The sequence below is a fragment of the Sphingomonas sp. DC5200-1 genome (assembly GCF_049897245.1).
Taxonomy (GTDB): Bacteria; Pseudomonadota; Alphaproteobacteria; order Sphingomonadales; family Sphingomonadaceae; genus Sphingomonas; species Sphingomonas aquatilis.
The window spans coordinates 278,389-506,920 of record NZ_JAFCVW010000005.1 but is presented as its reverse complement, the minus strand read 5'-3'; the positions used below and the strand labels follow the sequence as shown (position 1 = coordinate 506,920).

The window sequence follows — 228,532 nt, the reverse complement described above, 5'->3', positions numbered from 1 at the left end:
CACAGCGCATCATCGACCAGAACCTGACCAGCGTGCGGGATGTGATCGAGAACGGCGTCGGCGTCGCAGTCAACGAGACCGACGACGTGCGCAATTCGTTCTTCGCGCGCGGCTTCGAGATCAGGAACACCCAGATCGACGGCGTGCCCACCGCCTGGGCGCTGGGCGGCGATCGCGGCGAGACGATCGCCGACGTGTCCATCTACGATCGCGTCGAGATCGTGCGCGGTGCCACCGGCCTGCTGAGCGGTGTCGGCGATCCGTCCGCCTCCATCAACCTTGTGCGCAAGCATGCCGACAAGCGTGAATGGGGCGGCTACCTCGAAGCGGCCGGTGGTAGCTGGGACACATGGCGGCTGTCGGGCGATCTTGGCGGAGCGGTCACGTCCGACGGCCGCCTGCGCGTACGCGGCGTCGGTCGGTACGAGGAGGGCAATTCATTCACCGACTTCTACAGCAACAAGAAGCTCATCCTCTACGGCGTCCTCGAGGCGGACGTCACCAACGATACGCTCCTGCGCATAGGCTTCAGCCATCAACGCAACGAACCACATGGGGCGTTCTGGGGCAGCCTGCCGACCTTCTACAGCGATGGTACCATTGCGCGCTGGGATCGATCCAAGAGCACCGCTCAACCCTGGACCACATGGACCACGGTCAACCAGAACTTCTTCGCAACGCTAAGTCACGATTTCGGCCGTGGCTGGAGCCTCACTGGAAACTACAACCGGTTCCGCAACACGCAATTCACCGAGATCCTATACCTGTACGGCAACGTCGATCGCACGACGGGTCTCGGATTGGGCAGCAACCCCTATTCCGCCAACGGCGAGAGCATCCAGAGCAGCTACGACGCGCAGCTGAAGGGCAAGCTGTCGCTGTTCGGCCGTGACCACGATCTGGTGCTTGGCTATCTCAACAGCGAATTGAACCGCACGACGGTGAGCTATGCGCCGCTGAACGAGCTGGCACCGCTCGGCAACTTCTTGTTCCCGACAGCTGGCGACTTCATCAATTGGAATGCCAACTCCTATGCATTTCCTGGCTTCTCGCAGACGGGCGTGGTCAACGAGGAGGAGCGCATCCGGCAGATCGGCTATTACGGCGCCCTGCGTCTCAACCCGACCGACTGGCTGAAGGTGATCGGCGGTGGCCGACTTGCGACCTACCGGCAGAGCGGCCGCGCCTACGGCGTGGACCGTAACTACGGGGATAAGAACGTCTTCATTCCGTATGCAGGCGTCCTTGCCGACATCACCGCAAACCATCGCCTCTACGCAAGCTACACGACCATCTTCCTGCCGCAGAACGCCCAGGACCGTAACTTCGTGCAGCTTGATCCGATCAGGGGCAAGTCATACGAGGTCGGCCTGAAGAGCGCCTTCTTCAACGAGGCCCTGCAGACGTCGGTCGCCCTGTTCCGGATCGAACAGGACAATCTGGCCCAGATAGACGGCGCGCCGATCACGCGGCCGGGTACCGGCTTGCCGTTCCAGCCGTACCGAGCGGCGGACGGGGTTGTCAGCAAGGGCTTCGAAGTCGAGACGACAGGCAGCCCGCTGCCCAACTGGAACATCAACGTCGGCTACAGCCAGTTTACCGCACGCGATGCCGCAGACGTCGATGCCAACACCGATCAGCCCCGCCGGCTTTTGAAGGCCTTCACGACCTATACCGTACCGAAGATACTGGGCGGTCTTACGTTCGGCGGAGGCGTCAACTACCGCAGCGCGGCCTATTCTATCGGTATAATACCTGGATCGACCACTCCGTTTCGCTTTGAGCAGGGTGGCTTTGCGGTGGTCAATCTCATGGCTCGTCTGGCGATCTCGGACCACCTCAATATGCAAGCCAACGTCGAGAACGTTCTCGACAAGACCTACTTCAGCCAAGTCGGATCGTTTAGTCAGTATCGCTACGGCCAGCCGCGCAACTTCACGGTCGGTGCAAGCTATCTGTTCTGATCATTGTGCGGCGCTCACGACTTACTTGCGGAGCACCGCCCCCTTCAATAACTGGTAAGGTTCGTGTCGACCCGTATACAGACATTCGCGGCTCGTTCGCTGCCCACCAAAATTGCGAGCTTGTTGATGATGACCGGGCCAACAACCTCCGACCGTAAGGCGGGTCGCCCTAACGGCTCTAAAGAGATTGGGGTAAAGTTGTAGCTCCTGACAGCCCTTAGCTCGCGCTCGAGGCTGGCAGCCCGAACGCTGATCCATGGTCAGCACTCGCGTGTATAGCTGGCAACCGACTGTCGGGGTTGCGTAAAGAGGCTGAGGCGCCGATGCTGTTACCCGGAAGGGGACCAGGTGGCCAGCGTTACGGTAGAGGATCTGGCCAAGCGCTTCGGCGCGGTCACCGCGTTGCAACCGACCAGCCTGAGCATCGAGGACGGCGAATTTGTCGTCATCGTTGGTGCGTCCGGATGCGGGAAGTCGACGCTACTGCGCCTGATCGCTGGGCTGGAGGAGCCAAGTTCGGGGCGCATCACGATCGACGGGCGCGACGTGACCCATGTGGTCCCCGCGGACCGCGGCCTCGCAATGGTTTTCCAGTCCTACGCGCTTTACCCGCATCTGACGGTCGCCGAGAACATCGCCTTTCCGCTCAAGGTCGCGAAGCGACCGCGCGCCGAGATCGCGGCGCGGGTAAACGAAGTTGCCAAAGCACTGGAGCTCACCCCCCTGCTCTCGCGCCGCCCGCGCGCCTTGTCGGGGGGGCAACGCCAGCGCGTGTCGATCGCGCGCGCGATCGTCCGACGCCCGCGCGTGCTGTTGCTCGATGAGCCGCTGTCGAACCTCGACGCCGAGCTGCGTGTGCGGATGCGGCACGAATTCGCGCGCCTGCACGCGCAATTGCAGGCGACGATGATCTACGTCACGCACGACCAGCTGGAGGCAATGACGCTCGCCAACCGGATCGTGGTGATGAACGCGGGGCGCGTCGAACAGGTGGGTCCACCGCTCGATCTCTACGATGCACCAGCCAGCCTGGCGGTGGCGCGCGCGATCGGGTCGCCGGGAATGAACCTGCTCGCCGGCCGCGTGACGGATACGGACGCGGACGGTACGACGGTACAGCTGGAAGGAGGTGCGGAGGTGCGCGCCGCGGTACGCGCGGAGCCCGGAACCTCGGTAACATTAGGAGTGCGTCCCGAGCACCTGCTGCCGCGGGACGACGGCGTGTTCGCAGGCCCGGTCGAACTGTTTGAACGGCTGGGACCGCTGTCGTTCGTCCACCTGGGTGCGCGCGGATCGAGCGGGACGGTGGTGGCGCAGCTACCCGGCGACCGACGGGTTATGCTGGGCGAGACCTTGCGGTTCGGCGCGGAGCCGACGCGCGTGCACCTGTTCGGCGACGACGGCGCGGCCCTCGCGCGGGTGGCTCAGCCCTTCACGCTGCCGCCGAGCAGACCGGTCATGTAGTAGCGCTGCAGCGCAAGGAAGATCATTAGCACGGGCAGCGTCGTCACCACGGCCGCCGCCATCATAAGCTCGCCGTCGCCCGAGTGCTCGCGTGCGATCGCAGCGACCGCGACGGGAAGCGTGTAGCGGTGCTGGTCGGTCAGGATGATCAGCGGCCATAGGAAGTCATTCCACGCGCCCAGAAACATGAAGAGCGCGAGCGTGACCGTGATCGGCGCCAGCAACGGCAGCACGATCGAGATGAAGATGCGCCCCTCGCTCGCGCCGTCCAGCCGCGCGGCGTCGAGCATCTCGTCGGGAATTCCAAGAGTCGCCTGGCGCACGAACAGAATGGCGAAGATTCCTGCCAGGCTCGGCAGGATCAGCCCAGCATAGCTGTTCACCAGCCCCACTTCCTTCATCAAGAGGAACAACGGCAGCATCGCGACCTGCCCGGGAATGACGAGGCTGGCGATCAGCAACTTTAGCACGCGCGCCCGTCCGGTGAAGTGGAGCTTCGCCAGCGCATAGCCTGCGGGAACGGTGAGCAGCAGCCCAAACAGCGTCGCGAGCGCGGCAACGGTCAGGCTGTTCCATAGCGCGGGGACGATGCGATAATCGAACCACGCGCCGTCGATCTCTCGCCGGACCAGCAACTCGTAATAATTCTCCCACGACCAGCGGCTGGGCCAAAACGGTGAAGGCGAGTGGCTCGATTCTCCGCGCGGCATGAACGACACCGTCACCATCCATGCGAGCGGCAGCAGCGTGACCAGCGTCAGTAGCGCGACCGCCGCGTTGGCGAGCACCGCGCGCAGGCGGCGACGGGTGCGACCCGCGCTCACGCGCCCTATCGCGGTCACAACCACTCGTACCGTCGCCCTACGCGGGTCTGCACCCAGGTGACACATAATGTCAGAACGCACAGAATCAGCGCGACCGCGCTTGCCTGCCCCAGGTTCCACCATTTGAAGCCTTCGTCGAACATGAAGTATAGCACTGTCACCGTGCTCTGCGCCGGCCCGCCGAGCGTCATCACGTACGGTTCGGCGAACAATTGCAGAAAACCCGACACGCTCATTACGGCGGCGAGAAGCAGCGTCGGGCCGATCGCAGGCAACGTCACGTGGCGAAAACGTTCCCAACGCGTCGCGCCGTCGAGCCGCGCCGCCTCCATCAGATCCTGCGGCACCGCCGACAAGGCGGCGGTGAGCACGATCATGTTGTAGCCGAAGATCTTCCACGTGACGAAGATCAGGATCGCGGGGATCGAGGCGTGCGGGTTGCCGAGCCAGTCGACCGCGGGCAGTCCGACGAGCTCCAACGCGCGATTAAGAAGCCCGAAGCGGGTACCGAGCACGAATCGCCAGACCACCGCGGTCGCGACGACGCTGGTGACGTAGGGCGCGAACAAGGCAACCCGCCAGATCGGCTTCCATCGTACCGTTGCGTCGTTCAGCAACAGCGCGGCGAACAGCGACGCGCCGATCGCCATCGGGACGCCTAACGCGGTGAACAGCACGGTGTTAGCGAGCGCGCGCCAGAACAGGGGCGTGGACAGCAGTCGGGCGAAATTGCCAGCGCCCACGAACGTCAGGTTGTTCCAGCTCGCCAGCGCGTAAATCGAGTAATCTGTGACGCCTAGCGCGAGTGCGAGCGCAGTGGGCAGCAGGAACACAAGCGCGACGATCGCGAGAACCGGCGCGGTGAACAACCAGGCGGTAACCGCCTGAGTATGGGCGCGTCCCACGCTCACGTCAGCTTGCCCGCCTGCACCAGCGCGCGCCGCTTGGCCAGGATCGCATCGGCGCGGGCGTCGAGCGCCACCAATGTTTCCTCCACGCTCAGCAAACCTCGGATCGCACGCTCGGCATAGAGCGCCACCTGCTCGCGGATCTGCTCCCATTCGGGGATCGACGGGCTGTCGGCCACCGCGCGCGCCTGCGCCGCGAAGGGCGCGATCACGTCAGTAGGGAACGGCATTCCCGACCACGCTGCCTCGCGCGCCGGCAAACTGCCGATCAACCCGGCGAAGCGCTGCTCGCTCGCGGGCGCGGTGCAGTGGCGCAGCAGCGCCCACGCATCACCGGGACGGCGGCTGCGTGTCGACACGCACAGGGACACGTCGCGGGTCGAGATCGCACCCGGCCCGCCGGGGCCCGCGATCCGCGCGGTCCCCCAGCGATCCTGCGGCAGCTCGGCACTGCGTCGACGCATATCGAGCAACGTCGTCGGCCCGCTGTTCCAGATCGCGAACTGTCCTTGCGCGAAGGCGGCGAACTGGTCCTGCACCTCGGTGGAGGCAACGACGGGTGCGAAGCCGTCGTCGAACAACGACACGTAATAGGCGAGTGCGAAGCGCCCCTCGGGCGTCGCGAAATTGCCGCGCGTGTCGCGTTCGCGCAGCACGCGCCCGCCGACTTGCGTGAACATCGTCAGCAGGTCGTCGGGCCAGTTGAGCAGGAACAGGAAAACGTAATCATCGGGGCGCCGCCGCTTGAGCGCCGTTGCCATCCGGCGCCACCCGTCCCAGTCGCGGGCCGGCGCATCCCAGCCCGCGGCGGCGAGCAGGTCGCGGCGGAAGAATTGCACCCTCGGCGCGACCGACCACGGCACCGCATGCGGGGTTCGCGTGTCCGGCACCGCGCCGGGAAAGACCCCGTCGAGCATCGCGCGCGACGGCAGGGGCCGGATCGCGCCGATCATCGCAAACTCGTCGACCCAGCCGTTGGGAAGCATCAGGACGTCGGGCAGCGCATCGCCCGCGAAAGCGGTGAGCAGCTTCTCGTGGCTCGCGGTCCAGGGTAGCGACTGGACGTCGACCGTCAGCCCGGTTGCGGCGGTGAACTCCGTCATCAGGAACGGTGCATAATCGCCCTGATAGCTCATCGCCCAGAACGAGAGATCGGCCGGGTGCGCAGCGCAGCCGGCGGTGGCGAGCACGGCGACCGATCCGACGACGAATCCTCGGCGCCCGATCCGCGCATCCGTCGTCATCCTCGCCACGCGGGCATAATGGCAGGGAGCGCCGGCTGGCGCCACCCTCATCGTACCGGCCATGTCGTTGCCGTTGAAGCATTTTAGCATAGGCGTCGCCGCCGCGGCATGCCATGCACTTCGCGCCAAGGCGTCGCGTACCGGGGGAAACGGCCGCGCGGCGGAGAACGAAAAAATTCCTCAGGGGGAAGCATGCCGACATCCACCACGATCCGCCGTCCGCGCCTGCTTGCGGGAGCGGCCGCGGCCGCGCTGCTGCTATCCGCCGCAGCGCACGCGCAGGACATCGCAACTGTGCCGCAGAATGCGGCGAATGCGCCCGCCGCACCGGCTGCGGCGGCGGGTGACGGCGGCGACATCGTGGTCACCGGATCGCGCATCCGCCGTCCCGATTACGAGGCGCCGAACCCAATCGTCTCGTTCGATGCCGCCAAGATCCAGCAGTCTGGGCAGACCAACGTCACCGATTTCCTGCAGCGCGTCCCCGCACTCACCAACTCGCGCGACAGCACGCGTACCGCGGGCAACGCGCAGGCCGACGGCGCCATCGGCGATGCCGGCCTCAACCTGCTCGACCTGCGCGGGCTGGGGCCGAACCGTACTCTCGTGCTGGTGAACGGCCGCCGCCACGTGTCCGGCCAGATCAACACCGCCGCGGTCGACATTAACGCGATCCCGACCGACCTGATCGAGCGCGTCGACGTGCTGACCGGTGCGGCGAGCGCGGTGTACGGCGCCGACGGCGTGTCGGGCGTGGTCAATTTCGTGCTGAAACGTGATTATGACGGCCTTGCGATGCGCGGACAGGCGGGCATCTCGGAGCAGGGCGACGCAGGCAACCGCTTCGCCTCCGCGATCGTCGGGCGCAATTTCGCCGACGGGCGCGCGAATTTGACGCTCGCGTTTGAATATTATGCGCAGGATCCGCTCGCCAACGACGACCGCGATTATCTGCGAAGCGCGAACCGCTTCAACTTCGTCACCGCGGGCGGTCGGTATGAGCAGGAACCGGTGCGCGACATCCGCTACGGCGACAGCTCGACCTTTGGCTACGTCGACATCGCCGGGGTGCGCTATCGCGGCGACGGCGCGCTCTACACGCGCGGGACGCCGATCGGGTCCAGCTACTTCACCGCCGGCGGCGACGATACGCCGGTGGCGGGCTATATCGGCGATATTCTGTCGGCGAGCGAGCGGCACGCGTTCAACCTGCTGACCCATTTCGACGCCTCAGACGCGTTCAAGCTGACGCTAGAGGGCAAGTTCGTCCAGACGACGACGCGCACGCTCGGCTCGTACAGCGGCACGTACAACTCGGGCAACTTCTACCAGCCGTTCACGCTCGACAATCCGTTCATCCCCGCGACGATCCGCAACGCAGCGATCACGGCTGGGCAAACGACGATCGATATCAACCGCAACAACTTCGACCTGCCACGCCGCGGCGAGGAGGACCGCCGCCGCACGTGGCGCGGCGTGGTGGACGCGACCGGCGCGGTGAGCGAGCATGCCAGCTACGACATTTACTACACATACGGCCGCACCGACCTGCGCGCGACCAAGCTGAACGACCGGCTAGGACAGCGGTTCGCCGACGCGCTCGACGCCGTCAGTGGCCCGAACGGTCCCCAGTGCCGCTCGGCCGCGGCGCGCAGCGCGGGCTGCCTGCCGATCAACCCGTTCGGCGCCGACACCGCCAACCCCGCGGCATTCGATTACTTCCTGTTCGATCCTGTCAGCGACGCGCGGATCGAGCAGCATGTGGTGAGCGGGTCGCTGTCCGGCGACTTCGGTCAGTTCTTCTCGCTCCCCGGCGGCGTGATCGAATTCGCGGTCGGCGGCGAATACCGCCGCGAGAGCAGCCGCTTCCGCCCGTCGCAGGCGCTGCTCGACAACATCTTCTACGAGTATGACGAATATATCATCCCGACGCCGACCAGCGGGAATTTCGACGTGTGGGAGACGTTCGGCGAGGTAAACCTGCCGCTGCTGAAGGACAGGCCGTTCGCGAACCTGCTGTCGGTCGGCGCGGCGGGACGTTATTCCAATTACTCGACGGTCGGCAGCACCAACGCGTATCAGTTTAACGCAATCTGGTCGCCAGTCGCGGACATCACCTTCCGTGGCTCCTACGGCCAGTCGGTCCGCGCACCGAACATCGGCGAACTTTTCCAGGCGGCGACCGGATCGGGCGATTTCGTCAGCGATCCGTGCTATCTGACGAACCGCGGCAACGGCACGCAATATCGCGCCGCCAACTGCCAGGCGTTGATCAGCGCCGCGGGGGGCAACGCGGCGACCTTCACTGCCGCCGCCGATCCGTTCGCCAGCATCTATCGCCCCGGCGTCCAGCGCGGCAATCCTAACCTGCGGGAGGAAACCGCGCGCACATGGACCGCCGGAGTCGTGTTCCGCCCCAGCTTCGTGCCGGGGTTGCAGATCGGGCTCGATTGGTACGACATCCGCCTGCGCAATGCGATCAGCCTGGCGAGCGCGACCGACATAGCCAATCTGTGCGTCGACCAGCCGACGATCGCCAACGTCTTCTGCGCCTCGCAGACACGGCAGCCGGGCTCCGGCTATATCAGCAGCTTCGTCGTCCAGCCGGAGAACGTCGCCGCGTTCCGTACCGCGGGCGCGGAGCTGAACGTGAGCTACGTCGTCAAGACCGCCAGCGCGGGGCGGTTCGACCTGCGGCTGGTCGGCGGCTACGTCAACCGGCTAGAGCAGATCGCGACGCCGGGCGCGGACGTGACCAACAACCTCGACCGCCCCTTTCGACCGCAGTGGAACGCGACCTTCTCGCCGACATGGTCGCTCGACGACGTCACCGTCAGCTACAATTTGCGTTGGCAGGATGCGGTACGCCGGTTCGACCGGGTTGCGACCGATGGCAATCCCGACTTCGTCGATCCGCGCTACTTCCGCTTCAAGGCGTTGTGGCAGCATGACCTCCAGGTGCAGCTGCGCACGCGTGACAACTTCGCGTTCTACGTCGGCGTCAACAACCTGACCAACCAGCTCCCCGACATCGGGTTCGAGACCAACGTGCCGATCTCGCCGATCGGACGCTTCTTCTACGCCGGCGCAAAGGTGGATCTAGGGCGGCGGTAAGCGGGCAAGCGGCGGCGAAGCGAGGAGCCACTGTCCTTGCCTCGGCGCGGCTTTCCCGTAATATGATATGGTGCACAACATCGCCGACCTGTTCGCAGTGGCTCAGCCGCTGCCCGCCTACGACGTCGTCATTCCCTGCCACGATCGCGCGCACGTCGTTGCCGACGCCGTGGAGAGCGTGCTGGAGCAGGATCACGCACCCGCGCGCGTAATCGTGGTGGACGATGGCTCGCGCGACGCGAGCGCGGCGGTGATCCGCTCGCTGGAAGTGCGTCACGGCCAGCGCATGATCGCGGCGACGCTGCCGCGCAACGGCGGCGCCTCCCACGCGCGCAACGTCGGTGCGGCGCTGGCCATGTCGCCGTGGATCGCGTTCCTCGACAGCGACGACGTTTGGCTGCCGGGTGCAGCCCGCGCTTTGCTGCAGGCGACCGAGAATAGCGACATCGTGTGCGGACACTTCCGCCGTGTAGAAGGCGACGCGCCACCCGGTGAGCCCGAGTGCGGCTGGTGGGGCGACGCGATCCGCGGCGCGCTCATCCACGGTGGAGTGATCGGGCCGTCGTGGTCGATCGTGCGCCGCGCCACCGTTTTCGCGGTTGGCGGCTTCGACCCGAGCTTTCACAATTGTAATGACTGGGATTTCTACACCCGTGCCGCAGCGGCAGGCGCTCGGTTTCGCCGCATCGAGGACGCGGTGGCTCTCTATCGCACCGTCGCCGGCTCGCGTTTGGTGAATGGTAGAGAAGTTGGCGCCGAAAACGCTCGGCGCGTGCTGTCGCACCCCTACCTGAACGAACAGCTGATCACGGCAAGCGCCTTCGAATAGCGGACAGACCGCAATTCACCATCAGCGGGCTTTCACCCCCTGCCCTGCCGCCTGAACGAACGTCCGGTTTGTCACGATGGACGCCCGAAAGCGGACGGGCCGCAATCCACCAGCTTCTCCTTAACGGATGGCAAATAGCGGGCTCATATCGTCATGCACGCGGGTACAGGCCGTGTGTACAAACCGATGGGCAAGCGACCCACGAGAACCGCAGAAATACGTGCTTTCCTGCTGGATCAACGCCTCCCGTAGGGGTCACCAGCCGGTCGCTGGAATGGCGCAAATGCGCGATTCGGGATGGGTTGGACAAACGGTAGGCAAGGCGGTTAGGCAAAGTCGTGACCCGCGCTCGTCCGAAAATTGGCTGACGAACTTGTCGATCGCTGCTTGGGCACGCTATGCCTGGGCTGCATCCGCCGCGTAAGTTACAACTTCCGCGTGCCCTTTCCAGCCACCCACCGCCTTCATCGCTACTGCGTAGCTTCGATCGCGACCATGTGCCGGGCAATGGCTTTTCGCAGGCCATACGCCGTGCATTGCGGTAAGACTGCCTCGTCGCACCACTAGCGCATATTGTTGCCCTGCCCGGCCACGGTGAACGGCTGCCCGTAATCGTTGACCAGATAGCTCGTCAGGCCGATGTTCGGTGTCGCGGCGATGGCAGCGAGCAAATCCGGCACCATCGGCAACCACAGGTCCGCCGCGGTTTTGCTGGCCCGATAGTCAATCTTGGCCCGTGTCCACTTGGGACGTCAACGCCGCGATCTATGATGCCTGCGGCCCGCTGCGGCCGTCGCGGAAGAGCTCGCTGGCGAGCGGGTAAAGGACGAGCCTGAACAGCGTCCGAATGCGAGAGCGTGGCTGATCGCTCGAGCACAACAACCCGACGACGGACGAAAGCTACACACGCACCGTCTAAGCCGCGTTATCGAGACGACGTCCCCGGCCGGGTACAAATGTAAACGGCGCAGCCCGACATGATGAGCGCTACGACGGACAGCACGCTGACGGTTGGATGCGCGACCGCGACGAAGATCGCATAGCCCGACGCCATGCCGCCACAGGCCAGCCCCTTGGCCCGGCGGCTCATGGCGCCGTCACGCCGCCACGCGCGCAAGGTCGGGCCGAAGCGCGGATGATTGAGCAGCCACGCCTTCAGCCGGGGCGAGGAACGGGCAAAGCATGCCGCCGCCAGGATCAGGAAGATCGTGGTCGGCATCAGCGGCAGCAACGCGCCGACGATCCCCAACCCGACGCAGAATACCCCCAGCGCCAGCCAGCCGAACCGGATCGCCCGCCTCACTCGGCCCCCATCACGCAAAGCTGGCATCCGCCAGTCTCCGCGCATAGAGGAAGGCGTCGCGCGCGCCGCCCAGCATCAGCGCGTCATCGACCTGATCCAGGTCCAGCGCATCGACCGCCGCCGTGAAGTGCTTCCAGGCCTTTGCGCGCCCGTCCGGGTGCCCGGCCAGGTGACGCGCGCCGAACGTCTCGTCGAGCCCCAGGGCCGCCGCGCGCTTCAACAGCGATGCCGCACCGAGCGTCGATCCCTCGGCGACCCACAGCCAGCCGATCGCCGTGGCGGCGTCGACCCGGGCGGTGTGGAACGGCCGAGCCCCTTCATTCTCCGGCGGCGACCGACCCAGATCCTCCAGATCCTGTCGCACGCGGTCCAGCCGCCGCCGGGCGGGCAGGTCCAGCGTCGCCGGGAGCGGCAGTGACCGCGAGTAGAGCCCCTCGATGGCGCGATGAAAGCGATACTGCATCTCCAAAAGCCGGACATAATGATCGCGGTCCTGAAAGGGCTCGGCCGATATGATCCGGTTGTCCAGCCCGTCATGCGCACTCCGCGTGGCCTGCATCAACCGCTGCGAACGGGATATCGGCCGGGCGGGCGCGGCCATCGGGGCGCTCGGCTGGGATGGGGACGCGATCGGGGTCATGGCGATACTCCTGGAAGAACGGGAAAGGGTCAGCGGTGCAGGGCGAATTCGATCGGCACCTCGACGGTGACCGGATCGCCGGGAACGGCGTCGTCGACCGCGGGCAAGGGCGCGGCACGGCGCACCGTGGTCCGCGCCTCCATGTCGAGCAGCGGGTAGCCGCTGCCATGGACGAGTTCGACGGCGATCACCTCGCCCGAACGGTGCAGGGTGATGGCGATGCGGGCGACGCCCTGTTGCCGCGCGGCCTCCGCCTGGCGCGGATAGCGACGATAATGTTTGAGATGGCCGAGGAGCCGTGCCCGCCAGTCCGCTGCTGCTGCTGCTGCCGAAGCGGCCGGGGCGGTCGTCGCAGGGCTTTCGACCGGCTTCGTCCCGGATGAGGGCGAGGAAGGCAGCGCAACCGCATCCGCCGGCTGAGCCAGCGGCGCGGCGGAGGGCGGTCCGACCGATGACGGGGCGGCGATCACGGATACCGCCGGATCCATGGTGGACGGGAGTGCCGCCGTCGGACGGGGTGGCGTGGCATCGGGCGGCGGCGGCGCAGGCGGCGGCTCTGATGGATCGAGCACCGGCCGATCGAGCGGGATCGCCTCCGCGACGAACACCGCCATCGACCCGGCGTCGGCTACCGGGGTCGGCGGCGCGGTTACCCGGATGCTGAGCAACACGATCCCCAGCAGCCCGGTGGCCACCATCGCCCCGGTTCCGAACGCCCGCGCCTGCACTGGCTGGCGATAGCCGCTGGGCCCGGCCTCAGAAGGCATGTTCCAACCTGATGCTCGCGGCGGTGCGATGAAAGGAATAGAGCCAGTCGACATTGCTCTTCACCCGATTGTGCTGGAGAAGGATGTTGGGCGTCAGCCCGGCGAGACGCAGCTTGGGTAGGCGGAGGACGGCGGTCAGGTTCGCCTCTCGGTCGTGGCGGACGGCCTCCAGCAATTCGCTATAGGCCCCGTAATCGCGCTGCCGCACCGACCCGATCAGCGTCAGTTCGGCCCAGTCGGCAAAGCCGTGCATCACCCCCAGTCGCGCCCCGACATGGCGATAGGCATTGGCGCGCTCCCCCGCCTGCTTGTCGCCCGCCTCGATACCGGCGAACAGCGTCCAGCCGCGCGGGCGCGACCACCAGCCGGTCAGGGACGCCTCGGTCAATGCTCCGTCGAGATCGTCGAAGCTCCGCCGATAATCGAAGACTCGGCGCGCGACCTCCAGCCGCAGGGCGGTGTCGGGCGACGGGGTGACCATCGCCTCGGCGCGAAGGCCGGGCGCGGCATAGAGCAGCCGACCACCCAGGCTCGTCAGGTCGATGGTCGGCGACAGGGTCAGGCTCCGCCGGGCGGTCTGATGATCAAAGCCGATCTGCGCGGTCAACGTCGCTTGATCGAATGCCCCATGCCCAGGCCAGAGATCGCCATAGACGAAGGCCCTGGCCAACAGCCCGCCCTGCCCCTTCAGCGCGAACCGGCGACTGATGCTCCCCTCGACATTGAGGCCGACGGAGGCGATCGCCGGTGGCAGCGTGCGGTCGATCAGGCAGGTGCCGTCCACCCCGACCAGCAGGCAGGTCTGGCTGGCGGACGTCTGGTTGAGATTGCTGCTATAGCCCGGCCCCGCCGCGATCATGCCCTGCCAGCCACCCCGCCGGTCGAGCGCGGCTAGGAAGGTGTCGACCGTCCGGCGAACCCCGGCGGCCTGCTCGCCCTGCCCCGCCAGTTCGTCGCGGATCGCGCGGAACAGGCGGCGGGCCTCCCGGTCCTTGCGGTTCTCGAACAGTACGCGGCCAAGCTCCAGCCGCCCCGGCAGGAAGTCGGGCTGGATCGCCAGCAGGGCGCGGTACTGGCGCTCGGCCTCGCCCAGCCGCCCGTCGCTGCGCGCGAGGCCACCGCGCGCCCAGGCGACCAGCATCGGGTCATGGCGGGCCAGCGCCAGATACGGTGGCAGGAAACGGCGGACATCCGCCCAATTCTTGCGCGCTACCGACAGGTACAGCGCCCGGCCCAGATCGTCCGGGTTATGGCCGACCGAATAGACTTGGCCATCTATGGTGATGCGATCCGGCGAACTGCCCCCCTCGATCGCCTCGCGGTCCTGGGGCGTGGTCCGGCGATCGATGCCGGGATCGAGACGCAGGCGGTTATCCTCGCTCCGGGCACTCTGGCCGGAAGCGGGCGCGGCCAGCCACAGCGTGGCGAGCGTCAGGAGATAGGGGAAGACGGCGTGGCGCATCGGATCGGCACGAAGCCGGGGCTCCCGCAAGGGAGAGACGGGAGCCCCAGCCCTTCGCGTCAGTTCTTCGTGCCGCCGAAGGCGGTATCGTGCTGACGCGCACCGTCGAACTTGACGGTACCGGCCAGCGCCGCGGCACTGGCGCCGAAGAAGCGACCGCTCACCGCGCCGCTCGACGCGACGGTGGCACCCGACTCGGTGGCAACGGCATTATCGCCCGCGAACTTGGCCCCGTAGATCCACGCCGTACCGATATTGACGCCCGCCCCGGTCGAGGCGTTGGACAGGCTACCGCGCAGCGTGCCCGACGAACCCGACGCGAAATTGGCGGTCAGTGTGCCGGTCAGCACGCCCTTGTTGGCATAGTCGCTGATGCCCTTGACCGAATAGGTCGCGGTGCCGCTGGTCGGAACCGTCGTGCCACTGGTGTCTCCGACATAATAGACGGTGTGATCGCCAGCCGAGGCATTGCCGGTCTGAGACCATTCGCCGAACCACAGATCGGCAGAGCCGACGCGGGCAAAGCGGAAGTCACCATAGCTGCTGTGATCGGCAGTATCGCTGGTCGCCATGTTCAGGTGGCGCACGCCGTTTAAGTCGGGCGCGGCATAGAGGCTGAGACCTTGGAAATCGACGCGGCGTCCGTCGGTTCCCGGTACGGCGATACCGGCACGCCCCGCCTCATGGGGGCCGCCCTGCACGTCGCTTTCGCCCACGGTCACCTTGTCAGTGTCGCTGGAACCACCCGCGAATTGGGCCTGCGCCGAACCAGCGGCCAAGACCGTGGCGAGCCCAGCAAGAACGATGGTCTTCATTGTGATGGAGGTCATGCTATTACTCCTGCGGTTGTGTGCGCCCGATCGCTTCGGGCGCATCGATCCGGCCCCGCCGTGACTGTCCGGCTTTCAGGAAGGACATGGACGGCGGGGTCGAATGGCGGGATCGTCAGAAGCGGCCCGTCAGGCTCAGCCGGACGGTGCGCCCAGGGGCGGGCATCATCGAACGGGTCAGCGGGTCCGCATAATAACGATCGTTGAGGTTGGTCCCGACCAGCTCGGCCGAGAAACGGTCGTTCAGCCGGTATCGGACATAGGCGTCGGCGGTGACGATCTCGCCCCAGCTGAACGGCACGTTGAGCGAATAGACGTCGAGCTGCTGCTCGCGCGGAAGGTCGGCGATCCTCTGGAACAGCGGATTGTCGTAGCGGCTGTAATAGGTCAGCCGTCCGCCGATCTCGAGCCGCTTCTCGAAGAAGCGCCCGCCGATCGTCCAGTTGACCGTCTCTTCGGGCGTCGCCTGCGTCAGCAGGAAGCCATCCGGGAAGCCATATTTTACGCAATCGGGAATGCTGCCGTTCTTTCGGTCGGCGATAGCAGCGACGCTTGCGTCACAGACCCGATTTGTCGTCATGAAGGCCGCGCCAAACTGCGTGTAGAATCCGCCGGTGTCGATCCGCGCCTCCGCCTCGATTCCGGCGATCGTCTGTTCCTGGATATTGCTGAACTGAAGATTGGTCGATCGCTCGACCACATCGGTGATGTGGTTACGATAGAAGGTCAGCTTGACGTCGGCGCGCTGATCCTCCCGGTTCAGCCGCAACAGACTGCGCAGATCGCGGACCAGACCGACCTCGTAAAGCTTGGCGTGTTCAGGCCGCAGTGGTGATGCTGGGTTGAACGACGCCGAAAAGCCCAGCGTGCTTTCGAACATGCTTGGGAAGCGCCACGTCTCGATATAGCGGGCATAGGCGCGGGTATGATCGTCGGCATAGACGGTGGCCGAAAGGCTCGGCGCCCAGTTGTGGGCCGAACGACGCGGCGCCGCGATCGGAACGGACGTTGTAATACCAATGAGATTGCAGGTCGTAGCGCCCGGTATGCTGTTCATTGTCCCGTTCAGGCAGGGATTGTCTGCCCGATTGTAACGCCCCTGCGCGTCGGGTGCCCAGACCGGGCCAGCTTGATTGAACGTGATCGAATAAGGGTTTGCCAGATATTTCGGCAGAGCCCTCGCGATAAATTCTTCAACCTCCGCAGCAGCGAAGCCTGCAAACAAGCTCTGCGTGTAGTATCGCCGGAAGAACGCCTCCCCAATGCCCCGGACTTTGAACGACGACTCGTAGCCTTTGTAGAGGACAGATTTCAGGTTCGGATTCCCCTTGGCGATCTGGTCGCGCGCGAAATCGTCCACCGCCCAATATCCGGCATAGCTCAGCCCGGCGTTCAGCTTTAGGAAACTCGCGGGCCGCCACTCCCCGTCCAGCCGGACCAGGAACTCCTCACGCCGCCCGGCGCGCGGGAATTGCCGCCAGCCCTGGAAGTTCGCCGCATTGTAGATGTCACGCGACGCCAATTTCTCATGCTGCCAGTTGCCGCTGAGCGTCAGATCGAGCTTCGTGCCGAGGCGCAGGGTGTTGCTGGCGTTGAAACCGTAGCGATCGTTCATCGCATTGGCGCGGGCATTGTCGATGATGATCGGATCGTCAAAGGTCGCGAAATTGGGCATCCCGCCGGAATTATAGGTGTCGCTCCTTGTGTCGGTGGCCCAGAGATTGGCCTTCAGGTCGATCCAGCGACTGTCCGGCTGCCACTTATATTCCGCATTATAGGCGCGGGCATGGACCTTGCTGAGCGGCCATTGGACATTGCCCGTGTCGATCGGGATGCGCGACGGCATGATCTCGCCATAGCGGGTGACGCTGTCGCGCAGGCTGACCAGTAGATACTGGTCGTCGGCGATGTGCCAGGTGGCCTTCAGCAGCACCGACTCCAGATCGCTGGAGGTGTTGGGCACTTCGTTGCCGGGCGCGAAACCTAGCGCCATCCGGCGGATACGGTTCAGGTTCCGGGACGGCAGGCTCGACTGCTCGTAATAATCCGCCCCGGTCGTGCCGGAGAAGTAATTGCCCCGCTCGCGAAAGGCATAGGCCGCAAAGAGGTCCAGCCCCTCGATCCGCACCGCGCCGGCGACACGCACGGCACGGTCACCGAACGACAGGAAATGGTTATCCGATCCGGTCCGCGGCACGATCCGCAGATAGGGATCTTTGATCGCGAAGCTGGGCGACGTCTGAGGAAAGCCGGGCACGGTGCGATAGTCGCGCCCCGTCAGCAGCGTCGGCAGGCGCGGATCGGTCGAGTTATCGCCCCCCTCCAACCGCAGGTCGAGGCCGAAGGTGCGCCCGGGCCGCAGCACGTCGTCGGCGTCCAGCGTGTTGATGACGACCGCACCGCCGGTCGAACTACGGATATTGCCCTTGTCGGTCGGCCCGCGCAGCACCTGGAGGCCCGAAATCAGGTTGGGGTCGACATAGGCCCGGTTGCTCGCGCCATTATAGCCGCGCCAGACGGTCAGCGCCTGTTCGGTCCCGTCGATCACCACGGGCACGCGCCCCGGCCCCTGAATGCCGCGAATGCTGGGATCGAGCGCGCCGCTGTTGCGCGCATCGCCGCTCAGGACGTTGACCATGCCGGTCAGCAGGTCCGACGTCGTGACGCCCTTGTAGCGCTCGATCTCGGCACGGTCCTTGTACCCGCTGGAATAATCGGCGTCGAATACCGTGTCATGGCCGCGCTGGGCGCGTGCCTCCGCGACATCGCGTGGGGTTTCGTTACCGTCCACCTGCAAGGCGTCGGTAACAAGCGGCGCTGCCTGCACCTCGGCCGCAGCGCGCGCGGATGCCTGCCGTACCGTCAGCACCCCGTCGACGAGACGCCAGTCGAGGCCGCTGCCCGCCAGCAACCGGTCGAGCGCCCGCGCCCGGTCCATCCGCCCCGACACCCCCGGCGAGCGCTTGCCCGCCACCAGCGTCGCGTCGAGGCTGAGCTGTATCTTGGCCTGTTGCGCAAACTGCGCCAGCGCATCGCCCAGCGGCTGGGCCGGAATGCTGACGCTGACATCGGCCTGCTGGGCGTATGCGCTCGTCGGCGCCATGAGGCCCGCCAGAGACGAGGCCGTCAGCAGCATCGCCAGACCCATGTTCTTGTACCGCGGCATACCGCCCCGGAACCCCGAATATCCGTTCTTCACGTCGTCCCCCCATGTCAAGAAGAGAAAGAATGCTATTGCGCATCATTCTCATTCACTGGGTAGACGAACGTCGCCGGGGGATTTTCGGCATTTTCTATCCGATGGTGGAAAACGGTCGCTCAGCTGGCGGTGACGATGGTGACCCAGGGCGTGACCTGCCGCACCGTCGCGCCATGCACCTGGCGGATGGCCGCCAGAGCTCGATCGGGATGACGCAGGTCGTAAACGCCCGTGACGTGGCGCGCCATACCGCTCCCCCGCGCCAGGAGCAGCCCATGATGCCACGAACGCAGCGCGGCCACCACCTCACCCAAAGGACGATCAACGATAACGAGTTGGCCGTGCGTCCACGTCGCTATCGCCGATAGCGGGACGGACGGTGTCACGACACGGCCGGTCGTGCAGTCCAAGGCCATGACGTCGCCTGGTCGCATGTCGCTCGGGTCGAGCGAACGATGCTCGCACGACGCCTGCACGCGTCCCTCCCATACCGCGATGCGCGCGCCATCGTGATCGCGTCGAACCTCGAACGCGGTGCCCAGGTCGGTCACCACCGCCTCGCCCACCTGGACGCGGAACGGATGGGCGACGTCGTGGCGGACCTCGAAAAAGCCGGTGCCGCGCAGCAGCCTAACCTGCCGTGCGCCGTCGAGCGCGATGGCGCTGTCGGGCGCCAGCGTCACGCGACTGCCATCGGCCAGACGGACGCGCCGCACATCGCCGGTCCCGGTCGCGAGATCGGCACGGGCGGTCGGCAGCACGACTTGCCCGGCGAAGATCGCCGCAAGACAGGCCGCCATCGCAACCGGCAGCGTCCTCTTCCACCGGTGTGGCGCATCGGAGAACGAGGCGGGGCGATCGTCCCATGCCTGACGGACCACATCGCCGACATGATCCAAATCCCGCCACGCCGCGTCACACGCTGGCGCCTGCCGCCACTGCCAAAAACGCGCCCGCACCTCGCCATCGTCGGGACGCTCCTGCAACAGGATCATCCAGTCGAGCGCCTCGCGCCGACACTCCGCGTCTGCGATCACCCTGTCCCCATCTCGGCGCTCAGGATGATAGGACGAGCGGCGCGCTCCCTGTTTCGGTTCGTCGGTCAACGCCGCGTCCGCTCCAGGCATTTGCGGCACCGCTCGACACCTTGCGTCACCAGCCCATGGGCGGTGGTGACCGACACGCCCAGCTCGGTGGCGATCTCGCGCAGCGGGGCGCCGGATACCCGATGAAGCTCTACCGCGCGACGCATCCGCGCCGGCATGCGCGCCAATTCGGCCGTCACCAGCGCCAGTTCCTCCCGCGCCATCAGCGCCCGCTCGACACTCACCGCCTCGCCGTCCGGCATATCGGGGTCGCCTTCGGGAGCCGGAAGTGTCACCTGCTCGCGCCGCCGCCGTTGGCGATATTCGTCCAATGCCAGGTTACGCACGACCCGGCTGACATAGCCGACCGGGGCGTCGATGCGCGTTCCTGCGGCTCCCTTCGACAGGCGAATCCAGGCCTCCTGAACGATATCCTCCGCCGATGCCGTATCGCCGGTCAGCCGCACCGCCTCAGCGATCAGTCGACGGCGCTGACCGGCGAACAGCGCCAGAATGCGCCCGGGTCGGTCGGTCATCGGCGCCGCATGGGGATCATCGATGCGGACGAACCGCGCCGCTGTCGCGATCTGCCGCCTCAACCGTCAAGGCCGAAAATCCATCGACCTCAGCGCATAGCGATGCGCGCCTCCGGAGGGCGGGCCGAGTCCGGGATGAGACGACCCGATCGTGCTTCATCGTGCGCTCGACCATAATCGCCGCAGCCTGATCGATCCCCTGCCCCGTCATAGCACCGCCCATAAGCGCAATGCTATTGCGAGTCGACAGCATCTTACGCGGCCGTGTTTAGTACGTTGTCAGCCCAGACAATTCCGCAAAGCCACGGGCCGCGAAGCGATCGGGTGACATATTGGCGTTTGGCCTGCGCGTCTCGATCGATGGAGCCGCATTGTTGGAAATACCCGCGCAGCGATGACGGCGAACAGACGCCGTGACACACTCGAGACAATCAATCCGAAGAGAACGGGAGGAAGACATCGCATCGGCTGCAACGCGTCGAGCAGGCCACCGGAAAAAACCATGTTGGACAGCCGCTACTCTTGCCTTCAATTTTGACGAAACCTCGATGCATATTTCCTTTCACCTACAAGCTGTCTTGAAGTAGGAGAACGCAATAGTGTCGACGATCACGATCCGCGAAGCGGATTTTGCTAGGGTCAGGACCCGCCGACCGGATGTCGCTCTTCGTCTCGGGCGCGACGAACCACTGCTGCGCGCCGCTCTGTTTCCCATCATCGGATCGCATTAGACAGACCTATATGGGTCCCGCAGGGTAGCGGGCGCCTGCGTTTGTATGCTCGGACCTGCGATGGCTCGCGACAAAACGCGATCGCCGAAGAGTCGATCAATCAAACGGCTATTGACGATATGATGCGATTTGGCTGGAAATAAAGATACGTTGTATCAAACTCTTAATCAGCGGGTCCTTGGTTCGAACCCAAGTGCGTCCACCACCTTCCGCGGGTTCCTATCTGCCGAAAACTCACAGGAGTTAGGTGTCCGGAGGATATACTCGGCACTGCCGGCCCTAGCAGCGCGCGTCCATTAGATGATCTGCGCCATTGTCGTGCCGTCATGCCACCGTTTCCAATGCACATCACCGACGCCGCCTTCGCCCGGTCCCGATCTCGCCGCGACAGCCCCACCCACGCCCCCACCGCACGCCACCAGCCCGAAATCGCTGGCAGGCGCGATGGCCTCGTGGCACATGAACGAACCGTCACATAAGAGGTTACGAATGCGCGCTGGTGCCTGCCTGATCGCTCTGCTGCTCGCCACCACGGTCCATGCCCAGCCGGCCGGCACCACCTATCACCGCGCACCGGATGCGATCGCCAAGGCGCTGGAGGCGTCCCCCACCCCCGCGGTGGCCGTCAGCCCCGACCATAATACGCTCGCCATCTTCGGGCGCGAGAACCTGCCGTCAATCGCCAATCTCTCCAAGCCGATCCTGCGGCTGGGCGGCTATCGGATCGACCCGGCGACCAACGGGCAGGCCGAGGTTCGCGTGCAGTGGCTGAATGCGCTGAGCTTCAAGGATATCGCGAGCGGCCGAACGGTGGCCGCACGCCTGCCGGCAGGGCTGCGGTTCGCCGCGCCGGACTGGTCGCCCGATGGCCGCCACGTCGCCTTTTACGCGCAGGAGCCCGATGGCCTGTCGCTCTGGATCGCGGAGCGCGACGGTAGCGCACGCGTCGTCGCCAAGGGTTTGAACGGCAGCTTCGGCACGCCGTTCGTCTGGACGCCCGACAGCAAAGCCCTCATCGCCTATACCGTCCCCGCTGGGCGCGGGCCCGCCCCAGTCGCGACGACCACGCCGACCGGCCCGGTGGTGCAGGAAAGCAACGGCCGCACCTCGGCCGCGCGCACCTATGAAGATCTGCTCGGCGACGCGCATGACGAGGCGCTGTTCGACCATTATTTCACCGGCCAGTTGACCCGCGTCGCGCTCGACGGAACCGCACAGCCGATCGGATCCCCGGGGCTGATCACCGACTTCAGCGTGTCGCCCGACGGCCGCTATCTGCTGACCGAGCGGCTGAAGCGGCCCTATTCCTATCTGCTGCCCGCGCGCTTCTTCCCCACCGAGATTGCGGTGTCGACGATCGACGGCAAGCCGGTGAAGACGCTCGTCGACCGCCCGCTCGCCGACGATTTGCCCGTCGACTTCGACGCGACCGTCAAAGGGCCGCGCGACGCGGAATGGCGCGCCGATGCGCCCGCGACGCTGGTCTGGGCCGAGGCGCTCGACGGCGGCAATCCGCGCGTGAAGATCGCCTTCCACGACAAGGTGATGATGCAGGCCGCGCCCTTCGACGCCGCGCCGGTCGAATTGGCCAAGACGCCCGCGCGCTACGCGACCACGTTATGGGGCGACGACGGCTTTGCGATGGTGATCGACCGCGAATGGCGATCGCGCACCGAACATCGTCAGGCCGTCGCTCCATCGCGTCCGGGAGAGAGCCGGATGCTGCTCACCCGCAATTATCAGGATCAATATGGCGACCCCGGCGATCCGATCCTGGAGGACAATGCCGCGGGCAAGCGGGTGATGCGCTTCACCCCCCGCCATGACGCCGTCTATGTGCGCGGCGACGGCGCGACCAAGGCGGGCGCCTTCCCCTTCCTCGCGACAATGCCCCTCGCCGGCGGCGCACAGACGCGGCTGTGGACGGCCAAGGCGCCCTATTACGAAAGCGTCGTGGCGCTGCTCGACGACAGCGGGCAGCGGATCCTGACCCGACGGGAAAGCGCCAAGCTCGCGCCCAATTACGTCATCCGCAGCGTCAAGGGCGGTCAGGCGAAGGCCGTCACCGCCTTCGCCGATCCCGCACCGGTGTTCGCGGGCGTCACCCAGAAGACGATCACCTATGCCCGCGCCGACGGCGTGCCGCTGTCGGGGACGCTGTATCTGCCCGCCGGCTATGACGCCAAGCGCGACGGGCCTTTGCCGACGTTGCTCTGGGCCTATCCGGCCGAATATACCGACGCCAAGGTCGCCGGCCAGACGGTAGACCAGGGCAATCGCTTCGTGCGCCCGCGCGGCATCAGTCATCTGTTCCTGCTGACGGAAGGCTATGCGATCCTCGACAATCCCGCGATGCCGATCATCGGCGAAGGCGGCGCGGAGGCGAACGACACCTATGTCAAACAGCTGCGCGAGGATGCCGAGGCCGCCGTCGATGCAGTGGTGAAGCTTGGCGTTAGCGACCGTAACCGCATGGCGGTGGGCGGCCACAGCTATGGCGCGTTCATGACCGCCAACCTGCTCGCGCACACTGATCTGTTCCGCGCCGGCATCGCCCGGTCAGGTGCGTACAACCGCACGCTGACCCCGTTCGGCTTCCAGGCGGAACAGCGCACCTATTGGCAGGCGACGCCCACCTATACCGAGATGAGCCCGTTCACCTATGCGAACCGCATCAAGGCGCCGATCCTGCTGATCCACGGCGGTGCCGACGACAATAGCGGCACCTTCCCGATCCAGTCGGAGCGGATGTATGCCGCGCTGAAGGGCAATGGCGCGACCGTCCGCTATGTAGTCCTGCCGAACGAGCCGCACGGCTATCGCGCGCTGGAATCGACCGAAGAGACGCTGTGGCAGATGACCGACTGGCTCGATCGTTACGTCAAGCCGAAGCAGGCCACCCGCTCCGCCCCGGCAGGAACGGCCGCGGACTGAGCGGACCAGGATTGCGGCCGTCGGCGCTCCGGCGACGGTCGCAGATCGCCCGTCAGGGCGCGACCGCGCGGCCGATCCGATACGGGCCGCTGCGTTTGGCGAGCGTCTCACCCTTCCAGCTGAGCTGAACGCGGCCCTCTTCGACCAGCGTATCGACGGCGGCATGGACCGACGGCATCGCCGCGCGCCAGCCCTCCGGTGCGATCGCGCGCGCCACCTCGCTCGGGCACACGGTCGCGTCTGCCGCCCGGGATGCGAGCAGCATGAGCGCCGTTTCACGCGGGCTTGCGGTCACCTTGCCTCTCCAATCCACGTGCTATGGCGGCGATGCCACGTCACGGGAATAACGTCTCGGCCGCGGATCGGCCCCAGAGGCTGAACCTTCCGCACACGCAGGCGACAGCGTATCAATCGCGGAGTATCCCCGACAATTCCTTGATCGCGGACCAATGGCGCAAGCGATAGCAAGCATCAGTCCTCAAAATACCAATTGTGAGCGACGTTATACCATCGCATACATTGTGTCAGATATGGGACGAAGAACGAATGCCCCCTCTCCTGCACCTGCCGCCGGTTGCACGGCCGACGGACACGCGCGATCGACAATGGCTCGATGGCAACGGTCTGCGGCGCATGCCCATGCCCAGCGACCGCCGGTGACGTCGCGCCATGACAGGCAAGGCTCCCTACCCCGCCTCAGGGGTCACGCACCCCCGCCGAACCTCATCATCGTAGCGGACCAACTCACAGCGTTGTGACGGACCGCATGCGGCCGCGTCCTGCGCACAATCGAAAACATAGCCTCACTGCGCTGAAGCGCAGCAGGACGGGCGACCCACGATCACCCCGCTGATAGGATCGAACGGGAGCAGCAGCATCATGCACCGGGACCTTCTTCTTGGTCTTCTCACCGCAATATTGGTCGTCGTCGCGATGGCCGCAGCCGCACCGGTTTTTCGCACGACCCCGTCGTCGCGCCGGTCCGCCGTCGCCGCCACCGCTGATGCGCTGGCCGCCGGCATCTTCCTGGGTGCGGGCCTGATCCACATGCTGCCCGATTCCGCGCAGGGCTATTGGACCTATGGCGCCAGCTATCCTTGGCCGTTCGTCATTTGCGGCGCGACGATCATGGGCCTCGCCCTGCTCGAACGTCTGGCGTGGGGGAGCGGCCGGTCCGCTGCCCCCGCACTCGCCGCGGCCATCGCCCTCGCCGCCCACAGTTTCCTGGCAGGCGCGGCGCTGGGTGCCACCTCGCGTCAGGCCGCCATTCTCGTGCTGTTTCTCGCGCTCATTGCGCACAAGGGCGCGGCGTCCTTCTCCTTGGCGCAGATCCTGACCGACAGCTCGCTGTCCCGCCGCAGGGCGATGATCGTGCAGAGCGCGTTCGTCGTCGCCCTGCCGCTCGGCGTCGTGCTGGGCGCGGTGGCGACGCGGCAGGAGCAGGCTTGGCCGCTCGTCAAACCCACGATCCTCGCGCTGGGTGCCGGCACGTTCCTGCACTTCGGCATGCAGCGCCATCGCACGACGGCACAGGCGCTCGGTATCGCGCGACAGCTGGCGCCCTGGTGCGGCTTTGCCCTGATGGCGCTGATCGCGATCGTGGATTGAACGCGCCCGCGCCGCTCTGGCGTCAGCCCTCATCGCCATCAGCCGAACGATAGGGTCATGCGGGGCGCGACGCCCCCACTCAGGCGTCGACGTGCAGATCGTGATGCGGGCGGGAGCAGCAGGCTAGGATATATCCTTCCTCGATCTCTTCATCCAGAATGCCGCCATTGTGCGCGATTTCGACGCTGCCGTTCTGCTTGAGGATCTTGCACGTCCCGCACAGACCGGATTCGCACGCCGCGGGAATACGGACGCCGGCCTGGCGCGCGACTTCGAGCACCGTCTGCCCCGGCTGGCACGGCGCGGTGACGCCCGATGCGGTGAAGGTAATCGACACTGCCTCGCCCGATGCGCGCGGCACGGGCACCACCTGCTCGCTCGGCGCATGTGCCGACGCTTCGCCGAAACTCTCCTGGTGATACCGGGCCATGTCGAGCCCGGCGTTGCGCACGATGTCACCGGCGAGCGCCATGAACGTATCCGGGCCGCAGCAGAACACCTCGCGCGCGAGGAGGTCGGGCACCAGCATCGCCAGCCGCGTCGCATCCAGCCGGCCGCGATGCCCGCTCCACGTCTCGCCCGGCGGAATGTCGCGCACCAGCATCGCAAGCGACAGGTTCGGCATCTGCCGGTCGAGCAATTCCAGCTCGCGGCGAAAGATGAGGTCCTCAGGCCGCCGCGCGACCGTGACGAACGCAACGTCGCTGTCGGGCGCGCAATCGGCCATCCAGCGCAGCATCGACATCATCGGGGTGATGCCCGACCCCGCCGACAGGAACAGATAGCGCGCGGCGGGATGCGCGACATGCGTGAACTGCCCCGCCGGACCATAAGCGCGAATGCGCGCGCCGATCCGCAGATGCTGGAACATCCAGCGCGTGCCGACGCTGTCCGTCTGCGCCTTCACCGTCACCGCGATGGAGAAGGGGCGCGACGGTGACGACGACAGCGTATAGGTGCGCAACAGCGGGCCACCGTCCGCGGGCAGTTCCAGCGTCACGAACTGGCCGGGACGATACCGGAACCAGTGGTCGGGTTCGGAGCGGAAGGTGAAGGTCTTCACCCCCGGCGCCTCGTCGGCGATGCCGATGACTTCCAGATGATGCAGCCGATCGTTCCACGGCGACATCTCGTCGAGGTGCAGATACCGCCCAGCCGTCATCGCCCGCTCCGTCGGCGTGCGATCACGCGACCCGCCGCACCCGGTCCTGTCCCGTGTCGCCCAACCGCGCCTCGATCGCGCGCGTATACCAGTCGACGAACTGGATCACCCCGCCTTCGTGCAGCGGCGAATAGGGGCCGGGCTCATAGGCTGGCGATCGGATGCCGACCGCATTTTCCTCGACGATGCGACGATCCTGATCGTTGGTCTGCGTCCAGACGTGCGTCAGCGTATCGAGGTCATAATCGACACCTTCGACCGCATCCTTGTGGACCAGCCACTTGGTCGTCACCGCGGTCTCGTTCGGGCCGATCGGCATCACGCGGAAGGTGACGGCGTGATCGACGAGCACGTGGTTCCACGTCGTCGGATAGTTGAACAGCATCAGCGCACCGATACGGTCGGCCGTGACGCTATCCGACAGGCCGCGCGCGACCGCCCGCTTGCCGGTCATCGTATAGCTTTCGGCCTCGCGCAGCAGCGGCGCGCGGATCGCGCGGAATTGCCCGCTGTCGTGCATGCGGAACTGCGCGGGCAGCCCGGCGGCCTCGCACCGCGCCCAATGCTCCGCCATCTCCGGGTCTTCCTCGCCGCCGGCCACGCCGGTGACGTTGGGCGATTCCGAATAGGTCTTGCACAATTCGGGATGGCTGCCCGCGCAATGATAGCATTCGCGGTTGTTTTCCCAGACGAGCTTCCAATTGCCCTTTTCGACGATCGTCGACTGGAACGCGATCTTGGCGTCGGCCAGATTATGGGGCGCGAAATAGGGGCGCATCAGGTCGCCGAAGGGCGCGAAGGCGGGCGGCCGATCGGCGAGGCAGATGAAGATATAGCCCGCGACGCTCTCACAGGCGACGGGCTTCAGGCCATGCTGCGTGCGGTCGAACCCCTCCCCCATCTGGCGGGCGAAGGCGAGCGAGCCGTCGAGATTGTAGGTCCATTGGTGGTATGGGCACACCAGCTTGGGCGCGACGCCGCGTTCGGCCTTGCACACCCGGCTGCCGCGATGCCGACAGCTGTTGTGAAAGGCGCGCAGCGTGCCGTCGCGATCCCGCACCACGACGATCGGATAGGCGCCGACCTGCAGCGTGAAATAGCTGCCGGGCTTGGTCAGCTCGCAATCATGCCCGGCGAACAGCCAGTCCCGATACCAGATCAGGTCCAGGTCCAGATCGAAGAATTGCTGGTCGACGTAAAAGGGCTGGGGCAGCGAATAGCCCTGCTTCCGGTGGCGGATCAGATCCAGCATCTCGCTACGGGCGTCCATCATGCCATCCTTCCCCACGCAATCCCCGACCCCGCCGCACGTCGGCGCAGCGAGGCCCACGCCATTCTTGCGCCGCCAGCCTTATGAGCAACGTGATAATTCCTAATGGTCGCCACGATATTCAGACGCGGTCTGCCGAAAATAGGACAGGTGCGTCGCCCGCGCCCTGCGATCGCGACACCGTGGCATCGGCGGCAGTGATCGCGTCCGCGGGTGGCCACGCGACCTCCACCTCGACATGGTCCAGAATGCCATCGATCGGCACGCACGGCTTGCGCAGCCGGATGACCGCGCCCGCGACGGCGGGAAAGCGATCGCACAGCCCCCGCGCAATCTCCAGCGCGAGCGATTCGATCAACAGGTGCCGTCGCCCGCGCACCAGCCGCTCGATCTCGGCGAAGAGCGCGCCGTAATCGACCGTGCCGACGATGCCGCAGCCATGATCGCCGATCGCGGCATCGACCTGCACCTGCGCATCGACATAGAAGCGCTGACCCAGCCGCTCCTCCTCGTCGAACACGCCGTGCCGGGCGAAGAAGGCGCAATTTTCCAGACGGATGACGTATCGCACCCTGGCCACCGACGCCGGACGATCAGCTCTTCGGCTTGCGATTGTCGGGGTCGTACAGCGGGCGATAGCCCACCGACGCGACCTCGACCGGATAACGCTCGCCGAAATATTCGACCTCCAGCATGCGCCCTTCCTGACAGAGCGCCCAGGGTAGATAGGCCAGCGCGATGTTCCTGCCGATCGAGGGGCCATAGGCGATGGAGGTGGTGTAGGACCGCCGCCCCAGCTCATCCACCGGCACCTCGCCCGTCTCGGGATCGATGACCGGCAGGATGCCGACCGGATAGCGCTTCACGCCCTGGCTATCGACATTGTCGGTCATCACCAGCGTACACAGCTTGGCTGGCTGATGCTCGCGAGCGCGGTGTTCCAGATGTTTGGCCTTGCCCCGGAAATCGGCCTCCTTGGCCTTGGGACGGGCCAGATCGGCCTCCAGCAAATTATAGTGCGTCAGCAGGTCGGCGTTCTGGAGGCGCAGGCTCTTCTCCATGCGCCGCGAGTTCGCATAGGTCTCGATCCCCACCGCGATGACGCCGGTGGAGCGCAGCGCGTCCCACACCGCCAGCCCGTCCTCATAGGCCATGTGCAGTTCCCAGCCCTGCTCCCCGACATAGGAGATGCGGAAGGCCATCACGTCCTTGCCCGCGATGCGGACGGTGCGGATCGCGGCGAAGGGGAAATTCTCCAGCGACAGCGCGTCGGGGTCCTCGACGACCTTCTGCAAATTGACGCGCGCGTTGGGGCCCCAGATGCCGACCGTCACGTATTTCTCGGTCACGTCGGTGACGGTGACGTCGAGCCCGCGATCCTGCGCGACGCGGCGCATGTAATGGACGTCGCGCGGTCCCGCATCGGCGCCGTTCACCAACCGGCAGCGATCGGGCAGGCGGAAGACGGTGAAGTCCGCGCGCACATTGCCCTCGTCATCCAGGAAATGCGTATAGACGCCCTTCCCCACCGTCGCATCGCCGCCGACCTTGGCCGCGCACAGCCATTCCATCAGCGCGACATGATCCGGCCCTTCGATATCGGTGATATGGAAGTGCGACAGGTTGATGAGCCCGCAGTCGGCGCTCAGCTCCAGCTGTTCGGCATTCGACACGCGCCAGAAGTGGCGATTGTCCCACTCATTCTCGCGCACCGGCACCTGATCGGCATATTTCTCCAGCAGATGCTCGTTCGCGGCATAGCCATGCGCGCGCTCCCAGCCGCCGAGCTCCATGAAATAGCCGCCCAGCTCCTTCTCGCGCTCCCAGAAGGGCGAGCGGCGGATACCGCGACCGCCCGCAAACGGCTCGCGCGGGTGGACCGGCGGATTATAGATCTTGGCCGCCGTCTCCAGACAGCGTTCCTCGATGAACTTCGGCTCGAGCTGGAACGGGTTGAAGCGCGCATAGTCGATGCTGGCATGGTCGATCGCGGTGCGCCCGTCGGTCATCCAGTCGGCGACCAGCTTGCCCATGCCGGGGCCGTCCTTCACCCAGATGCCGACCGCATACCACAGCCCCCGCACCTTCTGGCTCTCGCCGATCGACGGCCCGCCGTCGGTGGTCGTCTGCAGCAACCCGTTGAACGAATGGCTTTCGTTATAGCCCAGCTCGCCCAGGATCGGCGTTAGTTCCATCGCGCGCTCCAGCGGCGCGATGATCTGCTCCATCTCGAGGTCGCGCTGCGACGGCGACAGGCGTGCGAACTCCTTCTCCAGCAGATCGCGCGGATGAACGAGGCGGGGCGCATGCTCCTCGTAATAGCCCCATTCGATCTGGCCGCCCTCGGTCGTCTTGGGGTCGCCGGTGTCGCGCATATAGGCCGAATTGCCCTGATCGCGCAGCAGCGGATAGCCGATGTCCTTCCCCGTCCCCTCGAACGCGGTATAGGGCCCGAAGAAGGTCAGCGGATGGTCGACCGGGAAGACCGGCAGGTCCTCGCCCGCCATTTCCGCGATCAGCCGCCCCCACAGGCCCGTGCAGACCACGACGTAATCGGCCATGATCGTGCCGCGCGTCGTGACGACGCCCTTGATCCGCCCATCCTCGATGATCAGCGATTCCGCCTGATTGTTGGCGAAAACGGTCAGCGCGCCGGCATCCACCGCCTGGTCGATCAGCTTACCCGCCACCGTCTGCGAGCGCGGCACGACCAGCCCTGCATCCGGGTCCCACAGCCCGCCCTGGATCAGGCTTTCCTCGATCAGCGGGAATTTCGCCTTGATCGTCGCGGCGTCGACCAATTCCGCACGCGTACCGAACGCTTTGCCCGAGGCGACCTTGCGGCGGATCTCGTCCATCCGCTGATCGTCGCCGACCCGCGCGACCTCCAGCCCGCCGATCCGCGAATAATGCCCCATCTTCTCGAAGAAGTTCATCGAGTAGAGCGTCGTCCACGTCGTGAGATAATCGTGGCTGGTCGCGTAGCAGAAGTCGGAGGCATGCGCGGTGGAGCCGATGTCGGTCGGCACGCCCGACTTGTCGATGCCGACGATGTCGGTCCAGCCCCGCTCGACCAGATGGTGGACGACCGATGCGCCGACGATGCCGCCGACGCCGACGATCACGACACGGGCCTTTTCGGGGAGCGCAGCCATTCTCTATTCCTCTCGGTACGGGATCGCGCGGACGCAGCGCGGTGATGGGGGCGTGGCCATGGTCGACGCGGCGCTCAGGGCGTGAACACCACCGTCCGGTGGCTGTTGAGCATCACCCGCCCTTCGAGGTGGTATTTGACGGCGCGGGCCAGCACGCGCGATTCGATGTCGCGCCCGGCGGCGACGAAATCCTCGCTCGTCATCATATGGCTGACGCGCTCGGTTTCCTGTTCGATGATCGGCCCTTCGTCGAGGTCGGGCGTGACGTAATGCGCGGTCGCGCCGATCAGCTTCACGCCGCGCTCGTGCGCCTGGTGATAGGGCTTGGCGCCCTTGAAGCTCGGCAGGAACGAATGGTGGATGTTGATCACCCGGCCGTAAAGGCGTTCGGACAGATCGTTCGACAGCACCTGCATGTAGCGGGCGAGCACCACCAGCTCCGCGCCGGTTTCCTCGACCAGCGCGAGCAGCTTCTGCTCCTGTTCGACCTTGTTGTCCTTGGTGACCGGCCAGTGATGGAAGGGCACGCCCTCGATCTGTGCCGCTGCGCGCGCGCCGTCGTGGTTGGAGACGATCGCGACGACCTCGGCGTTCAGCCAGCGCACTTTGATCTGGTAGAGCAGATGGTGCATCGCATGGTCAAATTTCGAGACCATGATGATGATCTTCGGGCGTTCGGCGACGTCGACGACCGTCAGGTCGAGCGCGAAGCGGGCGGTGGCGGGGCGCAGCGCCTCCTCGATCGCATCGCGCGTTACCCAGGCGGGGACGGTGATCGCGATCCGCAAGAAGAAATGGTCCGCCTGCCGATCCCAGAATTGGTTCGATTCCAGGATATTGCCGCCCATATGCGCCAGGACGGTGGTCACGGTGGCGACGATACCGGGCTGGTCCTTGCAGCCCAGCCGTACGACATAGGTTTTCTCGGTCATGGACGGCCTTTCGATGGCTCAGAGCTGGCGTTCGAGTTCGGGCAGGACGTCGAACAGGTCGCCGACCAGGCCGTAATCGGCGACCTGGAAGATCGGCGCGTCCGCATCCTTGTTGATCGCGACGATCACTTTGGCGTCCTTCATCCCGGCAAGATGCTGGATCGCGCCGGATATCCCGCAGGCGATGTAGAGTTCGGGGGCGACGACCTTGCCCGTCTGGCCGACCTGCCAGTCGTTGGGGGCATAGCCGGCATCGACCGCGGCGCGCGACGCGCCGACCGCCGCGCCCAGTTTGTCGGCGAGCGGCAGGATCGTCGCCTGGAACTGCGCCGCCGAACCGAGCGCCCGGCCGCCCGACACGACGATCCGCGCCGCGCCCAGATCGGGTCGGTCGCTCGCCGCGAACCGGTTCTCGACGAAGCGCGACAGGCCGGGATCGCCGGCATCGCCGATCGTCACGATGTCGGCGGTGCCATCGCCCGATGCGGTGGGTGCGAAGGCTGACGTGCGGACGGTGACCACCTTCACGGCATCGCTCGATCGCACCGTCTGAATCGCATTGCCGGCGTAGATCGGCCGCTTGAACGTGTCGGGCGCGACGACCTCGATGACTTCGGACAGCTGCATCACGTCGAGCAGCGCCGCGACGCGCGGCAGCACGTTCTTGCCGGTGCTGGTCGCCGGTGCGACGATCGCGCCATAGTCGCTGGCCAGCGCCACGATCAGCGCGGCGGTCGGTTCGGCCAGCCGATGCTCGAAGGCGAGAGCGTCGGCCAGCAGGACGCGGCGCACGCCGGACAACCGCGCCGCCGCCGCCGCGACGCCGTCCGCGCCCCGCCCCACGACGAGGATATCGACCGCCTCGCCCATGCGGGACGCGGCGGTCAGCGCCCGTGCGGTCAATTCGGACAGGGCGACATTGTCATGTTCGGCAAGCAGCAGGACGGTCATTTCCGGGCTCTCCCGATCGCGATCACAGGACACAGGCCTGGGCCTTCAGCGTGTCGGCCAGCTCGGCGACCGAGGCGACGCGGACACCCGGTCCGCGCATGGCCGGCTCTTCGGTCGACAGGATCGCAAGGCGCGGCGCGACGTCGATCCCGAAGTCCGCCAGCGCACGCTCCTCGAGCGGCTTTTTCTTCGCTTTCATGATGTTGGGTAGCGTCGCATAGCGTGGCTCGTTGAGGCGCAGATCGACCGAGACGACCGCGGGCAGCGCGACGTCGATCACCTGAAGCCCGCCATCGACCTCGCGCGTCACCGTCGCCCGGCCCTCAGCGATCGCAACGTGCGATGCGAACGTCGCCTGCGACCAGCCGAGCAGCGCCGACAGCATCTGCCCGGTCTGGTTGGCATCGTCATCGATCGCCTGCTTGCCGAGCAGGACCAGGCCGGGCTGCTCGTCGTCCACCACCGCCTTCAGCAGCTTTGCCACCGCGAGCGGTTCGGGCATCGCGTCCGCGCGGATCAGGATCGCGCGGTCCGCGCCCACCGCCAAGGCCGTGCGCAAGACGTCCTGCGCCGGGGCCGGGCCGATCGACACGACCAGGATCTCGCTCGCGACCCCCGCCTCTTTCAGGCGAACCGCTTCTTCCAGTGCGATTTCATCGAACGGATTGATCGACATCTTCACATTGGCGAGATCGACTCCCGACCCGTCGCCTTTGACGCGAATCTTGACGTTATGGTCGACCACCCGTTTGACCGGCACCAAGACTTTCATATTGCCGCCCCCCGCCGCGCCGATCGGCGCGGATATGCAAGATTAGCCTTGAACCTCAGTAGGTTTGCGACAAGCTCTGCGGGCCGGGAAAGGATAATTGCGTCAGACCACCACAAACTCTACGACATGGGTGCAAGATCTCTCGAACTGGGGGCGGGTTGGAGCATGGCGCAATCGGTATTGGACGCGTCCTTGCGCCGTCGGGCGGCAGGCCTGCGTTTGTCGGTGGGTTTCATTCTCGCCCGGCGCTTCACGCTCTGCGCCTTCGCCAATTTCGTCGACGTGCTGCGCCTTGCCGCGGACGAAGGCGACCGCAGCCGGCACATCGCCTGCGATTGGAAAGTGATATCCGATAGTTCGTCGCCGATCCCGTCCAGCTCCGGGATCGCCATCCAGCCCGATGAACACCTCGGCGACCCCGCCCGCTTCGACTATATCGTCGTCGTCGGCGGGCTGATCGACGAAATCGATGGGTTCGGCAGCGAATATACCGCCTATCTGCGCCGGGCGGCGGCGCTGGGATACCGCTGGTTGGCGTCTGTACCGGTGCCTTCCTGCTCCACAGCGCGGGCCTGCTCGACGGGTATAAATGCTGCGTCAGCTGGTTCCATCATCGCGACTTTCTGGAACAGTTCGACGGGCTCGATCCGGTGTCCGACCGCATCTTCATCGTCGATCGCGATCGGCTGACCTGTTCGGGCGGCGCCAGCTCAGCGCATCTCGCCGCCTATCTGGTCGACCGCCACGTCGGCCGCGCGCAGGCGAGCAAGAGCCTGCACATCATGATCATCGACGAGGCGCTGGGCGGCGAAAAGGCGCAGCCGGGCGCGATGCTCAACTATCGCACCGACGATCCGATCGTGCTGCGCGCGTTGCTGATCACGCAGCAGAGCATCGACATGCCCTTGTCGGTCGCGGGCATCGCCGAACGGATGGGCAAGAGCAAACGGCAGCTCGAACGCCGGTTCAAGACCGCGCTCGGCGTCTCGCCGCAGGTCGCGTTCATGGACGTGCGGCTGTCGCTGGCGCAGCACATGCTGGAAACCACCGACAAGTCGATCACGGCAATCGCGGTCGAATGCGGCTTCTGCGATTCCTCGCACATGAGCCGCATGTTCCGGCGCCGCTTCGGTCGTTCGCCGCTGGAAGCGCGGGCGTCGCTGGCGGGCGCGCGCCAGACGGCAGCGGCCGCGACGACTGCGGCGCTGCCCCGGGCCGCCGCCGGCTAGGCTATTCGCCCCAGCCCACGCAATCGGCGATCCAAGGCTCTTTGTCGATCAGCTGCGCCAGCTTGCCGGCTTGCAGCAGCGCGGTCGACCGCGTCGCGATCTCCTGCGGCAGGCCGCCGAACTCGCCCCTGCGCGCGACCAGCTGAATGCGGCGGCGAAAGCTCGCCCGCGGCATCGGCGCCACGCGCAGCCCCGGCAACAGCTCCAGCTGGCTCGCCAGGCATAACGGCGTGGTAATGCTCCATCCGACGCCCGCAGCGACGCTGGACACCTGCTGAAACGTCGAATCCACCTCGATCACGTTGGGCATTTGCATCCGCATCCGCGACAACTGCCTCTCAATCCGCTGCCCCATCGCCGACAGCAGCGAATAGCGCACGAGCGGGAGATCCGTCAGCGTCTCGATCGGCTCCAGCGGGCCCACGTATTCAGCCGGCGCGATGATGACGAAGGCCTCGTCCATGATCGGGAAGTGTTCAACCTCCTCCAAATTTTCGAGCTGGCTCGACCCGGTGATGAGCAGATCGATACTTCGCGACAGGAACTCGCGCTGCTGCATGAGCGAGATACCCGATCGCATCTGCCAGCGCAGCGCGCGCGGACCGACCGCCTTCAGCAGCGGCGCGGTCAGGTGATTGGCGAGGCTTTCGGCCATTGCGATCGTGATGCAATCGGCCGGCCGGGCGGTTTCGTCGCGCACCTCACGCGCCAGCAGCTTCGCCGCGGCGATCAGCTCACCGCCGTCCCGGCGGAGCAGCTTGCCCGCCGGCGTCAGCGCCACCGGGCGCATCGTACGATCGAACAGGCGGGCACCGAGCGCCTGCTCCAGCTTCGAAATGGTCTGGGACACGGCGGACTGCGTCATGCCCAGGTGCCGCGCGCTTTGCGTCATCCCCCCGAGTTCGGCGGTGAGGATGAAGACCTCCACCGAATTGAGGTCGAAGCCGGGCGACAGCTTGGTGGACATGATCGGCTTTCAGCGTCCCCTATCCGCGATGCGGACGTTTATCGTGATCCGCGCGATATGGCGCCAGCGTCGTCGATCGCATCCGCATCACCGCGCTCGACCGATCAAGGGAGCGCCACGGTGCGCACAGCGTGTCCGCGCGCTTCGAGCCACGTCACGAGAGCGGCGAAGGGCAGCGCGACGGTGGCGGTGTTCCGCAACGGATGCACCGCGATCCGGTCGGCCCCGGCGAAAGCAGCGTCGAACACCAGCGATACCTCGCCGGGCGTCGTATTCGCGATCGCCAGCGGCGTCACCGAACCGGGCGAGACGCCGAGCACCTGCTCCATCTCGTCCGCCTTGCCGAACGAGAATTTGCCCGCCCCGAGCAGCTCCGCAAAGGCCTTCAAATCGGCACGCCGATCGCTTGGCAGGACGATCAGCCACAGCTGCTTGTGTTTGTCCTTCAGGAACAAATTCTTGGTATGCGCCGCCGGTAGCGCGTCATGGATCGCGGTGCTTTGGTCGACGGTGTAGACGGGGGGATGTTCAATCGTCTCGGTGGCGATGCCGGCTTTGGCGAATTCGGCGTATAATTCGTCTTCGGTCATGATCCACCATTCAGCATTCGGGGAAATTCACGGCAAGGCCGCCCTGCGACGTTTCCTTGTATTTGGCGTGCATGTCGGTGCCGGTGCGCATCATCGTTTCGATGACCTGATCGAGCGAGACGATATGCTGGCCGTCGCCGCGCAGCGCGAGCGAGGCGGCGTTGATCGCTTTCACGGCACCGAAGGCGTTGCGTTCGATACAGGGCACCTGGACCAGCCCCGCGATCGGATCGCAGGTCATGCCCAGATGATGCTCCATCGCGATCTCGGCGGCATTCTCCACTTGCAGATCGGTCGCGCCCATCACGGCGGCGAGCCCCGCGGCGGCCATCGCGCTCGCCGTCCCCACCTCGCCCTGGCACCCGACCTCCGCGCCCGAGATCGAGGCGTTGAGCTTGGTCAGCACGCCGATCGCGCTGGCGGTGAGGAGCATGTCGTGCATCCCGGCGCGGTCGGCACCGGGCCAGAAGTCGCGATAATAGCGCAGCACCGCCGGCACGACGCCGGCCGCGCCGTTCGTCGGGGCGGTGACGATGCGGCCCCCCGCCGCATTCTCCTCGTTCACCGCGATCGCGAACAGGCTGACATGGTCCATGATACTGTGCGGGGCCTGACGGTTGCGAAAGCGATCGCCGTCCAGCTTCTGCCGCAGCGGGCGGGCGCGGCGCGGCACCTTCAACCGACCAGGCAGGATGCCATCGGTCTGCATCCCCCTGTCGATACAGGTCATCATCACGTCGATGATGCGATCGAGATAGGCGTCGAGTTCCGCCGCCGAGGTGCGCGACAATTCGTTCGCGCGCATCACCTCTGCAATGCTGAGGCCATGGCAGCGGCAGATGGCGAGGAGTTCCTCGGCGCGCCGGAAGGGGAATGGCGGCGGCGACTCGTCCTCTTCCAGCGTCGCGTCGCCGACCCGGTCCTCGGGAACGATGAAGCCACCGCCGATCGAACACCAGCGTTCGCTGACCACCACCGCCCCGTCGGCATCGAACGCGGTAAAGCGCAGCGTATTGGGATGGACGGGCGTCTCGCTGTCGCGGTCGAACACGATATCGGTTTCGGGATCGAAGGCGATGGCGCGACCCGCGACGATCAGGCTGCGATCGTTACGCGCCTGCTCTACCACCCGGTCGATCTGCTCCGGCTCGATCGCGTCGGGCAAGAAGCCCGCCAGGCCCAATACGACCGCCGTATCGGTCGCATGGCCCGTCCCCGTCCAGGCGAGCGAGCCCAACAGGTCGCAGCGGATGCGGGCGAAGGTCGAACCCCGCAAGGTGCCGGCGAACGCGTGCGCGGCCCGCATCGGCCCGACGGTGTGCGACGACGACGGCCCAATGCCGATCCGAAACAGGTCCCGTACGCCGAGCATCGCTTACGCCTCGGCCTCGGCGATCCGCAGCAGCCCTTCGACATAGCGGGCGAACGAGCGCCACACCTCGATGTGGAAGCGGTCGGGCGCGCGGCGCCACAGGACGATTTCTGCCTTGTCGTACATCGTGCGGGTACACATGCCGACGGGGAAGGCGCGCAGCGACAGGTCCAGCGCGCAGCCGCTCGCCAACAGCGTCTCCGCGTCGACGGCGCCGTCTATTACTTCCAGCGCGACCTGGCGGTGGCTGACGTCGACGAGCGAGCAAAGGGCATCGCCCAGCCGCGCCTGCAACGAGGCCACCCAATCGTCCGACGCGTCCGGCGCCAGCAGCAGCCATTCGTCCGGCCCGAGCCACAGCGCCGACAGCCCGGCAGCCTCGGCCGAGCGGCAGGCCTCGATCGGCAGTGCGACGCCCAGGCGCTCTGCGACCGTGTCGATCATCGTTGCCGGGCACCGCAAGACGGCGCGGCCGGCATGTCTCAGCGCGCGGATCGACGCGGTGCTGCCTGAGAAGGGCGTGGCGGGAGACAGGTCAGACATCGATGCGGGTGCCTTCCGGATCGTAGAAGATGGGCGAGACGACTTGCACCGCGATCGGCCCTGCCGGCATCGGGATGTGCAGCGTCTCGCCGAGCCGCGCGCGACCGCCGCGCACCAGCGCCAGCGCGATCGGCGCGTTCACCGCCGCGCTGTAATAGGCCGAGGTGACATGGCCGATCGGTGTCGTGGCGGCGGACGGCGTGACGATCTGTGCGCCCTCCTCCAGCACCGTGCGGCCATCGGCGGTCTTGAGGCCGACTAGCTGCTTGCGATCGGGCGCGGCCATCGCCGGGCGCGCGAGCGAGCGCTTGCCGACGAAATCGGGCTTGGCCTTGCCGATCGCCCAGGAAAGGCCGACGTCGTCGGGGTTCACGGTGCCATCGGTTTCCTGGCCGACGATGATATAGCCCTTTTCGGCGCGCAGGACGTGCATCGTCTCGGTCCCATAGGGGACCATGTCGAACGCCTTGCCCCGCGCCCAGATCGCCTCCCACACCATGCGGCCGTAACCGCTCGGCACGTTCACCTCGAACCCCAGTTCGCCCGTGAAGCTGACCCGCATCAGCCGCATCGGCACGCCGCAGATGCGGGCGTCGGCGATGCTCATGTGCGGGAAAGCCTCGGCCGAGACGTCCAGCCCCTCGATCAGCGGCGCGATCACCTCACGGGCGCGGGGGCCCTGCACGGCGATGACCGACCATTGTTCGGTGGTGGAGGTCAGCCAGACGTTGAGATCTGGCCATTCGGTCTGGAGGTAATCCTCCATCATGTTGAGCACGCGCGCCGCGCCGCCCGTCGTAGTGGTGACGTGGAAGCGATCCGCCGCCAGCCGCCCGACCACGCCGTCGTCCATGACGAAGCCGTCCTCGCGCAGCAGCACGCCGTAGCGGCATTTGCCGACGCCCAGCTTGGTCCAGGCGTTGACGAAGAAGCGGTTCATGAACCCCGCCGCGTCCGGGCCGACTATTTCGATCTTGCCCAAGGTAGAGGCATCGAAGATGCCGACGCCCTGCCGGACGGCGACGCATTCGCGGTTGACCGCCGCGTGCATGTCCTCAGCCCCGCGCGGGAAGTAATGCGCGCGCCGCCAGTTGCCGACATCCTCGAACGCGGCGCCATGTTCCTTCGCCCAGTCGTTGATCGCGGTGATCCGCGCCGGATCGAACAGGTCGCCGCGCGCATGGCCCGCCAGCGTGCCGAACGTCACCGGCGTATAGGGCGAGCGGAAGGTCGTCAGCCCGATCTCCGGGATCGACCGCCCCGTCGCCTCCGACACGATGCCCAGCGCATTGATGTTGGACAGCTTGCCCTGATCGGTCGCCATGCCGGTGGTGGTGTAGCGTTTGACATGCTCGATCGACAGGAACCCCTCGCGCGTGGCGAGCATGATGTCCTTGGCGGTCACGTCATTCTGCCAATCGACGAACGCCTTGGCCTTCGTCAGGTCGCTCGTCGTGGGGGCGGCACCCATATAGCCGCCAACGCCCTGGGCGTGGCGGACGGACACGGCGGGCACCGACGCCGGTGCGGACGGGGCAAAGCCCGCAGCCGACGCTGCGTCGCGCCCGGCGTCGATCCCGTCGGCGATCGCTTCCGCCAGCGCGAAGCGGCCGCGGCACGCGCCCGCCGATCGCTCCGCCTCGGCAGAGACGGACGGGAGATAGGCCTGGAGCGCCTCATCCCAGCCGAGCTTACCGCGCGACTGCGAGAAGAGGTGGACGCTGGGGGTGAAGCCGCCCGCCATCAGCACCGCATCGCAGGGATAACGGCGCGTCGCCCCATCGACGGTGATGGTGATCGACGCGACGCGCAGCCCGCCGGTCGTCCCATCGATCTTTGCGTCGGTGACGACCGGCAGGCCCGCCAGCCGCGCGGCCTCCGACACGGTGGAGCGCGGTCGGATATCCGCGACCGCCGCGACCGTGACGCCCGCCGCCGCCATTTCCTGCGCGACGCGATAGGCATTGTCATGGGCGCCGACGATCACGATCGTCCGCCCCACCGCGACGCCATATTGCTGCAGATAGGTGCGCGCCGCATCCGCCAGCATGATGCCGGGCCGGTCGTTGTCGGGGAACACCAGCGGGCGTTCGATCGCACCGGTGGCGAGCACCACCTGCGCCGCGCGCACCTGCCACAAGCGCTCGCGCGGGCGGCCCTGCGCTGGCGCCGCGAGGTGATCGGTCAGCTTCTCGGTCAGGCCGATCCAATTGTGCGGATAATAGCCGAAGGCAATCGTGCGGGGCAGCAAGGTGACGTTGGGCAGCGCGGCGAGTGCCGCCAGTGCGTCGTCCAGCCAGTCGGCCGCGGGCTGCCCCGCGATGTCGGTATCGACCGCCGCCAGCAGCGAGCCGCCGATCCGCGCGCGATCGTCGCACAGGATCACCCGCGCGCCGGCCTCCGCCGCCTCACGCGCCGCGACGATCCCGGCGGGGCCGCCGCCGATCACCAGGACGTCGCAATGGGCATAGCGCTGCGTATAGTGATCGGGGTCGGGATCCGACGGTGCGACGCCCAGCCCGGCCGCCTCGCGGATGCGCGGCTCGTACAGCCGGTCCCACGCCTTTTTCGGCCACATGAACGTCTTGTAGTAGAAGCCGGCCGGAATGAAGCGGCTGAGCAGCTTGTCGTTGACCGCCATGCGGTCGTTTTCCAGGCTGGGGTGCCGGTTCTGACTGACCGCGTCGAGCCCGTCATACAGTTCCACCTGCGTCGCCAGCAGGTTGGGCGCGTAGCGCGCGCGGTCGCGCCGGATGCCGACCAGCGCATTGGGCTCGTCCGCGCCTGCGCCCAGAATGCCGCGCGGGCGGTGATATTTGAACGATCGACCGACCAGATGCACGCCGTTCGCGAGCAACGCGGAGGCGAGCGTATCCCCCTCCCGCCCCGCATAGCGCTTACCGTCGAAGGTGAAGTGGATCGTCGTGTCGCGGATCACGGTGCCGCGCGCGATCCGGTGATCGGCGGTCTTCATGCGCACTCCACCTCCGGGGCCTGTTCGCCGACCTTGTACGTCGCCAGGAAAACGTCGCTGCGCGTATCGCGGATCGCGTTGAAGAAGCGCCCACACCCGTGCAGGTGCCGCCACCGTTCGGCATGTGCGCCCTTCGGATTGGAGCGCGTATAAAGATACGTCGTCCAATCCTCGTCATTCAGATCGGCCGGGCGCACCGGGCGGTCGATATGCGCCTCACCGGCGTAGCTGAACTCCAGCTCGGGCCGCTGGCCGCAATAGGGACAGGTGATGAGCAGCATCGGTGCGCCTCTCAGTGGGCGACGGCGGCGGCGGCCGCCTCGTCGATCATATAGCCGTCGCGGAAGCGCTCGATCGTATAGGGCGCGTTGATCGCATGCGGCGCGTCGTTGGCGATCGTGTGGGCGAGCAGATGCGCCGCGCCGGGCGTCGCCTTGAACCCGCCGGTGCCCCAGCCGCAGTTGACGTACAGCCCCTTCACCGGCGTCTTGGCGATGATCGGCGAGCGATCGGGCGTCACGTCGACGATGCCGCCCCAGCTCCGCAGCATCCGCATCCGGCGGAACTGCGGGAACAGCTCGCAGATCGCCTCCAGCGTGTGGGTCGCGATGTGCAGGCCGCCGCGCTGGGTGTAGCTGGTGTAGGCGTCGGTGCCCGCGCCGATCACCAGTTCGCCCTTGTCTGACTGGCTCATATAGGCGTGGATGGTGTTCGACATGACGACGCAGGGGAAGATCGGCTTCACCGGCTCCGACACCAAGGCCTGGAGCGGATAGCTTTCCAGCGGCAGGCGGACGCCCGCCATGCCGAGGACGACACTGGTGTGCCCCGCCGCCGAGACGCCGATCCGTTTGGAGGCGATGAAGCCGCGCGTCGTCTCCACGCCCGACACCGCTCCGCTCGCATCGCGGCGGATGCCGGTGACTTCGCAATTCTCGATGATGTCGACGCCCAGCGCGTCGGCGGCGCGGGCATAGCCCCAAGCGACCGCGTCGTGCCGCGCCGTACCGCCGCGCCGCTGCAACGCCGCGCCCAGCACCGGATAGCGCATATTGGGTTCGATATTCAGCGGCGGGCAGAAGGCCTTGGCCTCTTCGGGCGTCAGCCATTCGTTGTCGACGCCGTTGATCCGGTTGGCGTGCACGTGGCGCTTGAACACCTGCACGTCATGGATATTGTGCGCAAGCATCATCACGCCGCGCTGCGAGAACATGACGTTGTAGTTGAGCTCCTGGCTCAACCCCTCCCACATCTTGAGCGCATGGTCGTAGAGCGCGGCGCTCTCGTCGAAGAGATAGTTGGAGCGGATGATCGTCGTGTTGCGGCCGGTGTTGCCGCCGCCGATCCAGCCCTTCTCCACCACCGCGACGTTGCGCATCCCGAACTGGCTGGCGAGATAATAGGCCGCGCCCAGCCCGTGCCCGCCGCCGCCGACGATGATCGCGTCGTAGGAGGGTTTGGGCGCGGCGTTGCGCCACTGGGGCTTCCACCCCTTGTGCCCCCCAAGTCCCTGCCGGAACAGCGAGAATGCGGAGAAGCGCTGCATCAGCCGCGCGCCGTGTCATAGATCGGATAGCGATCGCACAGGGCGATCACGTCGCCCCGCACCGCGTCGATCAATGCCTGCGGCACCTCCCCCTCCGACGCGGCGTCGAGGATGCGGTTGATGAGGCGCCCCACCTGCTGGATGGCAGCGACGTCGAACCCGCGGCTGGTCAGGGCGCCGCTCCCCAAGCGAATGCCGGATGTCACGGCGGGTTTCTCCGGATCGAACGGGATGCCGTTCTTGTTGCAGGTGATGCCGGCCTCATCGAGGATCAGCTCGGCGCGCTTGCCGGTCAGCCCCTTGGGGCGCAGGTCGACGAGGACGATATGCGTGTCGGTGCCGCCCGAGACGATCGAATAGCCGTTGGCGGACAGCACCGCGGCCAGCGCCTGGGCATTCTCCACCACGCGGCGGGCATAGTCCTTGAACGACGGGCGCAGCGCCTCGCCGAACGCGACCGCCTTGGCGGCGATGACATGTTCCAGCGGGCCGCCCTGGATGCCGGGGAAGATGGCCGAGTTGAACTTCTTGGCCAGTGCCTCGTCATTGGTCAGGATCATGCCGCCGCGCGGGCCGCGTAGCGTCTTGTGCGTCGTGGTGGTGACGACATGCGCATGGTCGAGCGGATTGGGATGCACGCCACCCGCGACCAGCCCGGCAAAATGCGCCATGTCGACCATCAGCAGCGCATCGACCGAATCCGCAATCTCGCGGAACCGGGCGAAGTCGATCTGGCGGGGATAGGCCGATCCGCCCGCGATGATCAGCTTTGGGTGATAGTCGCGGGCCAGCTCGGCGACCGCGTCATAATCGATCCGCTGATCCTCCTCGCGCACGCCATAGGGGATGGCGTTCAGCCACTTGCCCGAGAAGGTCGGCGCCGCGCCGTGGGTCAGGTGCCCGCCATGCGCCAGGCTCATGCCCATCAGCGTCTCGCCGGGCTTCATCAGCGCGAACTGGACCGCCATATTGGCCTGCGCGCCCGAGTGCGGCTGGACGTTGGCGAACTTGGCGCCGAACAGCCGGCACGCGCGATCGATCGCGAGCTGCTCCGTGACGTCGACATGCTCGCACCCGCCGTAATAGCGGCGGCCCGGATAGCCTTCCGCATATTTGTTGGTCAGCACCGAGCCCTGCGCCTGAAGCACGGCGGTGGAGACGATATTCTCCGACGCGATCAGTTCCAGCTTGTCGCGCTGCCGGCCGAGTTCGGCATTGATGGCCGCATCGACCTCGGGATCCGCCTCGCGCAACGCACCGCCGAAAAACGCCCCCGCCGCAAAGGCCGGATCGGCGTCACCGCTGCGCATGCTCATCTCCGCCATGATGGCTCCCCCGTCATCGTCGAGCGCAGGATGATGGCTCGCCGCCCACACCGCCGGGACAAGCGCGTCGCGCACCACGCAGATTTGCGACACCGTCCATCCGGCGGCCAAGTGACGAGGGACACGCGCAAAACATCAGGCGCAGACCTGCGCCTGCGCCTGATGTGTGGATGTGGTCGATGATGCTTTTGCGACGAGCGCACCCGCGCGAAATATGGATCAGCGATCCCGTACGATTCCGACGCGCGGTTGCGACAGGGCCCGTGTCACGCGGTTTGGCTTATGCCTAGCGCTGCCGCGCTTCCCACGCCTTGGAGCGGTAATATTCCGCGTTCGAGGCGGACAGCGTCGGGCGACCCAGGATGTGATCGGCTGCCTTCTCGCCGATCATGATCGTCGGCGCGTTGAGGTTCCCGGTCGTGATCGACGGCATCACCGAGGAATCGACGACGCGCAGGCCCTCGATGCCATGCACCCGCAGCATGGGATCGACCACCGCCATCGGGTTCGACGCCTCGCCCATCGCGCAGGAGCAGGACGGATGATAGGCGCTTTCGACGTGCGTGCGGACGAAGGCGTCGATCGCCGCGTCGTCGGTGACGTCCGCACCGGGCTGGATCTCGCGCCCGGCGTAGGGCGCCATCGCCGGCTGGGCGAAGATCTCGCGCGTCAGGCGCACGCATGCGCGCATCTCGGTCCAATCGTCCGGATGGCTCATATAGTTGAAGCGGATCGACGGCTTGTCCGCCGGATCGGCGCTGCGCAGGCGGACATGGCCGCGGCTCTTCGATCGCATCGGCCCGACATGCGCCTGGAAGCCGTGGCCGGTCGCGAGCGACGATCCGTCGTAGCTGACCGCCAGCGGCAGGAAGTGATATTGGATGTCCGGATAGGCGACCCCGGCACGGCTACGGATGAAGCCGCAGCTTTCGAAATGGTTGGTCGCGCCCAACCCGCTTTTCCCGAACAGCCAGCGCGCGCCGATCAGCACCTTTCGCAGCGAATTCATCGCCGGATAGAGGGTGATCGGCAGTTTAGATTCGATCTGGAAATAGAATTCCAGATGGTCCTGCAAATTTTCGCCAACGCCCGGAAGATTGTGGACCGGCGTAATGCCATGCGCGCGCAGTTCGTCGGCCGGGCCGATCCCCGACAGCTTCAGCAATTGCGGCGAATTGATCGGCCCGCCTGCCAGGATCACCTCACGCCGGGCGTGGACGACCGTCTCCACGCCGTTGCGGCGATAGACGATCCCCGTCGCCCGTCGCCCGTCGAGGACGATGCGGCTGGCCAGCGCATGGGTCACCACGGTCAGGTTCGGGCGGCGCATCGCCGGTTTGAGATAGGCGCTGGCGGCGCTCCAGCGGCGTCCGCGATGGACGGTCATGTCCATCCGGCCGAAGCCTTCCTGCTGGTAGCCGTTGATGTCCGCCGTTTCGGGATAGCCCGCTTCACGCGCGGCATCGATGAAAGCGCGATACAGTGGGTTGGCCAATTGCCCATATTGCGTGTGGAGCGGCCCGGCGTCGCCGCGCCAGGCGTCCCCGCCTTCCTGCCGCGTTTCCGCGCGCCGGAAATAGGGCAGCACATGGCGATAGCCCCAGCCGGTCGCCCCTTCCCCTTCCCACCGATCGAAATCGGCGGGATTGCCGCGCACATAGACCATGCCGTTGATCGAGGACGAACCGCCGATCACCTTGCCGCGCGGCGTATGCAGCCGTCGACCGCCCAGATGCGGCTCCGGCTCCGTCTCATATTGCCAGTTATACCGCGCCATGTTCATCGGGATCGACAGCGCGCTGGGCATCTGGATGAAGACCGAGCGATCGGACCCGCCCTGTTCGAGCACCAGCACGCTATGCCGTCCATCCTCGGTCAATCGCGCAGCGAGCACGCACCCCGCCGATCCGGCGCCGACGATGATGTAATCGAAGCTGTCGGTCATCAGCGCTACCTCAATAGGGGCAGTCGATGTCGGCCATCGCGACATAGACGCTCTTCAGACGGGTATAATGTTCGATGGCGGCCAGCCCGTTCTCACGCCCGAGGCCCGAGGCCTTGTAGCCGCCGAACGGCAGCTCGATCGGGGTGACGTTGTACTGGTTGATCCAGCACGTTCCGGCCTCCAGCCGCGCGATCACGCGATGCGCCCGCGTGATGTCCGCAGTGAAGACGCCCGCGGCGAGCCCGAATTCGGTGGCATTGGCGCGGGCAACGACATCGTCCTCATCGTCGAACGGCAGCACCGTCATCACCGGGCCGAACACCTCGTCGCGCACGATCGAAGCGCGGTCGTCCTGCGCGACGAAGATCGTCGGCGCGACGAACCAGCCGCGCGCCAGATCGCCATCGGTCAGCCGCTTGCCGCCCGCCAGCAGCCGCACGCCCTCGCGCCGGGCACGCTCAATGTGGCCGAGCACGATGTTCATCTGCGTCTCGGACACCAGGGGGCCGATCTGCGTGGCGGGATCGAGCGGATCGCCGACGACGAGGCGCGCGGTGCGCGCCGCGAGCCGCTCCAGAAAATCGTTCAGCACCGATCGGTGGACGAAGACGCGGGTGCCGTTCGAACAGACCTGACCGGTGGAATAGAAATTGGCGAGCATCGCGCCGGACACCGCATTGTCGAGCGCGGCATCCTCGAACACGATCAGCGGCGACTTGCCGCCCAGCTCCAGCGTCACCGCCTTCAGCCCCGGCGCGGCCGCCGCCATCACCGCCCGCCCCGTCGGCACCGATCCGGTCAGCGAGACCTTGGCGATGTCCTTATGGGTGACGAGCGCGCGGCCGAGCGGACCATAGCCCTGCACGACCTGAAATATGCCATCCGGCAACCCCGCGTCGCGGAACACCGATTCCAGCGCTGCTGCGGTCAACGGGGTCTGCTCGGCGGGCTTGAAGATCATCGCATTGCCGCACGCCAGCGCGGGTGCCGCCTTCCAGCAGGCGATCTGCAACGGATAGTTCCACGCGCCGATGCCGGCGACGACGCCCAGAGGCTCGCGCCGGGTATAGCCGAACGCTTCCGCGCCCAGATCCAGATGCTGGCCCGCCACCGTGGCGGCGACGCCGGCATAATATTCCAGGCAATCGGCACCCGACAAAACGTCGACCGCCTCTGTCTCCTGCACGGGTTTGCCCGTGTTGAGCGTTTCGATCCGCGCCAACTCGACGTTGCGCTCGCGCAGGATGTCCGCGGCACGGCGCAGGATGCGGCCACGCTCGCGCGGCGCCAGCGCCGCCCATCCCGGTTGCGCGGCGCGGGCGCGGGCGATCGCCGCCTCCAGTGCAGGCGTGTCCGTCACCGCGATGCGCGCCAGCGCCTCTCCCGTCGCGGGATTGCACGGCACGATCTCACGCCGCGGCGGCGCAGCAGCCGGCATGGCGGCGAGGCGGCTATCGACGAACGATCCCAGCAAATGGCGTGCGCTGTCGCCGTCGATCTCGCTCCACCCCGACAGTGCGCCGCGCAGCCATACGCCATCGATCATCGCCGCGATCGTCGCCGCGAGTGCGGGCGCCTCCTCGACCGGCACCAGCGCGCGGAGCGGATGGCGCAGGTTGGACAGCATGCGACGCTGATAGACGTGCTGGATGCGGAACAGGCGCGGCTGGTGCCGGACGTGTCCCCAGAAGGCCAGCCAGACCTTGCTGGTCGTGCCGTCGAGTTCCTCAGGCGCCAGGTTCGTGTCGATCACCGCCTGCAAACGCTCCCGCGACCCCTCCGCCCGCGCGAGACGCAAGCGCAGCCGTGCGCCGAGGCGCGACAGCAGCAGGCGGAACGCTGCCTCGAGCAGCCCTTCCTTGTCGCCGAAATAATGGGCCACCAGCCCTGGCGACACGCCCGCGCGCCCCGCGATCTGGATCAGCGTCGTGCCGACGAACCCCACTTCGGACAGGCTGTCGATCGTCATTTCGACGAGCTGTCTGGCGCGGCCATCGTCAGCGATCGGCGAGGAACGGGGCATAAGCAACGGGTCCTGATCAGACGTTCAATTTCGGGGCGACGTTAGCCACAAGCGTGCTGTGATTCGAAGAAGACGCCGCCATCTACAGTGTGAGCCTGCGTTGAACGGTCAGTCAATGCCTGTATCGTGACGTGGCATCTATCTGGGCGCTGACGCAGCGGCATGGGACAGTCACGTCAACCCGGCAGCACGGACAGGTGGTGCGACACCCCGATCACCACCGCGGCAAGCGCCAGCGCGGCGAAGGGCAGGATGCCGGCGCGCGGCGGATCGGGCAGTCGCGCCTCCTCGGGTTGCGCGGCGGCGGGGAACCGGCCGCCGTCCTGGATGTAATGGCGGAAGACGAACACCGGCACGATCAGCGCCGCGGCGATGAGGCCGTTGCGCAGGGTGCCAGGGCCCCACACCTCCGCCCCCGCGCCCAGCAGCACCAGATTGACGAAGCCCAAAGCGGCCCCCACGCCGAGCAGCCACGTCGGCGCTCGGAACGGGCGCGGCCAGTGCGGCCGGTCGATGCGGTGGATCCAGCCCGCCTGCAGGTTGAGGAAGATGAAGATCATGTAGCAGACGTTGGAGAGCATCAGGACCATGAAATAGTCCGACATCATCAGCAGGATCAGGTTGAACGCCAGATCGGTCCACATCGCCGCGGTCGGCGCGCCGTGGCGATTGACCCGCGACAGATACCGCGGCAGCCAGCCGTCGACCGAAGCCTGATACAGCGTGCGCGACGACCCCATCATCGACGACATGACGATCAGCAGCAGCGCCAGAATGAACATCGCAATGAACAGGTTGGTGACGACCACCCCGCCCTTGACGATGCTCGCCAGCGCCAGCGCCACGCCCGTCCCGTCATAAATGGCGGGGTTCGTCATGCCGCTGAGCCCCAGCGAGGCCTGAAATGCCAAAGGAACGAGCGTGAAGACTGCGAGGCACAGCAATCCCGCCGAGATGATCGCCTTATAGGTATCGCGGGCGGGGTCCTTGAATTCGCGCACGTAGCAGACCGCGCCTTCGAACCCGTAGGTCGACCAGCCGGCGCCGAACAGGCCCGCCGCCAGCAACGTCAGCCCGGCAGCATTCCAACTGCCGAAGCCGATATGGCCCGCCGCATCGCGCACGATCGGCAGCAGCGGAAACAGATGGTCGGACGGGAGATCGCCCGTGACGATCGGCACCAGCCCGACCAGCAACAGCGGGCAGAGGCAGACGAGCGCCAGCACCTTTTGCGTGCCGGCCGCGCGCGCCGCGCCCTGGTGCTGCAACAGGAAGGTCATGAGCAGGAACCCGGCGGCGATGATCGCAACCGCGTTGATCCGCAGCGTCAGCCCGGGCTTGACGGCGCTCAGATCGAGCAGCGTGAGATGCCACGTATTGATCGCCGCATCCGCCGGGAAAAGGCTGGTCAGGACGTAACCGGCGGCCAGCCCCGTGCCCAGCGCCAGGACCGGAGACCAGGCGAGCCAATTGCACCAGACGGACACGGGCGCGACGAACTTGCTATATTTGATCCAGGCCGCCGCGCCATATACCGAGGCGCCGCCGGACTTGTCGGGATACAGGCCCGCGATTTCGGCATAGACGAAGCATTGCAGGAAGCCGATCAGCACCGAGACGATCCAGACCGCCCAGGACGCCTGCCCGACCACGGTGGAAACGCCGCCCATCGTCAGCAGCACGCCGGCCGGAACGCCGCTGATCGCCCAGAACGCCCCTCGCCAATCCAGCGCACGCAGCAGCGTCGGGCGCGACGCAGCGCCTGTGGCATGCCGGGCAGCGACCCTGCCGTCGCACGGTTCCGCGATCATCACCTCGTCCGCCATTCCGCCGCCCCCTTTTGATTTTGTACGGACCAGAGTCATGCGACCGGCGCGTCACGCGCCGACGGCACCTCTCTGCCACCCGAAAGACATCACCCGTCCGTCCATGCGTGCGACATTGCCGGTCCACGACCGGACGCGGGGGCGCCGGCGGACCGAGCCGCGATGGCTCCGCCCGTCGATCGTTCGCGACGTCTCGGTGTCCGGCGCAAGGCCGGCTATGGACTGATGACCGGTCTGCCCGCATCGTCGCAGGCGGTACGCAACGGCATTTCGCATTCCGCACCTGCTCCCATGAAGGTCCAGTACGGCCGGATTCGGCGTTCAAATCTTCGCCGGTGACGGAATTATTGCAAGATGCCTTGTCCGTTTGAACGCTCAATCAGCAGCATACATGATGAGTATAAGAGAGCGTTATACCGGATGTACCAGCCGATGATCGGCGTGCTTCCCGCCGACTGCTCACCATGGGCCGAGGGCCCAACTTTTCACATTAATTGATCGATTATTCAATGGTTAAAGACTGAGGTGTCCCTGCGACGCGGGATATGCCGCGACGCCACACCGCGGACTGCGGACGGCCGACCATGCCGTCGCCCTAGCTGCGAGACATAAGCCCTTAAGGACACAGCGAATTATCGTGATCACGAGCGAAGAGACTGAGGCCATCGACCGTCGCGGCATCCCATCACGATGGCAGGTAATGCACGACGATGCGACGCCGCGCTCGAACGTCAGGGGAACCGTGACGCATAGGCCCAGCCTTCGGCGAAGGGCAACAAAAGTCCTGATTTATCAAATATAAATCACTTAACTACCCTGTATATACCAGCATATTCGAAGCTCTTTTTTCAGTTTTACTAAGCAATTTTTATTCTCTCTGTCCTCACTTCAGTAACATTCCTCCTATATCAGCATTGCAGCGACGACTGACTGCGTGACCCCTGCCGTCTGCGTCGCATCTATACTGCATTACTGTCGAATCCATTCAATCCGTTCCGTCGCATCGTCGCAGGATAGTCGCCGATAAAGATCGGGGAGAGGCGGACTATCGACGTGCCGGTGTCACGATTGACCTTTCCCCAGTCGTGATGCCCGCCACACCAAAAGGGGGTCATTCCATGCATCGCGAACACCGTTCGGGCGATCTTCGCCGCCTGTTGCTGTCTACGGTTACGACATGTGCCGTCTTGGCATGGTCCCCGATCGCTGCCGCGCAGGACAAGGAACACTCCGAGGAACACTCCGAGGAACACTCCAAGGATCAGGCCAAAGACTCCGACGACATCGTCGTCACGGCCCAACGGCGTGAACAGAAACTGCAGGATGTCGGTATCGCCGTATCGGTGATGACGGCGGATTCCCTGCGCGACATGAATGTGCAGACTGCGACGGATCTGACGCGCGCCGTGCCGGAATTGAAGATGAACGCCTATTCCAGCTCGCAGGTGGTGTTCAACATTCGCGGCGTGTCGCAGAACGATTATGGCGACCAACAGTAGCCGCCCGTCGCCGTCTATCAGGACGACAGCTATTCCAGCTCGATCAACCTCGCCAGCTTCCCGACCTTCGACCTTGCACGGGTCGAGGTGCTGCGTGGGCCGCAGGGGACGCTGTTCGGCCGCAACGCGACCGGCGGCGCGGTGCAGTTCATTTCCAACCAGCCGACCCGCGAGCTGGACGGCTACGGCTCCGTCACGGTCGGAAGCTATGGGCAGATCATCACCGAAGGCGCCGTGTCGGGGCCGCTGACCGACAATCTCCAGGTCCGCGTCGCGGGCACCCGCAACCGGGACAAGGGGTACATCCGCAATATTAACCCGGGCGAGGCCGCACGCGGCGCCAACAATCACTGGGCCTTGCGTGGCATCGTGGCATGGCAGCCCAATGCGGATATCGAATCGACGCTGACGCTGCGCTACATGCGCGCCGACAAGGAACGGCAGGCCGGTCTGTATTCGCTGGTCGCGAGCTGTCCCAATGCAAGGCTGCAAGGCGAGGTGCTGGCCCCCGATCGCAGCTGCGCCTATTGGGGGACCGGCCCGGGCGAAACGGGCGCCGGCTATCGCAACGACGCGATCAATCCCGCGCGGGGTGGCGATCCGTACAAGACGGCCGCGACCGATCCCAGCTATGTCGATCGCAAGGTCTTCGGCGCGGACCTGAAGATCCAGGCACGCGTCTCGGATGCGGTGACGCTGGTCACGATCACCGATTATCAGCACGGCGACAAATTCTACACCGAAGACGGCGATTCCTCGCCCGCCAGCGGCGTGTATTTCACGCAAGGATCGCGGATCGACCAATGGTCGCAGGAAGTCCGCCTGCAGGCAGATCTGGGCGCCAATCAGCTGACGGCCGGCGCCTTCGCCATGTCGATCGACGGCAATTATACCGGCAAATACGCCTCGCTCTTCTACGGCTACGACCCCACCGTCGCCTTTTCGCAGAACACGCGGTCCTACGCCTTTTTCGTGCAGAACGAATGGAAGGTTGCCGATCGCGTGACGCTGGTCGGTGGCCTGCGCTATTGGAACGATCGCAAGACCGGCCGCTATTTCGGGTCGGAGCACAGCACCGGCGTGTCGATCATCTTCAACCCACGCCAGGTCGCCTATGGCTCGTTCGGCGTGATCCAGCCGCGGACCGGCATCACCGCGACGCCGGCCGATGCCACCCCCGTGTTCGACGGGGTCACCGCGCGTGCGCTGATCAACTACAAGCCGACCGACCACGTGCTGCTGTATGCGAGCTATAACCGCGGATCGAAGAGCGGCGGCTTCACTTTCTCGACGGGCACACCCTTCCCCGGATCGGAGGCGGCAGCGCTGAACGGCATCAACTATCGGCCCGAAACGCTCAACGCCTGGGAGGTCGGCGCGAAGACACGGCTTACGCCGGGCACGACGCTGAACCTGTCGGCCTTCTACTACGATTATCAGAATTATCAGGCCTTCGCCCAATATTCGACGGTGCAGACGGTCGTGAACCTGCCCGCAAAATCGGCGGGGCTGGAGGTCGAGTTCGCGACGCGCCCGATCCGGGGCCTGACGCTACAGGCCAATGCGTCGTTCCTCGACACGAAGGTCCGCAACGTCGAGCTGCCCGATCTGGTCACCGTGGAAGACCACCGCCTGCCGCAGGCGCCAAGCTTTTCGGGCAACCTCTTGGCCCGCTACGAATTCGCGGTCGCGGGCGGCACCGTTTCGCTGCAGGCGGATGCGCAGCATTCGAGCAGCTTCTGCTTCACGGTGCTGTGCGCGCCGGTCGAGCGGGAGCGGGCGTACACGGTCGCCAATGCCCGCATTGGCTTTGCCGGCCCGGCCGACCGCTGGGAAATCGCTCTGTTCGTCAACAACCTGTTTTCCGAGCGTTATCGCGTCTACGGCTATGACAACACGCTGTTCGACGGGACAGTTGCCGGCGTCTACGCCAAGCCCCGCACGTGGGGGCTAACCGGGACGGTGCATTTCGGCGCCTGATGACCGGCGGCGCCGCGCATGACGCGATGGGATCGCATCTGCGCGGCGCCACATGTTCAGAAGCCCAGCCGTATGCCGACCTGCGCCGAACGCGGCGCGCCGGGTGCCTGAAACGACGCGTGCAGCAATGGCCGTTCGCCGTCGATCACCGGCGCGGCAAAGGGCCGCGCGACGAACCGGCCGGCCGCGTCGAATGCGGTCGCGCCGAGCTGCGCCGCGGTCGTATAGCGCTTGTCGAACATATTGCTCACCTGGACATAGAGCGTGATGCCCCTGCCCGGTCGCACCTCTGCCGCGGCGTTGGCCACCGCATAGGGGCGGGTGCGCCCCTCCCCCAAATAATAGACGCCGTCGGGCCGATGCGCGCCATTCTCGTTGCCCCGCGCGATCACGCCCGCGCTGGCGACGACGTCCGCGGAGAGCGTCAGCCAGCGCGTGGCATCGACCGTCACGGCACCTTTGAGCAGATGACGCGGGATCAACGGGATTCGGTCGCCGCGCGCGATGGCGATCGTGCCGTCGAAGCCCGGTGCGGGGCCGTCGTTGCTGCTGTTGCCGGCGCCGCCGACCGTTTCCGCGCTGCGATAGGTGGCGTCGAGCAAAGTGTAATGCGCCGACAGCCCGATCGCACCCAGCCGTGCCGACAGATCGAGGTCCGCACCTTGCCGTCGGGTGCGGCCGAAGTTGCGGAAATAGCCGAAGCCGGTCTGGTCGCTGGCGACGAACAGGATGTCGTCGCGGCTGACGGTGCGGAACGCGCCCGCCCTCAGCCGGACGGGGCCGTGCGTCAGCGTCACCCCGCCCTCCACCGTCTGCGCGACGACCTGCGCGAGCGGTGGGTCGCCGGCGAGCGCATTCGGCAGGCGGCACGGACTGCGCGGATCGGCGCAACCGAGTTCGATCGCGGACGGCGCGCGGCTGGTGCGGGCCACCGCCAGATCGATTGCCACCGGCGCCAGCGGGGTCCAGCGCAACGCTACGGCGGGATTGAAGCGCTGGAAGCGGTGATCGCCATCCAGCGATCCCGTACCACCGCCCGGTGTGATCCGGTCGCGGTTGCGCACGATCGTCCGGTCGAACCGACCCGACAGATCGACATGGAGCGTCGGCGTGACGTCGAGCCCGTCGAGCGCGTAGAGGCTGACGACGCGGGTGCCTGCGGACAGATCGACGCGCGCATCGAACGCATTTTCCGACGCCTGCGACCCATCGGCGAAGGCCCCCGGCCCCGTCACCGCGACCACGCCACGATCCGACGTCAGATAGCCGAATTGTGACGACTGGGCGAAGTCGGCATGCCCATCGACATAGGCCCCGCCCAGCGTCAGCCGGTTGGCGCCGACGGTCCACGTCAGCTCCGCCGTCGCGCCCCATTCGCGCTGGCGGGTCGCGGTGCGGTTGACCAAGCCGTTGCATTTCTCGTTCGGTTCACTGTTCAGCAGCACGTTGGCGATGCAGCGCCAGCGTGGGAACGGCGTGTTCGCCTGTGTTTCGCCGGATGTGGGGACGCCCGAATAGCCCGCCGTCGCCAGAGCGGCGCGCTCTGCGGCATTGGGTTGGTACAGGTTTTCGCCTAACGCGCCTTCGTTGACGTCGCCGTTGACCGTGCGGGTGCGGATGCCGCGGTAGAAGGCGTTGGCGGACAGCGTCAGCCGGTCCGACAACTGCTGCGACAGCGTCGCATTGCCGTACCAGCCGCGATTCCGCGTCGTGTCGGGGTGGGTGTAGACGCTCGCCGGCTCCTGCGCGAGCAGCCGCATCTCCTGCAGACCGTTGCCGTTGAGGTCGCTGTCGGCGACACTGCCCGACAGCGCGATATCGGTGCCGCCATCGGCCCAGCCGACCTTGCCGAACAGCTGGCCGGCGCGCGACGGCGAATAGTCGCGCCAGCCCCGTTCCCGGAAATAATCGGCAGAGGCGAACCAATGCCAACGCTTGTGCGTCCCGCCGACAGTCGCGCGCGTGACCGAGCGGCCGAAACTGCCATAGCCGATGTCGGCGGTCATGCCGGGATCGGATCGACCGTCCTTGGTGCGGATCGCCAGCGCGCCACCCAGCGAATTGCGCCCGAACAGCGGGTTCGCCCCCGGCACCAGCGTCGTCGATCGGATCGCGGAGGTAGGGATCAGATCCCAGCTGACCACGTCGCCGAACGGCTGGTTCATGCGGATGCCGTCGAGGTAGACGGACAAACCCTGCGGCGTGCCGAGCAGCGGCGAGGCGGTGAAGCCGCGATAGTTGATGTCGGGTTGCAGCGGATTGCCCTGCACCTCGTTGACGAACACGCCCCCGGCCAGTCGGCGCAGATAGTCGGACAGGTCCAGCGCATGGCTGCGCGCGATCTGTTCGTCGGACACGTGCTGCGCGGGATAGCCGACGATATCCTCGCCCGGATCGACCAGCGGCGTGCCGACGATCACCAGCGCCTCGCCCCCGTCCTGCGCTGCGGGATCGAGAGTCTGCGCCGCGACAGGCGTCGCGATCAGCGCGGTCGCAGCGAGAAGACCATAGCGCATCGGACGCACCCCCGTCATCGCACATCGACCCGCGGCAGCAGCGTGCGCTCCAGCGTCGGATAGAAATGCGCGACCGAGCGCTGCAATTCGTATCGCGCCGCGGCCAGCGTCGCGAACCGGGGCGGGATCGGCAGATCGCCCGCCTCCACCATGTCGAGCCCGTCCGCCACCGCCCGGCGCAGCGCGGCGTCGAGCCAGTCGATCCAGTCGCGGGTCTGGTCGATGGCGGCATTGGGCGTCGGGTCGAACGGGCCATGGCCGGGGATCAACGCGCGATGCCCCAGCCCCTTCAGCGTATCGAGCGAGCGCCGCCACGTCGGCAGATCAGCATGCGGCGTCGAGGGCGCGCGATCGTGGAAGACGAGATCACCCGCCACCAGCGTCCCCGTCGCCTCGTCGAGGATGGCGAGATCGTCGGCGCTATGCCCCGACAGCGGCAGCATGCGGAACGTCCGTCCCCCCACGACCTCCTGCGGGCTGGACACGACATGGGCCGGGATGCGCAGCTCGGTGCCGCGCATCCAGTCGCCCAGCAGGCGGTACATGCCATCGGCAAAGCCCGGCCCGTCGCGGGTCAGCGTCGCGATCAGTCCCGGGGTCGCCGCGACGATCGCCGGCGCGAACGCCGCGTCGCCATAGCTGTGGTCGGGATGGAGATGCGTGAGGTAGACGCGCGCTACGGGCTTACCCGTCAGCGTCTTCGCCAGCGCCTGCAACGCCTCGCCATAGCGTAGCGACGGTCCCGCATCGATCAGCACCGGACCGGCGTCGGTGCCGATCAGCGTGATGTTGGCGATCGCACCGCCATTGTCGCGCGCGATCGGCGCATCGGCCCCGCGGATCAGCCAAATGCCGTCCCCGACCGTGTGCGGCGTCAGGCGATAGGCCAGCGCCTGCCCCAGCACCGGCGCGGCGAGGGCGGCGCCCGCCGCGGCGATCAACGTCCGCCGATCGATCATGCGGCGGGACCACCGCGATCCGCCAGCGTGCCGCGATAGTCGATGCCGTTGGTGTCGCGCGCGTGGAAGCGCACCACTTCGCCCGTTCGCGCATGTGGCAAGAGCGTCAGCACCGGGTCCTCGGCGACCGCGGCCTGCATCGCGACCATGCCGAGCGACCGGCCATCCGCGCCGGTCAACGTTAGCTGATCGATATAATAGCTCGCGATATTGGCGACGAAGCCGGTGTCCATCGGGTGGCGAAAGGCGATCTGCGCGCGTGGGCCCGTTGCGGTCCGCCACAGGCCGCCGCGCACCTCGCCCAGATGCTGCGCCCAGTCGCCGCTGACCCGGCTGGCCGGCGGCGCCGAACAGCCGCCACCCGCCGCATCGATCCAGCCGCCCGACACCAGCCATGATCCGTCGCCCAGCTGCACCGCCCCGCGCACCGGCGTGCGCTGGTCGAGCTTGATCCGCGTCGCGATGAACGGCTCGGCATCGTCCAGCCGATAATCGATCGGCAGCTGGATCGGATTGAGATCGACCAGGATGACGATCCTTTTCACGTCGGCGATGCCCCGCGCGTCGACCTCGACCGGGAAGACGCGCTGGTTTTCGGCGATGTCCGGGAAGCGCACCTTGACGCGCGGATCGAAGGCGACGCGTGCGCCCGCTCCAAACGCCTGATCGGCCACGAAATCCCACATCGGCGATGCCAGCGGATCGGCCGGCAACGTGGCGGAAGCCGGGGCCGAGACGGCGGCAAGCAGTGCCGCAACGAGAGAGCGTGATGCGATCCTCATCCCTAAGTCTGGTAGGCAGGTCGCCCGTCCGCGACCATGACACCTTGGTACGATGCGACGCCACCTGCCCCTCTGCCTTACGGCCCTGATCGCCCTCGCCGCAGCGGCGACCGATGCGCGCTTCGATGCGCGGAGCGGCTATCGCATCGCCGACTATCGCGGCGTCGTGCCGTCGTCGCCGCCCGGGGTCGCGCGCATCAATGCCGCCGCAGTCGCCGCACTGGTCGATGCCAATCGCGCGACGCTGATCGACGTCGTGCCCGCCGAGGGGGCGGTGCGGACGGCCGATGGGCACTGGCGGCTCGCCCGCGAACAGCGCGGTATCGCGGGTGCCGCCTGGTTTCCCGAAGCGGGCCGCGGGGCGATCGACCCTGCCGTCGAACGCTGGTTCCTTCGCGGCGTCGCCCGTCTGCATGCCGCCGCGCCGCGCACCACGCTGATCATCTTCTGTCTGGCGGATTGCTGGATGAGCTGGAATGCGGCGTGGCGTTTGCGCCGGGCGGGCTATAGGCGGGTGCGCTGGTTCGCCGAAGGCGTCGATGGCTGGCGCGACCTGGGCCGCCCGCTAGTGCCGATCACCCCCTATCCGGAGCCGTTATGATCGTTCGAGCCATCGCCCTGTTGCTGTGCGGCACCTCCGCCCTTCCCGCCACCGCGCAGGACCGCGCCGCCGCCGACCCTCCTGCGACTCAGGACATCGTCGTCATCGGTCGCGGCCTGCCCGCCCGACCGGGCGATCGCACGGCGGACGTCGTCGCGATCGACGCGGCGCGCATCCGCGAAAGCGCCAGCGGCCGGCTGGAAACGGTGCTCGCCGATGTCGCGGGGCTGCAGCAGTTCCGCCGGAGCGATTCGCGCTCGGCCAATCCGACCAGCCAGGGGCTGTCGCTGCGCGGGATCGGCGGCAATGCGTCCAGCCGCGCGCTCCTGATCCTGGATGGCGTGCCGCAGGCGGACCCGTTCGGCGGCTGGGTGCCCTTCCCCGCTTATGCCACCGATCGCATCGGCCTGATCCGCGTGACGCGCGGCGGTGGCAGCGGCTATTTCGGGCCCGGCGCGCTCGCCGGCACGATCGAGATCGACAGCGCCGATCCCGCCGATCAGCCTGCGCTTGCCGCAGACCTCGCGTACGGCAGCCGCCGGTCGCTGTCCGCTGCCGCATCGGGTCTGCTGCGCCGCGACGGTGGCTTCGCCACGCTGTCGGCGGCGTACGATCGTGGCGACGGCTTCGTGCCGACCGTCGCCGAGAGCCGCGGCCCCGCCGATCGCGCGGCGCCGTTCGAGCAGTTTTCCGCCGCGGCACGCGGCGTGGTCGCGCTCGGCGGACAGACGGAATTGCAGACCAACCTGTCGGGCTTCACCGATACGCGCGAACGCGGCACGGCCTTCACCCGCAACCGCAGCCAGGGCGCCGACGCCAGCATCCGCCTGATCGGGCGCGGCGACTGGGGCTGGTCCGCGCTCGCCTATCTCCAGACGCGCGCCTTCGCGTCGCAATTCGCCAGCGTCGATGCCGCCCGGACGACCGCAACGCAGACACTCGACCAATATAACACGCCCGCCACCGGCACCGGCGGCCGCATCGAAGTAAAGCCCCCGGTCGGCGAAGGCCGCGATCTGCGGCTCGGCGCCGACGTGCGACGCGTCTCCGGGCAGACGCAGGAGCTGTACACCTACGTCAACGCGCTGCCCACGCGGCGGCGCGTGGCGGGCGGCACCGCGCTGACCTATGGCCTGTTCACGGACGCGAGCCTGACCGCCGGCCCTGCGACACTGACACTCGGCGGGCGGGTGGATCGCTGGCGGCTGACGGACGGCGCCCTGCGCGAGGCGGTGATTGCCACCGGCGCGCCGCTGACCAACGCCATCTTTCCGGAGCGGCGGGGGACGGAATGGACCGGGCGGGCCGGTATTGCCGTCACGCCGGTCGCGCCGGTGACGCTGCGCGCGTCCGCCTATCGCGGCTGGCGCCTGCCGACGCTCAACGAGCTGTACCGGCCGTTCCGTGTCGGCGCCGATGCGGTCGCCGCCAATGCCGCGCTGGAGCCCGAACGGTTGAGCGGGATCGACGGCGGCGTCACGCTGGCGCCAGGTGCCGGCATCTCGTTCGCCGCAACCGTGTTCTGGAACCGGCTGGACGGCGCGATCGCCAATGTCACGGCAGGACGCGGTCCCGGCACCTTCGCCGGCGTCGGCTTCGTCGCCGCGAACGGCATCTACCGCGTCCGCCGCAATCTGGATGCGATCTGCTCGACCGGTCTGGAGCTGGACGCCCGCTGGCAGAGCGGGCCGGTGTTCACCCAGGCGTCCTGGTCGCATGTCGATCCCCGCGTCGTCGCCAGCGGCGCCGCGGCGGCGCTCGACGGGTTGCGGCCTGCGCAGACGCCGCGCGACCTGACGTCCGCCACGCTCGGCTGGCGCAAAGGCGGCGCCGCGATCTCGACGACGCTACGGCACGCCGCCCGCCAGTTCGAGGACGACCAGAACAGCCGCTCGCTCGCGCCGGCGACGACGCTGGACGGCTATGCCGCCTTGCCGCTCACCCGCACGCTGGGGGTCGAGCTGCGCGCGGAGAACGTCTTCGATGCGCGGGTCGAAACGGGGATCAGCGGCAATGCGATCGTCGAGCGGGCGACGCCGCGGACCGTGTGGGTGGGGCTGACGCTGCGGACCGGGTGACCCCGGCCCGCCCCCGACGTCAGGCGACCGTCATCGGCATCGGGATCGGCGTTGCGGTCGTGAAATTGGCGATGTCGGCGAACACCGGCGCCGCCTCGGGCGACGCCAGCGCCGCGTCACGCGACGCGGCATCGGTGAAGGTCAGGATGGCGACCGCGAGCATGTCGCCCACGTGATCGGGAAAATAGCCCGCAACACCGGTCAGCCCGTGCGGCGTCAGCGCGTGCCGGACGAGCGGCAGGTGCGTCGCGACGTAATATTCGCGATCGAAGGCGGCACCCCCGTCGGCGGGATAGGCGACCATCAGCGCGGCGGGCATCGGCGTTTCCTCCCGCGCGCTCACTTGGCCTGGGCCAGCATCGGCGTCATCCGCTTGGCGGCGAACGGCGGCAGCTTCACGGCCCGCGCGGCGGCGAGATTCGGGGACGGGCCGTTGCCCACCTGCACCAGCGCGACCATGCCCATCGAAAAATGGGGCATGCACTTGATGCCGTACAGCCCCGGCGCGGTGACCGGCAGGACGAATTCCTTGTTCATCTGCCCCTTGGACGGCGCGACGCCGGCGGGCAGGATCGTCGGGATCGTCTCCGCATTGTGGCTGGGATCGGTCGGCTTGAAGTGGATGGTGTCGCCGGGCTGCGCCTTGATGAAGGCCGGTTCGAACACCATCGATCCGCCCGTACCGACGTTCTTCATCTGCACGACGATGTCGCGCGCGGCGGCCGGCGCGGCAGTAGCGAGGGTGGCGGCGGCGGCTGCGCCGACGATGGCGAGTTTCAACATGGTGACATTCCTCTCCCGTACGCGCCGTCAGGGACCGACGCCGAATGCGGCCGGGGTGCCCGCATCGCGCCGCCAGCGGCAATTGCCCTTTGGTGCAATGGCGCGGGGCGCCCGGCAGGCAGACAGTGGGGCATCGCAACGAGCCCGAACCGGCAGGACCGCCGGCGCGCGACCCCTAGGAGACGACCCATGCTGCAACAGGCGCTTGACGAGCTGAAAGGGCAGATCGCGATCCGCCCGCGCTACGACAATTTCATCGGCGGCGACTGGGTGGCGCCGGTGCGTGGCCAGTATTTCGACAACCCCTCGCCCGTCACCGGCAAGACCGTCTGCTCGGTCGCGCGCGGCACCGCCGAGGACATTGAACTGGCGCTCGACGCCGCGCACAAGGCGAAGGACGCCTGGGGCCGGATGAGCGCGACCGAGCGCTCGCGCATCCTACTGAAGATCGCCGACCGGATGGAGGAACGGCTGTCGCTGCTCGCGCTGGTCGAGACGATCGACAACGGCAAGCCGATCCGCGAAACCACCGCCGCCGACCTGCCGCTCGCGATCGATCATTTCCGCTATTTCGCCGGCTGCCTGCGCGCGCAGGAAGGATCGATCGCCGAGATCGACCACGACACCGTCGCCTATCACTTCCACGAGCCGCTGGGCGTCGTCGGCCAGATCATTCCCTGGAATTTCCCGCTGCTGATGGCGGTGTGGAAGCTCGCGCCGGCGCTCGCCGCGGGCAATTGCGTGGTGCTGAAACCCGCCGAACAGACGCCGATGTCGATCATGGTGCTGATGGACGTGATCGGCGACCTGCTGCCGCCGGGCGTGCTCAACGTCGTCAACGGCTTTGGCGTCGAGGCGGGCAAGCCGCTGGCGCAGAACAAGCGGATCGCCAAGATCGCCTTCACCGGCGAAACGACGACCGGCCGCCTGATCATGCAATATGCGACCGAAAACCTGATCCCCGTCACGCTGGAGCTGGGCGGCAAGAGCCCCAACATCTTCTTCGCCGACGTGATGGCCGCGGACGACGAGTATCTGGACAAGGCGCTGGAAGGCTTCGCCCTGTTCGCGCTCAACCAGGGTGAGGTGTGCACCTGCCCCAGCCGCGCGCTGATCCACGAATCGATCTACGACCGCTTCATGGAAAAGGCGATCGCGCGGGTGCAGGCGATCAAGCAGGGCAGCCCGCTGGACGCATCGACGATGATCGGCGCGCAGGCCTCGAACGACCAGCTCGAAAAGATCCTGTCGTACATCGACATCGGCAAGGCGGAGGGGGCGAAGGTGCTGACCGGCGGCACCCGCGCGCAGCTCGGCGGCGAACTGGACGCAGGCTATTACGTCACGCCGACGATCCTGGAAGGGCACAACAAGATGCGCGTCTTCCAGGAGGAGATCTTCGGCCCCGTCGTCGCGGTGACCACGTTCAAGGACTTCGACGATGCGATGGCGATCGCCAACGACACGCTCTACGGCCTGGGCGCCGGGGTATGGTCGCGCGACGGGACGACCGCCTATCGCGCCGGCCGCACGATCCAGGCAGGACGCGTCTGGACGAACTGCTACCACGCCTATCCCGCGCATGCCGCGTTCGGCGGCTACAAACAGTCGGGCATCGGCCGCGAAACGCACAAGATGATGCTGGACCATTATCAGCAGACCAAGAACCTGCTGGTCAGCTACAGCCCCAAGGCGCTGGGTTTCTTCTGATCCTTGCCACCGCGGGGGACTGTCTGCCCACTCTTCCACCCACCCCCGCATCCTCCAGCGGCGGCCCTCTTCGCGAGGGTCGCCGTCCTTGTCTGCGAAGGCACCGCCGATGACCGTTCCGCCGCGCGTCCTGTCCACCGCCGCCGCCGATGCGGTCATGGCGGATCTGACCCGCCGGCACGGGGCGCTGATGTTCCACCAGTCGGGCGGCTGCTGCGATGGCTCGGCGCCGATGTGCTATCCGGCGGGCGAATTCCGCGTCGGCGGGCAGGACATCCTGCTCGGCACCGTCGGGCCGGACGACGCCGCCATCCCCGTGTGGATCGGCGCCGCGCAGTTCGACTATTGGCGCCACACCCAGATCACGATCGACGTCGTCCCCGGTCGCGGCGCCGGCTTTTCGCTGGAAGGCCCCGACGGCCTGCGCTTCATCGTGCGCAGCCGCGTATTCACCGATGCCGAGGTCGACGCGCTCGACGCCGCCGGCCCACCGCCACGCGGAGATGATGCGTGACGGCCGCCCGCTCCGCTGCCATCATCGCCGCCGTGCCCACCTCGTCCCACCTTCGCGTCGCCGCGACGCGCGAACACGATCCCGAACTGGCGATCCGCGCGCTGTTCCGGCAGCTCGACGTGCCGGAACTGTCGGGCATCCTGCTATTCTGTTCGAGCCGGTATCCGCTGGACGCGCTGGCGCAGTCGATCGCCAGCCGCAGCGAGGGGCTGACGATCGTCGGCTGCACGTCGTCGGGCGAACTGACCCCCGATGGCATGGGCGAAGGCACGCTGACGGCGATCGGTTTCCCCGCCAGCGACTTTCGCCTGACCGCGACCTGCTTCACCGACCTCGACCATTTCGACGGCGGCGATGCGCAGCGGCGCGTCCGGTCGATGGTAGCCCAGGCGACCGAGGAGACGCGGCATTTCGGCGGACGCGTCAACCATGCGGCGATCTTCCTGGTCGACGGCCTGTCGCACCGCGAAGAGATGCTGACGCTGACGTTGCAGGATGCGCTGGGCGACGTGCCGCTGATCGGTGGATCGTCGGGCGACGGCCTCGATTTCCGCGAGACCTTCGTCCTGTACGACGGCGCGTTTCGCCGCGACGCTGCGGTGATCGCAATCCTGTCGACCGCGCGGCCGATGACCGTGTTCCGCGCGCAGCATTATCGGCCGGGCGAAGTGAAGATGGTCATCACCGCCGCGGACACGACCCGGCGCATCGTCCATGAAATCAACGCCGAGCCTGCCGCGGAGGAATATGCCCGGCTGGTCGGGACGCAGGTCGACCAGCTCGGCCTGCCGGTGTTCGCGGCGCACCCGCTGATGGTGCGGGCGGGCGGCGAATATTACGTCCGCTCGATCCAGTCCGCCAATCCGGACGGCAGCCTCACCTTCTATTGCGCGATCGACGAGGGGATCGTGCTGACGCTGGGCGAGGCGGACGATATCGTCGGCCGGCTGGAGGCGTTGTTCGACCGGCTCGATGGCGACATCGGCGGCATCGATCGCATCCTCGGCTTCGATTGCGTGCTCAACTCGGTGGAGATCGCGCAGCGTCAGCTACGCACGCCGGTGTCCGACCTCTACGCCCGACGCGGCGTCATCGGCTTCAACACCTATGGCGAGCAATTCCGTGCGCTGCACGTCAACCAGACCTTCGCCGGTCTGGCGATCGGGCGGCCATGACCGGCGAGCGAGACGACGCCGCGCACGTTGCCGCGCTGGAGGCGCGGATCGCGAAGCTGGAGCGGATCAACCGATCGCTGATGGACCGGGTCGAACGCTCGACCGACCTGCAGGGCAACGCCTTTTCGGTGTTCGAAACCGCGATCGCGCTGGAGAGCAAGGTGCGCGAACGCACCGCCGATCTGGAACGCGCGCTCGACGACCTGGCGGCGAGCAATGCCGCGCTCGCCCACGCCCGCGATGCCGCCGATGCCGCGCGGCGGCGCCTGGGCGATGCGATCGAGGCGCTCGACGAGGGCTTCGCCATTTTCGACACCGACGATCGGCTGGTGCTGTGCAACCGCACCTATCTATCGCTCTGGCCGACGATCGCCGATCGCATCCAGCCCGGCGTCGCCTTCGACGAGATCGCCGGTGCGATCTGCGAGGTGGGATCGACGCTTGGCCCCCTCGTCTCGCCGGCGCGCTGGGTGTCCGAGCGCGTCGGCCGCCATCAGGTCGCCGACGGTGGGCAGGTGATCCTGCTCGCCGATGGCCGCTGGATCCAGGTCAATGAACAGCGCACCAGCGAAGGCGGGATCGTCGGCGTCTACACCGACATCACCGACATCAAGGCGGAGGATGCACGGCAACGGGCGCGCGAGCTGGCCGAGCGCGCGGTGGTGTTGCAGGGAACGCTGGACGCCATGCCGCAGGGCGTGTGCCTGTTCGCGCCCGATCGCTCGCTGCTCGCCTGGAACGATCCGCTACTGACCCTGCTCGATTTGGCGCCGCAGCGGATGCGGCAGCGCATCTCCGATCACGCCGCGCTCGTCAAATGGTGCAAGACGAAGCTACCGCGCGCCGATGCCGCCGACACATTGGGCTGGGTCGATACGCAGGGCAGCGATCCCGCCGAGGCGACGCAGGAGATCGTCGCCGTCCGGCGCCTGGCAGATGGCCGCTCGATCGAAATCCGTCGCCAGCCGACGGCCGACGGCGGCATGGTGATGAGCTTCGACGACGTCACCGAACGGCTGAAAACCGCCGACGCGCTGGAACAGCGGGTCGCCGCGCGCACGCGTGAGCTGGAACAGGAGGTGCGCGAACGGCAGGCGGCCGAGCTGGCGATGCGCGCGGCCAAGATGGCGGCGGAACAGGCCAATCTGTCGAAGACGCGGTTCCTCGCCGCCGCCAGCCACGACCTGCTGCAACCGCTGAACGCCGCGCGCCTGTTCGTCTCCGCGCTGGCCGGCCGTCGCCTCGCCGAGGGCAATCGCAAGATCGTCGATCAGGCGGCATCCGCGCTCGATTCGATCGAGGGCCTGCTGGAGGCGTTGCTCGAAATCTCCAAGCTCGATGCCGGTGCCATCACCCCGGACCTCGGCGATGTCCCGCTCGATGAGATGTTCACCGCGTTGCGCGCCGAATTCGCCGTCGTGGCGGCCGAGCGGGGGCTGACGCTGAACGTCGTGCCGACGCGGCTGTGGGTACATTCCGACCGGCGGCTGCTGCGGCGCGTGTTGCAGAACTTCCTGTCCAACGCCGTGCGCTATACCGAGCGGGGCAGCATCACCATGACCGCGCGGGCCGAGGGGCGATCGGTCGCGATCACCGTCGCCGATACCGGTCCCGGCATCGATCCGTCGCACCATGCCGAAATCTTCGATGAATTCCGCCGCCTCAACACGGGCGCGTCGCAGGGAATCGGATTGGGCCTCGCCATCGTGCAGCGCGCCAGCCGCATGCTGGGCCACCCGGTGCGTGTGGATAGCGCGCTCGGCGCAGGCGCGACCTTCTCGATCGAAGCCCCCCTCGCCGCGACGGGGGTGGCGGGCGCGACGGCCAGCGCGGCACCGGCACGCGGGCTGGGCGTGTCGACCGTGCTCGTGCTCGACAATGAGGAATCGATCCTTGCCGGCATGCAGGCGATGCTGGGCGGCTGGGGTGTGCGGGTGCGGACCGCGGCAACGCTGGAGGATGCGCGCGCGATCGTCCGCCGGTCGCGGCTGCGGCCGGACGTCATCCTCGCGGACTATCATCTGGGGTCGGACACGCTGGGCGATGCCGCGGTCGCGACGCTGCGCGAGGATATCGGCGCGAAGGTGCCCGCCGCGATCATCACCGCGGATCGCATGCCCGACCTGCGCGAACAGCTGCTCGCCGCCGGGCTCCACGTCCTCCAGAAACCGGTGAAGCCCGCGCAGCTGCGGGCGCTGCTCGCCAGCGTCCGCTAGCGCCCCAGCCCGACCTTGTTCGCCAGGATCACCGCCTGCGTGCGGCTGTAGACGTTCAGTTTCGACAGGATGGCGGAGACATGCGCCTTCACCGTCGTCATCGACACGTCGAGCTCATAGGCGATCTGCTTGTTCAGCTTGCCTGCGACGACCAGCCCCAGCACCACGCGCTGCTGCGGCGTCAGCGTGCCGATGCGGCGGCGGATGCCCTCGATCTCCGCCTCGGCATCCGACGGGGCCGCGAAATCGTCGGGGATATAGACGTTACCCGACAGGATCGACTGGATCGCCGCGACGATCTGGCTGCGCTTCAGCGATTTGGGGATGAACCCGGCGGCACCGTTGGCGATCGCGCCGTTGACGACCTGGCTATCCGCCGCGGCGGACACGAGCACGATGGGCAGCGACGGAAACCGGTCGCGCAGCATCGTCAGCCCGGAAAAGCCGCGCGCATCGGGCATGTTGAGATCGAGCAGGACGAGGTCGAAATCGCCCTCGCGATCGACGATCTCGACCGCTTCGGCGACCGATGATGCCTCGAACAGGTCGGCCTGGTCGAAGGCGACCGAAATGACGGTACGCAAGCCGTCGCGCACCAGCGGATGATCGTCCGCGATCAGGACTCGTTCCACGCCCCCTCTCCCCGCAGACGATTGTAATATAAGTGCGATCGGATGCGAAGAGGGCGCCGCGACCGGCGACGCCCCCTGCGACCCGATCATGCCTTGGGCAGCTTGAAGACCCAGAGCGCGCCGCCCTGGTTGATATGCTGCACCGCTTTCGCGACCTCGCCGCCCCACAACGGCACCGCGCCGCCCCAGCCGCTCATGACCGCGACATATTGCTCGCCGTCCTGCTCCCACGTCACCGGGCTGCCGACGACGCCGGAGCCGGTGTTGAACTTCCACAGCTCCTGGCCCGTCTTGGCGTCGAACGCCTTCAGATAGCCCTCGGGCGTGCCGGTAAAGACCAGATTGCCCGCGGTGGTCAGCACGCCGCCCCACAGGGGCGCCTTGTTCTTATATTCCCACGCGATCTTGCCCGTCTTGGGGTCCATCGCGCGCAGCACGCCGATATAGTCGGGGTTCAGCGGCTTGATCGTGAAGCCGGCGCCCAGATAGGCCGCGCCTTTCTTATAGGCGATCGGCTCGTTCCAGATGTCCATGCCCCATTCGTTGGACGGGATGTAGAACATGCCGGTCTGCTGGCTGTACGCCATCGGCATCCAGTTCTTGCCGCCCAGGAAGCTGGGCGCGGCAAACACGCTGGCGCCCTTTTCGGCGCTGGGCGCGGGCGGGCGCTTGGCGGGATCGTAGATCGGCTTGCCGTCCTTGGTGAAGCCGGTCGCCCAGTCGGTGCGCGAGACGAAGCGATTGGCGGAGACGAACTTGCCGTTCGTCCGGTCGAGCACGAAGAAATAGCCGTTGCGATCGGCCTTCGCGCCGAGCTTCCGCCCATCCATGTCGAACGGGATGAATTCGTTGACGCCGTCGAAGTCCCAGCCGTCATGCGGGGTTGTCTGGTAATGCCATTTGATCTCGCCCGTGTCGGGATCGATCGCCAGCGTCGACGAGGTGTAGAGGTTGTTTCCGGGGCGCAGATGGCTGTTCCACGGAGCGGGGTTGCCGGTGCCCATGTAGATCAGGTTGGTATCGGGATCGTAGGTGCCGCCCAGCCAGGTCGCGCCGCCGCCGTTCTTCCACTGATCGCCCTGCCAGCTCGCATTGAGCTTGCCGGTCATGGTCGAATCCTTGCCGTTCAGCTGGCCCATATGGCCCTCGATCGTCGGACGCGACCAGATCAGCTCGCCGGTGTTGACGTCACGCGCCTCCACCTTGCCGACGATGCCGAATTCGCCGCCCGAATTGCCGTAGATCACCTTGCCCTTCACGATCATCGGCGCGGCGGTGAAGCTGTAGCCCGCGTCATAGGGGGCCAAAGTCTTGTTCCAGATGACCTTGCCCGTCTTGCGGTTCAGCGCGACCATATGCGCATCGAGCGTGCCGAAGATGATCTTGTCGCCGTAGATGGCAGCGCCGCGATTGACGACGTCGCAGCATGGCATGATCCCGTCGGGCAGGCGCGCGTCATACTGCCACAGTTCTTCGCCCGAACGCGCATCGAAGGCGAACAGGCGGCTGTAGCTGCCGGTGACGTAGATGACGCCGTCATAGACGATCGGCTGCGCTTCCTGCCCGCGCTGCTTCTCGCCGCCCAGGCTGGCGGAGAAAGCGGGGACGAGGCGCGCGACATTGGCGGCGTTGACCTGCGTCAGCGTGCTGAACCGCTGCGCTCGCGGCCCCATGCCATAGGTCAGGACGTCGCCGGGGGTCGCCGCATCGTTCATCAGGTCCGCATCGGTCGGTCCTGCCCCCGCAGCAGCGGCAGCAGCGGCAGCTGGAGCGGCGGCGGGCGGGGTCGTGGCGGCCGCCGTGATGGCGGCGCGCGGTTCGGTCGCGGTCACCGCCGTCGCCAGCATCGTGCCGGCCAGCAGCATCGCGCACCGGGTCGCCATGGTCTTCATCGCTCTCGTCTCCCCTCCGTTCGGCCGTCCCTGCGACCTTGGTTGATGACGCCGAGCCTAATCCGGGATCCGCGTCGGTGGCATTGGACCTTGGATCAAGTCGCCAGCGGCGCGCGGTCGCTGACGCCGTGGCGCGCGAGGATCGCCGCGACGGTGCCGTCGCTACGCAGGCCGGCGACGATCCGGTCGAGCCGGTCGGCGAGGTCGCGGCTGTCGTCCTTCACCGCCAGGCCCACGTCCCAGCCTGCGCTGGGGAGCGCCGGCAGCGGCCCCTTGCGCGTCTTCACCCGCGGCGCGCCGGCAGCGAGCGCATGCTCGATCTGCGCACGCGTCGCGAGCACGACATCTGCTTCACCCGTCTTGACCGCATCGACCGCGGCCGCGCCGCTCATCAGGTGGCGCGTGTCGGTGCGCAACACGCCGCCGAAGCTGCCCGAAAAGTAGAAGTCGGGCACGCTATCCAGCTCGGCCACCAGCCGCTTGCCCTTGAAGGCGGCGGGGGCGACCTCGCAATCGGTCTCGACCCCGCAGGCCATCAGGAAGCCCTCGCGATAATAAGGCGCGCCGATCACCGCGCGGTCGTTGGCGCGGGCCAGCTGCCGGTCCACCGGCACGTGCATCATGATGTCGCACGTCTGTCCGCCGACCAGAGAGCCCCGCCACACCATGTTGCGCAGATCGTCGCCGACATCCTCGTCGGCCAGGAAGTCGACGATCTCCGCGCGCACTCCCAAAGCCTTGGCGATCGCCCGGCCGAGGTCGACGTCGATGCCCATGACGGTGCCGTCGGCGCCCTTCCACGACCAAGGTTCGAAATCGCGATAGACCGCGATGCGCACGACACCCGCCTCGGTGATCGTGTCGAGCCCCCGCGCCATCGCTCCGACGGGGGCAAAGGCCGCGGCGAGTGCGCCCGCGATAATCGCGCGGCGGGTGGGTGCGCGGCAGGATGCCCCGCTCATTCCTCGTGCTTCGTGTCGAGCCAGGAGCGGATCGCCCAGCCGGCCTTCTGCCCCAGCGCATCGCCCATCGGCGGCATATAGACCTTGCCGTCGCGCGACGAGCCATGCTGGAAGCGCTGGATGAACCATTCGTCGCCGGCCTCGCCCTTGTCGAGGTAGCGCAGATCGGGGGCAATGCCGCCCGAGATCGCATCGAGCCCGTGGCAACGCGCGCAATTGCCGCCATAGGCGCTCTCGCCGATCTTCTTGGCAATCGCATAGACCTGAGGGTCATCGCGATAGGGGTTCTTCGTCACCCATGTCGTGTTGTCGGGCTTGATGTCGGGCAGCTTGCTGGTGTCGACCGCCTGCGGCGTGACGTTGCCATGCGCGAAGACGTTATAGCCGATCGACGACGCCGCGATCAGCGCCGAACAGACGAATGCGATACGCGAACCCTTCACCGGCATCATCCTCTCCCGCCGCCCTGACGGCGGCTCGGCAGAGACCCTAACCGCGGCGAAGCATCGGGACTTATTGGACTTTGGTACGAAGGGGCGGCGCGCCGGGATGGGCTAGGATGCGGTCATGCGATCCCTGCTCCTCATCGCGGCCCTCGCCGCCCCCCTCGCCGCCCCTCTTACCCCTGCGACCGCCGAGACGATCTATGTCTCGAACGAGCGCGCCAACACGATCAGCGTCATCGACGCCGCCACGCTCAAGGTCATCGTGACCTGGCCCGTCGGCCGACGCCCGCGCGGCATCGTCCTGTCGCGCGACGGCAGGTACTTGTACGTCTGCGCCAGCGACGAAAACGCCGTGCAGGTGGTCGATCTGGCATCGGGCAAGGTCGTCGCCAACCTGCCGTCGGGGGAGGATCCCGAAACCTTCGCGCTGTCGCCGGACGGCACACTGCTGTTCGCCTCGAACGAGCGCGATGCGACGGTGACCGCGATCGACGTGCCGGGGCGCAAGGTCGCGTTCCAGGTCGTCGTCGGCGTCGAGCCCGAGGGGATGGCGGTCAGCCCCGACGGCCGGTTCGCGGTCTCCACCTCCGAAACGGACAATGCGGTCCACTGGATCGACATCGCGCGGCGCGAGGTGGTGGCGACCACGCCGACGGGCGACCGGCCGCGCCACGCCGAATTCTCTGCGGACGGCAAGCAGCTGTGGGTGTCGGCGGAGCTCGGCAACAGCGTGGCGGTGATCGACGTCGCCAGCCGAAGGGTGATCGACACGTTGCACTTCACGGTGCCCGGCATCGCCCCCGAAAAAGTCATGCCGGTGCAGATCCGCTTTACCCCCGATGCGCGACAGGCGGTGATCGCGCTGGGGCGCGGCAATGCGATCGCGATCGTCGACACCGCGACGCGCAAGACGCGCGCCATCGTTCCCGTCGGCCCGCGCGTGTGGGGCGTTGCGATCACGCCGGATGGACGCCGCGCCATTTCCAGCGACGGCCTGTCCGACACGGTCACCGTCGTCGATCTCGCCAGCGCCAAGGCCATCGCCACAGTCCCGGTCGGCCGCGCGCCCTGGGGTGTCGTCGTCCGGTAGGGGTCGTGCGGTAGGGAAGGCAGGGCCATCGCCGCGCCGTCCCACTTTGGTCCGGGATCGAAAGTCCAATACCGCGCCGCGCCCGTCTCCATCAGCCTTGCCGACACGAGCCCGAGACCACGGGCCGAACAGGGGAGGATTAGCATGAAAGCCGTTGCCCGCCTGCTGGGCGCCGTCGCCCTCGCATCCATCGCCATCGCCACGCCCGCCGCGGCGCAGGATGCGACCGACGGGCTGCTGCTGAAGCTGAAGGAAAAGGGAATCCTGACCGAGGACGAATATCAGGCGCTGCTCGCCCGCAAGACGGCACAACCCAGCCCCGTCCCCGCCGCCAACACCGCAGAGGCGCCGCAGCAGGCCGCCGCCGAACGGCTCGACGACAAGAAGCTGGTGCGCATGGCGGACAGCGGCGTGGGGCTGGTGATCGGCGATGTCGCGCTGAAATTCTCCGGCTCCGTCAACGGCTTCTACGTCCATGACAGCGCCGATGCGGCGACGCCCGCGAATACCGTCGCGGGCGGGCTCGCGAGCGTCGGCAACGACACGTCCGCGATCCGCAACGGGCTGCTGCCCGGCTTCCTGAAGGTCGACGTCTCGACGACCCAGGGCGGCTGGGACGTCGGCGCGCATTTCGGCATGTACCCCGGCATCAATTCCAGCCTGGGCAATTCCGGCGCGAACGGCGCGGGCGCCCCCCAGGCGCTGCAAACCTCCGGCATCGATTTCCGCCAGACCTATCTGACGTTCGGTCGCAGTGGCTTCGGCGAGATCAAGATCGGCCGCGATATCGGCCTGTTCGGGTCGGATGCGATCCTGAACGACATCACATTGCTGTCGGTCGGCACCGCCGCGGGCAACGCTGCGCCGTCCAACACGTCGCTCGGCCGGATCGGGCTGGGGTATATCTACACCGACTTCCAGCCGCAGATCACCTATGCCTCGCCCAAATTCGGCGGCTTTCAATTCGCGGCAGGCGTCTTCCAGCCGCTGACCACGATCGGCCGCACCGAGACGAACGAGACGATCGGCTTCCAGGCCAAGGCGACCTACGACCTCGTGCCGACCGACGGAGGCCTCGGCGCGCATCTGTGGGTCAGCGGGCTGATCCAGGGCCATGACGCGATCGGCGGCTTGCCGGCCTATACCGGCCGCGCGATCGATGCCGGCGCCAAGCTGTCCTACGGTCCGGCGAGCCTGACCGGCTATTATTACACCGGCACCGGCGTCGGCACGATCGGCCTGTTCCTGCTGTCGACCGATGCGCTCGGCCGCAAGCGCGACAGCAACGGCTATTACGTCCAGGGCACCTATGGCATCGGCAAGCTGACGCTGGGGGCGAGCTATGGCGCGAGCTACCTGTCGCGGGCGCAGGGTGAGGCGATCTCCGCCCTCGTCCGCCGGAACGCGAGCTGGGTCGGCCAGACGCGCTATGGCCTGAACAGCTGGGTGACGCTGATCGGCGAATACACCCACACCATGTCGCGCGCGCACAACGGCAACGACGCGAGCTCCGACGCACTGGCGCTCGGCGCGATCCTGTTCTTCTGATCCCACCGCATCGACGGGCTGTGCATCTCGATCGGATGCGCAGCCCGCGTCACGAAAGGCCGCCTCATGCTCGATATCGTTCCAGCGACCCCTGCGCGTTCCGGCGGCATCGGCCCTGCCGAATATGAGCATCAATGCCGCGCCGCGATCGAGACGCCCGATGCCTATTGGCGCGATCAGGCCGCACAGCTCGACTGGATACGGCCATTCGATACGGTGAAGGACGTGTCCTTCGCAGCGGACGATTTCCGGATCCGCTGGTTCGACGGCGGCCAGATCAACGTGTCCGCCAATTGCCTCGACCGGCACCTGGCGACGCGGGGCGATCAGGTCGCGATCCTGTGGGAAGGCGACGAACCCGGCGAGGGCGCGCGCATTACCTATCGCGCGTTGCACGACCGCGTCTGCCGAATGGCGAACGTGCTGACGTCGCTTGGCGTCGGACGCGGCGACCGCGTGACGCTCTACCTGCCGATGGTGCCCGATGCGGCGGCGGCGATGCTCGCCTGTACGCGGATCGGCGCGATCCATTCGATCGTGTTCGGCGGCTTTTCCCCCGATGCACTCGCCGACCGGATCCGCGATTGCGGATCGAAACTGGTCATCACCGCCGACGAAGGCTGCCGCGGCGGCCGTCGCATTCCGCTGAAGGCCAATGTCGATGCCGCGCTAAGCGCCTGCCCCTCGGTCGAGCATGTGCTGGTCCTGCGCCGCACCGGTGGCGATATTGCGATGACGCCCGGCCGCGACCTGTGGCTGGACGATGTGATCGCCGATGCCTCGCCCGTCTGCCCGCCGGTGGCGATGGAGGCCGAAGACCCGTTGTTCATCCTCTACACCAGCGGATCGACGGGCAAGCCCAAGGGGGTGCTCCACACGACCGCCGGCTATCTGCTGTGGGTCGCCAAGACGTTCCGCGAGGTCTTCGACCACCGCGACGGGGACGTCTTCTGGTGTACCGCCGACATCGGCTGGGTCACCGGGCACAGCTATGTCGTCTATGGCCCGCTCGCCAACGGCGCGACGACGGTGATGTTCGACGGCGTCCCCAATTATCCCGACCACGGGCGATTGTGGGATACGGTCGACCGGCTGGGGGTGAGCGTGCTCTACACCGCGCCGACCGCGATCCGGGCGCTGATGCGCGAAGGCGACGACCACGTCACCCGCCATCGCCGCACCAGCCTGCGCCTGCTCGGCAGCGTCGGCGAACCGATCAACCCGGAAGCCTGGGCCTGGTATCACCGCGTCGTCGGCGACGGCCGCTGCCCGATTGTCGACACGTGGTGGCAGACCGAGACGGGCGGCGTGCTGATCTGTCCCCTGCCCCACACGCCCGATCCCAAGCCTGGCGCCGCGACCAGGCCACTGCCCGGCGTCCAGGTAGAGCTGGTCGATGCAGAGGGCGGCGTTCTGCACGGCGCGGCAGAGGGCCATCTGGTCCTTACCGATAGTTGGCCCGGCCAGATGCGATCGATGTGGGGCGATCACGACCGCTTCATCCAGACCTATTTCACCACCTATCCCGGCAAATATTTCACCGGCGACGGCTGCCGCCGCGATGCGGACGGCGATTATTGGATCACCGGCCGCGTCGACGATGTCATCAACGTCAGCGGCCACCGCCTCGGCACCGCGGAGATCGAGAGCGCGCTCGTCGCCCATCCCAGCGTCGCGGAAGCTGCCGTCGTCGGCATGCCGCACGACGTGAAGGGGCAGGGCATCTACGCCTTCGTCACGCTCCACGCGGACGCGATGGAGGACGAGGCGTTCCGCGACACCTTGCGCGCCTGGGTCCGGCGACAGATCGGCCCGGTCGCGACGCCCGACGCGATTCAGTTCGCCCCCGCTTTGCCCAAGACCCGCTCCGGCAAGATCATGCGCCGTATCCTGCGCAAGATCGCGGAAGGCGCGGTCGATACGATCGGCGACACCTCGACGCTCGCCGATCCATCCGTGGTCGCGACGCTGATCCGCGACCGGCAGGCATGAGGTGAACGCGCGCGGCGTTCGAGCCCGGCCCTCGACATAAGCCGGACGGACGTCCACACGCGCCCCTGCCCGCCCGCCGCCGGACCGACCGGCAGGGGCCGAAGCCGTTGGACCGCCCCATGACCGCACGCCCACGTTCGATCCGGCTGACGCCGCGAGACATTCCGTCGCCCAGCTCGATCAGCCCCGAGGCGCAGGCGGCGCTGGAGCGGCTGATCGACGCGGACGGCGTGCCGGTCAACGCGCGCTTCGCCATGCCGGACCATGACGACGTGGCGGGGTGGCAAGCGGTCAAGACATCGGTCGATGCCCACTATGCGCGCATGCTGGCCGCGGCCTCGGACGCGCCCACCGCCGCAGTCGAGACGATCCGGTGCGACGATGCGGTCGTCCATGTCGCCACGCCCGTTGCCCCGATCGCCGAGGACGCTGTGTATATCGACCTGCACGGCGGTGCGCTGGTCTTCGGCGGTGGCGAGGCGTGCCGGCATGGCGCACGGACGCTGGCCGATCAATTGGGCTTGCGCGTCTGGAGCGTCGACTATCGCCTGCCGCCCGAACACCCCTTCCCGGCGGGCCTCGACGATGGCCTGGCGGCCTATCGTGCTGCGCTTCGACTGTACCCGGCCGAACGGATCGTCGTTGGCGGACGCTCCGCCGGCGGCAATCTCGCCGCCGCGATGCTACTGCGCGCGACGGCGGAGAGCCTGCCGATGCCGGCCGGGCTGGTCCTGCTGTCGCCGCAGGTCGATTTGACGGAAAGCGGCGACAGTTTCGTGGTCAACGCCGGCGTGGACGGGATGCTGCCCACGTCGCTGATGTCGAGCAATCGGCTCTATGCGGGTGGGGCCGATCTGAGCGATCCTCTCGTGTCACCGCTGTTCGGTGATGTCGCCAACTTCCCCCCGACCTTCCTTCTCACGGGCACACGCGACCTGTTTCTGTCCAACACCGTGCGCATGCACCGCCGGCTCGTGTCGGCCGGGGTTCCTGCAGACCTCCATGTCTTCGAAGCCATGCCCCATGGCGGCTTCGGCGGAGCGCCCGAGGATCGGGAGGCGGCGCACTGTATGACGCGCTTCGTCCGAGACCGTCTATCGGCGCGCTGACCGGGCGCGCTGCTTGCCATTCTGCTGCGGTTTTGGCCCCGACGATGGACGTTCCGGAAAAACGAATGCCACGATAAGACAGTAATGGATCAATAGTCGCGCACCGCTCCCGGTCGTGATGAGGCAAGAAGCGGATTGATCTGCGTCTATACGAAAAACAGAGGTTGCTGCGGAACCAATAAGTCGTTGCGCTAAATACTATTTCTCGTGTTTCCCGCTGGATACAAATCGACCAAACTGTCGTTGAGCCCTGATAAAGCAAGAAGGGGCGCTCGTGATCATCGTACATCTGGCGCTCGGCGGTTGTCTGAAGGCGCCGCCCGTCAATTTCGGCGTGACGGCAGATACCGGTGGCCATATCGCCTATGTCCTCGATGCGGCATGCCATCAGGCGTTGCGCTCCGATGTCGATGCGGTGACGATCGCCACACGATTGTTCGCCGACGAACGGCTCGATCCCGTCCACGCGCAAGCGGAGGAGGTCGTCGCGCCGAAGGTGACGATCCGCCGCATCGCGACCGCAGACCATCGCTATCTCGAGAAGGAGGCACTGGGCGCCGACCTTGCCGCCTTCACGGAGGCGTTCTGCGCGATGCTCGAACAGGAAGAGCGGCGCCCCGACGTGATTCACGCGCATTTCGCCGATGCCGCCGCCGTGGCCATGGCGGCACAGCGTCGATTCGGCATCCCCTTCGTCTACACGCCGCACGCGCTCGGCATCGACAAGCGGATGCAGCGCCTGGAATGCCCCGGCCTCGACGCCCGGATCGCCGCCGAACGCGCCGCGATCGAAGGGGCCTCAGCGATCGTGGTGTCGACCGAGGAAGAGGCGGCGCGTCAGGTCGGCGGTTATGGCGTTGCGCTCGGCGACCGGGTGACGGTCGTCGCGCCGGGCGTACCGCGCCGCGATTGCGTGCCGGGGCCGGATACGCTGGCCGACCGGCTGGGCGACTGGTTCGAGCGCCCGGACCTGCCGATCATTCTCGCCATCGCGCGGCCCGTCGCGAAAAAGAATCTCGCTGCGCTCGCCCGCGCCTATGCCGACGATCCCGCGCTACAGGCACAAGCGAACCTAGTCATTCTGGCCGGGCAGCATGCCTATGCCTCGGCCGATGAGCGGGCGTCGCTTGCGGAATTGCAGGCGATCGCCGACCGGCCGGGCATGCGGGGGCGCATCGCCCTGCCGCCGCAGCACGATGCCGATGACGTGGCGGCGCTGTATGCGCGGGCAGCGCGCGGCGGCGTCTTCGTCAACCCGGCGCTGCACGAGCCCTTCGGCCTGACGCTGGTCGAGGCCGCGGCGGCGGGTGTGCCGGTGGTCGCGACGCGCAACGGCGGTCCCGCCGATATCGTCGCGATGATCGGCCATGGCCTGCTGATCGATCCGGAGGATACGGCCGCGATCGGTGCGGCGATCCGCGCGATCGTCGGCGATCCCACCCGGCATCTCGCCTTCGCCACCGCTGCACGCACCCGTGCCGATCTGTATTGCTGGCATCGCTATGCGGCCGCTACCCGCGCGCTGTACGGCGACTTGGCGGCGCCCCGCCTGCTTGCCTGCGACATCGACAATACGCTGACCGGCTGCGTCGAGGGCGCGCGCGCCTTCGCGGCGTGGCGGGCTGCGAGCCCCCTGCCCTTCATCATCGCCACCGGCCGCGGCTTCGACGCCGCGCGGATGATCCTGAAGCGCTGGCGCCTGCCGCAGCCCGATGCGTTCATCGTCGATGTCGGCACCCGGTTGATGCTGCCCGACGGAACCGGCGGGTGGCGCGCCTGCGCGGACTATGCGCGCACGCTGGATGCGGACTGGGATCGCGACGCCGTCGCCGCGACGCTCGCGCCGCTCGGCGTGACGGCGCAACCGGCCGCGACGGCGGGGCCGCACAAGATCAGCTTCTACGGCGGCGCTGCCGAGGCCGGCCGCATCCGCGAAGCACTCTCGGCAGCGGGGCTGGCCGCGCGCGTCATCTTCTCGCACGGCCGCCTGATCGACGTGCTCGCGCCCACCGGCGGCAAGGCACAGGCAATCGCGGCTTATGCCGCCCGGCGCGGCCTGACGCTGGCGGATTGTATCGCGGCAGGGGACAGCGGCAACGACGCCGACATGCTGGCGGCGTGCGGCCATGCCATCGTCGTCGGCAATGCGGGGGGCGAGCTGGCCTATCTGTCGCCACGCCCCGGCCTGCTGCGCGTGCGCCGCCATCATGCCGGCGGCGTGCTGGAGGGGCTGGCGACCTTGGGGCTGGCGGATGCGTCCACCGCCGACCTGCCCGTCTCGGTGGCGGCATGATGCGCCCCTTCGGCTATTTCGTCCATCATCAGGGTCGCGGCCATGCCGAACGCTGCGCCGCGATCGCCAACGCGCTGCCGCCGACGCGGCCGATGACGATCTTCTGCGCGCGTGACGACATCTTTCCCGCGCTGCCCCCGCAGGTTGATGTCGTCCGTCTGCCCTCTCTGTTCGAAGCCACGGGCGACGAGGCGACGACGATGGACTGGGTGCCGACGCCGCAGACGTTGCACTGCGCGCCGCTGGGCTGGCCCGGCATCCGTCGCGCGATGGCGATGCTGGCGGGGTGGTTCGACAGCGCCGACCCCGCGCTGATGATCTGCGACGTCTCGGCCGAGATCGCGCAACTGTCGCGCATCTGTTCGGTGCCGCACGTCAAAGTCCTGCAACACGGCGACCGCGGCGATGCCGGCCACCGTGCCGCCTATGACGGCGCGGCGGGGCTGCTCGCGCCCTTCCACGCCGATCTCGCGCAGCCCGACTGGGACGCGGCGTTACGCGCCCGGACCTGTTTCGCCGGCGGCCTCGGCGTCGATGTCCGTGTGCCCGAGCGCGAGGTAGCGCGGCAGCGGATCGGCATTGGCGCGGACGAAGAGATGATCCTCGTCCTGTCGGGGGGCGGCGGCGATGGCTTCGCGCAGGCGCCGATCGGCGTCGGCGCACGTGCGCGCCCGGCGGCACGCTGGATCACGATCGGCAAGGTCCAGCGCGACTGGCACGCCACTGAGCCCGCCAATGTCGAGCATCGCGGCTGGGTGGACGATGCCGCCGACCATATCGCGGCGGCGGACCTCGTCATCGCCTCGACCGGCAACACCACCTGCCAGCAAATCCTCGCTTCGGGACGGCCATGGCTGGCAGTGCCCGAATGGCGCTATTTCGACGAACAGCATCGCAAGGCCGATGCACTCGCCGCCGCCGGCGTCGCGACCGTGCGCCCGCACCTGCCCTCGTCGGCGCATGGCTGGAGCGCGGCACTGGCCGACACGCTGCGCGACCACCGCCCCGACCGCCAGCGCGCAATGATCGACGACACGCCGGCCGACCGCGCCGCCCTCTGGCTCGAAGCGCTCGCCGACCGACTGTGGACGCCGCTCGCCGCCACCCCTTCCCTCTCCCTGGAGCCCCGCATCCTATGACTTCCGTCTCCGTCGTGACCCTGGCGAAGGGCCGCCCCGATCACCTCGTCAACGTCGTGCGCGGGCTATCGCAGCAGACGATGCGGCCGGTTGAGCTGATCGTCGCGGTGATGCAGGACACGCTCTACGACCTGCCCGACGCCCCCTTTCCCATCCGCCAGATCCGGATCGACGCCGATGCGCTGCCGCTCGCGATGGCGCGCAACGTCGCGGCGGGCGCGGCGCAGGGCGAGGTACTCGTGTTCCTCGACATGGACTGTATCCCCACGCCGGAACTGGTCGCCGATTACGCCGGCTTCGCCGCCACGTTCGATGGCCTGCTGATGGGCGAGGTGATGTACCTGCCCGGCGGCGCGACGGCGGGCGACTGGTCCTATTCCGGTTTCGCCGCGGTCGCCGAACGGCACTCGGACCGCCGCGGGCCGCCCGCGGAGGGGCTGGAAGTGTGTGCCGATTATCGCTGCTTCTGGTCGCTCAACTTCGCGATGCGCCGCGAGACGTTCCTGCGCGTCGGCGGCTTCGACGAACGCTATGTCGGCTATGGCGGCGAGGATACCGATTTCGGCAAGACGCTGGATCAGGCGAACGTCACGATCGCCTGGATCAAGGGCGGGCTCGCCTATCACCAATATCACCCGCACCACATGCCGCCCGTCCACCATATCGACAGCGTGGTCCGCAACGCGCAGCTGTTCGAGGCGAAATGGGGCTATCGGACGATGGGCCACTGGCTGCACGCGTTCCGCCTGATGGGGCTGATCGACGACACGCCCGGCCGGCCGATCCGCATCCTGCGCGAAGCCCATGACGGCGACCGCGCGCTGACCGGCCAGCAGAGCCATCAGCCTTATGCCAATACCGCGCGCGTGCTGCGCGAACTCGAAGCCGCCGCCGCCCGCGCACCGGAGGCGGTCGCCGCGTGAGGATCGCCATCCTCGCACATGTCCGCCAGCGTATCGCACAGCCGTTCGCAGGCGGCATGGAGGCGCATTGCTGGCACCTCGCCGCCGGGCTGCAGGATCGCGGCCACGACGTCGTCCTGTTCGCCTCGGGCGACAGCGATCCGCGCTTCACGATCGATCCCGTGCTCGCCGAACATTACGAGCGTACCTTCCCGTGGGCCGAGCATCGCGGCTCGGCGCCGCTGATCGCGCATCTCGACGCGGGCTATGCCGCGGCATGCGACCGGATCGCGGCCGGCGGGTTCGATGTCGTCCACAACAACAGCCTGCACCGCTTCCCGCTGGAGCGACGCCGGACGGAGGCGGTGCCGACCGTCACCTCGCTGCACGTGCCCCCCTATGACGCGCTGCACTGGTTCGTGCAGCAGAGCCCGTCGCCGCGCCATCATCTGACCATCACCTCGGCGCGGCAGCGCGAGGCCTGGTGGCCGAACGGCGCACCGGCGGAGGTATCGGTGCTGCACAACGGCATCGATATCGATCGCTGGCCCTATCGCCCGCACGGCAACGGCGAGGCGGTCTGGTGCGGGCGCATCACGCCCAACAAGGGGCCGCATCTCGCCGCCCGGGCCGCACGCGCCGCCGGCATCCGCCTGACGCTGTTCGGGGGGATCGAGGATCCTGACTATTATTCGTCAGAGGTCGCGCCGCTGCTCGGCGACGGCGTCGTCTATGCCGGGCACCGCAACGCCGAGGACCTGGCGGTGGAACTTGGCCGCGCCTCGCTGTTCGTCTTCACACCCTGTTGGGACGAGCCGTTCGGACTGGTCGCGGCAGAGGCGATGGCGTGCGGCCTGCCCGTCGCAGCATTCGACATGGGTGCGGCGCGCGAGGTCGTCGGCGACGCCGGCCGGTTCGCGGCCCCGGGCGATGTCGCCGCGCTGGCCACGGCGATGCGCGAGGCGATGGCGATTCCCCCCGACGTCCCGCGTGACCGCGTGCAGCGGCTGTTCACGCACGATCGCTGGCTCGACCGCTGCGAGGCGCTGTACCGCACCGTGATCGCCGGCGACGTCAGGCTGGCGGCATGAGCGACGTCGTCGCGGCGCAGCGAGCCGCGCTCGATACCCTCTACCGCCGGCACCTGACGCTGGGCAGCCGCTATGCGCTGCTCGACTTTCCCGATCACGCCAATGTCGGTGACAGCGCGATCTGGCTGGGCGAACTGGTCATGCTGCGCGGCATCACCGGACGCGATCCGAACTATGTCTGCACGTGGCACGATTTCGACGAGCACGCGCTGCGCGCCGCCTGCCCGGACGGCATCGTCTTCCTGCACGGGGGCGGCAATCTGGGCGATATCTGGCCACACCACCAGCAGTTGCGCGAAACCGTGCTCGAGCGGCTGCGCGACCGCGTGGTGGTGCAGCTGCCGCAGTCGATCCACTTCCGCGATGCGTCGGCAGCGGCGCGGTTCGCAGGCATCGCGGCACGGCACCCGGGGCTGACGCTCTACGCGCGCGACACCGCCAGCCTCGCCATCGCGCAACAGATGGTCGGGACGGTCGCTTCGCTCGCCCCGGATTCCGCCTTCGCGCTCGGGTGGCAGGCGCGCCGGGAGCCGGACGTGCCGGTGCTGGCGCTGATGCGTACCGACAAGGAGCGAGTCGACAATACTCCGCCGCTCCCGGCGGACGCGATCGTCTGCGACTGGCTGGAAGACGACGATGGCCTGTCCGGCGACCACGCCGCCCTCGCCACGGCGCGTGTCGCGCGCGGCCTGCGCCTGCTGTCGCGAGGACAGACGATCGCCACCGATCGCCTGCACGGCCATATCCTCGCGCTGCTGCTCGATATCCCCCACATCGTCTTCGACAATGATTACGGCAAGATCGGCCGCTACGTCGCGACATGGACCCAGGGCAGCCCGCGCCTGCTCCACGCACTGCCGTCGCCGCCACGATCCGTCGCGGCATGACCGCCATCCCGGCGATCAGCCTGCTCGTCTGCACGCGCAACCGCGCCGATGCGCTGCCGCGCCTGCTCGCCTCGATCACCCACGCCGCCGCGCAGGAAGGGGCACCGGCGATCGAGGTCGTCATCGTCGACAATGGCTCGACCGACGCCACGGCCGATCGGCTGGCGGCGTGGCAGGCGCAACAGTCCTTCCCCGTCCGCCTGCTCCACAGCGACCGGCCCGGCCTGGCCCGCGCGCGAAACGTCGGTCTCGCCGCCGTGCGCGGCGCGATCGTCGCGATGACCGACGACGACTGTCGCCTCCACCCCGATTATTTCATCGCGCTCGCCCGCTGTTTCGCGGCGCTGGGCGGTTCGGCGATCGTCGGCGGCCGCATTCTGCCCGGCGATCCCGACGACCTGCCGATCACGATCAAGCTGGAAGACCATCCGATGATCGCGACGCCCGATCAGTTTCCGGGCGGGTTCGTAATGGGCGCCAATCTGGCGATGACGCGCGATGTGCTGCATCGGGTCGGCGCCTTCGACGAGCGGTTCGGCGCGGGCGCGCCGTTCCGCGCCGCCGAGGACACCGACTATCTGCTGCGTGCGCAGGCGGCGGGGATCGCGCTGCGTTACGAGCCCCATTTCGTCGTCGACCATCACCACGGACGCCGGCTCGCCGCCGAGGAACGCGCCCTGCTGGCGGGGTACAGCGTCGGAGACGGCGCGCTCTACGCCAAATTCCTGTTCAGGGACCGGCGGGTGCTGCGCTACCTCATGCAGGACGTCGGATCGCTGCGGCTCGACCTGCTACGCCCGGTCCGCGCGCATAAGAGCATTCGGGCCTTCTACACGTTCTGCCTGCGCCACAAGCTGATCGGCATGGCCGCCTTCCTGACGGAAAGCGCCAGGAGCGGCCGACGCACTACCGATCAGTACGGCCGGGCATAAGCGTCAGGGCCGATCGACGCGGCCGCCCGGCAGCGGATGGGGCACGCCGGTCGTGCCGGGGAAGCTGATCGGCAGTCCCTTCAGCGTCCGCACCGCCATATAGGCGAAGCCCTCCGCCTCCAACGCGTCGCCGTCCCAGCCGAGCGTATCGCTGGCTTCCGGTGCGATGCCGGTGCGCTCGCCGATCATGCGCAGCAGCGTCGGGTTGTGACGGCCCCCGCCCGCGACGATCAGGCGCTTCGGCCGCGCGGGCAGCTGGTCCAGCGCCTCGGCCACGGTCGCGGCGGTAAAGGCGGTCAGCGTCGCCGCGCCGTCCGCCGCCGACAGGCCGCGCGCCGGCTGAATGGTGAAGTCGTTGCGGTCGAGGCTCTTGGGCGACGGCGCGGCAAAATAGGGGTGGTCGAGCATCGCGGTCAGCACCGCCTCGTCCACATGCCCCGACGCGGCAAGCGCACCATCGGCGTCGTAACGCGCGCCGGTTTCCGCCTCGACCCAGCTGTCGATCAGGCCGTTCGCCGGACCGGTGTCGAACGCGACCAGCGCGCCATCCGCGCCGACGAAGGTGACATTGCCAACGCCGCCGAGATTGAGCACCGCCACCGGCCGCTCCAGCCCGGCCGTCAGCGCGGCGTGATAGATCGGGAGCAACGGCGCCCCCTGCCCGCCTGCAGCAACGTCCGCGCTGCGCATATCGCTGACCACCGCGATGCCGGTCGCACGCGCCAGCACGGCGCCATCGCCGATCTGCCACGTCCAGCCGCGGTCGGGCCGGTGCGCGACGGTCTGCCCGTGATAGCCGATCACCGCCACGTCCGCCGCCGCCACGCCCGCATCGCGCAGCAGCTTGTGGACGGCAAAGGCATGCGTCCGGTCGATCAGCTCGCCCGCCGCGACGATATCGGGCGAAGCGCGCGGCCGATCGAAGGTCAGCGCCAGCGCGGTCGCCGCGGCCAATTGCTCGCGGGCCGCGTCCGAATAGGGCTCGCCGCGAAAGGCCAGCGGCCGCACCTCTCCTTCGCCATCCGTTTCGATCAGCGCCGCGTCGATCCCGTCAAGCGACGTCCCGGACATCAATCCTATTGCCAGCATGCACGATCACTCCCGTCGGTTCGATGTGGCGGCTGCGCGGCAGGCTGTCGAGCGGCATCGCCCCCGGATGCGACGAATGGCCGCCCGTGCCGCGCCATCTGGCAAAAGCGCGCCAAATCGACTATGTCGCGCGCTCTCATGGCAACTCGTCTTCCTTCTCCGCCGCGCGTCGGCATGGTGTCGCTTGGCTGTCCCAAGAATCTGGTCGACAGCGAACGCATCCTCACCCAGCTGCGCGCCGACGGCTATCAGATGTCCGCCGATTACGCCGGCGCCGACGTCGTGCTGGTCAACACCTGCGGCTTCCTCGATTCCGCCAAGGAAGAAAGCCTGGAGGCGATCGGCGAGGCGATCGCGGAAAACGGCCGCGTCATCGTGACGGGCTGTATGGGCAAGGAGGCGGAGGTCATTCGCGCCCGCTTCCCGCAGGTCCTCGCCGTCACCGGCGCGCATCAATACGAACAGGTGGTCGAGGCGGTGCATGAGGCGGCGCCCGCGAACCTGTCGCCCTATATCGACCTCATCCCCGACGCCGGGCTGAAGCTGACGCCGCGTCACTACAGCTATCTGAAGATTTCGGAAGGCTGCAACCATCGCTGCTCCTTCTGCATCATCCCCAGCTTACGCGGCGACCTCGTCAGCCGCCGCCCCGACGCCATCCTGCGCGAGGCGGAGAAACTGGTCGCCGCCGGCACGCGAGAATTGCTCGTCATCAGCCAGGACACCAGCGCCTACGGCATCGACATCCGCAAGGAACCGCGGATATGGAAGGGGCGCGAGGTCGTGCCGCACATGACCGATCTCGCCCGCGAACTGGGCCAGATCGCGCCCTGGGTGCGGCTGCACTACGTCTACCCCTACCCGCACGTCGATCAGGTCATTCCGCTGATGGCGGAAGGGCTCGTGCTCCCCTATCTCGACATCCCGTTCCAGCATGCCGCGCCGTCGGTGCTGAAGGCGATGAAGCGCCCGGGCAACGACGCCAAGGTGTTGCAGCGTATCCACCAGTGGCGGGACATCTGCCCGGACATCGCGATCCGATCGACCTTCGTCGTCGGCTTCCCCGGCGAGACCGAGGCCGATTTCCAATATCTGCTCGACTGGCTGGATGAGGCACAGCTCGATCGCGTCGGCGCGTTCCGCTTCGAGCCGGTGGAGGGCGCCGCCGCCAATGCGCTGCCCGATCCGGTGCCGGAGGAGGTCAAGGAAGAGCGCTATCAGCGGATCATGGAAAAGACCGCCGCGATCAGCGCCGCAAAGCTCGCCGCCAAGGTCGGCCGCACCCTGCCCGTCATCATCGACGAGGTCGGCGAGGAAGGCGCCACAGGCCGCAGCCAGGCCGATGCGCCCGAAATCGACGGCCAGGTTTTCCTGCGCGACGCCGCCCATCTCTCGGTCGGCGATATCGTACCGGTAACGATCGAGGACGCCGACGAGCACGACCTGTACGGCGTGCCGGCGTAAGGACTTAGCGGTCCACGCTAGACGCCGCAGCGTTCCCCTGCAAGGATCATCGGTCTGCGGCGGGAGACGACGGCGATGATGACGCGGCTGGCGATCGGCGGCTATCGTTCGATCCGCGACCTTACGCTGGAGCTGTCGCCGCTAACGATCGTCACCGGACCGAATGGTTCGGGCAAATCCAGCCTGTATCGCGCGTTGCGTCTGCTGGCCGACGTCGCGCAGGGCCGGCTCCTCGCCTCGCTCGCCCAGGACGGCGGATTGGCGTCAGTGTTATGGGCTGGTCCTGAGACGATCAGCCGCGACATGCGCGCCGGGCGCGTGCCTGTGCAGGGAACGGTGCGGACCGGACCGGTCAGCCTCAGGCTCGGTTTCTCCGGTCCCGACTTCGGTTATGCGATCGATATCGGGCCGCCGATCCCCGGCACCGGCTTCGCGGGCGATCCTGAGATCAAGGTAGAGGCGATGTGGACGGGCGAAAGGCTCGGCCGCGCCAATGCCTTCGCCGAGCGTCGAGGGCGCGTCGTCAACCTGCGCACGGCCGACACCGGCGAATGGCGGCGAAGCCCCATCGACCTGTCGGGCTTCGAATCGATGGTCACGCACGCGGCCGATCCCGTCGATGGCCTGGAGTTGCTGCTGATGCGTGAGCGCATGCGCAACTGGCGCTTCTACGACAGCCTGCGGACGGATCTCGACGCACCGGTCCGGCGGCCGCAGATCATCACCTACACGCCCGTCATGGCGGGCGATGGATCGGACCTCGTTGCCGCGATCGCGACCATCCAATTCTTTGGCGATGGGGAGGCGTTGGCAGCGGCGATTGACGACGCCTTTCCCGGGTCGACGATCACGCTTATCGGTGGCGAGGGCGCTCGTCCCTCGTTCGGCCTGCGCCAACCCGGTATGCTTCGGGCGCTCGACGCACGCGAATTATCCGATGGCACCCTGCGGTACGTCCTGCTGGTCGCAGCGTTACTGTCGCCTCGTCCGCCCGAGCTGATGGTATTGAACGAGCCCGAGGCGAACCTCCACCCCTCTTTGCTGCTGCCGCTCGCCCGACTCCTCACCGCCACCGCCCGCTCCTGCCAGATCATCGTTGTCTCCCACAGCAGCGCTTTGCTCGATGCGTTGCGCGCCAGCGGCGACGTCGGCGACATCGCGCTGGAAAAGGAATTGGGCGAAACGCGCACGCAGGATCGCTTCGGCCCGCAATGGGCGTGGCCGAAACGCTGACGTCGATTTCACTTTCGCCCATCGCGGCCGATGTGGCAGCTAGGCGCGATGAAGCTCCCGACATTCGCCGCAGCCTGTGCGCTCGCCATCGCTCCCGCAGCGGTGCAGGCGCAGGCGCTCTCCCCCACCGAACTCGCCGCGGTCGACAAGGTCGTTGCCGATGGCCTCGCCGCCACGGCCACGCCGTCTGCGCAGGTCGCGATCGTGCGCGGTGGCAAGATCGTGCTGGTCAAGGCCTATGGCGAGCAGGCGAAGGGCGTGCCCGCGCGCACCGACGCGCCGTATCAAATCGCATCGATCTCCAAACAGTTCACCGCCGCGGCGCTGCTGCTGCTTGCCGACGACGGCAAATTATCGATGGACGATACGGTGGCCAAATGGCTGCCCGGCATCAGCGGCGGCGATAAAATCACCATCCGCCAGTTGCTCAGCCACACCTCGGGCCTGCAGGATTACTGGCCGCAGGACTATAGCTTCGCCGCGATGGAAAAGCCGACGACGCCGCAAGCGATCGTCGATCGCTGGGCGAAGAAGCCGCTCGATTTCGCGCCGGGCACGCAATGGCAATATTCGAACACCGGCTATGTCGTCGCCGGCATGATCGCCGAAAAGGCGGCGGGCGAGCCACTGATGACCTTCCTGCAACGGCGCATCTTCGCGCCCCTGGGGATCAAGGCGATCGATCAGGACAAGGCGGTCGGCAACGGTTTCCCCGTCGGCTATCACCGCAACGCTTTGGGCCCCGTCCGCGCCGCGCCGCCGCCCGCGGAGGGCTGGCTGTTCGCGGCCGGCGAGCTGTCGATGAGCGCCGCCGATCTCGCGAAATGGGACGTCGCGCGCATGGATCGCAGCCTGCTGCCCGCCGCCGACTGGGCCGCTCAGGAAAAGCCGGTGCTGCTCAACGACGGCAGCACGACCAATTACGGCTTGGGCGTCAGCCTCGGCAAACGCGCCGGCGTGCCCTATGTCGAGCATAGCGGCGAGGCGGTCGGCTTCCTGTCCGAAAACATCGTTTTCCCCGAACAGAAAGCGGCGGTGGTCGTGCTGACCAATGCCGATTTCGGCGACGCCTTCGTCACCATCGCCAATGGCATTGCGAAGGTCGTGCTGCCGGCGACCGCGGATGCGGCCGAAATCCAAAAGACCGCGCAGGCCCGCGCGCTGTTCGATTCGCTGCGGTCCGGCACGCTCGACCGGTCGAAGCTGACGCCCAATGCATCCTATTATTTCACGCCGCAGGTGCTCGCCGACTATAAGAGCAGCCTCGCCCCGTTGGGCGCGCCGACCAGCTTCGAACTCGCCGGACCCAAGCGGCTGCGCGGTGGCTTCGTCCAGCGCCGCTACGTTGTGACCTATCCCGACCGGAAGCTGTCGATCGCGACCTTCGCGGAACCGGATGGTGCGCAGCGCTACGAACAATTCCTCGTGTTCCCGGCCAACTGACATGCCCGATACCCTGCTCCAGCCCGACCGTGGCCAGGCCGCCCGCATGATCGACCTGATCGCCCCCGATGCCTATGACGCGTGGCTGGGCGGCCAGCCGCAGCGGGTGCGCACCGCGCTCGCCGCACAGCGCTTCACCGGCAAGGCAGGCAGCGCGGCGGTGTTCGTGGACGAGGACGTCCATGGCATCGCCATCGCCAGCCCCGCCGACCCGTGGTCGCTCGCCAAGCTTGCCGAGACGCTGCCGGCTGGCACCTATCGCGTGGCGGGCGAGATCGGCCCGGCGGCGCTCGGCTGGGTGCTCGGCCAATATCGCTTCGACCGCTATCGCCGCCCCGACGATACCGGGCCGCGCATCCTGCTGACCCGCGATGCGGCGGGGATCGAGGAGGTGCTGCGCGTCGCCGCCGCGACCGCGCTGGTCCGCGACCTCGTCAACACCGGCGCCGGCGATCTCGGGCCGGCCGAGCTGGAAATGGCTGCCGAGAAGCTGGCGCGCGAGCATCATGCGGCAGTGACCGTCACGCGCGGCGACACGCTGGCCGCCGACTATCCGATGATCCACGCGGTCGGGCAGGCCGCGGTGAAGGAACGCCATCCGCGCCTGATCGAGCTGGAATGGGGCGACCCCGCGCATCCGCGCATCGCACTGGTCGGCAAGGGCGTGGTGTTCGACACCGGCGGTCTCGATATCAAGCCGTCGGCCGGCATGCGATTGATGAAGAAGGATATGGGCGGCGCGGCGCATGCGCTGGCCCTGGCGAGCCTCGTGATGGCGGCACGCCTGCCGGTCCGGCTCCACCTGCTGATCCCGGCGGTAGAAAATGCGATCGCCGGCAACGCCTTCCGCCCCGGGGATGTGCTGCGCAGCCGCGCGGGGCTGACGATCGAGAACACCAATACCGACGCCGAAGGACGCCTGATTCTGGGCGATGCGCTGACCAAGGCGGGCGAAGGAAAGCCCGAACTGATCCTCGACTTCGCGACCCTGACCGGCGCGGCCCGCGTGGCCCTCGGCCCCGACCTGCCGCCGCTGTTCACCGACGACGAGGATCTGGCGCGCGATATCCTGGCCGCCGGCGATGCGCTCGGCGATCCGCTGTGGCGCATGCCGCTGTGGAGCGCCTACGACGACATGCTGAAGTCGGACATCGCCGACATGGTCAACGCGCCCGACGGCGGCTTCGCCGGTGCCGTCACCGCCGCGCTGTTCCTCCGCCGTTTCGTGCCGCAGGACGTCGCCTGGGCGCATATGGACGTCTTCGCTTGGCGCCCGACCGCCAAGCCCGGCCGACCCAAGGGCGGCGAGGCCTATGCGCTGCGGGCGTGTTATGCGGTGCTGAAGGCGCGTTATCCGCGCGGTTGAGGTCGCGCGCCGACATCGATGCGGTTCCCGTCGGGGTCTGCGAAGACGAAGGCGCGCTGGCCATAATCCTTGTCGGCCAGCCGCTTGATGATCCGTGTGCCCGCGGCCTCCAGCCTGCGATAGAGCGCATCGGCATCGTCGACGAACAGGTGCATGACGTTGGCCGTGGAGGCGACGTGATCGGCCTTGCGGGTCAGATGCACCTCGGCCGCATCCTTCTTCAGTACGGCAAAGCCCAGCGGATCGCCGTTTTCGAAGACGGTCGCGAAGCCCAGCACACCGCCATAAAAGCGCAAGGCCGCTTGCATATCGCGCACGCAGATCGTCGGTGCCGCACGCCCGAACGTAACCGGCTCATCCATCGGAATTCATCCTGTCGGGCAGCGGCGGCGGTGCGCATGCCGGGTGATGGAGCGGTGTCCGTCGCCTAGCTGCGCCGCGGGGCTCGCACTGTCAACGCATCACCGATCGGTCGCGGGCGGGTCGATATCCCATTGCTGGTCGCGCAACACGGTCGACGCCACGGGCTTGCCCGCCGCATCGCGCCACGGATCGTAGCGGAAGCGCTTTTCAATCGCCCGGCACGTCGCCTGGTCCATCAGCGCATTGCCGCTCGACTGTGCGATCCGGCAATTGGTGACGTGGCCGTTGGTCTCGACCCGATAGCGGACGCTCACCACGCCACGAAACCCGGTGTCGAGGATCGAATCGGGAATGTCCGATCCCTTGATCCGCCCGTTGATCAGTCGCGGCACGCGTTCCCAGCCGCTGCCGTCGCCATCGCCGTCGCCACCCGCGCCATTGCCGTTGCCGATCCCGCCGGCGCCCGTGCCCGGTCCAGGCTTGTCGGACGCGCCGGAGGTCGCCTGCACGCCGATATTGGGCAGCGGCGCGACGATGACCGGTGGCGGCGGCGCGACCTGGATGATCGGCACCGGCGCGGTCACCTCGGTCGCCTTGGACCGCAGGTTGGGCGGCGACGCCTTGCCGCTCGGCCGGTTGATCTTCTTGGGCGGCGGCACCACGCGTTCGGGCGGCGGTGGATCGGGCATGACGGTAAAGGTCGACAACGCCTGCTGCACCGCCTGCGGCGCGCCGTGAAAGGCCAGCCCCATCACCAAGGCATAGCCCAGCGTCGCCACGACGCCCCCGGTCAGGAGCGCCGCACCGATCCGCTCGCGTCGCGAAGCGCCGTATTGCGAAGGGCCATAGGTCGTCACCATGCGACAGATGATGTCGCATGGCGCCTTTCGCAACGCTGACTGGCAGCGTGGATAGGGCGTTACAGCGTCGCCGCCGCCTCGATGATCGGCACGAACTTCGCCGCGGTCAGGCTCGCGCCGCCGACCAGGGCACCGTCGACATTCTCGCAGGCGAGAATCGTTGCGGCATTATCGCCCGTCACCGATCCGCCGTACAGGATGCGGATCCCATCCGCCGCGTCGCCGACCAGTTGGCGCAGCTTGGCGCGGGCGATCGAATGGATCGCGGCGATCTGGTCCAGCGTCGGCGTGCGGCCGGTGCCGATCGCCCAACGCGGTTCGTAGGCGAGCGTAAACCAGCTGCCATCGGCATTGTCGGGCACCGATTTCTCGATCTGCGCCTGCACCACGCGCTCGGCGCGGTCGGCGTCGCGCTCGGCCTCGGTCTCGCCGCAGCAGGAGATGACGTGCAGCCCCGCGCGCCGTGCCGCCGCGGCCTTGGCCCAGGCGTCATGGCTGGTTTCGCCCTGATCCGCACGGCGTTCGCTATGGCCGACGATCGTGAAGCGCGCGCCGGCCTCCGCGACCATGCCCGCCGAGACGCAACCGGTATGCGCGCCGCTGTCCGCCTCATGCACATCCTCGGCACCGATCGACAGGTTGGGCACGCGGTCCGCCGCGCCCGCGATCAGCGTGAAGGGCACGGCGACCGCCACGTCCACCCCCGGTGCTGCCTCGGCCGCGGCGGCAATCGCATCCAGTTCGGCGAGCGCCGCGCGCGATCCGTTCATTTTCCAGTTTCCCGCCACGAACTTGCGCCGAGTCATCCGACCTCCCGTCCAGCCTTATCAGTCGTTTTACACGTTAAACGCGTCATGCCTGCCCGCGCGCTTGATGGCAAGGCACTGCCCCCCTAAAGCGTGGACCAAATCTTTCAGGGACGATCGGCCACTCCATGCTCAGCTTCTTCCGCCGGATCATCAATTCCAAGGCCGGCGTCGTCGTCACCTTCATCGTGTTGGGCGTCATCGCGCTCGCCTTCGCCGCGGGCGACATCACCGGCCTCGCCGGCAACGGCCCCAGCCTGTCGGGCGGCAGCGTCGCGACCGTCGGCGGCACGAAGATCTCGCCCGCCGAACTGCGCCAGCGCGTGCAGACCGAGCTGGCCGGCGCCCGCCAGCGCATCCCGACGCTGACCATGGAACAGCTGCTGGAACAGGGCGGCCTGCAATCCACGCTGGACCGCGCGATCAACGGCGTCGCGCTGGAACGCTTCGGCCAGGACCAGGGCATGGTCGTCAGCAAGCGGTCGATCGACGGCGTCATCGCCGGCATCCCCGGCCTGCGCGGTCCCAACGGCCAGTTCGATCCCGTCCGCTACCAGCAGCTGCTCCCCGACCAGAAGCTCACCGACGCGCAGGTCCGCACCGACATCGCGCGCGACATCATCGCGCAGCAGCTGATGCTGCCGACGCAGGGGGCGACGCAGGTGCCGCAGAAGGTCGCGCTGCCCTATGCCTCGCTGATGCTCGAAAAGCGGTCCGGCCAGATCGCGTTCGTCCCCGCCTCCGCGCTCGCCGGCGGCCCTGCGCCGACCGACGCCGAACTGCAGGCTTTCTATCGCCGCAACGTCGCGCGCTTCACCGTGCCGGAACGCCGCGTGATCCGCTACGCCCGCATCACGCCTGAGATGGTGAAGGCCGCCGCCACCCCGACCGATGCCGAGATCGCCGCCGCCTACAAGAGCCAGGCGCCGCGCTTCGCCGCTGCCGAAAAGCGCACGATCGCGCAGGTCGTGGTCGCCGATCAGGCCGGCGCCAACGCCATCGCCGCCAAGGTGAAGGGCGGCACGTCGCTGACCGACGCCGCCCGCGCCGCCGGCCTGGAAGCGGCGACGCAGACCGCCGTCACCAAGTCGGCCTATGCCGGCACGACCAGTACCGCGATCGCCGACGCCGCCTTCGCCGCCCCGCGCGGCGGCGTGATCGGTCCGGTGCGCGGGCCGCTCGGCTGGGTCGTCGCCAAGGTCGAATCGATCGAACAATCGCCCGGCAAGACGCTGGAACAGGCGAAGCCGGAACTGGTCGCCGCGCTGTCCAAGGACAAGCTCGCCCGCGCGCTGTCGGACCTGCATGACAAGCTGGACGATGCGCTCGGCAAGAGCGCGACGTTCGACGAGGTGACCGCCGACCAGAAGCTCAGCGCCACCACCACGCCCGCGCTGCTCGCCAACGGCACCAACCCCGATTCGCCCGGCACCGCCGCCGATCCGGCGATCGCCCCGATCGTCGGTGCCGCCTTCCAGATGGCGGAGGGCGACCCCGCGCAGCTGGTGCCGACGGGCCAGGATGGCAGCTTCGCCGTGGTCGCGCTCGGCCGTGTCGTCCCCGCCGCGCCGCGCCCGCTGGATCAGGTGCGCGCGCAGGTCGCGGCGGACTATGCCGCCGATCGTGCCCGCGCCGCCGCGCGCAAGCTCGCCACCGACATCCTCGCCAAGGTGAACAAGGGCACGCCGCTGGCGCAGGCGATGGCGACCGCCGGCCGTCCGCTGCCGCCGGTCCAGCCCGCCGTCGCGACGCGCGCGCAGCTCGCGTCCGCGCAGGGCCAGGTGCAGGCGCCGCTCGCGCTGATGTTCGCGATGGCCAAGGGCAATGCGAAGCTGCTCGAAGCACCGATCAATGCCGGCTGGCTGATCGTCAAGCTCGACCAGATCGTGCCTGGCGACGCCAAGGGCGTGCCGCAGGCGGTGGCCGGTGCCCGCGCCAGCATCGCACAGCTCGTCGGCCGCGAATATGCCGAACAGTTCGCCCGCGCCGTTCGCAACGCCGTCGGCGTGAAGACCGATGCGGCCGCGCTCGCCAAGGTGCGCGCCGATCTGACCGGCGCCGGCAACTGAGATGAGCGCCAGCGCCGCGGCGATCGCGACCCTCGCCGCCGGGCGCCCGGCGTTCGTCTGGCGGCGGCAGGTCGCCGACACCGAAACGCCGGTCGCCGCCGCGCTCAAGCTCATCGAGCCGGGCCGCGGCGACTTCCTGCTCGAATCGGTCGAAGGCGGCGCGACGCGCGGGCGGCACAGCCTGATCGGCCTCGCGCCCGATCTCGTCTTCCGTGCGCATGGCGACACCGCCGAGATCAACCGCCACTGGGCGACCGATCGCGCCGCCTTCCAATCGACCGGCACGCCAACGCTCGCCGCGCTGCGCGCGCTCGTCGCGGAATGCCAGGGTGAGGTCCCTGCGGAATTGCCGCGCGCGCTCGCCTGCCTCGTCGGCTATTTCGGCTATGAGACGATCGGCCTCGTCGAACGGCTCGTTGCCCCGACCGCCGATCCGCTCGGCCTGCCCGACATGCTGTTCGTCCGGCCGACGGTGATCTGCGTGTTCGATCGCCTCGCCGACGCGCTCTATCTCGTCGCCCCGGTATGGCCCGATGCCACGCGCACGCCGGAGAAGCTGGTCGCCGCGGCAGAGGACCGGCTGGACGACGTCGCCGCCCGCCTCGCGCATACCCCGCTGCCGGCGCCCGTCACCGCGGACCCCGAAGAGCCCGCCTATACGCCCGCCATCGCGCCGCAGGACTATGCGACGATGGTCACCCGCGCGCAGGACTATATTTCCGCGGGCGACATCTTTCAGGTGGTGCTGGCGCAGCGCTTCTCCGCGCCCTTCGCGCTGCCGCCGTTCGAACTGTACCGCAGCCTGCGCCGCATCAACCCCTCGCCCTTCCTCTATCACCTCGATCTGCCCGGCTTCGCGCTGATCGGGTCGAGCCCCGAAATCCTCGTCCGGGTGCGCGATGGCCAGGTGACGATCCGTCCGATCGCCGGCACCCGCCCGCGCGGCAAGACCGCGGCGGAGGACGAAGCCAATCGCGAAAGCCTGCTCGCCGATCCGAAGGAACGTGCCGAGCATCTGATGCTGCTCGATCTCGGCCGCAACGACGTCGGCCGGGCGGCGGCGCCGGGCACGGTGCGCGTCACCTCGAGCTACGGCATCGAACTGTACAGCCACGTCATGCACATCGTCTCGAACGTGGTGGGCGACCTGTCCCCCGCCGCCGACGCGATCGACGCCCTGTTCGCCGGCTTTCCCGCCGGCACGGTCAGTGGCGCCCCGAAGGTGCGCGCCTGCCAGGTCATCGCCGAACTCGAACCCGAACGGCGCGGCGCCTATGCCGGCGGCGTCGGCTATTTCTCGCCGGACGGATCGATGGATTCGTGCATCGTCCTCCGCACCGCGATCGTGAAGGACGGCACCATCCACGCGCAGGCCGGTGCCGGCATCGTCGCCGACAGCGTGCCGGCGTACGAACAGCGCGAGTGCGAAGCGAAGGCTGGTGCGATCCTCGCGGCCGCCCGCGACGCCGTAGCGCGCGCGGCGGATGGGCAGTTCGGGCAGTAGGCCCTAGGCACCGCGCTCCGACGAAACCTCAGCCAAATCCGTCATCCCAGCGAAGGCCGGGATCTCCCGCTTACAGCGCGCCGAAAGCCGCAAGAGACCCCAGCCTCCGCTGGGGTGACGACCTAAACTAGGGCCGATCGACATTCGCCGTCGTGATGGATTTTCGACGAGCGGGACGAGCGGAGAGACCCGAAGAAAAAGAGTTTTTGTTCGCGCGGAGGCGCGGAGGACGCAGAGATGTCACGCGGGTGGCAGCGCTTCGCCTTGACTTCGACCGAGACAGACAGGCCGCTCGCGCGGCAAACGCGACACCTCTGCGTCCTCCGCGCCTCCGCGCGAACCGTCTTATCGTCACCTCTTCGTATCTTGGCGTGATTGAATGTCGATCGGTCCTAGGAACCTAGTCCCAGCCTCAGGGAATCTGCGCCTGCGCATCGCGCTGCGCACGCCGTTCCGCCGCCCACTGGCGGTTCTGCATCAGCGCACAGCCGCTCTGCCCGCCGGTGCCGACGGGCGAGCACGTATCCGGCAACCCGGCCGCGGCGCGACCGATCTGGTCCTGCACCGCCACCTTGTTCGACCATGCCTGGTTCTGCGCGGGGATCGGCCCGCTGTCGCGGAACTGCTTCGGGATGCGATAGGGCTGGTCGAGCGTCGAGCAGACGACGATCTCGGTCGAGGTGCTCTGCGGGCACTTCTGTCCTACGCCCAGCGTCACGCTGCGCACCCGCTGCGGCGGCGATCCCGCTTCCGCCGTTCCGTCCGTCCCGGTGGCGGGGGTGGTCTGCGCGGAGGCGACCGCCGGCAGGGCGATGAGGGCGGCGAGCAGCAACGGGCGGATCATGACGGGCACTCCTTCAGGTCGTTCAACGTGCAGCCGCCGCCATGGCTCCCGCCGGCGTGGCATGGTTTTTCGGGTCTAACCGAACCGACATTGCTACAGGATTGCCGCGACGCAAGAGGGTGCGACAGGTTGCACGCCCGCGCTCTTCGGCTATGGCGGCGCCATGATCCTCGTCGTCGACAATTACGACAGCTTCACCTGGAACCTCGTCCACTACCTCATGGAGCTGGGCAGCGAGGTCGAGGTGGTGCGCAACGACGCCATTTCGGCGGGGCAGGCGCTGTCATCGGGCGCCAGCGCCTTCCTCATCTCGCCCGGTCCCTGCACCCCGACCGAGGCGGGCGTCAGCCTCGATCTCGTCGCCGCGGCCGCGGATGCCGGGCGTCCGCTGCTCGGCGTGTGCCTGGGCCATCAGGCGATCGGCCAGCATTTCGGTGGCAAGGTCGAACGCGGCGGGCTGATGCACGGCAAGACCTCGCCCGTAGACCATGACGGCACCGGCCTGTTCGAAGGGCTGCCCTCGCCGTTCATGGCGACGCGCTATCACAGCCTGATCGTCAACGATGTGGCCTCGCCCCTGGTCGTCAACGCGCGCACCCAGGACGGCATCGTCATGGGATTTCGCCACGAACGCCTGCCGATCCACGGCGTGCAGTTCCACCCGGAAAGCATTGCGACCGAACACGGCCATGCCATGCTCGCCAACTTCCTGACGATCGCCGGCATTCCGGTGCGCGAGCGCCCGTGACCAGCGTCGTCCTGCTTCCCGATCCATCGTCGCCGCTGTCGCGCGAAAGCGCGGCGCAGGCGTTTGCCGATATCCTCGACGCGCGCGTCTCGGCAGAGGCGATCGGCGACTTCCTGCTGGCGCTGTCCGATCGCGGCGAAACCAGCATCGAAATCGCCGAGGCCGCGCGCGCGCTGCGTGCCCGGCTGATCCCGATCGCCGCCCCCGATGGCGCGATCGACGTGTGCGGCACGGGCGGCGACGGGCATCATACGCTCAACGTCTCGACCGCCGTCGCGCTGGTCGTCGCGGCCTGCGGCGTACCGGTCGCCAAGCACGGCAACCGCGCCGCCTCGTCCAAGGCCGGCGCCGCCGATACGCTGGAGGCGCTCGGCCTCGACATGGAGATCGCCGGGGCGGCCGCGGAGGCAAGCCTCGCCGATATCGGCATCGCCTTCCTCTTCGCCGCCAACCATCATCCGGCGATGGCGCGGATCACGCCGATCCGCCGCCGCATCGGCAAGCGTACGATCTTCAACCTGATGGGGCCGCTCGCCAATCCGGCGCGCGTGTCGCACCAGCTGATCGGCATCGCCCGCCCCGATTACGCCGGCCTCTATGCCGAGGCGCTGGAACAGCTGGGCACCGCGCGCGCCGCGGTGATTTCGGGCGAAGAGGGCCTAGACGAACTGTCCACCGCCGGTCCCAGCCTCGCGGTGAACGTCGGCAGCGCGGCGCTGCCATCGCGCATCACGCCGGAAGACGCCGGCCTGCCCCGCCACCCGCTCGCCGCCATCCGCGGCGGCGATCCGGCCTATAATGCCGCCGCACTGCGCCGCCTGCTCGATGGAGAGGCGGGCGCGTATCGCGACGCCGTGCTGCTCAATGCGGCGGCGGCGCTTGTCGTCGCCGACCACGCACCCAATCTCACTGCGGGCGCACAGGCCGCCGCCGAAGCGCTCGACGCCGGCCGCGCCGCCGCGCTCCTCGACCGCTGGATCGCCTACCGATGACCATTTTGTCCCGCATTATCGAAACCAAGCGCGCAGAGGTTGCCGCGCGCAAGGCGACGATCAGCCTCGCCGATCTCGACGCGCGCATCGCCGCGGTAACGAAGCCGCGCGGCTTCCGCGCCGCGCTCGACGCCAAATCCGGCCATGCGCTCATTGCCGAAATCAAGAAGGCCAGCCCGTCCAAGGGGCTGATCCGTGCCGATTTCGATCCGCCCGCCCATGCGCGCGCCTATCAGGCGGGTGGCGCGGCCTGCCTGTCGGTGCTCACCGACGAACAATGGTTCCAGGGCAGCGACGACTATCTGATCGCCGCGCGCGCCGCCTGCGACCTGCCCGTGATCCGCAAGGATTTCATGGTCGATCCCTGGCAGGCAACCGAAAGCCGCTCGATCGGCGCCGACGCCATCCTCATCATCGTTGCCGCACTGGACGACAATCAGATGGCGGAGATCGAGGCCTCGGCGCTCGATTGCGGCATGGACGTGCTAGTCGAGGTACATGACGAATCCGAACTGGACCGCGCGCTCCGCCTCAAGTCGCGGCTGATCGGCGTCAACAACCGCAATCTGCACGACTTCTCCGTCGACTTCGCCCGCACCTACGAGTTGGTCGGCAGGGCGCCAAAGGGCTACACCTTCGTTGCGGAAAGCGGCCTCGAAACCCGCGCCGATCTCGATGCGATGGCGGCGCATGGCGTGCGCTGCTTCCTGATCGGCGAGGCGCTGATGCGTGCCGACGACGTCGAGGCCGCGACGCGGGCCTTGGTCGGGTGAGCCGCCTGACCCATCTCGACGCCGACGGCGCCGCGCATATGGTCGATGTCGGCGATAAAGCCGTGACGCAGCGTCGCGCGGTCGCCACCGGCCGCATCGCCATCGCCCCCGACGCCCTGGCCGCGATCCGCGACGGCGCCGCGAAGAAGGGCGACGTGCTCGCCGTTGCCCGCGTCGCCGGGATCATGGCGGCGAAGAAGACCGCGGACCTCATCCCGCTCTGCCACCCCCTGCCGCTGACCCGCGTCACGCTCGATCTGACGCTCGACGATGCCGGCATCACCGCCACCGCGCTGACCGCCACCGACGGCAAGACCGGCGTCGAGATGGAGGCACTGACCGCCGTGTCGGTCGCACTGCTCACCATCTACGACATGGCGAAGGCGATGGACCGCGCGATGACGATCTCGGACATCCGCCTGCTCGAAAAGGCCGGCGGCGCGTCGGGCGACTGGCGCGCCTGACGCCATGGCGCTGCTCCCGATCGACGAAGCCCAGGCGCGGCTGTTCGCGCACGCCCCGCCGGTCGGGACCGAAACCGTGCCGCTGGCCGCCGCCGCGGGCCGCTGGGCGGCGGACGACATCGCCGCCCGCCGCACCCAGCCCGCCACCGACCTCTCGGCGATGGACGGCTATGCGATCCGCTTCGCCGATTTGCCCGGACCGTGGACGCTGATCGGCGAAAGCGCCGCCGGTCGCCCCTTTACCGGCACCGTCGGTCCTGGCGAAACCGCGCGCATCTTCACCGGCGCGGCCATGCCCGACGGCGCCGACACGGTGATGGTGCAGGAAGAGATCGACGCGGACGGCACCGCGATCCACCTGACCGGCGAAGGTCCGGCGACGCTCGGCCGCAACACCCGCCGCCGCGGCCTCGACTTTCACGCCGACGATCGCCTGATCGCGCGAGGCGAGCGGCTGACGCCCGCGCGCATCGCCGTCGCCGCGACCGGGGGTATCGGCTTGATCGCCGTCCACCGCCGGGTGCGCGTCGCTATCTGCGCCACGGGCGACGAGCTGGTCGATCCGGGCACCGGCGGCGACCCGAGCGCGCTGCCCGAATCGAATCGCGCGATGCTGACGGCGATGCTCGCCGACCTGCCGATCGAGCTGATCGACCTCGGCATCCTGCCCGATGATCTCGATCGCCTGCGCGATGCGTTCGCGCGCGTCGACGCCGACCTGCTCGTCACCACCGGCGGCGCGTCCGTGGGCGACCACGACCTCGTGCGCCCGGCGCTGGAGGCAGCGGGCGGCGTCATCGATTTCTGGCGGATCGCGCTGCGGCCGGGCAAGCCGATGATGGCGGGACGGCGCGGCGCGATGCAGGTGCTGGGCCTGCCGGGCAACCCGGTATCGGCCTTCGTCACCGCCCTGCTCTTCGTCAAACCGTTGATCGCGCACCTGTCCGGCGCTGCGAACCCGCTGCCGCGCAGCACGATGGCGATCCTGGGGGAAGACCTGCCCGCCAACGGCCCGCGCACCGATTATCTGCGCGCAGAGCTGCGCGACGGCCGCGCCTATGCCTCGACCATTCAGGACAGTTCGATGCTGCTGACGCTGGCGCGCTCGCATTGCCTGATCGTGCGGCCGGTCGGTGCCCCCGTCGCGCGCGTGGGCGACTCGGCGGAAATCCTCGTCATCGCTTGACGCCCCACGAATTGTTCCCTAGAAGTTCCGCGTCTGTTCTGACGGGGAAGGACCGCTTATGCTCACGCGCAAGCAGCACGAGCTTGTATGCTTCATCAACGACCGGCTCGAGGAGACGGGCATCTCACCGTCGTTCGAGGAGATGAAGGACGCGCTCGACCTCAAGTCCAAGTCCGGCGTCCACCGCCTGATCAGCGCGCTGGAGGAACGCAACTTCATCCGCCGCCTTCCCAACCGTGCGCGCGCGCTGGAAGTGCTGCGCATGCCGGAACGCTCCGAACGCAAGGCGCCTGAAACGCCCGCTCCCGCTGCGCCGCCGAGCGCGCCGGCCGCGGGCAATGTGCGTCCCGCCCCCTCGCCGGCGAACGACGTCGTCGAAATCCCGCTGCACGGCCGGATCGCCGCCGGCGTGCCGATCGAGGCGTTCGAAGGCAGTTCGATGCTCGCCGTCCCCGCGGCGTTGCTCGGCACCGGCGAACATTATGCGCTGGAGGTTTCCGGCGACTCGATGGTCGAGGCTGGTATTCTAGATGGCGACTATGCGCTGATCCGCCGTACCGACATCGCCCGCGATGGCGAGATCGTCGTTGCGTTGATCGAGGATAGCGAGGCGACACTCAAATATTTCCGTCGCGAAGGCGCGATGATCCGCCTCGATCCCGCCAACCGCGCCTATGAGCCGCAGCGCTACGTTCCCTCGCACGTCCGCGTGCAGGGCAAATTGTCGGGTATCCTGCGCCGCTACGACTGACGGGATTCCGGCGTGGTGGCGCGCCGCAAAACACGATCGTTCGTGAGACTTTTGTGACTTTCCAAACGGCGCCTTCTGCCTCCCGTCGAGGGCAGGGCATTCCGGCTTCCCGCTGATTGCGTGCTTGAAAGTCCTTAAATATCGGATGTTTAGACACGGGCATCATTGCGAGCGCAGCGAAGCAATGACGGATTGACCCGAACTCGTGCCGCTACGGGAAGCAGCGCCCCGTCGCAAAGGCTCAGACCGAGACCAGCGCTCGAGCTGAGGTCATCGCGGAGGCATGGCCGTCGGGATATCGTCCGGCCGAGGCGGGGCGACCTTGGCTCCCACCAACCATGGATGCCGATCCCCTGGCTGCGTCACGGTCCGCACACGCCCGCTCGCCAGGGTCAGCATGACCCCGCCGGTACGCCGCAGCACGGGCGCGTCTAGCCGCAGCCAGCGCGGCCGGCACGCCCGCGGCAGCCGCCGGTCGCTCACCACGACGTCCGCCCTCCCGCAGGCCGCGACCACATCCCGCCATGCCAGTTGGTAGCCGCTGCGGGTTGCCAGGACGCGGAACGACTGCCCTCCCCCGTCCCGCAGGACCGCCACGCACGCATCGCGGCTGCACCGGGCCTCCGGCAGATCGTCGAGCAGCCACGGCTCGCCATCGGTCCCGCCATTTTCGGCGAGCATCGCCCGCGTATAGTCCCCGGCGCGGTCGCGCAGCAGCGCCAGCCGGCCACCCAGCCGGATCGCCATATGCCGCCCGTCCCCCGTCACCAGCAGATCGGGTGGCGGGGTCGACGCCGCCCAGGCGGCACCGGCGACGACCGGCAGCACGCCGATCCAGCGCATCCGCGTACTCCACAGCGCCAGCCACAGCCCACCGGCGACCATCGACAGAAACGCCCCCAGCGGCATCGACGACACCACCAGAGACGCGCCCGGCGCATCCGCCACGACATGCGCCAGCCACAGCAGCCCGCGCAGCGCCCCATCGGTCAACCACCACACGGGCCCGCCCAGCCCGACCGTGTCCAGCACCAACGCCCCCGCCTCCAGCGGCATGACGACGAACGTCGTCAGCGGGATGGCGACGATATTGGCCGCAGCCCCATACAGGCCCGCCTTGTGGAAGTGATAGATTGCGATCGGCATCAGCGCCGCCTCCACCACCACGCCCGTCAGCAGCAGCGACCCAAGCCCGCGTAGCAGACGGCGTGCGCGCGCTTCCTCACGCGGCTCGAACCACCCGCGCACCCGCGGATGCTCGTGCAGCGCAACGATCGCCACGATCGCGGCGAACGACAGCTGGAAGCTTGGCCCCACCAGCGCTTCCGGCCGCACCGCGAGCACGACCATCGCGCCGGCCGCAACCAGCCGCAGCGTCATCGCCTCCCGCCCCATCGCCAGCGCCGCCAGCACGAGCAGCGCGGCGACGCACGATCGGATCGTGGGCACCTGGGATCCGGTGAGCAACGTATAGCCGATGGCGGCCAACGCCCCCATCCCCGCCGCGACCAACGGCAACCGGACGCGGATGGCGAGCCATGGCCACAGCGCGAGCAGCCGCAACGTGACGAACATCGTCGCCGCCACCGCCGCGGTGATGTGCAGCCCGCTGACCGACAGCAGATGCGCGAGGCCCGCCCGCCGCATCGCCTCCGCATCGCGCTCGCTGATCGCACCCTCGTCCCCGGTCGCCAGCGCCGCCGCAATGCCGCCCCGGCTCCCCCCCAGCCGATCGGTGATATGCGCGGTCAGGCGTCGCCGCAGGCTGCCCTCCGCCGCGCCGGGCGACACCAGCTCCACCGGCGCGAACCCCCGACCGGTCGCGCCAATCCCGGCAAACCACGCCGCCCGCGCAAAATCATACGCTCCCGGCACTGACGCCGCGGCCGGAGGCATCAACCGCGCCCGCAGCCGGATTCGCGCCGCCTCACCCAGCCCCCTCGGCACATCATCGGTCGCCAGGTTGATCCGCACCCGCGGTGGCAGTCCGATCCCCGGATCGCTCTCGATCGTCAGCCGCACCAGATCGCGCGCGACGAGCGCCTCCATCCCGACCACCCGGCCGGTCACGACGGCGACGACCGGCCGCGCCAGCACCGGGGCCGCGACCTGCTCCGCGCGCCACCACGCGGTCGCCACGCCCGCAGCCATCAGAACACCGCCGACAGCGACGCTATGCGCCGCCCGCCCGCCCCGCCCGATCGCCGCCGCAGCGCAGGCCATGGCCAGTGCCGCCAGTATCGCCGCGATCCACTGGTTCGGGTCGGGCATCAGGAACCAGCCGCCAGCGCCCGTCCCAAACGCCACCGGCACCCATAAAGCAATCCGATCGCGTTCCGCGTGCAGCCACGCTTCCACACGATCGCGCAACCGATGCCACCCCTGGGGCATTTGAAGGCGCACGGAGCGCGTGCTAGAGGCCGCGGCGGCTGAACTGGCCATCAGGTTTCAAACTTTGGGAGCAAGCGCGGTTGGGCGCAACAGTTGAAAATCGTTCGGGCGACGGCGCGGGAATAGTCACGCGATTCGCCCCCTCGCCCACCGGCTATCTGCACCTCGGCGGCGCGCGCACCGCGCTGTTCAATTGGCTGTACGCGCGTCACCATGGCGGCACGTTCCTGCTGCGGATCGAGGATACCGATCGTGCCCGCTCGACGAAGCCGGCGATCGACGCGATCCTCGCCGGACTGCAATGGCTGGGCATCGACTGGGACGGCGATGCCGTCTTCCAGTTCGCGCGCGCCGATCGCCATGCCGAAGTGGCGCATCAGATGGTGGCGAACGGCCATGCCTATCGCTGCTACATGACGCAGGACGAGATCGCCGCGCAGCGCGAAGCGGCGCAGGCGGCGAAGCAGCCGCTGCGCATCCGCTCGCCCTGGCGCGATGCCGATCCCGCGACCGCGCCGGACGGCCAGCCCTTTGTCGTGCGCCTGAAGGCGCCGCGTGAGGGCGCGACGACGATCGACGACCAGGTGCAGGGGTCGGTGACGGTCCAGAACAGCGAGCTCGACGACCTTATCCTCCTGCGCTCGGACGGCACGCCGACCTATATGCTCGCGGTGGTGGTCGACGATCACGACATGGGCGTCACGCATGTGATCCGCGGCGACGATCACCTCAACAACGCCTTCCGCCAGCTGCCGATCTACAAGGCGAATGGCTGGCCGGAGCCGGTCTATGCGCATATCCCGCTGATCCACGGCACCGACGGCGCCAAGCTGTCTAAGCGCCACGGCGCGGTGGGGATCGAGGCGTATCGCGACGAGCTCGGCATCCTGCCCGAAGCCTTCGACAATTACCTGCTCCGCCTCGGCTGGGGCCATGGCGACGATGAGATCATCAGCCGCGAACAGGCGACCGAATGGTTCGACCTCGATGCGGTCGGCAAGAGCCCGTCGCGCTTCGATCTGAAAAAGCTCGAAAACCTCAACGGCCATTACATCCGTGCTGCCGACGACGCACGGCTGGCAGGGTTGGTCGCAGGGATCGGCGGCTATACCGACGTCGATCTGCTCACGCGCGCGATGCCGGTGCTGAAGGCGCGCGCCGCCAATCTCAACGAACTGAGCGACGGCGCCGCTTTCCTGTTTGCGGTCCGGCCGCTCGCGATGGATCAGGCAGCTTCGGACCTGCTGACCGTCGACGCCCGTGCGCTCCTCGCTGCGCTGCACGCCGCGCTTGACGCGGTGCAGCAGTGGGATCAGGAGACAATCGAAGCAGCGGTACGGCAGGTGGCGGACAGCACGGGCGTAAAGCTCGGACAGGTCGCCCAGCCGCTCCGCGCCGCTCTCACCGGGCGCAAGACCTCGCCCGGCATTTTCGACGTGCTCGCGTTGCTCGGCAAAGAGGAAAGCCTCGGCCGCATCGCGGACCAGATGCAAGTCTGATAGGAAGGACAACCAGATGACCGAAGCCGCAAAGGTATCCGTGAACGGCAAGGATTTCGACTACCCGGTCATGTCCGGCACTGTCGGACCGGACGTCGTCGACATCCGCAAGTTCTACGCGCAGACCGGAGACTTCACCTACGATCCGGGGTTCACCTCGACGGCGTCGTGCCAGTCGAAGCTGACCTATATCGACGGCGACGAAGGCGTTCTGCTGCATCGCGGCTATCCGATCGGCGAACTCGCCGAACAGTCGAGCTTCATGGAAGTCGCCTATCTGCTCTTGAACGGCGAGTTGCCCTCGGCGGACGAGCTGACGGGCTTCACCAACACGATCACGCGCCACACCATGGTGCATGAACAGCTTGCGGCGTTCTTCCGTGGCTTCCGCCGCGATGCGCACCCGATGGCGATCATGTGCGGCGTCGTCGGCGCGCTGTCGGCCTTCTACCACGATTCGACCGACATCCATGATCCGGTGCAGCGCACCATCGCCTCGCACCGCCTGATCGCCAAGATCCCGACGATCGCGGCGATGGCGTACAAGTACAGCGTGGGCCAGCCCTTCCTGTACCCGGACAACTCGCTGTCCTACACCGGCAACTTCCTGCGCATGACCTTCGGCGTTCCGGCCGAGCCGTATGAAGTGAACCCGGCCGTCGAAAAGGCGATGGACCGAATCTTCATCCTGCACGCCGATCACGAACAGAACGCATCGACCTCGACCGTACGTCTGGCGGGTTCGTCGGGCGCCAATCCGTTCGCGTGCATCGCGGCGGGCATCGCCTGCCTCTGGGGTCCGGCGCATGGCGGCGCGAACGAAGCCGCGCTCAACATGCTGCGTGAGATCGGCACGCCCGAGCGTATCCCCGAATTCATCGCGCGCGCGAAGGACAAGAACGATCCATTCCGCCTGATGGGCTTCGGTCACCGCGTGTACAAGAATTACGATCCGCGCGCGACGGTGATGCAGAAGACCGTGCGTGAGGTCTTCGACGCGCTGAAGGTCAACGACCCGCTGTTCGACACCGCGCTGCGGCTGGAAGAGCTAGCGCTGTCGGACGATTACTTCATCGAGAAGAAGCTGTTCCCGAACGTCGACTTCTATTCGGGCGTCATCCTGTCGGCGATCGGCTTCCCCACCGAGATGTTCACCGTGCTGTTCGCGCTCGCCCGCACCGTCGGCTGGGTCGCGCAGTGGAACGAGATGATCACCGATCCCGACCAGAAGATCGGCCGTCCGCGTCAGCTGTACACCGGCCCGACGCAGCGGTCGTACGTGCCGGTCGAGCAGCGCTGATGCGCCGGGCCCGGCCGGTCCTCATCTCGATCGGCGTCATGCTGACGCTGGTCGGGCTGCTGTGGGTCGGCCAGGGCCTCGGCTACGTCCATTGGCCGCAGGAGAGCTTCATGCTCGACCAGCGGCCATGGGCGGACCGTGGTGCCGCACTCGCTGTCGGTGGATTGCTCTTGATCCTGGTCGCGCGCCGCATCCGGCGCTGACGCCCTGCAGAACGTTTAGGGGGCCCGCTCAGACCGGCAGGCTGAGCGTGAATCGCGCGCCCTCACCGGGCGCACTTTCTACCGTCAGATCGCCGCCCATCGCCCGCGCCAGACGCCGCGCGATATAGAGGCCCAGGCCATTGCCGCCCGCCTCGGTCGGATCGACGCGTTCGAATTTCTCGAAAATGCGCGCCTGATCCTCGATCGCGATGCCCTTGCCCTGATCAGCGACCACCGCCTCCGCCATGCTGCCGGTGCGCAGAGCAGTGACGCTCACCACGCCACCTTCCGGCGAGTAGCGCACGGCATTGCCGACGAGATTGACCATGATCTGCAACGCACGGCGGAAATCGCCGTGTGCTGGCATTCGCAGCTCAGGGAGCGGCCGCGCGATCGCGACGCCCGCGTTGCTCGCGCGGACGGAGAGCAGCCCCGCCGCGCGGCGCGCGACGTCGGCGAGATCGATCGAATCGGTGTCCAGCGCAAAATCGGGCCGCTCGATCGCCTGCAGATCCACCAGATCGTCGACTAGTCCGAGCAGATGCCGGCCCGCATTGGCGATGTCCGACGCATAATCGGCATAGTCGCGCTGCACCGGCCCCTCGGCCTCGGCGTAAATCGTGTCGGCGTGCGCGATGATCCGGGCAAGCGGCGTGCGCAGCGCCTTGTCCAGCCCTTCGGTGAAGGCCGGCGCAATTGTCGAGGGAGAGGCCGGCGCGGGCGCCTCGTCCTCAACCCGCGCGATGCCGGACAGGCCGGCAAATTGGCCCGCTGGGTCCCGGCGCACATGCGCGGTTAGCAGGACGCGGACATCGCCACCGCGCACACGCGCACGCTGGCGCTCGAGCGGCCGTTGGCGCGCCACCGCCTCGAGGATCGGGAGCGCACCGTCACCATCCGAATCGAGCGTGAACAGGGCAGTCAGCGGCTGGCCGAGCAGCGACAAAGCGTCGAGGCCCAACCGACGCGCCGCATCGATCGACACGAATGTCAGTCGAAGCCCGCCATCCGTATCCCAGGCGAGATCGTCCGATTCGATCAATCGGGCCGCGGGCGATGCGACGACCGGCCGCGCCCTCATCTCACGCCAGCCGCTGACGGCCATGCGCACGCCATCGCCATCCGGTTGGGCCCGTATCCACAGGTCAAGGTCGGTATCCCCGTCGGCAACCACGACGCCGCGCGACACGAGAATGCCGAGCCGCCGGGCGAGACGCGCCACCGTCGCCAGTTGCGGCACCGCCAGCGCGGCGCCCATCATGCCGCCGGCCGCTTCGTTGAGCGCGAGCAGAGCCGGGTCGGCCGCAACCAGCCGTCCGTCGCCATCGATCATCGCATGGCTGACGGGAACGTCGGGGATGCCGTCCAGCCTCATCGTCCAGCCTCTCGCGCCAAAGCATCGATCGCGAGACGCAAGTCGTGGTGCAGCGTCAGCGGAGCCAGCGCCGACCGCGCAGCCTCGACCGGAACGGCGGCAATGGCGTCGAGTTCCTCGGCAAAGATATCGATGTCGCGCCGCGGGTCGGCGTCGGCGAGGGCCAGCGCGATCCGCGCGATCGTCGGGCGATCGAGCGCCGCCGCCCGCAGCGCCAGCCACAGCCGGTCGCCCTCAGGCTCCAGCACGATTGCGCGCGCGCCGGTGAAGTCGAGATCGACCGCGCGGCCGAGGATTGCGATAAACAGGATCAGGCGGCGATCACCGAGGGCTTCGACCAGCAGGTCGCCGAGTTCGTGCGCCCGCGCATCGATCGCACTCGCCAGGCGGACCGCCAATGCTTCGACCCGCTGGCCCTCGTCGTGCGCGGCAAGACTGCGCTGCGCTGCCTCGACGATCGCGCGATCGACGGCGGCATCCTCACCCGATACCGCGATGCGACCTTCGCGAATCGAGGCGGCGACCCACCAGACCAGCTGATGATGCCGCTCGGCCGGCAGCAGTCCGGGCATTGCGCCACCTTGCTCCACCGAGGCGCGGCGGCGAGCCTCTGCGGTCATCAACGCCCGCGCCGCGGCGGCGACGACGCCGTCATCGACCTCGGCCAGGCGGACGAGCAAGCTCGGCTGATCGGGCGCACCGGCCTGCGACGGCAGCGCCGCGGCGATTCGGTCGCATCGCACCTGCGCGATCAGTTCGTCCATCAGACCGCGATCGCGCAGCAGGCCCGCACGCGACAGGCGTCGCACCACGTCCTCGTGCCCCTTCAGCAGCTGTTCGGCCTGCGTATCGGCGCCCTGCCCTGCGAGCACGCGGGCCGCGTGACGGCGGATGTCCGTCTCGACGCCCTGTACGACGGCAGCGAGCATGCGCCCCAGCGCCACGCGCGTCCGCTCATCCAGCCGCGAATCCTCGGCCACGAAGAAGTCGTCGATCGCGCCGGTCAGGCGTGCGTCGGCGCGCGCCGCGAGACGGGTCGCAGCGCCGATGCGCGTGGCGAGCGCATCCCGCTCCGCCTGATCCGTTCCGACCGCCATGATGTGGTTGCCTACGCTTCCATCATTAAGACAGCGTTATGCAAGGGTCCGCAATCGCTCGATTCCAGCGGCCAATGTTGCGGCGGCATAGGTCGCCGCAAGCCCCAGTCCCAGCATGGGCGACGACAGGAGCGCGCCCAGCCAGGCGAGCAGAAGATACGCCGGAGGACTGCCCCACCACATCCGCCGCGGCGCCGGCCCCAGCGCGCGCTCGCCTAGGCCCGCAAGCACGACACCGGCGATCGCCAGCATCTGCTCGCTGCCATCGACCGATAACTGAGTCGCATCATGGCCATAGGCCAACACCGCCAGCGCCGGCAGGATCGCGGCTGCCCGAGCCAGCCATGTCGCGCTGCCCGATTCGTCTCGCAGATCGGCGAGGATCCCACCGAGCGACAGGCCCAGCGTGCCTACCAAGGCCAACAGCAGCCCCGACACGTCATGCCCGAACGCGGTCAGGGTCGTGCCGAGCAGCCCCAACACGCCGCCGGCGGCTGCCACGGCGGCGACGGGCACCGTCCGCGGCACCAGCAACGGAATGACCGACCGGGCGAGCGGGGCAGTCACATAGCGTTCGAACCACCCACTGCGCGACGACACCATCGCCGCCATCGCGCGCCGGCTTCGCGCGTCGAGCGCCTGCGCGGAATGACCGACGCCATGGCTCGCGCGGACCGCCTCTTGCGGCAGCAGGATATGCGTCGCCCGGGCCTGCGACGCGAGGCGGACAAGGGTCGAAGGCACGTCATAGTCGCGGGGCATCGCCGCCAGCTCGGCGAGGCGACGCGGTTCCAGCCGGGCAACGCCTGCCCAGACCATGCCACCGCCCAGCCGCTCATAGCCCGGGCCCACCTGATCCTCCGGCACGACCAGCAGCGCATCGCCGCCCTCGCGCGCCAGTACGGCGAGCGTATCGCCGGTCGTGGTCAACCCATCCGCCAGCATCAGCACGCGGGCCAGCGGGTGCAAGGTCTCTGCCGCCTCGGCGGCGGTCCGCACCGTGTCGACCGCGATGCCACGTTTGCCTATCCGATTGATCGCGCCCAGCAATTCAGGCGTCAGCCGGGCAACGACGATGATGATCTGCGATGCGCCAGCGGCGATCAGCAGCCGCGCCTGATATTCGATCAGCGTCACGCCACCGAACGGCAGCGTCGCGGTCAGCATGTTGGGCCGATCGTCCGCGTCGTGCATGGCGAAGAGAAGGCCGGCGAGCATCTGGCGCTGTTAAGGGGTCATCTTCCCCCTGCCTAGGGCGGATTGCGGCTAAAGGCGCATCACCGATCGACGCAGCTTGCCGAGGATAGCCGTATCGCGCGCACCGTCGGCCGCCTGTGCCGCCAGGGCCATCAGCCGGACCGCCCCGAAGCTCGCCGCCAGCCCCTTCAATCGCGAGGCCGCGTCACGCCATTGGTCGCGGGTCGTCGCCGCGTCCATCGCCGCCAGCGCCCGTTCGGCGCTTTCGGTAAAGGCCAGCCGCAATTCGGCGATCAACCCGGGTTCGTCACCCACTGCGGCGGCCAGCGCCGCGTCGATCGCTCCGGGATCATACGCCATGAGAGGCCGCTTAGCCCACCACCACTTAATCAAGTGTTGCAGTTTCGCTTTATGACGGTGCCGAACATGGTTAAGCCCGGCGGACACGAACGGGGGTTCCATGATTATCGACATGCGGGCGGAAGCCGCAGCCACCGACGATGCCCTGGGCCGGTACGAGCTGGAACCGACCACGCCCGAATCGATGGGTGGCCACGGCGACTATCACGGCGGCGAACCGCTCGCCTGGACCGAGGCGGTCGAGGTCGAGCCGCGCCGCGCGACATGGCTGGCGCCGACGCTGGCGATCGCCGCCTCCGTCGCCTGGATCGGCGGCATGCTCTGGCTCGCCCGCGACCAGCTTCCGTTCCTGCTGCCTGTCCCCCTCGCCCAATATATCGCCGCGCTGGCGGTGATCCCCGCCCTCATCGGCATCGTCTATCTGCTCGCCATGCGGACCAGCCGGCGCGAGGCGACCCGATTCCGCAGCACCGCCCAGGCGATGCGGGCCGAGGCCGCCAGTCTGGAACGGACGGTCGCCGCCGTTTCCCGATCGCTCGACTCCAACCGCCGCCAACTCGCCGACCAGATCACCACGCTGATGGCGATGGGCGATGGCGCCAACGAACGGCTGGCTGCTGTCGGACGCGGCATGGCGTTGGAGATTGGGCAGGCCGATGCGCACGCCCGCGCGCTGTCCGAAGCCGTAGCCGAGGCGCAGACGCACCTCGGCGTCCTCCTTGCCTCGCTGCCGCGTGCGCAGGCCGAGGTGGCGGAGGCCGGCCGGCTGCTCGACGATACCGGTCTCGCCGCCGGCGAACATGCCGCGGCGTTGGAGGCCAAGCTCGCTGCGCTGGCTGATCGGGGCCGCGAGGCGGACCTCGTCGCAGGCGGCGCCGCACAGAAACTCGCCGCGCATATCGCGCGGATGGAGGCGACCAGCGAAACCGCGGGCGCGCGGCTCGAATCGGTCACGGGCGATATGTCCGACGCGGTCGACGCGCTGCTCGGCCGCACGGCCGATGCCGTGGACGAGGCCCGCAAGGGCATAGCCGCGCAGGGCGAGGCGATGCTGGCGATGCTGCGCGCCAACCAGGCTGCGCTCGACACCGCCGCGCGTCAGAGCGCAGACGCTCTGGGCGAACGGATCGCCGCCGTCGAAGACGTCATCGACCGCGTGACGCTGCGCCTGCACGACCAGCGCGGCGCCAGCGAATCGCTGCTCGCCGGGCTGGATGCCGGGATCGAGCGGGTCGAGACGCGGCTGGATACATTGCACGCACAGGGCGTCGACCGGTCGCAGCTGCTCGCCGCGTCGATCAGCGCGCTGGGTGGCTCGGCGGATGCGATGACCGAAGCGTTGCGCACTGGCGAAGCGATGGCGACGCGAACCATCGGCACCACCGAATCGCTGCTCATCGCGCTCGACGCCGCGGCGCGCGAGATCGACGAGACGCTGCCCGAAGCGCTCGCCCGGCTCGACACGCGCATCGCCTCCAGCAAGCAGGTCGTCGTCGCCGCCAAGCCGGAGCTGCTCGCACTCGTGACGGCCGCGGAAAGCACGCACGATGCGATCGAGGCGATCGCAGGCGTCATCGCGGAACAGACGACGACGCTCGATCGCCTGTCGGGCACCCTGCTCCAGACGCTCAACGACGGTCGTGCCAAGGCCGACGCGCTCGGCATGATGGTCGACGAAACGATCGATCGCACGCATCGCTTCGCCGAAGAGGCAGCCCCACGGCTCGTCGACGCGCTGCTCCGCGTCCGCGACACCGCATCCGTCGCGGCGGACAAGGCGCGCGAGACGCTGGCGAGCGTCATTCCCGATGCGGCCAGCCAGATGGAGGAAGCGAGCGCCGAGGCGATGCGCCGCGCCACCGGCGACACGGTCGAACGGCAGGTGCGGGCAATTGCTGATGCGACGGGGCATGCCGTCGATGCCGCCACCCGCGCGACCGAACGGCTATCCGCGCAGGTCCAGCAGATCCTCGATCAGACGGCGCTGGTCGAGACGCGGCTGGAGGATGCCCGCACCGAGCGCGAAGAGGCGGAGCGCGACACATTCGCCCGCCGCGCCTCGCTGCTGATCGAATCGCTCAATTCGGCAGCGATCGACATCACGAAGGCATTTGCGCCCGAAGTGTCCGACAGCGCCTGGGCCGCCTATCTGAAGGGCGATCGCGGGGTCTTCACCCGCCGTGCGGTGCGCGTGCTGGAACCGGGTGACGCCCGCGATATCGCACGGCTGTACGACGACGACGCCCGGTTCCGGGAGTCGGTCAATCGCTACATCCACGATTTCGAGGGGATGCTCCGGACGATCCTTGCACAGCGGGACGGCTCGCCGCTCAGCGTGACCTTGCTGTCGTCGGACATGGGCAAACTGTACGTCGCACTCGCGCAGGCGATCGAACGGCTGCGCTAGGGCGTCAGTTCGGGTGTTGCTCGCGGACCTTCGGGTCGCGTAGCAGATCGTCGATCGCGGCGGCGATGCGCGCTGCGACCAGCGGCCGCCCTTCTTCATCCATCAGGTGGAGCGCGCGTTCGAGCAAATCGAGCGCTTGGCCGTGCCTGTCGTACACCGATCGGGCCTTTCGTCAGTCACCACCCTCTGTGGCGGCGGCAAAAGCCTATCAGGCAACGACTTGCGCGAACCTGACACGAACATGACAATCAAGTCAGGCCGATCGCGCCTAGCTGCGGTTGTAGACGGCCTCGCGATCGAACAGGTCGAGCATCTGCGGCGTGACCCAGCCGAATTCGTAATTGGCAATGAACAGGCCGAACAGGATCGTCGCCACGATGGTTACGCGGACCGCGAGACGGCCGAGGCGAAATTCGTGCGGCGCACTTTCCGCCTGACCCGCGACGTGCTCACCCCCCACTTCATGGGTCGTGCGCACGCCCCAGGGCAATACGAGGAACACCGAGAACGCCCAGAACAGGACGTAGATCGCAAGCATCGACGTCCAGCGCATGGGATCAGGCCTCGATGATCAGCACATCGACGATCGGCTTCTTGCCCGTCCAGCGGGTCGCGATGCGCCGCACCGCGAGCCGGACGTCCTCGCGGCGTCGATCGAGTTCGCGCCGCTGGCCCTTCAACGCTTCGGCAGCGGCCTCGGCGGCATCTTCGATAAAGGCCGCGCGATCCTCTTCGACCGGCACGCCCTGAACGCGCACCTGCGGCCGGCCGAGCAGCCGCCCATCCTTGCCGATCGCGACCGCAACCGAAATCTGGCCATTGATCGCCAGCTTGCGACGTTCGTTGATCGTCGATCCGTCCGCGGGCAGGATCACGTCACCGTCGAGCACCAGGCGACCGACACCGGCATTGCCGATCTTCTCGGGCTTGCCGGGCAGCAGCCGAATGACGTCGCCATCGCTCTGCACGATCGACTGCGGCACGCCCTCGCTCAGCGCGAAGCGGGCATGCTCCATCATGTGACGCATCTCGCCATGGACCGGCACCAACGTCTGCGGACGGATCCACTTGTACATCTGCGCCAGTTCAGGTCGTCCGGGATGGCCCGAGACGTGGACGTGTGCCTGCCGCTCGGTGATCATCACCACGCCCTTGGACGCGAGCGTATTCTGGATCTTGCCGATCGCAACCTCGTTGCCCGGAATCTGCTTCGATGAGAAGATCACCGTGTCGCCGAGGTCGAGCTTGATCGTGTGCGAGCCATCGGCGACCCGTGCCAGCGCTGCGCGCGGCTCGCCCTGGCCGCCCGTAGCGACGATCAGCACCTTGTTCTTCGGCAGCCGCATCGCGGTGTCGGGATCGACCGTTTCGGGGAAATCGGTCAGATAGCCCGTCGCCTGCGCGACCTTCAGGATCCGGTCGAGCGAGCGGCCGGTGACGCACAGCTTGCGCCCGGTCTCGCGCGCCACCTGCCCCAACGTATGGAGGCGTGCCGCATTGGACGCGAAGGTGGTGACAAGCACCCGCCCCTTCGCGCGCGCGATCTGCTCCGCCAGGCCGCGACGCACCGATGCTTCGGAGCCGGATGCTTCTGCGTTGAAGACGTTGGTCGAATCGCAGACCAGCACGTCGACGCCGGCGTCCCCGATCTGGGTCAGTCGTTCCGGGCTGGTCGGCTTGCCGATCACCGGCGTGGGATCAAGCTTCCAATCGCCGGTGTGGAACACGCGGCCCGCCTTGGTTTCGATCACCAGCGCATTGGGTTCGGGGATCGAGTGCGACAGCTCGATGAAGCTGACGCCGAAGGGGCCGATCTGTGCGCCCGCGACGCCGCTCTTGCCCGGCTGGATCACGCGCAGCTTGACGCGATGGGCGTTGCCCTCTTCCTCCAGCTTGCCGCGGATCAAACCGGCCGTGAACGGCGTCGCATACAGCGGCACGCCCAGGTCTTCGGCGAGATAGGGCAGCGCGCCGATGTGGTCTTCATGCCCGTGCGTCAGGACGATACCGACGAGATCGTTCAGGCGATCCTCGATGAAGGACAGGTCGGGCAGGACGATATCGATGCCGGGATATGCGGCATCGGCGAAGGTCACGCCCAGATCGACCATCAGCCACTTGCCGGCGTGGCCATAGAGATTGACGTTCATGCCGATCTCACCCGAGCCACCCAGGGCGCAGAAGAGAAGTTCGTTGGTTTTGGGAGTCATTGATGTCTTTCGTGAATTGCGTAGCGCCCGCAGGCCGGTGAATGGCGCGAGCGCGTCTCAGCCGATATGGGCGTTTTGGTACATGATCGCCAGCCCCTGGATGGTCAGGTCCGGTTCGATGACGTCGAAGACGTCGGTATGTTGTTCGAACAACGTCGCCAGGCCGCCGGTCGCGATCACTTTTGCGGGTCGGCCGATCTCCGCCTTCATGCGCGCGACCAGCCCCTCGATCATCGCGATATACCCGAAATACACCCCGATCGTCATCTGATCGACGGTGTTGCGGCCGATGACGCTGCCGTTCGCCGGCGCTTCAATCGCGATGCGCGGCAGTTTGGCCGCGGCGCTGACCAGCGCATCCAACGACAGGTTGATACCGGGTGCGATGATGCCGCCCTTATAGGCGCCGCTATAGTCGCTGACGTCGAAGGTCGTCGCGGTCCCGAAATCGATGACGATCAGGTCACCTGGGTGCAGCGCATGTGCCGCGATGGTGTTGACCGCGCGGTCTGCGCCCAGGTTCTGCGGCTCGTCGACATCCAGCGCGATCCCCCATTCCACCGGCGCGCGACCGGCGATCAGCGCCTCCGACCCGAAATACTTGCTGCTGAGCACCTGCAAATTGTGGAGGGCGCGGGGTACGACGGTCGCGATGATGACGGCGTCGATCTGCGACCGGTCATAGCCTTCCAGCGCAAGCAGCTGGCTTAGCCATACGGCATATTCGTCCGCGGTCCGCCGCGGATCGGTCGCGATGCGCCAGCGCGCCTTGATCGTGCGGGCACCGGCCTCGCTCATGTCCACCAGCGCAAACACGACATTGGTGTTGCCGGCATCGACGGCGAGCAGCATCCTCACTCCTTCACAGCAGAAAAACGTCGCCGGCATGAATGACATGCCGGGCACCCGACGCCAAGCGCAGGATCAGCGCGCCGTCGGCGTCCAAGCCGTCGAACAGGCCGTCGACCGCGCTTCCATCGGGCAGACGGGCGGTGAGCGGCGTGCCGAGCGGATGCGCAGCCGCGAGCCATGCCGAGCGAATGGCTGCGATCCCCTCGCCACGCCAGCGCGCCAGCCATCGCGCGAACGCTTCGGAGAGCACCTCGGCAAAGGTCGGCGGATCGACACTGACGCCTTGCGCCGCAAGGCTCGTCGTCGGGCGATCGGAGAGGTCGGGGTGATGCGCCAGATTGACGCCGATGCCGACGACCACCGCATCGCCGCTCCGCTCCAGCAGAATGCCTGACAGCTTCGCACCAGCGATGACGACGTCGTTCGGCCATTTGAGCCAAGCCGTTCCGGATGGCGTCAGAAAAACGCCCAAGGCATCGTGGAGAGCAACGGCAGCCGTCAGCGCCAGCGTCGCGGGCGGCGGATCGCTGGCCCGGAGACGAACCAGCGTCGATCCCGAGAAATTACCCGGCGGCGCGCTCCATGTCCGTCCCAGCCGGCCGCGCCCCGCCGTCTGCCGCTCGGCACGGAGCCACAGCCCCTCCTCCGCGCCCTGCGTGGCGAGGAGGAGCATATCGGCGTTTGTGGATCCCGTTTCCGAGATGAAGCGGATGGTCAAACGCCGGGGAACAATGCGCGAGCTGCGGCCATCGTCCAGCCACCGAGCAGCGGGATGGCGAGATAGCCGAGCGGCGACACGAAGGCGGCCGTCAGCACGATCAGGCCGCCCTCGACGGGGCTGTTACCCTTCACGAACGCCGGTGCCGGTTCGTCGAAGTACATCGTCTTGACGACGCGCAGGTAATAATAGGCGCCGATCGTCGACGCCGCGATACCGATCACCGCGAGCGGGAACAGCCCGGCCTTCACCGCCGCGTCGAACACCGCGAACTTGGCGTAGAAGCCGAACAGCGGCGGAATGCCGGCGAGGCTGAACATGAAGATCGCAAGCGCCGCGGCAAGACCCGGACGGGTCCGCGACATCCCCGACAGCGAGGCGATGCTCTCGACCGGCTGGCCCGCCTCGTCACGCATCTGCAGGACGATGAGGAACGAGCCCAGCGTCATGGCGATGTAGATCGTCATGTAGGTCAGCACGCCCGCCACGCCCTCCGGCGTACCCGCCGCAAGGCCGACCAGCGCGAACCCGACGTTGTTGATCGACGAATAGGCGAGCAGGCGCTTGATGTTGCTCTGACCGATCGCGGCGACCGCGCCGAGAATGATCGAGGCAAGCGCGGCAAAGATGACGATCTGGCGCCACTGGTCCGTCGCCGGACCCATCGCCTCGACCGCAACGCGGACGGCAAGGCCCATCGCCGCGACCTTTGGCGCCGAGGCGAAAAACGCGGTCACCGGCGTCGGCGCGCCCTCGTACACGTCTGGCGTCCACATGTGGAACGGGACAGCCGAAATCTTGAAGGCGATACCGGCAAAGACGAACACCAGCCCGAACAGCAGGCCCAGCGACTTCGTGCCAGCATAAGCCGCGGCGATCCCGCCGAACAGCGTCGTACCCGAGAAGCCGTACACCAGGCTGATGCCGTAGAGCAGGATGCCGCTCGCCAGCGCACCGAGGATGAAATATTTGAGGCCCGCTTCCGCCGAACGCGTGTCGCGGCGCATAAAGCTCGCCAGCACATAGGCCGACAGGCTCTGCAGTTCGAGGCCGACGTACAGCGTCAGCAGGTCGCTCGCCGACACCATCATGCCCATGCCGGCCGCAGAGAGCAGGATCAGCACCGGATATTCGGGACGCAGGTCGTCGCCGCTGGTGCGCTGGAAGAAGTCCGGAGCCATCAGGATACCGACGGCGGCGGCGACGAAGATCAGCACCTTGGCGAACGCGGCAAACGCGTCGGCGCGGTACAGCCCGCCGAACGCGCTGCCGCCCGAACCCGCAGGCCCCATCAACGCGACACACGCGCCGGCCAGGATCGCAACCGCAGCCCAGGACACCGCGCGGGTCGACGCAGGTCCACCCCAGGCGGCGACCAGCATCAGGACGATGGCGCCGACGCCGAGGATCACCTCAGGCAGCGTCATGGCGAGATTGGCGGCGTAATCCATCAGTGCGTGGTTCCGTGGGCAGCGGCGGCGTGCGCCGCGGCAGGAGTGGTCGCGGCGGGCTTGCCGGCGGTCGGCTTGGAATCGGACGGCGGCGCTGCCCGATCGACGCGGGTCAGCAGAACCGCGACGTCCTTGCGCATCGGCGCCATGAAGCTTTCCGGATAGACACCCATCCACAGCGCGACCGCGGCGATCGGAGCCAGCAGCCAAAGCTCGCGATGCGACAGGTCTTCCATCGCGCGAACCTCGTCCGACTTGATCTCGCCGAAGGCGATGCGCCGGTAGAGATAGAGCATGTACGCCGCGCCGAGGATGATGCTGGTCGTGCAGAGCAGCGCGATCCAGGTCGACACCTGATACGTGCCCATCAGCGACAGGAATTCGGCGACGAAGCCGCTCGTCCCCGGCAGACCGATCGACGCCATGGTAAAGAACAGGAAGAACAGGGCGTAGCGCGGCATGTTGATCGCCAGACCGCCGTAGCGGCTGATCTCACGCGTGTGCAGGCGATCGTAGATGACGCCAACGCACAGGAACAGCGCACCCGACACCAGGCCGTGGCTGAGCATCATGATCATCGCGCCTTCGATGCCCTGCCGGTTGAAGGCGAACAGGCCGATCGTCACGATCGCCATGTGCGCGACCGACGAATAGGCGATCAGCTTCTTCATGTCGGACTGCACCAGCGCGACGAGGCTGGTGTAGATCACCGCCACCGCGGACAGGCCGAAGATCAGCCAGGTGAGCTGGCCCGACGCCTCGGGGAACATCGGCAGGCTGAAGCGCAGGAAGCCGTAACCGCCGAGCTTCAGCAGCACGCCCGCCAGGATCACCGACCCCGCGGTCGGCGCCTGCACGTGCGCGTCGGGCAGCCAGGTGTGGACCGGCCACATCGGCATCTTCACCGCGAACGAGGCGAAGAACGCGAGCCACAGCCACGTCTGCACATGCGCCGGGAAGTCGAAGGTCTGCAGCGCCGGGATGCTGGACGTGCCCGCGGTCTGCACCATGTACAGCATCGCGATCAGCATCAGCAGCGAGCCGAGCAGCGTATAGAGGAAGAACTTATACGACGCGTAAATGCGGTTCACGCCGCCCCAGATGCCGATGATCAGATACATCGGGATCAGGCCGGCTTCGAAGAACAGGTAGAACAGGAACAAATCCTGCGCCGCGAACGTGCCGATCATCAGCGTTTCGGTGAGCAGGAACGCGGCCATATATTCCGGCACGCGGTTCGTCACCGACCGCCAGCTCGCCCCGATGCAGATCGGCATCAGGAAGACACTGAGCATGATCAGCATCAGCGCGAAGCCGTCGATGCCGAGGTCCCAGGCGAAGAAGCCGAGGCGCGGGCCGTGCTCGACGAACTGCCACTGCGCTCCGCCGATGTCGAAGTTCGCCCACAACAGGATGCCCAGCGCAAAGTCGGCGAAAGTCGCGCCCAGTGCGACCATCCGCGCGGTCGCGGCCGGGACGAACAGGCAGGCGATCGCCGCGAGCGCGGGGATCAACAGCATGATCGTCAGGATGGGGAAGCCGCTCATTGTGCGATCGCCCAGGTGACGACGGCGGTCAGACCGATCAGCATGACGAAAGCATAGGTATAGACATATCCGTTCTGGAGCCGGCCGGCGATGCGGCTGGACCGCTCGACGATCCACGCCGAGCCGTTCGGCCCGAAGCGATCGATCGTCTTTTCGTCACCGCGATGCCACAGGAAGCGGCCGATCGCGAAGGCGGGGCGGACGAAGAGCAGGTTATACAGCTCGTCGAAATAATATTTGTGGGTGAGGAAGCGGTACAGGACGCGGAACTGCTCCGCCACCGCGGCGGGGAAGGTCGGCGCCTTGATATAGGCGTACCATGCGGTGAACAGCCCGGTCAGCATCGCCACCGTCGCCGACAGCTTCACCCAGGTCGGCACCTCGTGCATCGCGTGCATTAGATGCTCGCGGAAAGCGATGTCGCCCTTCCAGAAGCTTTCCCCCGCACTCGGCTCGATGAAATAGCCGTGGAAGACGAAGCCGGCTGCGATCGCGCCGATCGACAAGACGATCAGCGGGATCAGCATGGGCAGCGGGCTTTCGTGCGGATGATAGCCGCCCGTCCCCGCCGGCAGATCGTGCTGCGCCGGCCCGTGTGTCGAGGGATGGTCGCCCGCATCCTCGGCCTGCGCCGGGTTGTCGTGCGCCCCATGACCATGATCGTCGGCATGATGCGCGTCGTGCGCATGGGCGTCATGACCGTGAGCGTGATCGTCATGGCCGTGGCCATGCGCATCGTGGAGCGCATGCTGAATATGCTCCGATGCGGCCCAACGCGGCTTGCCCCAGAAGGTCAGGAACATCAGGCGCCACGAATAGAAGCTGGTGATTAGCGCGACGAGCACACCGACGAACCAAACACCCGGCTCACCGGCGGCCCAACTCGCTTCGATGATCGCATCCTTCGAATGGAAGCCTGCGAAACCGATGCCGAGCGGGTTGCCGAACACCGCGGGCAGGCCGACGCCGGTGATCGCCAGCGTGCCCATCATCATACCCCAGAAGGTCAGCGGGATGCTTTTCCGCAGGCCGCCGTAATAGCGCATGTCCTGCTCATGGTGCATGGCATGGATCACCGAGCCGGCCCCCAGGAACAGCAGCGCCTTGAAGAAGGCGTGCGTGAACAGGTGGAACATCGCCGCACCATAGGCGCCGACGCCAGCGGCGAAGAACATGTAGCCGAGCTGCGAACAGGTCGAATAGGCGATGACGCGCTTGATGTCGGTCTGCACCATGCCGACGGTCGCGGCGAACAGGCAGGTCGCGGCACCGATGAAGGTGACGAAGTGCAGCGCGGTCGGCGACATTTCGAACATCGGCGACAGGCGGCACACCATGAAGACGCCCGCGGTGACCATCGTCGCGGCGTGGATCAGCGCCGACACCGGGGTCGGGCCCTCCATCGCATCCGGCAACCAGGTGTGCAGGCCGAGCTGCGCCGACTTGCCCATCGCGCCGACGAACAGCAGCAGACAGAGCACGGTCATCGTATCGGCGCGGAACCATAGGAAGCCGATCGTCGAGCCCGCCATGTTCGGCGCGGCGGCCAGGATCGCCGGGATCGAGACGGTGCCGAACACCATGAAGGTGCCGAAGATGCCGAGCATGAAGCCCAGATCGCCGACGCGGTTGACGACGAACGCCTTGATCGCAGCCGCATTGGCCGACGGCTTGCGGAACCAGAAACCGATCAGGAGGTACGAGGCGAGGCCCACGCCCTCCCAACCGAAGAACATCTGGACCAGTGTGTCCGCGGTCACCAGCATCAGCATCGCGAAGGTGAACAGCGACAGATAGGCGAAGAAGCGCGGCTGGTCCGGATCCTCGCTCATATAGCCCCAGCTATAGAGATGGACGAGCGCCGACACGCTGGTGATGACCACCAGCATGATCGCGGTCAGCTGGTCGACGCGCAGCGACCAATCGACCGCCATGTCGCCGCTGACGATCCAGGTCAGCACCGGCACGACCTGCGCCGTGCTGGTGCCCGCGAGGAAGCCGAGGAAGATCGGCCACGACAGCAGGCACGATACAAACAGCGCGCCGGTCGTGATGACCTTCGCCGGCACGAAGCCGATCGCCTTGTTACCCAGCCCCGCGACCGCGGCCGCGAGCAGCGGCAGGAATACGATGAATAAGATGGCGTGCACCGAAATCAGCCCTTCATCCGGTTGACGTCATCGACCGCGATCGTGCCGCGGCCACGGAAATAGATCACCAGGATCGCCAGCCCGATCGCCGCCTCACCCGCCGCGACGGTCAGCACGAACATCGCGAAGATCTGGCCAACCAGATCGTGCAGGAAGGCCGAGAAGGCGACGAGATTGATGTTCACGGCGAGCAGGATCAGCTCGATCGCCATCAGGATGACGATCAGATTCTTGCGGTTCATGAAGATGCCGAGCACCCCCATGGTGAACAGGATCGCCGCGACGACCAGATAATGCGTCAGACCAATCACAGCTGGACCCCCTGGCCGACCGTCGGCTGCGTGTTGCGCGTCGCATCCTGAGGACGGCGCGCGTTCTGGCGGGCGATATTCTGCCCGCGCACGCCGCCACGCTGGCGATGCGTCAGCACGATCGCACCGATCATCGCGACCAGCAGGACGAAGCCCGCCGCCTCGAACACGAACAGATAGCGCGTGTAGAGCAGCTGCCCCATCGCCTGGATGTTCGGCACGGTGCCGTCGATCGGCGCGATGCGCTGGCTGATCTTCAGGCCGCCGGCGCTCCACGCGCCGATGCCGATCAGGATCTCGGCGGCGAGCGCTACCGCCAGCGCCAGGCCCAGCGCCGCATAGCGCGCGAACCCGGCGCGCAGCTGCGCGACCTCGATATCCAGCATCATGACGACGAACAGGAACAGCACCGCGACCGCGCCGACATAGACGATGACGAGCAGCATCGCGATGAATTCGGCGCCGACGAGCACCATCAGCCCCGCCGCGTTGAAGAAGGCGAGGATCAGCCACATGACCGAATGCACCGGGTTGCGCGACGAGATCGTCATCGCACCCGACCCGATCACGACGATCGCGAAGAGATAAAAGGCTATGGCCTGGATCACGAGTTGGTCGGCCCCCTCAGCCCGGAATCAAGTGCGGCGCGCATTAACGGTACGGCGCATCGGCGGCAAGGTTTGCCGCGATCGCCCGCTCCCAGCGGTCGCCGTTGTCGAGGAGCTTGGCCTTGTCGTAGATCAGCTCTTCGCGCGTTTCGGTCGAAAATTCGTAATTCGGCCCCTCGACGATCGCATCGACCGGGCACGCTTCCTGGCACAGGCCGCAATAGATGCATTTGGTCATGTCGATGTCGTAGCGCGTCGTGCGGCGGCTGCCGTCATCGCGCGGTTCGGCCTCGATCGTGATCGCCTGCGCCGGGCATACCGCCTCGCACAGCTTGCACGCGATGCAGCGTTCCTCGCCATTGGGATAGCGACGCAGCGCATGCTCGCCGCGGAAGCGCGGGGAGATCGGGTTGCGCTCGTACGGATAGTTGATCGTCGCCTTGGGCTTGAAGAAATACTTCAGCGTGAGGGCGTGCGCCTTCACGAACTCCCAGAGCGTGAACGATTTGACGAGTTGACCTACGGTCACGATCCGAACCCCATAACCCGGTCGATGGCGACGACCGTCAATCCGATAATCACGCCGCCAAGAGCACGGCGCCACAGGTTGCTGGTGAGAATGGCGCTCACAGCGGCACCCGCATCCACATCAGCACGCCCGACACCAGGAACACCCAGAGCAGCGACAGCGGCAGGAACACCTTCCACCCCAGACGCATCAGCTGGTCGTAGCGGTAGCGCGGGACGGTCGCCTTCACCCAGCTGAAGATGAAGAAGAAGATCAGCATCTTGATGAAGAGGTTGATGATCCCCGGCACCCAGGTGAACGGCGCGAAGTTGAAGAACGGCAGCCAGCCGCCCCAGAACAGCGTCGCGTTGAGCGCACACATCAGGAGCACGTTGGCATATTCGCCGAGCCAGAAGAGCGCGAAGCTCATCGAGCTGTATTCGGTCTGATAGCCGGCGACGAGCTCGCTCTCCGCCTCGGTCAGGTCGAACGGCGCGCGCTGCGTTTCCGCCATCGACGAGATCAGGAACACCACCGACATCGGGAAGAGCAGCGGGTTGAGCACGAAGCCGTTGATCGGCAGCCCGTACAGATTCTGCTGCGCCAGCACGATCGCCGACAAATTGAAGCTGCCCGCCCACAGCACGACGGTGACGAGGACGAAGCCGATCGCGACTTCGTAGCTCACCATCTGCGCGGCGGCACGGAGCGCCGAATAGAAGGGATATTTGGAGTTCGACGCCCAGCCCGACAGGATGATGCCGTAGACGCCGAGCGACGAGGCCGCGAGCACGTAGAGCAGGCCGACGTTGATGTCGGAGAGCACGACGCCTGCGCCGAACGGCACCACCGCCCAGACGATCAACGCCACCGTGAAGGTGATGATCGGCGCCAGCAGGAACAGCGTGCGATTGGCCGCGGCCGGCACGATCGTTTCCTGCAGGAAGACCTTCAGGCCGTCGGCGAACGACTGCAGCAGGCCGAGCGGGCCGACGACGTTCGGACCGCGACGCAGCGCCATCGCCGCCCAGATCTTGCGATCGGCGTAAATGATCATCGCGACCGCGAGCATCAGCGGCAGCGCGATGACCAGGATGCCGATGATGGTCGAGACGAACCACGCCCAGCCATAGGGCAGCCCGACCGTGGTGTTGAAGAAATCGGTCACTCCGCCGCCTCCGCGAACGTCTCGCCATGGACCAGTTCGGCCGAGCAGCGCTGCATCGTCGGGGACGCGCGGCAGATGGCGTTGGTCAGATAAAAGTCCTTGATCGGATAGCCGGAAAGGCTCCCCTGCCCCGCGCCATCCAGCGCCGGCGGGTTCCATGCGTAGCCGGCCAGCTGACCGACATGGCGCAGCGCCGGCACCTCGGTCGCCATCGCTTCGCGCAAGCCGGCGAGCGTGTCGAACGGCAGTGTGTGGCCGAGCACTTCCGACAAGGCGCGGAAGATCGTCCAGTCTTCACGCGCATCGCCCGGTGCGAACACCGCGCGCTCGCCACGCTGGACACGGCCTTCGGTGTTGACCCAGGTGCCCGACTTTTCGGCATAGGTCGCACCCGGCAGGATCACATCGGCATGATGCGCGCCCTGATCGCCGTGATGGCCCACATAGACCTTGAAGCCGCCGAACGCAGTGAAATCGACCTCGTCCGCGCCCAGGAAGAAGGTGACGCCCGCCTCGCGCAAATCGGCGATGCCGCCCTTCTGCGCATAGCCGAGCATCAACCCGCCCATGCGGCTCGCCGCCATGTGAACGACGTTGAAGCCGTTCCAGCCGTCACGCACCAGGTTGAACTGCTTGGCGAAGGCCAACGCAGCGCCATGGCCACCCTTCAGCGCACCACCACCGACGATCACCATCGGCGCCTTGGCGTCGGTGAAGATCTTGGCCGCAGCCTCCGGCAGATTGCCGAGCAGCGACAGATCGGCGCCGAGCCATTCGACCTTATAGGTCAGCTCCGTCTCCGGCCCGATCGCGAAAACTTTCGCGCCCTTTTTGATCGCCTTGCGGATGCGCGTGTTGATCAGCGGCGCTTCCCAGCGCAAATTGGTGCCGACCAGCAGGATCGCGTCCGCCTGTTCGACGCCCGCGATCGTGGTGTTGAAGTTCACCGCGGCGAGGCTGGACGTATCATAGTCCATGCCGGTCTGGCGGCCTTCGAGCTTGGTCGAGCCGAGCGTCGCGAGCAGCGCCTTGGCGGCATACATCGTCTCGCAATCGACAAGATCGCCAGCGACCGCGGCGACGTTCGATCCGGCTGCGGCGACGCGATCCTTGATCACGCCGAATGCCTCGTCCCAGCTGACCGCAACGAGCTTGCCGTCACGGCGCACGTACGGGCGATCGAGGCGACGGCGTACCAGGCCATCGACGTGGTGGCGCGTCTTGTCGTGCGCCCATTCCTCGTTGACGTCTTCGTTGATGCGCGGGACGCAGCGCAGCACCTGACGGCCGCGGCTGTCGAGGCGGATGTTGGTGCCGACCGCGTCCTGGACGTCGATCGTCAGCGTCTTCTTGAGCTCCCACGGCCGCGCTTCATAGGCGTAGGGCTTCGACGTCAGCGCCCCGACCGGGCACAGATCGACGACGTTGCCGCTCAGCTCGCTGGTCACCGCCTGTTCGAGGTAGCTGGTGATCTGCATGTCCTCGCCGCGATAGATCGCGCCGATTTCCTCCACGCCCGCAACCTCTTCCGCGAAGCGGACGCAGCGGGTGCATTGGATGCAGCGGGTCATGATCGTCTTGACGATCGGACCCATATACTTCTCGGTCACCGCACGCTTGTTCTCGGTGTAGCGGCTGTGGCCCTTGCCGTAGGCGACGGACTGGTCCTGCAGGTCGCACTCGCCGCCCTGATCGCAGATCGGGCAGTCGAGCGGATGGTTGATCAGCAGGAACTCCATCACGCCTTCGCGCGCGTTCTTCACCATCGGCGTGGTGGTGAACACTTCCTGATTGTCCGCTGCGGGCAGCGCACACGACGCCTGTGGCTTGGGCGGCCCTGGCTTCACCTCGACGAGGCACATGCGGCAATTGCCGGCGATCGACAGCCGTTCGTGATAACAGAAGCGCGGGATTTCCTTGCCCGCCGCCTCGCACGCCTGGAGCACGGTGGCTCCCTGCGGCACCTCGACCTCGATCCCGTCTACTTTAAGCTTCGGCATCAGTTTCGCTCAAACCTACTAGTCACTGACGGATTGTGGGCCGCACGTAGCGGTTCCACAGACCATCAGCCATAAAACCACGGACGCTGGCTGCATTTAGCGCTACGGTCTGCCCCGCCGTTAAGCAGGACCCCAGTGCGGGGGCAAGAGCCCGCGCGGCCGTCTTCTCCGCTTCGGTGTTCGGCACCGTCCGCAACACGGCGTCTGCATGGTCAGGATCCTTGAAAACCACACAGTCCGAAAATTCTGCCAACGCATGCGCCACCGGCAGCTCGTCACCGGTCGAGACGAAAACGCGATCGACCGCTTCCTTCATGTCCGAAGGCCGAGGCGGAACGGAAGCAAAAGCCGACAGATAAGCTTCTTCCATCAGCATCACCCGCAGCACCTTCGGCGTAAAGCGATAGCCGAGCATCGATTGATCGGACTTCACCTCGCGGCCAAGGCACGTTTCCATCGATAGAACGCCCGACAGATCAGTTATGCCCGCCCCTTTAAGATCGACGGTGGCCGGGTCGCTGTGGGTAAGAATTTTATTGACCGCACCCTTGGACCCGGCGCGGTAGATGCAGCGCGCGAAGCCTTTGCGGACATACCCCGCATCCTCCGCATCGACCGCACGCGGCTTGACCGGGATCATGGATCCAGTCTGCATCTGCGGCTTCAATTGCGCGCCAGCGCCGGCGGGTACCAGCGCAAGGGCAGCGCCCATTGCGCTGGCGATCCGACCGACGACGGGCATTATTCGGCAGCTTCCTGCATCGGGGCGAGATCGCCGCCGTTGCGCGAGTTGATGCGACGTTCCAGTTCCGGGCGGAAGTGGCGGATGAGGCCCTGGATCGGCCAGGCGGCGGCATCGCCGAGCGCGCAGATCGTGTGGCCTTCCACCTGCTTGGTCACCTGCTGCAGCGTGTCGATCTCGGCGATGTCGGCGTCGCCGGTACGCAGGCGTTCCATCACGCGCCACATCCAGCCGGTGCCTTCGCGGCACGGCGTACATTGGCCGCAGCTCTCATGCTTGTAGAAGTAGCTGATCCGGCTGATCGCGCGGACGATATCGGTCGACTTGTCCATGACGATGACCGCCGCGGTGCCGAGACCAGAGCCGACCGCCTTCAGGCCGTCGAAGTCCATCGGCGCATCGATGATGTCCTTGGCCGGCACCAGCGGCACCGACGAGCCGCCGGGGATGACGGCGAGCAAGTTATCCCAGCCACCGCGGATACCGCCGCAATGCGTTTCGATCAGCTCGCGGAAGGTCAGGCCCATCGCGTCTTCGACGACGCAGGGCTTGTTCACATGGCCGCTGATCTGGAAAAGCTTGGTGCCCTTGTTGTTCTCACGACCGAAGCTGGAGAACCATTCGGCGCCGCGCCGCAGGATCGTCGGGCCGACCGCGATCGATTCGACGTTGTTGACCGTCGTCGGGCAGCCGTAAAGGCCCGCACCCGCCGGAAACGGCGGCTTGAGGCGCGGCTGCCCCTTCTTGCCTTCGAGGCTTTCGAGCATCGCGGTTTCTTCGCCGCAGATGTACGCACCGGCGCCACGATGGACGAACACGTCGAAGTCGTAGCCTGAGCCACAGGCGTTCTTGCCGATCAGCCCGGCGTCATACGCCTCGGCGACGGCCGCAAACAGCGTCTCGGCCTCGCGGATATATTCGCCGCGGATGTAGATGTAGGCGGCGCACGCGCGCATCGCGAAGCCGGCGATCAGCGCGCCCTCGATCAGCTTGTGCGGATCGTGACGGATGATCTCGCGGTCCTTGCACGAACCGGGTTCGGATTCGTCGGCGTTGATGACGAGGAAGTTCGGCCGATCGGGCTTCGGCTCCTTCGGCATGAACGACCATTTGGTGCCCGTGGGGAAGCCCGCGCCGCCACGGCCGCGAAGACCCGACGCCTTGATGACGTCGATGATCGCGTCCTGGCCGAGCGCCATCAGCGCCTTGGTATTGTCCCAGTCGCCACGCTTCAGCGCCGCCGCCAAGTTCCAGGGCTGGAACCCGTAGACGTTGGTGAAGATGCGATCCTTGTCGGCAAGCATCAGGCCCACTCGCTCCGGTAATCGTGGTTCTCTTGCGTCATCGCGGTCAGCGTCGTCGGGCCGCCTTCGGGGCAGCTCGTCTGGCGGCCGATGGTCGAGCCGGTCTTCGGCTGTTCACCCTTGGCCAGCGCCTCCAGCACCGCGATCGTGCGGTCGTAGTCGAGATCCTCGTAATTGTCGTCGTTGATCTGGACCATCGGCGCGTTGGCGCAGGTGCCGAGGCACTCGACCTCGGTCAGCGTGAACAGGCCGTCGGGCGTCGTCTTGCCCTTGATCAGCCCCTTGTTCTTGCACGCCGCCAACACGTCGTCCGACCCGCGCAGCATGCACGGCGTCGTGCCGCAGACCTGCACGTGATAACGGCCGACCGGCGCGAGGTTGAACATCGTGTAGAAGGTCGCGACCTCGAACACGCGCATGTACGGCACGCCGATCTGGCGCGCCACGAACTCGATCACCGGAACCGGCAGCCAGCCTTGCGTCTGCGTTTCCGCACCGACCTGACGTTGCGCCAAGTCGAGAAACGGGATCGACGCGGACTGTTCGCGGCCTGCGGGATAGCGCGCGAGGATCTCGTTCGCCTTCTTCTGGTTCTCTTCGGTCCACGCGAAACCGCCCCAGCGTGCGCGGGTTTCGGCTTCGTCGGGGATCTGGGCTGCTTCAGCCATCAGCGGATGAACTCCACGCGCGACACCTTGTCGCCTTCAAACGAATAGACGGACATGACCTCGAACGTCTCGCCACCGGGCGCACGCTCGACCGCCTCATGCAGGACGACCGTCTCCCCCAGCTCGAACGTCGCGAGAATGTCCGCACGATTTTGCGGATATTGCGCGAACATCGCCTTCAGGCCCGAACGCACGCCTTCCCGACCCTCGCGCAGCACGGCGCCGCGATAGCCCGCCTCGCAGGAATCGTCGGTCATGAACGCGACATAGGCGTCGGCGTCCTGCGCATTGTAGCGCGCGATCATGGAGTGCGCGATGCCGGGCCGGTCGATGCTCACCGGTCGCACTCGCCGAACACGATGTCCATCGCGCCCAGGATCGCGGTCGTATCCGCCAGCATGTGGCCCTTCGACATGAAGTCCATGGCCTGCAGGTGGCTGAACGCGGTCGGACGGATCTTGCAGCGATAGGGCTTGTTCGATCCGTCAGCGACGAGGAACACGCCGAATTCGCCCTTCGGGCTTTCGGTCGCGACATACACTTCGCCGGCCGGGACGTGATAGCCCTCGGTGTAGAGCTTGAAGTGATGGATCAACGCTTCCATCGAGCTCTTCATCTCGGCGCGCTTGGGCGGCACAACCTTGCGGTCGGTCGACGCGATCGGCCCTTCCGGCATCTCGGCGAGGCACTGTTTCATGATCCGCGCGGACTGGCGGACCTCTTCAACGCGCACCATGAAGCGGTCGTAGCAATCGCCGCGCGTGCCGACCGGAATGTCGAAGTCCATGCGCGCATAGGCGTCATAGGGCTGCGACTTGCGCAGGTCCCACGGAATGCCCGCAGCGCGGATCATCGGGCCGGAGAAGCCCCAGGCGATCGCATCTTCGCGGCTGACCGTCGCGATATCGACGTTGCGCTGCTTGAAGATGCGGTTGTCGGCGACCAGCGAAATCGCGTCCTCGAACAGGCGCGGCAGGCGCGTGTCGAGCCAGTCGGCGATATCGGTCAGCAGCTTGAGCGGCACGTCCTGATGGACGCCGCCCGGACGCATGTAATTGTGGTGCATGCGCGCGCCCGAGGCACGCTCGAAGAAGTTGAGGCAGTCTTCACGGATCTCGAAAAGCCACAGGTTCGGAGTCATCGCCCCGACGTCCATGACGTGGCTGCCGAGGTTGAGCATGTGGTTCGAGATGCGGGTCAGTTCGGCGAAGAAGACGCGCAGATACTGGGCGCGCAACGGCACCTCGATATCGAGCAGCTTCTCGACCGCGAGCACGAAGCTGTGCTCCATGCACATCGGCGAACAGTAATCAAGCCGGTCGAAATACGGCAACGCCTGCGCGTAGGTCTTGTATTCGATCAGCTTTTCGGTGCCACGATGCAGCAGGCCGACGTGCGGATCGACACGCTCGATGATCTCGCCGTCGAGCTCCATGACGAGGCGCAACACGCCGTGCGCCGCGGGATGCTGCGGGCCGAAATTGATCGTGTAGTTCTGAATCGTCACGTCGCCGGTCGTCGGATCGGCGGCATCGGTGACGTGCATCAGTTCGTCGACATAGTCGCTCACTGGTTCTGTCCTTGGCCCTTGGTCGGGATCACGTCGGACGCGGCCGGCTTGTCGCCGCCCTTGTTGCCCGCATGCGGTTCGCCCGCGCCCGTCTGCGATGGCGCCTCCGTGGTCTTCGGCTCGTTCGTGACGGGCGCCGCCTTCGGCTGCGTCGGCGCATCCGCCTTGACGATCGTATCCGCCTTCAGCGGCGTCGGCGCGCCCTTGGCTTCGGGGACCATGCCCTTCTCGTCGCCCGGCAGCACATATTGCGCGCCTTCCCACGGGCTTTGGAAGTCGAAGTTGCGGAAGTCCTGCGCCAGCTGAACCGGCTGATAGACGACGCGCTTCGCCTCTTCCGAATAGCGCATCTCGACGAACCCGGAGAGCGGGAAGTCCTTGCGCTGCGGATGGCCGCGGAAGCCATAGTCGGTCAGGATACGGCGCAGGTCGGCGTTACCGGCGAACAGCACGCCGTACATGTCGTACACCTCGCGCTCCAGCCAGCCGGCGACCGGCCAGATGCCCGTGACCGACGGAACCGGCTTGTCCTCGTCGGTGGCGACATGGACGTGCAGGCGGTGGTTCCGGGTCAGCGACAGGAGGCAATAGACGACCTCGAACCGCTCCGCGCGATCCGGATAGTCGACGCCGGCGATTTCCATCAGCTGCTGGTATTCGAGACCGGGCGTATCGCGCAGCTTGGTCAGCGCGTCGGCGATCGCCTCACGCTCGACGTAGAGCGCAACCTCGCCGACCTGGTCGACCGCGTCGATCAGCGCCGCGCCGAGCGTCGCGCGGACCGCTTCGATCGTTTCGCCGTTGAGGTTCGCCGCGAAAGCGGGAGCGGGCGCCCTCACCGTTCGATGCTCCCGCTGCGGCGGATCTTCCGCTGCAACTGCATGATGCCGTAGAGCAGCGCTTCCGCCGTCGGCGGGCAGCCGGGGACATAGATGTCCACGGGCACCACGCGATCGCAACCGCGCACGACGCTGTAGCTGTAATGGTAATAGCCGCCACCGTTGGCGCAGCTGCCCATCGAGATGACGTACTTCGGCTCCGACATCTGGTCGTAGACCTTGCGAAGCGCCGGCGCCATCTTGTTGCACAGCGTGCCCGCGACGATCATCACGTCCGACTGACGCGGGCTGGCGCGCGGCGCTGCGCCGAAGCGTTCGAGGTCGTAGCGCGGCATGTTGACGTGAATCATTTCGACCGCGCAGCAGGCGAGGCCAAACGTCATCCACCACAGCGAGCCGGTACGCGCCCACTGGAACAGCTCCTCGGTCGAGGTGACAAGGAAGCCCTTGTCGGTCAGCTCGCCGTTCAGGCTGTCGAAAAAGCCCTGGTCGGGCTGCACCAGAGCGGTGCCGGCAGCCGAGCGATCGAGTTCAACGGGTCCGGACATGGGGGTCATTCCCAATCCAACGCTCCCTTTTTCCAGGCGTAGACGAGGCCGAGGGCCAGTTCGCCGATGAAGATCATCATGGAGATCCATGCGGTCCAGCCGATGCTGAAAACCGAGACTGCCCAAGGATATAGGAACGCGGCTTCAAGATCGAAGATGATGAACAGGATCGCGACGAGATAAAAACGCACGTCAAACTGGCTGCGCGGATCCTCGAACGCGGGGAAGCCGCACTCATATTCCGACAGCTTCTGCTCGTTCGGCTTGTTGCTGCCGGTCAGCCGCGACACCGCCATCGGCAGGAACACAAAGGTGCTCGACAGCGCGATGGCGACGCCCAGGAACAGCAGGATCGGCAGATATTGCGACAGGTCAACCAAAGGGCATCTCGCACATGCGATAGGAATGGGGTGGCTTTAGGCCTCCGCGCCGGGTCGGGCAAGGCCGTGGGGCGTGAGAATGAATCGCAGAAAGGCGCGGTTCAGGCGCAGGCCGTCAGGCTTCCGCGGCTACGCCGCTCCCTCCCTCCCCCGATGGGAGAGGGAAGAGGCGGGCAGCACCGATGGGCGAGGGTGAGTGCGGGACGGCTCGCTTAACGCAGCGCGCCGGCGACCAGCTTGTGCAGCTTGACGTGCAGGCCGTCGTTGGCAGCGAGGAATTCGTTCTTTTCCATCGCCCGGTCGGCCCCGCGGAAGTCGGTGACATAGCCGCCGGCTTCCTTGACGAGCAGCAGCCCCGCCGCCGTATCCCAAGGCTTCAGGCCCGATTCCCAATAGCCGTCGAAGCGCCCCGCCGCGACCCAGGCAAGGTCGAGCGCCGCCGAACCGAAACGGCGGATGCCGGCGACTTCGGGGGCGACCGCACCGAAGATGCGGCTCCACTGGACGAAATCGCCATGCCCCAGGAACGGAATGCCCGTGGCGATCAGCGCTTCCGACAGATCGCGGCGGGCCGAAACGCGCAGGCGCTGGTCGGTCAGCCACGCGCCACGGCCCTTTTCGGCCCAGAAGCTCTCGTCGGTCAGCGGCTGGTAGACGAGCGCGGTCGTAATCTCGCGCTTGCCGGCCGGGGTTAGCTCCTCGACGGCGATCGAGATCGCGAAATGCGGGATGCCGTGGAGGAAGTTCGACGTACCATCCAGCGGATCGATGATGAAGCGCGGCTTGTCCGGATCGCCCTTCACCTCGCCGCCCTCTTCCATCAGGAAGCCCCAGTCGGGACGCGCCTTGCGCAATTCCTCGAACAGGGTCTGCTCGGCACGCTTGTCGGCGATCGACACGAAGTCGGCAGGCCCCTTGCGGCTGACCTGGAGGTGCTGAACCTCGTTGAAGTCGCGACGCAGCGCGGTGCCGGCCTTGCGGGCGGCGCGCTCGATGACGGTGAAGAGGCCGGAATGGGAGGGCATGGGATAATCTCTGTACCCCTCTCCCGGCGGGAGAGGGAGGGGCCCGCCGCCGATAGGCGGTGGGAGGGTGAGGGTCGGATGAAGGCCCTGCCCTCACCCGACCTCGCTACGCTCGGCCACCCTCTCCCGATGGGAGAGGGATCATCAATCAATCCGCGCGGCGGACGTACGTCTGCTCGTACACGTCGACGACGATGCGCGTGCCGGCTCCGATATGCGGCGGCACCATCACGCGGACGCCATTGTCGAGGATGGCGGGCTTGTAGCTGGACGAGGCGGTCTGCCCCTTTACCACCGCGTCCGCCTCGACGATCGTCGCTTCGATCGTGCTCGGCAGTTCGACCGAAATCGGCTTCTCGTCATACAGTTCGAGCACGACGTCCATACCATCCTGCAGGAAGGCCGCGGCATCGCCGAGGATGCCCGCGTCGAGCGTGATCTGTTCGTAGCTTTCCTTGTCCATGAAGGTCAGCTGGTCGCCGTCGCGGAACAGATACTGGAAATCCTTGGTATCGAGGCGGACGCGCTCGACCGTTTCCGCCGAGCGGAAGCGGACGTTGTTCTTGCGGCCGTCGATCAGGTTCTTCATCTCGACCTGCATGTACGCACCGCCCTTGCCGGGCTGCGTGTGCTGGATCTTGACCGCGCGCCAGATGCCGCCTTCATATTCGATGATGTTGCCGGGACGGATGTCCACGCCGCTAATCTTCATGGGATTGAACCTACTGGAAAGAGCGAGTTTGGCGGGCGAAGAGCCACGCCGGGTGGCGGCGCTTTACCGTGCGGGCGCCGACCCGGCAAGCATCGGGAACGGATTGACGTCCTGACCCTGATACCAGCGATCACCCGCCCCCATGCGCTGCATGCCGAAATGGAGGTGATAATTGCCCGCACCCGCATCGCCGGTGTCGCCGACATAGGCGATCGTTTGCCCGGCCCGCACGGGCTGGCCGACGGCGATACCCGGCGCGTAGCCCGACAGATGCGCGTAATAATAGACCCAGCGGCGGTCGGGCGAGCGGATGTAGAGCGTCGTACCGCCGCGGCCGGACTGGAACAGCTTTTCGACGCGGCCGGCCGCGGCGGCGAGAACGGGGGTGCCGGCGGGGGCGGGGATGTCCGTGCCGTGATGCCCGCGGCTGCCGCCTTCGCGGGGGTCGTTCCAGCTGTCCATGATCGCGGTGCGGGCAATGCCGGCGACGGGGACAGTGAGTTGACCGGTCCGTGCCGGGGCCTCCGCGGCCGGTTCGGGGGCGCTCGCCGCGGCCGTCACGCGGCGCGCCGAGGGGTCGGCGGTGCCGAAACGCGTCATGGCGACGAACGCCGCTCCGAGCAGCACGAGGCCGACGAGGATGATCCAGCCGAGGCGGCTCATGCGGCAATCCCTCCGTCACCCCGGACGTGTGCCGCGGTCCACCGGGCAGTAAGGGGATGGCCGGAGGCTCTAGCCGCCCCCCTCGCCGCAGAGTGGACCCCGGACCGAGTCCGGGGTGACGGAGAGAGCGGGGCTACCGCCGCCACCCACCTCACGCCTGGAACACCGCCTTGGTGCCCGGCTTCACCATCTGCGCCAGGCGTGCGACATCCCAATTGGTCAGGCGGATGCAGCCATGGCTTTCCGTCCGGCCGATGAGCTCGGGGTGCGGTGTGCCGTGGATGCCGTAATGCTCCTTCGACAGGTCGAGCCATACCACGCCGACCGGGCCGTTCGGCCCCGGCGGCAGCAACTCCTTCTCATCGCCCTTCTTGGCATCCCAGAACAGCGCGGGGTTGTAGTGGAACTTGGGGTTGTAGTCGGCGCCGTAGATCTTCCACGTCCCCAGCGGCAGCGGATCGTGCTCCGACCCCATCGTCGCGCTGAACTGCGCGATCAACTTGTCGTCCTTGTCGAGGACGCGCAGCACCTTGTCCGATTTGTCGACGACGATGTGGTCGGCGACCGGCTGGTTGGCGTCGACGTTGAGCATGTTGAGCGTCTGGCGCCAGTGATCGGGCAGCTTGGCGTCGTAGTTGCGCGACGCGGGCAGCGCATTGGGGACGATGATCGTGTTGCCGACCTTCAACCGCGTCGAGGGGGAATTGAGCGCGATCAGCGTCTCGGGGCTGGTGTGGAACATCTCCGCCAGCTTTTCCATCGGCGTCGCATAGCCGATCGTCGGCAGCTTCGCCTGCTCGCCGTAATCCTTGGGCAGCGGGTTGATATAGGGCCCCGCGAGCGCCTCGCGCGTCAGCATGAAGCGCGCGGTCGGGCGCTTGGCACGATAGGGATAGAGCGCCGCGAGCGTCGCGGCGTCGGGCTTGCCGGTCTTGGGCAGGCCCTTGGCCTCCTGGAACCCCTTCAGCGCGGCGGTAAGCGACTGGCCGCCCTTTCCGTCGAGCAGGCCGGGGCCGAAGCCCAGCGAATCGAGAATGACCTGGACATGGAGCAGGTTGCGGTCGACGGGCTTGGCCGCCGGGGCGGCTTGGGGTGCCTGTGCCGTCGCCGTCGCGGCGAGCGCGGCGCCCGCCAAGAATGCCGTGGTGAGTGCCGCCTTCATCAATCCGCTCCCTGACCGTTACGCAGGCGGATCAACGGGCGGAGGGGCTAAGGGTTTCGTGGAACAGCCGTTTTGTGCGGAGCGCTTCGCGTTCCGCCTTCGTCGCCCCGAACGGGTCTCGGGGCGACGGGAGTCAGCGGCTCAGCCGTTCAGCACCTTCGTGAATGCGGCGACAGCGGCGGCTTCGTCGCCGTTCCACACCGCGCCGGACACGGCGAGGAAGTCCGCGCCGGCGGCCACCAGCGGCGCTGCGTTGTCCGGCGTGATGCCGCCGATCGCGACGCTGGGCAGTTCGAACATCGACGCCCACCAGGACAGAATCGACGGCTCCGGCACGTGCTTCACCGCCTTGGTCGTCGTCGGATAGAAGGCGCCGAAGGCGACATAGTCCGCGCCGCCCTCGCCCGCTTCCATGGCGAGGTGTCGGCTGTCGTGGCAGGTCACGCCGATCTGGACATTGGGCCCCAGCGCATCACGTGCTTCCCGCGGATCGCCATCGTCCTGACCCAGATGCACGCCGTCGGCGCCCAGGCGCTTGGCGAGCGAGATGCTGTCGTTGACGATGAACGCGACCTCGCGGTCCGCGCACAGGCGCTGAAGCGGTTCCGCCAGCTTCGCTGCGGCGTGCTGGTCGATATCCTTCACGCGAAACTGGAAGGCCGCGACGGGGCCGGCGTCGAGTGCGCGCGCCAATCGGTCGGCGAAGCCACCCGCTACGTCGAGCGGCGAGATCAGATAGAGCTGGCACGGCGGCCGACGGTCGTCGCGGCGGAACTGCGCCGCAAATTCAGGGTCGAGGGGGCCAAGCGGATCGTCTTCGGTCATGCCCGCCCCCTACCCCGATTGCCGCCGCGACGAAAGCCGCGGCGGCAGGATCGGCTTACGCCTCGCCCTTGTAGATCGCGACGAGCTTAGCGAGCATCTCCAGCGCGTCTTCGCGGCTGCGCTGGAAGGTGTTGCGGCCGATGATCGAGCCATTGCCGCCACCCGCCAGGATGTCGCGCGCGTCCTGATAGACCGCATCGGCGCCCTTGGCCGCGCCGCCCGAGAAGACGACGATACGGCGACCGGCGAAGCTCGACTGGACGACGTGGCGGACGCGGTCCGCCTGGTTCGACCAGTCGGTGCCCTCATACGCCTTCTTGGCTTCGTCCTGCTCGATATGCGCCGACGGCAGCTTCACCTTGATGATGTGCGCGCCGAGCAGCGCCGCCATGTGCGCGGCATAGGCGCCGACGTCGAGCGCCAGTTCGCCGTCCTTGCTGAGCTTGCCGCCGCGCGGATAGCTCCAGATGACGGTCGCGATGCCGACGGCCTTCGCCTCTTCGGACAGTTCGCGAATCTCTTCCATCTGCTCGAAAATCTGGTCCGAGCCGGGGTAGATGGTGAAGCCGATCGCCGCGCAGCCGAGGCGCACCGCATCGCCGACGCTCGCCGTCACCGCCTGGTCGATGCTGGTCGCCCAGCTGTTCGAGCTATTGACCTTCAGGATCGTCGGGATCTGGCCGGCGAAGGTGTCGGCACCCGCCTCGAGCGGGCCGAGCGGCGCGGCATAGGCGCTGAGGCCGGCGTCTACCGCCATCTGATAGTGATAATGCGGGTCGTAGGCCGGCGGATTCATGGCGAACGAGCGCGCCGGGCCATGTTCGAAGCCCTGATCGACGGGCAGGATGATGAGTTTCCCGGTGCCGCCCAGCTTGCCCTGCATAAGAATGCGGGCGAGGTTCGCCTTCACCGCGGGGCTGGTGGCTTCATACTTGTCGAGGATCGCCTTGACGGCGGGCGTGACATTCGTGGTCATGAGTAGCTCCTTGGGGGCACGTCGTGAAATGGGGTCGTCAGAGCATCAGCCAGCGCCGCAGCGCCTGGTCGATCTGCTCCATGCGGGTGGGGCTGGCATCGCCGATCACCGCGGTGATGCGGTCGCGTGCGACGCTGGTGATCCGGTCGACCTCCACCTCGCATTCGGCGGTCAGGCCATTGTGTTCGCGCGGCGACATGACAACGCGGAACAGCGCCTCGCCACCGATCACCGAGGTGAGCGGGCAGACGGTGATCGTCGCATGCGTCGCGTTGAACAGGTCGGACTGAACGACGACGCACGGGCGCGCCGGCGCACCGTCCGGTCCATCGACCAACACGATGCCGCCATGCCTTATTTCCACGCGCGCGCATCCTGCCAGAAGATCACATCGTCGCTCGACGCGCGTTGCGATGCGCGGGTCGACTGGCGGCGGGCCTCGCGGCGATAGGCGTCGTCGTGCAGGTCGACGTAGCGACGCACCGCCTCGCGCGCGATGTCGCTCTTGCTGCGACCCTGGGTGCGCGCGACTGCGGCGAGCCGCTCTTCCAATTCGGTGTCGAGTCGCACTCCGAGCATGCCGGCTCCCTGCCTGTTTAACGCGTTTAACCTACGGCGTGGCAGGGGCTTGCGCAAGGGGTGAGTGCAGCCTTGACGCCACGCGCCAAAGGACGCTTGATGCGGGTCAAGGGGGAATGATCATGACACCAATCCGGCTGGCGATCGTCGCTGCGCTATTGACCGCGAGCGGCGCGGGCGCGGCGGCGGACCGTTATGCGTCGCCGCTCGTCGGCAAGCCCGCGCCGGACGCGGAGCTGACGCTGATCGACGGCAGCAAGGTGCGGCTCGCCGATCTGCGCGGACAGGTGGTGATCCTGAATTTCTGGGCGACGTGGTGCGTGCCCTGCCGCGCGGAGCTGCCGCTGCTGGATGCCTATTATCGCACGCAGCAGAAGCACGGCCTGCGCGTGTTCGCGGTGGCGACCGAGGATTCGGTGCCGGTCTTTCGGATGAAACCGCTGTTCGCGGCGATGGCGATCACGCCGACACGGCGGGTGAAGGGCAAATATCCGCTGATCGGCAATGCGGTGCCGACCAATTACGTCATCGATCGTGCGGGGGTCGTCCGCTACGCCAAGGCGGCATCGCTCGACCTCGACGATCTCAACACGATCGTCGTGCCGCTGTTGAAGGAGACGCCGCCGACTTGAGCGGCGTCTCGCATTCGGGTCAGGCGGTCAGCGCCGCGACGCCGGGCAGTGCCTTGCCTTCCATCCATTCGAGGAAGGCGCCACCGGCAGTGGACACGAAGGTGAAGCGATCCGCCACGCCGGCCTGGTTGAGTGCGGCGACGGTATCGCCACCGCCCGCAACCGAGACGAGGCTGCCGTCCTGGGTCAGCGCCGCGGCGGTGCGCGCCAGGCTGACGGTGGCAACGTCGAAGGGCGGTGTTTCGAATGCGCCCATCGGGCCGTTCCACACGAGCGTGCGGCAGTTCTTCAGCACATCGCCCAACGCCTCGACCGCGCTAGGGCCGACGTCCAGGATCATCTCGTCCGCCGCGACTTCGTGGACGTTGACGGTGCGGACCGGCGGGTTGGCGCGGAATTCCTTCGCCACCACGACGTCGTACGGCAGGTGAACGGTGCAATTGGCGCGATCCGCGGCGTCGAGGATCTCCTCCGCGGTGCCGGTCAGATCGTGTTCGCACAGCGACTTGCCGACATTGACGCCGCGCGCCGCGAGGAAGGTATTCGCCATACCACCGCCGATGATCAGATGATCGACGCGGGTGACGAGGTGCTTGAGCACGTCGAGCTTGGTCGACACCTTGGCGCCACCGACGACGGCGGCAACGGGGTGGTCGGGGTTGCCCAGTGCCTTTTCAAGCGCGTCGAGTTCGGCCTCCATCGCACGACCGGCGAAGGCGGGCAGCACCTTGGCCAGCCCCTCGGTCGAGGCATGCGCGCGGTGCGCTGCCGAAAAGGCATCGTTGACATAGAGATCACCCAATTTGGCAATTCTTTGAACGACTTGTGGATCGTTCTTCTCTTCTCCACCGAAGAAGCGGGTGTTCTCCAGAACCGCGATATCGCCGGGTTGCAGCGTCGCGACGGCCGCCTCGTCGCCCTCCCAATCGATATAGCGGACCTCTCGGCCCAGCACGGCAGAATAGGGGCGGACGATCCGGCTAAGCGACATCTCAGGGTTTGGCGTGCCCTTCGGCCGGCCGAAATGCGCCAAGATCAACACGATCGCACCACGATCGGCGAGTTCGGTGACGGTCGGCAGCGTCGCGCGCAGCCGCGTGTCGTCGGTGACGGCACCGTCGGCCATCGGGACGTTCAGATCCTCGCGCACCAGCACGCGCTTGCCACGAACTTCGCCCATATCGTCGAGCGTCTTGAAGGCCTTAGCCATGATATCGTCCTTCAGATCTTAAGAGAAAGAGACGACCGACACGGGATCGCCGATCGCGATCCGGCCGGGCACCTTCACGCGCGTACAGGCCCCGCCCCGCCAGTCGGGGGTCAGCGCCGCCTTCAGCCCGGTCGCGATCGTTTCCATGCGGCTGCACGGGTCGCATTCGACCGTGATCTCCAGCTCGACCGCGCCGATGCGCAGCCGCGTGCCGGGCACCTGCGGGATGTCGAAGCCGTCGACCAGCAGGTTGACGCGCCGTTCCTGCCACGGGATCGTATGTCCGAGGTCCGCCATGGCGGCATCCCAGTCGCCGCGCTCCATCAGCGTCACCTGCCGCTTGCCGCGCCCGCCGGGCTTCACCGCACCGCGAAAATCGCCGTGCAGGCCCCCTTCGACCGTCACGTCGACGGCTTCGACCAGTTCCATCGGCGCCTTCGGAAAGGCGTGCCGGGCGATCCCGACGAGCGTGCCGGAGGTCGTCATACCCGCCCCGTCATCGCGAGGAGCGCAGCGACGCGGCGATCCAGAGCGTCGTGCGTGACGCTCCGGATTGCTTCGCTCCGCTCGCAATGACGGAATGGGTCATTGGCGATGCCTTAAAGGAACTTCGCCATGGCGGTCGCGGTATCGACCATGCGGTTCGAGAAGCCCCATTCGTTGTCGTACCAGCTGACGACACGGACGAGCTTGCCGTCGAGCACCGCGGTTTCCAGGCTGTCGACGGTCGAGGACTGTGGCGAATGCATCAGGTCGATCGAGACGAGCGGTTCGTCCGAATAGACAAGCACGCCCTTCAGGGGGCCGTCTTCCGACGCGGCCTTCAGGATCGCGTTGACCTCGTCCTTCGTCGTGTCGCGCTTCGGCGTGAAGGTCAGATCGATCAGGCTGACGTCGGGCACCGGCACGCGGATCGCCGATCCGTCCAGCTTGCCCTTCAGTTCGGGCAGCACCTCGCCCACCGCACGGGCCGCGCCCGTGGTGGTGGGGATCATGCTCATCGCCGCGGCGCGGGCGCGCCGCAGATCCGGGTGGATCTGATCGAGGATCTTCTGGTCGTTGGTATAAGCGTGGACCGTGGTCATCAGACCGCGTTCGATGCCGACCGTGTCGTTCAGCACCTTGGCGACCGGCGCCAGGCAGTTGGTGGTGCAGGACGCGTTCGACACGATCGTGTGCTCGGCGGTCAGCTTGTCGTGGTTGACGCCATAGACGACAGTGAGGTCGACACCCTTGCCCGGGGCCGAGATCAGCACCTTCTTCGCGCCCGCATCGATATGCTTCTGGCACGAGACGTTGTCGGTGAAGAAACCGGTGCATTCGAGCACCAGATCGACGCCCAGTTCCTTGTGCGGGAGGTTGGCGGGATCGCGCTCGGCGGTGACGCGGATGCGCTTACCGTCGATGACGAGGTCATTGCCTTCGGCGGTGACGGTGCCGGGGTATTTGCCGTGAACGCTGTCACGGCTGAACAGCCAGGCGTTCGACTTGGCATCGGCGAGGTCGTTGATCGCGACCAGTTCGAGGTCGCCGGCACCGCGTTCGATGATCGCGCGCGCCACCAGTCGGCCGATGCGGCCGAAGCCGTTGATCGCAACCTTCACCGTCATCTGCTTCACTCCTCGCAATGGGTCGCGGCGCATCGGATTCGGGGCCGCGTTAAACGTGTTAAAGCGGCCCCGCCTTTGCGAGGGGGAACGCCCGTCTGTCAACCGCGGGCTATGCGCGGATCGTGTTTGCGCGAAGCGGTTTGACGACTTGCCGCTGCCCCGGTGCGCGCCTAGGTCAGGAGGTATGGCCGAACCGCTTCCCGACACGCCCCCCGATACGCCGAGCGCCGTCGATCGCATCGACGCGGCGATCGCCCGAATCGAAACCGCGATCGCGGCCCGCGCCGCGGCAGGCGACGCGCTGGCGCGCCGCCATGCGGCTCTGAAGGCACGCATGGCCGAGGCGGTGAGTGCGCTGGACGACGTGATCGCCCGTGGGACGCCGGCCTGATGGCGAACGTCTCGCTGCCGATCGGCGGTCGTCCGCACACCGTCGCCTGCCGCGACGGCGAGGAAGCCCATCTCGTGGAGTTGGGCAAGATGCTCGACGAGCGCTGGCCGGCGGCCCTGCGCGCCGCGGGCGGCGTACCGGGCGAGCGCGCGATGCTGTTCGTCGCCCTGATGCTCGCCGATGCCCTGGAGGATGTCCGCCAGCGCCCGCCCGAGGGCGCGGCGGTGAGCGAACCGGCATTGCAACGCATCGCCGATCGGCTGGAGGCGCTGGCCGACGCGCTGGAGCACGATCCGGCGGCAGGATAAGGCTCCTGCCCCATTGCCAGTGCGCTCCGCCCATCCTAAATTGGTCAGCGGCGGGTTCTGCCCGGTACGAGCCTTACTTTATCCCTGAGGCTATTCATCATCCATGGGGGCTGTCCCTGCCCGGATCCTGGTCCGACGCACATGGTCCCCACCTGACGTTACAGGGCGTCAGTGGATATTTTGGCACACGGCCATGGCGGTCCCGCCACCCGCCCCTCTCCTCTCGTGACCGCGTGGAGCGATGACCGACAAGCTCGCCCTCCGCGCCCGGCTGCGCGCTGTTCGTGACGGCTTCGTGCCGCAGGCGCCGATCGGGTTGGCGGAGCCGTTCGTTGCCCGCTTGCGGCCGGGATTGATCGTTGCGAGCTACAGGCCGCTGGGCAGTGAGGCCGATCCGGCGCCGCTCGCCGACGCGGCGCGCGCCGCGAGATGCACGCTGGCCCTGCCGCACGTTACGACGCGGGCCGCGGCGCTTCGCTTCCTGTCGTGGGACCCATCGCACCCGCTGGAACGCGGCGCCTTCGGCCTGCTACAGCCCGCAGCCGATGCGCCTGAAGTGTCGCCCGACATCATCCTGACGCCACTCGTGGGCTTCGACGACGCGGGAAATCGCCTAGGGCAAGGGGCTGGCCATTACGATCGCGCCTTTGCCGCCCATCCCGATGCATGGCGGGTGGGGATTGCATGGTCGGTGCAGCGAGTCGCTGCGTTGCCGGCCGATCCGTGGGATATGCCACTCCACGCCATCGCCACCGAATCAGACTGGATCGCCTTATGACCCCCACGTGGCGCAAACCCGCTGGCATGCTCATCATCCTGAGCCTGATCGCGATCTGGTGCGTCGGGATCGTCAGCCTGTCGGGTGTCGTCGGCACATGGCCATGGTGGCTGCAGGCGCCCTTCTATCTCGTCGCCGGGATCGTCTGGATCCTGCCGCTCAAGCCGCTGCTGCTGTGGATGGAGACCGGGCGCTGGCGGTAACGCAGTCCGTGCGCCCTCTGCGTGTCGAGAAGCACGGTAAGCACATGTTTGGATAGCAGATGGACACCGCTCGATCGGCTGACGCGAGCCATGACATATGGGGAGAGAATCGACGCCCTTGGGGCGGATGCCACCGGTCCTGACCGGTGGCGCGAGTGACGGGGCTCGAACCCGCGACCTCCGGCGTGACAGGCCGGCGCTCTAACCAACTGAGCTACACCCGCGTGTTCGGCACGCGGCGCAATGCGCTATGCTTGTCTCGGCAAATCATACCATTCCGGGAAGGAATGGCGCGAGTGACGGGGCTCGAACCCGCGACCTCCGGCGTGACAGGCCGGCGCTCTAACCAACTGAGCTACACCCGCTGAAAGCGTTGAGGCGCGCCCACTAAGCGAGGGCGCGGGGGGTGTCAACGACCTTCTTCGCCCTCCCCCTCGCTCCGGCGTCGCCGGGCGCGTTCCTGATGCACCAATGTGCCGTGTTCGAACAGAAACCCGGCGATATCCGGCTTGCCCGCCGCGCCCAGCACGGTCTGGATGATGATCAGCAGCGGCACCGCCAGAACGGCGCCCGTCGTGCCCCATACCCAGCCCCAGAAGCTGATCGACACCAGGATCATCAGCGGACTGATCGTCAGCCGATGGCCGACGATCAGCGGTGTGATCGCATTCGCCTCGACGAGGTGACAGCCGATCATCACGCCCGGCGGGATCAGCGCCAGCCAGATGTCGGTGAAGGTCATCAACCCTCCGATCGCGAGCAGGAATGCCGCCAGGATCGGCCCGAAATAGGGGATATAGTTGAGCAGCGCGACGATACCGCCCCACATCAGCGGCGACGGCATGCCGAGGAAATACAGCGCGCCCGCGACGATGCCGCCCAGGGTGAGGTTGATCAGCGTGATCGTGCCGAGATAGGCGGACACGTCGTCGACGACGTCCTGGATCACCCGGGCGGTCGCCATCGCGCCGTCGAAGCTGGTACGCCCGGTGATCGTCTTCTTGCGCAGGCCGGTCCAGCCGGAAAGGAAGAAGAAGACGATCAGGATACCGAAGAAGAATTGGACGATCACCGTCGGCGCCGACGTCGCGGCGAGTTCCAGGATCGAGCTGGGCGGTGCGACCGCGGCGGTCTGCGGCTGACGCACCGGAGTCGACGCGATCTGCCGGAACATCTTGTTCACCGATTTTTCGAGCGTCGAATAGAGGTCGAGCAACGGCGACAGATTGTGCTGGATGCGCGTGATCCGGCTGGGGAGCAGCTGGAAGAAGTCCGTCGCCGGCACGACGATCGCGGCGATCGCGATATTGGCGATGATCAGGAAGACCAGGATGCAGAACAGCGCTGCGATGGCGGATGGGATGCCGCGCCGTTCGAGCCATTCGAGCACCGGCACCAGTGCGATGGCGATCACCAGCGCCGTCGTCAGCGGCAGGAAGAATTCCGCGCCCGATTTCAGCGCGAAGGGTGTGCCGAGGGCAAGGCCGATACCAGCGATGAGCGTGAACGCGGCGAGCAGGCGATCGCGGCGCTGCGCGATGCGGCCGATCTCGCTGCGGGTGCCGGGCATCAGCGGCGCGCCGAGCGCGATCTGCTCCTCGGGCGTGATGGAGGGTGACGGGGGAGCAGGATCGGGATCGTCGGCCATCCCCCTGCTCTAGCGCATTTTCGCGCGCCGCCACCCTTCTGTTTGCACCTGCCTAAGCGGCGGCGGCGGAATGATCCTCGAACAGCGCTTTCAGCTCGCGTTTCAGGATCTTGCCATTGGCGTTGCGCGGCAGCGGTTCGGGCAGGAAGCGGATCGCGACGGGCACCTTAAACGCCGCCAGCCGCTCGCGCACGAACCCCTGCAATTCCGCCTCGGTCGCGGTGCAACCGGGGCACAGATGGACGATCGCCGCCGGCTCCTCGCCCAGCGTCCGGTGCGGAATGCCGACCAGCGCGGCGTCGGTGACCGAGGGGTGGGCGTAGAGCACGTTCTCCACCTCGATCGAATAGATGTTCTCGCCGCCGCGGATCACGATGTCCTTGGCGCGATCAGCGATGAACAGGAAGCCGTCGTCATCGATCCGCGCAAGGTCGCCGGTGCGCACCCAGCCATCGACGAAGGTCGCTGCGGTCGCCTCCGGCTTGTTCCAATAGCCCTTCACGATCATCGGCCCGCGCGCCCAAAGCTCGCCGATCTCGCCACGGGGCAGCACGGTGACGCCGTCGTCGGCGCGGATTTCGATATCCGCCGCGGCGACGGGCGCACCCGCGCTCGCGGGGCGGTTGAGATAATCCTCGGCGCCATGCTGCGTGACGGTCGCGGTCGTTTCCGTCATGCCCCAGCCATTGCCGGGCAGCGCGCCGAATTCCTGATAGATGCGCCGCACCAGCTCGGGCGCCGAAGGCGCGCCGCCATAAGCGATCGTTTCCAGCGACGAGAGATCGTATTTCGCACGATCCGGGTGTTCGAGCAGCTGCCAGGCGATCGTCGGCACGCCGCCGGTCATATTGACGCGCTCACGCTCGATGATCTCCAGCGCGCGCGCCGTGTCCCAGCGGCGCATATAGATCGTCGTCGATCCGGTCGCGATCGTCCCCATCATCCCCGCCGAACAGGCCGTGACGTGGAACATCGGAATGACGGTGAGGCTGACGCGCGGCGTGGGATCGGGCGGCGTTTCGCCCCGGCGCAGATAGCTACGCGCCGCGGTAAAGCCGCTCGACAGGATGTTGGTCATGAAATTGCGGTGCGTGCCCAGCGCACCCTTGGGGGCGCCGGTCGTGCCGCTGGTGTAGAAAATCGTCGCCTCGTCGTCCGGGGCGATTGCCGCGGGCGGCAGCGGCGTGGCGGGCAGGTTCGGCCAGTCGTGCGGCGTCCCGATGATATCTTCGAGCCGCTCCACGCCCTCCGCCAGCGGCGTCGACGCGCGCGCGACGATCACCCGTTCCAATTGCGGCAGGCTGCCATAGACGTCGTGCAATCGCGCGTGACGCTCGTCATCGACGATCAGCACGCGCGAGCCCGAATCGCGCAGGCCGTAATCCAGCTCGGCACCCGTCCACCAGGCGTTGAGCGGCACCATGATCGCGCCGATCGACACGGCCGCAAAGAAGGCGACGGGCCATTCGGGCAGGTTGCGCATCGCGAGCGCGACGCGATCCCCCTTCCCGACACCCAGGGAAACCAAATGCGCCGCGAGCGCGGCGACGGCGCGGTAATGCGCCTCGTACGACACGCGCTCGTCCTCGTAGATGACGAACAGCCGATCGCCGTGGCCGCGACTCGCTTCGATCAGGAATCGCATCGACGGCGGTGCGTTCTTCCACACCCGAGTCGGCACGCCGCGGATCACGACCTCGTCCATCTCGAACTTCGCGCCGGGCGCGGTCAGCAGCGCATCCACCTGGGGCAGCGGCATCGCCGGCCATGTCGGCGGCAGGGGTACGATCGGCTCGCTAGCGGGCGCGCTGGCCATGTCGGCATCCTCTCCATATCGTCCCGCCCGCGCTTGCGGTTACGGTGTTTCGATGAAAGGTTACTGTTGATTCCGCCGCCGCTCAAGGCAATAGAGCAGATAAGTTCGAAACTGGGGTATGTCACCGCATGGCCGACACCGATGCACGCGCGCTGGGCTTCGACCCCGATCGGCTGGCGGCGATCGACGCGTTTCTGAAGGCGCGCTACCTCGACACCGGACGCCTGCCGAATGCACAGCTGCTGATCGCGCGCGATGGCGAGATCGCCCACTTCTCGCATCAGGGGGCGGCGCGCGAAGGCGGGCCAAATATCGACGAACGTTCGCTCTTCCGCATCGCGTCGATGACGAAGCCGATCACCAGCCTCGCCTTCATGATGCTGGTCGAGGAGGGCAAGGTCGCGGTCGATACGCCCGTCCACCACGTCTTGCCGGAGTTCAAAGGCGTCGGCGTCTATGACGGCGGCGGTGGTGGCGTTCCGTTCGTCACCAAAGCGACGACCGAACCGATGCGCATGCTCGACCTGCTGCGCCATACCGCCGGGCTGACCTATGGTTTCCAGAACCGGTCGAACATCGACGCCGCGCATCGCGAATCGAAGCTGGAGAGCTGGCACGGCAACCACGACCTCGACGGCTTCGTCGCGGCGCTGGGCAAGCTGCCGCTGGAATTCTCGCCGGGAACGGCGTGGAATTATTCCGTCGCGACCGACGTGCTCGGCGCAGTGGTGCAGCGCGTGTCGGGGATGCCGCTCGACCAGTTCTTCGCCACGCGCATCTTCACACCGCTGGGCATGCACGACACGTTCTTTGCGGTGCCGGAGGACAAGACCGACCGGCTGACCGATTGCTATACATTGGTCGAGGGCAAGGGTCGCGTGATGTATGACCGTGGCGAGGCGAGCGCGTGGAGCCGACAGCCCAAGCTGCTGTCCGGCGGCGGTGGCCTCGTGTCGACCGCGCTCGATTATCATCGCTTCTGCCGGATGTGCGAGAATGGCGGGACGCTGGACGGCGCGCGGATCGTCGGCCGCAAGACGCTCGATCTGATGACGATGAACCATCTGCCGGGCGGCAAGGACCTCAGCAGTCTGTCGCGTTCGCTATTCAGCGAGACGCAGAATGCCGGCACCGGCTTCGGCCTGGGCTTTGCCGTAACGCAGGACGTCGCGCGCACGATGATGCCCGGATCGAAGGGCGAATATTATTGGGGCGGCATGTTCTCGACCGCCTTCTTCATCGACCCCGTCGAGCGGCTGCACATGGTGTTCATGACGCAGCTGAGCCCGTCGGGCCTCTACCCGATCCGGCGCGAGCTGAAGACGATGATCTACGCCGCGCTCAATTGACCATTTCGTGACCCCGGCGCCGACCGGGGGACGCCTTAGGAAGGACTGACCCGATGACTTCGCCGATCCGCACCGAACGCCACGACGACGTACTCGTCATCATTTCCGACAATCCGCCGGTCAACGCGCTGGGCGCAGCCGTGCGGCAGGGGCTGGAGGCCGCGATCAAGGAAGGCGTCGCCGATGCCTCGATCGCGGCGATGGTGATCCGCTGCGATGGCCGTACCTTCTTCGCCGGCGCCGACATCACCGAGTTTGGCAAACCGATGGTCGAGCCGGGCCTGCCCACCGTGGTCGACATGATCGAGGCATCGACCAAGCCGATCGTCGCGGCGATCCACGGTACGGCGCTGGGCGGCGGGTGCGAGGTGGCGCTCGGCTGCCATTATCGCGTCGCGGTGCCCTCGGCGAAGCTCGGCACGCCCGAAGTGAAGCTCGGCCTGCTGCCCGGCGCGGGCGGCACGCAGCGGTTGCCGCGCATTGCTGGGGTCGCGCTGGCGCTGGAGATGACCGCCAAGGGTGATCCGATCAGCGCGAAGAAGGCGCAGGAGGCCGGCCTGATCGACAAGATCGTCGGTGAGGACAGCCTGGAGGCGGATGCGATCGCCTTTGCGAACGAGGTGAAGGCGAAGCGGCCGATCCCCCGCGCATCCGAGCGGACGGTGCAGCCCGACCCGGATGCGGTTGCCGCGTTCGAGAAGGCCAACGGCCGCCGCTTCCGCGGCTTCGACGCGCCCGCCGCCAACATCGCCTGCGTCGTCAAGGCAACCGAGACGTCGTTCGCGGACGGCATCGCCTTCGAACGGCAGGGATTCATGAAGCTGATGACGGGCAACCAGTCCGCCGCGCAGCGCCACATCTTCTTCGCCGAACGTCAGGCGGCCAAGATCGACGACGTCCCCGCCGACACCGTCAAGCGACCGATCAAACGCGTCGGCGTGATCGGCGCCGGCACGATGGGCGGCGGCATCGCGATGAACTTCCTGAGCGCCGGCATTCCCGTGACGATCGTCGAAATGGCGCAGGAGGCGCTCGATCGCGGCACCGGCGTGATCCGCAAGAATTACGAGGCGACCGCCGCCAAGGGCCGGATGAAGCCCGAACAGGTCGAAGCGGCGATGGGCGCCCTCACTCCCACGCTCGACTTCGACGCGCTGGGCGACTGCGACCTCATCATCGAGGCGGTGTATGAGAATATGGACGTGAAGAAGGAGATCTTCACGCGGCTCGACGGGCTGGCCAAGCCCGGCGCGATCCTTGCCAGCAACACCTCCTACCTGGACATCGACGAAATTGCCGCCGTCACCAAGCGGCCCCAGGACGTCGTCGGCATGCACTTCTTCTCGCCGGCCAACGTCATGAAGCTGCTGGAGGTGGTGCGCGGCGCGAAGACGGCACCCGACGTGCTGGCGACGGTCATGGACCTCGCCAAGAAGATCAAGAAGGTCGCCGTGGTGGCCGGCGTCACCTATGGCTTCATCGGCAACCGCATGCTGATGCCGCGGCAGGTCGAGGCCAACAAGCTGCTGTTGGAAGGCGCGACGCCGGAACAGATCGACCGCGTCCATGTCGCCTTCGGCATGCCGATGGGGCCCTTCCAGATGGCCGACCTCGCCGGCGTCGACATCGGCTGGCACCGCGATCCCAACCGGATCGAGAATGTCCGCGACGCGCTCGCCGCCGAGGGGCGCTGGGGGCAGAAGAAGCAGGCGGGCTTCTACGATTACGACGAGAAGCGGAACCCCACCCCGTCCCCGCGGGTCGCCGAGATCATCCAGGAATGGCGCGACAAGACCGGCACGCCGCAGCACGAGGTGACCGACGAGGAGATCGTCGAGCGGACGCTGTACACGATGGTCAACGAAGGCGCGCTGATCCTGGAGGAGGGCAAGGCGCAGCGGGCAAGCGACGTCGATGTCGTGTGGATCTACGGCTACGGCTGGCCGGTCTATCGCGGCGGCCCGATGTTCTGGGCGCAGAGCGAGGGGCTGGGCAAGATCGTGGCGGGGCTGGAGAAGCACGGCTTCACCGCGGCGAAGAGCCTGAAGGATGCTGCGGCCAGCGGTGGGCGGTTGAAGTGAGGGCGTTCCGAATTCCTCCCCCGCCAGGGGGAGGTGGCAGCGCGTCAGCGCTGACGGAGGGGGCGGGGAGCGGCGCACCGTCGAGGGGGCATCGTGTCCGCCCCCTCCGACGCGCTGCGCGCGCCACCTCCCCCTGGCGGGGGAGGAATCGATGACCCCGCCCTCCGCCATCGCCACCGCCGCGGCCGTCCGTGCCGGTGACACCACCGCGCTTGCCGAAACCGAAGCCGCGATCGCGCGGATCGAGGCGGCGAATCCTGACCTCAACGCGGTGGTGGTGAAAGACTATGACCGCGCCCGCGATGCGGCCCGCGCGCTCGATACACGGATCGCGGAAGGGTTCGACGCACCGCTGCTCGGCGTGCCGATGACGATCAAGGAAAGCTTCAACGTCGCCGGCCTGCCGACGACGTTCGGCGTCGAGCAGTTCCGCGATTTCGTCGCTGCGGAGGACGCCGTCGCGGTGAAGCGGCTGAAGGCGGCGGGCGCGATCATCCTCGGCAAGACCAACGTGCCGCCGCGTCTCGCCGATATTCAGTCGAACAACCCGATCTACGGCCGCACGCGCAATGCGTTCGACCCGGCGCGCGTGGCGGGTGGGTCGTCGGGCGGCTCGGCGGTCGCGCTGGCGAGTGGCATGGTGCCGCTGGAGTTCGGGTCCGACATCGGCGGCTCGATCCGCGTACCCGCGGCGTTCAACGGCGTCTGGGGACACAAGCCGACCTATGGCGTGTTGCCGACCGACGGGCATTTCTTTCCCGGCACCGACTTCGCCAAGTCGGTCCTGTCGGTGATCGGGCCCCTGGCGCGCGACGCGGACGATCTGGAGACGGCGCTGCAGATCGTCGCCGACCACCCCCTCGCACCCGCCAAGCGCCATGGCGAGCAGTGGCGCATCCTGGTGCTGGTCGATGTGCCCAAGGCGAAGGTGCAGCGCGCGATTCGGAATGCGATCGACGATCTTGCCGAGCATTTCCGCGCGCAGGGTGCAACGGTCGATACGGGGAGCGACCTGCTGCCCGACCTCGAGCGGCAGAACGCCGCCTACGAACAGATGCTCAACATCGCGATGTCAGTGCGCGGGCCGCAACCGCCGGGGCATGAGCCGCCGACGCTGGCGACCTGGTTGCACCTGCATGACGAACAGGCGCGCATGCAGCGCCAGTGGCGCCGCCTGTTCGAGACGTACGATGTCGTGATCGCGCCGACCGTCGGCATGACCGCATTCCCACACGACGACACGCCTCTGCCCCATCGGCGGCTGGACATCGACGGCGAGGATACGCCGTTCTTGCACCAGTTCGCCTTCCCTGGCCTCGCTACGCTGCCGATGCTGCCTGCGACCAGCGTGCCGATCGGCGGCGATGGCGACGGCCTGCCGATCGGCGTGCAGGTGATCGCCGATTTGTATCAAGACCGCACCGCGCTTGCCGCCGCCCGCGCGGCGCATGCGCTTGCCTGGAGCCAATGATGACCGATCTCGATCAATTCAGAGCCGATACCCGCGCGTGGCTGGAGGCGAACTGCCCGCCAGACATGCGCGAGCCGATCCGTGGCGATCAGGACGTCTGCTGGGGTGGGCGCCACTATGATCCCCATGCCAATCCGGCGCAGGCGCAGTGGCTGAAGGTGATGGGCGAACGCGGCTGGACCGTGCCCGACTGGCCGAAGGAATATGGCGGTGGCGGGCTGTCGCCGGCGGAGACCAAGGTGCTGCGCGAAGAAATGCGCGCGATCCGGGCGCGCAATCCGTTGAACAGCTTCGGCATTTCGATGCTCGGGCCGGCGCTGCTGAAATACGGCAGCGAAGAGCAGAAGCTCGAACATCTGCCCAAGATCGCCCGCGGCGAAATCCGCTGGTGCCAAGGCTATTCGGAACCCAATGCCGGGTCCGACCTTGCCGGCCTCGCGACCAGCGCCGAGGATGCGGGCGATCATTATATCGTCAACGGGCAAAAGGTGTGGACGAGCTACGCCGACAAGGCCGACTGGATCTTCTGCCTCGTCCGCACCAGCAAGGCGTCCAAGCAGGGCGGCATCAGCTTCGTGCTGTTCGACATGGAGAGCCCGGGCGTCTCGACCAAGCCGATCCTGCTGATCAGCGGCTATTCGCCCTTCTGCGAAACCTTCATGGACAATGTGAAGGTGCCCAAGGCGAACCGCATCCATGAGGAAAACAAGGGCTGGGACGTCGCCAAATATCTGCTCGGCCACGAGCGCGAGATGATCTCCGGCATGGGCCTGGGCGGTCAGGGCGAAAGCCCGCTGGTGGCGGGCGCGATCGCGACGATCGGGCTGGATCATGACGGCCGCCTCGCCGACCCGGTGCTGCGCACGCAGATCGCGCTGTTCGAGGTGCGGGCCAAGGCGTTCGCGGCAATGAGCGAGCGCTTCATCGACGAGCTGAAGGCCGGCCGCGCGCACCCGGCTCAGCCGAGCATGATGAAATATGTCGGCACCGAGCTGAACAAGGATCGCCACGAACTGATGATGGCAGCGGGGGGCTCCGACGCGCTGGAATGGGAGAGCGAGCGGTCGAATACCGGCGCGGCGCCCCGCGCCTGGCTGCGCACCAAGGCCAATTCGATCGAGGGCGGGACCAGCGAAATCCAGCTCAACATCATCGCCAAGCGCATCCTGGAACTGCCGGGGGCGTAAGCAACATGTCCCTCTCCCATCGGGAGAGGGAGGGAGCGGCGTAGCCGCGGAAGGGTGAGGGTGTGACGGAGGCCACATCGCCCCCACCCTCACCCGACCCTCTCCCACAGGGAGAGGGCTTTGGAGAGATCGAAATGCCCCTTTACCTCAACGACGAACAGACGATGCTGCGCGATACGGCGAAGGACTTCGTCGCCGAACATGCGCCCGTCAGCCACCTGCGCGCGCTTCGCGACGCGAACGACCCCACCGGCTTTTCGCGCGACCTGTGGAAGCAGTTTGCCCAGATGGGTCTGAACGGCGTGCTGGTGCCCGAAGCGCAGGGCGGCCTGGGCCTGGGCCATGTCGAAGCGGGCGTGGTGCTGGAAGAGATCGGGCGCAACCTGTCTCCCTCCCCCTTCCTCGCCACCGCGGTCGCGGCGGTCGAGGCGCTGAAGGGCAGTGCGCAGGCGGACCGCTGGTTCCCCGGCATCGTCTCGGGCGACACGATCGCCGCGCTGGCGATCGACGAAGGCCCCAAGCATCGCGACCGGATCGGCATGACAGCCGAACGCGCGGGCAACGGCTTTCGCCTGAACGGTGCCAAGCAGTTCGTCACGCATGGCCATGTCGCCGACCTGCTGATCGTCGCGGCGCGCACCGCCGGGTCGGCGGCGGACGCGGACGGCGTGACGCTGTTCGCGGTGCCGCGCGATGCTGCGGGTCTCGAGGCGTCGCCGGAGCGACTGGCCGATTCGAGCCTCGCCGCGCGAATGACCTTCGACGGCGTGACGGTCGATGCCGATGCGGTGATCGGCGAGGTCGATGGCGGACGCGGCGGGCTCGACCGGCTGCTGCAGGCCGGCCGGACGGGTGCGTCGGCCGAAATGCTGGGCGTCGCCGGCGGCGCGATGGACATGACCGTCGGTTATCTGAAGGAACGCAAGCAGTTCGGCACGCTGATCGGCAGCTTCCAGGCGCTGCAACATCGCGCCGCCCACCTGTACAGCGAGCTGGAGGTCGCACGCGCCGCAGTGCTGAAGGCGCAGCAACTGCTTGACGCCGGATCGGATGAGGCGGACGAGGCGGTGTCGGTCGCCAAGGCGATGACCGGCATGGCGACGACGCTCAGCGTTCAGGAAGGCGTTCAGATGCATGGCGGCATCGGCATGACCGACGAATATGACATCGGCTTCTTCATGAAGCGCGCCCGGGTGCTTGCCGAAATGTTCGGCGACACCGGCTTCCACGCCGACCGACTGGCGCGCGCGGCAGGCTATTGATGAGCGACGAGGTCGTAATCGAGCATCGCGAGCGCACGCCCGAAGAGCTGGCGGCGATGCTCGTCACGCTGCTCGACGTCGAGACGCTCGATACCGATCTGTATCGCGGCCCCCGCCAACCGGGTGGCCGCGGTCGGGTGTTCGGCGGGCAGGTGATCGCGCAGGCGTTGCAGGCGGCGCAGAGGTCGGTCGAGGGCAAGGATGCGCATTCTCTACACGCCTATTTCATGCGGCCGGGCGACGAGAATTTCCCGATCGTGTATCAGGTGACGCGCGATTTCGACGGCAAGAGCTTCGCCACGCGCCGGGTGGTGGCGATGCAGCAGGGCCAGCCGATCCTGACGATGACCGCCTCGTTCCAGGCGCCCGAGGACGGCCTGCACCATCAGGATACGATGCCCGAGGTGCCGGCGCCGGAGACGCTGAAGTCGGAGCGCGAGCTGCGCCTCGCCGTCGCGGATAAGGTGCCGGAGAAGTTCCGGGATTTCTTCACGCGGCGGCAGAATGCGATCGAGATGCGGCCGCTGTACCCGCGCAGCTGGTTCCTGCCGGAGAAGCGCGCGCCGAACAACGCCGCCTGGTTCCGCACCGCCGCGCCGATCGGCGACGATCCGGCGCTGCATCGCGCGGCCCTCGCCTATGCGTCCGACATGGCGCTGATGGCGACGAGCATGATGCCGCACGGCGTCAACTGGCTGATGCCCGAAATGCAGACCGCCAGCCTGGACCATGCTTTGTGGATCCACGAGCCGTTCCGCGCAGACGACTGGCTGCTCTACGTCACCGACAGTCCCTGGGCGGGCCATGCGCGCGGCATGAACCGGGGCAGCATCCTCACGCAGGACGGTCGGCTGGTGGCGAGCGTCGCGCAGGAAGGGCTGATCCGGAAGCGGGCTCCGCGCGGCTGATCGGCGTCAGCGTGACGACGGGCGGCGGCACGTATGCCGACTTTTCGCCCGGCTTGCGGATGACGTAACGCACGCGTTCGATGCAGCCGACATAGCCCGGGCCGGGCTTGAACGTTGCGCTGCGCAGCATGTTTTCGGCGGCCGCGCCGAAATCGGCCGTCGGTTCGGCGGCCTGCGCATGGACGTTGCCGATCGCGCCCCAGGGCGCGACGTCGAACGTCACCATCGCCCAGCCTTCGATGCTACGCGCATTGTAGTTGGTCGGATAGACGAGCTGCGGTCGCCGGTCCCACACATGCTCGCGCGGACAAGTTGTCGCCGCAGGGCGCCAGGCATCTTCTTCGGGCGCAGGCGGCGCGGGCAGCAGGGTCGGCGCCTTGAAATAGCCGAAGGTGCAGGCCTTGCGGGCGCCCTTCTCGAAGCGCGAGCGTGCCACCGCCTCGCGCCCCGCCCGGTCGAGCGGCGCCGTGCCGCTGCTGTCGAGCGTGCGGATCGCCTTGGGCTTGCCATCGCCGGACAGGTCGAAGCCGATCAGCGTCCAGCTGACATAGCCCGGCTGATCGGGCAACGCCTTGAAATCCGGGAAAGCACGCAGCAGCGCCTGTGGGGCCGGATCGCCGCAATCGCCGCCGGCATGGATGCGATCCCAGATGCTGCGCGGCGGCGTGGTCCGCGGCGTCATGAAAGTCGCGATGACATCGTGTAGCGGGGCGCCCGTTACCGAGCTGACATCGGGTGTGAAGGTGACGACGCACCCCTTTCGCGCAGCACCGGCGGCGAAGCGGGTCGCGGCGAGCGCCGGGGCGATATCCTCGCCGTCCTGCAGATAGGCGCTGCCGCGGCGCACAATGGTCAGCGGCCGACCGCTGGCATCGATCCGGAAGTCGAAGGTCGCGGAGGCGCGACCGTTGCCGGTCCAATAGAGGACCGTACGGCGCGGTTCGGCGGCCATCACCGGCTGCTGGCTGCCCCCGTCGCGGCAGAGCACCGGGCTCATCGTCCAGTGGAGCAGCCATTGCCCCGACTCCGGCGCGCGCGGGACGGAGGGCACCGAAATGATCGGCAGGGGAGCAGCCTGCGGGGCGGCGAGAGCGGCGGCGAGGATCAGCAGCATGGCCGCATCCTGCGCGCGCCGCGTGACGGCATCAAGTCAGACGGCGGTCTTGCCATATTCCTGGCGCGTGACCGGGTGGCTCGACGACAGCCCCCCGTCGACCGCCAGCGCCTGCCCGTTGACGTAGCTGGCGTCGTCGGAGGCGAGAAACAGGGCGACCTTGGCCAGCTCTTCCGGCTGGGCGCCACGCCGTAGCGGATTGAGGCGGCCGACGCGGTCCATCTTGCCCGCCTCTCGCGCGTAATCGAACGTCGGCTTGGTCATGCCGGTTTCAGTGAGGCCGGGGCAGATGGCGTTGACGCGGACGTTGCTGCCCGACAGCTGCTGCGCGGCGACCGCGGCGAGGTTGATGACGCCCGCCTTCGACGCCGAATAGGCGGGCGAGCCCGCGCCGGAGCGGATGCCGGCGACGCTGGCGGTCAGCACGATCGCGCCGCCTCCCCGCTCGGCAATGCGCGGCGCGGCGTGCTTGATCGCGAGGAACGGGCCGATCAGGTTCACGCGCAACACGTCGGTGATCAGCGCGACGTCGGTGTCGAAGATATTGGCCATGCCGCCTGAGATGCCGGCGTTGGCGAACATGATGTCGAGGCCTCCGAAGCGTTCGCGGGCGAGGTCGATCGCGCGGACGACGTCGGCTTCGCTGCCGGCATCGATGCGCAACGCCTCTGCCGTGCCGCCGGCCTGACGGATCGCGTCTGCCGTGGCGTCGGCCCCGTCGGTGAGGTCGGCGACGAGCACGCGGCCACCCTCTGCGGCGAAGGCCACGGCAGCGGCACGGCCGATGCCGCTGCCGGCGCCGGTCACGATGATCGATTTGTCGGTGAAGCGGGCCATCAGATCGTCACCCCGCCATCGACGACCATCGCCTGGCCGGTCATGTAGCGGCTGGCGTCGGACGCGAGATAGACGACCGCACCGGCGATATCGATGGGATCGCCCAGGCGCCTGAGCGGCGTGTGGCGGCTGGAGCGTGTCTCCGCCTCGGGCGTGTCCCACAGCGCGCGGGCGAAGTCGGTCTTGATCAGGCCGGGCGCGATGCAGTTCACGCGGACATTGTCGGGGCCGTACTCGACCGCGTAGTTGCGGGCGAGCTGGAAGTCCGCGGCCTTGGACACGTTATACGCGCCGATGACGTCCGAGCCCTTCAGGCCACCGATCGACGAGACGATGACGATCGATCCTTCGCGCCGTTCGCGCATCTCGGGTGCCACCATCTGGATCAGCCAGTGATTCGACAGGATGTTGTTGTCGAGGATCTTGCGGAACTGGTCGTCGGCGATGCCGGCGAGCGGTCCGTAATAGGGGTTGGAGGCGGCGTTGCAGACCAGCACGTCGATCTGGCCCCATACCGCGCGCGTTCGATCAACCAGTGCCTGCAAGGCGGCCTTGTCGGAGATGCCGGCGGCGATGGCGATCGCCCGGCCCTCTCCGAACGTGGCGTTGATCTCGGCAGCGACCGCGTCGCAGGCGTCCTGCTTTCGGCTGGAGATGACGACACGGGCACCGGCGCGGGCGAGCTCGATCGCGCTCGCCTTGCCGATGCCGCGGCTGGAGCCGGTGACGATGGCGACTTTGCCGGTAAGGTCGAACAGCGACATGGAGGCCCTTTCAAAAGTCACAAAAGTCACACGAAACCATCTTTTTCGCCTCGCACTTCATGCGAGCTATACCGTCCAAGCCGTTGATTAAGCGCCAGCCGCTTGTGCGAAGTGCCAGCTCGCCGCGGCGAGGCGGTGGACCTGCGCTGCCGACCGTTCGGCCTGCGCGCTGGACGCGGTGCCATCGACGATCCGCTTCTTGATGCCCTGAACGATGCCGGTCAGGCGGAACAGGTTGTAGGCGAAATACCAGTTGAGATCGGGCACGCCGTCGCGGCCTGTGCGCGCGCAATAGCGGTCCACCATCTGCTCGATCGTCGGGATGCCGGTGGCGGGGCCAGTCTGTCCCTTCACGCCCGATCGGCCTTCCGGCTCGGTGACCCAGCTCATGAGGAAATAGCTGAAGTCGGCGAGCGGATCGCCGAGCGTCGACAGCTCCCAGTCGAGCACCGCGATGACGCGGGGCTCAGTCGCGTGGAAGATCATGTTGTCGATGCGATAGTCGCCGTGGACGATCGACGTGCGCGTCTGGTCCGGCACTGTGCGTGGCAGGAAGTCGATGAGCTTCTCCACCTCCGGCATGTGTTCGGTTTCGCTGGCGCGATATTGCTTGGTCCAGCGTTCGACCTGGCGGGCGAAGTAATTGCCTGGCTTGCCGTAATCGCCCAGGCCCGCGGCGACGTGATCGGTGTTGTGGAGGTCGGCGAGCGTGTCGACCATTGCGTTGTAGATGCCGGTGCGCTGGTCGGGCGTATAGTCCGGCAACGTGCCGTCCCACAGGTTACGCCCGTCGGCGAGGCCCATGACATAGAACATCGCGCCGATGACGCTGTCGTCGGTACACAGGCCATAGGGCTTCGCGACCGGAAAGCCGGTCGGGTACAGGCCGGCGATGAGGCGATATTCGCGATCGACCGCATGGGCGGAGGGGAGCAACGGCCCGAACGGCTTCCGGCGCAAGACGTAGGCGCCCGACGGGCTGTCGATGCGATAGGTCGGGTTGGACTGGCCGCCGGCGAATTTGGCGTAGGTGAGCGGGCCGGTGAAGCCGGCGACGTTCGCCTCCATCCAGCGGGTGAGGTTCGCCTCGTCGAGCCGGTCCTTGTCCGTGACGGCGATGGTGCCGGGGGGTGTGGTCATGCGGCTGCCTTTTGGATTGCGCGATGGTCTGCCCCGCCTCCTCCGACACCCCGGACTCGGTCCGGGGTCCACTCCGCGGCGAGGGGGGCGGTTCGAGCCTCGTGCCGTGCCCGTGCGGCCCGGTGGACCCCGGAACGAGTCCGGGGTGACGAGGTACTGTGGGCGATCGTCACGCGAAGGTAATCACGCTGCGGGTGGCGTCACCCTTGCGCAGTTCGTCGAACGCGTCGTTGATCCGATCCAGCGGCATGCGTTCGGCGATGATCGTGTCGAGGTCGAGGCTCCCGCGCATGTAGAAATCCACCAGGCGCGGAATGTCGACGGGGAAGCGGTTGCTGCCCATCAGGCCGCCCTGCAACTTCTTGCCCGACAACAGGTCGATCGCCGACAGGCCGACCTTCTCCGACGGCGGCAGCATGCCGAGGATCGTCGCGGTGCCGCCGCGGCGGAGCACCTTTACTGCGGTGGCGGCGCTTTGGGGGCGGCCGACCGCCTCGATCGCGTGGTGGACGCCACCTTTTGTGATCTCGACCACCTCGTCCGCCGCGGTGTCCGACAGCGCGTCGATGCTGTGCGTCGCACCGAGCTTCTCGGCGAGCGCACGCTTTTCCGGCACGGGATCGAGCGCGATGATCTTGCCCGCGCCGGCGATCTTGGCGGCGTTCACCGCGGCGAGGCCGATGCCGCCGCAGCCTACGACGCACACCGTTTCGCCGGGCGTGACGTCGGTGGTGTTGAACACCGCCCCGGCCCCCGTCGTCACCGCGCAGCCGATCAACGCGGCGCGGTCCATCGGCATCTCCGGATCGATCGCGACGCAGGCATGTTCGTGGACGAGCATCATCTCGGCATAGGCCGACAGGTTGAGCATCTGGGCGACCGGTTGGCCGTCGAGGGTGAGGCGCGGCGCGGCGCCTTTGGGCCGGCGGACGCCCGCATCCACGCACAGGAACATGCGCCCCGTGACGCAGAATTCGCAATGGCCGCAGAAGGCGCTGAGGCAGGTGACGACATGATCACCGACCTTCACGGTGCGCACCTCGCTGCCCACCGCCTCCACCACGCCCGCGGCTTCATGCCCCGGAATGGTGGGGAGCGCATGCGGGTAGATGCCGTCGACGAAGTGCAGGTCGGATCGACAGACGCCCACCGCGACGGTGCGGATCAGGACTTCGTGCGGGGCCGGATCGGCGACGGCGACGTCCTCGATACGGAGCGGGGTCTTGGGTTCGAAGAGGACGGCGGCTTTCATGGGAATGGTCCTGTCCGGGAGGGTTCCCCTCCCCGTTCGGGCTGAGCCTGTCGAAGCCCGGCCCTCGCGGAGAGGTGCCCTTCGACAAGCTCAGGGCGAACGGAGTAAGGAAGGGGGGCTCAGCGCGCGGGGCGCTCCGCAGCATAGTCGCCATATTTGCCGAATTCGGCGCGGGCGATGGCGCGGTTGTGGACCTCGTCGGGACCGTCGGCGAAGCGGAGCGTGCGCAGCGCCGCCCAGGCATGCGCGAGGTGGAAGTCCTGGCTGACGCCGCCGCCGCCATGCGCCTGGATCGCGTCGTCGAGGATCTGCAGCGCCATCGTCGGTGCCGCAACCTTGATCATCGCGATCTCGAGTTGCGCGGCCTTGTTGCCCGCCTTGTCCATCATGTCGGCGGCCTTGAGGCACAGGAGTCGCGTCATTTCGATGTCGATGCGCGCCTTGGCGATCCGCTGTTCCCACACCGAATGGTCGGCGATGCGCTTGCCGAAGGCGACGCGGCTGAGCAGGCGCTTGGCCATCGCCTCGATCCCCGTTTCGGCGACGCCGATGGTACGCATGCAATGGTGGATGCGGCCCGGCCCGAGGCGCCCCTGCGCGATCTCGAAGCCGCGGCCTTCGCCGAGCAGCACGTTCTCGACCGGCACGCGCACGTCCTTCATCACCACCTCGCCATGGCCGTGCGGCGCATGGTCGTAGCCGTAGACGGTCAGCATGCGTTCGATGGTGACGCCGGGCGCGTCCATCGGCATCAGGATCATGCTCTGCTGCTGGTGGCGCTTGGCCGACGTGTCGGTCTTGCCCATCACGATCGCGACCTTGCAGCGCGGATCGCCGACGCCCGACGACCACCATTTGCGGCCGTTGATGACGTAGTGATCGCCATCGCGGACCATCGAGGTTTCGATGTTGGTCGCGTCGGACGAGGCGACGGCGGGCTCGGTCATCAGGAAGGCGGAGCGGATATCGCCGTTCATCAGCGGCCGCAGCCATTGCTCCTTCTGCTCGCGCGTGCCGTAGCGGTGGAAGACCTCCATATTGCCGGTGTCGGGCGCGGAGCAGTTGAACACCTCCGACGCCCAGCCGATCTTGCCCATTTCCTCGGCGCACAGGGCGTATTCGAGGTTGGTGAGCTGCGTACCTTCGAACGCGAACGTGTCGTCGACGTGGGTCTGGCCCGAGTTGGGCGGCATGAAGAAATTCCACAAGCCTGCGGCCTTGGCCTTCGCCTTGCACTCTTCGATGACGGGGATCACCTTCCAGCGCTCGCCTTCATGTTCCTGCGCGTCATGTTCGGCCTGGCGGGGGCGGATTTCCGAATCGATGAACTGGCGGACGCGGTCGCGGAAATAGGTTTCCCGCTCGCTCAGGGTGAAGTCCATGGGGCGTCTCTCCAACGTATGTTTGGCAGAGGTCTAGGCCGTACCGTACATTCGGTAAAGTCCCATCCGCCCGCTTCCGATGGCTTTTTCACGCCTGACGCCGGACACCTCAAGAAAACACTGTTTCTTCGAAAGCGGCATTGATAGACTGGCCGGATGGAACAAACGGGGGCGGACGCCGGCGAAACCGTCGGGGCGGAGGAACAGGGCACCAAGCGCTTCCGGGCGAAGCGCGATGCGATCCTGTCCGCCGCAGCGGAGGCGATCAACGAACAGAGCGCGAAGGGCATGACCTTCGCCGACGTGGCGCGCCGCGTAGGGCTGAACACGACCAGCGTCACCTATTATTTCAAGCGCAAGGAAGACCTGGCGGCGGCAGCGTTCGAACATACGCTGGACCAGCTGCTCGCCATGCTGGACGATGCGCTCGCCCAGCCGACGCCGCAGGCACGCGTACGCCGCTACCTCGGCCTCATCATGGACCGGCTGGCGCGCGTGCAGCGCGGCGAGGATCGCGCGATGGCGGTCCTGTCCGACCTGCGCGCGAGCGAGGAGCCCAACCGTACCCGATTGCTGAATCGCTGGCGCGAGGTGTTCCGGCGGACGCGCTCCTTATGGGGCCCTGCCGCCAGCCGCGCGGAGACGGACCTGTTCGGCGCGCGGGCGCACGTGCTGCTGGAAAACACCTTCTGGCTGCCGATCTGGGTGTTACGTTACGAACCGGATCAATACGATCGCATCGAAGCGCGGCTGATGGACGTGTTCGAACATGGCATCGCCGCGCCGCATGCGCGTTGGGCGCCGCAGCCGATCGATCTGAGCCACGAAGAAACCGAGCCGGGGCGCGCGGCCTTTCTGCTGGCGGCGACGCGGCTGATCAACGAACTGGGCTATCGCGGTGCATCGGTGCAGCGGATCGCGGCGGAGCTGAACGTCACCAAGGGCAGCTTCTACCATCACCTCGACGCCAAGGACGATTTGGTCATCGCCTGCTATCGGCGCAGCTTCGACACGATCAGCGATGCGCAGCGACTGGCGGATGAGACCGGCGGCAGCCACTGGCAGCGGCTGTCGAGCACGATCGCGACGCTGCTGGACGTGCAGTTCGCCGAACGTGCCCCACTGCTGCGGACGACGGCGCTGTCGGGCCTGCCGGCGATCGTGCGGACGGCTATGGTCGACCGGTCCAACCGGATCGCGCGGCGCTTTGCCGGCACGATGATGGACGGGATCGCCGAAGGATCGATCCGCCCGGTCGATGCGCTGGTGGCGGCGCAGGCGCTGATGGCCCTGCAGAATGCGGCGTTCGATATGCGGAAATGGGCGGGAACGATGCCGCGCGAACGTGCGGTGGCGATGTATGCCTCGACCCTGTTCTTCGGCCTGTTCGACGATCGCGCCCTTCACGACGCGTGAGCGTTAGCCCCGCAGCGGCCTACGCGACGCAAGCACGGACGCGCGGAAGACCGGGGCGCAAATATCGGGCGGGGCGGCGCATCGGCCGCCCCGTATCCGTCAATAGCCGGCGAGCTGCGCGAAGCGTTCGCGATGGAAGGCGGCATTGCCCCACATCGCCTCCACCACCGCTGCGCGCTTCATGTAGAAGCCGGCGTCATGTTCGTCGGTCATGCCGATGCCGCCGTGCAGCTGGATCATTTCGCGGCTGACGAGGCGCAATGTGTCGCCCGCCACCGCCTTGGCGAGGCTGACGCTCTGCGAAAGGTCGCTGCGGCGCGCATCGATCGCCTCCAGCGCCCCCTCCACCACCGATCGCATGAGTTCGAGCTCGGTCAGCATCTTCGCCATGCGGTGCTGGAGCGCCTGGAAGGTGCTGAGCTGCTGGCCGAACTGGACGCGCGTCTTGAGATAATCGTTGGTGGTGGCGAATGCCTGTTCGGCGAGGCCGAGCATCTCAGCGGTGACCAATGCGGTGGCGTGGTCGACGATTTTGGCCGTGAGGTCCGTGCCGCCAAGCCGGGTCGCCGGCGCCTTGTCGAAGCGGACCTCGGCATGGCTGCGTGCATCGGCCATGCGGCGGGTGGAGCGGGTGACGCCCTCGTCGCCCGCCACAAGGTACAGGCCGTCGGCAGCGGCGACGACGAAGGCCGCGGCGCTGTCCCCCTCCGCGACGAACGCCTTGGTGCCGGTGAGGCGGCCGTCCTCGACGCGGGTGTTGATGGGGCCGCCGTGGAGCGGGCCTTCGTCGACGGCGAGCGTCGCCACCGCCTCGCCACTCGCGATGCGCGGCAGCCATTCGGATTTGGCGGTATCGCTATCACCGAGCACGATCGCCGTTGCCGCCGGGCCCGTGGAGCCAAGCGGATGCGCGACGAGCGTGCGGCCAAGCTGTTCGATCACCATGCCGAGCGACAGATAGCCGAGTTCGGAGCCGCCATGCGCTTCGGGCACGACGATGCCGCCCCAGCCCATCTGGCCCATGTCGCCCCAGGCCTTGACGTCGAACCCTTCCGCGGGCGCGGCGTTGCGCAGGCGGCGGAAGGCAGTGACCGGGGATTCGTTGTCGCCCCATTCGCGCGCCATGTCGCGCAGCATCGTCTGTTCTTCGGTGAGGACGGCCATGCCGTGAACTCCTGAGTTTGGGTGCGCGGGTGTTGGTGGCGGTTATTGGTGCCAGTTACTGGTGGTCCAGCATCCCGAGGATGCGCTTGGCGACGATGTTGTTCTGGATTTCGGAGCTGCCGCCGTAGATCGACACCGCCTTGCCCCACAGCCAGGTGCGGGTCTGCGCCAATTCGTCGTCGGTGAACCCCTCGCCTTCCCAGCCGAGACCATTCATCCCCATGATCTCGATCGCGAGTTCGGCGCGGTCCTGCGTGATCCGCGCGCCGACGTTCTTCATGATCGAGGTCGCGGCCGACGGCCCCTGGTTCGACTTCGCCTCGGCCGCGGCGCGACGCAGCGTGAGGACGAAGGCGCGCACGTCCATCTCGTGGCGGATGATGCGGGTGCGCAGGTCGGGATCGGCGATGCGGCCCTGTTCGTCAGTGCCGCGATAGGCCTTGGCGATCTCGCTGAGCGGCTTGCCGGCGAGCAGGCGCCCGGCCGAGCCGCCACCACCCGACAGGCTGGAGCGTTCGTGCTGGAGCAGCCGCTTGCCGATCGTCCAGCCTTCGCCTTCGCGCCCGACGAGGTTTTCCTTCGGCACCTTCACGTCGGTAAAGAAGGTTTCGCAGAAGGGCGACGAGCCGGAGATCAGGCGGATCGGCTTCACTTCGACGCCGGGGGCATCCATGTCGATCAGCAGGAAGCTGATGCCTTCATGCTTCTTCGTCTTGTCGGTGCGGACGAGCGCGAAGCATTTGTCGGCCCATTGGCCGCCGGACGTCCAAGTCTTCTGCCCGTTGACGAGATAATGGTCGCCCTTGTCCTCGGCGAAGGTCTGCAAGGACGCCAGATCCGAGCCGGCGCCGGGTTCGGAATAGCCCTGACACCAGCGCACCTCGCCGCGCGCGATGGCGGGGATATGCTCCTGCTTCTGCGCCTCGGTGCCATATTCGAGCAGCGTCGGGCCGAACATCATCACGCCCATGCCGCCGATCGGATTCCAGGCACCGATCCGCGCCATCTCCTCTTGCAGCACGCGCGCCTCGGCGCGGCTGAGGCCACCGCCGCCATATTGCGCGGGCCAGGTGGGGACGCCCCACCCCTTCTCGCCCATCGCCTTCGTCCAGGCGGCTTCGTCGGGCGTGGGATCGTGCGGGCCTTCGACGGCGGACATGCCGCCATCCTTATGCGCCAGGGCCTTGGGGAAATGCGCAGCCAGCCAATCGCGGGCCTCCGTGCGGAAGGCGTCGAGCGGATCGGTGGGGGCGTCGGCGGTGAGGGCAGTCGCCATCATGTCTCTCCTAATCCCGAATCTGAAGATCGGGTATGCTGCGGACAGCCATGCCATGAATGATCGGGCGTGCAAAGCCCCGCATTGGCTTGGCGCGCAGCTTGCGGCACAAGAGCGCCGACACGTGTGGGGAGTGGGGCATGCGGTTCGAGCATAAGGCGGTGCCGATCGCGCTGGCGGCCGTCCTGATCGACACGATCGGCTTCGGCATCGTCGCGCCCGTCTTCCCCGCGCTGCTGCGCAGCCTGGGCGAGACGGACATCGAACAGGCGACGCGGATCGCCGGGTGGATGCTCGTCGTCTATGCCGGCGCGCAATTCTTTGCCGGGCCGGTGCTCGGCAATCTGTCCGATCGGTTCGGCCGGCGGCCGGTGCTGATCGCATCGATGGTGAGTTTCGGGCTGGATTATGCGGTGATGGCGATCGCGCCGAGCGTCGGCTGGCTGTTCGCCGGACGCGCGATCGCCGGGATCGCTGGCGCGGTCTATGGCCCTGCCGGATCGGTGATCGCCGACGTGACGCCGCCCGACAAGCGCGGCGGTACCTTCGCGCTGATCGGCGCGGCGTTCGGCCTGGGCTTCATCATCGGCCCAGCGCTGGGCGGGCTGTTTTCGCTATGGGGACCAAGAGCGCCGTTCTTCGCGGCGGCGCTGCTGGCGCTGGTCAATGCGGTCGTGATGCTGGTGGCGATGCCGGAGACGCTGGCGCCTGAGAACCGGCGGCCGTTCCGTCTGCGCGACGCGCATGTCATCGGCGCGTTCCGGCCGCTGTTCCATGCCGGCAATGCCGCGCCGCTGCTGATCGCGATGTTCCTGTGGCAATTGGCGCACATGGTCTATCCGGCGACCTGGAGCTTCTGGGCCACCGCACAGCTCGGCTGGGACGCCAAGGCGATCGGCTGGAGCCTTGCCTTTGTCGGGGTGGTGGCGACCATCGTGCAGGGTGGACTGACCGGGCCGGCCATCGCGCGGCTGGGGGAGCGGCGGGCACTGCTGATCGGACTGACAGCGGCGGGCCTGTCGTTCCTGGCGTTCGGCGGCGTGACCCAGGGGTGGCAGGTCTATGTGCTGTTCGCCGTCAGCGCCTTCGATGGCTTCGCCATGCCGGCGATGCAGGCCATGGTGTCGCGCATGGTCGACGCATCACGTCAGGGGCAGTTGCAGGGCGGACTGGGTGCGATGGGCAGCGTGTCGGCGATCGTCGCGCCGCTGCTGCTGACGCAAGTGCTCGCCTGGGGCCTGGCCCACGGGTTTCCCGGCGCATCCTTCGTCATCGCAGGCGTGCTGGCGCTGGCGGCGGGCGCCATCGTGATGATGCGGGTGCGGGCGGCCGGGTGATGATACCAGACGATTTCGAACATTGCGTATGGCGTCGGCGCGGACCTTGCCCTAGCCTTCGCCGATGAGCCCGACCACCGACCCCGCCCTCACCCCCCTGCGCGACGTCATCGCCGGTTTGCAGCCGGACGCGGGCGGCTGGACGGGCGTCGTGCCGGACAGCTGGTTGCAGGGTCGGACCGCGTATGGCGGCCTGTCGTCGGCGCTCGCCTTGCATGCCGCCATGGCGTCGGACAGCGATCTGCCCCCGCTGCGCTCGGCGCTGGTCGCGTTCATCGGCCCGCTGAGCGGCGCGATCACGATCCGTGCCGAGCGGCTGCGGCGCGGGCGCAACGCCGCCTTCGTCCAGGCAGACGTGACGAGCGAGGCGGGCCTGGGCTTGCGTGCGACCTTCGTCTTCATGGGGCCGGTGCCGTCGCGGCTCGACCAGCGCGCGCCGGTCGGCCCGGCGGTATCGCCGCCCGGACCCGACGACCGGATCCTGCGCGGCCATCCCGCCGTGCCCTTCACCGGTAATTTCGAGCTGGTCGATGCGCCCGACGCCGGCCCTGCGGAGTGGCTGCGCTGGGTCCGGCTGAAGGACCGCGAGGGGCTGCACCCGATGGTCGAACTGATGGCGGTCGCCGATTGCCTGCCGCCCGCCGCGATGAAGCTGCTCGGCGGGCCGGCGCCGGTCAGTTCGATGACATGGCAGCTGAACCTGCTCGCCGATACGCCGGTGACGCAGGATGGCTGGTGGCTGCTACAGGCGGTCGCAGGCCATGCGCGCGACGGCAGTTCCAGCCAGCGGATGGGGATCTGGTCCGCCGACGGCACGGCGATCGCGGATCAGATGCAGAGCGTGGCGGTCTTTGCCTGATCGCCCTCTGCGCCGATGAAGCAATCCTGCCCTGCACCCGGTAGGTTTCCACTATTACTACTAAACCTGCCGCATCCCAGCGTTCAACACAGGTGACGCCCCTTGTCTTAAGCACCGATTATCTGACGAAAAGGTGAACTATTGTTCACGGGACAGGGCTTGGCGGCTCACCTATATTGCAGCTCTTCGATGTGGAGAATGCACGATGCGTAAGCTTGCCTTTATCGCCATTCCGCTGATGATGGCCTCTGCCCAGCCCGCTCTGGCCAAGGGGTGTCTGCGCGGTGCCGCCGCCGGCGCGGCGGCCGGTCATTTCGTCGGCAAGGGTCACGCCATGCTCGGCGCCGCGGCGGGTTGTGCCGCGATGCACCACCATTATGCCAAGCAGGCACGCGCGCAAAAGGCGCAGGCCAAGGCGGCGGCGCAGCGCTGAGCCGCTGCGACAGTTTGCGACACAAATCCGCGCGGCCGACATGACCGCGCGACAGAGCTGATCGACAAGGCGCATCGTCGGGCGGGGGTTGGCCCCGCCCCCTGGAGACCAGGACGATGCGTACAGCTCTGATTTCGATGATGGCGACGGGCGGCCTGCTCGCAACGGCTGCGACCGCGCAGACCGCGCCACAGGCCCCCGCTCCTGCCCCCAATGCCGCCGCACGTCCGCACGGCGGCATGATGCGGGCCGATGCCAATGGCGACGGCACCGTCACGCGCGCGGAAGTGATCGCGCAGGCGCAGGCGCGCTTCGACGCGATGGACACCAATCATGACGGCACCGTCACGCCCGACGAACGCGCCGCGGCGCGCGCTGCGATGTGGGCCAAGCGCGGTGGCGGCACCGGTGACGCTCCGGCCATGAACCGCGGAGGCAACGGTGGTGGTCGCACCCTGACCCGCGCCGACGCCACGGCCCGCGCGGGTGCGCGCTTCGACCGGATGGACACGAACCACGACGGCAAGCTCGATGCGACCGAGATGACGGCGGCTCGCTCTGCGATGCATCACGGTCGCCGTGGCGGCGCTGCGCCCGACGCCAGCCAGCCCGCCGGCACGCCCGACGCGCAATAAGCCTATTCTGACGGCAAGCGCCGGGCGGTCCCGATCGGACCGCCCGGCTTTGCAGGAGACGATTCGCGTGGCAGAGCCGGATCTTATGGGAGACATGCAGCATCTGCTGCTCGTCGATGACGAGCGTTCGATCCGCGAGCCGCTGGCGCAATATCTTACCAAGCAGGGCTTTCGCGTGACCCAGGCCGCCGATGCGGAAAGTGCGCGGATGCGGCTGGCGGCCTATGCGATCGATCTCGTCATCCTCGACGTTATGATGCCGGGCGAGGACGGCCTGTCGCTGTGCCGGCATATCGCCGCGACCAGCGACACGCCCGTCATCCTGCTGACCGCCAAGGCCGAGGAGACCGACCGGATCGTCGGGCTTGAAATGGGCGCGGACGATTATGTCACCAAGCCCTTCTCGCCCCGCGAACTCGCGACTCGCGTGAAGGTGGTGCTGCGCCGGCTGACCGTGGGCGGCGCGCGGCAGCATGCGCCCGAAAGCGGCTCCTATGCCTTCGCCGGCTGGGTGCTGAAGACAGGCGAGCGCTCGCTCGTTGATCGCGAAGGCGTCAGCGTGCCGCTGTCGACCGGGGAGTATAATCTGCTGTTGGCGCTGGTGACGCGGCCCCGGCAGGTGCTGACGCGCGACCAGCTGCTCGACCTGACGCAGGGCCGTGAGGCCGCGGCGTTCGATCGCGCCATCGACAATCAGGTCAGCCGCCTGCGCCGAAAGATCGAGGCGGACGCCAAGACTCCCGATATCATCAAGACCGTCTGGGGCGGCGGCTATACGCTGGCCGCGGAAGTGACGCGGCTGTGACGCAGCCCGCTGCGGCGGCGGCGCCGCGCGCCAGACGGCGGCTGTGGCCGCGCAGTCTTGCCGGGCAGATGGCCGTGCTGATCGCGCTGGCGCTGTTCGTGGCACAGGCGGTGAATTTCGGGCTGGCGCTGCGCGATCGCGCGCAATTCCGGTTGGCGCAGGCGGCACGGCCGGTCGCGATCCGCATTGCCGATGCGGTCGAACGCGAGGCGCAAGGCCTGCGGCCGATCCTGCGCGACCGGGGGCGCGTGCGCCGCGCCGATGCCGACGCGATCCCGGCCGACCTGCCACGCCTGCCCGCCTTTGCCGACGAGTTGCGCGACCAGCTGCGCGAACAGGGGATGGAGGTAGGGCGGATCGATACCGGCGTGCGTCCCTGGGCCGGAATCGACGATGCATGGCAGGCGCGCAATCCGATGCGGCCGGGCCGCTATCGCCGGCACGTCGAGCGGCCGGAAGCCGCACTGCTGGTCGCGATCGAGCAGCCGGGCCACGGCTGGCTAGCGCTGACGGTCGCCTGGGGTGACAATGGCGGCATCCGGCTGTTCTGGCGCTTGTTCGCGCAGACGCTGATCCTGTACGCGGTCGTCCTGCTTCCGGTGCTGTGGATCGCGCGGCGGATTTCGCGGCCGTTGCGCGCGCTGACCGCCGCGGCCGAGCGGTTCGGGCGCAGTGGCGAAGGCGTGGTGCCAGTGCCCGTGCGCGGGCCGGCCGACATCACCGGGCTGGTCCAGTCGTTCAACCAGTTGCAGACGCGCGTCACCGCGATGCTCGACGAAAAGGACCGGATGCTGGGCGCGATCGGCCACGATCTGCGCACCCCCCTCGCCGCGCTACGCGTCCGGGTCGAATCGGTCGAGGACGACACCGATCGCGCCCGGATGAGCGACACGATCGCCGAAATGAACCGGACGCTCGACGATATCCTGTCGCTGGCACGTATGGGTCGGCCCAGCGAACCCGTCACCGAGGTCGATCTTGCCGCATTGGTCGATGCGGTGGTCGAGGATTTCCGCGATCTGGGTCAGGACGTATCGTTCGACGAGGCCGAGCGGCTGCGCATGCGGCTGCGCCCCTCGCTGATCCGCCGCGCGATCCGCAACCTCATCGAAAACGCCGTGAAATATGGTGGCGGTGCCGAGGTGAGGCTGATCGCCGAGCCGCAGCGCGTCGCGATCGAGGTGGGCGACCGCGGGCCGGGCATCCCCGAGGCGCGGCTGGGCGACGTCTTCGCGCCCTTCACGCGCCTGGAAAGCTCGCGCAACCGCGATACCGGCGGCATCGGGCTAGGCCTCGCGCTCGCCCAGACGATCGTGCGAGAAGCCGGCGGCGAGATACGGCTTACGAACCGCGCGGGCGGCGGCCTGTGCGCGACGATCGAGCTGCCGCGCTGATCCGCCGTCAGACCTGCGGCACGGCGGTCGCCCAATTCCCCATGTCGGAATAGAGGTAATCGCTTTCGAATTCCGCGACGGCGGCAAGGCCGGTCAGGTCGAGGATTTCGACGTGACCGTTGCGGAAGACCAGCAGGTTCCGCTCACGCAGATCGCGCAGCACGCGATTGACGTGGACGCCGGTCAGGCCGCACGCCTCCGCCAGATCGGGCTGGGTCAATGGCAGCTCGAACCGCCCAGCCTGCGCCAGCCCCACCATGGTCAAACGCGCGTTCAATTCGCAGAAAAAGTGCGCCAGCCGCCCGTCTGCTCCCAGTCGCCCGAGCCGGAAAATCCATTCCCGGTGCATCGCCGCATCGAGCAGCGTCGAGAACCATAGGACCCGCGTAAGATGCGGATGCCGGTCGGTGATCGCCGTCAGCGTCTGGTGATCGTACAGCGCCACCTTTACCGGCCCCAGCGTGCCGATATCGTGATCGAGCCGCCCGGTCGGGAAGCCATGCAGATCGACGAAGTCACCGGGCACGTGGACCGACACCAGCTGCCGATACCCTTCGCGATCGTCCATATAGCGGGTGATATAGCCGTCGACGAGCAACATGCTTTGTTCGAGCCGCTCGCCCCGGCGCACTAGATGCTGGCGCGCGGGGAAGTCCTTCACGGTCTGGACGGCATCTTCCAGGATGCGCTGCTCCTCGTTCGAAAGGCGCTCGCGCCCCCGCCCCATCAGGAAGCGGCCGGTGAGGGGAAAGCGCCCGAGCGCGTCAGATCGGGGCAAGGCGCGGACAGCATCATCGATCATGACCCTGTCAAACACGGATCGGGGGCGTAACGTTCCCAGATCGACCGCAGCTGTTTTCGGAACACTTGCCCCCTCCCCCCGTTTCGATGCGAAGGCGGAACAGTTGATCCGCGATGCCCGTATGCCGCATGGGGTGCGTGACATATAAAACAGGGGGATAAGTCCAAATGCTCGAACCGGATCGCAATGTCTGGCGGATCGAGCGGGCGAACCGCCTGTCGGTGATCGTCGATGCCGACCGGTATTTCGGCGTGGCGCGCGAAGCCTTCGCCGCGGCGAAGAAACGCCTCATGCTGGTCGGCTGGGATTTCGACGCGCGTATCCCGCTGGTCGGCGACGGCGTGGACGTCGACGGGCCGGAGACGGTCGGCGATTTCCTATACTGGCTGGTCGAGCGCAATCCGGACCTGGAGCTGTATCTCCTGCGCTGGGACATCGGCGCGCTGAAGTCGATCTTTCGCGGCAAGACGCTGTTTACCGTGTGGAAGTGGGCACGGCATCCGCGCATCCACGTGAAGCTCGACGCCCATCACCCGACCGGATCGTCGCATCACCAGAAGATCGTCTCGATCGACGACTGCCTTGCCTTTTGCGGCGGGATCGACATGACCGCGGAACGCTGGGACACGCGTGCGCATCGCGACGACGATCCCGGACGGCGCCTGCCGGGCGGCGGGCTCTACAAGCCGTGGCACGATGCGACGACCGCGATCACCGGCCCGGCGGCGGCGGCGCTCGCCGAATTGTGCCGCAACCGCTGGCGGCTTGCGACGACGCATCGGCTGGCGCCGGTCGAGGGCGAGGTGTCCTGCTGGCCGGATTCGCTCGCGCCGACGTTCGAGGACGTCGATGTCGGCATCGCGCGCAGCCAGCCCGAGATGCCGGGCGAGGCGCCGGTGACCGAGGTGGAGGCGCTGTTCCTCGACCAGATCCGGGCCGCACGCCGGCACATCTATTGCGAAAGCCAGTATTTCGCCTCGCGCCGCATTGCGGAGGCGATCGCGGCGCGGCTGGATGAGGAGGACGGCCCGGAGATCGTCATCGTCAATCCGCTGACCGCGCAAGGCTGGCTGGAGCCGATCGCGATGGACACGGCGCGCGCCCGGCTGGTCGAGACGCTGCGGCGGCGCGACCGACACGGGCGGCTGCGGCTGTACCATCCCTTCACGCAAGGGGGCACGGCGATCTATTGCCATGCCAAGATCACGATCATCGACGACACGCAGTTGCGGATCGGATCGGCGAACATCAACAATCGCTCGCTGCGGCTCGATACCGAATGCGACGTCGTGGTGGATGCGGCCCGGCATCCCGGCCGCGGACTGGAGGCGACCATCGCGGACGCGCGCGCCGACCTGATGGCCGAGCATCTGGGCGTATCCCCCGCCACGGTGGCAGCGACGATCGACGAAACGGGGTCGCTGATCGAGACAATCGAGCGGCTACGCGGGTCCGGCCGATCGCTGCGGCCCTATGAGGTGCCAGACCTGGACGGCGTGCAGGAATGGCTGGCCGACAATGAGATCCTGGACCCCGAAGGACCGGGTGAAATGTTCGAAGCGACGACCCACCGCGGGCTGTTCCGCGGGCGGCTGAAACGACGCTAGCGCGCGGGGGCCTGCTGGGCGAGCAGGCGGTCGAGCAAGGCGAGCCGGACGGCAATGTCCTTGCGATAGGGTGCTCGCTCCGGCGTCAGCGCGAGCGCCTGCGCCCAATAGCGGCGTGCGAGCTGAAACTCGCCGGCGCGGATATAGGCGAGGCCGAGGAAGAAGCGCGGCCCCGGATGGTCGGGCGCGAGGCGCATCGCCTGCTGGAACGCGAAGAGGGCGGGCGGCGACACCACGTCGCGGTCATGCGCGGCCATCGTCGTACCCAGCGCGGTCCATAGCATCGCGCTGCTGCGATAACGGTTGATCCCGCCCAAAAGCGCGATCACCGCAGACCGTCGGTCGCCGGAGCGGGCGAGCGCATCGGCCGCGATCAGATAGGTGCCATCGGCGGTGAAGCGGCCGAACATTGCATCGCGCAGCGTGACGAGTTCGGGATCATCGGCTTGCAGCGCCGCATTGCTCCGCGGCGCGGCGCCGGGCCGCATCGGATTGCCCTGCCACGCATAGCCTGCCGCGCCGAGCATCAACGCGGCGCCGACCATCGACCATAGCCGCCGGTCGACCCGCAGCGCGACGAGCGCCGCAAAGCTCGTCCCGGCGATCAGGAGAAGCGCGATCCAGCCCATCAGTCGCGCCTCCGGCGCCGGAAGCTCGACCGCGCGATGCCGATGCCGATGGCGAGCAGGACAAATGGCGCGGCCCACAGCGGGCCCGTCGCCGCGCCCAGCGGCGGATCGTAGCTGATGTAATCGCCATAGCGTTCGATCAGCCACGCGCGGATCGCCTGCGGCGTCTCCCCCGCGGCGATCCGGCTGCGCACCAGCGCGCGCATGTCGCCCGCCATGCTGGCGTCGCTGTCGGCGATCGACTGGCCCTGACAGACGACGCAGCGCAGCGTCTCCATCAACGCGCGCGCCTTCGCCTCCTGCGCCGGATCGCGCAGTTGCGTGTCGGCGAGTGCCGCCGGCGGGGTCGTCGGATCGGCGAGCGCGGGGGTAGCGAGCGTCGCCGCGAGCAGGATCGCCCAGCCCCTCATCGTGCCGCCTTCACCGCGGCGGCGATCTGCGCCACATCGCTCGCGCGGATATCGCCGACATGTTGCAGGACGATACGCCCCTGCCCGTCGACCACGAAGCTTTCCGGCACGCCGGACGAGCCGAGCGCCAGCTGCACCGCGCTCTGCCGGTCATCGCCGATACTGGCATAGGGGTCGCCGTTCTGCCGCAGGAAAGCTGTGAGCGCGGGCGTGGTGTCGCGGATCGCGATGCCTTCGATCGGCACGCCCAGGGTCTTTAGACGCATCAGCTGCGGCGCCTCGGCGATACAGGGGATGCACCAGCTCGCGAAAATGTTGATCAGGCGCGGCTTGCCCGTCAGCGCGCCGCTGCCGGGCTTGCCGGGAACGATGGCGGGCAAGGTGACGTCGGGCAGCGGCTTGCCGATCATCGCCGAGCGGACGGTGCGGTCTGCGGGGCGGAACAGGCCGAACGCCACCACGACCGCGATCGCGACGAACGCGGCGAGCGGCGCCCAGAGCAGCCAGCGCTTCACGCCACGCCCTCGCGCAGCGCGCTACGCCGCTCGCGCCGCCAGCGACCGATCAGCGACAAGGCACCGCCCAGGGCGACCAGTGCGCCGCCCAACCAGATCAGCGTCACGAACGGCTTCCACCATAGCCTGAGCTGCCAGCGCCCCTGCGTGTCGGGCTGGCCGAGCACGGTATAGAGCTGGCCGTCCCACAGCGTCAGGATCGCGCTTTCGCTGGTGGTGGTGACCGGGTCGGAGAAGAAGCGCGATTGCGGGCGCAGGATCACCGTGTCCTCGTCGCGGATCGCGCTCAGCCGCGCCTCGAGCGCCGACCAATTCTGGCCGATCACGGGGCGGACGCCCTGAAGCCGCACGGTGAAGGGACCGACATGGACGGGCTGGCCGACCCGCGCCGCGACCAACGTCTCCGACGTATAGGCGGCATCGCACGCCATGCCGGCAAGGCTCACCGCGATGCCGAGATGCGCGACGACCATGCCCCAGGTGAACAGCGGCGTGCGCCACGGATTGCGGCCGAGCAGCGGCAGCACGCTCGCCACCGCCAATCCCGCGGCGAGCGACAGGCCGAACAGCGGCAGCACGCCCGGCGGTGCCAGCACGACCAGCCCGGCGCCCGTGAAACCCGCCGCCGCGACCGGCCACATCATCCGCTCGAGTAGCGCGTTCGCGCTGTCCCGCCGCCAGCGCAGCAGTGGCCCGGCCGCCATGACGACGACGAGTGCCAGCGCGACCGGGCCCGCCGCCTTGTTGAAGAAGGGCGGCCCCACCGACAGCTGCACGCCGAAGCCGGCGGCGACGAGCGGGTAGAGCGTGCCGATCAACACGATGCCGAGGATGACCGACAGCAGCAGATTGTTGAGGACCAATCCCCCTTCGCGACTGACCAGTTCGAACGTCGTGCCCGCACGCACCGTACCGATCCGCGCCGCGAACAGCGCCAGCGCGCCGCCGATGTAGATGGCGAGCAGCGCCAGGATGAAGGCGCCGCGCTCCGGATCGACCGCGAAGGCGTGGACGCTGGTGAGGATACCGGAGCGGACCAGGAAGGTGCCGATCATCGACATCGAAAAGGCGACGACGGCCAGCATCACCGTCCACGCCCGCAAGCCGTCACGCGTCGCCAGCACCGTTACCGAATGGAGCAAGGCGGTCGCGGCCAGCCACGGCATCAGCGAGGCATTCTCGACCGGGTCCCAGAACCACCAGCCGCCCCAGCCCAGCTCGTAATACGCCCAATAGGATCCCGCGGTGATGCCGAGCGTCAGGAACACCCACGCCCCCAGCACCCAGGGCCGCATCGCCCGCGCGAACGCCGGGCCGACGTCCCGCGTAATCAACGCGCCGACCGCGAAGGAGAAAGCGACCGAAATGCCAACATAGCCGATGTACAACGTCGGCGGATGGAAGGCGAGACCGGGGTCCTGCAACAGCGGGTTCAGCCCCATGCCGTCGCGCGCCGGCATCGGCAGCCGCGCGAACGGATTGGAGGCGAACAGCAGGAAGGCGTAGAAGCCGAGCGCAATCCCCGCCTGCGCGGCCAGCGTCGCGATCAATGTGCGGTCCGGCAGGCGGCGCTCCAGCACCGCAACCGCGCCGCCGGCAAGGCCCAGGATCGTCACCCAGAGCAACATCGACCCTTCATGATTGCCCCAGGCGCCGGCGAATTTGTAGATCCACGGCTTGGCCGAATGGCTGTTCTCGACCACCAGCTTGACCGACATGTCGGACGCGAGGAACAGCGCGATCAGCGCCGCCATCGCCAGCAGCGCCAGCGCGCCCTGGACGATCGCGACGGGGCGGACCGCGGCGATCGTCTCGATGCCGCCACGCGACAGGCCGATCGCGCCCAGGGCCAGCTGCAACGCCGCCAGCGCGGCCGCGAGCCATAAGGCGGCAAGGCCGACCTCGGCGATCATGGTTCCAGCGTCCGCGTCTCGTGCATCGCCTTGCCGCCCTTTGCGGCGAGTTCGGGCGGCATGTACTTTTCGTCGTGCTTGGCGAGCAGGTTGGTCGCGGTGAAGCTGCCGTCGGGGTTGAAATGCCCCTCGGCGACGACGCCCGAGCGCTCGCGGAACAGGTCCGGCGCGATGCCGGCGAAGGTGACGGGGGTGGTCGCGATGCCGTCGCCGACGACGAAGTGGATGGTGACCCCATCGGGCGCACGCTTGATCGACCCGGCCTGCACCATGCCACCGAGGCGCACCGCGCGGCCGAGCGGCAGGCCCTGCTTCGCGACGTCGGACGGCGCGTAGAAGAACGACGCCTGATCCTTCAGCGCGGACATGGCGAGCAGCGCCGCCGCGATCACCGCGGCGAGGCCCAGCAGCACGAGCGTCAGCCGTTGATGCTTCGCCTTCATTTCTCGGCGCGCTGCATCGCGATATAGCTCACAAGCGTCAGCGCACCCGCCGCGCCGAGCGTGACGGCATACGCCGCGACGATGAACGGCCAGTGGTTCATGCCCGCGCCATCCGCCGCATCCGCGCTTCGGCCTTGGTCCGCGCAAGCGTCGTCCGCATGCGCATCAGGACGATCGCGGCGAACAGCGCGGTGAAGCCTGCCATCGTAAAGCCCAGCGGCCACAGGATGCTGCCCGCGATGCTCGAACCGGTGAGGCCGATCGACGGCCCCTGGTGCAGCGTATTCCACCAGATCACCGAATAGCGGATGATCGGCAGCAACACGGTGCCGGCAATGCCGTACAGCGCCGGAATACGCCCATCGCCGCCGCGCTCCGCATCGGCGCGGGCAAGCGCCATATAGCCGCAATAGACGAAGAACAGCAGCAGCATCGACGTCAGCCGCCCGTCCCATTGCCACCACGTCCCCCAGGTCGGCCGCCCCCAGATCGATCCGGTGACGAGGCAGACGGCGGCGAACATCGCCCCCGGCAAGGCGATCGCGCGCGCCGCAACGTCGGCCAGCGGATGCCGCCAGACCAGAAAGGCAATGCTGCTGATCGCAAGGCCGCTCCACCCGCCCATACCGAGCCAGGCGGCAGGCACATGGATGTAGAGGATGCGGACGCTGTCCCCCTGCAGATAGTCGCGCGGGCTCTGCGTCAGGCCGGCCCAGCAGCCGACGGCGATCAGCGCGACGCCCGCCCACAGCAGCGCCGGCGTCAGCACGCGGGCGAGCTTCAGGAAGCGGGCGGGATTGGCAAGGGCATGAAGGGTCGGCACGGTCGCCCAGCGTCATAGCAGCTTTGCGGCCGCCGTCATCCCGTCGGTTGCAGCGGCGCCGTCGGTCTTTGGACCAACACCGGCGGCAGCGCACCGCCGGTGTCGGCCAAAACCGCCCAAGCCGATCAACAGGGGCCGATCAGCCGCGGCCGATCAGGCGCTGGGCGATCGTGTCGGCGACCTCGGCAGCGGGGCGGCCGGTGCGTTCGCTCTCGTCCCACACCTCATTCAGACGTGCCGGGATCTTGGCGATGCGCGCCATCACTTCGGCCTCGTCGCCCTGCCCCAGATATTCGAGGCCGACGTTGATGATGCCGCCGGCGTTGATGACGTAATCGGGGGCATACAGGATGCCGCGATCGTGCAGGCGATCGTAATCCTCGCGCGTGGCGAGCTGATTGTTCGCGCCGCCCGCGACGACCTTGGCGGTCAGCGTCGGGATGGTCGCTTCGGTCAGGATCGCGCCCAGCGCGTTCGGGCTGAAGATATCCGCCTCGACGCCCAGGATCGCGCCGGCTGCGACCGTCTCGCCGCCCAGTTCCGCCGCCAGCGCCGCCGCACGGGCCGCATCGACGTCGGCAAGCGTCAGGCGCGCGCCGTCCTTCGCCAGCAGCCTGGCAAGGCCGCCGCCAACCGAGCCGACGCCCTGGATCGCGACATGCACGCCCTTCATGTCATCGGTGCCGAGGCCGCGCTTCGCCGCCGCCTTCACGCCCAGGTAGACGCCGTGCGCGGTGTACGGGCCAGGGTCGCCGCCCGCCGCGCCGCTTTCGACCGGCAGGCCGCTGACGTACTTGGTCTCGCCCGCGATCACCTTCATGCGCGCTTCGGACATGCCGACATCCTCGGCGGTGACGTAGCGACCACCGAGCGATTCGACCGCGCGGCCGAACGCCTTGAGCTGCGCCTCGGGGATGATCGCACCGGGCTTGTCGGCCAGGATCACGCCCTTGCCGCCGCCGAGCGCGAGGCCCGCCATGGCGTTCTTGAAGCTCATACCGCGCGACAGGCGCAGCGCGTCGGTGACGGCGAGGTCGCCCGAGGCGTAATGCCAGAAGCGCGCGCCGCCCGCTGCCGGGCCGAGGTGGGTCGAATGGACCGCGATAATCGCGCGCAGGCCCGATTCGCGATCGGTGAAGGCGTGGACGCCCTCATGATGGTCAAAGTCGGGAAGGTCCCACACCGAGGTCATCGCCTGCTCCATGGATCGAATATTGCGAATGTCCGCAATATTGTTTCCCAGCGGTTTTGGCTAGTCCCTGCGGTCCTGAAAAGGAGCGGGAAAATGGGGCGACCGACGGGACTTGAACCCGCAACTTCCGGCATCACAAGCCGGCGCTCTAACCAATTGAACTACGGTCGCCGCGAAGACGGGTGCCCCTAGCGGGCACTGTAGCGGCGGTCAAGGCCGTCAGAAGCGTCCTTCGACCGAAAGTCGGTAACCGCCCGGCCCAGCAACGAAACCCGTCGCCGCCAGCCGCTGTGCCGCGGCGTCGTCGCTGGGCGCGAGGCGCAGCGCGGCGGAGTAACGGCCGTCGCCGGTCAGCCGCAGCTCGATCGCCTCGGTCCCGGCCTGACTGGCGAGCGGCAACAGCAAGGCGTTGCCGTCGCAGCGCGCGACGCCCGTCAGCTCGGTCGGCAAAGCGATTCCCGCCGCTTCGCCCACCAGTCGTGCGCGCACCCGACCCTCGGCCTGTTCGCACACATCGTCGGCAAAGCGGATGCTGACGTCTTCCAGCGTCAACGCGGTGACGGGCAGCGGCGCAAAGGCGTTGCCGGTCGGGAAGGTCGCCGTCATCCCCTCGATCCCGCGCAGATGGCGGCCCAGCACGAAGGCGCCATGCACCGTTCCTGCCTGATCCTCGACCGACACACGCGCGCGCCCGATCAGCAGCGCGAAGGGCGACAGGCTGGCATCCAGCGTGCCCAGCGCGAGATCGCCGAACCGCGCATCGACCAGCCGACCGTCCCACACGCTGCCGATGACGCTGCGTGCGCTGAAACCCTGCTCGCCGACGCCGGCCGCGCCCAGCACCAGCCGCATCGGAAGGAAGACGAGCAACGCCACGAGCATCATCGCACCGAACAGCGCCGCCGGCCCGGTGGTCAGTCTCAGCCGCCTCATGACGCGCGCGCCCGTGCGACGAAGTCGACGCCGACGCTGCCGTCCGCATTGTCGCGCCATGCCGCCGATTCGATCAGGATGCCACTCGCCTCCAGCCCGGCGAACCAGCGGGCCAGCGCCGCCGGCCGGGCCGCTGTGATGGTCGCATGCACCCGGCCCGCACCCGATTCGTCGACAGTGGCGAGTGCGAAGCCCGCCGCCTCGGCACGCCGCCGCACCGTGTCGGCGAGGCTGCCCTCGATCGGTGTGCGTCGCCCGGCGCTGCGGATCAGGTCGACCGCATTCTGCGTGCTGCCCAGCCGGACGACCGCATCGGCGTACCGCTCGCGCGCGCTCGACAGGCCGTCACGGACGGGCAGGATGATCCCGCCCCACAGGATGGTGACGACCAGCAGCGCGAGCATGACGAGGATCAGCCGGCGTTCGCGTAAGGATCGGCCGGCGAACCAGCTGCGGATGCCGCTCATGGCCGCGTCACCGTCATCTCGCCCGTCACCCTTCCGTTGGCCGACTGGAACGTGCCGGCGGTGACGGCGAAGCCCGCCGCCTCCAGCGCGCGCTTGAGGTCGGTCGGCAGCGATTCGCGCGCCGCACCCACGCCGATGCGCAACGCGCCGTTCGACTGGAAATCAAGGCTGGTCAGCTCCGTACCCGGCGTCGCGCGGACCGCGGCATAGACCGCGGCCACCGTCCGGCTGAAGCCCAGGCCCGGACCGCGCACCGCCGACAGACGCTCGGCGAGCTGACGGTCGACGTCGGTCACCGTCTCGCCGCGCGGCAGGCCGGTGCGCGCCAGCGCTTCGGTCCGCGCGTCGATCGCATCCGCGCCGAAACTGTATTTGCCGATCCGCACCAGATCGATCGCCAGCGTCAGCGCGAGGATGCCGGCCCCCATGACGGCGAGGCGCCGCACCAACGGCCAGTCGATCCCGATCCGGCGCCGGCGCGCGAACGGCCCCTGCCGCAAGTCGAGCGGCGGCGTCGCCGCAGCGGTTGCGATTACCGGATCGAGCGCACTGCGCGGCAGCGTCTCGATCGGCGCATCCCCCACGACCAGATCGGTCAGCCGCGCTTCGTCGGCAAAGCCGGACGTGCGGCCACGCACCAGCGCCGCCCCGCCGACCGTGGCGCGAAGATAGCCCTCCTCCGGGCGCGGCAATAGCAGCGGCGCGGGCACCATCGCGGCCGGGTCGATCCCGAGCGCCGTAAGGTCGGCCAGCCAGGCCGCCATCACGGCGCTGCCCACCACGGCGATCGGCCGCTCGCCATTCCCTTCTTCCGCGTCGCCGACCGCGACGTGGAGTTCGTGGATCGGGGTCGCACTCGCCTCGGCGACCAGCAGGCGCGCGGCAGCGACGCTCTGCGCGGGCGAGCGGGCGGGCAGGTCCGCCCAGTGCAGCGTCACGTCCTGTGCGGGTGCGACCGCGACGATGCGCTCATCAGGGACAGCAGGCAGCCCCTCGCCTTCGGCGATTCCGCCGTCTTCGGCCAGGCGCAGCCAGCGATAGGGGGCGTCGCCCGCGGGCAGGAAGAGCAGCGTCGTCATGATTCGTCGCCCCATTGCCGTGCCACGAGCCGCGCGGGAAGACGGCTTGCGTCGATCAGCGCCCTTTCCTGCAATCGCGCGGACCCGGTGCTGACGTCGATCGCCAGCGCGAACCACGTCGTTTTCACCCCCAGCCCGCCCCCGCCCTCCGGCGCGGCGCCGTTGCCGGCGAGGTTCAGGAACGTGCTGGCATCGCGAAAGCCGTCCGGCGGTCGGCGCAGGATCATGCCGCGGGCAGCCTCGACGGAGAGCGTGCCGGGGAACAGCATCGCGACCAGGGGGGCCTGTTCTGGCGTCAGCGTGTTAATGTTGATCGTCGCCGGCTCCGCCTTGGGCAAGGTACAGATCCAGGGCCGCAGCTTCGCGTAGATGTCGGGCGTCACGCCATCCACCGCGCGCAGCTCGCTAGGATCGGCCATCAGCGTGCCCGCGGTGCGATAGGGCACGCTACGGGCGAGATAGACGGGGTCCTCGGCGCCATTGCCCTGCTGATCACCGTCGCTGTCGATCCAGTCGGCGGTGGCGGCGGCGATATGGTCGGCGGCCTGAGTGGGGACGCCGATCGCCTGCATCAGCCGGACGAACTGCAGCCTTTGCGCGAAATTCTGCGATGAGGTGTAGAGGTTGGGCGCAAGCCGGCTGACAAAACCGTTGAGGTTAAAGCAATTGCCGCCATCGCGAACCCGCGCGACGGCAAGCCCGCCGCCGGGCAACGGCAGGCCGAACGGCCGCCCGCTCCAGCCGCCCGCGAGCGTCACGCGATCCGGCGCATCGCCCAGCATCGTCGTGATCCGCGACGTCGCCAGCGCCTCCGCCGCGCGCGCAAAGCCGCGCGCCTGCTCGCCCGCCAGCGCATTGCCGGCAAGCCGGGTCGTCAGCCGCAACCGTTCCAGCGCAGCCCCCGCCAGCACCGCGATGATCGCGACGAGCAGCAGGACGGTGAGCAGCGCGGCGCCGCGCTCGCGCTCAGATGGCACCGGGCGTTCCTGTCGGACTTGGCTGGGGCCCGGGCTGCCCACCCGGCTGGGCGGGGGCATAGCCCGACCCGACCAGCAGCATCAGCCGCAGCGCGGTGCCGTCGGTGCGTCGGATCGTCAGCTCCGCCGCCTGGGGCAAGGGCGCACCCTGCGTGCCGTCCCAACGATCGCTCCACGCGCCCTTGTAGCGATAGCGCGCGCCGACCCCGACGACCTTGCCCAGCAGCGCGACCGCGGGCAGCGGCGCCGCGCCATCGATCATCGGATAGGCGACACGCTCCAATGTGCCGTCGACAACGCGATAGGCGACCTTCTGGGCGCTGGCGCGCGGGGCATCGTCGACATTGGTCCAGCCGGCGCGCACGAACGCCAGCCGGCCGTCGCTTTCGCCGGTGAAGGCCGGGCGCGGCGTGCCCGCCTCGTCGCGCGCGGGGCGGTCGATCGCCTGCCCCAGATCGCCCGCGATCAGCGCGGCGGTGCGGTTGAGCGCGGCGATGTCGTCGAACCGCGCGCCGGTGGCAGTCTGCGCGCGGACGCTGAAGGTCAGGATCGCGACGCCCGCCGCCGCGATCAGGCCGAAGATGAGCAGGGCCACGAGGACTTCGACGAGGGTGAAGCCGCTGTCGTGGGCGCGCGCGGCTCGCCCCAATCCCCCCGTCACCCCGGACTTGGTCCGGGGTCCACCGGGCCGCACGGGGACGGCAAGTGCCTCCAGCCGTCCCCCTCGCCGCGGAGTGGACCCCGGACCAAGTCCGGGGTGACGACAGGACAGAGGTGACCGCGTGGCCATCACGACACGTCCGGCGGCCGGATCGCCGTCGTCCGCCCGACCACCTGCCCCGCGCGATTGCTCACCGCGACGTCGATCCGCACGATGCTGGCATTGCCGGTCGGCACGACCTGGCGCACCCAGGTCCAGCTGCGGCCGGCGTTCACCTCGCTGCCGCTCGTCCGCCCCACCACCGGCGGTCGCGCCTCGCTGACCGCTTCGTTGGCGACGTTGCGAGCCACGATCCCCGCCACCAGACTGTCGTCCAGCACGCGCGCGCCGCGGATCGTCGCCGTCTCCAGCCGCAGCAGTGCGAGCACGGCCAGGCTGAACACCGCCAGCGCGACCATGATCTCGATGAGGGTAAAGCCCCCCTCCTGCCGGTCGCCGGCGCGGCCCATCAGCTCGCCACCCGCACGCTGCCGTCCGCGTCCATATCGATCACCGCGCGTGCGCCGCTGCGGGTCAGCGTCACCTGCGCAGGCCGATCGGCAAGGCCGGTGGGATCATAGACGATCCGCAGCCGCCCGTTGGCATCGCCGATCGCGGCGTCCGTGCCCGCGCTCCAGCGTTCGACCCGCAGCGGCGTGTCCGCCACCGCGACCCATTGCCCCGCGATCCGCCGGTCGAAGCCATAGCCGCCCGCCGTCACCCACAGGCTGACGGGCCTCGCTTCGACGATCGCCGCATCATGCGCCGCCCGCGCGCGCACCGCGAAGCGCGCCGCCTCGTCCGCCACCCGACCGCGTGGATCGGGCATGTTCCACACCGCCACGGCCGCCGCCAGCCCGATGATGGTCACGACCACCATCAGCTCGATCAGCGTGAAGCCCTGTTGGGCGTTACGCCGAACACGGCGCAATCCCGTGGCCGAAGGGCGGCGGCGCGGCACGTTATTGCCAGCTGGTGATGTCGGCGTTGGCGCCCTCGCCGCCTTCCTTGCCGTCCGCACCCAGGCTCCAGACATCGGCCTCGCCATGCTGGCCGGGCGAGGCGTAGAGGTACGGCCGGCCCCAGGGATCGTTGGGCAGCTTCTTGATATAGCCGCCCTTCTGATATTCGGCGGCATTCACGCCGCTCGGCGCGGTGACGAGCGCCTGCAGGCCCTGCGACGTCGTCGGATAGCCGTTCATCTGCAGGCGGTACATTTCCAGCGCGCCTTCGATCGTGCTGATGTCGGCCTTCGCCTTGGTGATCTTGCCCTTGTCGCCCGCGGGCAGGACGTTGAACGTGACGATCGCGGCGAGCAGGCCGATGATGACGATCACGACCATCAGTTCGACGAGGGTGAAGCCCTCCTCCCGACGGTGACGCTTATGAGGCTGTTTACGCATGATGATCCTTACTGGCCTGCCAGCGTGTTGAGCTGGAGGATGGGGAGCAGGATGGATAGCACGATCGTCGCGACGATGCCGCCCATCAGCACGATGATCGCGGGTTCGAGGAGCGACAGCGCGGTCGCGGTGAAGCGGTCGAACTCACGCTCGAGGTAATCGGCGGCGCGTTCGAGCATCTCGTCGAGCCGCCCCGCCGCTTCGCCACTGGCCGCGAGATAGGTGAGCAGCGGCGGGAAGACGTTCGCGCGCCGCATCGCCGCCGACAGGCTGCCGCCCGAACGGATCGCCTCGACGATCTCGTCGGACGCGACGCGCAGGCGACGGTTGTGGATCGTGCTCGCCGTCAGCGTCAGCCCCTCCAGCAACGGCAGCCTGCTCGCGACCATCGTCGACAGCGTCCGCGCCATGCGCGCGGCATGCAGGTCGCGCAGCAGGCGGCCCAGCAACGGCAGGCGCAGCAGCCCGGTATCGAACGACAGCCGGATCGCCGGATCGCGCAACGCATAGGCGCCGCCGACCCCGATCAGGCCGAGCACCAGCGCCAGCACCCACCAATAGCCGACCAGTATGTCGGACAGGGCGATGACGACGCGCGTCAGCAACGGCAACTCCTGCCCCACGGTATCGAATTGTTCGACGACCTGCGGCACGACGAACATCATCAGCGCGGTGACGACGCCCAGCGCCACCACGGCCAGAATGGTGGGATAGGCGAGCGCGGTGATCAGCTTGCCGCGGATTTCCGCCTGCCGTTCGAGCAGCGCCGCCAGCCGGTCGAGGATCGTCGGCAGACTGCCCGAACTCTCGCCCGCCGCCACCATCGCGCGGTACAGCGGCGGAAAGCTCTTGGGTGCGCGTGCCATCGAGTCGGCGAGGCGGCGCCCCTCCACGACACCGGCATGGACCTGCGACACGATCCCACGCACGCTCTCCTGCTCGGTCTGGCGCGTGATGGTGCGCAGCGATTCCTCAAGCGGGGAGACGCGGTTCAGCGTCGCGAGCTGACGCGTGAAGAGTGTCAGCTGCTTGTTGCTCATCTTCCTGGCGCCCAGCCGGATGCCGAATAGCGGCCGGCTCTGCGCGACCGGCGGCGCGCCCGGATCGAGCCGCACGACGAACAGCTTGCGCCGATCGAGCTGCGCCCGCGCCGCGTCCGCATCCGCCGCCGCGACATGCCCGCGCTGCTCCTGCCCGCGCGTGTCGATGGCGAGATAGTCGAAGTCAGCCATGGCGAGCCGCCCTCACCCTTCGCCGCCTTTGGCGGCTCTTCCCTCTCCCAATGGGAGAGGGAGGGAGCGGCGCAGCCGCGGAGGGGTGAGGGGCGTCACGCCTCCACCTCATCCACCACGTCCGTCGCATCGCGCCGGCTCACGCGGATCGCCTCCTCGGGTGTCGTCAGCCCGCGCCGCACCAGCGCCTCGGCCGCCTGTGCCAGCGTCGGGCTGCGCGCAAAGGCATGCGCGGCGATCGCCGTCTCATCCGCGCCGTCGTTGATGAAGCGGCGGATCGTATCGTCGACGCGCACCGCTTCGAACACGCCGATCCGCCCCTTGAAGCCGCTGTGGTTGCATTCCGCGCAGCCCACCGCTTCGTACACCGTCGCCTCGGGTTCGATCCCGAGCAGGCCCGCCACGCTGCTGCCCTGCACCGGTCGCCGGCACGCCGGGCACAGCCGCCGCACCAGCCGCTGCGCGATGACTGCGCGCAGGGTCGAGGCCAGCAGGAACGGCTCCACCTTCATGTCACGCATGCGGGTGATCGCGCCGATCGCGTCGTTGGTGTGGACGGTCGACAGCACGAGGTGGCCGGTCAGCGACGCTTGCACCGCGATCTCCGCGGTCTCGCGATCGCGGATTTCGCCGACCATCACCACGTCCGGATCCTGACGCAGGATAGCGCGCAGCCCCGCGGCGAAGGTCAGCCCGACCTTCGGATTGACCTGCGTCTGCCCGACGCCCTCGACGGCATATTCGACCGGGTCCTCGACCGTCAGGATGTTGCGGCTGCCATCGTTGAGCAGCCGCAGCGCACCGTACAGCGAGGTCGTCTTGCCGGAGCCGGTCGGCCCGGTGACGAGGATGATCCCGTTGGGCTCGGCTAAAGCGCCGCGTAGCAGCGCGTACATCCGCTCGTCCATGCCGAGCGCATCGAGGTCGATGCCCGCATTGTCCTTATCGAGGATACGCAGCACCACCCGCTCGCCCGCGCGGCTGGGTAATGTCGAGACGCGGACGTCGAGCAATTTACCGCCCAAGGTCAGCCCCATGCGCCCATCCTGCGGCACGCGGCGCTCGGCGATATCGAGGCGCGCCATCACCTTGACGCGGCTGACGACGACGGGGGCGACATGCGGCGGCATGCGCAACGTCTCGCGCAATACGCCGTCGATGCGCATGCGGACGATCAGCCCCGTCTCATACGGCTCAATGTGGATATCGCTGACGCCGTTGCGAGCGGCATCGGCGATGATGCCGTTGATCAGGCGGATCGCCGGCGCGTCGTCGGCGGTGTCGAGCAAGTCCTCCGCCGTCGGCAGCCCTTCGGCGAGGCTGTCGAGTTCATCGCCCATGCCGACTGCGGCAAGCGCATTCGCCTGCCCGTCCATGGCGTAGCTGTCGGACAGCAAACGATCGAACGCGGGCGCCTCGACTATAACGACATCGAATGGCCGGGCGAGGTAGCGGCGGACCTCCAGCAACGCGCGCGGATCGGCGCCGGTGCGCAGCGCCACGGTCAGATGCGTGTCGGTATCGGTATGCTGCACGACGACGCCGAACCGCCTCGCGAAAGCATAGGGGATGGCGAGCATCGGCAGCGGATCAAGCGGCAACGACGGCGTCGGCTCGACGACCGGCGCAACGTCCGGGTCGGCCAGCGCGGCGGGCTCGTCGATTTCGGAGCCGGGGCGGATGATCATCGTCATACGATCCCCCTAACCGTCATTCCCGCGAAGGCGGGAATCCAGACGCGCAGGTCCGGCGAAGGAGCCGAAAGGGTAGCCAGTCTGGATTCCCGCCTTCGCGGGAATGACGGATGTGGAAAGCCCCCAGCCCCCTCCTTCGTCATCCCGGCGAACGCCGGGATCCATGGACGCGAGACGCTCATGGCCCGCGCTCCAACAGCCACCACCGCAACCATGGATCCCGGTCTGCGCCGGGATGACCGAGAGGCGAGAAACCGCTTCACCGGTCCCTCGGCCGGATAACCCTGGTCGTATTGTGCTGCACCGGCACCGCGACGCGCGGGTCCTCGATATTCCCCGGCACGGGCGCGGACGGGATCGGCGGCGCGGCGCCCATATAGTCGCGCACCAGCTGGTCGATCGACGGCTCCTCGCCCGGTGACTGCAACCCCTGCTGCAGACGCAGGTAACCGTAGCGCTGCTCGGCGACCCTCCGCGCATCCGCCGCCGATCGCAGGATCGTCGGGCGGATGAAGATCATCAGGTTCGTCTTGTTGCGCGATTTCGCCTTGGACTTGAACAGATTGCCCAGCACGGGGATATCGCCGAGCAGCGGGATCTTCTCGATCGTCCGCCGTTCCTCGTCGCTCAGCAGCCCGCCCATCACCGCGATCTGGCCTTCGTCGACGGTCAGCACCGTCTCGATCTCGCGCTTGTTGAGGATCAGGTCGCTATTGTCGTTCGACACCGGCCCGGCGATCGAGCTGACCTCGAGCCGCAGGTTCAGCTTCACCGTTCCGCTGGAATTGACCTGCGGCCGCGCGGTCAGCTCGATGCCGACATTCTCGCGCTGGGTGGTGCGGAAGGTATTGTCGAAATTGTTCGACAGCGCCTGCCCGGTGGTGATCGGAATTTCCTGTCCGACCAGGCTGTGCGCTTCCTGATTGTCGAGCGTGACGAGGTGGGGGACCTGCAAGAGGTTCGACGTCGTGTCGCTCTTCACGGCGTTGATGATCGCGCCGAAGATGAAGTCGCCGACCTTGCCGCCGAACCCGCCGAAGCCGCCCGAGGATCCGATGATCGAGCTGATCGCGCTCTGCGTCAGCTGATCCGACGCATTGTTCGTCGTCACGGTCGTCGTCACGCCGTTGGCGATCGTCGTCGTCGTGTTGCGCCCCAGCTCGCGCGCGCCGATCGCGCCGGCGATCTGCAGGATGTTGGGCGCGCTGTTCGAGAAGGTCGAGGCGGCGAATGCCCCGCCCGACGGATTGGCGAGGATGAACTGCGCGCCCAGGCGGTTGACCGTCGCGTCGGACACTTCGGCGACGATCCCCTCGATCAGCACCTGCTCGCGCCGCGTATCAAGCTGGTGCACGACATCGGACAGCTGGCGCTGGATGTCCGCGGGCGCGGCGATGACGATCGCATTGGCACCCTGGAAGCGCGTCACGACCGCGGCGGTGCGACCGCCTTGCGTGGTGATCGCCGGCTGGCCCGTGGCGCCGCCGCCGCTGCTCTGCTGCACCGGGGCGCTGGCGGCCGGAGGGCGCTGCACCGCCGCCGCGCTGCCGGTGTTGGTGCCGAACCCCGTCTGCGTGCGCGACAGCGGCGTCTCCTGCACCGCGTCGGGCGCCTGCCCGACCAGTTGCTGGAGCACCGGCAGCAACTGCGCCGCATCGGCATTCTCCAGGAACACGACGCGGATTTCGGTGCCGTTCTTCGCCTTCTGGTCAAGATCCTGCGCCACCGACACCAGCCGCGCGACGCTGGAGGGATCGCCGCGGATGATGACCGAATTGCTACTGTCGACCGCCGTTACGCTGGTGCCGACGCCGCCCGGTACGCCCTGACCGCCCTGCGCCCCGCCGCTGAGGCCCTGCAACGCCGTCGCAATCTCCTTGGCGCTCGCATTCTTCAGCGCGACGACGCGGGTCGAGGCATTGTCGCTGTCCACCCGGCGCAGCACTTCGCGGATACGCCGGATGTTGTCGGCGAAGTCGACGATGACGAGGCTGTTCGAGCCGCGGTTGGCGCTGACCGAGCCTTGCGCGCTGACCAGCGGGCGTACGGTATCGATCGCCTGCTGCGCATCGACCGATCGCAGCCGCACGATCTCGGTCACGAAGCTGTTACGCGCCGCGCCGCCCAGGCCGATGCGGCTCGGCTGGGATGCGGCATTGTCGATCGGCTGGATGCGGAACGCGCCATTGCCGGTGGGCACCGCGACCAGCCCGTTCGCCCGCAGCGTCGACAGGAACGTCTCGAAATATTCGGACTTGGACAGCGGCCGGTCGGTGACGACGGTCACCTTGCCGTTGACGCGCGAATCGATGATGAACGTGCGCCCGGTCACCCGCGCGGCATCGGCGATGAATGCGCGGATATCGGCGTCGCGCACGTTCAGCGTCGTCTGCGCCATCGCCGAGATCGGCAGGCCGAGCGCTGCGGTCGACAGCAGCAGCGCGGGGTAGAACGTCTTCATGGTCATTGCGGAGCGATCGTAAGGGCGAGCGCGAGCGTCTGCTGGCCGCGTTCGACGGTGATGGGAAGCGATCCGCCGCCGGCGAAATCGGCGGCGATGCGATCGAGGTCCTGCGGGCCGCTTACCGGCCGCCCGCCGATCGCGGTGACGACATCGCCTTCGCGCAGGCCCGCGGTGCGGAACAGCGTGCCCGACCCTTGCGGCCGAACGACCAGGCCGGAGATGCGACCGCCATCGATGCGCGGGATAAAGCCGATCTCGTTGCGGATCTGGCTCGCCTTGATCGCCGGTGCGGCGTCCGTCATGGGCGGGGCGATCGGGGCACCGGCCGGTGCGGCAGGGATCGCTGCAGGCGCGCCCGCGCCCGGCGCATCCGACTGGACCAGATACAAATCCTCGGCCGTGCCGCCGCGATCGATCGTGATATGGTCGAACGACACCGACTTCAGCCGGACGCCGGGCAGGATTTCTTCGCCGACCGCGACGCTCTTCTGCACATTGTCGGGTCCCGCGACGATCGCCGACCCGCGGCCCGACGCCTCGTCGACGCGAATACCGAACAGGTTGAGCTGCAGCGACGTGACGGTGGCCTGGGCCGGCGCGCGCGTGCCCAGACGGAAGAACGGATCGAAGCCCGCCAGCACGTCATACGGTCGCCCCGGCACCGCGACCTCCGCCGGTCGCCAATCGCCCAGCGGCGCGATCGGCGTCACGATCGTCCAGAACAGCCGCGCCGACTGGATGGCGAGGCCGCCGATCAACACCAGCTCGGCAAGCGAGTAGACGTTCACGACGGGCAGCCGGCGCAGGATGCGCCGCGTGCGCGCGTCGAATCTCAAGCGCATGATATCGTCCCGTCCCGCGTGCCTCGGCCTACGCATGCCATGTTACGCTTGTGCGTCAATGGGGTGCTATGCGCCTTAGCCTCTTTTCGGCGCCCCCTTTCCGGCATGTCGCCGCCGGTGATATGACCCCCGCCATGACCGATATGACCCTGCTCGGCAATGGGCTGGAAGGCCAGGCGATTGCGCGCCGCATCCTGTCGCAGCCCGGCGTGCAGAAAGTGCCCAGCCCGAAGCTCGACCTGTTCCTGGTTCGCGACTTTCTGGATGGCGACACCTGCGCGGCGTTGATCGACCAGATCGATGCGGTCCGCCGCCCGTCGACGATCGCCGACCCCAATGGCGACGCCGCGTTTCGCACCAGCGAGACGGGCGACCTGTTCGCGGGCGATCCGCTGGTGCAGGCGGTCGAGGCGCGCTTCACCGCCTTCACCGGCCTTCACCCCGCGCACGGCGAGCCGTTGCAAGGGCAACGCTATGCGGTGGGGCAGGAATTCAAGGGACATACCGACTATTTCGAACCCGATGGCGCGGACTATGACCGCTATTGCTCGGTCGCGGGCAACCGGACGTGGACGCTCATGGTCTATCTCAACGCGCCCGAAGCGGGCGGCGCGACCCGGTTCAAGGCGGTCGACAAGATCGTCCAGCCCGAAACCGGCAAGCTCGTCGCCTGGAACAACCGCCGCCCCGACGGGACGCTCAATCCTGCGACCCTGCATCAGGGGATGAAGGTACGCGCGGGGACGAAATACGTCATCACGAAATGGTATCGCGAGCGGGTGTGGGGGTAGCGCTTTCTCCGCTCCCACCCGTCACCCCGGACTTGGTCCGGGGTTCGCTGGGCCGCAAGGGGACGGCGAGAGCCTCTAGCCTCCCCCCTCGCCGCGGAGTGGACCCCGGAACGAGTCCGGGGTGACGGATGGGAGGCGGAAACGTCTCGCCCCTCCCCGATCAGAACGTCGCGCTCAACCCCAGGCTGAACACCCGGCCGAGATTGTAACGGTTGATGTACACTTCCTTGCCGCTCGCGAAGGTCTGGCTCTCGTTATAGCGCGTCCGCGTGAGGTTGCGCGCCTCCGCCTTGATCTCGAACTCCCCGCCGAGCAGCTTGACACCCTGGCGCGCGACCAGGTCCAGGCGGATGCCGGGATGCTCGACGATATCGGGCTGGAAGGTGTTGCCGCCCAGGTTCGACGGCCCGCGGTTCGTCACGCGATCGCTCGCATAGTTGAACAGCAAGGTGATCTGCGACAGCGATTCCTTGTCCTCGATCCCGACCTGCACGTTGACCAGATGGTCCGACTGGCCGGTCAGCGGCGCGCCATCGCGGAACAGCAGCCCCGCAGGCCCGAGCTTCGAGCCGCAGCCCGCCAAGCCCGTCCCCGTCGAGCGGAAGTCGACCGCCGGGTTGGGCACGCAGGTGCCGTCCGCAGTGATCTTCGACTTGGTGTAGGTATAGTTGGCGATCAGCAAGGCGCGCCGCGTTGCGAAGAAATCGCTGCCGGCGAACAGGTCACCCAGCGGGAAATACTTCTGCAGCTCGATTTCGCCGCCATACAGCACGGCCTTGGGCAGATAGGTGAAGCCCGTCTGCAACCGGTCGTCGGCGCCGGTGTAGAAGCCGACCTGCTCGATCGGGCGATCGATCCGCTTGTAGAAGCCCGCCAGCGTGAAGCGCTGGTCGCGCTTGAAGAACCATTCGTAGCGCGCCTCGAGGTTGTACAGCTCGCTGTCGCGCAGCAACGGGTTACCAAAGAACAGCCGATCCGAATCGGGATCGCGGAACTGCTGCGGTGCGAGTTCGCGGAACTGCGGGCGCGAGATCGTCTTGGCGGCGCTCGCACGCAATTGCATGTCGGGCGCGAAATTCCACGTCAGCGTCGATGCCGGCAGGAAGTAATCGTTGCGCAGCCGCGTACCGCCCGTCGTGACACCGAACGGCGTGACCCGCTCGTCGCCCTTCTCGTAGCGGACACCGATCACCGCGCGCAGGCCGTCGAACGCCTCCGCCTCGGCCTGGACATAGCCCGCATGCACGTTGAGCTTCGCATCGTAGCGATAGGCGCCCGCCTGCGTGTTGAATTGCAGCTGGATCGTGCAGGGATCGGTGTTTGCGGTCAGCGGGCAGGCATTGTTGAGCACGTCGGGGCTGAGCAGGTAATCCGGCCGCAGCAGATTATAGGGATAGCCCGGCGCGGTGCCGCCGCCACGCGACGTCTGATAGTTGAAGACGAGCCGTGACGAACGGCGCTTGGTGTCCTGATAGAAATAGCCCGCCGACAGCGTGATCGGCCGATCGGCGTCGATCTTGTACGATGCGTCCGCCTGACCGGTCCACAGATCCTCGTTCAGCTCGCTGAAGATGATCGAGGCGAAGGGCGTGAAGCGCTGCGTCACCTGATAGGCGCCGTTGCACTGGAAGCCGCCGGCCTGCTGGATGCCGTCGCTGGTGATCGGATAGCCGTTGGTCGTCGTCGCCGAGCAGAGATAGTCGAACTGCCGCTCATAGGGCGCGTTGCGCTTCGAATTGGCATAGGCGCCGCGCGCGTCGACCTTCAACGCGTCGGTGATCTTGAACTCGCCGACCAGCTGCGTCTCGATCAGCTGGCGTTCGAACCAGTTGGTGTTCTGCTGGAAGCGCAGGCCGCTGGCGTTGTTGTACAGCTCCGCCGCGGACCCGCGCGCCTGCTTCAACGTGTCGTGAATGTAGACGTTGGTCCAGCGCAGCGTATTCTCGCCGAATTCGAGGCCCAGGCCGATCAGCGCGTTGGCGACGATGCGGTTGTCGGTCAGCAGCGTGCGGAAGTCATTGCGCAGCGTGCCATCCGCCGACACGCTGTCCTGCTGCACCGCCGATCGCGTGCGGAAGGTGTTGCTGGCGCTGAGCGACGCGATCACGCCGAGGCGCGACGCCCCGATGTCATACACCGACCCGCCGCTGATCTCGCCCGACCAGTTCGCCGGCAGCTGATTGTTGCGCTGGAGCAAGGTCGTCGAGGCGTTGGACAGTTGCGCGACCTGCGCCGCCGGGATGATGCCGCTGCCCTTCGGGGCGTTGCGGATGAACGCGGGCACTTTCCGCGTGCCGTCATCATAGCCGATCCAGTCCGCGCCACCGCCGTAATAGGTGTAGCCGAGCTCGCTCGTCGTCGAATCGTCGGCTGCGATCGATCCGCCGACCTGGACGAAATTCTTGTCGGGAATCGCCTTGGTCGTCAGGTTGATGACGCCACCGCCGAATTCGCCCGGATAGTTTACCGAATAGGTCTTCTGGACCAGCGCCGATCCGACGATCGTCGTCGGGAAGATGTCGAGCGGCACCGACCGGCGCAGCGGCTCGGGCGACGGCAGCGGCGATCCGTTGAGCAGCGACGACGAATAACGATCGCCCAGGCCGCGCACGTAGACGAAACCACCGCCGACGACCGACAGGCCGGTGACGCGGGTCAGCGCGCCGGCGATGTCGCCCTCGCCCGTGCGCGCGATGTCGGCGGTCGACAGGACCGAGACGATCTGCGGCGTCGCGCGGACGACGTTGGGGATGTTGCGGCCGACGACGACGATATCCGCGCCATCGCCATTCATGCCGGGTGCGGACACCTCGACGGGTGCCTCCTGCTGATCGGTCGAGGTCGGCGCCGCACTCTGCGGGTCGGCCGCGCCGCTCGGGCTGGCGGTCGCGGGCGTCGAGGTCTGCGCCGGGGCGCCGGCGCCATTGGTCTGCGCCAGCGCGGCCGGCGCCACCAACGTGGTGGAAAGAAGAAGAAGGGTGGCGAAAGCGTGCCGCTGCGACATGACCGTCAATCCCGGACAGGAGGCTGTAGATACAGGTGTCCGGGGCGGCGTTGCCGCCACCCCGGAACCGATGCTGGCTGGGGACGGGTGCGTCCCCACCGCATCAGCGGCCCTGGCAGGCGAAGTAGATCGAGTTGAACGTCGGCGGGCCGAAGTCCTGCAGCGTGTCGTCCTTCGGCCGGATCGTCGTGCGGCCGCCGCTGGTCTGCTCGCCGGCGACGAGGTTGATGCAGGCGACGTTGCTCACCGTCTTCACGATGCCGTTGACGTAGCGCATGTCCGACCCGCCACGCTGACGGATCGCAGCCGGCGCCAGCGCGGTCTGGATGAAGGTGAAGTTGGCGTAGGTCGAGAAGGTGCGCGGCAGCAGATCCTCGGCGTTGTTCGAGTCGATCTCGGTCGAGAAGCTGTCGACCGTCGCGCCGCCGACGCGCTGCGCCGCGATCATGAACTGCATGAAGCCGCGATAGCCGTTGTCGATGTCGAAGCCGTCGTCGTCGGCGCCGGTGACCGCGATGTACTTGATGTTGGTGTTGCCGCCGAAGATCTCGATGCCGTCATCCGCCGAATTGTGGCTCTGGATATGGTCGATGATCGTGCCCGAGCCGGTGCCGCCCAGCGTCAGGCCCTGCAGTTCGTTGCCGTCGCTGATCGCGATGCCCGAATAGCGGATCTGGACGTAGGACATCTGGCCCGACGAGTCGCCCGTGGTCGGCCCGCCGTAGAAGCGGCCGGTAACGCCCTCGATCGCCTGCTGGCAGGTGGTCGAGCTGCCCGCCGCATTGTTCGGGCCGGTGCCGCTGGCGCACACGCCGGTCGGCGCACGGCCGAGCAGGATGATGCCGCCCCAATGGCCCTGGCTGGTTTCCGATTCGCCGGTCGCCGAGGTCACGTTCTGCTGCGAGGTGAAGATGATCGGCGCGTCGCGCGTGCCGATCGCCACCAGCTTCGAACCGCGGTTGACCAGCAGCAGGTCGTTGGTCGCCTCATTGGCGTTGGAGAAGACGGTCACGCCCGCCTCGATCGTCAGCGTCGCGCCGGTGCCGCCGGTCGAGCCCAGATCGGTGCCCACTTCGGTCTGGCCGGTCAGGCGATAGGCGATGCCGGGTATGCGTGGCAGGGTCAGGCTGGTGGTGATCGCCTGCGGGATGTCGCACACCTTGAAGCCGCCGACCGTCGCCGCGGTCGCGGTGCCGCTGCCACCGGTCGCGGTGACCGTGCCCGTCGGGCAGGCGGTGCCGCTCGCCAGCGTGCCGATCGCCGGCACCGCGGTGCAGCGCGCGCCCGACCCGCCGAATTCCGCCGCGGTCGAGTTGCAGGTCCAGCCTTGGAAGCTCGTGTCGCTCGGGCCGTTCAGGGCACCGACGTAATTGGTGCTGGTGAAGAAGCTGTTGATCGACGACGGGTCGGTCGCGGTGGTCAGCGACGTCGACGAGACGGGGTAGACGCCGTTCAGCTGCGCGCCGGTGCCGTTGATGTTGTTGTTGCTGCCCGCATTCACGATCGCCAGCTGTTCGTCGGCGGTGATCGAGATGCCGTTCACCGTGGTGACGGCGGCGAACTGCGCCGCGGTGATCGCGCTGGGCGTCGGCGTGGGGGCGGTCGGCGTCGGCGTCGGAGCCGGCTGCACGATCGTCACGCTGCCCGCGCCGGGCGAGGCGACGTTGTCCGCGCCGCCGCAGCCGGCAAGCGCGAGGCAGGCGGCGGACGTCATGAGGAATTTGCCGTAGCGCGTGGTGGTCGCCATGATCGAAATGCTCCCGGTCGATATGCGTTGTCGCGAAGTCGGGCTGCGTGCCCGCGATCGACCAAGGTTCCCCCGTTCGCCGATCCCTGAAGCGGCGGTTAGGCGCGTTGAATGACGCCATCGTGAGGATTTCGAGACGGTTCCGTTACGATGATGCGACGGTTTCGTGACACTGCCGACGGGGTGCGGCGCTAGCTAAGCGATTAATATGCCTACAGTTGATGACCAATAAGGGGGGAGCCGCCGACGTATCTCGGCAAGCCGCTCTCCTGCGTAAACGCCCCCTCCACCACGCCCTCCGGGCGCGGTCCCCCTCCCCCGCTAGAGCGAGGGAGGACTTTTGACGCATGTCAGTCCTCCCCCGCCAGGGGGAGGTGGCAGCGCACAGCGCTGACGGAGGGGAGGACACGGCCAGCTCGCCGATCCACGACACCCCAAACGCCACAAACGCCCGACAAACAAAACGGGCGCCCTCCCCACGGAGGACGCCCGTCGCATCATGCGAGAAGCGTGCGCTTACTTCTCGCCGTTGTCCTTCACGCCGACGGCGGGAACCGAGATCGTTTCCTTCTCGGTCTTCACCTTGGGCACTTCGACCGTCTTTTCGGTGGTGCCGACGACGACTTCCTTCGAATCGAGATCGACCTTCGGCAGCGAACCGCCCTTGGCGCTGACGTCGACCGACGGCAGCGAGCCTTCCTTCGTGACCTTGGCGCTCCAGAAGCCGGTCGCGAACAGCAGGCCGACGATCACGAGCGGGACGACCGCGACGATCGCCAGCACACGGCCTGCACCGCCGCGACGTTCCACCACGACGCGCTGTCCGGTCCGATCGGTCGTATAGTCCACCATCACCACTCTCCCTGAAATGTGAAGGCGTTAAAGCGCACGGGCCCCGCATTGTTCCCGAGGCGCAACGACAAAATGACAGGGATATGACACGAACGGGCAACAGGGCCGGCGCGTGATCGCCTCGCGGCCCGACGGACGCAGCGCACCAAAAAGCCCGCCGGTCGATGCGACCTGGCGGGCTGATATGGTGGGCGCGACAGGGATTGAACCTGTGACCCCACCCGTGTGAAGGGTGTGCTCTACCGCTGAGCTACGCGCCCGAAACAGTTCGGAGGCGGGCCTTTAGGGGGCGGCGTGGCCCCCTGTCCAGTGCAAAATCCTTGCGCGAAAAAATTTGCGCCCGAATATCGCCCCGCCCGCTGGGATCAGTTGACCGAATCCTTCAGGCCCTTGCCGGCCTTGAACTTGGGCTGGCTGGATGCCTTGATCGTCATCGGCTCGCCGGTGCGCGGGTTGCGGCCCGTCGACGCCTTGCGCTTCGACACCGAAAAGGTGCCGAACCCGACCAGGCGCACTTCGTCGCCCTTCTTGAGGCTTGCGGAGATCGCGTCGAACACCGCTTCGACCGCCTTGACCGCATCGCCCTTGGCGAGGCCCGACATGTCCGCGACAGCCGCGATCAATTCCTGCTTGTTCATCGAGTTACTGCCCCCTTTGGCATGAGCGTCAGAATCATTGCCCCGCCGGAACAGCGAATAACGCTGTCGCGGGCGGGCATGTCAAATGATTATGGCCGCGCCCTCTTCGACGCGGCCGTTCGATAGCGTTAATACACGGACCCTAAGGGTCGCCAAGTGCTCAGTGATGCAACTCGCCGCCCGCGGGCGCAACCCCTGTCGGGGGCAGCGCCGCAAGTTCGTCGGCGTCGGTCCAATCGATCGCCTCCAGCGGCTCGGTCAGCGCCAGCGTCAGCACCTCGTCGACATGGCTCACGGGAACGATGGTCAGGCCATCCTTCACGTTCTGCGGGATGTCGGCGAGATCCTTCTCATTCTCCTGCGGGATCAGCACCGTCGTGATGCCGCCGCGCAGCGCGGCGAGCAGCTTTTCCTTCAGGCCCCCGATCGGCAACACACGACCGCGCAGCGTCACCTCGCCGGTCATCGCGACGTCCTTCTTCACCGGCACGCCGGTCAGCGTCGATACGATCGACGTGACGAGGCCGATACCCGCCGACGGCCCGTCTTTCGGCACCGCGCCTTCGGGCAGATGGATATGGATGTCCTTGCGATGGAACAGCGAGGGCTTGATGCCATAGCTGGGGCTACGCGCCTGGACGAAGCTGAAGGCCGCCTGCACCGATTCCTTCATCACGTCGCCCAGCTTGCCGGTGGTCTTCACCGCGCCCTTGCCGGGAACCGTCACGCTCTCGATCGTCAGCAACTCGCCGCCGACCTCGGTCCAGGCAAGACCCGTCACCGCGCCGATCTGATGTTCGGTTTCGCTGAGCCCGTGGCGATACTTCTGCACGCCCGCGAATTCGTGAAGGTTGTCCGGCGTGATCGTGACGCTGCTCGCCTTGCCCTCCAGAATCTGGCGCAGCGCCTTGCGCGCGAGCTTGGCAATCTCGCGCTCCAGCGTGCGCACGCCGGCCTCGCGGGTGTAGCGCTGGATGAGGGCGCGCAGACCCGCTTGCGTCAGCGTGAACTCGCCCGCCTTCAGGCCATGCGCCTCGATCTGCTTTTCGACCAGATGGCGTTCGGCGATCTCGACCTTCTCGTCCTCGGTATAGCCCTCCAACCGGATGATCTCCATGCGGTCGAGCAGCGGCTGCGGCAGGTTGAGCGTGTTCGCGGTACACACGAACATCACGTCGCTAAGGTCGATGTCGATCTCGAGATAGTGATCGTTGAACTTGCCGTTCTGTTCGGGGTCGAGCACCTCGAGCAGCGCCGACGCCGGATCGCCACGGAAATCCTGACCGAGCTTGTCGATCTCGTCGAGCAGGAACAGCGGGTTCGACGTGCCGGCCTTCTTCAGGTTGGTCACGATCTTGCCCGGCAGCGAGCCGATGTACGTCCGGCGATGGCCGCGGATTTCGGCCTCGTCGCGCACGCCGCCCAGCGACTGGCGGATGAACTCGCGCCCCGTCGCCTTGGCGATCGACTTGCCAAGGCTGGTCTTGCCGACGCCCGGCGGGCCGACGAGGCACAGGATCGGCCCCTTCAACTTGTTGGTGCGCGCCTGCACGCCGAGATATTCGACGATCCGGTCCTTCACCTTTTCCAGCGCATAGTGATCCTCGTCCAGCACCGCCTGCGCGGCGGCGATGTCCTTCTTGATCTTGCTCTTCTTGCCCCACGGCAGGCCGAGCAGCACGTCGAGGTAGTTGCGCACGACGGTCGCCTCGGCGCTCATCGGCGCCATGGTCTTCAGCTTCTTAAGCTCGCCCGTTGCCTTCGCGCGGGCTTCCTTGCTGAGCTTCAGCGTCGCGATCTTCTGGGTCAGCTCAGCGATCTCGTCGCCGTCGCCCTCGTCGTCGCTGTTACCCAGCTCGCGCTGAATCGCCTTCAACTGTTCGTTGAGGTAATATTCGCGCTGCGTCTTCTCCATCTGGCGCTTGACGCGGCTCTTGATCTTCTTCTCGACGTGCAAGACGCCGAGTTCGCCTTCCATAAGCGCATAGGCCATCTCGAGCCGCTTGACCGGATCGAGCTCGACCAGCAGCGCCTGCTTGTCGGCGACCTTGACCTGGACGTTGGCCATCAGCGCGTCGGACAGCTTCGCCGCCTCGACCAGCTCGCCCAGCTGCTGCGCGGTTTCCGCCGGCAGTTTCTTGTTGAGCTTGGCGTAGGTTTCGAACTGCTCGACCGCCGAGCGCATCAGCGCCTCGACCTCGATGCCCTCGGCCACCCGCTCTTCCAGGATCTCGATCGTCGACTGCAGATAGCCGTCCGCCTCGGACAGCTCGACCAGCCGTCCGCGCGCCTTGCCCTCGACCAGCACGCGCACGGTGCCGTCGGGCAGCTTCAGCAGCTGCAGCACGGTCGCGGTGACGCCGACCTCATACAGGTCCTCGCGCGCCGGATCATCCTGCGCGGGGTCGAGCTGCGCGACGAGGAAGATTTCCTTGTCGGCATTCATCGCCGCTTCCAGCGCCGCGACCGATTTGTCGCGGCCGACGAACAGCGGCACGATCATGTGCGGGAAAACGACGATATCGCGCAGGGGAAGGACGGGAAATAGGGTCATGAATACTCCGACGCCGCCCGATACCGGGGCGGCCTTGTCGCCTATATGGGGTGGCTTGCGATAGGCATCAATCGTTACGGGTCGGTATGCAAGCCCGCGGGGTCGATCGGGTTCGGGCCGATCGCTTTTGTGGCAATCGCTTCGGGCCGCTCGCTTCGGACTTGTCATCGCCCGGCCCAGCGTGGAAACCGGCGCTCGCCTGTCCCCAGGGAGAAACCGATGTCGCCACGCCTGCCCTTCGCTGCCCTGCTGCTCCTGTCGACGGGGGTCCACGCTGCGGAAAAGGGCATGCCGCCGATCACCGCGCAGACCGCTCTGTCCGGTGGCCCGCTCGATCCCGCGCAGAAGAAGGTGACGCTCGACACCGCCGATCTCGCGATCGAGGTCGATCCGGTGCGAGAGGTGATCAACGGCACCGCGACGCTCACCTTCACCGCGCGCGACCGGATCAACAAGCTGGTCGTCGATCTCGACAAGAATTTCACCGTCACGGCCGTGCAGGTCGACGGCGTCGACGCGGGGTTCAGCAACCCCGAAGGCCGGATGACGATCACGCTCGCCAAAAAGGCGGCGAAGGACGCCAAGCTCACCGTCAAGATCGTCTACGGCGGCCGCCCGCACACCGCGGTGCGCGCGCCCTGGGATGGCGGCTTCGTCTGGGCGAAGACGCCCGACGGCCAGCCCTGGATCGCGACCGCTGTGCAGATGGAGGGCTGCGACCTCATCTGGCCCTGCATCGATTACCCGACCTATGAGCCGCAGAAGGTGACGCTGCACATCACCGTACCCAAGGGGCTGTCGGCGCCGTCGAACGGCAAGCTGCTCGGCGTCGATCGCCTCGACGACGGCCGCTCGACGTGGAACTGGGAGGCGAAGCACCCGAACCTCTACGGCATCGCGCTAAACGTCGGGCCGTATGAACAGATCGCCGGCACCTACAAGAGCCGCTTCGGCAACGAGATCCCGATGTTTTATTGGTATCTGCCCGGTGAAAAGGAAAAAGCGGAGAAACTCTTCGCCGAATTCGCCCCCACGATCGACTTCTACGAATCGACCGTCGGCCCCTACCCCTGGGCGGACGAGAAGGTCGGCGTGGTCGAGACGCCGCACAAGGGCATGGAGCACCAGACCATCAACGCTTATGGCAACAATTATGCCAAGGCGCCCGAGGGGTTCGACTGGCTGTTCCAGCATGAATTCGGTCACGAATGGTTCGCCAACCAGCTCACCGCGAGCAACTGGGACGACTTCTGGCTGCACGAAGGCTTCACCGCCTATATGCAGCCGCTCTACGGCCGCTGGCGCGAGGGCGATGGGCGCTACACCGCGATGATGCTGGCGAGCCGCCCGGCGATCCTCAACGAATCGCCCCTCGTCACCGGCAAGCCGCAGGCCGCCGAAGAGGTGTATGAGAAGGCGCCCGGCCGCGGCAGCGACATCTACAACAAAGGATCGTGGGTCCTCCACACGCTGCGCAACGCCGTCGGCGACGCAGCCTTCGGCGAAATCCTGCGGCGCGAGGTCTACGGCCGCCCCGATCCGGCGCCCGGCAATTTCACGCCGCAGTTCCGGACGACGCCCGAATTCATCGCCATCGTCAACCAGGTGACCGGGCAGGACTGGCAGTGGTTCTTCGACACCTACCTCTATCAGGCCGCGCTGCCGAAGCTGGTCGTCAACCGCAACGCAACGCAGCTGACGCTGAAATGGGTCGCCCCGACCGGCAAGCCCTTCCCGCTCCCCGTCGAGGTCGCGGTGGACGATGTCGTGCGCAAGGTGCCGATGACCGGCGGCCTCGCGACGATCACGGTCCCGGCCGGCGCGCATATCGTCGTCGACCCGATGTCCCGCGTGCTGAAGCAGGACGACGCTGTGGATGCCTATCAGGCATGGAAAAAGGAACAGGCGAAGAAGTAACGTTGTGGAGGGCGGCAGGCAGCCGCACTCCCCCCGTCACCCCGGACTTGTTCCGGGGTCCACCGGGCCGCGAGGGGATGCTTTGAGCCTCCAGCCGCCCCCGCGCCGCAGAGTGGACCCCGGAACAAGTCCGGGGTGACGAAGAGTTTGGGGCGCTGCTGGCGAGCAGCGTCAGCACGCGCTCTGCGCCCCCTCCCGCGCGGCGCAGCATGCGCGTAAGAAAGACCCATGCTCCTCACCCTCGCCCTGCTCGCCGCCGCCGCCGCACCGCTCCCCAAGAAGGGCGAGCCCGCGATCACCCCCCTCACCCAAACGTCCGGCGGCGTCCGCCCCGCCGAACAGCTCGCGCTCCGCTTCGACCATGCCGACCTGACGTTCGAAGTGCTGCCCGACACCGAAACGCTGAACGGCATCGCGACGCTGCGCTTCACCGCCACCGCGCCCGTCGCCACGCTGCTGATCGATCTCGACCGCAACCTGCCCGTCACCGCGATCACCATCGACGGCACGCCCCTCACGCCGGCGAGCTGGTCGAACCCCGAAGGGCGCCTCGCCATCCGTCTGCCGCGCGCGCTGAAAGCGGGAGACAGCGTCACCGCGCGCATCGTCTACGGCGGCCAACCCCACGTCGCGGTGCGTGCGCCGTGGGACGACGGCATGGTCTGGTCGAAGACGCCCGACGGTCGCACCTGGTTCGCGACCACGTCCGAAGGCTATGGCTGCGACCTGTTCTGGCCGTGCCTCGACTTTCCGACCGGCGAACCCGCGCTGGTCGACATCCACATCATCGTACCCAAGGGCCTGAAGGCGCCTTCCAACGGTCGCCTGATCGGCGTCGACACCATGCCCGACGGGCGCACCCGCTGGAACTGGCGGACGCGCAACCCCAACACCTACGCCATCGCGCTCAACGTCGGGCCATATGAGGAGATCAGCGGCACCTACAAGAGCCGTTTCGGCAACACGATCCCCATGTCCTACTGGTATCTGCCCGGCGAGAAGGCGCAGGCCGAGCGCCTCTTCGCCGAGTTCGCGCCGACGCTCGATTTCTTCGAAACCATGGTCGGCCCCTATCCCTTCGGCGATGAAAAGGTCGGCGTCGTCGAAACCCCGCACAAAGGGATGGAGCACCAGACCATCAACGCCTACGGCAATGATTACGCCAAGACGCTGGAGGGCTTCGACTGGCTGTTCCAGCACGAATTCTCCCACGAATGGTTCGCCAACCAGCTCACCGCCGCCAATTGGGACGATTACTGGCTGCACGAGGGCTATGGCACCTACATGCAGCCCGCCTACGGCCAGTGGCGCGAAGGCCGCGCGCGCTATGACGCGATGATGCAGGCCGAACGCGACAAGATCGTGAACGCCCAGCCGATCGTGAAGGGCAAGGTCCTGACCGAAGAAGAGGTGTACGAACCCGACAAGGGCGGTGCGGGCCAGGACATTTATTACAAGGGATCGTGGATGCTCCACACCCTGCGCGGGCTGATCGGCGACGATGCCTTCTGGAGGATCACGCGCCTTGCCGTTTACGGTCGCCCCGATCCGCGCCCCGGCAATTTCCGCCCCCGTTTCGGTTCGACCGCGGAATATGAGGCGCTCGTCCGGCAGGTGACGGGCAAGGACTATCGCTGGTTCTTCGACGTCTATCTGCGCCAGGCAGCCCTGCCCGACCTCGTCGAGACGCGCACCGGCGACCGCGTAACCTTCGCGTGGACCGTGCCCGGCGGCGGCGCATTCCCCATGCCAATCGACGTACAAATCGGCACCACCACCACGCGCCTGCCGATGACCGACGGCCGCGGCACGCTTACTATTCCGGTCGGCACCCACTACATCGTCGATCCCGACGCAAAAGTCCTGCGGCGCAGCGTCGCGGTAGAGGAGATAAGGGCATGGCGACCGACGCACGGCGCGCGCTGATGGGCAGCCGCTGGCCCGCCCGCGCGGCAGAGATGGCGGCGATCTTCATGGTCGGCGACGGCCTGATCGGCCTTGCCCAACCCCACCGCCATGTCGATTTATGGAAAGACGCGGCGCTGGGCGCAGAGCGCGTGGTCCGACCGTTCGTCGGCCACCCGGCCCGTCGCCGGGTCTACGCTGTCGCGCAGATCGCCGCCGGACTGTGGCTCGCCAGTCGCCAGCGCCCCAAGCCTATCCGCGACTGAGCGGCAGCGCGGGCAGCGGCATCGGCGACGCGTCGCCATAGAGGTGCGATACGTCAGCCTTCCAACCCTTCAGGCGAGTGACGGCCTTGCCCTCGCAGACCGGCATCGTGACCAGCCGCACCCAACGGCGCCCGCCATCGACCGGTCGAATCGCGATATCGAGCGTGAAGCCGCGCCGATGGCGGATCGCATGGGCGCGCAGCCGCTCCATCGCCGCCCGCGACGATTCCTCGTACAGCGTCACGACCTCTTCGCGCTGCGGCCGATGGTCGGCCGGATAACCGAACAGGCGGCGCACGTCCGTGCCCCAGTCAAGCCGCTGCCCGGCCAGTTCGCAGCTCCACGCGTTCGCGGACGTGTCGAGCGGAACCCGAACCGGGTTGGATGGCGCGCTGTCCAGTTCGATCACACGCCCCAGATCGAAGCGATCGGCCATCCAAAGGGGCCAGCTGTGGTGAAGCGGTAAAGGCTCGGTCGGGATCACGCGCGGCGGCTCCTATACCTCTGCGCGCTAACCCAAATTACACTAACGGCGGGTTACCAATTTACGGAAGCCGTTCCGTGGGCTCGACACCCCACAGGTGCGACACCTCGACATAGCCCGCCTGCCCTTTCACGTCGAAACGGCACCAGCCATTGCCGCATTCGCTCAGCCGCCCAACAACGCCCGGGGCCGCGCGCCACGACAGGCCGGCGCCGGCGGACGGCTGCGCCCGCATATCGGCGGGTTGCTGGCCACGCACGATGCCGGTGCGGCGTTCGCTGAGCAGCGCCGCCAGCATCCAGCCCTGCGTGCCGTCCGGGTCTTCCACCTTGCGCCACTGCTTGAACACGGCGACCACCCGCACGGGCAGATCGGCGCGCTGATACAGCCAGCTCGCCGGATAGGTCTTGTCCGGCCCGGTCCGCATCCGCGCACGGCCAGCGTTGATCGAGGCATAATATGGCAATGTCTTCTTGGCGTCGGCCGCCAGCGCGCCGCCCTCGATAGCGACCGCCGCCAGCACCGCTGCCGCCCAGATCCGATGGCGCATCGTCACTGTCCCTTTTTCTCGTATATCCTCTCTCTAGCGCCGCCGCGCGCGGTGGCAACGATGCGTTGACGTTCGCCCGCACCTTCGCCAAGCCGGACGCGCGATGCCAGATACCAGCCCCCGTCCGCCGGCGCCGCGCGCGCCCCGCGTGATCGTCACGCGCGAGTTGACCGACTCGATCATGACGCGGCTGGAGGATTTGTTCGACACGGCAAACAACCGCGGCGATACGCCGATGACGCGCGATCAACTCGCCGCGGCGATGGCCGACTGCGATGTGCTGGTCCCCACCGTCACCGACGAGATCGACGCGACGTTGATCGAAGGCGCGGGCGAGCGGCTGCGCTTGATCGCCAATTACGGCGCCGGCGTGAACCATATCGCGCTGAAAGCGGCGCGCGCGCGAGGCATCATCGTCACCAATACGCCGGGCGTCCTGACCGAAGACACGGCGGATATGGCGATGGCCTTGATCGTGTCCGTCCCCCGCCGGCTGGCGGAGGGCGAGAAGCTCGTCCGGTCGGGCGAATGGCATGGCTGGAGCCCCGGCGGCATGCTGGGCCGGCGCATCGGTGGCAAGGCGCTGGGCATCGTGGGCATGGGCCGCATCGGCCAAGCGGTCGCGCGCCGTGCCCGCGCCTTTGGCCTGTCGATCCATTATCACAACCGCCGCCGCCTGCCCGCGGTGGTCGAGGCGGACCTGGGCGCGACCTTCCACGCCGATCTCGACGACCTGCTCGGGCTGGCCGACATCGTGACGATCCACACGCCGCTCAACACCGACAGCCGAGATCTGATCGACGCGCGGCGTATCGGGCTGATGCGGCCGCACGTCTATCTGATCAACACCTCGCGCGGCGGCATCGTCGACGAGGTCGCGCTGGTCGATGCGCTGGAGGCGGGTCGCCTCGCCGGAGCAGGCCTCGACGTCTGGGAGCACGAACCGCGGATCGATCCGCGTTTGCTCGCGCTGCAAAATGTGGTGATGACGCCGCACATGGGCTCGGCGACCCTCGAAGGGCGGCAGGCATCGGGCGAGCGGGTCATCCAGAACATCCGCATGTGGGCGGACGGCCACCGCCCGCCCGATCAGGTGCTCGACGGCTGGCTCTGACGCCTCCGGCACAAATGTAACAAATCGTGATATTTCATGGGGTCGCGCAACCTTTGCTGCGCGGCAACATTGAACGCGGCACCCCATTTGACAGGATGCCTAACCCATGACGCTCAAGCCGATCGCCGCCACGCTCCTTCTCCTCGGCACCGCCGCAGGCCTGTCGGCCTGCTCGACGCTCAAGGGCGCAGGTATCGGCGCGGCGGGTGGCGCGGGTGTCGCTGCGGCAACGGGCGGCAGCGTCGAAAAGGGGGCCGCGGTCGGTGGTACGGCCGGCGCAGTGGTCGGCACCGTCGCCAACTAACCTTATGGAGCGGGGGTCGAGCCTCAACCCGGCTCCCGCTCCTCCAACGCCACAGCCCGCCGCAGGTCCTTAGGCCGCCCCATACGGCGCAGCAGCGCGACCAGCTCCGAACGTGCCGGCACGAAGAGCGTCGCATCGCGCACAGCGATCGCCTCCCGCGGCTCAGGCTGCACCGGCCACCATCCCTGCGGATCGGCGATAGCGAAGCCTGCCATGATCTCCACCGGCACGTCCGCGCCCTGCCACACGGCAAAGATATCCGATCGGAAGAGCGGGTCCGGCGGCATCGCCAGCGGCGCTACCCCGGCCGCTGCCAGCACTGCGGCAACATCCGCGCGATCGATCAGGACATCGATGTCATGAACGTCGCCGGCCTCCGCTCCATGCAACACGACCGCCCCGCTGCCGATGATCCACCAGGGATGGCGCGCCGGCCGCATCAGTTGCGCCACATCAGCCAGCGCCGCGGCCACCCTTGGCGTCATGTGGGCGTGCCGTCGTCCGTCTCGAACAGCGTCAACGCACGCTCGCCGATGCCGAACTCCGGCCAGCACGCACGCCACGCCGCCAGATGCGCCGTCGCGAAATGGCGCTCCAGCGCAGCGCGATCCCGCCAGCGCTCCGCGACATGGATCAGCCCCGGCTCGAGCACGTCCTCAGCGTAGCTATAGCCAAGGCATCCATCCTCGGCCCGGCTCGCCTCCACCATCGCGCGCATCGCCGGACGCGCCGCCACCAGCCGGTCGGCGGGCAGGCGGATCGTCCCGGCGATCAGCAGCACGATCAGTCGCCGGTCAGGATGCGGTCGACCAATTGCTTCACGGACGGCACGAAGCCGTTCGAATAGAAGGGATCGCGCTTGAAGTTGTAGGCGGCGTGACCGGCGAACATCAGGTTCTGGTCGACGTCGCCACCGTGCGCGATGTCCTGCAGAGTCTTCTGGATGCAGAAGCTGCGCGGGTCGGCGAGGCGACCGGTCGAGTTGGTTTCGGTATCCGCCCAGCTCGAAAAGGCGCATTGCGACAGGCAGCCCATGCAGTCCGCCTGATCCTTGCGGATGATGCCCTTTTCGGTCGGCGTCACGAAAACGAGCGTGTTGTCCGGCGTCTTCAGCGCATCGGTATAGCCTTCGCCGAACCACTGGCGTGCGCGCAGCAGATCGTTGCGCGTCACCCAGAAGTTCTTGCCCTTCACGCCCACGTCGAGCTGGAAGACGTGGTCGCCCGCTTCCTGGGTCGAGAAGGCGATCTGGCGTTCGGACCGCGCCTCCAGGTTGCGCAGGAACGGGTTGCGAACCGCGGACGAATAGAAGCCCGTCGGCGAGAAGCGATGCAGCAGGACATCGCCTTCCTCGATCTGCGTCAGGCGGCCCTTCCACTCTTCGGGGATCGGGCTTTCCTGCGTCAGCAGCGGGCGAGTGCCATACTGGAAGGCGATGGTGCCGAGCTCAGGATTGTCGATCCAGTCGTTCCAGTCGCGCAAATACCAGACGCCCCCGGCCATCACGATCGGCGTGCTGTCGGGGATGCCGCCTTCGCGCATCACGCTGCGCAGCTCGGCGACGCGCGGGTACGGGTCCTGCGGCTTCAGCGGGTCTTCGGCGTTGGACAGGCCGTTGTGGCCGCCGGCCAGCCACGGGTCCTCATACACCACCGCCGCCAGCCAGTTCGCCGCCTTCGAATAGGCACGCTTCCACAGCGCGCGGAAGGCGCGGCCCGACGAGACGATCGGCAGGTACGACACTTCGTACGACGCCGCGATCTCGCTGAGCTTATAGGGCATGCCCGCGCCGCAGGTGACGCCCGCCACCATGCCGCGGGTCCGCTCCAGCACGCCGTGCAGCACGCGCTGCGCGCCGCCCATTTCCCACAAGACGTTGATGTTGATCGCGCCCTTGCCGCCCGCGATCTCGAACGCGCGCTTCACCTGCTGGACGGCGCCTTCGATGGCATATTCGATCAGCTCTTCATGCCGGGCGCGCCGCGTCAGTGCGCGATAGACCTGCGGGATGATCTTGCCTTCGGGATCGTAGCTGTCGGCGTTGACCGCCGAGACGGTGCCGATCCCGCCCGCTGCCGCCCAGGCGCCCGCGGAGGCATGGTTGGTCGCGGCGACACCCTTGCCGCCCTCGACCAGCGGCCAGACCTCACGGCCATTGTACACGATCGGCTTCAGGCCCTTGAACACGGAAAATCCAACCTCGCTGGGAACAAATCCGGTCGGCTATACAAGATGAACGCGGCGAAGCGAAGGAAATGCAACGTGTACTAGCCGCATGCACCACCGGACCTGCGGCAGGCTTAGGCGGCGGTTAACCCGATTGCGGCAGAGAGGCGCGACACGACACGTCTTCTTATGCCGAGGGATCATCGACCCATGGGGGTTCTCGACACTCTGATCGCGCCCAAGCGCACGCCCCGTTCCCGCAAGCCTGCCCCCATGCCGCTGCCCAGCGGTCCGCTCGACGCGCTGCTGTCCGGCCAGTTCGCCGCTTTGGGCTATGCGGCGGGCGCGGTGCCGCATGGCGGCGCCACCGGATCGGCGTGGTCACGCGGCTATGTGCTGGGTGCCGCCTGCGCCTCGCTTCAGCACCGCCCGGCGGCTCCGGTCACCGATCGCGAATGCTTCGCCACCGCGCTCGCCGCCTTTGCCAGCGCCTATGGCAAGGATCAGGCGCGCGACATTCTCGCCGGCACGGTCGAGGCGGCCGAAGCCCAGGAACCGGAGGTCGAGGACGGCCTGCTTCAAGGCGCGAGCGATCTCGCCCTGCTCGCCCATGGCGAGGCCGATCCGGCAACGCTCGCCTTCGTGACACGCAACGCGGTGGACCTGACGGAAATTTGATCGCCGAAGACGGATTACTCTTCGGCGTAGCGGATCATTCCTCCCCCGCCAGGGGGAGGTGGCATGCCGTAAGGCATGACGGAGGGGGAGGTCAGGGCAGCGCTTCGTTATTAGGGACGTTGCTGTCCGCCCCCTCCGTCACCGCCTTCGGCGCCGCCACCTCCCCCTGGCGGGGGAGGAATGGGAACGCGACTTCGCATTTTTATCCGAACTACCCCAGCGCGCCCGGACGCCCCAACGCGTCCGCATACAGCGTCCGGTAAAGCGCGATCATCGTATCCGCATCGTAATCGGCGCGCGCCTTGGCCTGATTGGCCGCGCCGACCCGCCGGCGCAATGCGGCATCCGACACGAGGGCCTGCAACGCATCGCGCAGCAGTACCTCGTCGCCACCGGTGACGAAGGGCGCATTCTCCGCCGCAACCATGCGCGGCACATCGCCCACCGGCGTGCTGACGATCGGCAGCCCGGCTGCCATCCCCTCGACGACGCTGATCGGCAGCTGCTCGCTTTTCGACGACAGCGCCATGATGTCGAACTGCCCGACGAAGCGATACGGCCGGTCGAGGAAGCCGGGCAGCACCAGCCGCTCGGCGATGCCCATCGCCTTGGCCGCGGCGAGGATTGCGTCTCGCTCGGGCCCTTCGCCGACGATCACCAGCTTGAAGCGCCCACTCAGGCCGCCGCAGGCGCGCACCAGCAGCGGCAGGTTCTTCACCTCGCGCAGCCCCGCTAGGCTGCCGATCACCACGTCGCGGGGATCGCGCAGGAAGCCGGGGATCGCGCGCAATTCGGGCTTTTGCGTGTAGCGCGCCGTATCGATGCCGTTGGCGATGCGGTGCACGCGGCCGGCCGGCTGCTTCCACGTCGTGCGCGCAATACCTTCCAGCACCTCCGACGGGACGACCAAGGCATGCGCCGCACCCAGCGCCATGCGGCGATAGACGTTGCGTTCGATCTTCAGCCCGCCCGCCTCGTCGGCGTTGAACCCGTCTTCGTGGTGGACCAGCGGCGGTGTGCCCTTTGGGAAGACGCGGCGCGCCATCACCCCGTCGATCGCGCCCCAATTATAGGTCAGCACCAGATCGAAGCGCCGCATGTAGCGCGCCAGCGCCTCATAGCGCGCAACCGATGGCCGCCCGGTCAGCGACGGCGGGTCCTGCGCGATTTCGTAGCGGATGCCCTTGGCGATCTGGGCGCGCGCGCCGAGCTGGTCGGGCATGCCACTGACGATCGTGTGCCGCGCCGCGTCTCCGAAGGCGTTCATCAGGCGCACGGCGCGCGCTTCCTTGCCGCCCAGGCTGAAGCTGGAATGCAGGTGGAGGATATGGACCGGCTGGTGCATCGCGCCGGGCTGTACCCCGTTCGCATCGCCGACGAAACCGCTTTGCCCCGGCGAATCGCGATCAGCGCAGCGGCAGCATCCGCCGTTCGACGATCGACCGCCACGCCCATTCCACCGGCGCGATGCGGAAGTGGCGGACATAGACGTTCGCGCCCCACAGCAGCAGCGCGTTCACGGCCAGCGCCACCGCCATCATCGCCGTCCAGTCGAGCCGACCGTACAGCCCCAGCCCGATCGGCGAGAAGATCAACCACGACACGATCAGCGTCTGCGCGACATAGAGCGTCAGCGCGGTCCGGCCGGCCGCGACGAACGGCTGCAACAGGCGCCGCCCCCGCGCCCCCTGCACCGCCAGCATCACCGCGGCGAGATGCCCCATCGTCATCGCCAGCCGGGCAAAATCCTCCCACAGCCAGGCGACGTCGAACCCGCCCTCCAGCCGGGTCGCTTCCCACCCGCCGTACAGGCGCAGCGGCACACCGATGCCGTATCCCACCGCGAGCAGCCACCCATAGCGCCGCCGCGACCAGGCCCCCTGCAACACGCCCCAGCGGAACAGCGCCGCGCCGATCAGCATCGTCGCCGCGGCTTCCCAGACGATCACCACTTCCTCGTTGCGCAGCCGATCCATCGACACCGCGCGCTGCCCGGCGGTCCATTGCGCCATCGTGCCGTGGCCGAACGCGTCTTCGCGCGCGACCGCCGCGTCGTCCGCCTTCGCGGTACGGGTCGCACTCGCAAACGCGGCGGTGGGATCGGCGAGCCGGTGCGAGACGGTGCTCAGCCCCAACGCCATCGTGAACGTGGCATAGGACAGGCCCAGCACCAGCAGCGCCCGCGGCGGCAGCCCGCGGAACAGGCACGCGATCATCGCCGCCACCGCGTAACTGTGCAGGATGTCGCCCGGCCACAGCAGCAGCAGCATGTGCGCCATGCCGAACGCCCATAGCACCAGATTGCGCCAGCCATAGCGCAGCGGAACGCTGAGCGGATCGCTCGACCGCGCGTCGATGCGGTCGGTCAGGATCAGCATGCCCGCGCCGAACAGCATCTGCAGCATCGCGCGTGGCGTGCCCTCGATCAGGATCGTGCGCAGCCACCAGACAATTTGGTCGCTCGCGCTCCAGCCGAGATGGTGCAGGTCCGACCAATTGGCGGTCATCGACGCGCCCATCTCGCTGATGTTCATGAACAGGATGGCGAGGATCGCGATCCCACGCAGGATATCCAGCGTCGCGATCCGCGGCGCGCCGTCTGGTTCATTGGCCGGTCGATTAGCCGGCGGAACCGCCGCCGGCATTCCCGCTTCGCTCACGCGCGAGCCTGATCCAGCAGCCGGTCAATGGCATCGCGCAGCGGTTCTTCGGCGAGAGTCGGGGCGTGGCCGACACCGGGCAGCGTCACCAGTTCCGCCTGGTCCAGCGCCGCCAGCATTCGCTCGGCAACCGGCTGCGACAGCACGTCGGATCGGCCGCCGCGAACGATCAGCGTCGGCGTGTCCCGCAGCGCCGACAGCGCCGCCCACATATCCGCCCCCGCCTCGTTACCCGGCGTACGGAAGGGTTCGGCGATCTTCAGATCGTAATCCAGCACGATGCGGCCGCTGCTGGTCAGGCGGTACAGCCGCTTGGCCATCGCCAGCCAATCCTCGATTTCCCAATCGGGATAGACGTCGCCATTGCCCTCTGCAAGCGTGCGCGCCGCGTGCATCCACGTCGGGCAGCTGCTGCCCTTGCCCACATAGCCGCGAATCCGGCTCAACCCCGCCGCCTCGATCTCAGGCCCGACGTCGTTGAGCAGCGCCGCGGCGATCGGCGCACCCGCCTGCGCGAGCAGCATCGTCACGATCCCGCCCAGCGACGTACCGATGGCGACGAACCGCCCGATCCCGCGCTCGGCCAGCAGCGCCTGGACGTCCGCGACATAGGTCGCCGGCACATAGGTCATCGGATCCTTGGCGTATTCGCTGCGCCCGCGTCCCCGAAACTCCACCGAGATCACCTGCCGCCGTCCGGCAAGCCTTGCGGCGAGCGCGTCGTAATCGCGCGCGTTGCGGGTCAGGCCGGGGAAGCACAGGACGGGCAGCAGGCTCTCATCGCCCGGATACATGCGATAGTGCAGCTTCAGCCCGTCGGCCGACATCCAGTAACCGTCTTCGTACGCAGCCATGCGGAAATCCTCGGGGTTGCGGCCGGGGGCCAGCGCCCTCCATATCCACACATGCCCACCACCCCGCAAGCATACCGCCCCGCCACCGCCTTGCTCGATCTCGGCGACACGATAGCGACCCCGGTGGAGGCCGCCGATTTCCCCGAGACGCGGCTCCGCTTCCGCAACGATCGCGCCGCTGCGGAGGTGGGGCTGGCGACGCTGGACGATCGCGAATGGATACAAGCCTTTGGCCGCTTCCAGCCGCTGCCCGGCACGCTGCCGCAACCGCTCGCGCTGCGCTATCACGGCCATCAGTTCCGCCAGTATAACCCCGACATCGGCGACGGCCGCGGTTTCACCTTTGCGCAGATGTACGACGAGGCCGGCCGGCTGATGGACCTCGGCACCAAGGGGTCCGGCCAGACACCCTATAGCCGCTTCGGCGACGGCCGGCTGACGCTGAAGGGTGGCGTGCGCGAGATTCTGGCGACCGAGATGCTGGAGGCGCTCAACGTCCCCACCAGCCGCACGCTGTCCCTGATCGAGACGGGCGAAGAGCTTGTTCGCGGCGACGAACCCTCCCCCACGCGGTCAGCGGTGCTGGTCCGCCTCAGCCACAGCCATATCCGCATTCGGCACCTTCCAGCGCCTCGCCTACGAACGCGACGAAGCGGGCATGCGCGCGCTCGTCCGCTACGTCCTCCACCATCTGCACGCTGAGGAGTCCGACGATCCGATCCGGCTCCTCACCCATGTCGTCGAGCGCACCGCGCGTCTCGCCGCACGCTATATGGCGGCAGGCTTCGTCCATGGCGTGCTCAACAGCGACAATATCAACGTCACCGGAGAAAGCTTCGATTATGGCCCGTGGCGGTTCGCCCCGACGTGGGACCCCGCCTTCACCGCCGCCTATTTCGATCACGCCGGTCTCTACGCCTTCGGCCGCCAGCCCGAGGCGATCCATTGGGACGTGATGCAGCTCGCGGCCTCACTGCGCCTGATCGCTGAGAGCGACCCGCTGATCGCCGCGCTCGAGACGTTCCCGGCGCTCTATCAGCGCGAGATCGCCGACGCGCTGCTATGGCGGATCGGCGTCACCCCGCGCGGCGACGACGAAGACCGCGCGCTCGTGCGCACCCTCGAACGCACGATGCGCGCGACCGAGGTGGCCATCGATCGCCTGTTCTTCGACGTGTTCGGCGGCGCTCTGCCGGACAGCTACGGCAGCGCGTGGGATGATCTGCGCGCCGCCCTCGCCCCCTACGCTCCGCGCAAGTCGCGTGACCACGCCTATTGGCAGGGCGGCCCGTGCAGCATGCTGATCGACGAGGTCGAGGCGCTCTGGACGCCCATCGCAGACGCCGACGACTGGTCCCGCCTGCACGCCAAGGTCGCCGCGATCCGCGCCATGGGCGATGCGCTCGCCTGAGCGCCACCTTGCCGCCCCGCCGCCATTCGCCTAACCCCGCCCGCAGGAGGGCCGAAGCGCACACGCATGGTTGACGAGATCATCTCCCACGAACCCGCGACCGGGGCAGAGCTCTGGCGCGGCCCGATCGGCAATGCCGATGCCGAGGTGGAGGCCGCGCGCGGCGGCTGGGCCGCCTGGGCTGCGCTGCCGCTGACCGTGCGGATCGAAACGATGCGCCGCTTCGGCAACGTCGTGCGGCAACGCCACGAACAGTTCGCCGACCTGCTCGCCCGCGAAACCGGCAAGCCGCTGTGGGAAGCGCGGACCGAGATCGACACGGTCATCGCCAAGGTCGACATTTCCGTCACCGCTTATGCCGAACGCACCGCGCAGCGCCGGCTCGACGCGCCGATGGGCAGCCGCATGGCGCTGCGCCACAAGCCGCACGGCGTGCTCGCGGTGCTCGGACCCTATAACTTCCCGGCGCACCTGCCCAACGGCCACATCGTCCCCGCGTTGCTCGCCGGCAATGCGGTGGTGTTCAAGCCCTCCGAAAAGACGCCTGCGACCGGCGCATTCCTCATCGACTGCTACCGCGCCGCGGGCGTGCCCGAGGCGTGCGTCCGGCTGCTGCTCGGCGGCCCGGCGGAGGGCAAGGCGCTCGCCGAGCATCCCGATATCGACGGCCTTTTGTTCACCGGATCGGCGCGCACGGGCCTTGCGCTCAACCGCGCCTTTGCGAGCAAGCCCGAAAAGATTCTGGCGCTCGAGATGGGTGGCAATAACCCGATCATTGTCTGGGACACGCCCGACCTGCATTCGGCCGCCGTGCTGGTGATCCAGTCCGCCTTCACCTCCGCCGGCCAGCGCTGCACCGCCGCGCGCCGCCTGATTGTCGAAGACCGGCTGTACGATCCGCTGATCGAGCAGGTAAATGCGCTGGCCGGGCGGCTGATCGTCGGCGCGCCGCATGACGATCCGCAGCCCTTCATGGGGCCGGTGATCGACAACCATACCGCCGACATGCTGACCGAAAGCTTTCTCGCGCTGTCGATGCGCGGCGGCCGGCCGATCCGGCACATGGAACGGCCGGTGGACGACAAGCCGTTCCTCAGCCCCGCGATCATCGACATGACCCACGCCACCGAGCGGCCCGATATCGAGCTGTTCGGCCCCATCCTGCAGGTCTACCGCGCCGGCGATTTCGATGAGGCGATCGGCATCGCGAACGACACGCGCTATGGCCTGTCGGCGAGCCTCGTCAGCCACACGCCGTCGCTCTACGATCGCTTCTGGGCGGGTATTCGCGCTGGCATCGTCAACTGGAACCGCCCGACCAACGGCGCGTCGTCAGCGGCCCCGTTCGGTGGCATCGGCTGGAGCGGCAACCATCGCCCCAGCGCCTATTACGCCGCCGATTACTGCGCCTATCCGGTCGTCAGCAACGAAGCCGAAAGCGCGCGGGCGAATATCGGGATCGGCCTCAGGGACGCGTAAATCGCGACCCTCCTTCCGTCATTGCGAGCGTAGCGAAGCAATCCAGAGCCGGATCATGACGCCCTGGATTGCTTCGCTACGCTCGCAATGACGGGTCAAGATAGAAGCGCAGGTCTACAAACCCGCCACCGCCGCCGCGCGCGCGTCCGGCAGCACCGCCACCGGCAGCGTCCGGAACCCCGGCCGCGCCAGCAGATAGCCCTGGATGTAGCGCACGCCGAGGCTGCGCAGCGTCTCATATTCGGCGACCGTCTCGATCCCCTCGGCGATCAGCGTGATGTCGAGCGACGCGGCGATCCGCACCACCCCCTCGACGATCATCCGCCGCGGCAGGCTGGCGTCGATGTCGCGGATCAGCTCCATGTCGAGCTTGATATAGTCGGTCTGGAATTTGGCGAGCAGGCCCAACCCGGCATGCCCCGCGCCGAAATCGTCGATCGCCGTGCCGAATCCCATCGCGCGGTACGATTCGACGATCGTCTGGACATGCGCAGTGTCCGCCATCTCCTCATTCTCGGTAAATTCGAAGATCAGCCGATCGGTCGGCAGCCCCGTCGCCCGCGCGGTTTTCAGCGTCAACTGGATGCAGGCGAGCGGCGAATAGACCGCATTGGGCAGGAAGTTGATCGACAGTTTGGCACCCGTGTCGAGGATACCAGCGGCCACCGCCCCCTCGATCGCCGCAACCCGACATTGCTGGTCGAAGGCGTAGCGATTGTCGGGCGTCACGCGCGCCAGCACCTCAGCCGCGCCCTCGCCGTTCCCCCCACGCACGAGCGCCTCATAGGCGAAGGGCAGGCCGGTGACCGTATCGACGATGGGCTGGAACGCCATCGCTATGTCGAAGACATGGGCTGCAGAGCGGCAGCCCTGACACCCGACGGGAGCGATGCTTGTCATACATAAGGGCTAGGTGACAAACACTAACGCGACATGAACCACGCACCCGAAATGACATTAATGTAAATCAGCCACAAGCTTCCCTACCGTCGCCACAAGCATCGCTGCGTTGCCGCACGAGGGCGCAGAGGCCATGTCGGCGATCATGGCTACGCTTCTCGATCCGGGCGCCCGTGGGCGCGTCATCCTCGTTGGCGCAGGGCCGGGCGATCCCGGACTGCTCACCGTGCGCGCGGTCGAGGCATTGCGGACGGCCGACATCCTCGTCCACGACGGGCTGATCGACCCGCGCGTGCTCGATCTCGCACCGCCGTCGGCACAGCGTATTTCCGTCGCCAAGCGCCGCGCCCGTCACACGCTGCCGCAGGAGGCGATCAATGCGCTGATCGTCGCTCATGTGAAGACCGGCGCGATCGTCGTGCGGCTGAAGGGCGGCGACCCCTTCATCTTCGGACGCGGCGGCGAGGAAGTCGAAGCGGTGCGCGCCGCCGGCCTGCCCGTCGAGGTCATTCCCGGCGTCTCGGCGGCGCTCGGCTGCGCGGCGGAGGCGATGCTGCCGCTCACCCACCGCGATCACAGCAGCGCGGTCAGCTTCGTCGCGGGCCAGTGCAAGGGGCTGGCGGATCAGGACTGGTCCGGCCTCGCCGGTCAGGGTCGGACGCTGGTGATCTACATGGGCGTCGCGACGGCGAACGACATCGCCGACAAATTGATGGCGGACGGCGTCGCGCCCGACATGCCCGTCGCGGTGCTCGAGCGCGGCACGCTCGTCGGCAGCCGCGCGATCCGCACCCTGCTCGCCGACCTCGGCCCGATGGTGGAGCGGGAGCGCGTGCAAAGCCCGGCGATTATCGTCGTCGGCGAGGTCGTCGAACTGTCCGACGCCGAGGACAAGCTCGCTCGCTGGGCGCGCGTTGCGGAGGATATGTCGGCATGAGGCTCCTGACCGGAAACGACCTCCCCACCGGCGACGTCGTGTGGTGGACCGGCACCGGCTGGTCGCGCCATGTTGAAGATGCCGTCGACGTCGGCCACGAGGGCGAAGGTATCCTGCGAGCCGAGGAGGGCGCGCGCCGCGTCAACGTCCCCTATCTGATCGACGCGATCGCCACGCCCGAAGGCCCCCGCCCCGCGCATATCAAGGATCGCATCCGCGCGCTCGGCCCGACCGTGCGGCCCGACCTGACGCTCAAGCCGGCGGACCCAGAGGCCGGGAGCTGGGTGATATGATGCCCGGCCCCACCCTACCCTTCGTCATTCCAACCTTCCCCCTCGTCATCCCGGCGAACGCCGGGATCCGTGGACACGACGTCGCTGAGGCCATCACGCAACCGCTGACCGCGCCGCAACCATGGATCCCGGCCTTCGCCGGGATAACGAGGGTTGGTGGCGCGACGCCCCGTCCCGCCCCCCTCTTCTTCTCCGCGTCTCCGCGTCTCCGCGTGAACCAAACCCGCGTCGCGTCTTCGCGTCTTCGCGCGAACCAAAACTCCGAAGGCCGGAAAGCCCGCCATGTATAAATACGACCAATACGACCAAGCGATCGTCGATGCCCGCGTCGACGAATTCCGCGATCAGGTCGAGCGCCGCCTGTCGGGCCAGCTGACCGAGGACCAGTTCAAGCCGCTGCGGCTGATGAACGGCCTGTATCTCCAGCTGCACGCCTACATGCTGCGCGTCGCCATTCCCTATGGCACGCTCGACGCGCGCCAGATGCGCATGCTGGGGTCGATCGCCCGCGATTACGACCGCGGCTACGGCCATTTCACCACGCGCCAGAACCTCCAGTTCAACTGGATCAAGCTCGCCGACACGCCGGACATTCTCGCGAAGCTCGCGACGGTGCAGATGCACGCCATCCAGACCAGCGGCAATTGCATCCGCAACATCAGCGCCGACCAATATGCCGGCGCCGCGGCGGACGAAGTGACTGACCCGCGCCCCTGGGCCGAGCTGATCCGCCAGTGGAGCACCTTCCACCCCGAATTCAGCTACCTGCCGCGCAAGTTCAAGATCGCGGTCATCGCCGCGGCCGAGGATCGCGCGGCGATGCGCCTGCACGACATCGGCATCCAGCTGCTCGAACAAAACGGGGAATTGGGCGCCGCGATCTACGTCGGCGGCGGCATGGGCCGTACGCCGATGGTCAGCCACCTGATCCGCGACTTCGTCACCGCCGACGATCTGATGAGCTATCTGGAGGCGTGCCTGCGGGTCTACAATCGCTACGGCCGCCGCGACAATATCTACAAGGCGCGGATCAAGATCCTGCTCCACGAGATCGGCGCCGACGCCTACCGCGCGCAGGTCGAGGAGGAATTTGCCCTCGTCAAACAGCTCGGCATCGATCCGCCGCGCGCCGAACTCGACCGCATCACCGCGATGTTCGCGCTCCCCGCGTTCGACACCGGCCCGGCCGCTGCGGTCGACCGCAGCGATCCCGATTTCGCCGTCTGGCTCGACCAGAACGTGGTTGCGCACAAGCAACCCGGCTACCACATCGTCAACGTCAGCTTGAAGCCCGCCGGCGGTATTCCCGGTGATGCGACGGCCGATCAGATCGACCTGCTGGCCGATCTGGCAGAACGCTTTTCTTTCAATGAGTTACGCGTCACACATGCGCAGAACATCGTGTTGCCGCATGTGCACGGGCGTGACCTTTGTGACCTTTGGGCCGCGCTGCGCGACGCCGGCCTCGCCGAGCCGAACCTCGACCTCATCACCGACATCATCGCCTGCCCCGGCCTCGATTATTGCAGCCTCGCCAATGCCCGCTCGATCCCGCTGGCCCAGAAGATCGCGAACCGCTTCGCCGACCGCGAACGCCAGCGCGACCTTGGCGAACTGAAGCTGAAGATCAGCGGCTGCATCAACGCCTGTGGCCACCATCATGCGGGCCACATCGGCATCCTCGGCGTCGACAAGAAGGGCACCGAAAACTACCAGCTCTCGCTCGGCGGCTCGGGGGCGGAGGACGTCAGCCTCGCCAAGATCACCGGCCCCGGCTTCTCGGAGGACGGCGTCGTCGACGCGATCGAACGCGTGACCGACCGCTATGTCGCGCTCCGCGACGAGGGCGAACGCTTCCTCGACACCTATCGCCGCGTCGGCTTCGAACCGTTCAAGGAGGCGATCTATGGCTGATGCCGACACGCTGCTGCGCTTCCGCGACGACGAGCCGCACGACGAACCCGCCGTCACGCTCGACGCCTTCCTGGGCCAGACTAACGCCTCTGCGGTCCGGCTGGAGGCAGGCGAGGACGCGCGCGCGCTGATCCCGCAGCTGGGGCAGCTCGCGCTCGTCGAGGTCAGCTTCCCCACCTTCCGCGACGGCCGCGGCTATAGCGCCGCACGCGTCTTGCGCGAGGCGGGCTATACCGGCGAGCTTCGCGCGGCGGGCGATGTGCTGGTCGATCAGCTGCCCCTGATGCGCCGCTGCGGGTTCGACAGCTTCGCGCCCGAAGCCCCGATCGATGGCGAGGCACTGACCCGTGCGCTCGACCGCTACGACTATCGCTATCAGACCGCGGCGGACGCCGTCGCCCCGGTGTGGAAGCTGCGCCATGGCTGAGGCAGCACGACAGCTCGACACGATAGATGTCGCGCCCGCCTTTACCGCCGCGGACGCCGCCGCGATGCAGATCCGCTTCGCCGGCATGCCCGCGCCCGAGATGCTGCGCGAACTGCTGACCGGCGAACTGGCGGGCCGTATCGCCTCCGTGTCGTCCTATGGCGCCGAATCGGCGGTTCTGCTCCACATGGTGGCGCAGATCGACAAGGACGTGCCGGTCATCTTCACCAACACGCAGAAGATGTTCGGCGAGACTCTCGCCTATCGCGACGAATTGTCTGAGCGACTGGGCCTCACCGACCTGCGCGTCTTCCGGCCCGATCCGCGGGTGCTCGCCTTACGCGACGCGACCGGCATGCGCTGGTCCTACGACCCGGACGGCTGCTGTGAGATCCGCAAGGTCGAACCGCTCCGCCGCGCGCTCGGCCCGTTCGACGCGTGGATTTCGGGCCGCAAGGGCTTCCAGGCCGGCACCCGTACCGCACTCCCCCGCTTCGAGGAGGACGACGGGCGCCTGAAGATCAATCCGCTCGCCGACTGGTCGAAGGATCAGCTCGATGCCTATTTCGCCGAGCACGACCTGCCGCGTCACCCGCTGGAGGCGCAGGGCTATCTGTCGATCGGCTGCGCGCCCTGCACCAGCAAGGTCCGCCCCGGCGAAGATCCGCGCGCCGGCCGCTGGCGCGGCTGGGACAAGGTGGAGTGCGGCATCCACGTCTCCACCCTGCCCGGCGAGGACCCGACGTTCTAAGCCGACGTCAGCTGCTGACCCGTAGCGACAATCGGACGTTGCGCGGCTGCCCCGGATAGATCCACACCCGGCTGTACGAACTCTGCGCGTAGCGGGGATCGAACAGATTGTCCGCCTCCGCCCGCAGCGTCAGCCGCGGCGATACGGCATATTCGATCGCTGCCTTGGCCTTCAGATAGGCGGGCAGCACCACATAGTCGCGCTCGATCGACCCGGCGCGGTCGCCCATGTAGCTGGCGCCGGCGCTCACCGAGAACCCACGTCCGTCAGCGTCGGTGAACCGCCCCAGCGCAAAGACCGTGCCGCTGTGATCGGGCACGTTCAGCGCGCGATCGGTCGGGAAGGCGCCGTCGTCTACCCGTGCGCGCGTCCAGGCGTAATTGCCGACGATCTGCCAATGTGGCGCGATCCGTACCGACGCGTCCCATTCGATCCCGCGGCTGCGCAGGCTGCCGACCGGCGCATTGAAAGCGGGGTCGACGGGGTCGTTGGCGAGGATGCCGCGCTTTCGGATATCGAACCACGTTGCGGCGACGTCGACACCCGCCCAGCGTCCGGCAACGCCGACCTCATATCCGACGCCGCTTTCGGGTGCAAAGCCGTTGCCGTCGCGACCCGTGCCCGAGTTGAGCACGAAGCTTTCGCCCCAGCTGGCATGGACCGCGATCGCATCGGTAGCCTGGTAGCGCGCGCCGAGCCGGTAATGCATCGGCGAGCCTACCGTACGCCCCACCTGCCCCGTGTTGTTGTTGCGGATGCGCTGGCGATAGGCATCGAACCTGGCCCCGCCCGACAGCGTCAGCCGGTCGGTCACATCCCACATGTCCTGCACATAGACCGTGCCCGACCAGCGCTTTTCGCGATTGTTCGTGAAGGGCAGCAGCGTCGGCGGTGTCTGGCCGTAGACGGGGGCGAAGACGTCGATCGCATAGGGATTGCCGCCGCGCGCCGGATCGCCCGGATTGCGCCGCATCCAGCGTTCGGCATAATCCAGCGTGTAGCCCTTCAGCCCGATGCTGGGCCGATGCGCACCGATATGTCCGGCGAGTTCGATCCGCGCGGACAGATCGTCCACCTTGAAATCGCGCGAACGCCGCTGCCGCCACAGCGTCCGGCCGCCGACCAGCCGCGACTGATCGGAGGAAAAGCCTTTCAGCGTTCCCGTCCGCCACGCGACGCCGCCGGTCACCGTCCAGTCGTTGCCGAGGTCGGCCAGCGCCGTCAGCTGGTGACGCTGGTTGCGGAAGCGGGTCTTGCCGTCGTTCGGCTCGCCATAATAGGCATCGCGCGGCACGGCGTTCGCGTTCCCGTCGAGCGCCGGAATGCCCCGATCGAACAGCGTGTCGAAGCGCGTGATCTCGCCGATATAGGTGACGCGCAGCCGATCGCTGGGCCGCCAGGTGAGCGACGGCATCACCACCTGCCGATCCAGCCCGACGAAGTTGCGCCAGCCGTCCGACGTTTCCGCCGCGACGACGATCCGCGCGGCAAGCGTCCGCGACACGGGCCCGGTCGCATCCAGCTCCACCCGGCGCGTTCCAAACGATCCCAGCGTGAACACCGCATAAGCAGCCGGGACGAAATCCGGCGTCTTGCTGACGATATTGACGCGGCCCGCCGGATCGATGTCGCCGAACAGCGCGCCCGCGGGCCCCTTCAGCAGCTCGATCCGTTCGGTGGTGGCAGGATCGCGGGGCGGCCCCATGCCGCGATTGGCGAGGAAACCATCGACATAATATTCCCCGCCGCCGTCCGGCGTGCCCAGGAAGCCGCGGATGGCGAAATTGTCCATGACGCCGCCACGATTGTTCTGGTTGCTGACGCCGCTGACGAGTTCGAGCGCGTCCGACAGGCGATAGGTCCCGGCTGCGGTCAGCAGGTCGCGCTCGATCGATCGGCTCGACTGCGAGAGCGTGCGGGTGGCGATATCCGATGACAGCGTCCCATCGCTGCGCGCGCGACGCGTGCCGAGCACGACGATATCGCCGCTGCCGACGGCGACGTCATCGGTATCCTGCGCAGCGGCGGGGGTGATCGGGAGGCAGGCAATCAGCGGCGACAGGCAGGCGGCAACGCGGGATCGAAGAAGCAAAACATATTCCAGTGATGTTGTAACGTCCCAATGTTGAACCGCACCGGACCTGTCAACCGTCCCGTTAAGCCGCGGTGGGCGTTGCGGCTTGCTGCCGGAAATCGACGACCACCGGACCGGCCCCGATCGCCATCGTCCGTCGTACCTCGTGCGGGTCCGACAAAGTGCGCGAGGGCCGGCCGACCAGGAAGCCCTGCACGCTGGCGCAGCCTTCGCGCGCCACGATGGCGAGCTGTGCCGGGCGCTCGATCCCCTCTGCCAGCACCGGCATGCGCAACAGGCCGCCGAGCGCCGTCACCGATCGCAGGATCGAAATCGCCTGATCGTCATATTCCAGTTCGGCGACGAAGGACGCATCCAGCTTGAGGCAATCGAACGGAAAGGATCGCAGGACGTCGATCGACGAATAGCCGACGCCGAAATCGTCGAGGACGATCGATACGCCCATCGCCTTCAATGCGTGCAGCTGTTCGAGTGCGAAGCGGCGATCGTGGATGATCGCGCTCTCGGTCAGTTCCAGCACCAGCCGGTTCGAAGCGAGACCGCTGTCCTCCAGCGCGGACCGTACCGTCATCACCAGACGCGGATCGGACAGATGCTTGGGTGACAGGTTGACGGACACCGGATAGCGATTGGGCCACAGCGCCGCCTCGAAACATGCCTGGCGCAGGATCCAGATGCTCAGCGGCACCACCTCGCCGCTTTCCTCCGCCAGCGGGATAAACTCCGCGGGCGGCACCATGCCGCGGACGGGATGGTTCCAGCGCACCAGCGCCTCATACCCCTTGATCTCGCCCGTCTCGGTCGACGCCTGCACCTGGAAATGCAGTTCGAACGCCCCCCGGTCGAGCGCACGCCGCAGGTCGACGACCAGCTCGCGCCGGGCGCGCACCGCATCGTCCATCTGCGCGTCATAGAAGCACGGTTCGCTGGAATGGATCGACTTGGCGCGGTACATGGCGAGGTCCGCCTTCGCCAGCAGCGCATCCGCATCCCAGCCGTCATGAACCGCGAGTGCGACGCCGATATTGGTCCCGATCGACGCGGTGAAGCGATCGAAGACGAAGGGTGCGTCGAAGACCGCGCGCAACCGATCGAGGAAGTCGGTCAACTCCTCGGCCAGATCGTAGGAAATGACCGCCGCGAATTCGTCGCCGCCCAGACGGCTGATGCACTCGTTGGGACCCAGCGTCGCCGTCATCCGCGCCGCCAGCGCCATCAACAGCTGATCGCCCGCCAGATGGCCATAGGTGTCGTTGACCACCTTGAACCGCGACAGGTCCATCATGACGACGGCCATGCACAGATGCCCGCCCTTACGGTTGAAACGGCGCTCCAATTCTTCGTTGAAGCTCATGCGGTTGGGCAGATCGGTCAGCCCGTCGTACATCGCCATGCGACGCAGCCGGCGATAGGATTCGCCCTTCGTATGCCCGTCGATCAGCGCGCTGATCGCAGCGCAGCCGACGATGATCAGCGACGCGACCGCCGTCGCCACGGCCAACGCGTTCATGGTCGACGGCGACAGGCCATCGCCCAGGCGGATGACGGTGATATGCATCGCCGCCATGCCGCTGAAGTGGAGCGTCACGACACCCAGCGCGAGCAGGCCCATCGTCCGCAAGGCACCCGCACGCCCCGCCTGCCGCGCGCGGGCGAAGGCGGCGGCGCTGAGCCCGACCGACAGCAGTATCGACACGGCGACGACCGGCCAGGTCCAGGTGACGATGCCGTCGACGTGATAGGCCGACATGCCGAGATAGTGCATCAGCGCAATGGCCGCGCCGATGACGCCGCCACCCAATACCCCCGCGCCCCGACGAGCTGAAGCGGCCAGCGCCAGGCCGGGCGCCGCTATACTGATGGCGACCAGAAGCGAACCGAGCGTCTGTATCGGATCGAGGACGACCGGCGCCGACGTGCGATACGCCATCATCGCGACGAAATGGGTCGCCCAAACCATCGTGCCGGTGGCCACTGCGGTCAGCATCACCCAGCCCAGCCGGCTGTAGCCATCCGCCGACCGGATGCAGTGGAACAGCTGAACGCTGGCCGCCGAGCCGATCAGGCAGACCAGCGCCGCCAGCAGGACGAGATGTACATCATGCTGCGCGAAACACAGGGCGATGTCGGTCATGCGGCCCTCACCCCCCGGGCGCCGCGGCGCCCTTCCATCACCAGCGACACCTGTCGGGCCAAGCCGACGAGATAGGCCTTCTGATCCATCGATGCGGGCGGACGCGGCTTGATATCCGCGACGCAGAGCGCGCCGATCTCGATCCCGTCGATCAGGCGCAGCGGCGTACCGATATAATAACGGATGAACGGTTCGCCGGTGACCGAAGGCAAGGCTGCGAAGCGCGGATCGACGGTCGCATCGCAGCATTCCAGCACATCCGAAACATCCAGCGTCAGGGTGCAGAATCCATCCCGTCGCGCCAGGCAGCCTACGTCGACGCCGCGGGCCGCGTGGATCGCCTGGATGTCGTCGTAGATCAGCGACAGGGCCGCGATCGGCGCGGCGAAGCCTTGTTGTGCGGCTTCGACATGGCGATCGAGCGCAGAGGCGCTCGCCTCATCCCCGCCGGTCAGGCCGCGCACGGCCCGCGAACGCAGGCGCTCGCGAAAAAGGTTTGTCAGCATCGGATTACAGGGGCTCGGTGAGTCATCGGTTCCGGCGCATGTGGGCCATAAAGCGTTAAGATGACGTCAGCGTAAAGCACCCGTTATGGGGCGGATTTTCCCCTGTTTTGAGGCGACTATCGGGGGAAGCTAACCTTCCCCCGATAGTCGCTGCGTTTATTGATGCACGTCGTAGCGATCGAGCATCATCACCTTGTCCCACACCTTCACAAAATCGCGCACGAACCGGGCCTGCCCGTCGGCCGCGGCATAGACTTCGGCGATCGCGCGCAACTGCGAATTGGCGCCGAAGATGAGGTCGCAGCGTGTCGCCTCGAACCGGGCGTCGCCGCCATCGCGAGCGACCAGGGTGAAGCGTGATCCCTGCTCATCCGCCTTCTTCCATTCGTAATCCATGCTGGTCAGCACGGTGAAGAAGTCGTTGGTCAGCGCGCCGACGCGATCGGTGAAGATGCCGTCGGACGATCCGTCCCAATTCGCGCCCAGCGCGCGCAGCCCGCCGGTCAGCACCACCCATTCGGGCGCGGACAGCGCAAGCAGGTCGGCACGGTCGAGGAACAGCTGTTCGGGCGACAGGTCGGCGACGTTCACCGAATCGAAGTTCGGATCGACGTAGTTGCGGAAGCCATCAACCACCGGGCGCAGCCATTCGAAGCTGTCCGCATCGGTCAGCGCGTCGGTTGTGTCCATCCGGCCCGGGGTGAACGGAACCTCGGTAGCCGCGCCAGCCGCCGTCGCCGCCTGCTCGACCGCGACGCAGCCGGCAAGCACGATCAGGTCGGCGAGCGAGACCGCCTTGCCGCCCGTCGCACCGCCGCCGAAGTCCGCCGCGACGCGCTTCAGGCTGTCGATCACCGGACGGGTGCGTGCGTTGATCGCCCAATCCTTCTGCGGCGCGAGCGCGATGCGCGCGCCATTGGCGCCTCCGCGCTTGTCGCTGTGCCGGAAGGTCGACGCCGCGGAAAAGGCGGTAAAGGCCAAGTCCGACACCGAATGTCCCGTCGCCAGGATCGCCTGCTTCAGCGCGGCGATATCAGCGTCATTGATCAACGGGTGATCGACCGGCGGGATCGGATCCTGCCACAGCAGATCATCCTCGATCGTCCGCTCTTCGCCAAGGTAACGCTCCTTCGGACCCATGTCGCGGTGGGTCAGCTTGTACCAGGCTTTGGAGAATTGCTCGGTGAAATAGGCGAAGTCGGTCAGGAACCGCTCGCAGATCGGACGATAGACGGGGTCGACCTTCAGCGCGATATCGCTGGTCATCATCATCAGCGGGTGAGTCTTGCCCGCGATATGCGCGTCGGGGGTGTGCGGCGCGGTCTTGTCGACCGGCGTCCATTGCAGCGCGCCCGCGGGGCT

General features: G+C 67.4%; 202 protein-coding genes, 4 tRNA genes and 2 pseudogenes (2 of these 208 running past the window's edge). 75 read left to right on the top strand and 133 right to left on the bottom strand.

The features are described 5' to 3' along the window. Together ACP7A3_RS14085 and ACP7A3_RS14080 are read left to right on the top strand one after the other, a co-directional pair. A protein-coding gene (locus ACP7A3_RS14085) for a TonB-dependent siderophore receptor (RefSeq protein ID WP_426256028.1) crosses the window boundary here: on the top strand, positions 1-1,964 show its 3' portion. 241 nt of this gene lie to the left of the window's left edge; only the last 1,964 of its 2,205 coding nucleotides appear in the window; the start codon falls outside the window, past its left edge; it ends in the stop codon at positions 1,962-1,964. 348 nt (positions 1,965-2,312) lie between these two features. After that, positions 2,313-3,428 (top strand): ABC transporter ATP-binding protein, encoded by a 1,116-nt coding sequence (locus ACP7A3_RS14080; RefSeq protein WP_426256027.1) that lies wholly within the window; start codon positions 2,313-2,315, stop codon positions 3,426-3,428. Here ACP7A3_RS14080 and ACP7A3_RS14075 read toward each other — a convergent pair. From ACP7A3_RS14075 to ACP7A3_RS14065, 3 genes are read right to left on the bottom strand one after another with little or no spacing between them, the layout of a single operon-like run. Beyond that, positions 3,389-4,252 carry a carbohydrate ABC transporter permease gene (locus ACP7A3_RS14075; RefSeq protein WP_294217190.1) on the bottom strand — a complete coding sequence of 288 codons (864 nt, stop codon included), beginning with the start codon at positions 4,250-4,252 and terminating at the stop codon, positions 3,389-3,391. The two genes, ACP7A3_RS14080 and ACP7A3_RS14075, sit on opposite strands and share 40 nt — an antisense overlap. A 14-nt stretch (positions 4,253-4,266) precedes the next feature. Further along, the gene (locus ACP7A3_RS14070; RefSeq protein ID WP_426256026.1) at positions 4,267-5,163 is read right to left on the bottom strand and encodes a carbohydrate ABC transporter permease; all 897 of its coding nucleotides are present in this window, start codon (positions 5,161-5,163) and stop codon (positions 4,267-4,269) included. Continuing rightward, positions 5,160-6,494 carry an extracellular solute-binding protein gene (locus tag ACP7A3_RS14065; protein ID WP_426256025.1) on the bottom strand — a complete coding sequence of 445 codons (1,335 nt, stop codon included), beginning with the start codon at positions 6,492-6,494 and terminating at the stop codon, positions 5,160-5,162. Before ACP7A3_RS14065 ends, ACP7A3_RS14070 begins: the two co-directional genes overlap by 4 nt. Before the next feature lie 102 nt (positions 6,495-6,596). Between ACP7A3_RS14065 and ACP7A3_RS14060 the strand changes: the two genes are divergently transcribed. Continuing rightward, positions 6,597-9,518, top strand: coding sequence for a TonB-dependent receptor plug domain-containing protein (locus ACP7A3_RS14060; protein WP_426256024.1), 2,922 nt, complete (start codon positions 6,597-6,599; stop codon positions 9,516-9,518). 67 nt (positions 9,519-9,585) lie between these two features. Then, positions 9,586-10,347 (top strand): glycosyltransferase family 2 protein, encoded by a 762-nt coding sequence (locus ACP7A3_RS14055; protein ID WP_426256023.1) that lies wholly within the window; start codon positions 9,586-9,588, stop codon positions 10,345-10,347. Positions 10,348-11,272: 925 nt separating this feature from the next. Here ACP7A3_RS14055 and ACP7A3_RS14050 read toward each other — a convergent pair. The 8 genes from ACP7A3_RS14050 to ACP7A3_RS14015 form a co-directional block, all read right to left on the bottom strand. After that, a complete protein-coding gene (locus tag ACP7A3_RS14050; protein ID WP_426256022.1) occupies positions 11,273-11,677 on the bottom strand; it encodes a YbaN family protein in 405 nt (134 codons plus the stop codon). Then, on the bottom strand, positions 11,661-12,290 hold the full coding sequence (locus ACP7A3_RS14045; RefSeq protein WP_426256021.1) for a biliverdin-producing heme oxygenase: 630 nt from the start codon (positions 12,288-12,290) through the stop codon (positions 11,661-11,663). Before ACP7A3_RS14045 ends, ACP7A3_RS14050 begins: the two co-directional genes overlap by 17 nt. A gap of 29 nt (positions 12,291-12,319) precedes the next feature. Beyond that, positions 12,320-13,057, bottom strand: coding sequence for an energy transducer TonB (locus tag ACP7A3_RS14040; RefSeq protein WP_426256020.1), 738 nt, complete (start codon positions 13,055-13,057; stop codon positions 12,320-12,322). Then, a complete protein-coding gene (locus tag ACP7A3_RS14035; RefSeq protein WP_426256019.1) occupies positions 13,047-14,519 on the bottom strand; it encodes a surface lipoprotein assembly modifier in 1,473 nt (490 codons plus the stop codon). Before ACP7A3_RS14035 ends, ACP7A3_RS14040 begins: the two co-directional genes overlap by 11 nt. Positions 14,520-14,578: 59 nt before the next feature. Then, the gene (locus tag ACP7A3_RS14030) at positions 14,579-15,349 is read right to left on the bottom strand and encodes a Slam-dependent surface lipoprotein (protein WP_426256018.1); all 771 of its coding nucleotides are present in this window, start codon (positions 15,347-15,349) and stop codon (positions 14,579-14,581) included. Positions 15,350-15,464: 115 nt separating this feature from the next. Then, the gene (locus tag ACP7A3_RS14025; protein WP_426256017.1) at positions 15,465-18,548 is read right to left on the bottom strand and encodes a TonB-dependent receptor domain-containing protein; all 3,084 of its coding nucleotides are present in this window, start codon (positions 18,546-18,548) and stop codon (positions 15,465-15,467) included. Positions 18,549-18,667: 119 nt separating this feature from the next. Then, positions 18,668-19,585 (bottom strand): FecR family protein, encoded by a 918-nt coding sequence (locus ACP7A3_RS14020; protein WP_426256016.1) that lies wholly within the window; start codon positions 19,583-19,585, stop codon positions 18,668-18,670. A 65-nt stretch (positions 19,586-19,650) separates the two neighbouring features. Continuing rightward, positions 19,651-20,169, bottom strand: a complete 519-nt coding sequence (locus ACP7A3_RS14015; RefSeq protein ID WP_426256015.1) for a sigma-70 family RNA polymerase sigma factor — start codon at positions 20,167-20,169, stop codon at positions 19,651-19,653. A gap of 1,220 nt (positions 20,170-21,389) precedes the next feature. Between ACP7A3_RS14015 and ACP7A3_RS14010 the strand changes: the two genes are divergently transcribed. Next, positions 21,390-23,834, top strand: a complete 2,445-nt coding sequence (locus ACP7A3_RS14010) for a prolyl oligopeptidase family serine peptidase (RefSeq protein ID WP_426256014.1) — start codon at positions 21,390-21,392, stop codon at positions 23,832-23,834. A gap of 52 nt (positions 23,835-23,886) precedes the next feature. Here ACP7A3_RS14010 and ACP7A3_RS14005 read toward each other — a convergent pair whose 3' ends face one another. Further along, complete coding sequence (locus ACP7A3_RS14005) at positions 23,887-24,129, bottom strand: DUF3253 domain-containing protein (protein ID WP_277286711.1); 243 nt, start codon at positions 24,127-24,129, stop codon at positions 23,887-23,889. A 584-nt stretch (positions 24,130-24,713) separates the two neighbouring features. Here ACP7A3_RS14005 and ACP7A3_RS14000 point away from each other — a divergent pair. Further along, positions 24,714-25,442 (top strand): ZIP family metal transporter, encoded by a 729-nt coding sequence (locus ACP7A3_RS14000; RefSeq protein ID WP_231292023.1) that lies wholly within the window; start codon positions 24,714-24,716, stop codon positions 25,440-25,442. A 79-nt stretch (positions 25,443-25,521) separates the two neighbouring features. Here ACP7A3_RS14000 and ACP7A3_RS13995 read toward each other — a convergent pair whose 3' ends face one another. The 7 genes from ACP7A3_RS13995 to ACP7A3_RS13965 all read right to left on the bottom strand — a co-directional run bounded on the left by ACP7A3_RS13995 (position 25,522) and on the right by ACP7A3_RS13965 (position 33,684). Next, the gene (locus ACP7A3_RS13995) at positions 25,522-26,604 is read right to left on the bottom strand and encodes a 2Fe-2S iron-sulfur cluster-binding protein (protein ID WP_426256013.1); all 1,083 of its coding nucleotides are present in this window, start codon (positions 26,602-26,604) and stop codon (positions 25,522-25,524) included. Between the two features lie 22 nt (positions 26,605-26,626). Beyond that, entirely contained in the window at positions 26,627-27,874 is a 1,248-nt protein-coding gene (locus ACP7A3_RS13990; protein ID WP_426256012.1) for an aromatic ring-hydroxylating oxygenase subunit alpha, read from the bottom strand. A gap of 121 nt (positions 27,875-27,995) precedes the next feature. Then, positions 27,996-28,445 carry a dihydroneopterin aldolase gene (gene folB, locus ACP7A3_RS13985; RefSeq protein WP_426256011.1) on the bottom strand — a complete coding sequence of 150 codons (450 nt, stop codon included), beginning with the start codon at positions 28,443-28,445 and terminating at the stop codon, positions 27,996-27,998. 22 nt (positions 28,446-28,467) lie between these two features. Beyond that, a complete protein-coding gene (locus tag ACP7A3_RS13980) occupies positions 28,468-31,029 on the bottom strand; it encodes a GcvT family protein (protein ID WP_426256010.1) in 2,562 nt (853 codons plus the stop codon). A gap of 74 nt (positions 31,030-31,103) precedes the next feature. Then, positions 31,104-31,961 (bottom strand): formyltetrahydrofolate deformylase, encoded by an 858-nt coding sequence (gene purU / locus ACP7A3_RS13975; RefSeq protein ID WP_426256009.1) that lies wholly within the window; start codon positions 31,959-31,961, stop codon positions 31,104-31,106. Positions 31,962-31,979: 18 nt separating this feature from the next. Next, entirely contained in the window at positions 31,980-32,912 is a 933-nt protein-coding gene (locus tag ACP7A3_RS13970) for an electron transfer flavoprotein subunit alpha/FixB family protein (RefSeq protein ID WP_426256008.1), read from the bottom strand. Between the two features lie 22 nt (positions 32,913-32,934). Further along, complete coding sequence (locus tag ACP7A3_RS13965) at positions 32,935-33,684, bottom strand: electron transfer flavoprotein subunit beta/FixA family protein (RefSeq protein ID WP_426256007.1); 750 nt, start codon at positions 33,682-33,684, stop codon at positions 32,935-32,937. Between the two features lie 165 nt (positions 33,685-33,849). Between ACP7A3_RS13965 and ACP7A3_RS13960 the strand changes: the two genes are divergently transcribed. Continuing rightward, complete coding sequence (locus ACP7A3_RS13960; RefSeq protein ID WP_426256006.1) at positions 33,850-34,374, top strand: hypothetical protein; 525 nt, start codon at positions 33,850-33,852, stop codon at positions 34,372-34,374. Then, a complete protein-coding gene (locus tag ACP7A3_RS13955) occupies positions 34,335-34,913 on the top strand; it encodes a GlxA family transcriptional regulator (protein ID WP_426256005.1) in 579 nt (192 codons plus the stop codon). The genes ACP7A3_RS13960 and ACP7A3_RS13955 overlap by 40 nt, the downstream gene beginning before the upstream one ends. A 1-nt stretch (position 34,914) precedes the next feature. Here ACP7A3_RS13955 and ACP7A3_RS13950 read toward each other — a convergent pair whose 3' ends face one another. From ACP7A3_RS13950 to ACP7A3_RS13900, 11 genes are all read right to left on the bottom strand, one after another. Continuing rightward, positions 34,915-35,880, bottom strand: coding sequence for a LysR family transcriptional regulator (locus tag ACP7A3_RS13950; protein WP_426256004.1), 966 nt, complete (start codon positions 35,878-35,880; stop codon positions 34,915-34,917). 104 nt (positions 35,881-35,984) lie between these two features. Beyond that, on the bottom strand, positions 35,985-36,470 hold the full coding sequence (locus tag ACP7A3_RS13945; RefSeq protein ID WP_426256003.1) for a prolyl-tRNA synthetase associated domain-containing protein: 486 nt from the start codon (positions 36,468-36,470) through the stop codon (positions 35,985-35,987). Between the two features lie 10 nt (positions 36,471-36,480). Beyond that, positions 36,481-37,842 (bottom strand): L-serine ammonia-lyase, encoded by a 1,362-nt coding sequence (locus ACP7A3_RS13940; RefSeq protein ID WP_426256002.1) that lies wholly within the window; start codon positions 37,840-37,842, stop codon positions 36,481-36,483. A 3-nt stretch (positions 37,843-37,845) separates the two neighbouring features. Beyond that, positions 37,846-38,385: a sarcosine oxidase subunit gamma gene (locus tag ACP7A3_RS13935; RefSeq protein WP_426256001.1), complete on the bottom strand. Its 540-nt coding sequence runs from the start codon at positions 38,383-38,385 to the stop codon at positions 37,846-37,848. Next, positions 38,378-41,359 (bottom strand): sarcosine oxidase subunit alpha family protein, encoded by a 2,982-nt coding sequence (locus tag ACP7A3_RS13930; protein ID WP_426256000.1) that lies wholly within the window; start codon positions 41,357-41,359, stop codon positions 38,378-38,380. The genes ACP7A3_RS13935 and ACP7A3_RS13930 overlap by 8 nt, the downstream gene beginning before the upstream one ends. Continuing rightward, on the bottom strand, positions 41,356-41,640 hold the full coding sequence (locus ACP7A3_RS13925) for a sarcosine oxidase subunit delta (RefSeq protein ID WP_277286722.1): 285 nt from the start codon (positions 41,638-41,640) through the stop codon (positions 41,356-41,358). The genes ACP7A3_RS13930 and ACP7A3_RS13925 overlap by 4 nt, the downstream gene beginning before the upstream one ends. Positions 41,641-41,651: 11 nt before the next feature. Continuing rightward, on the bottom strand, positions 41,652-42,905 hold the full coding sequence (locus ACP7A3_RS13920) for a sarcosine oxidase subunit beta family protein (protein WP_426255999.1): 1,254 nt from the start codon (positions 42,903-42,905) through the stop codon (positions 41,652-41,654). Further along, on the bottom strand, positions 42,905-44,215 hold the full coding sequence (gene glyA / locus ACP7A3_RS13915) for a serine hydroxymethyltransferase (RefSeq protein WP_426256049.1): 1,311 nt from the start codon (positions 44,213-44,215) through the stop codon (positions 42,905-42,907). The genes ACP7A3_RS13920 and glyA overlap by 1 nt, the downstream gene beginning before the upstream one ends. 301 nt (positions 44,216-44,516) lie before the next feature. Continuing rightward, positions 44,517-46,175: a choline dehydrogenase gene (gene betA / locus ACP7A3_RS13910; protein ID WP_426255998.1), complete on the bottom strand. Its 1,659-nt coding sequence runs from the start codon at positions 46,173-46,175 to the stop codon at positions 44,517-44,519. A gap of 10 nt (positions 46,176-46,185) precedes the next feature. Continuing rightward, entirely contained in the window at positions 46,186-48,198 is a 2,013-nt protein-coding gene (betB, locus tag ACP7A3_RS13905; protein WP_426255997.1) for a betaine-aldehyde dehydrogenase, read from the bottom strand. A 176-nt stretch (positions 48,199-48,374) separates the two neighbouring features. Next, the gene (locus ACP7A3_RS13900) at positions 48,375-50,024 is read right to left on the bottom strand and encodes an APC family permease (protein ID WP_426255996.1); all 1,650 of its coding nucleotides are present in this window, start codon (positions 50,022-50,024) and stop codon (positions 48,375-48,377) included. A gap of 1,088 nt (positions 50,025-51,112) precedes the next feature. On the opposite strand from ACP7A3_RS13900, the pseudogene ACP7A3_RS13895 reads away from it, so the two are divergent. Both ACP7A3_RS13895 and ACP7A3_RS13890 read left to right on the top strand, forming a co-directional pair. Continuing rightward, positions 51,113-51,652: pseudogene (locus tag ACP7A3_RS13895) on the top strand (TonB-dependent receptor plug domain-containing protein); the annotation flags it as partial. A 291-nt stretch (positions 51,653-51,943) separates the two neighbouring features. Then, the gene (locus tag ACP7A3_RS13890) at positions 51,944-53,503 is read left to right on the top strand and encodes a TonB-dependent receptor (protein WP_426256048.1); all 1,560 of its coding nucleotides are present in this window, start codon (positions 51,944-51,946) and stop codon (positions 53,501-53,503) included. Positions 53,504-53,559: 56 nt separating this feature from the next. Here the strand turns inward: ACP7A3_RS13890 and ACP7A3_RS13885 are convergent, their stop codons facing one another. The 3 genes from ACP7A3_RS13885 to ACP7A3_RS13875 are packed head-to-tail and all read right to left on the bottom strand — an operon-like array spanning position 53,560 to position 57,760. Next, a complete protein-coding gene (locus ACP7A3_RS13885; RefSeq protein WP_426255995.1) occupies positions 53,560-56,019 on the bottom strand; it encodes a TonB-dependent receptor in 2,460 nt (819 codons plus the stop codon). A 14-nt stretch (positions 56,020-56,033) separates the two neighbouring features. Further along, the gene (locus ACP7A3_RS13880; protein ID WP_426255994.1) at positions 56,034-56,978 is read right to left on the bottom strand and encodes a quinoprotein relay system zinc metallohydrolase 1; all 945 of its coding nucleotides are present in this window, start codon (positions 56,976-56,978) and stop codon (positions 56,034-56,036) included. After that, positions 56,975-57,760, bottom strand: a complete 786-nt coding sequence (locus ACP7A3_RS13875; RefSeq protein ID WP_426255993.1) for a quinoprotein dehydrogenase-associated SoxYZ-like carrier — start codon at positions 57,758-57,760, stop codon at positions 56,975-56,977. The genes ACP7A3_RS13880 and ACP7A3_RS13875 overlap by 4 nt, the downstream gene beginning before the upstream one ends. Positions 57,761-57,812: 52 nt before the next feature. On the opposite strand from ACP7A3_RS13875, the gene ACP7A3_RS13870 reads away from it, so the two are divergent. Both ACP7A3_RS13870 and ACP7A3_RS13865 read left to right on the top strand, forming a co-directional pair. Then, a complete protein-coding gene (locus ACP7A3_RS13870) occupies positions 57,813-58,361 on the top strand; it encodes a rhodanese-like domain-containing protein (protein ID WP_426255992.1) in 549 nt (182 codons plus the stop codon). Further along, entirely contained in the window at positions 58,358-60,439 is a 2,082-nt protein-coding gene (locus ACP7A3_RS13865) for a TonB-dependent receptor (protein ID WP_426255991.1), read from the top strand. Before ACP7A3_RS13870 ends, ACP7A3_RS13865 begins: the two co-directional genes overlap by 4 nt. A 19-nt stretch (positions 60,440-60,458) precedes the next feature. Here ACP7A3_RS13865 and ACP7A3_RS13860 read toward each other — a convergent pair whose 3' ends face one another. Further along, the gene (locus ACP7A3_RS13860; protein ID WP_426255990.1) at positions 60,459-60,758 is read right to left on the bottom strand and encodes an EthD family reductase; all 300 of its coding nucleotides are present in this window, start codon (positions 60,756-60,758) and stop codon (positions 60,459-60,461) included. Between the two features lie 20 nt (positions 60,759-60,778). Continuing rightward, entirely contained in the window at positions 60,779-61,222 is a 444-nt protein-coding gene (locus ACP7A3_RS13855; protein ID WP_426255989.1) for a pseudoazurin, read from the bottom strand. 189 nt (positions 61,223-61,411) lie between these two features. Between ACP7A3_RS13855 and adh the strand changes: the two genes are divergently transcribed. The 4 genes from adh to ACP7A3_RS13835 all read left to right on the top strand — a co-directional run bounded on the left by adh (position 61,412) and on the right by ACP7A3_RS13835 (position 66,837). Further along, entirely contained in the window at positions 61,412-62,932 is a 1,521-nt protein-coding gene (gene adh, locus ACP7A3_RS13850; protein WP_147035572.1) for an aldehyde dehydrogenase, read from the top strand. A gap of 109 nt (positions 62,933-63,041) precedes the next feature. Next, a complete protein-coding gene (locus tag ACP7A3_RS13845) occupies positions 63,042-63,446 on the top strand; it encodes a DUF779 domain-containing protein (RefSeq protein ID WP_426255988.1) in 405 nt (134 codons plus the stop codon). Beyond that, entirely contained in the window at positions 63,443-64,621 is a 1,179-nt protein-coding gene (locus ACP7A3_RS13840; protein ID WP_426255987.1) for an FIST N-terminal domain-containing protein, read from the top strand. The genes ACP7A3_RS13845 and ACP7A3_RS13840 overlap by 4 nt, the downstream gene beginning before the upstream one ends. Continuing rightward, positions 64,618-66,837 (top strand): NahK/ErcS family hybrid sensor histidine kinase/response regulator, encoded by a 2,220-nt coding sequence (locus ACP7A3_RS13835; RefSeq protein ID WP_426255986.1) that lies wholly within the window; start codon positions 64,618-64,620, stop codon positions 66,835-66,837. The genes ACP7A3_RS13840 and ACP7A3_RS13835 overlap by 4 nt, the downstream gene beginning before the upstream one ends. Here the strand turns inward: ACP7A3_RS13835 and ACP7A3_RS13830 are convergent. From ACP7A3_RS13830 to pedF, 4 genes are all read right to left on the bottom strand, one after another. Next, positions 66,834-67,469 carry a response regulator gene (locus ACP7A3_RS13830; protein WP_017979124.1) on the bottom strand — a complete coding sequence of 212 codons (636 nt, stop codon included), beginning with the start codon at positions 67,467-67,469 and terminating at the stop codon, positions 66,834-66,836. The genes ACP7A3_RS13835 and ACP7A3_RS13830 overlap by 4 nt on opposite strands. An 86-nt stretch (positions 67,470-67,555) precedes the next feature. After that, positions 67,556-69,334 (bottom strand): methanol/ethanol family PQQ-dependent dehydrogenase, encoded by a 1,779-nt coding sequence (locus tag ACP7A3_RS13825; protein ID WP_413243596.1) that lies wholly within the window; start codon positions 69,332-69,334, stop codon positions 67,556-67,558. A gap of 122 nt (positions 69,335-69,456) precedes the next feature. Next, positions 69,457-70,323, bottom strand: coding sequence for a substrate-binding periplasmic protein (locus tag ACP7A3_RS13820; protein WP_426255985.1), 867 nt, complete (start codon positions 70,321-70,323; stop codon positions 69,457-69,459). Then, positions 70,320-70,772 carry a cytochrome c-550 PedF gene (pedF, locus tag ACP7A3_RS13815; RefSeq protein WP_426255984.1) on the bottom strand — a complete coding sequence of 151 codons (453 nt, stop codon included), beginning with the start codon at positions 70,770-70,772 and terminating at the stop codon, positions 70,320-70,322. The genes ACP7A3_RS13820 and pedF overlap by 4 nt, the downstream gene beginning before the upstream one ends. A gap of 118 nt (positions 70,773-70,890) precedes the next feature. Here pedF and ACP7A3_RS13810 point away from each other — a divergent pair, with 118 nt between their 5' ends. From ACP7A3_RS13810 to ACP7A3_RS13765, 10 genes are all read left to right on the top strand, one after another. Further along, positions 70,891-71,859 carry a PQQ-dependent catabolism-associated beta-propeller protein gene (locus ACP7A3_RS13810; protein WP_426255983.1) on the top strand — a complete coding sequence of 323 codons (969 nt, stop codon included), beginning with the start codon at positions 70,891-70,893 and terminating at the stop codon, positions 71,857-71,859. Between the two features lie 144 nt (positions 71,860-72,003). Continuing rightward, a complete protein-coding gene (locus ACP7A3_RS13805; protein WP_426255982.1) occupies positions 72,004-73,407 on the top strand; it encodes a porin in 1,404 nt (467 codons plus the stop codon). A gap of 66 nt (positions 73,408-73,473) precedes the next feature. Further along, positions 73,474-75,399 (top strand): acetate--CoA ligase, encoded by a 1,926-nt coding sequence (gene acs, locus ACP7A3_RS13800; RefSeq protein ID WP_426255981.1) that lies wholly within the window; start codon positions 73,474-73,476, stop codon positions 75,397-75,399. A gap of 119 nt (positions 75,400-75,518) precedes the next feature. Continuing rightward, positions 75,519-76,508 carry an alpha/beta hydrolase gene (locus ACP7A3_RS13795; RefSeq protein WP_426255980.1) on the top strand — a complete coding sequence of 330 codons (990 nt, stop codon included), beginning with the start codon at positions 75,519-75,521 and terminating at the stop codon, positions 76,506-76,508. Positions 76,509-76,782: 274 nt separating this feature from the next. Beyond that, positions 76,783-78,801 (top strand): HAD family hydrolase, encoded by a 2,019-nt coding sequence (locus tag ACP7A3_RS13790; RefSeq protein WP_426255979.1) that lies wholly within the window; start codon positions 76,783-76,785, stop codon positions 78,799-78,801. Continuing rightward, the gene (locus tag ACP7A3_RS13785) at positions 78,798-79,940 is read left to right on the top strand and encodes a glycosyltransferase (protein ID WP_426255978.1); all 1,143 of its coding nucleotides are present in this window, start codon (positions 78,798-78,800) and stop codon (positions 79,938-79,940) included. Before ACP7A3_RS13790 ends, ACP7A3_RS13785 begins: the two co-directional genes overlap by 4 nt. After that, positions 79,937-80,863 (top strand): galactosyltransferase-related protein, encoded by a 927-nt coding sequence (locus tag ACP7A3_RS13780; RefSeq protein WP_294283290.1) that lies wholly within the window; start codon positions 79,937-79,939, stop codon positions 80,861-80,863. Before ACP7A3_RS13785 ends, ACP7A3_RS13780 begins: the two co-directional genes overlap by 4 nt. Further along, a complete protein-coding gene (locus ACP7A3_RS13775) occupies positions 80,860-81,933 on the top strand; it encodes a glycosyltransferase (RefSeq protein WP_426255977.1) in 1,074 nt (357 codons plus the stop codon). The genes ACP7A3_RS13780 and ACP7A3_RS13775 overlap by 4 nt, the downstream gene beginning before the upstream one ends. After that, a complete protein-coding gene (locus ACP7A3_RS13770) occupies positions 81,930-82,820 on the top strand; it encodes a polysaccharide pyruvyl transferase family protein (protein ID WP_426255976.1) in 891 nt (296 codons plus the stop codon). Before ACP7A3_RS13775 ends, ACP7A3_RS13770 begins: the two co-directional genes overlap by 4 nt. After that, a complete protein-coding gene (locus ACP7A3_RS13765) occupies positions 82,817-83,752 on the top strand; it encodes a glycosyltransferase family 2 protein (protein WP_426255975.1) in 936 nt (311 codons plus the stop codon). Before ACP7A3_RS13770 ends, ACP7A3_RS13765 begins: the two co-directional genes overlap by 4 nt. A gap of 3 nt (positions 83,753-83,755) precedes the next feature. Here the strand turns inward: ACP7A3_RS13765 and ACP7A3_RS13760 are convergent, their stop codons facing one another. Continuing rightward, complete coding sequence (locus ACP7A3_RS13760; RefSeq protein WP_426255974.1) at positions 83,756-84,841, bottom strand: anhydro-N-acetylmuramic acid kinase; 1,086 nt, start codon at positions 84,839-84,841, stop codon at positions 83,756-83,758. 138 nt (positions 84,842-84,979) lie between these two features. Between ACP7A3_RS13760 and rimO the strand changes: the two genes are divergently transcribed. The 4 genes from rimO (at position 84,980) to ACP7A3_RS13740 (ending at position 90,347) form a co-directional block, all read left to right on the top strand. Beyond that, a complete protein-coding gene (rimO, locus tag ACP7A3_RS13755; RefSeq protein WP_426255973.1) occupies positions 84,980-86,305 on the top strand; it encodes a 30S ribosomal protein S12 methylthiotransferase RimO in 1,326 nt (441 codons plus the stop codon). Between the two features lie 75 nt (positions 86,306-86,380). After that, entirely contained in the window at positions 86,381-87,538 is a 1,158-nt protein-coding gene (locus ACP7A3_RS13750; protein WP_426255972.1) for an AAA family ATPase, read from the top strand. A gap of 30 nt (positions 87,539-87,568) precedes the next feature. Then, entirely contained in the window at positions 87,569-88,981 is a 1,413-nt protein-coding gene (locus ACP7A3_RS13745) for a serine hydrolase domain-containing protein (RefSeq protein ID WP_426255971.1), read from the top strand. 1 nt (position 88,982) lies between these two features. Beyond that, on the top strand, positions 88,983-90,347 hold the full coding sequence (locus ACP7A3_RS13740) for a leucyl aminopeptidase family protein (RefSeq protein WP_426255970.1): 1,365 nt from the start codon (positions 88,983-88,985) through the stop codon (positions 90,345-90,347). Here ACP7A3_RS13740 and ACP7A3_RS13735 read toward each other — a convergent pair. The 3 genes from ACP7A3_RS13735 to tpiA form a co-directional block, all read right to left on the bottom strand. Beyond that, a complete protein-coding gene (locus ACP7A3_RS13735; protein ID WP_294283278.1) occupies positions 90,332-90,709 on the bottom strand; it encodes a VOC family protein in 378 nt (125 codons plus the stop codon). The genes ACP7A3_RS13740 and ACP7A3_RS13735 overlap by 16 nt on opposite strands. Before the next feature lie 99 nt (positions 90,710-90,808). After that, positions 90,809-91,570, bottom strand: a complete 762-nt coding sequence (locus tag ACP7A3_RS13730; RefSeq protein WP_043059706.1) for an energy transducer TonB — start codon at positions 91,568-91,570, stop codon at positions 90,809-90,811. A 59-nt stretch (positions 91,571-91,629) separates the two neighbouring features. Continuing rightward, on the bottom strand, positions 91,630-92,376 hold the full coding sequence (gene tpiA / locus ACP7A3_RS13725) for a triose-phosphate isomerase (protein ID WP_063685267.1): 747 nt from the start codon (positions 92,374-92,376) through the stop codon (positions 91,630-91,632). 128 nt (positions 92,377-92,504) lie between these two features. Here tpiA and ACP7A3_RS13720 point away from each other — a divergent pair, with 128 nt between their 5' ends. Then, on the top strand, positions 92,505-94,445 hold the full coding sequence (locus ACP7A3_RS13720) for a peptidyl-prolyl cis-trans isomerase (RefSeq protein ID WP_426255969.1): 1,941 nt from the start codon (positions 92,505-92,507) through the stop codon (positions 94,443-94,445). A 1-nt stretch (position 94,446) separates the two neighbouring features. After that, the gene (gene trpE, locus ACP7A3_RS13715) at positions 94,447-95,949 is read left to right on the top strand and encodes an anthranilate synthase component I (protein WP_426255968.1); all 1,503 of its coding nucleotides are present in this window, start codon (positions 94,447-94,449) and stop codon (positions 95,947-95,949) included. Between the two features lie 412 nt (positions 95,950-96,361). Here trpE and ACP7A3_RS13710 read toward each other — a convergent pair whose 3' ends face one another. Beyond that, the gene (locus tag ACP7A3_RS13710) at positions 96,362-96,793 is read right to left on the bottom strand and encodes a hypothetical protein (protein ID WP_017979148.1); all 432 of its coding nucleotides are present in this window, start codon (positions 96,791-96,793) and stop codon (positions 96,362-96,364) included. Positions 96,794-96,956: 163 nt separating this feature from the next. On the opposite strand from ACP7A3_RS13710, the gene ACP7A3_RS13705 reads away from it, so the two are divergent. From ACP7A3_RS13705 to lexA, 6 genes are read left to right on the top strand one after another with little or no spacing between them, the layout of a single operon-like run. Continuing rightward, the gene (locus ACP7A3_RS13705; RefSeq protein WP_043059710.1) at positions 96,957-97,541 is read left to right on the top strand and encodes an anthranilate synthase component II; all 585 of its coding nucleotides are present in this window, start codon (positions 96,957-96,959) and stop codon (positions 97,539-97,541) included. Further along, entirely contained in the window at positions 97,538-98,533 is a 996-nt protein-coding gene (gene trpD / locus ACP7A3_RS13700; RefSeq protein WP_426255967.1) for an anthranilate phosphoribosyltransferase, read from the top strand. The genes ACP7A3_RS13705 and trpD overlap by 4 nt, the downstream gene beginning before the upstream one ends. Continuing rightward, positions 98,530-99,306, top strand: coding sequence for an indole-3-glycerol phosphate synthase TrpC (trpC, locus tag ACP7A3_RS13695; protein WP_426255966.1), 777 nt, complete (start codon positions 98,530-98,532; stop codon positions 99,304-99,306). The genes trpD and trpC overlap by 4 nt, the downstream gene beginning before the upstream one ends. Further along, complete coding sequence (gene moaC / locus ACP7A3_RS13690) at positions 99,303-99,770, top strand: cyclic pyranopterin monophosphate synthase MoaC (protein WP_063685278.1); 468 nt, start codon at positions 99,303-99,305, stop codon at positions 99,768-99,770. Before trpC ends, moaC begins: the two co-directional genes overlap by 4 nt. 4 nt (positions 99,771-99,774) lie before the next feature. After that, positions 99,775-100,956, top strand: coding sequence for a molybdopterin molybdotransferase MoeA (locus ACP7A3_RS13685; protein ID WP_426255965.1), 1,182 nt, complete (start codon positions 99,775-99,777; stop codon positions 100,954-100,956). A 58-nt stretch (positions 100,957-101,014) separates the two neighbouring features. Further along, the gene (gene lexA, locus ACP7A3_RS13680) at positions 101,015-101,707 is read left to right on the top strand and encodes a transcriptional repressor LexA (RefSeq protein ID WP_426255964.1); all 693 of its coding nucleotides are present in this window, start codon (positions 101,015-101,017) and stop codon (positions 101,705-101,707) included. A 270-nt stretch (positions 101,708-101,977) separates the two neighbouring features. Here the strand turns inward: lexA and ACP7A3_RS13675 are convergent, their stop codons facing one another. Continuing rightward, positions 101,978-104,098 carry a ComEC/Rec2 family competence protein gene (locus tag ACP7A3_RS13675; RefSeq protein WP_426255963.1) on the bottom strand — a complete coding sequence of 707 codons (2,121 nt, stop codon included), beginning with the start codon at positions 104,096-104,098 and terminating at the stop codon, positions 101,978-101,980. An 80-nt stretch (positions 104,099-104,178) separates the two neighbouring features. Here ACP7A3_RS13675 and gltX point away from each other — a divergent pair, with 80 nt between their 5' ends. Genes gltX through ACP7A3_RS13660 form a run of 3 tightly spaced genes read left to right on the top strand, consistent with a single transcriptional unit; the run spans position 104,179 to position 107,100 of the window. Then, on the top strand, positions 104,179-105,597 hold the full coding sequence (gene gltX / locus ACP7A3_RS13670; protein WP_426255962.1) for a glutamate--tRNA ligase: 1,419 nt from the start codon (positions 104,179-104,181) through the stop codon (positions 105,595-105,597). 16 nt (positions 105,598-105,613) lie between these two features. Then, a complete protein-coding gene (locus ACP7A3_RS13665; RefSeq protein ID WP_017979157.1) occupies positions 105,614-106,897 on the top strand; it encodes a citrate synthase in 1,284 nt (427 codons plus the stop codon). Beyond that, positions 106,897-107,100, top strand: a complete 204-nt coding sequence (locus tag ACP7A3_RS13660; protein ID WP_017979158.1) for a hypothetical protein — start codon at positions 106,897-106,899, stop codon at positions 107,098-107,100. The genes ACP7A3_RS13665 and ACP7A3_RS13660 overlap by 1 nt, the downstream gene beginning before the upstream one ends. 28 nt (positions 107,101-107,128) lie before the next feature. On the opposite strand, the gene ACP7A3_RS13655 is transcribed toward ACP7A3_RS13660, so the two are convergent. From ACP7A3_RS13655 to ACP7A3_RS13640, 4 genes are read right to left on the bottom strand one after another with little or no spacing between them, the layout of a single operon-like run. Next, positions 107,129-108,475, bottom strand: a complete 1,347-nt coding sequence (locus ACP7A3_RS13655; protein WP_426255961.1) for an ATP-binding protein — start codon at positions 108,473-108,475, stop codon at positions 107,129-107,131. Next, a complete protein-coding gene (locus ACP7A3_RS13650; protein WP_426255960.1) occupies positions 108,472-109,572 on the bottom strand; it encodes a hypothetical protein in 1,101 nt (366 codons plus the stop codon). The genes ACP7A3_RS13655 and ACP7A3_RS13650 overlap by 4 nt, the downstream gene beginning before the upstream one ends. A gap of 36 nt (positions 109,573-109,608) precedes the next feature. Beyond that, positions 109,609-110,790, bottom strand: coding sequence for a hypothetical protein (locus ACP7A3_RS13645; RefSeq protein ID WP_426255959.1), 1,182 nt, complete (start codon positions 110,788-110,790; stop codon positions 109,609-109,611). Positions 110,791-110,838: 48 nt separating this feature from the next. Beyond that, positions 110,839-111,129, bottom strand: coding sequence for an Hpt domain-containing protein (locus tag ACP7A3_RS13640; RefSeq protein ID WP_017979162.1), 291 nt, complete (start codon positions 111,127-111,129; stop codon positions 110,839-110,841). Positions 111,130-111,229: 100 nt separating this feature from the next. Between ACP7A3_RS13640 and ACP7A3_RS13635 the strand changes: the two genes are divergently transcribed. After that, a complete protein-coding gene (locus tag ACP7A3_RS13635; RefSeq protein WP_426255958.1) occupies positions 111,230-113,536 on the top strand; it encodes a hypothetical protein in 2,307 nt (768 codons plus the stop codon). A gap of 4 nt (positions 113,537-113,540) precedes the next feature. Here the strand turns inward: ACP7A3_RS13635 and ACP7A3_RS13630 are convergent, their stop codons facing one another. The 29 genes from ACP7A3_RS13630 to relB form a co-directional block, all read right to left on the bottom strand. Further along, a complete protein-coding gene (locus ACP7A3_RS13630; protein ID WP_017979164.1) occupies positions 113,541-113,693 on the bottom strand; it encodes a hypothetical protein in 153 nt (50 codons plus the stop codon). A 111-nt stretch (positions 113,694-113,804) separates the two neighbouring features. Continuing rightward, complete coding sequence (locus ACP7A3_RS13625; protein WP_017979165.1) at positions 113,805-114,089, bottom strand: DUF1467 family protein; 285 nt, start codon at positions 114,087-114,089, stop codon at positions 113,805-113,807. A gap of 4 nt (positions 114,090-114,093) precedes the next feature. Next, on the bottom strand, positions 114,094-115,746 hold the full coding sequence (locus ACP7A3_RS13620) for a ribonuclease J (RefSeq protein WP_063685296.1): 1,653 nt from the start codon (positions 115,744-115,746) through the stop codon (positions 114,094-114,096). Positions 115,747-115,803: 57 nt separating this feature from the next. Further along, entirely contained in the window at positions 115,804-116,598 is a 795-nt protein-coding gene (locus ACP7A3_RS13615; RefSeq protein ID WP_426255957.1) for a type III pantothenate kinase, read from the bottom strand. A gap of 10 nt (positions 116,599-116,608) precedes the next feature. After that, positions 116,609-117,316 carry a biotin--[acetyl-CoA-carboxylase] ligase gene (locus tag ACP7A3_RS13610; RefSeq protein ID WP_426255956.1) on the bottom strand — a complete coding sequence of 236 codons (708 nt, stop codon included), beginning with the start codon at positions 117,314-117,316 and terminating at the stop codon, positions 116,609-116,611. Continuing rightward, positions 117,313-118,767, bottom strand: coding sequence for an NADH-quinone oxidoreductase subunit NuoN (gene nuoN, locus ACP7A3_RS13605; protein ID WP_426255955.1), 1,455 nt, complete (start codon positions 118,765-118,767; stop codon positions 117,313-117,315). Before nuoN ends, ACP7A3_RS13610 begins: the two co-directional genes overlap by 4 nt. After that, positions 118,767-120,314: an NADH-quinone oxidoreductase subunit M gene (locus ACP7A3_RS13600; protein WP_426255954.1), complete on the bottom strand. Its 1,548-nt coding sequence runs from the start codon at positions 120,312-120,314 to the stop codon at positions 118,767-118,769. The genes nuoN and ACP7A3_RS13600 overlap by 1 nt, the downstream gene beginning before the upstream one ends. Next, a complete protein-coding gene (gene nuoL / locus ACP7A3_RS13595) occupies positions 120,311-122,464 on the bottom strand; it encodes an NADH-quinone oxidoreductase subunit L (RefSeq protein ID WP_426255953.1) in 2,154 nt (717 codons plus the stop codon). The genes ACP7A3_RS13600 and nuoL overlap by 4 nt, the downstream gene beginning before the upstream one ends. 5 nt (positions 122,465-122,469) lie before the next feature. Continuing rightward, complete coding sequence (gene nuoK, locus ACP7A3_RS13590; RefSeq protein ID WP_017979172.1) at positions 122,470-122,775, bottom strand: NADH-quinone oxidoreductase subunit NuoK; 306 nt, start codon at positions 122,773-122,775, stop codon at positions 122,470-122,472. Next, complete coding sequence (locus ACP7A3_RS13585; RefSeq protein ID WP_017979173.1) at positions 122,772-123,383, bottom strand: NADH-quinone oxidoreductase subunit J; 612 nt, start codon at positions 123,381-123,383, stop codon at positions 122,772-122,774. The genes nuoK and ACP7A3_RS13585 overlap by 4 nt, the downstream gene beginning before the upstream one ends. A 43-nt stretch (positions 123,384-123,426) precedes the next feature. Further along, the gene (nuoI, locus tag ACP7A3_RS13580) at positions 123,427-123,915 is read right to left on the bottom strand and encodes an NADH-quinone oxidoreductase subunit NuoI (RefSeq protein WP_172436196.1); all 489 of its coding nucleotides are present in this window, start codon (positions 123,913-123,915) and stop codon (positions 123,427-123,429) included. A 94-nt stretch (positions 123,916-124,009) separates the two neighbouring features. Continuing rightward, entirely contained in the window at positions 124,010-125,059 is a 1,050-nt protein-coding gene (nuoH, locus tag ACP7A3_RS13575; RefSeq protein WP_017979176.1) for an NADH-quinone oxidoreductase subunit NuoH, read from the bottom strand. After that, the gene (gene nuoG, locus ACP7A3_RS13570; RefSeq protein ID WP_426255952.1) at positions 125,056-127,059 is read right to left on the bottom strand and encodes an NADH-quinone oxidoreductase subunit NuoG; all 2,004 of its coding nucleotides are present in this window, start codon (positions 127,057-127,059) and stop codon (positions 125,056-125,058) included. Before nuoG ends, nuoH begins: the two co-directional genes overlap by 4 nt. A gap of 22 nt (positions 127,060-127,081) precedes the next feature. Then, positions 127,082-127,801, bottom strand: a complete 720-nt coding sequence (locus ACP7A3_RS13565) for a hypothetical protein (protein ID WP_426255951.1) — start codon at positions 127,799-127,801, stop codon at positions 127,082-127,084. Beyond that, positions 127,801-129,105, bottom strand: coding sequence for an NADH-quinone oxidoreductase subunit NuoF (gene nuoF, locus ACP7A3_RS13560; RefSeq protein WP_426255950.1), 1,305 nt, complete (start codon positions 129,103-129,105; stop codon positions 127,801-127,803). Before nuoF ends, ACP7A3_RS13565 begins: the two co-directional genes overlap by 1 nt. Further along, entirely contained in the window at positions 129,105-129,773 is a 669-nt protein-coding gene (locus ACP7A3_RS13555; RefSeq protein WP_043059727.1) for a complex I 24 kDa subunit family protein, read from the bottom strand. Before ACP7A3_RS13555 ends, nuoF begins: the two co-directional genes overlap by 1 nt. Then, positions 129,773-130,111: a nuclear transport factor 2 family protein gene (locus ACP7A3_RS13550; protein ID WP_426255949.1), complete on the bottom strand. Its 339-nt coding sequence runs from the start codon at positions 130,109-130,111 to the stop codon at positions 129,773-129,775. Before ACP7A3_RS13550 ends, ACP7A3_RS13555 begins: the two co-directional genes overlap by 1 nt. Then, the gene (locus ACP7A3_RS13545; RefSeq protein WP_172436197.1) at positions 130,108-131,319 is read right to left on the bottom strand and encodes an NADH-quinone oxidoreductase subunit D; all 1,212 of its coding nucleotides are present in this window, start codon (positions 131,317-131,319) and stop codon (positions 130,108-130,110) included. The genes ACP7A3_RS13550 and ACP7A3_RS13545 overlap by 4 nt, the downstream gene beginning before the upstream one ends. 20 nt (positions 131,320-131,339) lie before the next feature. Then, positions 131,340-132,182 (bottom strand): NADH-quinone oxidoreductase subunit C, encoded by an 843-nt coding sequence (locus ACP7A3_RS13540; RefSeq protein ID WP_063685314.1) that lies wholly within the window; start codon positions 132,180-132,182, stop codon positions 131,340-131,342. Next, positions 132,179-132,730, bottom strand: coding sequence for a NuoB/complex I 20 kDa subunit family protein (locus ACP7A3_RS13535; RefSeq protein ID WP_017979183.1), 552 nt, complete (start codon positions 132,728-132,730; stop codon positions 132,179-132,181). Before ACP7A3_RS13535 ends, ACP7A3_RS13540 begins: the two co-directional genes overlap by 4 nt. 5 nt (positions 132,731-132,735) lie before the next feature. Next, a complete protein-coding gene (locus ACP7A3_RS13530; RefSeq protein ID WP_017979184.1) occupies positions 132,736-133,110 on the bottom strand; it encodes an NADH-quinone oxidoreductase subunit A in 375 nt (124 codons plus the stop codon). 212 nt (positions 133,111-133,322) lie between these two features. Continuing rightward, entirely contained in the window at positions 133,323-134,135 is an 813-nt protein-coding gene (locus ACP7A3_RS13525) for an inositol monophosphatase family protein (protein ID WP_043059730.1), read from the bottom strand. Between the two features lie 148 nt (positions 134,136-134,283). Beyond that, positions 134,284-134,847: an elongation factor P gene (gene efp / locus ACP7A3_RS13520; protein WP_017979186.1), complete on the bottom strand. Its 564-nt coding sequence runs from the start codon at positions 134,845-134,847 to the stop codon at positions 134,284-134,286. A gap of 63 nt (positions 134,848-134,910) precedes the next feature. Beyond that, a complete protein-coding gene (locus ACP7A3_RS13515) occupies positions 134,911-135,510 on the bottom strand; it encodes a M23 family metallopeptidase (protein WP_426255948.1) in 600 nt (199 codons plus the stop codon). A 151-nt stretch (positions 135,511-135,661) separates the two neighbouring features. Continuing rightward, positions 135,662-136,672, bottom strand: coding sequence for a L,D-transpeptidase family protein (locus tag ACP7A3_RS13510; protein ID WP_426255947.1), 1,011 nt, complete (start codon positions 136,670-136,672; stop codon positions 135,662-135,664). Positions 136,673-136,813: 141 nt separating this feature from the next. Further along, on the bottom strand, positions 136,814-137,497 hold the full coding sequence (gene thiE / locus ACP7A3_RS13505) for a thiamine phosphate synthase (RefSeq protein ID WP_426255946.1): 684 nt from the start codon (positions 137,495-137,497) through the stop codon (positions 136,814-136,816). A gap of 55 nt (positions 137,498-137,552) precedes the next feature. After that, on the bottom strand, positions 137,553-138,473 hold the full coding sequence (locus ACP7A3_RS13500; protein ID WP_426255945.1) for a class I fructose-bisphosphate aldolase: 921 nt from the start codon (positions 138,471-138,473) through the stop codon (positions 137,553-137,555). 37 nt (positions 138,474-138,510) lie between these two features. Continuing rightward, positions 138,511-138,837, bottom strand: coding sequence for a type II toxin-antitoxin system PemK/MazF family toxin (locus ACP7A3_RS13495; RefSeq protein ID WP_226341799.1), 327 nt, complete (start codon positions 138,835-138,837; stop codon positions 138,511-138,513). Beyond that, on the bottom strand, positions 138,828-139,052 hold the full coding sequence (gene relB, locus ACP7A3_RS13490) for a type II toxin-antitoxin system RelB family antitoxin (RefSeq protein WP_029720425.1): 225 nt from the start codon (positions 139,050-139,052) through the stop codon (positions 138,828-138,830). Before relB ends, ACP7A3_RS13495 begins: the two co-directional genes overlap by 10 nt. A gap of 116 nt (positions 139,053-139,168) precedes the next feature. Between relB and ACP7A3_RS13485 the strand changes: the two genes are divergently transcribed. Continuing rightward, entirely contained in the window at positions 139,169-139,684 is a 516-nt protein-coding gene (locus tag ACP7A3_RS13485) for a TlpA family protein disulfide reductase (protein ID WP_017979193.1), read from the top strand. A gap of 19 nt (positions 139,685-139,703) precedes the next feature. Here the strand turns inward: ACP7A3_RS13485 and ACP7A3_RS13480 are convergent, their stop codons facing one another. The 3 genes from ACP7A3_RS13480 to gap form a co-directional block, all read right to left on the bottom strand. Beyond that, the gene (locus tag ACP7A3_RS13480) at positions 139,704-140,894 is read right to left on the bottom strand and encodes a phosphoglycerate kinase (protein ID WP_426255944.1); all 1,191 of its coding nucleotides are present in this window, start codon (positions 140,892-140,894) and stop codon (positions 139,704-139,706) included. Positions 140,895-140,912: 18 nt separating this feature from the next. After that, positions 140,913-141,380: an MOSC domain-containing protein gene (locus ACP7A3_RS13475; RefSeq protein WP_295563952.1), complete on the bottom strand. Its 468-nt coding sequence runs from the start codon at positions 141,378-141,380 to the stop codon at positions 140,913-140,915. Between the two features lie 113 nt (positions 141,381-141,493). Further along, positions 141,494-142,504, bottom strand: coding sequence for a type I glyceraldehyde-3-phosphate dehydrogenase (gap, locus tag ACP7A3_RS13470; RefSeq protein ID WP_020486529.1), 1,011 nt, complete (start codon positions 142,502-142,504; stop codon positions 141,494-141,496). A gap of 184 nt (positions 142,505-142,688) precedes the next feature. Between gap and ACP7A3_RS13465 the strand changes: the two genes are divergently transcribed. From ACP7A3_RS13465 to ACP7A3_RS13450, 4 genes are all read left to right on the top strand, one after another. Beyond that, positions 142,689-142,895: a hypothetical protein gene (locus ACP7A3_RS13465; RefSeq protein WP_017979197.1), complete on the top strand. Its 207-nt coding sequence runs from the start codon at positions 142,689-142,691 to the stop codon at positions 142,893-142,895. After that, the gene (locus ACP7A3_RS13460) at positions 142,895-143,203 is read left to right on the top strand and encodes a cell division protein ZapA (protein ID WP_043059765.1); all 309 of its coding nucleotides are present in this window, start codon (positions 142,895-142,897) and stop codon (positions 143,201-143,203) included. The genes ACP7A3_RS13465 and ACP7A3_RS13460 overlap by 1 nt, the downstream gene beginning before the upstream one ends. 241 nt (positions 143,204-143,444) lie before the next feature. Then, positions 143,445-143,981 (top strand): 5-formyltetrahydrofolate cyclo-ligase, encoded by a 537-nt coding sequence (locus ACP7A3_RS13455; protein WP_426255943.1) that lies wholly within the window; start codon positions 143,445-143,447, stop codon positions 143,979-143,981. Next, positions 143,978-144,184: a DUF2842 domain-containing protein gene (locus tag ACP7A3_RS13450; RefSeq protein WP_063685333.1), complete on the top strand. Its 207-nt coding sequence runs from the start codon at positions 143,978-143,980 to the stop codon at positions 144,182-144,184. Before ACP7A3_RS13455 ends, ACP7A3_RS13450 begins: the two co-directional genes overlap by 4 nt. A 147-nt stretch (positions 144,185-144,331) precedes the next feature. On the opposite strand, the gene ACP7A3_RS13445 is transcribed toward ACP7A3_RS13450, so the two are convergent. The 4 genes from ACP7A3_RS13445 to ACP7A3_RS13430 form a co-directional block, all read right to left on the bottom strand. Further along, positions 144,332-144,408: transfer RNA gene (locus ACP7A3_RS13445), tRNA-Asp, on the bottom strand. Between the two features lie 64 nt (positions 144,409-144,472). Beyond that, a tRNA-Asp gene (locus tag ACP7A3_RS13440) sits at positions 144,473-144,549 on the bottom strand. A 44-nt stretch (positions 144,550-144,593) separates the two neighbouring features. Beyond that, on the bottom strand, positions 144,594-145,832 hold the full coding sequence (locus ACP7A3_RS13435; RefSeq protein ID WP_043059768.1) for an AI-2E family transporter: 1,239 nt from the start codon (positions 145,830-145,832) through the stop codon (positions 144,594-144,596). Between the two features lie 52 nt (positions 145,833-145,884). Beyond that, positions 145,885-147,648 carry a class I adenylate-forming enzyme family protein gene (locus ACP7A3_RS13430; RefSeq protein WP_426255942.1) on the bottom strand — a complete coding sequence of 588 codons (1,764 nt, stop codon included), beginning with the start codon at positions 147,646-147,648 and terminating at the stop codon, positions 145,885-145,887. 128 nt (positions 147,649-147,776) lie between these two features. Between ACP7A3_RS13430 and ACP7A3_RS13425 the strand changes: the two genes are divergently transcribed. The 6 genes from ACP7A3_RS13425 to ACP7A3_RS13400 all read left to right on the top strand — a co-directional run bounded on the left by ACP7A3_RS13425 (position 147,777) and on the right by ACP7A3_RS13400 (position 155,906). Then, complete coding sequence (locus tag ACP7A3_RS13425) at positions 147,777-148,997, top strand: serine hydrolase domain-containing protein (protein ID WP_426255941.1); 1,221 nt, start codon at positions 147,777-147,779, stop codon at positions 148,995-148,997. 53 nt (positions 148,998-149,050) lie between these two features. Continuing rightward, complete coding sequence (locus tag ACP7A3_RS13420) at positions 149,051-151,078, top strand: 3-hydroxyacyl-CoA dehydrogenase NAD-binding domain-containing protein (RefSeq protein WP_426255940.1); 2,028 nt, start codon at positions 149,051-149,053, stop codon at positions 151,076-151,078. 151 nt (positions 151,079-151,229) lie between these two features. Continuing rightward, entirely contained in the window at positions 151,230-152,549 is a 1,320-nt protein-coding gene (locus tag ACP7A3_RS13415) for an amidase family protein (RefSeq protein ID WP_426255939.1), read from the top strand. Further along, a complete protein-coding gene (locus ACP7A3_RS13410; RefSeq protein WP_426255938.1) occupies positions 152,546-153,736 on the top strand; it encodes an acyl-CoA dehydrogenase family protein in 1,191 nt (396 codons plus the stop codon). Before ACP7A3_RS13415 ends, ACP7A3_RS13410 begins: the two co-directional genes overlap by 4 nt. A gap of 134 nt (positions 153,737-153,870) precedes the next feature. After that, complete coding sequence (locus tag ACP7A3_RS13405; RefSeq protein ID WP_426255937.1) at positions 153,871-154,998, top strand: acyl-CoA dehydrogenase family protein; 1,128 nt, start codon at positions 153,871-153,873, stop codon at positions 154,996-154,998. Further along, positions 154,998-155,906, top strand: a complete 909-nt coding sequence (locus tag ACP7A3_RS13400) for an acyl-CoA thioesterase (RefSeq protein WP_426255936.1) — start codon at positions 154,998-155,000, stop codon at positions 155,904-155,906. The genes ACP7A3_RS13405 and ACP7A3_RS13400 overlap by 1 nt, the downstream gene beginning before the upstream one ends. On the opposite strand, the gene ACP7A3_RS13395 is transcribed toward ACP7A3_RS13400, so the two are convergent. The 6 genes from ACP7A3_RS13395 to ACP7A3_RS13370 form a co-directional block, all read right to left on the bottom strand. Then, positions 155,833-157,020 (bottom strand): energy transducer TonB, encoded by a 1,188-nt coding sequence (locus ACP7A3_RS13395; protein WP_426255935.1) that lies wholly within the window; start codon positions 157,018-157,020, stop codon positions 155,833-155,835. The genes ACP7A3_RS13400 and ACP7A3_RS13395 overlap by 74 nt on opposite strands. A 36-nt stretch (positions 157,021-157,056) precedes the next feature. Beyond that, positions 157,057-157,857: an SDR family NAD(P)-dependent oxidoreductase gene (locus tag ACP7A3_RS13390; protein ID WP_426255934.1), complete on the bottom strand. Its 801-nt coding sequence runs from the start codon at positions 157,855-157,857 to the stop codon at positions 157,057-157,059. Continuing rightward, positions 157,857-158,621 (bottom strand): SDR family oxidoreductase, encoded by a 765-nt coding sequence (locus ACP7A3_RS13385; RefSeq protein WP_426255933.1) that lies wholly within the window; start codon positions 158,619-158,621, stop codon positions 157,857-157,859. The genes ACP7A3_RS13390 and ACP7A3_RS13385 overlap by 1 nt, the downstream gene beginning before the upstream one ends. Positions 158,622-158,708: 87 nt before the next feature. Then, on the bottom strand, positions 158,709-159,761 hold the full coding sequence (locus ACP7A3_RS13380; protein WP_426255932.1) for a phosphotransferase family protein: 1,053 nt from the start codon (positions 159,759-159,761) through the stop codon (positions 158,709-158,711). Positions 159,762-159,930: 169 nt separating this feature from the next. Then, positions 159,931-161,013: a Zn-dependent alcohol dehydrogenase gene (locus tag ACP7A3_RS13375; RefSeq protein WP_426255931.1), complete on the bottom strand. Its 1,083-nt coding sequence runs from the start codon at positions 161,011-161,013 to the stop codon at positions 159,931-159,933. A gap of 119 nt (positions 161,014-161,132) precedes the next feature. Further along, positions 161,133-162,395: an acyl-CoA dehydrogenase family protein gene (locus ACP7A3_RS13370; RefSeq protein ID WP_426255930.1), complete on the bottom strand. Its 1,263-nt coding sequence runs from the start codon at positions 162,393-162,395 to the stop codon at positions 161,133-161,135. 156 nt (positions 162,396-162,551) lie between these two features. Here ACP7A3_RS13370 and ACP7A3_RS13365 point away from each other — a divergent pair, with 156 nt between their 5' ends. Beyond that, positions 162,552-163,811, top strand: a complete 1,260-nt coding sequence (locus ACP7A3_RS13365) for a TetR/AcrR family transcriptional regulator (protein WP_294210466.1) — start codon at positions 162,552-162,554, stop codon at positions 163,809-163,811. Positions 163,812-163,910: 99 nt separating this feature from the next. Here ACP7A3_RS13365 and ACP7A3_RS13360 read toward each other — a convergent pair whose 3' ends face one another. Beyond that, positions 163,911-164,975: an acyl-CoA dehydrogenase family protein gene (locus ACP7A3_RS13360; protein ID WP_426255929.1), complete on the bottom strand. Its 1,065-nt coding sequence runs from the start codon at positions 164,973-164,975 to the stop codon at positions 163,911-163,913. A 55-nt stretch (positions 164,976-165,030) separates the two neighbouring features. Beyond that, on the bottom strand, positions 165,031-166,251 hold the full coding sequence (locus tag ACP7A3_RS13355) for an acyl-CoA dehydrogenase family protein (RefSeq protein ID WP_295560929.1): 1,221 nt from the start codon (positions 166,249-166,251) through the stop codon (positions 165,031-165,033). Between the two features lie 140 nt (positions 166,252-166,391). Here ACP7A3_RS13355 and ACP7A3_RS13350 point away from each other — a divergent pair, with 140 nt between their 5' ends. The 6 genes from ACP7A3_RS13350 (at position 166,392) to ACP7A3_RS13325 (ending at position 171,714) form a co-directional block, all read left to right on the top strand. Continuing rightward, positions 166,392-167,588 carry an MFS transporter gene (locus ACP7A3_RS13350; RefSeq protein ID WP_426255928.1) on the top strand — a complete coding sequence of 399 codons (1,197 nt, stop codon included), beginning with the start codon at positions 166,392-166,394 and terminating at the stop codon, positions 167,586-167,588. Between the two features lie 64 nt (positions 167,589-167,652). Then, the gene (locus ACP7A3_RS13345; protein WP_426255927.1) at positions 167,653-168,447 is read left to right on the top strand and encodes a thioesterase family protein; all 795 of its coding nucleotides are present in this window, start codon (positions 167,653-167,655) and stop codon (positions 168,445-168,447) included. Positions 168,448-168,652: 205 nt separating this feature from the next. After that, a complete protein-coding gene (locus ACP7A3_RS13340; protein WP_294210452.1) occupies positions 168,653-168,880 on the top strand; it encodes a hypothetical protein in 228 nt (75 codons plus the stop codon). Between the two features lie 116 nt (positions 168,881-168,996). Then, complete coding sequence (locus tag ACP7A3_RS13335; RefSeq protein WP_426255926.1) at positions 168,997-169,515, top strand: hypothetical protein; 519 nt, start codon at positions 168,997-168,999, stop codon at positions 169,513-169,515. Positions 169,516-169,600: 85 nt separating this feature from the next. Further along, positions 169,601-170,320 carry a response regulator gene (locus ACP7A3_RS13330; RefSeq protein WP_426256047.1) on the top strand — a complete coding sequence of 240 codons (720 nt, stop codon included), beginning with the start codon at positions 169,601-169,603 and terminating at the stop codon, positions 170,318-170,320. Then, entirely contained in the window at positions 170,317-171,714 is a 1,398-nt protein-coding gene (locus tag ACP7A3_RS13325; RefSeq protein WP_426255925.1) for a HAMP domain-containing sensor histidine kinase, read from the top strand. The genes ACP7A3_RS13330 and ACP7A3_RS13325 overlap by 4 nt, the downstream gene beginning before the upstream one ends. Before the next feature lie 7 nt (positions 171,715-171,721). On the opposite strand, the gene ACP7A3_RS13320 is transcribed toward ACP7A3_RS13325, so the two are convergent. Beyond that, entirely contained in the window at positions 171,722-172,516 is a 795-nt protein-coding gene (locus ACP7A3_RS13320) for a Crp/Fnr family transcriptional regulator (protein ID WP_426255924.1), read from the bottom strand. A 167-nt stretch (positions 172,517-172,683) separates the two neighbouring features. Here ACP7A3_RS13320 and ACP7A3_RS13315 point away from each other — a divergent pair, with 167 nt between their 5' ends. After that, entirely contained in the window at positions 172,684-174,123 is a 1,440-nt protein-coding gene (locus ACP7A3_RS13315) for a phospholipase D-like domain-containing protein (protein ID WP_426255923.1), read from the top strand. Here the strand turns inward: ACP7A3_RS13315 and ACP7A3_RS13310 are convergent. The 20 genes from ACP7A3_RS13310 to ACP7A3_RS13215 all read right to left on the bottom strand — a co-directional run bounded on the left by ACP7A3_RS13310 (position 174,120) and on the right by ACP7A3_RS13215 (position 191,839). After that, entirely contained in the window at positions 174,120-174,752 is a 633-nt protein-coding gene (locus ACP7A3_RS13310; protein WP_426255922.1) for a tetratricopeptide repeat protein, read from the bottom strand. The genes ACP7A3_RS13315 and ACP7A3_RS13310 overlap by 4 nt on opposite strands. Continuing rightward, positions 174,752-175,162, bottom strand: coding sequence for a cytochrome c-type biogenesis protein (locus tag ACP7A3_RS13305; protein WP_426255921.1), 411 nt, complete (start codon positions 175,160-175,162; stop codon positions 174,752-174,754). Before ACP7A3_RS13305 ends, ACP7A3_RS13310 begins: the two co-directional genes overlap by 1 nt. After that, positions 175,159-175,677, bottom strand: coding sequence for a redoxin family protein (locus ACP7A3_RS13300; protein ID WP_426255920.1), 519 nt, complete (start codon positions 175,675-175,677; stop codon positions 175,159-175,161). The genes ACP7A3_RS13305 and ACP7A3_RS13300 overlap by 4 nt, the downstream gene beginning before the upstream one ends. Next, positions 175,674-177,590, bottom strand: a complete 1,917-nt coding sequence (locus tag ACP7A3_RS13295; protein ID WP_426255919.1) for a heme lyase CcmF/NrfE family subunit — start codon at positions 177,588-177,590, stop codon at positions 175,674-175,676. The genes ACP7A3_RS13300 and ACP7A3_RS13295 overlap by 4 nt, the downstream gene beginning before the upstream one ends. After that, positions 177,587-178,033 carry a cytochrome c maturation protein CcmE gene (ccmE, locus tag ACP7A3_RS13290; RefSeq protein WP_017979230.1) on the bottom strand — a complete coding sequence of 149 codons (447 nt, stop codon included), beginning with the start codon at positions 178,031-178,033 and terminating at the stop codon, positions 177,587-177,589. The genes ACP7A3_RS13295 and ccmE overlap by 4 nt, the downstream gene beginning before the upstream one ends. Positions 178,034-178,130: 97 nt before the next feature. After that, a complete protein-coding gene (gene ccmC, locus ACP7A3_RS13285) occupies positions 178,131-178,856 on the bottom strand; it encodes a heme ABC transporter permease CcmC (protein ID WP_147034736.1) in 726 nt (241 codons plus the stop codon). Positions 178,857-178,995: 139 nt separating this feature from the next. Then, positions 178,996-180,048: a Glu/Leu/Phe/Val dehydrogenase family protein gene (locus tag ACP7A3_RS13280; protein ID WP_024310285.1), complete on the bottom strand. Its 1,053-nt coding sequence runs from the start codon at positions 180,046-180,048 to the stop codon at positions 178,996-178,998. A gap of 94 nt (positions 180,049-180,142) precedes the next feature. Continuing rightward, a tRNA-His gene (locus tag ACP7A3_RS13275) sits at positions 180,143-180,219 on the bottom strand. 48 nt (positions 180,220-180,267) lie between these two features. Further along, positions 180,268-180,981 carry a type II secretion system protein N gene (gene gspN / locus ACP7A3_RS13270; protein ID WP_426255918.1) on the bottom strand — a complete coding sequence of 238 codons (714 nt, stop codon included), beginning with the start codon at positions 180,979-180,981 and terminating at the stop codon, positions 180,268-180,270. Continuing rightward, positions 180,978-181,448 carry a type II secretion system protein GspM gene (gene gspM, locus ACP7A3_RS13265; protein ID WP_043059792.1) on the bottom strand — a complete coding sequence of 157 codons (471 nt, stop codon included), beginning with the start codon at positions 181,446-181,448 and terminating at the stop codon, positions 180,978-180,980. The genes gspN and gspM overlap by 4 nt, the downstream gene beginning before the upstream one ends. Next, positions 181,445-182,527, bottom strand: coding sequence for a type II secretion system protein GspL (gene gspL, locus ACP7A3_RS13260; protein WP_426255917.1), 1,083 nt, complete (start codon positions 182,525-182,527; stop codon positions 181,445-181,447). Before gspL ends, gspM begins: the two co-directional genes overlap by 4 nt. Further along, positions 182,524-183,504, bottom strand: coding sequence for a type II secretion system minor pseudopilin GspK (gspK, locus tag ACP7A3_RS13255; protein WP_426255916.1), 981 nt, complete (start codon positions 183,502-183,504; stop codon positions 182,524-182,526). The genes gspL and gspK overlap by 4 nt, the downstream gene beginning before the upstream one ends. Then, complete coding sequence (gene gspJ / locus ACP7A3_RS13250) at positions 183,494-184,165, bottom strand: type II secretion system minor pseudopilin GspJ (protein WP_426255915.1); 672 nt, start codon at positions 184,163-184,165, stop codon at positions 183,494-183,496. The genes gspK and gspJ overlap by 11 nt, the downstream gene beginning before the upstream one ends. 128 nt (positions 184,166-184,293) lie before the next feature. After that, on the bottom strand, positions 184,294-184,674 hold the full coding sequence (gspI, locus tag ACP7A3_RS13245) for a type II secretion system minor pseudopilin GspI (protein ID WP_426255914.1): 381 nt from the start codon (positions 184,672-184,674) through the stop codon (positions 184,294-184,296). After that, positions 184,674-185,135 carry a GspH/FimT family pseudopilin gene (locus ACP7A3_RS13240; RefSeq protein ID WP_426255913.1) on the bottom strand — a complete coding sequence of 154 codons (462 nt, stop codon included), beginning with the start codon at positions 185,133-185,135 and terminating at the stop codon, positions 184,674-184,676. Before ACP7A3_RS13240 ends, gspI begins: the two co-directional genes overlap by 1 nt. A 31-nt stretch (positions 185,136-185,166) precedes the next feature. Next, positions 185,167-185,607 (bottom strand): type II secretion system major pseudopilin GspG, encoded by a 441-nt coding sequence (gene gspG, locus ACP7A3_RS13235; RefSeq protein ID WP_043059797.1) that lies wholly within the window; start codon positions 185,605-185,607, stop codon positions 185,167-185,169. Between the two features lie 8 nt (positions 185,608-185,615). After that, positions 185,616-186,839 carry a type II secretion system inner membrane protein GspF gene (gene gspF / locus ACP7A3_RS13230; protein WP_426255912.1) on the bottom strand — a complete coding sequence of 408 codons (1,224 nt, stop codon included), beginning with the start codon at positions 186,837-186,839 and terminating at the stop codon, positions 185,616-185,618. Between the two features lie 95 nt (positions 186,840-186,934). Next, positions 186,935-188,533: a GspE/PulE family protein gene (locus ACP7A3_RS13225; RefSeq protein WP_426255911.1), complete on the bottom strand. Its 1,599-nt coding sequence runs from the start codon at positions 188,531-188,533 to the stop codon at positions 186,935-186,937. Between the two features lie 259 nt (positions 188,534-188,792). Continuing rightward, positions 188,793-191,000: a type II secretion system secretin GspD gene (gene gspD, locus ACP7A3_RS13220; RefSeq protein ID WP_426255910.1), complete on the bottom strand. Its 2,208-nt coding sequence runs from the start codon at positions 190,998-191,000 to the stop codon at positions 188,793-188,795. Then, the gene (locus ACP7A3_RS13215; RefSeq protein WP_426255909.1) at positions 190,997-191,839 is read right to left on the bottom strand and encodes a type II secretion system protein N; all 843 of its coding nucleotides are present in this window, start codon (positions 191,837-191,839) and stop codon (positions 190,997-190,999) included. Before ACP7A3_RS13215 ends, gspD begins: the two co-directional genes overlap by 4 nt. 134 nt (positions 191,840-191,973) lie before the next feature. On the opposite strand from ACP7A3_RS13215, the gene ACP7A3_RS13210 reads away from it, so the two are divergent. Continuing rightward, complete coding sequence (locus tag ACP7A3_RS13210; protein ID WP_426255908.1) at positions 191,974-192,630, top strand: prolyl hydroxylase family protein; 657 nt, start codon at positions 191,974-191,976, stop codon at positions 192,628-192,630. A gap of 160 nt (positions 192,631-192,790) precedes the next feature. Here ACP7A3_RS13210 and ACP7A3_RS13205 read toward each other — a convergent pair whose 3' ends face one another. The 6 genes from ACP7A3_RS13205 to lon all read right to left on the bottom strand — a co-directional run bounded on the left by ACP7A3_RS13205 (position 192,791) and on the right by lon (position 201,425). Continuing rightward, complete coding sequence (locus tag ACP7A3_RS13205) at positions 192,791-195,634, bottom strand: TonB-dependent receptor domain-containing protein (protein WP_426255907.1); 2,844 nt, start codon at positions 195,632-195,634, stop codon at positions 192,791-192,793. Positions 195,635-195,737: 103 nt separating this feature from the next. Then, positions 195,738-197,381 carry a hypothetical protein gene (locus ACP7A3_RS13200; protein ID WP_426255906.1) on the bottom strand — a complete coding sequence of 548 codons (1,644 nt, stop codon included), beginning with the start codon at positions 197,379-197,381 and terminating at the stop codon, positions 195,738-195,740. 516 nt (positions 197,382-197,897) lie between these two features. Beyond that, positions 197,898-198,233, bottom strand: a complete 336-nt coding sequence (locus tag ACP7A3_RS13195) for a hypothetical protein (RefSeq protein ID WP_426255905.1) — start codon at positions 198,231-198,233, stop codon at positions 197,898-197,900. 185 nt (positions 198,234-198,418) lie between these two features. Then, a tRNA-Val gene (locus ACP7A3_RS13190) sits at positions 198,419-198,493 on the bottom strand. A 105-nt stretch (positions 198,494-198,598) separates the two neighbouring features. Beyond that, positions 198,599-198,871: an HU family DNA-binding protein gene (locus ACP7A3_RS13185; protein WP_426255904.1), complete on the bottom strand. Its 273-nt coding sequence runs from the start codon at positions 198,869-198,871 to the stop codon at positions 198,599-198,601. A 160-nt stretch (positions 198,872-199,031) separates the two neighbouring features. Further along, positions 199,032-201,425: an endopeptidase La gene (gene lon / locus ACP7A3_RS13180; RefSeq protein WP_294212317.1), complete on the bottom strand. Its 2,394-nt coding sequence runs from the start codon at positions 201,423-201,425 to the stop codon at positions 199,032-199,034. A 219-nt stretch (positions 201,426-201,644) separates the two neighbouring features. On the opposite strand from lon, the gene ACP7A3_RS13175 reads away from it, so the two are divergent. From ACP7A3_RS13175 to ACP7A3_RS13165, 3 genes are all read left to right on the top strand, one after another. After that, positions 201,645-203,342, top strand: a complete 1,698-nt coding sequence (locus tag ACP7A3_RS13175; RefSeq protein ID WP_426255903.1) for a M1 family metallopeptidase — start codon at positions 201,645-201,647, stop codon at positions 203,340-203,342. 228 nt (positions 203,343-203,570) lie between these two features. After that, positions 203,571-205,268 carry a M1 family metallopeptidase gene (locus tag ACP7A3_RS13170; RefSeq protein ID WP_426255902.1) on the top strand — a complete coding sequence of 566 codons (1,698 nt, stop codon included), beginning with the start codon at positions 203,571-203,573 and terminating at the stop codon, positions 205,266-205,268. Next, positions 205,241-205,513, top strand: a complete 273-nt coding sequence (locus ACP7A3_RS13165; RefSeq protein WP_426255901.1) for a hypothetical protein — start codon at positions 205,241-205,243, stop codon at positions 205,511-205,513. The genes ACP7A3_RS13170 and ACP7A3_RS13165 overlap by 28 nt, the downstream gene beginning before the upstream one ends. Here the strand turns inward: ACP7A3_RS13165 and ACP7A3_RS13160 are convergent. Together ACP7A3_RS13160 and ACP7A3_RS13155 are read right to left on the bottom strand one after the other, a co-directional pair. After that, the gene (locus ACP7A3_RS13160) at positions 205,500-205,949 is read right to left on the bottom strand and encodes a hypothetical protein (RefSeq protein WP_426255900.1); all 450 of its coding nucleotides are present in this window, start codon (positions 205,947-205,949) and stop codon (positions 205,500-205,502) included. The genes ACP7A3_RS13165 and ACP7A3_RS13160 overlap by 14 nt on opposite strands. Positions 205,950-206,058: 109 nt before the next feature. After that, entirely contained in the window at positions 206,059-206,547 is a 489-nt protein-coding gene (locus tag ACP7A3_RS13155; protein WP_017979256.1) for an SH3 domain-containing protein, read from the bottom strand. 103 nt (positions 206,548-206,650) lie between these two features. On the opposite strand from ACP7A3_RS13155, the gene ACP7A3_RS13150 reads away from it, so the two are divergent. Continuing rightward, complete coding sequence (locus ACP7A3_RS13150) at positions 206,651-207,661, top strand: 2-hydroxyacid dehydrogenase (RefSeq protein WP_426255899.1); 1,011 nt, start codon at positions 206,651-206,653, stop codon at positions 207,659-207,661. A gap of 106 nt (positions 207,662-207,767) precedes the next feature. Next, on the top strand, positions 207,768-207,965 hold the full coding sequence (locus ACP7A3_RS13145) for a hypothetical protein (protein WP_017979258.1): 198 nt from the start codon (positions 207,768-207,770) through the stop codon (positions 207,963-207,965). Positions 207,966-207,988: 23 nt separating this feature from the next. Here the strand turns inward: ACP7A3_RS13145 and ACP7A3_RS13140 are convergent, their stop codons facing one another. From ACP7A3_RS13140 to ACP7A3_RS13130, 3 genes are read right to left on the bottom strand one after another with little or no spacing between them, the layout of a single operon-like run. After that, positions 207,989-208,438, bottom strand: coding sequence for a hypothetical protein (locus ACP7A3_RS13140; protein ID WP_426255898.1), 450 nt, complete (start codon positions 208,436-208,438; stop codon positions 207,989-207,991). Between the two features lie 8 nt (positions 208,439-208,446). Then, entirely contained in the window at positions 208,447-208,746 is a 300-nt protein-coding gene (locus ACP7A3_RS13135) for a putative quinol monooxygenase (RefSeq protein WP_426255897.1), read from the bottom strand. 2 nt (positions 208,747-208,748) lie between these two features. Beyond that, positions 208,749-210,152, bottom strand: a complete 1,404-nt coding sequence (locus ACP7A3_RS13130; RefSeq protein WP_426255896.1) for an NAD(P)H-dependent flavin oxidoreductase — start codon at positions 210,150-210,152, stop codon at positions 208,749-208,751. A 252-nt stretch (positions 210,153-210,404) separates the two neighbouring features. Here ACP7A3_RS13130 and ACP7A3_RS13125 point away from each other — a divergent pair, with 252 nt between their 5' ends. After that, entirely contained in the window at positions 210,405-210,809 is a 405-nt protein-coding gene (locus tag ACP7A3_RS13125; protein ID WP_017979262.1) for a hypothetical protein, read from the top strand. A 211-nt stretch (positions 210,810-211,020) separates the two neighbouring features. On the opposite strand, the gene ACP7A3_RS13120 is transcribed toward ACP7A3_RS13125, so the two are convergent. From ACP7A3_RS13120 to ACP7A3_RS13110, 3 genes are all read right to left on the bottom strand, one after another. Continuing rightward, the gene (locus tag ACP7A3_RS13120; protein WP_426255895.1) at positions 211,021-212,154 is read right to left on the bottom strand and encodes a glycosyltransferase; all 1,134 of its coding nucleotides are present in this window, start codon (positions 212,152-212,154) and stop codon (positions 211,021-211,023) included. A 61-nt stretch (positions 212,155-212,215) separates the two neighbouring features. Then, positions 212,216-213,469 (bottom strand): DUF418 domain-containing protein, encoded by a 1,254-nt coding sequence (locus ACP7A3_RS13115; protein WP_426255894.1) that lies wholly within the window; start codon positions 213,467-213,469, stop codon positions 212,216-212,218. Continuing rightward, a complete protein-coding gene (locus tag ACP7A3_RS13110; protein ID WP_426255893.1) occupies positions 213,466-214,323 on the bottom strand; it encodes an alpha/beta fold hydrolase in 858 nt (285 codons plus the stop codon). The genes ACP7A3_RS13115 and ACP7A3_RS13110 overlap by 4 nt, the downstream gene beginning before the upstream one ends. A 51-nt stretch (positions 214,324-214,374) precedes the next feature. On the opposite strand from ACP7A3_RS13110, the pseudogene ACP7A3_RS13105 reads away from it, so the two are divergent. Then, positions 214,375-215,734 (top strand): annotated as a pseudogene (locus ACP7A3_RS13105) (protein adenylyltransferase SelO family protein). A 66-nt stretch (positions 215,735-215,800) separates the two neighbouring features. Beyond that, positions 215,801-217,213, top strand: coding sequence for a succinylglutamate-semialdehyde dehydrogenase (gene astD, locus ACP7A3_RS13100; RefSeq protein WP_426255892.1), 1,413 nt, complete (start codon positions 215,801-215,803; stop codon positions 217,211-217,213). Between the two features lie 114 nt (positions 217,214-217,327). On the opposite strand, the gene ACP7A3_RS13095 is transcribed toward astD, so the two are convergent. Continuing rightward, complete coding sequence (locus ACP7A3_RS13095; RefSeq protein ID WP_426255891.1) at positions 217,328-218,047, bottom strand: EAL domain-containing protein; 720 nt, start codon at positions 218,045-218,047, stop codon at positions 217,328-217,330. A gap of 211 nt (positions 218,048-218,258) precedes the next feature. On the opposite strand from ACP7A3_RS13095, the gene cobA reads away from it, so the two are divergent. The 5 genes from cobA to ACP7A3_RS13070 all read left to right on the top strand — a co-directional run bounded on the left by cobA (position 218,259) and on the right by ACP7A3_RS13070 (position 222,435). Continuing rightward, positions 218,259-219,050 (top strand): uroporphyrinogen-III C-methyltransferase, encoded by a 792-nt coding sequence (cobA, locus tag ACP7A3_RS13090; RefSeq protein ID WP_024310288.1) that lies wholly within the window; start codon positions 218,259-218,261, stop codon positions 219,048-219,050. Then, a complete protein-coding gene (locus ACP7A3_RS13085) occupies positions 219,047-219,343 on the top strand; it encodes a DUF2849 domain-containing protein (RefSeq protein WP_017979270.1) in 297 nt (98 codons plus the stop codon). The genes cobA and ACP7A3_RS13085 overlap by 4 nt, the downstream gene beginning before the upstream one ends. A 282-nt stretch (positions 219,344-219,625) precedes the next feature. Continuing rightward, entirely contained in the window at positions 219,626-221,257 is a 1,632-nt protein-coding gene (locus ACP7A3_RS13080) for a nitrite/sulfite reductase (protein WP_426255890.1), read from the top strand. After that, the gene (locus tag ACP7A3_RS13075) at positions 221,250-221,684 is read left to right on the top strand and encodes a DUF934 domain-containing protein (protein ID WP_426255889.1); all 435 of its coding nucleotides are present in this window, start codon (positions 221,250-221,252) and stop codon (positions 221,682-221,684) included. The genes ACP7A3_RS13080 and ACP7A3_RS13075 overlap by 8 nt, the downstream gene beginning before the upstream one ends. Then, positions 221,677-222,435: a phosphoadenylyl-sulfate reductase gene (locus ACP7A3_RS13070; protein ID WP_426255888.1), complete on the top strand. Its 759-nt coding sequence runs from the start codon at positions 221,677-221,679 to the stop codon at positions 222,433-222,435. Before ACP7A3_RS13075 ends, ACP7A3_RS13070 begins: the two co-directional genes overlap by 8 nt. Before the next feature lie 7 nt (positions 222,436-222,442). On the opposite strand, the gene ACP7A3_RS13065 is transcribed toward ACP7A3_RS13070, so the two are convergent. From ACP7A3_RS13065 to katG, 4 genes are all read right to left on the bottom strand, one after another. Then, positions 222,443-224,527, bottom strand: a complete 2,085-nt coding sequence (locus ACP7A3_RS13065; RefSeq protein ID WP_426255887.1) for a TonB-dependent siderophore receptor — start codon at positions 224,525-224,527, stop codon at positions 222,443-222,445. A 64-nt stretch (positions 224,528-224,591) separates the two neighbouring features. After that, entirely contained in the window at positions 224,592-226,664 is a 2,073-nt protein-coding gene (locus ACP7A3_RS13060) for a putative bifunctional diguanylate cyclase/phosphodiesterase (protein ID WP_426255886.1), read from the bottom strand. Beyond that, complete coding sequence (locus tag ACP7A3_RS13055; protein ID WP_426255885.1) at positions 226,661-227,170, bottom strand: GAF domain-containing protein; 510 nt, start codon at positions 227,168-227,170, stop codon at positions 226,661-226,663. The genes ACP7A3_RS13060 and ACP7A3_RS13055 overlap by 4 nt, the downstream gene beginning before the upstream one ends. A 156-nt stretch (positions 227,171-227,326) precedes the next feature. After that, positions 227,327-228,532, bottom strand: the 3' portion of a protein-coding gene (katG, locus tag ACP7A3_RS13050; protein WP_426255884.1) for a catalase/peroxidase HPI. 1,068 nt of this gene lie beyond the right edge of the window; only the last 1,206 of its 2,274 coding nucleotides appear in the window; the start codon falls outside the window, past its right edge; the stop codon is at positions 227,327-227,329.

Excerpts from the sequence above, each read along its gene's own strand:
- ACP7A3_RS14060 (WP_426256024.1), top strand. The coding sequence starts at position 6,597 with ATGCCGACATCCACCACGATCCGCCGTCCGCGCCTGCTTGCGGGAGCG.
- thiE (WP_426255946.1), bottom strand. The coding sequence starts at position 137,497 with ATGACCGAAGACGATCCGCTTGGCCCCCTCGACCCTGAATTTGCGGCG.
- ACP7A3_RS13395 (WP_426255935.1), bottom strand. The coding sequence starts at position 157,020 with ATGCTGCTGATCCTCGCCGCCGCTCTCGCCGCCCCGCAGGCTGCTCCC.
- pedF (WP_426255984.1), bottom strand. The coding sequence starts at position 70,772 with ATGCCGGTGAAGGGTTCGCGTATCGCATTCGTCTGTTCGGCGCTGATC.
- ACP7A3_RS13330 (WP_426256047.1), top strand. The coding sequence starts at position 169,601 with ATGGGAGACATGCAGCATCTGCTGCTCGTCGATGACGAGCGTTCGATC.
- ACP7A3_RS13175 (WP_426255903.1), top strand. The coding sequence starts at position 201,645 with ATGTCGCCACGCCTGCCCTTCGCTGCCCTGCTGCTCCTGTCGACGGGG.
- ACP7A3_RS13345 (WP_426255927.1), top strand. The coding sequence starts at position 167,653 with ATGAGCCCGACCACCGACCCCGCCCTCACCCCCCTGCGCGACGTCATC.
- acs (WP_426255981.1), top strand. The coding sequence starts at position 73,474 with ATGCTCGATATCGTTCCAGCGACCCCTGCGCGTTCCGGCGGCATCGGC.
- ACP7A3_RS13295 (WP_426255919.1), bottom strand. The coding sequence starts at position 177,590 with ATGATCGCCGAGGTCGGCCTTGCCGCCTTATGGCTCGCGGCCGCGCTG.
- gspM (WP_043059792.1), bottom strand. The coding sequence starts at position 181,448 with ATGAGCGGCATCCGCAGCTGGTTCGCCGGCCGATCCTTACGCGAACGC.
- ACP7A3_RS14035 (WP_426256019.1), bottom strand. The coding sequence starts at position 14,519 with ATGCGCCACGCCGTCTTCCCCTATCTCCTGACGCTCGCCACGCTGTGG.
- ACP7A3_RS13145 (WP_017979258.1), top strand. The coding sequence starts at position 207,768 with ATGACGCTCAAGCCGATCGCCGCCACGCTCCTTCTCCTCGGCACCGCC.
- gspL (WP_426255917.1), bottom strand. The coding sequence starts at position 182,527 with ATGACGACGCTGCTCTTCCTGCCCGCGGGCGACGCCCCCTATCGCTGG.
- ACP7A3_RS14010 (WP_426256014.1), top strand. The coding sequence starts at position 21,390 with ATGCGCGCTGGTGCCTGCCTGATCGCTCTGCTGCTCGCCACCACGGTC.
- trpE (WP_426255968.1), top strand. The coding sequence starts at position 94,447 with ATGAGCGCCAGCGCCGCGGCGATCGCGACCCTCGCCGCCGGGCGCCCG.
- ACP7A3_RS13980 (WP_426256010.1), bottom strand. The coding sequence starts at position 31,029 with ATGGCTGCGCTCCCCGAAAAGGCCCGTGTCGTGATCGTCGGCGTCGGC.
- ACP7A3_RS13650 (WP_426255960.1), bottom strand. The coding sequence starts at position 109,572 with ATGGCGGTCGGAACGGATCAGGCGGAGCGGGATGCGCTCGCCACGCGC.
- ACP7A3_RS13940 (WP_426256002.1), bottom strand. The coding sequence starts at position 37,842 with ATGCTCGGCGTACGGGACCTGTTTCGGATCGGCATTGGGCCGTCGTCG.
- ACP7A3_RS13945 (WP_426256003.1), bottom strand. The coding sequence starts at position 36,470 with ATGACCGAAGACGAATTATACGCCGAATTCGCCAAAGCCGGCATCGCC.
- relB (WP_029720425.1), bottom strand. The coding sequence starts at position 139,052 with ATGCTCGGAGTGCGACTCGACACCGAATTGGAAGAGCGGCTCGCCGCA.
- ACP7A3_RS13900 (WP_426255996.1), bottom strand. The coding sequence starts at position 50,024 with ATGGCGGACGAGGTGATGATCGCGGAACCGTGCGACGGCAGGGTCGCT.
- cobA (WP_024310288.1), top strand. The coding sequence starts at position 218,259 with ATGGCTACGCTTCTCGATCCGGGCGCCCGTGGGCGCGTCATCCTCGTT.
- ACP7A3_RS13935 (WP_426256001.1), bottom strand. The coding sequence starts at position 38,385 with ATGTCTGACCTGTCTCCCGCCACGCCCTTCTCAGGCAGCACCGCGTCG.
- ACP7A3_RS13430 (WP_426255942.1), bottom strand. The coding sequence starts at position 147,648 with ATGGCCAGCGCGCCCGCTAGCGAGCCGATCGTACCCCTGCCGCCGACA.
- ACP7A3_RS14015 (WP_426256015.1), bottom strand. The coding sequence starts at position 20,169 with ATGACCGACCGACCCGGGCGCATTCTGGCGCTGTTCGCCGGTCAGCGC.
- ACP7A3_RS13825 (WP_413243596.1), bottom strand. The coding sequence starts at position 69,334 with ATGCTGCTGGCCGGCACGATGCTGGCGACGGCGGTGACCGCGACCGAA.
- ACP7A3_RS13500 (WP_426255945.1), bottom strand. The coding sequence starts at position 138,473 with ATGACCACGAATGTCACGCCCGCCGTCAAGGCGATCCTCGACAAGTAT.
- ACP7A3_RS13720 (WP_426255969.1), top strand. The coding sequence starts at position 92,505 with ATGCTCAGCTTCTTCCGCCGGATCATCAATTCCAAGGCCGGCGTCGTC.
- ACP7A3_RS13450 (WP_063685333.1), top strand. The coding sequence starts at position 143,978 with ATGACCCCCACGTGGCGCAAACCCGCTGGCATGCTCATCATCCTGAGC.
- ACP7A3_RS13110 (WP_426255893.1), bottom strand. The coding sequence starts at position 214,323 with ATGGCTGCGTACGAAGACGGTTACTGGATGTCGGCCGACGGGCTGAAG.
- ACP7A3_RS13155 (WP_017979256.1), bottom strand. The coding sequence starts at position 206,547 with ATGCGCCATCGGATCTGGGCGGCAGCGGTGCTGGCGGCGGTCGCTATC.
- ACP7A3_RS13835 (WP_426255986.1), top strand. The coding sequence starts at position 64,618 with ATGACCGGCGAGCGAGACGACGCCGCGCACGTTGCCGCGCTGGAGGCG.
- ACP7A3_RS13860 (WP_426255990.1), bottom strand. The coding sequence starts at position 60,758 with ATGCCCGCCGCGCTGATGGTCGCCTATCCCGCCGACGGGGGTGCCGCC.
- astD (WP_426255892.1), top strand. The coding sequence starts at position 215,801 with ATGGTTGACGAGATCATCTCCCACGAACCCGCGACCGGGGCAGAGCTC.
- ACP7A3_RS13655 (WP_426255961.1), bottom strand. The coding sequence starts at position 108,475 with ATGAGGCTGGACGGCATCCCCGACGTTCCCGTCAGCCATGCGATGATC.
- ACP7A3_RS13635 (WP_426255958.1), top strand. The coding sequence starts at position 111,230 with ATGATTATCGACATGCGGGCGGAAGCCGCAGCCACCGACGATGCCCTG.
- ACP7A3_RS13380 (WP_426255932.1), bottom strand. The coding sequence starts at position 159,761 with ATGACCACACCCCCCGGCACCATCGCCGTCACGGACAAGGACCGGCTC.
- ACP7A3_RS13740 (WP_426255970.1), top strand. The coding sequence starts at position 88,983 with ATGCCCGATACCCTGCTCCAGCCCGACCGTGGCCAGGCCGCCCGCATG.
- ACP7A3_RS14045 (WP_426256021.1), bottom strand. The coding sequence starts at position 12,290 with ATGACCCCGATCGCGTCCCCATCCCAGCCGAGCGCCCCGATGGCCGCG.
- ACP7A3_RS13865 (WP_426255991.1), top strand. The coding sequence starts at position 58,358 with ATGATCGTTCGAGCCATCGCCCTGTTGCTGTGCGGCACCTCCGCCCTT.
- ACP7A3_RS13965 (WP_426256007.1), bottom strand. The coding sequence starts at position 33,684 with ATGAAAGTCTTGGTGCCGGTCAAACGGGTGGTCGACCATAACGTCAAG.
- ACP7A3_RS13405 (WP_426255937.1), top strand. The coding sequence starts at position 153,871 with ATGCCCCTTTACCTCAACGACGAACAGACGATGCTGCGCGATACGGCG.
- ACP7A3_RS13125 (WP_017979262.1), top strand. The coding sequence starts at position 210,405 with ATGCCGCTGCCCAGCGGTCCGCTCGACGCGCTGCTGTCCGGCCAGTTC.
- ACP7A3_RS13360 (WP_426255929.1), bottom strand. The coding sequence starts at position 164,975 with ATGGCCGTCCTCACCGAAGAACAGACGATGCTGCGCGACATGGCGCGC.
- ACP7A3_RS13320 (WP_426255924.1), bottom strand. The coding sequence starts at position 172,516 with ATGATCGATGATGCTGTCCGCGCCTTGCCCCGATCTGACGCGCTCGGG.
- betA (WP_426255998.1), bottom strand. The coding sequence starts at position 46,175 with ATGACCGACAGCTTCGATTACATCATCGTCGGCGCCGGATCGGCGGGG.
- ACP7A3_RS13925 (WP_277286722.1), bottom strand. The coding sequence starts at position 41,640 with ATGCTGCTCATCACCTGTCCCTATTGCGGCCAGCGGCCCGAGCTGGAG.
- trpC (WP_426255966.1), top strand. The coding sequence starts at position 98,530 with ATGACCATTTTGTCCCGCATTATCGAAACCAAGCGCGCAGAGGTTGCC.
- ACP7A3_RS13705 (WP_043059710.1), top strand. The coding sequence starts at position 96,957 with ATGATCCTCGTCGTCGACAATTACGACAGCTTCACCTGGAACCTCGTC.
- ACP7A3_RS13545 (WP_172436197.1), bottom strand. The coding sequence starts at position 131,319 with ATGCACGTCACCGATGCCGCCGATCCGACGACCGGCGACGTGACGATT.
- ACP7A3_RS13760 (WP_426255974.1), bottom strand. The coding sequence starts at position 84,841 with ATGCTGGCAATAGGATTGATGTCCGGGACGTCGCTTGACGGGATCGAC.
- ACP7A3_RS13120 (WP_426255895.1), bottom strand. The coding sequence starts at position 212,154 with ATGCACCAGCCGGTCCATATCCTCCACCTGCATTCCAGCTTCAGCCTG.
- ACP7A3_RS13745 (WP_426255971.1), top strand. The coding sequence starts at position 87,569 with ATGTGGCAGCTAGGCGCGATGAAGCTCCCGACATTCGCCGCAGCCTGT.
- ACP7A3_RS13880 (WP_426255994.1), bottom strand. The coding sequence starts at position 56,978 with ATGATCGATCGGCGGACGTTGATCGCCGCGGCGGGCGCCGCCCTCGCC.
- ACP7A3_RS13990 (WP_426256012.1), bottom strand. The coding sequence starts at position 27,874 with ATGGACGCCCGTAGCGAGATGCTGGATCTGATCCGCCACCGGAAGCAG.
- ACP7A3_RS13870 (WP_426255992.1), top strand. The coding sequence starts at position 57,813 with ATGCGACGCCACCTGCCCCTCTGCCTTACGGCCCTGATCGCCCTCGCC.
- ACP7A3_RS13600 (WP_426255954.1), bottom strand. The coding sequence starts at position 120,314 with ATGAGCGGCTTCCCCATCCTGACGATCATGCTGTTGATCCCCGCGCTC.
- ACP7A3_RS14055 (WP_426256023.1), top strand. The coding sequence starts at position 9,586 with ATGGTGCACAACATCGCCGACCTGTTCGCAGTGGCTCAGCCGCTGCCC.
- ACP7A3_RS13735 (WP_294283278.1), bottom strand. The coding sequence starts at position 90,709 with ATGGATGAGCCGGTTACGTTCGGGCGTGCGGCACCGACGATCTGCGTG.
- lexA (WP_426255964.1), top strand. The coding sequence starts at position 101,015 with ATGCTCACGCGCAAGCAGCACGAGCTTGTATGCTTCATCAACGACCGG.
- ACP7A3_RS14050 (WP_426256022.1), bottom strand. The coding sequence starts at position 11,677 with ATGCCAGCTTTGCGTGATGGGGGCCGAGTGAGGCGGGCGATCCGGTTC.
- ACP7A3_RS13675 (WP_426255963.1), bottom strand. The coding sequence starts at position 104,098 with ATGCCCCAGGGGTGGCATCGGTTGCGCGATCGTGTGGAAGCGTGGCTG.
- ACP7A3_RS13370 (WP_426255930.1), bottom strand. The coding sequence starts at position 162,395 with ATGGACTTCACCCTGAGCGAGCGGGAAACCTATTTCCGCGACCGCGTC.
- ACP7A3_RS13770 (WP_426255976.1), top strand. The coding sequence starts at position 81,930 with ATGAGCGACGTCGTCGCGGCGCAGCGAGCCGCGCTCGATACCCTCTAC.
- ACP7A3_RS13950 (WP_426256004.1), bottom strand. The coding sequence starts at position 35,880 with ATGTCCACCAAGCTGTCGCCCGGCTTCGACCTCAATTCGGTGGAGGTC.
- ACP7A3_RS13315 (WP_426255923.1), top strand. The coding sequence starts at position 172,684 with ATGCTCGAACCGGATCGCAATGTCTGGCGGATCGAGCGGGCGAACCGC.
- ACP7A3_RS13170 (WP_426255902.1), top strand. The coding sequence starts at position 203,571 with ATGCTCCTCACCCTCGCCCTGCTCGCCGCCGCCGCCGCACCGCTCCCC.
- ACP7A3_RS13150 (WP_426255899.1), top strand. The coding sequence starts at position 206,651 with ATGCCAGATACCAGCCCCCGTCCGCCGGCGCCGCGCGCGCCCCGCGTG.
- ACP7A3_RS13805 (WP_426255982.1), top strand. The coding sequence starts at position 72,004 with ATGAAAGCCGTTGCCCGCCTGCTGGGCGCCGTCGCCCTCGCATCCATC.
- ACP7A3_RS13390 (WP_426255934.1), bottom strand. The coding sequence starts at position 157,857 with ATGGCCCGCTTCACCGACAAATCGATCATCGTGACCGGCGCCGGCAGC.
- ACP7A3_RS13685 (WP_426255965.1), top strand. The coding sequence starts at position 99,775 with ATGGCGCTGCTCCCGATCGACGAAGCCCAGGCGCGGCTGTTCGCGCAC.
- ACP7A3_RS13785 (WP_426255978.1), top strand. The coding sequence starts at position 78,798 with ATGATGCGCCCCTTCGGCTATTTCGTCCATCATCAGGGTCGCGGCCAT.
- gspN (WP_426255918.1), bottom strand. The coding sequence starts at position 180,981 with ATGAGGCGGCTGAGACTGACCACCGGGCCGGCGGCGCTGTTCGGTGCG.
- ACP7A3_RS13160 (WP_426255900.1), bottom strand. The coding sequence starts at position 205,949 with ATGGCCGATCGCTTCGATCTGGGGCGTGTGATCGAACTGGACAGCGCG.
- ACP7A3_RS14030 (WP_426256018.1), bottom strand. The coding sequence starts at position 15,349 with ATGACCTCCATCACAATGAAGACCATCGTTCTTGCTGGGCTCGCCACG.
- ACP7A3_RS13195 (WP_426255905.1), bottom strand. The coding sequence starts at position 198,233 with ATGGTGGACTATACGACCGATCGGACCGGACAGCGCGTCGTGGTGGAA.
- ACP7A3_RS13400 (WP_426255936.1), top strand. The coding sequence starts at position 154,998 with ATGAGCGACGAGGTCGTAATCGAGCATCGCGAGCGCACGCCCGAAGAG.
- ACP7A3_RS13410 (WP_426255938.1), top strand. The coding sequence starts at position 152,546 with ATGATGACCGATCTCGATCAATTCAGAGCCGATACCCGCGCGTGGCTG.
- gspF (WP_426255912.1), bottom strand. The coding sequence starts at position 186,839 with ATGGCTGACTTCGACTATCTCGCCATCGACACGCGCGGGCAGGAGCAG.
- ACP7A3_RS13485 (WP_017979193.1), top strand. The coding sequence starts at position 139,169 with ATGATCATGACACCAATCCGGCTGGCGATCGTCGCTGCGCTATTGACC.
- lon (WP_294212317.1), bottom strand. The coding sequence starts at position 201,425 with ATGACCCTATTTCCCGTCCTTCCCCTGCGCGATATCGTCGTTTTCCCG.
- glyA (WP_426256049.1), bottom strand. The coding sequence starts at position 44,215 with ATGCGCAGCGGTGACGCCGATCCGGCCTTTGCGGCGGGGGCGTTTTTC.
- nuoF (WP_426255950.1), bottom strand. The coding sequence starts at position 129,105 with ATGCTTGCCGACAAGGATCGCATCTTCACCAACGTCTACGGGTTCCAG.
- ACP7A3_RS13455 (WP_426255943.1), top strand. The coding sequence starts at position 143,445 with ATGACCGACAAGCTCGCCCTCCGCGCCCGGCTGCGCGCTGTTCGTGAC.
- ACP7A3_RS13205 (WP_426255907.1), bottom strand. The coding sequence starts at position 195,634 with ATGTCGCAGCGGCACGCTTTCGCCACCCTTCTTCTTCTTTCCACCACG.
- ACP7A3_RS13435 (WP_043059768.1), bottom strand. The coding sequence starts at position 145,832 with ATGGCCGACGATCCCGATCCTGCTCCCCCGTCACCCTCCATCACGCCC.
- ACP7A3_RS13565 (WP_426255951.1), bottom strand. The coding sequence starts at position 127,801 with ATGCCCGTCGTCGGTCGGATCGCCAGCGCAATGGGCGCTGCCCTTGCG.
- ACP7A3_RS13515 (WP_426255948.1), bottom strand. The coding sequence starts at position 135,510 with ATGAGCCGCCTCGGCTGGATCATCCTCGTCGGCCTCGTGCTGCTCGGA.
- ACP7A3_RS13215 (WP_426255909.1), bottom strand. The coding sequence starts at position 191,839 with ATGCGCTTGAGATTCGACGCGCGCACGCGGCGCATCCTGCGCCGGCTG.
- gspD (WP_426255910.1), bottom strand. The coding sequence starts at position 191,000 with ATGACCATGAAGACGTTCTACCCCGCGCTGCTGCTGTCGACCGCAGCG.
- ACP7A3_RS14040 (WP_426256020.1), bottom strand. The coding sequence starts at position 13,057 with ATGCCTTCTGAGGCCGGGCCCAGCGGCTATCGCCAGCCAGTGCAGGCG.
- ACP7A3_RS13095 (WP_426255891.1), bottom strand. The coding sequence starts at position 218,047 with ATGGCGTTCCAGCCCATCGTCGATACGGTCACCGGCCTGCCCTTCGCC.
- ACP7A3_RS13960 (WP_426256006.1), top strand. The coding sequence starts at position 33,850 with ATGGCGCAATCGGTATTGGACGCGTCCTTGCGCCGTCGGGCGGCAGGC.
- ACP7A3_RS13305 (WP_426255921.1), bottom strand. The coding sequence starts at position 175,162 with ATGAGGGGCTGGGCGATCCTGCTCGCGGCGACGCTCGCTACCCCCGCG.
- ACP7A3_RS13620 (WP_063685296.1), bottom strand. The coding sequence starts at position 115,746 with ATGACTCCCAAAACCAACGAACTTCTCTTCTGCGCCCTGGGTGGCTCG.
- ACP7A3_RS13810 (WP_426255983.1), top strand. The coding sequence starts at position 70,891 with ATGCGATCCCTGCTCCTCATCGCGGCCCTCGCCGCCCCCCTCGCCGCC.
- ACP7A3_RS13060 (WP_426255886.1), bottom strand. The coding sequence starts at position 226,664 with ATGACCGACATCGCCCTGTGTTTCGCGCAGCATGATGTACATCTCGTC.
- ACP7A3_RS13615 (WP_426255957.1), bottom strand. The coding sequence starts at position 116,598 with ATGCTGCTCGCCGTCGATGCCGGCAACACCAATGTCGTGTTTGCGCTG.
- ACP7A3_RS13340 (WP_294210452.1), top strand. The coding sequence starts at position 168,653 with ATGCGTAAGCTTGCCTTTATCGCCATTCCGCTGATGATGGCCTCTGCC.
- ACP7A3_RS13465 (WP_017979197.1), top strand. The coding sequence starts at position 142,689 with ATGGCCGAACCGCTTCCCGACACGCCCCCCGATACGCCGAGCGCCGTC.
- ACP7A3_RS14065 (WP_426256025.1), bottom strand. The coding sequence starts at position 6,494 with ATGCTAAAATGCTTCAACGGCAACGACATGGCCGGTACGATGAGGGTG.
- ACP7A3_RS13475 (WP_295563952.1), bottom strand. The coding sequence starts at position 141,380 with ATGACGACCTCCGGCACGCTCGTCGGGATCGCCCGGCACGCCTTTCCG.
- ACP7A3_RS13480 (WP_426255944.1), bottom strand. The coding sequence starts at position 140,894 with ATGGCTAAGGCCTTCAAGACGCTCGACGATATGGGCGAAGTTCGTGGC.
- ccmE (WP_017979230.1), bottom strand. The coding sequence starts at position 178,033 with ATGAAGGCGAAGCATCAACGGCTGACGCTCGTGCTGCTGGGCCTCGCC.
- rimO (WP_426255973.1), top strand. The coding sequence starts at position 84,980 with ATGGCAACTCGTCTTCCTTCTCCGCCGCGCGTCGGCATGGTGTCGCTT.
- ACP7A3_RS13310 (WP_426255922.1), bottom strand. The coding sequence starts at position 174,752 with ATGGGCTGGATCGCGCTTCTCCTGATCGCCGGGACGAGCTTTGCGGCG.
- ACP7A3_RS13210 (WP_426255908.1), top strand. The coding sequence starts at position 191,974 with ATGACCGATATGACCCTGCTCGGCAATGGGCTGGAAGGCCAGGCGATT.
- ACP7A3_RS14000 (WP_231292023.1), top strand. The coding sequence starts at position 24,714 with ATGCACCGGGACCTTCTTCTTGGTCTTCTCACCGCAATATTGGTCGTC.
- ACP7A3_RS13375 (WP_426255931.1), bottom strand. The coding sequence starts at position 161,013 with ATGAAAGCCGCCGTCCTCTTCGAACCCAAGACCCCGCTCCGTATCGAG.
- ACP7A3_RS13625 (WP_017979165.1), bottom strand. The coding sequence starts at position 114,089 with ATGCGCTGGACGTCGATGCTTGCGATCTACGTCCTGTTCTGGGCGTTC.
- ACP7A3_RS13555 (WP_043059727.1), bottom strand. The coding sequence starts at position 129,773 with ATGGCTGAAGCAGCCCAGATCCCCGACGAAGCCGAAACCCGCGCACGC.
- ACP7A3_RS13365 (WP_294210466.1), top strand. The coding sequence starts at position 162,552 with ATGGAACAAACGGGGGCGGACGCCGGCGAAACCGTCGGGGCGGAGGAA.
- purU (WP_426256009.1), bottom strand. The coding sequence starts at position 31,961 with ATGACCGAGAAAACCTATGTCGTACGGCTGGGCTGCAAGGACCAGCCC.
- ACP7A3_RS13425 (WP_426255941.1), top strand. The coding sequence starts at position 147,777 with ATGGCCGACACCGATGCACGCGCGCTGGGCTTCGACCCCGATCGGCTG.
- ACP7A3_RS13185 (WP_426255904.1), bottom strand. The coding sequence starts at position 198,871 with ATGAACAAGCAGGAATTGATCGCGGCTGTCGCGGACATGTCGGGCCTC.
- ACP7A3_RS13645 (WP_426255959.1), bottom strand. The coding sequence starts at position 110,790 with ATGCTCGCCGGCCTTCTCTTCGCCATGCACGACGCGGACGATCGGCCC.
- ACP7A3_RS13085 (WP_017979270.1), top strand. The coding sequence starts at position 219,047 with ATGAGGCTCCTGACCGGAAACGACCTCCCCACCGGCGACGTCGTGTGG.
- ACP7A3_RS13420 (WP_426255940.1), top strand. The coding sequence starts at position 149,051 with ATGACTTCGCCGATCCGCACCGAACGCCACGACGACGTACTCGTCATC.
- nuoN (WP_426255955.1), bottom strand. The coding sequence starts at position 118,767 with ATGGATTACGCCGCCAATCTCGCCATGACGCTGCCTGAGGTGATCCTC.
- ACP7A3_RS13795 (WP_426255980.1), top strand. The coding sequence starts at position 75,519 with ATGACCGCACGCCCACGTTCGATCCGGCTGACGCCGCGAGACATTCCG.
- ACP7A3_RS13920 (WP_426255999.1), bottom strand. The coding sequence starts at position 42,905 with ATGCAGCGCTTCTCCGCATTCTCGCTGTTCCGGCAGGGACTTGGGGGG.
- gspG (WP_043059797.1), bottom strand. The coding sequence starts at position 185,607 with ATGCGTAAACAGCCTCATAAGCGTCACCGTCGGGAGGAGGGCTTCACC.
- ACP7A3_RS13200 (WP_426255906.1), bottom strand. The coding sequence starts at position 197,381 with ATGGCGACCACCACGCGCTACGGCAAATTCCTCATGACGTCCGCCGCC.
- ACP7A3_RS13995 (WP_426256013.1), bottom strand. The coding sequence starts at position 26,604 with ATGACGGCTGGGCGGTATCTGCACCTCGACGAGATGTCGCCGTGGAAC.
- ACP7A3_RS13460 (WP_043059765.1), top strand. The coding sequence starts at position 142,895 with ATGGCGAACGTCTCGCTGCCGATCGGCGGTCGTCCGCACACCGTCGCC.
- nuoG (WP_426255952.1), bottom strand. The coding sequence starts at position 127,059 with ATGCCGAAGCTTAAAGTAGACGGGATCGAGGTCGAGGTGCCGCAGGGA.
- ACP7A3_RS13510 (WP_426255947.1), bottom strand. The coding sequence starts at position 136,672 with ATGAAGGCGGCACTCACCACGGCATTCTTGGCGGGCGCCGCGCTCGCC.
- ACP7A3_RS13750 (WP_426255972.1), top strand. The coding sequence starts at position 86,381 with ATGATGACGCGGCTGGCGATCGGCGGCTATCGTTCGATCCGCGACCTT.
- efp (WP_017979186.1), bottom strand. The coding sequence starts at position 134,847 with ATGAAGATTAGCGGCGTGGACATCCGTCCCGGCAACATCATCGAATAT.
- ACP7A3_RS13660 (WP_017979158.1), top strand. The coding sequence starts at position 106,897 with ATGCGCCGGGCCCGGCCGGTCCTCATCTCGATCGGCGTCATGCTGACG.
- ACP7A3_RS13845 (WP_426255988.1), top strand. The coding sequence starts at position 63,042 with ATGACCGTTCCGCCGCGCGTCCTGTCCACCGCCGCCGCCGATGCGGTC.
- ACP7A3_RS13385 (WP_426255933.1), bottom strand. The coding sequence starts at position 158,621 with ATGTCGCTGTTCGACCTTACCGGCAAAGTCGCCATCGTCACCGGCTCC.
- ACP7A3_RS13055 (WP_426255885.1), bottom strand. The coding sequence starts at position 227,170 with ATGCTGACAAACCTTTTTCGCGAGCGCCTGCGTTCGCGGGCCGTGCGC.
- ACP7A3_RS13165 (WP_426255901.1), top strand. The coding sequence starts at position 205,241 with ATGGCGACCGACGCACGGCGCGCGCTGATGGGCAGCCGCTGGCCCGCC.
- ACP7A3_RS13075 (WP_426255889.1), top strand. The coding sequence starts at position 221,250 with ATGGCTGATGCCGACACGCTGCTGCGCTTCCGCGACGACGAGCCGCAC.
- ACP7A3_RS13415 (WP_426255939.1), top strand. The coding sequence starts at position 151,230 with ATGACCCCGCCCTCCGCCATCGCCACCGCCGCGGCCGTCCGTGCCGGT.
- gap (WP_020486529.1), bottom strand. The coding sequence starts at position 142,504 with ATGACGGTGAAGGTTGCGATCAACGGCTTCGGCCGCATCGGCCGACTG.
- ACP7A3_RS13335 (WP_426255926.1), top strand. The coding sequence starts at position 168,997 with ATGCGTACAGCTCTGATTTCGATGATGGCGACGGGCGGCCTGCTCGCA.
- gspI (WP_426255914.1), bottom strand. The coding sequence starts at position 184,674 with ATGGGCCGCGCCGGCGACCGGCAGGAGGGGGGCTTTACCCTCATCGAG.
- ACP7A3_RS13875 (WP_426255993.1), bottom strand. The coding sequence starts at position 57,760 with ATGAGGATCGCATCACGCTCTCTCGTTGCGGCACTGCTTGCCGCCGTC.
- ACP7A3_RS13970 (WP_426256008.1), bottom strand. The coding sequence starts at position 32,912 with ATGACCGTCCTGCTGCTTGCCGAACATGACAATGTCGCCCTGTCCGAA.
- ACP7A3_RS13350 (WP_426255928.1), top strand. The coding sequence starts at position 166,392 with ATGCGGTTCGAGCATAAGGCGGTGCCGATCGCGCTGGCGGCCGTCCTG.
- ACP7A3_RS13765 (WP_426255975.1), top strand. The coding sequence starts at position 82,817 with ATGACCGCCATCCCGGCGATCAGCCTGCTCGTCTGCACGCGCAACCGC.
- adh (WP_147035572.1), top strand. The coding sequence starts at position 61,412 with ATGCTGCAACAGGCGCTTGACGAGCTGAAAGGGCAGATCGCGATCCGC.
- ACP7A3_RS13885 (WP_426255995.1), bottom strand. The coding sequence starts at position 56,019 with ATGCGCTATGGTCTTCTCGCTGCGACCGCGCTGATCGCGACGCCTGTC.
- ACP7A3_RS13080 (WP_426255890.1), top strand. The coding sequence starts at position 219,626 with ATGTATAAATACGACCAATACGACCAAGCGATCGTCGATGCCCGCGTC.
- ACP7A3_RS13665 (WP_017979157.1), top strand. The coding sequence starts at position 105,614 with ATGACCGAAGCCGCAAAGGTATCCGTGAACGGCAAGGATTTCGACTAC.
- ACP7A3_RS13355 (WP_295560929.1), bottom strand. The coding sequence starts at position 166,251 with ATGGCGACTGCCCTCACCGCCGACGCCCCCACCGATCCGCTCGACGCC.
- ACP7A3_RS13070 (WP_426255888.1), top strand. The coding sequence starts at position 221,677 with ATGGCTGAGGCAGCACGACAGCTCGACACGATAGATGTCGCGCCCGCC.
- ACP7A3_RS13525 (WP_043059730.1), bottom strand. The coding sequence starts at position 134,135 with ATGCCCTCCCATTCCGGCCTCTTCACCGTCATCGAGCGCGCCGCCCGC.
- ACP7A3_RS13930 (WP_426256000.1), bottom strand. The coding sequence starts at position 41,359 with ATGAAGACCGCCGATCACCGGATCGCGCGCGGCACCGTGATCCGCGAC.
- ACP7A3_RS13280 (WP_024310285.1), bottom strand. The coding sequence starts at position 180,048 with ATGACCTCGGTGTGGGACCTTCCCGACTTTGACCATCATGAGGGCGTC.
- ACP7A3_RS13640 (WP_017979162.1), bottom strand. The coding sequence starts at position 111,129 with ATGGCGTATGATCCCGGAGCGATCGACGCGGCGCTGGCCGCCGCAGTG.
- ACP7A3_RS13225 (WP_426255911.1), bottom strand. The coding sequence starts at position 188,533 with ATGACGATGATCATCCGCCCCGGCTCCGAAATCGACGAGCCCGCCGCG.
- ACP7A3_RS13535 (WP_017979183.1), bottom strand. The coding sequence starts at position 132,730 with ATGTCCGGACCCGTTGAACTCGATCGCTCGGCTGCCGGCACCGCTCTG.
- ACP7A3_RS13730 (WP_043059706.1), bottom strand. The coding sequence starts at position 91,570 with ATGGTGACGACCTATGGCCCTTCGCAATACGGCGCTTCGCGACGCGAG.
- ACP7A3_RS13780 (WP_294283290.1), top strand. The coding sequence starts at position 79,937 with ATGACTTCCGTCTCCGTCGTGACCCTGGCGAAGGGCCGCCCCGATCAC.
- tpiA (WP_063685267.1), bottom strand. The coding sequence starts at position 92,376 with ATGACTCGGCGCAAGTTCGTGGCGGGAAACTGGAAAATGAACGGATCG.
- ACP7A3_RS13820 (WP_426255985.1), bottom strand. The coding sequence starts at position 70,323 with ATGAGCGGGGCATCCTGCCGCGCACCCACCCGCCGCGCGATTATCGCG.
- ACP7A3_RS13890 (WP_426256048.1), top strand. The coding sequence starts at position 51,944 with ATGCGCGCCGACAAGGAACGGCAGGCCGGTCTGTATTCGCTGGTCGCG.
- betB (WP_426255997.1), bottom strand. The coding sequence starts at position 48,198 with ATGCCCCGTTCCTCGCCGATCGCTGACGATGGCCGCGCCAGACAGCTC.
- ACP7A3_RS13855 (WP_426255989.1), bottom strand. The coding sequence starts at position 61,222 with ATGTTGAAACTCGCCATCGTCGGCGCAGCCGCCGCCGCCACCCTCGCT.
- ACP7A3_RS13710 (WP_017979148.1), bottom strand. The coding sequence starts at position 96,793 with ATGATCCGCCCGTTGCTGCTCGCCGCCCTCATCGCCCTGCCGGCGGTC.